This is a genomic window from Polaribacter porphyrae, assembly GCF_002954685.1.
Taxonomy (GTDB): domain Bacteria; phylum Bacteroidota; class Bacteroidia; order Flavobacteriales; family Flavobacteriaceae; genus Polaribacter; species Polaribacter porphyrae.
Genome location: NZ_MSCN01000001.1, coordinates 449,598 through 680,283, shown reverse-complemented (window position 1 = coordinate 680,283; position 230,686 = coordinate 449,598). Strand labels below are relative to the sequence as shown.

Annotated in this window: 214 protein-coding genes, 1 tRNA gene and 2 pseudogenes (2 of these 217 only partly in view); 104 read left to right on the top strand and 113 right to left on the bottom strand. The window is 28.7% G+C overall.

Features of this window, described 5'->3' with window-relative positions; translation table 11 throughout:
• On the top strand, positions 1-702 hold the final stretch of the coding sequence (locus BTO18_RS03145; RefSeq protein ID WP_105014830.1) for an NACHT domain-containing protein. It extends 3,564 nt beyond the left edge of the window; the window shows 702 of its 4,266 coding nt (coding positions 3,565-4,266); its start codon lies off the left edge, out of view; the stop codon is at positions 700-702.
• A 182-nt stretch (positions 703-884) separates the two neighbouring features.
• Here the strand turns inward: BTO18_RS03145 and BTO18_RS03140 are convergent, their stop codons facing one another.
• The 4 genes and pseudogenes from BTO18_RS03140 to BTO18_RS03125 all read right to left on the bottom strand — a co-directional run bounded on the left by BTO18_RS03140 (position 885) and on the right by BTO18_RS03125 (position 4,483).
• Positions 885-1,799 carry a bifunctional metallophosphatase/5'-nucleotidase gene (locus BTO18_RS03140; protein ID WP_105014829.1) on the bottom strand — a complete coding sequence of 305 codons (915 nt, stop codon included), beginning with the start codon at positions 1,797-1,799 and terminating at the stop codon, positions 885-887.
• Complete coding sequence (locus BTO18_RS03135; protein WP_105014828.1) at positions 1,799-2,545, bottom strand: 5'-nucleotidase C-terminal domain-containing protein; 747 nt, start codon at positions 2,543-2,545, stop codon at positions 1,799-1,801. The genes BTO18_RS03140 and BTO18_RS03135 overlap by 1 nt, the downstream gene beginning before the upstream one ends.
• A 56-nt stretch (positions 2,546-2,601) precedes the next feature.
• Positions 2,602-2,739 (bottom strand): annotated as a pseudogene (locus BTO18_RS03130) (GTP-binding protein); the annotation flags it as partial.
• Positions 2,740-2,800: 61 nt separating this feature from the next.
• Positions 2,801-4,483, bottom strand: coding sequence for a PhoX family protein (locus BTO18_RS03125; protein WP_105014827.1), 1,683 nt, complete (start codon positions 4,481-4,483; stop codon positions 2,801-2,803).
• Positions 4,484-4,592: 109 nt separating this feature from the next.
• On the opposite strand from BTO18_RS03125, the gene BTO18_RS03120 reads away from it, so the two are divergent.
• Both BTO18_RS03120 and folE read left to right on the top strand, forming a co-directional pair.
• Positions 4,593-4,994, top strand: coding sequence for a MerC domain-containing protein (locus BTO18_RS03120; RefSeq protein WP_105014826.1), 402 nt, complete (start codon positions 4,593-4,595; stop codon positions 4,992-4,994).
• The gene (folE, locus tag BTO18_RS03115) at positions 4,987-5,640 is read left to right on the top strand and encodes a GTP cyclohydrolase I FolE (RefSeq protein ID WP_105014825.1); all 654 of its coding nucleotides are present in this window, start codon (positions 4,987-4,989) and stop codon (positions 5,638-5,640) included. The genes BTO18_RS03120 and folE overlap by 8 nt, the downstream gene beginning before the upstream one ends.
• 139 nt (positions 5,641-5,779) lie before the next feature.
• Here the strand turns inward: folE and BTO18_RS03110 are convergent, their stop codons facing one another.
• From BTO18_RS03110 to BTO18_RS03085, 6 genes are all read right to left on the bottom strand, one after another.
• The gene (locus BTO18_RS03110; protein WP_105014824.1) at positions 5,780-7,225 is read right to left on the bottom strand and encodes a serine hydrolase domain-containing protein; all 1,446 of its coding nucleotides are present in this window, start codon (positions 7,223-7,225) and stop codon (positions 5,780-5,782) included.
• Positions 7,222-7,428: a hypothetical protein gene (locus BTO18_RS03105; protein ID WP_105014823.1), complete on the bottom strand. Its 207-nt coding sequence runs from the start codon at positions 7,426-7,428 to the stop codon at positions 7,222-7,224. The genes BTO18_RS03110 and BTO18_RS03105 overlap by 4 nt, the downstream gene beginning before the upstream one ends.
• Before the next feature lie 94 nt (positions 7,429-7,522).
• Entirely contained in the window at positions 7,523-8,629 is a 1,107-nt protein-coding gene (locus tag BTO18_RS03100; RefSeq protein ID WP_105014822.1) for a WD40/YVTN/BNR-like repeat-containing protein, read from the bottom strand.
• A gap of 4 nt (positions 8,630-8,633) precedes the next feature.
• Positions 8,634-8,813 (bottom strand): hypothetical protein, encoded by a 180-nt coding sequence (locus tag BTO18_RS03095; protein ID WP_105014821.1) that lies wholly within the window; start codon positions 8,811-8,813, stop codon positions 8,634-8,636.
• Positions 8,806-9,315: a hypothetical protein gene (locus BTO18_RS03090; protein WP_105014820.1), complete on the bottom strand. Its 510-nt coding sequence runs from the start codon at positions 9,313-9,315 to the stop codon at positions 8,806-8,808. The genes BTO18_RS03095 and BTO18_RS03090 overlap by 8 nt, the downstream gene beginning before the upstream one ends.
• A 92-nt stretch (positions 9,316-9,407) precedes the next feature.
• Positions 9,408-10,262, bottom strand: a complete 855-nt coding sequence (locus BTO18_RS03085; protein ID WP_146106875.1) for a helix-turn-helix transcriptional regulator — start codon at positions 10,260-10,262, stop codon at positions 9,408-9,410.
• Positions 10,263-10,341: 79 nt separating this feature from the next.
• On the opposite strand from BTO18_RS03085, the gene BTO18_RS03080 reads away from it, so the two are divergent.
• On the top strand, positions 10,342-10,695 hold the full coding sequence (locus BTO18_RS03080) for a hypothetical protein (protein WP_105014818.1): 354 nt from the start codon (positions 10,342-10,344) through the stop codon (positions 10,693-10,695).
• Positions 10,696-10,699: 4 nt separating this feature from the next.
• Here the strand turns inward: BTO18_RS03080 and BTO18_RS03075 are convergent, their stop codons facing one another.
• From BTO18_RS03075 to BTO18_RS03035, 9 genes are all read right to left on the bottom strand, one after another.
• The gene (locus tag BTO18_RS03075; RefSeq protein WP_105014817.1) at positions 10,700-11,401 is read right to left on the bottom strand and encodes a sulfite exporter TauE/SafE family protein; all 702 of its coding nucleotides are present in this window, start codon (positions 11,399-11,401) and stop codon (positions 10,700-10,702) included.
• Positions 11,401-11,847, bottom strand: coding sequence for a FixH family protein (locus BTO18_RS03070; protein WP_105014816.1), 447 nt, complete (start codon positions 11,845-11,847; stop codon positions 11,401-11,403). The genes BTO18_RS03075 and BTO18_RS03070 overlap by 1 nt, the downstream gene beginning before the upstream one ends.
• Positions 11,848-11,979: 132 nt before the next feature.
• Positions 11,980-13,401, bottom strand: coding sequence for a cytochrome c oxidase accessory protein CcoG (ccoG, locus tag BTO18_RS03065; protein WP_105014815.1), 1,422 nt, complete (start codon positions 13,399-13,401; stop codon positions 11,980-11,982).
• A 40-nt stretch (positions 13,402-13,441) separates the two neighbouring features.
• Positions 13,442-14,296, bottom strand: a complete 855-nt coding sequence (locus BTO18_RS03060) for a cbb3-type cytochrome c oxidase N-terminal domain-containing protein (protein WP_105014814.1) — start codon at positions 14,294-14,296, stop codon at positions 13,442-13,444.
• A gap of 12 nt (positions 14,297-14,308) precedes the next feature.
• Positions 14,309-14,476 (bottom strand): CcoQ/FixQ family Cbb3-type cytochrome c oxidase assembly chaperone, encoded by a 168-nt coding sequence (locus BTO18_RS03055; RefSeq protein ID WP_105014813.1) that lies wholly within the window; start codon positions 14,474-14,476, stop codon positions 14,309-14,311.
• A gap of 4 nt (positions 14,477-14,480) precedes the next feature.
• Entirely contained in the window at positions 14,481-16,676 is a 2,196-nt protein-coding gene (gene ccoN, locus BTO18_RS03050) for a cytochrome-c oxidase, cbb3-type subunit I (protein WP_105014812.1), read from the bottom strand.
• A 16-nt stretch (positions 16,677-16,692) separates the two neighbouring features.
• Positions 16,693-16,860 (bottom strand): cbb3-type cytochrome oxidase assembly protein CcoS, encoded by a 168-nt coding sequence (ccoS, locus tag BTO18_RS03045; RefSeq protein WP_105014811.1) that lies wholly within the window; start codon positions 16,858-16,860, stop codon positions 16,693-16,695.
• A gap of 97 nt (positions 16,861-16,957) precedes the next feature.
• Positions 16,958-18,319 (bottom strand): oxygen-independent coproporphyrinogen III oxidase, encoded by a 1,362-nt coding sequence (gene hemN / locus BTO18_RS03040; RefSeq protein WP_105014810.1) that lies wholly within the window; start codon positions 18,317-18,319, stop codon positions 16,958-16,960.
• Between the two features lie 5 nt (positions 18,320-18,324).
• Positions 18,325-20,697 (bottom strand): heavy metal translocating P-type ATPase, encoded by a 2,373-nt coding sequence (locus tag BTO18_RS03035; protein ID WP_105014809.1) that lies wholly within the window; start codon positions 20,695-20,697, stop codon positions 18,325-18,327.
• Between the two features lie 103 nt (positions 20,698-20,800).
• Between BTO18_RS03035 and BTO18_RS03030 the strand changes: the two genes are divergently transcribed.
• Complete coding sequence (locus BTO18_RS03030; protein WP_105014808.1) at positions 20,801-21,487, top strand: Crp/Fnr family transcriptional regulator; 687 nt, start codon at positions 20,801-20,803, stop codon at positions 21,485-21,487.
• 7 nt (positions 21,488-21,494) lie between these two features.
• Here BTO18_RS03030 and tamL read toward each other — a convergent pair whose 3' ends face one another.
• The 8 genes from tamL to BTO18_RS02990 all read right to left on the bottom strand — a co-directional run bounded on the left by tamL (position 21,495) and on the right by BTO18_RS02990 (position 35,430).
• Positions 21,495-23,789, bottom strand: a complete 2,295-nt coding sequence (tamL, locus tag BTO18_RS03025) for a translocation and assembly module lipoprotein TamL (protein ID WP_105014807.1) — start codon at positions 23,787-23,789, stop codon at positions 21,495-21,497.
• Positions 23,790-28,853 carry a translocation/assembly module TamB domain-containing protein gene (locus tag BTO18_RS03020; RefSeq protein WP_105017482.1) on the bottom strand — a complete coding sequence of 1,688 codons (5,064 nt, stop codon included), beginning with the start codon at positions 28,851-28,853 and terminating at the stop codon, positions 23,790-23,792.
• Between the two features lie 115 nt (positions 28,854-28,968).
• Positions 28,969-30,609, bottom strand: coding sequence for a hypothetical protein (locus tag BTO18_RS03015; RefSeq protein ID WP_105014806.1), 1,641 nt, complete (start codon positions 30,607-30,609; stop codon positions 28,969-28,971).
• A gap of 17 nt (positions 30,610-30,626) precedes the next feature.
• Entirely contained in the window at positions 30,627-31,787 is a 1,161-nt protein-coding gene (locus tag BTO18_RS03010; protein WP_105014805.1) for an ABC transporter ATP-binding protein, read from the bottom strand.
• Between the two features lie 60 nt (positions 31,788-31,847).
• Positions 31,848-32,903, bottom strand: coding sequence for a nucleotidyltransferase domain-containing protein (locus BTO18_RS03005; protein ID WP_105014804.1), 1,056 nt, complete (start codon positions 32,901-32,903; stop codon positions 31,848-31,850).
• Positions 32,890-33,639 (bottom strand): nucleotidyltransferase domain-containing protein, encoded by a 750-nt coding sequence (locus BTO18_RS03000; protein WP_105014803.1) that lies wholly within the window; start codon positions 33,637-33,639, stop codon positions 32,890-32,892. Before BTO18_RS03000 ends, BTO18_RS03005 begins: the two co-directional genes overlap by 14 nt.
• 32 nt (positions 33,640-33,671) lie before the next feature.
• Complete coding sequence (locus BTO18_RS02995) at positions 33,672-33,992, bottom strand: hypothetical protein (RefSeq protein WP_146106874.1); 321 nt, start codon at positions 33,990-33,992, stop codon at positions 33,672-33,674.
• Between the two features lie 52 nt (positions 33,993-34,044).
• Positions 34,045-35,430 (bottom strand): RtcB family protein, encoded by a 1,386-nt coding sequence (locus BTO18_RS02990; RefSeq protein WP_105017481.1) that lies wholly within the window; start codon positions 35,428-35,430, stop codon positions 34,045-34,047.
• Between the two features lie 320 nt (positions 35,431-35,750).
• Between BTO18_RS02990 and BTO18_RS02985 the strand changes: the two genes are divergently transcribed.
• On the top strand, positions 35,751-36,749 hold the full coding sequence (locus BTO18_RS02985; RefSeq protein ID WP_105014801.1) for a helix-turn-helix transcriptional regulator: 999 nt from the start codon (positions 35,751-35,753) through the stop codon (positions 36,747-36,749).
• A gap of 152 nt (positions 36,750-36,901) precedes the next feature.
• Here the strand turns inward: BTO18_RS02985 and BTO18_RS02980 are convergent, their stop codons facing one another.
• The 3 genes and pseudogenes from BTO18_RS02980 to BTO18_RS18240 all read right to left on the bottom strand — a co-directional run bounded on the left by BTO18_RS02980 (position 36,902) and on the right by BTO18_RS18240 (position 41,831).
• Positions 36,902-39,139: a TonB-dependent receptor gene (locus tag BTO18_RS02980; RefSeq protein WP_105014800.1), complete on the bottom strand. Its 2,238-nt coding sequence runs from the start codon at positions 39,137-39,139 to the stop codon at positions 36,902-36,904.
• An 11-nt stretch (positions 39,140-39,150) separates the two neighbouring features.
• On the bottom strand, positions 39,151-40,446 hold the full coding sequence (locus BTO18_RS02975; RefSeq protein ID WP_105014799.1) for a tetratricopeptide repeat protein: 1,296 nt from the start codon (positions 40,444-40,446) through the stop codon (positions 39,151-39,153).
• A gap of 167 nt (positions 40,447-40,613) precedes the next feature.
• Positions 40,614-41,831, bottom strand: a pseudogene (locus BTO18_RS18240) (DUF4331 family protein).
• Between the two features lie 225 nt (positions 41,832-42,056).
• Here BTO18_RS18240 and BTO18_RS02960 point away from each other — a divergent pair.
• From BTO18_RS02960 to BTO18_RS02950, 3 genes are all read left to right on the top strand, one after another.
• Positions 42,057-42,851, top strand: coding sequence for an ion transporter (locus BTO18_RS02960; RefSeq protein WP_211295627.1), 795 nt, complete (start codon positions 42,057-42,059; stop codon positions 42,849-42,851).
• On the top strand, positions 42,848-43,771 hold the full coding sequence (gene miaA, locus BTO18_RS02955; RefSeq protein ID WP_105014795.1) for a tRNA (adenosine(37)-N6)-dimethylallyltransferase MiaA: 924 nt from the start codon (positions 42,848-42,850) through the stop codon (positions 43,769-43,771). The genes BTO18_RS02960 and miaA overlap by 4 nt, the downstream gene beginning before the upstream one ends.
• A 63-nt stretch (positions 43,772-43,834) precedes the next feature.
• Positions 43,835-44,350, top strand: a complete 516-nt coding sequence (locus BTO18_RS02950) for an OmpH/Skp family outer membrane protein (protein WP_105014794.1) — start codon at positions 43,835-43,837, stop codon at positions 44,348-44,350.
• A gap of 86 nt (positions 44,351-44,436) precedes the next feature.
• Here BTO18_RS02950 and BTO18_RS02945 read toward each other — a convergent pair whose 3' ends face one another.
• Genes BTO18_RS02945 through pheT form a run of 4 tightly spaced genes read right to left on the bottom strand, consistent with a single transcriptional unit; the run spans position 44,437 to position 49,719 of the window.
• On the bottom strand, positions 44,437-45,051 hold the full coding sequence (locus BTO18_RS02945) for a LysE family translocator (RefSeq protein WP_105014793.1): 615 nt from the start codon (positions 45,049-45,051) through the stop codon (positions 44,437-44,439).
• Between the two features lie 53 nt (positions 45,052-45,104).
• Entirely contained in the window at positions 45,105-46,139 is a 1,035-nt protein-coding gene (locus tag BTO18_RS02940; RefSeq protein WP_105014792.1) for a quinone-dependent dihydroorotate dehydrogenase, read from the bottom strand.
• Position 46,140: 1 nt separating this feature from the next.
• Complete coding sequence (locus BTO18_RS02935; RefSeq protein WP_105014791.1) at positions 46,141-47,283, bottom strand: tetratricopeptide repeat protein; 1,143 nt, start codon at positions 47,281-47,283, stop codon at positions 46,141-46,143.
• A gap of 9 nt (positions 47,284-47,292) precedes the next feature.
• Positions 47,293-49,719, bottom strand: a complete 2,427-nt coding sequence (pheT, locus tag BTO18_RS02930) for a phenylalanine--tRNA ligase subunit beta (RefSeq protein WP_105014790.1) — start codon at positions 49,717-49,719, stop codon at positions 47,293-47,295.
• A gap of 109 nt (positions 49,720-49,828) precedes the next feature.
• On the opposite strand from pheT, the gene BTO18_RS02925 reads away from it, so the two are divergent.
• Both BTO18_RS02925 and BTO18_RS02920 read left to right on the top strand, forming a co-directional pair.
• Positions 49,829-51,052: a peroxiredoxin family protein gene (locus tag BTO18_RS02925; RefSeq protein WP_105014789.1), complete on the top strand. Its 1,224-nt coding sequence runs from the start codon at positions 49,829-49,831 to the stop codon at positions 51,050-51,052.
• A 24-nt stretch (positions 51,053-51,076) separates the two neighbouring features.
• Positions 51,077-53,080: an LTA synthase family protein gene (locus BTO18_RS02920; protein ID WP_105014788.1), complete on the top strand. Its 2,004-nt coding sequence runs from the start codon at positions 51,077-51,079 to the stop codon at positions 53,078-53,080.
• Here BTO18_RS02920 and BTO18_RS02915 read toward each other — a convergent pair.
• Genes BTO18_RS02915 through BTO18_RS02895 form a run of 5 tightly spaced genes read right to left on the bottom strand, consistent with a single transcriptional unit; the run spans position 53,069 to position 57,086 of the window.
• Complete coding sequence (locus BTO18_RS02915) at positions 53,069-53,641, bottom strand: phosphatase PAP2 family protein (protein ID WP_105014787.1); 573 nt, start codon at positions 53,639-53,641, stop codon at positions 53,069-53,071. The genes BTO18_RS02920 and BTO18_RS02915 overlap by 12 nt on opposite strands.
• A 1-nt stretch (position 53,642) precedes the next feature.
• Positions 53,643-54,800, bottom strand: coding sequence for a peptidylprolyl isomerase (locus tag BTO18_RS02910; RefSeq protein ID WP_105014786.1), 1,158 nt, complete (start codon positions 54,798-54,800; stop codon positions 53,643-53,645).
• Complete coding sequence (locus tag BTO18_RS02905; protein WP_105014785.1) at positions 54,801-55,529, bottom strand: FKBP-type peptidyl-prolyl cis-trans isomerase N-terminal domain-containing protein; 729 nt, start codon at positions 55,527-55,529, stop codon at positions 54,801-54,803.
• An 8-nt stretch (positions 55,530-55,537) separates the two neighbouring features.
• Positions 55,538-56,068, bottom strand: coding sequence for a gliding motility-associated peptidyl-prolyl isomerase GldI (gldI, locus tag BTO18_RS02900; protein WP_105014784.1), 531 nt, complete (start codon positions 56,066-56,068; stop codon positions 55,538-55,540).
• A complete protein-coding gene (locus BTO18_RS02895) occupies positions 56,058-57,086 on the bottom strand; it encodes a DHH family phosphoesterase (protein ID WP_105014783.1) in 1,029 nt (342 codons plus the stop codon). The genes gldI and BTO18_RS02895 overlap by 11 nt, the downstream gene beginning before the upstream one ends.
• 99 nt (positions 57,087-57,185) lie before the next feature.
• Here BTO18_RS02895 and BTO18_RS02890 point away from each other — a divergent pair, with 99 nt between their 5' ends.
• Together BTO18_RS02890 and BTO18_RS02885 are read left to right on the top strand one after the other, a co-directional pair.
• Complete coding sequence (locus tag BTO18_RS02890) at positions 57,186-57,605, top strand: nucleoside-diphosphate kinase (protein ID WP_105014782.1); 420 nt, start codon at positions 57,186-57,188, stop codon at positions 57,603-57,605.
• Between the two features lie 91 nt (positions 57,606-57,696).
• Complete coding sequence (locus tag BTO18_RS02885) at positions 57,697-58,074, top strand: hypothetical protein (protein ID WP_105014781.1); 378 nt, start codon at positions 57,697-57,699, stop codon at positions 58,072-58,074.
• Here BTO18_RS02885 and BTO18_RS02880 read toward each other — a convergent pair.
• The gene (locus BTO18_RS02880; RefSeq protein WP_105014780.1) at positions 58,071-58,367 is read right to left on the bottom strand and encodes a DciA family protein; all 297 of its coding nucleotides are present in this window, start codon (positions 58,365-58,367) and stop codon (positions 58,071-58,073) included. The two genes, BTO18_RS02885 and BTO18_RS02880, sit on opposite strands and share 4 nt — an antisense overlap.
• Before the next feature lie 70 nt (positions 58,368-58,437).
• Positions 58,438-59,517, bottom strand: a complete 1,080-nt coding sequence (gene recF, locus BTO18_RS02875; RefSeq protein WP_105014779.1) for a DNA replication/repair protein RecF — start codon at positions 59,515-59,517, stop codon at positions 58,438-58,440.
• A gap of 113 nt (positions 59,518-59,630) precedes the next feature.
• Between recF and BTO18_RS02870 the strand changes: the two genes are divergently transcribed.
• The 8 genes from BTO18_RS02870 to BTO18_RS02835 all read left to right on the top strand — a co-directional run bounded on the left by BTO18_RS02870 (position 59,631) and on the right by BTO18_RS02835 (position 67,002).
• A complete protein-coding gene (locus BTO18_RS02870; RefSeq protein WP_105014778.1) occupies positions 59,631-60,401 on the top strand; it encodes a tetratricopeptide repeat protein in 771 nt (256 codons plus the stop codon).
• Between the two features lie 69 nt (positions 60,402-60,470).
• Positions 60,471-60,977, top strand: a complete 507-nt coding sequence (gene ribH / locus BTO18_RS02865) for a 6,7-dimethyl-8-ribityllumazine synthase (RefSeq protein ID WP_105014777.1) — start codon at positions 60,471-60,473, stop codon at positions 60,975-60,977.
• 140 nt (positions 60,978-61,117) lie between these two features.
• The gene (locus BTO18_RS02860; RefSeq protein ID WP_105014776.1) at positions 61,118-61,390 is read left to right on the top strand and encodes a riboflavin synthase subunit beta; all 273 of its coding nucleotides are present in this window, start codon (positions 61,118-61,120) and stop codon (positions 61,388-61,390) included.
• A 3-nt stretch (positions 61,391-61,393) separates the two neighbouring features.
• On the top strand, positions 61,394-63,205 hold the full coding sequence (gene mutL / locus BTO18_RS02855; protein ID WP_105014775.1) for a DNA mismatch repair endonuclease MutL: 1,812 nt from the start codon (positions 61,394-61,396) through the stop codon (positions 63,203-63,205).
• A 2-nt stretch (positions 63,206-63,207) separates the two neighbouring features.
• Positions 63,208-63,933, top strand: coding sequence for a rhomboid family intramembrane serine protease (locus BTO18_RS02850; protein WP_105014774.1), 726 nt, complete (start codon positions 63,208-63,210; stop codon positions 63,931-63,933).
• On the top strand, positions 63,933-64,784 hold the full coding sequence (locus tag BTO18_RS02845; protein WP_105014773.1) for a rhomboid family protein: 852 nt from the start codon (positions 63,933-63,935) through the stop codon (positions 64,782-64,784). Before BTO18_RS02850 ends, BTO18_RS02845 begins: the two co-directional genes overlap by 1 nt.
• A 22-nt stretch (positions 64,785-64,806) precedes the next feature.
• On the top strand, positions 64,807-65,823 hold the full coding sequence (locus tag BTO18_RS02840; RefSeq protein ID WP_105014772.1) for an endonuclease/exonuclease/phosphatase family protein: 1,017 nt from the start codon (positions 64,807-64,809) through the stop codon (positions 65,821-65,823).
• A gap of 33 nt (positions 65,824-65,856) precedes the next feature.
• The gene (locus BTO18_RS02835; protein ID WP_105014771.1) at positions 65,857-67,002 is read left to right on the top strand and encodes a geranylgeranyl reductase family protein; all 1,146 of its coding nucleotides are present in this window, start codon (positions 65,857-65,859) and stop codon (positions 67,000-67,002) included.
• Here the strand turns inward: BTO18_RS02835 and BTO18_RS02830 are convergent.
• Genes BTO18_RS02830 through BTO18_RS02820 form a run of 3 tightly spaced genes read right to left on the bottom strand, consistent with a single transcriptional unit; the run spans position 66,983 to position 68,328 of the window.
• Positions 66,983-67,516 carry a DUF4442 domain-containing protein gene (locus tag BTO18_RS02830; protein ID WP_105017480.1) on the bottom strand — a complete coding sequence of 178 codons (534 nt, stop codon included), beginning with the start codon at positions 67,514-67,516 and terminating at the stop codon, positions 66,983-66,985. The genes BTO18_RS02835 and BTO18_RS02830 overlap by 20 nt on opposite strands.
• 3 nt (positions 67,517-67,519) lie before the next feature.
• Entirely contained in the window at positions 67,520-67,837 is a 318-nt protein-coding gene (locus tag BTO18_RS02825) for an antibiotic biosynthesis monooxygenase family protein (protein WP_105014770.1), read from the bottom strand.
• Positions 67,834-68,328, bottom strand: a complete 495-nt coding sequence (locus BTO18_RS02820; RefSeq protein ID WP_105014769.1) for a GNAT family N-acetyltransferase — start codon at positions 68,326-68,328, stop codon at positions 67,834-67,836. Before BTO18_RS02820 ends, BTO18_RS02825 begins: the two co-directional genes overlap by 4 nt.
• A gap of 128 nt (positions 68,329-68,456) precedes the next feature.
• On the opposite strand from BTO18_RS02820, the gene mtaB reads away from it, so the two are divergent.
• Genes mtaB through BTO18_RS02805 form a run of 3 tightly spaced genes read left to right on the top strand, consistent with a single transcriptional unit; the run spans position 68,457 to position 71,456 of the window.
• Positions 68,457-69,794, top strand: a complete 1,338-nt coding sequence (gene mtaB / locus BTO18_RS02815; RefSeq protein WP_105014768.1) for a tRNA (N(6)-L-threonylcarbamoyladenosine(37)-C(2))-methylthiotransferase MtaB — start codon at positions 68,457-68,459, stop codon at positions 69,792-69,794.
• Between the two features lie 53 nt (positions 69,795-69,847).
• Positions 69,848-70,507, top strand: coding sequence for an alpha/beta hydrolase family protein (locus BTO18_RS02810; protein WP_105014767.1), 660 nt, complete (start codon positions 69,848-69,850; stop codon positions 70,505-70,507).
• Between the two features lie 46 nt (positions 70,508-70,553).
• Positions 70,554-71,456 (top strand): lytic transglycosylase domain-containing protein, encoded by a 903-nt coding sequence (locus BTO18_RS02805; protein WP_105014766.1) that lies wholly within the window; start codon positions 70,554-70,556, stop codon positions 71,454-71,456.
• A gap of 13 nt (positions 71,457-71,469) precedes the next feature.
• Here BTO18_RS02805 and BTO18_RS02800 read toward each other — a convergent pair whose 3' ends face one another.
• The 10 genes from BTO18_RS02800 to BTO18_RS02755 form a co-directional block, all read right to left on the bottom strand.
• Positions 71,470-71,667: a YwbE family protein gene (locus BTO18_RS02800; protein WP_105014765.1), complete on the bottom strand. Its 198-nt coding sequence runs from the start codon at positions 71,665-71,667 to the stop codon at positions 71,470-71,472.
• Positions 71,668-71,754: 87 nt separating this feature from the next.
• Positions 71,755-71,946 carry a cold-shock protein gene (locus BTO18_RS02795; RefSeq protein WP_105014764.1) on the bottom strand — a complete coding sequence of 64 codons (192 nt, stop codon included), beginning with the start codon at positions 71,944-71,946 and terminating at the stop codon, positions 71,755-71,757.
• 114 nt (positions 71,947-72,060) lie between these two features.
• Positions 72,061-73,002, bottom strand: coding sequence for an NAD(P)H-dependent flavin oxidoreductase (locus tag BTO18_RS02790; RefSeq protein WP_105014763.1), 942 nt, complete (start codon positions 73,000-73,002; stop codon positions 72,061-72,063).
• Complete coding sequence (locus BTO18_RS02785) at positions 73,002-74,657, bottom strand: S8 family serine peptidase (protein ID WP_105014762.1); 1,656 nt, start codon at positions 74,655-74,657, stop codon at positions 73,002-73,004. The genes BTO18_RS02790 and BTO18_RS02785 overlap by 1 nt, the downstream gene beginning before the upstream one ends.
• Before the next feature lie 35 nt (positions 74,658-74,692).
• Positions 74,693-75,880: a tRNA 2-thiouridine(34) synthase MnmA gene (gene mnmA / locus BTO18_RS02780; protein ID WP_105014761.1), complete on the bottom strand. Its 1,188-nt coding sequence runs from the start codon at positions 75,878-75,880 to the stop codon at positions 74,693-74,695.
• 68 nt (positions 75,881-75,948) lie between these two features.
• Positions 75,949-76,662, bottom strand: coding sequence for a hypothetical protein (locus BTO18_RS02775; protein ID WP_105014760.1), 714 nt, complete (start codon positions 76,660-76,662; stop codon positions 75,949-75,951).
• A gap of 31 nt (positions 76,663-76,693) precedes the next feature.
• Positions 76,694-77,371, bottom strand: coding sequence for a LytR/AlgR family response regulator transcription factor (locus tag BTO18_RS02770; RefSeq protein ID WP_105014759.1), 678 nt, complete (start codon positions 77,369-77,371; stop codon positions 76,694-76,696).
• Positions 77,368-78,393, bottom strand: coding sequence for a sensor histidine kinase (locus BTO18_RS02765; RefSeq protein WP_105014758.1), 1,026 nt, complete (start codon positions 78,391-78,393; stop codon positions 77,368-77,370). Before BTO18_RS02765 ends, BTO18_RS02770 begins: the two co-directional genes overlap by 4 nt.
• A 55-nt stretch (positions 78,394-78,448) precedes the next feature.
• Positions 78,449-80,722, bottom strand: coding sequence for a TonB-dependent receptor (locus tag BTO18_RS02760; RefSeq protein ID WP_105014757.1), 2,274 nt, complete (start codon positions 80,720-80,722; stop codon positions 78,449-78,451).
• Positions 80,723-80,819: 97 nt separating this feature from the next.
• The gene (locus BTO18_RS02755; protein ID WP_105014756.1) at positions 80,820-81,533 is read right to left on the bottom strand and encodes a toxin-antitoxin system YwqK family antitoxin; all 714 of its coding nucleotides are present in this window, start codon (positions 81,531-81,533) and stop codon (positions 80,820-80,822) included.
• Between the two features lie 38 nt (positions 81,534-81,571).
• Between BTO18_RS02755 and BTO18_RS02750 the strand changes: the two genes are divergently transcribed.
• The 8 genes from BTO18_RS02750 to BTO18_RS02715 all read left to right on the top strand — a co-directional run bounded on the left by BTO18_RS02750 (position 81,572) and on the right by BTO18_RS02715 (position 88,991).
• A complete protein-coding gene (locus BTO18_RS02750; RefSeq protein ID WP_105014755.1) occupies positions 81,572-82,159 on the top strand; it encodes an adenylosuccinate lyase in 588 nt (195 codons plus the stop codon).
• 42 nt (positions 82,160-82,201) lie between these two features.
• Positions 82,202-83,545, top strand: a complete 1,344-nt coding sequence (gene purB / locus BTO18_RS02745; RefSeq protein WP_105014754.1) for an adenylosuccinate lyase — start codon at positions 82,202-82,204, stop codon at positions 83,543-83,545.
• 11 nt (positions 83,546-83,556) lie between these two features.
• Positions 83,557-83,958, top strand: a complete 402-nt coding sequence (locus BTO18_RS02740) for a hypothetical protein (RefSeq protein ID WP_105014753.1) — start codon at positions 83,557-83,559, stop codon at positions 83,956-83,958.
• Complete coding sequence (locus BTO18_RS02735; protein WP_105014752.1) at positions 83,959-84,726, top strand: TerC family protein; 768 nt, start codon at positions 83,959-83,961, stop codon at positions 84,724-84,726. It abuts the gene before it with no gap.
• A 15-nt stretch (positions 84,727-84,741) separates the two neighbouring features.
• Entirely contained in the window at positions 84,742-85,065 is a 324-nt protein-coding gene (locus BTO18_RS02730; protein WP_105014751.1) for a hypothetical protein, read from the top strand.
• Positions 85,066-85,116: 51 nt separating this feature from the next.
• Complete coding sequence (locus tag BTO18_RS02725; protein ID WP_105014750.1) at positions 85,117-87,528, top strand: TonB-dependent receptor; 2,412 nt, start codon at positions 85,117-85,119, stop codon at positions 87,526-87,528.
• A 37-nt stretch (positions 87,529-87,565) separates the two neighbouring features.
• Positions 87,566-88,141 carry a type 1 periplasmic binding fold superfamily protein gene (locus BTO18_RS02720; protein WP_105017479.1) on the top strand — a complete coding sequence of 192 codons (576 nt, stop codon included), beginning with the start codon at positions 87,566-87,568 and terminating at the stop codon, positions 88,139-88,141.
• 115 nt (positions 88,142-88,256) lie between these two features.
• Positions 88,257-88,991 (top strand): hypothetical protein, encoded by a 735-nt coding sequence (locus BTO18_RS02715; protein ID WP_105014749.1) that lies wholly within the window; start codon positions 88,257-88,259, stop codon positions 88,989-88,991.
• Position 88,992: 1 nt separating this feature from the next.
• On the opposite strand, the gene BTO18_RS02710 is transcribed toward BTO18_RS02715, so the two are convergent.
• Together BTO18_RS02710 and BTO18_RS02705 are read right to left on the bottom strand one after the other, a co-directional pair.
• Entirely contained in the window at positions 88,993-90,288 is a 1,296-nt protein-coding gene (locus BTO18_RS02710) for an MFS transporter (protein WP_105014748.1), read from the bottom strand.
• 71 nt (positions 90,289-90,359) lie between these two features.
• A complete protein-coding gene (locus BTO18_RS02705) occupies positions 90,360-91,175 on the bottom strand; it encodes a M48 family metallopeptidase (RefSeq protein WP_105017478.1) in 816 nt (271 codons plus the stop codon).
• 115 nt (positions 91,176-91,290) lie between these two features.
• Between BTO18_RS02705 and BTO18_RS02700 the strand changes: the two genes are divergently transcribed.
• The 6 genes from BTO18_RS02700 to BTO18_RS02675 all read left to right on the top strand — a co-directional run bounded on the left by BTO18_RS02700 (position 91,291) and on the right by BTO18_RS02675 (position 96,495).
• A complete protein-coding gene (locus BTO18_RS02700; RefSeq protein ID WP_105014747.1) occupies positions 91,291-92,166 on the top strand; it encodes an alpha/beta hydrolase in 876 nt (291 codons plus the stop codon).
• A complete protein-coding gene (msrB, locus tag BTO18_RS02695) occupies positions 92,163-92,645 on the top strand; it encodes a peptide-methionine (R)-S-oxide reductase MsrB (RefSeq protein ID WP_105014746.1) in 483 nt (160 codons plus the stop codon). Before BTO18_RS02700 ends, msrB begins: the two co-directional genes overlap by 4 nt.
• A gap of 48 nt (positions 92,646-92,693) precedes the next feature.
• Positions 92,694-93,248, top strand: coding sequence for a DUF1572 family protein (locus BTO18_RS02690; RefSeq protein WP_105014745.1), 555 nt, complete (start codon positions 92,694-92,696; stop codon positions 93,246-93,248).
• A gap of 67 nt (positions 93,249-93,315) precedes the next feature.
• Positions 93,316-93,918: a hypothetical protein gene (locus tag BTO18_RS02685; protein WP_105014744.1), complete on the top strand. Its 603-nt coding sequence runs from the start codon at positions 93,316-93,318 to the stop codon at positions 93,916-93,918.
• Entirely contained in the window at positions 93,919-94,746 is an 828-nt protein-coding gene (locus tag BTO18_RS02680; RefSeq protein WP_105014743.1) for a helix-turn-helix domain-containing protein, read from the top strand.
• 45 nt (positions 94,747-94,791) lie between these two features.
• Complete coding sequence (locus tag BTO18_RS02675) at positions 94,792-96,495, top strand: serine hydrolase domain-containing protein (RefSeq protein WP_105014742.1); 1,704 nt, start codon at positions 94,792-94,794, stop codon at positions 96,493-96,495.
• Here the strand turns inward: BTO18_RS02675 and BTO18_RS02670 are convergent.
• From BTO18_RS02670 to BTO18_RS02655, 4 genes are all read right to left on the bottom strand, one after another.
• Positions 96,492-97,244 carry a LytR/AlgR family response regulator transcription factor gene (locus BTO18_RS02670; protein WP_105014741.1) on the bottom strand — a complete coding sequence of 251 codons (753 nt, stop codon included), beginning with the start codon at positions 97,242-97,244 and terminating at the stop codon, positions 96,492-96,494. The two genes, BTO18_RS02675 and BTO18_RS02670, sit on opposite strands and share 4 nt — an antisense overlap.
• 2 nt (positions 97,245-97,246) lie before the next feature.
• Positions 97,247-98,269 carry a histidine kinase gene (locus BTO18_RS02665; protein ID WP_105014740.1) on the bottom strand — a complete coding sequence of 341 codons (1,023 nt, stop codon included), beginning with the start codon at positions 98,267-98,269 and terminating at the stop codon, positions 97,247-97,249.
• A complete protein-coding gene (locus tag BTO18_RS02660) occupies positions 98,266-99,279 on the bottom strand; it encodes a sensor histidine kinase (RefSeq protein ID WP_211295560.1) in 1,014 nt (337 codons plus the stop codon). The genes BTO18_RS02665 and BTO18_RS02660 overlap by 4 nt, the downstream gene beginning before the upstream one ends.
• A gap of 88 nt (positions 99,280-99,367) precedes the next feature.
• Complete coding sequence (locus BTO18_RS02655) at positions 99,368-100,711, bottom strand: hypothetical protein (RefSeq protein WP_105014738.1); 1,344 nt, start codon at positions 100,709-100,711, stop codon at positions 99,368-99,370.
• A gap of 158 nt (positions 100,712-100,869) precedes the next feature.
• Between BTO18_RS02655 and BTO18_RS02650 the strand changes: the two genes are divergently transcribed.
• From BTO18_RS02650 to BTO18_RS02625, 6 genes are all read left to right on the top strand, one after another.
• On the top strand, positions 100,870-101,394 hold the full coding sequence (locus BTO18_RS02650) for a DinB family protein (protein ID WP_105014737.1): 525 nt from the start codon (positions 100,870-100,872) through the stop codon (positions 101,392-101,394).
• 1 nt (position 101,395) lies between these two features.
• Entirely contained in the window at positions 101,396-101,836 is a 441-nt protein-coding gene (locus BTO18_RS02645) for a hypothetical protein (protein WP_105014736.1), read from the top strand.
• A 67-nt stretch (positions 101,837-101,903) separates the two neighbouring features.
• On the top strand, positions 101,904-103,232 hold the full coding sequence (gene ffh / locus BTO18_RS02640; RefSeq protein WP_105014735.1) for a signal recognition particle protein: 1,329 nt from the start codon (positions 101,904-101,906) through the stop codon (positions 103,230-103,232).
• A gap of 38 nt (positions 103,233-103,270) precedes the next feature.
• Positions 103,271-104,701: a hypothetical protein gene (locus BTO18_RS02635; protein ID WP_105014734.1), complete on the top strand. Its 1,431-nt coding sequence runs from the start codon at positions 103,271-103,273 to the stop codon at positions 104,699-104,701.
• Positions 104,698-105,573, top strand: coding sequence for a bifunctional methylenetetrahydrofolate dehydrogenase/methenyltetrahydrofolate cyclohydrolase FolD (gene folD / locus BTO18_RS02630; RefSeq protein WP_105014733.1), 876 nt, complete (start codon positions 104,698-104,700; stop codon positions 105,571-105,573). Before BTO18_RS02635 ends, folD begins: the two co-directional genes overlap by 4 nt.
• Before the next feature lie 6 nt (positions 105,574-105,579).
• Positions 105,580-106,491, top strand: coding sequence for a YitT family protein (locus BTO18_RS02625; RefSeq protein ID WP_105014732.1), 912 nt, complete (start codon positions 105,580-105,582; stop codon positions 106,489-106,491).
• A 46-nt stretch (positions 106,492-106,537) separates the two neighbouring features.
• Here BTO18_RS02625 and BTO18_RS02620 read toward each other — a convergent pair whose 3' ends face one another.
• The gene (locus tag BTO18_RS02620; protein ID WP_105014731.1) at positions 106,538-107,329 is read right to left on the bottom strand and encodes an FKBP-type peptidyl-prolyl cis-trans isomerase; all 792 of its coding nucleotides are present in this window, start codon (positions 107,327-107,329) and stop codon (positions 106,538-106,540) included.
• 80 nt (positions 107,330-107,409) lie between these two features.
• Here BTO18_RS02620 and BTO18_RS02615 point away from each other — a divergent pair, with 80 nt between their 5' ends.
• Both BTO18_RS02615 and BTO18_RS02610 read left to right on the top strand, forming a co-directional pair.
• A complete protein-coding gene (locus BTO18_RS02615; protein WP_105014730.1) occupies positions 107,410-107,784 on the top strand; it encodes an RNA-binding S4 domain-containing protein in 375 nt (124 codons plus the stop codon).
• A gap of 3 nt (positions 107,785-107,787) precedes the next feature.
• Positions 107,788-108,291, top strand: a complete 504-nt coding sequence (locus BTO18_RS02610) for a phosphoribosyltransferase family protein (RefSeq protein ID WP_105014729.1) — start codon at positions 107,788-107,790, stop codon at positions 108,289-108,291.
• Here BTO18_RS02610 and BTO18_RS02605 read toward each other — a convergent pair.
• Positions 108,283-108,798, bottom strand: a complete 516-nt coding sequence (locus tag BTO18_RS02605; protein WP_105014728.1) for a shikimate kinase — start codon at positions 108,796-108,798, stop codon at positions 108,283-108,285. The genes BTO18_RS02610 and BTO18_RS02605 overlap by 9 nt on opposite strands.
• 152 nt (positions 108,799-108,950) lie before the next feature.
• Between BTO18_RS02605 and BTO18_RS02600 the strand changes: the two genes are divergently transcribed.
• A tRNA-Leu gene (locus tag BTO18_RS02600) sits at positions 108,951-109,034 on the top strand.
• A gap of 65 nt (positions 109,035-109,099) precedes the next feature.
• Complete coding sequence (locus tag BTO18_RS02595; RefSeq protein WP_105014727.1) at positions 109,100-109,903, top strand: carboxypeptidase-like regulatory domain-containing protein; 804 nt, start codon at positions 109,100-109,102, stop codon at positions 109,901-109,903.
• A 77-nt stretch (positions 109,904-109,980) separates the two neighbouring features.
• Here the strand turns inward: BTO18_RS02595 and BTO18_RS18125 are convergent, their stop codons facing one another.
• Positions 109,981-110,109 (bottom strand): hypothetical protein, encoded by a 129-nt coding sequence (locus BTO18_RS18125; protein WP_262904438.1) that lies wholly within the window; start codon positions 110,107-110,109, stop codon positions 109,981-109,983.
• Between the two features lie 180 nt (positions 110,110-110,289).
• Entirely contained in the window at positions 110,290-111,297 is a 1,008-nt protein-coding gene (locus BTO18_RS02590; protein ID WP_105014726.1) for a 3-oxoacyl-ACP synthase III family protein, read from the bottom strand.
• Between the two features lie 109 nt (positions 111,298-111,406).
• On the opposite strand from BTO18_RS02590, the gene BTO18_RS02585 reads away from it, so the two are divergent.
• From BTO18_RS02585 to BTO18_RS02530, 13 genes are all read left to right on the top strand, one after another.
• A complete protein-coding gene (locus BTO18_RS02585; RefSeq protein ID WP_105014725.1) occupies positions 111,407-112,798 on the top strand; it encodes a Gfo/Idh/MocA family protein in 1,392 nt (463 codons plus the stop codon).
• Positions 112,799-113,070: 272 nt separating this feature from the next.
• Positions 113,071-114,981: a molecular chaperone HtpG gene (gene htpG, locus BTO18_RS02580; RefSeq protein ID WP_105014724.1), complete on the top strand. Its 1,911-nt coding sequence runs from the start codon at positions 113,071-113,073 to the stop codon at positions 114,979-114,981.
• 227 nt (positions 114,982-115,208) lie between these two features.
• On the top strand, positions 115,209-115,601 hold the full coding sequence (locus BTO18_RS17925; protein WP_226789142.1) for a hypothetical protein: 393 nt from the start codon (positions 115,209-115,211) through the stop codon (positions 115,599-115,601).
• A 164-nt stretch (positions 115,602-115,765) separates the two neighbouring features.
• Positions 115,766-116,866, top strand: a complete 1,101-nt coding sequence (locus tag BTO18_RS02575; RefSeq protein WP_226789141.1) for a MutS-related protein — start codon at positions 115,766-115,768, stop codon at positions 116,864-116,866.
• 179 nt (positions 116,867-117,045) lie between these two features.
• Positions 117,046-118,281, top strand: coding sequence for a DEAD/DEAH box helicase (locus BTO18_RS02570; protein WP_105014723.1), 1,236 nt, complete (start codon positions 117,046-117,048; stop codon positions 118,279-118,281).
• 65 nt (positions 118,282-118,346) lie between these two features.
• Positions 118,347-119,090 carry a DUF6090 family protein gene (locus tag BTO18_RS02565; protein ID WP_105014722.1) on the top strand — a complete coding sequence of 248 codons (744 nt, stop codon included), beginning with the start codon at positions 118,347-118,349 and terminating at the stop codon, positions 119,088-119,090.
• Positions 119,091-119,347: 257 nt separating this feature from the next.
• Positions 119,348-119,683, top strand: a complete 336-nt coding sequence (locus BTO18_RS02560) for a hypothetical protein (RefSeq protein ID WP_105014721.1) — start codon at positions 119,348-119,350, stop codon at positions 119,681-119,683.
• Positions 119,684-119,803: 120 nt separating this feature from the next.
• The gene (locus BTO18_RS02555; protein WP_105014720.1) at positions 119,804-120,211 is read left to right on the top strand and encodes a carboxypeptidase-like regulatory domain-containing protein; all 408 of its coding nucleotides are present in this window, start codon (positions 119,804-119,806) and stop codon (positions 120,209-120,211) included.
• Positions 120,212-121,228: a transglutaminase domain-containing protein gene (locus BTO18_RS02550; protein WP_226789140.1), complete on the top strand. Its 1,017-nt coding sequence runs from the start codon at positions 120,212-120,214 to the stop codon at positions 121,226-121,228. It begins immediately after the preceding gene.
• Between the two features lie 60 nt (positions 121,229-121,288).
• The gene (ypfJ, locus tag BTO18_RS02545; protein ID WP_105014719.1) at positions 121,289-122,194 is read left to right on the top strand and encodes a KPN_02809 family neutral zinc metallopeptidase; all 906 of its coding nucleotides are present in this window, start codon (positions 121,289-121,291) and stop codon (positions 122,192-122,194) included.
• A 270-nt stretch (positions 122,195-122,464) separates the two neighbouring features.
• A complete protein-coding gene (locus BTO18_RS02540; protein ID WP_105014718.1) occupies positions 122,465-123,013 on the top strand; it encodes a hypothetical protein in 549 nt (182 codons plus the stop codon).
• A 226-nt stretch (positions 123,014-123,239) separates the two neighbouring features.
• Complete coding sequence (locus tag BTO18_RS17795; protein WP_211295559.1) at positions 123,240-124,421, top strand: nuclear transport factor 2 family protein; 1,182 nt, start codon at positions 123,240-123,242, stop codon at positions 124,419-124,421.
• Positions 124,422-124,427: 6 nt separating this feature from the next.
• On the top strand, positions 124,428-125,042 hold the full coding sequence (locus tag BTO18_RS02530; protein ID WP_105014717.1) for a TMEM175 family protein: 615 nt from the start codon (positions 124,428-124,430) through the stop codon (positions 125,040-125,042).
• On the opposite strand, the gene BTO18_RS02525 is transcribed toward BTO18_RS02530, so the two are convergent.
• Together BTO18_RS02525 and BTO18_RS02520 are read right to left on the bottom strand one after the other, a co-directional pair.
• A complete protein-coding gene (locus BTO18_RS02525) occupies positions 125,039-125,455 on the bottom strand; it encodes a hypothetical protein (protein WP_105014716.1) in 417 nt (138 codons plus the stop codon). The genes BTO18_RS02530 and BTO18_RS02525 overlap by 4 nt on opposite strands.
• Positions 125,442-126,026, bottom strand: coding sequence for an RNA polymerase sigma factor (locus BTO18_RS02520; protein ID WP_105014715.1), 585 nt, complete (start codon positions 126,024-126,026; stop codon positions 125,442-125,444). The genes BTO18_RS02525 and BTO18_RS02520 overlap by 14 nt, the downstream gene beginning before the upstream one ends.
• A gap of 151 nt (positions 126,027-126,177) precedes the next feature.
• Here BTO18_RS02520 and BTO18_RS02515 point away from each other — a divergent pair, with 151 nt between their 5' ends.
• The gene (locus tag BTO18_RS02515) at positions 126,178-126,522 is read left to right on the top strand and encodes a DUF6249 domain-containing protein (protein WP_262904437.1); all 345 of its coding nucleotides are present in this window, start codon (positions 126,178-126,180) and stop codon (positions 126,520-126,522) included.
• Positions 126,523-126,680: 158 nt separating this feature from the next.
• Complete coding sequence (locus BTO18_RS02510) at positions 126,681-128,882, top strand: M1 family metallopeptidase (RefSeq protein WP_105014713.1); 2,202 nt, start codon at positions 126,681-126,683, stop codon at positions 128,880-128,882.
• A gap of 78 nt (positions 128,883-128,960) precedes the next feature.
• Here BTO18_RS02510 and BTO18_RS02505 read toward each other — a convergent pair whose 3' ends face one another.
• Positions 128,961-129,371, bottom strand: a complete 411-nt coding sequence (locus BTO18_RS02505) for a DUF2721 domain-containing protein (RefSeq protein WP_105017475.1) — start codon at positions 129,369-129,371, stop codon at positions 128,961-128,963.
• Between the two features lie 99 nt (positions 129,372-129,470).
• Between BTO18_RS02505 and BTO18_RS02500 the strand changes: the two genes are divergently transcribed.
• From BTO18_RS02500 to BTO18_RS18235, 6 genes are all read left to right on the top strand, one after another.
• Positions 129,471-130,235 carry a DUF1206 domain-containing protein gene (locus BTO18_RS02500; RefSeq protein WP_105014712.1) on the top strand — a complete coding sequence of 255 codons (765 nt, stop codon included), beginning with the start codon at positions 129,471-129,473 and terminating at the stop codon, positions 130,233-130,235.
• A 25-nt stretch (positions 130,236-130,260) separates the two neighbouring features.
• On the top strand, positions 130,261-130,929 hold the full coding sequence (locus BTO18_RS02495; protein ID WP_105017474.1) for a M15 family metallopeptidase: 669 nt from the start codon (positions 130,261-130,263) through the stop codon (positions 130,927-130,929).
• A 75-nt stretch (positions 130,930-131,004) separates the two neighbouring features.
• Positions 131,005-131,664, top strand: a complete 660-nt coding sequence (locus tag BTO18_RS02490) for a hypothetical protein (protein ID WP_105014711.1) — start codon at positions 131,005-131,007, stop codon at positions 131,662-131,664.
• 130 nt (positions 131,665-131,794) lie between these two features.
• Positions 131,795-132,784, top strand: coding sequence for a pyruvate dehydrogenase (acetyl-transferring) E1 component subunit alpha (gene pdhA, locus BTO18_RS02485; protein WP_105014710.1), 990 nt, complete (start codon positions 131,795-131,797; stop codon positions 132,782-132,784).
• A 3-nt stretch (positions 132,785-132,787) separates the two neighbouring features.
• A complete protein-coding gene (locus BTO18_RS02480) occupies positions 132,788-134,422 on the top strand; it encodes a dihydrolipoyl dehydrogenase family protein (protein ID WP_105014709.1) in 1,635 nt (544 codons plus the stop codon).
• Between the two features lie 293 nt (positions 134,423-134,715).
• Positions 134,716-134,940: a hypothetical protein gene (locus BTO18_RS18235; RefSeq protein WP_496559574.1), complete on the top strand. Its 225-nt coding sequence runs from the start codon at positions 134,716-134,718 to the stop codon at positions 134,938-134,940.
• Between the two features lie 181 nt (positions 134,941-135,121).
• Here BTO18_RS18235 and BTO18_RS02475 read toward each other — a convergent pair whose 3' ends face one another.
• Complete coding sequence (locus BTO18_RS02475) at positions 135,122-135,883, bottom strand: DUF481 domain-containing protein (RefSeq protein WP_105014708.1); 762 nt, start codon at positions 135,881-135,883, stop codon at positions 135,122-135,124.
• A 99-nt stretch (positions 135,884-135,982) separates the two neighbouring features.
• A complete protein-coding gene (gene hutH / locus BTO18_RS02470) occupies positions 135,983-137,488 on the bottom strand; it encodes a histidine ammonia-lyase (protein ID WP_105014707.1) in 1,506 nt (501 codons plus the stop codon).
• Between the two features lie 112 nt (positions 137,489-137,600).
• Between hutH and BTO18_RS02465 the strand changes: the two genes are divergently transcribed.
• Positions 137,601-138,626, top strand: a complete 1,026-nt coding sequence (locus BTO18_RS02465) for a TlpA family protein disulfide reductase (protein WP_105014706.1) — start codon at positions 137,601-137,603, stop codon at positions 138,624-138,626.
• A 79-nt stretch (positions 138,627-138,705) separates the two neighbouring features.
• On the opposite strand, the gene BTO18_RS02460 is transcribed toward BTO18_RS02465, so the two are convergent.
• The 6 genes from BTO18_RS02460 to BTO18_RS02435 all read right to left on the bottom strand — a co-directional run bounded on the left by BTO18_RS02460 (position 138,706) and on the right by BTO18_RS02435 (position 144,530).
• On the bottom strand, positions 138,706-139,659 hold the full coding sequence (locus BTO18_RS02460) for an acetyl-CoA carboxylase carboxyltransferase subunit alpha (RefSeq protein ID WP_105014705.1): 954 nt from the start codon (positions 139,657-139,659) through the stop codon (positions 138,706-138,708).
• A gap of 75 nt (positions 139,660-139,734) precedes the next feature.
• Positions 139,735-140,649 carry a DMT family transporter gene (locus tag BTO18_RS02455; protein ID WP_105014704.1) on the bottom strand — a complete coding sequence of 305 codons (915 nt, stop codon included), beginning with the start codon at positions 140,647-140,649 and terminating at the stop codon, positions 139,735-139,737.
• The gene (locus BTO18_RS02450) at positions 140,636-141,727 is read right to left on the bottom strand and encodes an LptF/LptG family permease (RefSeq protein WP_211295558.1); all 1,092 of its coding nucleotides are present in this window, start codon (positions 141,725-141,727) and stop codon (positions 140,636-140,638) included. Before BTO18_RS02450 ends, BTO18_RS02455 begins: the two co-directional genes overlap by 14 nt.
• Before the next feature lie 91 nt (positions 141,728-141,818).
• Entirely contained in the window at positions 141,819-142,949 is a 1,131-nt protein-coding gene (gene tgt / locus BTO18_RS02445; RefSeq protein WP_105014703.1) for a tRNA guanosine(34) transglycosylase Tgt, read from the bottom strand.
• A gap of 60 nt (positions 142,950-143,009) precedes the next feature.
• The gene (rluF, locus tag BTO18_RS02440; RefSeq protein WP_105014702.1) at positions 143,010-143,900 is read right to left on the bottom strand and encodes a 23S rRNA pseudouridine(2604) synthase RluF; all 891 of its coding nucleotides are present in this window, start codon (positions 143,898-143,900) and stop codon (positions 143,010-143,012) included.
• A gap of 27 nt (positions 143,901-143,927) precedes the next feature.
• Complete coding sequence (locus tag BTO18_RS02435; RefSeq protein WP_105014701.1) at positions 143,928-144,530, bottom strand: alpha-ketoglutarate-dependent dioxygenase AlkB family protein; 603 nt, start codon at positions 144,528-144,530, stop codon at positions 143,928-143,930.
• A 69-nt stretch (positions 144,531-144,599) separates the two neighbouring features.
• Here BTO18_RS02435 and uvrB point away from each other — a divergent pair, with 69 nt between their 5' ends.
• A complete protein-coding gene (uvrB, locus tag BTO18_RS02430) occupies positions 144,600-146,588 on the top strand; it encodes an excinuclease ABC subunit UvrB (RefSeq protein WP_105014700.1) in 1,989 nt (662 codons plus the stop codon).
• Positions 146,589-146,693: 105 nt separating this feature from the next.
• Here uvrB and sucC read toward each other — a convergent pair whose 3' ends face one another.
• Positions 146,694-147,890, bottom strand: a complete 1,197-nt coding sequence (gene sucC, locus BTO18_RS02425) for an ADP-forming succinate--CoA ligase subunit beta (RefSeq protein ID WP_105014699.1) — start codon at positions 147,888-147,890, stop codon at positions 146,694-146,696.
• A 301-nt stretch (positions 147,891-148,191) separates the two neighbouring features.
• Between sucC and BTO18_RS02420 the strand changes: the two genes are divergently transcribed.
• The 9 genes from BTO18_RS02420 to BTO18_RS02380 all read left to right on the top strand — a co-directional run bounded on the left by BTO18_RS02420 (position 148,192) and on the right by BTO18_RS02380 (position 158,560).
• Complete coding sequence (locus BTO18_RS02420) at positions 148,192-150,615, top strand: DUF5916 domain-containing protein (RefSeq protein WP_105014698.1); 2,424 nt, start codon at positions 148,192-148,194, stop codon at positions 150,613-150,615.
• An 88-nt stretch (positions 150,616-150,703) separates the two neighbouring features.
• A complete protein-coding gene (locus BTO18_RS02415; protein ID WP_105014697.1) occupies positions 150,704-151,363 on the top strand; it encodes an ABC transporter ATP-binding protein in 660 nt (219 codons plus the stop codon).
• A 47-nt stretch (positions 151,364-151,410) separates the two neighbouring features.
• Positions 151,411-151,953, top strand: a complete 543-nt coding sequence (locus tag BTO18_RS02410; RefSeq protein ID WP_105014696.1) for a CPBP family intramembrane glutamic endopeptidase — start codon at positions 151,411-151,413, stop codon at positions 151,951-151,953.
• Between the two features lie 3 nt (positions 151,954-151,956).
• Positions 151,957-152,721, top strand: coding sequence for a TIGR02757 family protein (locus BTO18_RS02405; RefSeq protein ID WP_105014695.1), 765 nt, complete (start codon positions 151,957-151,959; stop codon positions 152,719-152,721).
• A gap of 153 nt (positions 152,722-152,874) precedes the next feature.
• Positions 152,875-154,359, top strand: a complete 1,485-nt coding sequence (locus BTO18_RS02400; protein ID WP_105014694.1) for a S10 family peptidase — start codon at positions 152,875-152,877, stop codon at positions 154,357-154,359.
• 3 nt (positions 154,360-154,362) lie between these two features.
• Complete coding sequence (locus BTO18_RS02395; RefSeq protein WP_105014693.1) at positions 154,363-156,312, top strand: BatA domain-containing protein; 1,950 nt, start codon at positions 154,363-154,365, stop codon at positions 156,310-156,312.
• On the top strand, positions 156,309-157,565 hold the full coding sequence (locus tag BTO18_RS02390) for a dihydroorotase (RefSeq protein WP_105014692.1): 1,257 nt from the start codon (positions 156,309-156,311) through the stop codon (positions 157,563-157,565). Before BTO18_RS02395 ends, BTO18_RS02390 begins: the two co-directional genes overlap by 4 nt.
• Positions 157,566-157,570: 5 nt before the next feature.
• Complete coding sequence (locus tag BTO18_RS02385) at positions 157,571-157,897, top strand: DUF4870 domain-containing protein (protein ID WP_105014691.1); 327 nt, start codon at positions 157,571-157,573, stop codon at positions 157,895-157,897.
• Positions 157,898-157,918: 21 nt separating this feature from the next.
• A complete protein-coding gene (locus BTO18_RS02380; protein WP_105014690.1) occupies positions 157,919-158,560 on the top strand; it encodes an alpha/beta hydrolase in 642 nt (213 codons plus the stop codon).
• Positions 158,561-158,934: 374 nt separating this feature from the next.
• Here the strand turns inward: BTO18_RS02380 and BTO18_RS02370 are convergent, their stop codons facing one another.
• The 5 genes from BTO18_RS02370 to BTO18_RS02350 form a co-directional block, all read right to left on the bottom strand.
• Positions 158,935-161,376: a M1 family metallopeptidase gene (locus tag BTO18_RS02370; RefSeq protein WP_105014688.1), complete on the bottom strand. Its 2,442-nt coding sequence runs from the start codon at positions 161,374-161,376 to the stop codon at positions 158,935-158,937.
• Positions 161,377-161,558: 182 nt separating this feature from the next.
• Complete coding sequence (locus tag BTO18_RS02365; protein WP_105014687.1) at positions 161,559-162,104, bottom strand: GFO_1091 family lipoprotein; 546 nt, start codon at positions 162,102-162,104, stop codon at positions 161,559-161,561.
• A gap of 61 nt (positions 162,105-162,165) precedes the next feature.
• Positions 162,166-162,687, bottom strand: coding sequence for a GFO_1090 family protein (locus BTO18_RS02360; RefSeq protein WP_105014686.1), 522 nt, complete (start codon positions 162,685-162,687; stop codon positions 162,166-162,168).
• Between the two features lie 42 nt (positions 162,688-162,729).
• Positions 162,730-163,161, bottom strand: a complete 432-nt coding sequence (locus BTO18_RS02355; RefSeq protein ID WP_105014685.1) for a PG0215 family putative anti-sigma factor — start codon at positions 163,159-163,161, stop codon at positions 162,730-162,732.
• Entirely contained in the window at positions 163,148-163,657 is a 510-nt protein-coding gene (locus tag BTO18_RS02350; protein ID WP_105014684.1) for a GFO_1088 family ECF-type sigma factor, read from the bottom strand. Before BTO18_RS02350 ends, BTO18_RS02355 begins: the two co-directional genes overlap by 14 nt.
• Positions 163,658-163,802: 145 nt before the next feature.
• On the opposite strand from BTO18_RS02350, the gene BTO18_RS02345 reads away from it, so the two are divergent.
• Positions 163,803-165,263 carry a GFO_1087 family putative carboxy terminal peptidase gene (locus tag BTO18_RS02345; protein WP_105014683.1) on the top strand — a complete coding sequence of 487 codons (1,461 nt, stop codon included), beginning with the start codon at positions 163,803-163,805 and terminating at the stop codon, positions 165,261-165,263.
• Positions 165,264-165,265: 2 nt separating this feature from the next.
• Positions 165,266-165,700: a hypothetical protein gene (locus tag BTO18_RS02340; RefSeq protein ID WP_105014682.1), complete on the top strand. Its 435-nt coding sequence runs from the start codon at positions 165,266-165,268 to the stop codon at positions 165,698-165,700.
• Here the strand turns inward: BTO18_RS02340 and BTO18_RS02335 are convergent.
• On the bottom strand, positions 165,692-166,597 hold the full coding sequence (locus BTO18_RS02335) for a DUF72 domain-containing protein (protein ID WP_105014681.1): 906 nt from the start codon (positions 166,595-166,597) through the stop codon (positions 165,692-165,694). The genes BTO18_RS02340 and BTO18_RS02335 overlap by 9 nt on opposite strands.
• A gap of 143 nt (positions 166,598-166,740) precedes the next feature.
• Positions 166,741-167,709, bottom strand: coding sequence for a patatin-like phospholipase family protein (locus BTO18_RS02330; RefSeq protein WP_105014680.1), 969 nt, complete (start codon positions 167,707-167,709; stop codon positions 166,741-166,743).
• Positions 167,710-167,756: 47 nt separating this feature from the next.
• On the opposite strand from BTO18_RS02330, the gene BTO18_RS02325 reads away from it, so the two are divergent.
• The 3 genes from BTO18_RS02325 to pepT all read left to right on the top strand — a co-directional run bounded on the left by BTO18_RS02325 (position 167,757) and on the right by pepT (position 170,802).
• Entirely contained in the window at positions 167,757-168,800 is a 1,044-nt protein-coding gene (locus tag BTO18_RS02325; RefSeq protein WP_105014679.1) for a WD40/YVTN/BNR-like repeat-containing protein, read from the top strand.
• Positions 168,801-168,882: 82 nt separating this feature from the next.
• Positions 168,883-169,437, top strand: a complete 555-nt coding sequence (locus tag BTO18_RS02320; RefSeq protein WP_105014678.1) for a hypothetical protein — start codon at positions 168,883-168,885, stop codon at positions 169,435-169,437.
• A 123-nt stretch (positions 169,438-169,560) separates the two neighbouring features.
• Positions 169,561-170,802, top strand: a complete 1,242-nt coding sequence (gene pepT / locus BTO18_RS02315; protein WP_105017472.1) for a peptidase T — start codon at positions 169,561-169,563, stop codon at positions 170,800-170,802.
• A gap of 127 nt (positions 170,803-170,929) precedes the next feature.
• Here the strand turns inward: pepT and BTO18_RS02310 are convergent, their stop codons facing one another.
• Positions 170,930-171,469: a 1-acyl-sn-glycerol-3-phosphate acyltransferase gene (locus tag BTO18_RS02310; RefSeq protein WP_105014677.1), complete on the bottom strand. Its 540-nt coding sequence runs from the start codon at positions 171,467-171,469 to the stop codon at positions 170,930-170,932.
• Positions 171,470-171,561: 92 nt separating this feature from the next.
• Between BTO18_RS02310 and BTO18_RS02305 the strand changes: the two genes are divergently transcribed.
• The 4 genes from BTO18_RS02305 to BTO18_RS02290 all read left to right on the top strand — a co-directional run bounded on the left by BTO18_RS02305 (position 171,562) and on the right by BTO18_RS02290 (position 173,721).
• Positions 171,562-172,905 (top strand): DNA recombination protein RmuC, encoded by a 1,344-nt coding sequence (locus BTO18_RS02305; RefSeq protein ID WP_105014676.1) that lies wholly within the window; start codon positions 171,562-171,564, stop codon positions 172,903-172,905.
• A gap of 93 nt (positions 172,906-172,998) precedes the next feature.
• On the top strand, positions 172,999-173,232 hold the full coding sequence (locus BTO18_RS02300; protein ID WP_105014675.1) for a hypothetical protein: 234 nt from the start codon (positions 172,999-173,001) through the stop codon (positions 173,230-173,232).
• A 10-nt stretch (positions 173,233-173,242) separates the two neighbouring features.
• A complete protein-coding gene (locus tag BTO18_RS02295; protein ID WP_105014674.1) occupies positions 173,243-173,476 on the top strand; it encodes a hypothetical protein in 234 nt (77 codons plus the stop codon).
• 59 nt (positions 173,477-173,535) lie between these two features.
• Entirely contained in the window at positions 173,536-173,721 is a 186-nt protein-coding gene (locus BTO18_RS02290) for a CsbD family protein (protein ID WP_105014673.1), read from the top strand.
• A gap of 59 nt (positions 173,722-173,780) precedes the next feature.
• Here the strand turns inward: BTO18_RS02290 and BTO18_RS02285 are convergent, their stop codons facing one another.
• A complete protein-coding gene (locus tag BTO18_RS02285; protein WP_105014672.1) occupies positions 173,781-175,025 on the bottom strand; it encodes a cation:proton antiporter in 1,245 nt (414 codons plus the stop codon).
• 85 nt (positions 175,026-175,110) lie between these two features.
• On the bottom strand, positions 175,111-176,385 hold the full coding sequence (gene glyA / locus BTO18_RS02280; protein WP_105014671.1) for a serine hydroxymethyltransferase: 1,275 nt from the start codon (positions 176,383-176,385) through the stop codon (positions 175,111-175,113).
• A 197-nt stretch (positions 176,386-176,582) separates the two neighbouring features.
• Here glyA and fahA point away from each other — a divergent pair, with 197 nt between their 5' ends.
• From fahA to BTO18_RS02255, 4 genes are all read left to right on the top strand, one after another.
• The gene (gene fahA / locus BTO18_RS02275; RefSeq protein WP_105014670.1) at positions 176,583-177,860 is read left to right on the top strand and encodes a fumarylacetoacetase; all 1,278 of its coding nucleotides are present in this window, start codon (positions 176,583-176,585) and stop codon (positions 177,858-177,860) included.
• Positions 177,861-178,146: 286 nt separating this feature from the next.
• Positions 178,147-178,479: a DUF6249 domain-containing protein gene (locus tag BTO18_RS02270; RefSeq protein ID WP_146106873.1), complete on the top strand. Its 333-nt coding sequence runs from the start codon at positions 178,147-178,149 to the stop codon at positions 178,477-178,479.
• 9 nt (positions 178,480-178,488) lie between these two features.
• Positions 178,489-179,040, top strand: a complete 552-nt coding sequence (locus BTO18_RS02265; protein ID WP_105014668.1) for an RNA polymerase sigma factor — start codon at positions 178,489-178,491, stop codon at positions 179,038-179,040.
• Between the two features lie 315 nt (positions 179,041-179,355).
• Positions 179,356-181,035: a serine hydrolase gene (locus BTO18_RS02255; protein WP_105014666.1), complete on the top strand. Its 1,680-nt coding sequence runs from the start codon at positions 179,356-179,358 to the stop codon at positions 181,033-181,035.
• A gap of 64 nt (positions 181,036-181,099) precedes the next feature.
• Here the strand turns inward: BTO18_RS02255 and carB are convergent, their stop codons facing one another.
• The 3 genes from carB to BTO18_RS02240 form a co-directional block, all read right to left on the bottom strand.
• The gene (carB, locus tag BTO18_RS02250) at positions 181,100-183,955 is read right to left on the bottom strand and encodes a carbamoyl-phosphate synthase large subunit (protein ID WP_105014665.1); all 2,856 of its coding nucleotides are present in this window, start codon (positions 183,953-183,955) and stop codon (positions 181,100-181,102) included.
• 108 nt (positions 183,956-184,063) lie between these two features.
• A complete protein-coding gene (gene rpmH, locus BTO18_RS02245; RefSeq protein ID WP_072554477.1) occupies positions 184,064-184,225 on the bottom strand; it encodes a 50S ribosomal protein L34 in 162 nt (53 codons plus the stop codon).
• A 181-nt stretch (positions 184,226-184,406) separates the two neighbouring features.
• Entirely contained in the window at positions 184,407-185,141 is a 735-nt protein-coding gene (locus tag BTO18_RS02240; protein ID WP_105014664.1) for a protein NO VEIN domain-containing protein, read from the bottom strand.
• A gap of 111 nt (positions 185,142-185,252) precedes the next feature.
• Here BTO18_RS02240 and pyrG point away from each other — a divergent pair, with 111 nt between their 5' ends.
• The 3 genes from pyrG to BTO18_RS17920 all read left to right on the top strand — a co-directional run bounded on the left by pyrG (position 185,253) and on the right by BTO18_RS17920 (position 191,124).
• Positions 185,253-186,866 carry a CTP synthase gene (gene pyrG, locus BTO18_RS02235; protein ID WP_105014663.1) on the top strand — a complete coding sequence of 538 codons (1,614 nt, stop codon included), beginning with the start codon at positions 185,253-185,255 and terminating at the stop codon, positions 186,864-186,866.
• Positions 186,867-187,035: 169 nt separating this feature from the next.
• Entirely contained in the window at positions 187,036-188,931 is a 1,896-nt protein-coding gene (gene yidC, locus BTO18_RS02230) for a membrane protein insertase YidC (protein WP_105014662.1), read from the top strand.
• A 138-nt stretch (positions 188,932-189,069) separates the two neighbouring features.
• On the top strand, positions 189,070-191,124 hold the full coding sequence (locus BTO18_RS17920) for a glycosyl hydrolase 53 family protein (protein ID WP_105014661.1): 2,055 nt from the start codon (positions 189,070-189,072) through the stop codon (positions 191,122-191,124).
• Positions 191,125-191,139: 15 nt separating this feature from the next.
• Here the strand turns inward: BTO18_RS17920 and BTO18_RS02220 are convergent, their stop codons facing one another.
• The 4 genes from BTO18_RS02220 to BTO18_RS02205 all read right to left on the bottom strand — a co-directional run bounded on the left by BTO18_RS02220 (position 191,140) and on the right by BTO18_RS02205 (position 198,907).
• Positions 191,140-192,453: a sugar MFS transporter gene (locus BTO18_RS02220; protein ID WP_105014660.1), complete on the bottom strand. Its 1,314-nt coding sequence runs from the start codon at positions 192,451-192,453 to the stop codon at positions 191,140-191,142.
• Positions 192,454-192,455: 2 nt separating this feature from the next.
• Complete coding sequence (locus BTO18_RS02215; RefSeq protein WP_105014659.1) at positions 192,456-193,460, bottom strand: isoaspartyl peptidase/L-asparaginase family protein; 1,005 nt, start codon at positions 193,458-193,460, stop codon at positions 192,456-192,458.
• Positions 193,461-193,510: 50 nt separating this feature from the next.
• Complete coding sequence (locus BTO18_RS02210; RefSeq protein ID WP_105014658.1) at positions 193,511-195,835, bottom strand: GH92 family glycosyl hydrolase; 2,325 nt, start codon at positions 195,833-195,835, stop codon at positions 193,511-193,513.
• A gap of 138 nt (positions 195,836-195,973) precedes the next feature.
• Positions 195,974-198,907, bottom strand: a complete 2,934-nt coding sequence (locus BTO18_RS02205) for a GH92 family glycosyl hydrolase (protein ID WP_105014657.1) — start codon at positions 198,905-198,907, stop codon at positions 195,974-195,976.
• Positions 198,908-199,078: 171 nt separating this feature from the next.
• Between BTO18_RS02205 and BTO18_RS02200 the strand changes: the two genes are divergently transcribed.
• On the top strand, positions 199,079-201,919 hold the full coding sequence (locus BTO18_RS02200) for a M16 family metallopeptidase (protein ID WP_105014656.1): 2,841 nt from the start codon (positions 199,079-199,081) through the stop codon (positions 201,917-201,919).
• A 54-nt stretch (positions 201,920-201,973) separates the two neighbouring features.
• Here BTO18_RS02200 and BTO18_RS02195 read toward each other — a convergent pair whose 3' ends face one another.
• The 9 genes from BTO18_RS02195 to BTO18_RS02150 all read right to left on the bottom strand — a co-directional run bounded on the left by BTO18_RS02195 (position 201,974) and on the right by BTO18_RS02150 (position 210,779).
• Positions 201,974-202,930, bottom strand: coding sequence for a glycosyltransferase family 2 protein (locus tag BTO18_RS02195; RefSeq protein WP_105014655.1), 957 nt, complete (start codon positions 202,928-202,930; stop codon positions 201,974-201,976).
• Positions 202,931-203,163: 233 nt separating this feature from the next.
• Entirely contained in the window at positions 203,164-203,982 is an 819-nt protein-coding gene (locus BTO18_RS02185; RefSeq protein ID WP_105014653.1) for an enoyl-ACP reductase FabI, read from the bottom strand.
• A gap of 109 nt (positions 203,983-204,091) precedes the next feature.
• The gene (gene recN, locus BTO18_RS02180; RefSeq protein ID WP_105014652.1) at positions 204,092-205,744 is read right to left on the bottom strand and encodes a DNA repair protein RecN; all 1,653 of its coding nucleotides are present in this window, start codon (positions 205,742-205,744) and stop codon (positions 204,092-204,094) included.
• 60 nt (positions 205,745-205,804) lie between these two features.
• Entirely contained in the window at positions 205,805-206,695 is an 891-nt protein-coding gene (porD, locus tag BTO18_RS02175; RefSeq protein ID WP_105014651.1) for a type IX secretion system protein PorD, read from the bottom strand.
• Between the two features lie 16 nt (positions 206,696-206,711).
• Complete coding sequence (gene coaBC / locus BTO18_RS02170) at positions 206,712-207,923, bottom strand: bifunctional phosphopantothenoylcysteine decarboxylase/phosphopantothenate--cysteine ligase CoaBC (protein WP_105014650.1); 1,212 nt, start codon at positions 207,921-207,923, stop codon at positions 206,712-206,714.
• Entirely contained in the window at positions 207,924-208,244 is a 321-nt protein-coding gene (locus BTO18_RS02165) for a DNA-directed RNA polymerase subunit omega (RefSeq protein WP_105014649.1), read from the bottom strand. It lies immediately after the preceding gene.
• Between the two features lie 5 nt (positions 208,245-208,249).
• Positions 208,250-209,119 carry an outer membrane protein assembly factor BamD gene (locus BTO18_RS02160; RefSeq protein ID WP_105014648.1) on the bottom strand — a complete coding sequence of 290 codons (870 nt, stop codon included), beginning with the start codon at positions 209,117-209,119 and terminating at the stop codon, positions 208,250-208,252.
• A gap of 178 nt (positions 209,120-209,297) precedes the next feature.
• Positions 209,298-210,173 carry a 4-hydroxy-tetrahydrodipicolinate synthase gene (gene dapA, locus BTO18_RS02155; protein ID WP_105014647.1) on the bottom strand — a complete coding sequence of 292 codons (876 nt, stop codon included), beginning with the start codon at positions 210,171-210,173 and terminating at the stop codon, positions 209,298-209,300.
• A 99-nt stretch (positions 210,174-210,272) separates the two neighbouring features.
• Complete coding sequence (locus tag BTO18_RS02150; RefSeq protein ID WP_226789138.1) at positions 210,273-210,779, bottom strand: DUF6913 domain-containing protein; 507 nt, start codon at positions 210,777-210,779, stop codon at positions 210,273-210,275.
• 210 nt (positions 210,780-210,989) lie between these two features.
• Here BTO18_RS02150 and BTO18_RS02145 point away from each other — a divergent pair, with 210 nt between their 5' ends.
• A complete protein-coding gene (locus BTO18_RS02145) occupies positions 210,990-211,382 on the top strand; it encodes a DoxX family protein (protein ID WP_105017470.1) in 393 nt (130 codons plus the stop codon).
• A 70-nt stretch (positions 211,383-211,452) separates the two neighbouring features.
• Here the strand turns inward: BTO18_RS02145 and BTO18_RS02140 are convergent, their stop codons facing one another.
• Positions 211,453-215,103 (bottom strand): ABC transporter permease/M1 family aminopeptidase, encoded by a 3,651-nt coding sequence (locus tag BTO18_RS02140; protein WP_105014646.1) that lies wholly within the window; start codon positions 215,101-215,103, stop codon positions 211,453-211,455.
• Positions 215,104-215,188: 85 nt separating this feature from the next.
• Entirely contained in the window at positions 215,189-216,076 is an 888-nt protein-coding gene (locus BTO18_RS02135; protein ID WP_105014645.1) for an ABC transporter ATP-binding protein, read from the bottom strand.
• A 124-nt stretch (positions 216,077-216,200) separates the two neighbouring features.
• Here BTO18_RS02135 and BTO18_RS02130 point away from each other — a divergent pair, with 124 nt between their 5' ends.
• From BTO18_RS02130 to BTO18_RS02120, 3 genes are all read left to right on the top strand, one after another.
• Complete coding sequence (locus BTO18_RS02130; RefSeq protein ID WP_105014644.1) at positions 216,201-217,289, top strand: M42 family metallopeptidase; 1,089 nt, start codon at positions 216,201-216,203, stop codon at positions 217,287-217,289.
• Positions 217,290-217,439: 150 nt separating this feature from the next.
• Positions 217,440-218,597: an aminotransferase class V-fold PLP-dependent enzyme gene (locus BTO18_RS02125; protein ID WP_105014643.1), complete on the top strand. Its 1,158-nt coding sequence runs from the start codon at positions 217,440-217,442 to the stop codon at positions 218,595-218,597.
• The gene (locus BTO18_RS02120) at positions 218,598-219,137 is read left to right on the top strand and encodes an NUDIX hydrolase (RefSeq protein WP_105014642.1); all 540 of its coding nucleotides are present in this window, start codon (positions 218,598-218,600) and stop codon (positions 219,135-219,137) included.
• 17 nt (positions 219,138-219,154) lie between these two features.
• On the opposite strand, the gene BTO18_RS02115 is transcribed toward BTO18_RS02120, so the two are convergent.
• From BTO18_RS02115 to BTO18_RS02090, 6 genes are all read right to left on the bottom strand, one after another.
• Positions 219,155-219,499, bottom strand: a complete 345-nt coding sequence (locus BTO18_RS02115; RefSeq protein ID WP_105014641.1) for a hypothetical protein — start codon at positions 219,497-219,499, stop codon at positions 219,155-219,157.
• Positions 219,500-219,606: 107 nt separating this feature from the next.
• Positions 219,607-220,374 (bottom strand): DUF6503 family protein, encoded by a 768-nt coding sequence (locus BTO18_RS02110; RefSeq protein WP_105014640.1) that lies wholly within the window; start codon positions 220,372-220,374, stop codon positions 219,607-219,609.
• Between the two features lie 126 nt (positions 220,375-220,500).
• Positions 220,501-222,267, bottom strand: coding sequence for an ABC transporter ATP-binding protein (locus BTO18_RS02105; RefSeq protein WP_105014639.1), 1,767 nt, complete (start codon positions 222,265-222,267; stop codon positions 220,501-220,503).
• A gap of 350 nt (positions 222,268-222,617) precedes the next feature.
• Positions 222,618-224,525: an acetate--CoA ligase gene (gene acs, locus BTO18_RS02100; protein ID WP_105014638.1), complete on the bottom strand. Its 1,908-nt coding sequence runs from the start codon at positions 224,523-224,525 to the stop codon at positions 222,618-222,620.
• A gap of 124 nt (positions 224,526-224,649) precedes the next feature.
• A complete protein-coding gene (locus BTO18_RS02095) occupies positions 224,650-226,338 on the bottom strand; it encodes a sodium:solute symporter family protein (protein ID WP_105014637.1) in 1,689 nt (562 codons plus the stop codon).
• Between the two features lie 11 nt (positions 226,339-226,349).
• Positions 226,350-226,613 carry a DUF4212 domain-containing protein gene (locus BTO18_RS02090; protein ID WP_105014636.1) on the bottom strand — a complete coding sequence of 88 codons (264 nt, stop codon included), beginning with the start codon at positions 226,611-226,613 and terminating at the stop codon, positions 226,350-226,352.
• A gap of 113 nt (positions 226,614-226,726) precedes the next feature.
• Between BTO18_RS02090 and BTO18_RS02085 the strand changes: the two genes are divergently transcribed.
• From BTO18_RS02085 to BTO18_RS02075, 3 genes are all read left to right on the top strand, one after another.
• A complete protein-coding gene (locus BTO18_RS02085; protein WP_105014635.1) occupies positions 226,727-227,476 on the top strand; it encodes a sulfite exporter TauE/SafE family protein in 750 nt (249 codons plus the stop codon).
• Between the two features lie 62 nt (positions 227,477-227,538).
• Positions 227,539-228,330: a TerC family protein gene (locus BTO18_RS02080; protein ID WP_105014634.1), complete on the top strand. Its 792-nt coding sequence runs from the start codon at positions 227,539-227,541 to the stop codon at positions 228,328-228,330.
• A gap of 156 nt (positions 228,331-228,486) precedes the next feature.
• Positions 228,487-229,032 (top strand): fasciclin domain-containing protein, encoded by a 546-nt coding sequence (locus BTO18_RS02075; protein ID WP_105014633.1) that lies wholly within the window; start codon positions 228,487-228,489, stop codon positions 229,030-229,032.
• Positions 229,033-229,258: 226 nt separating this feature from the next.
• Here the strand turns inward: BTO18_RS02075 and BTO18_RS02070 are convergent, their stop codons facing one another.
• The 3 genes in view from BTO18_RS02070 to fabV are tightly spaced (at most 57 nt apart) and all read right to left on the bottom strand, a layout consistent with a single transcriptional unit that may run on beyond the window.
• Positions 229,259-229,615, bottom strand: a complete 357-nt coding sequence (locus BTO18_RS02070) for a glyoxalase (protein WP_105014632.1) — start codon at positions 229,613-229,615, stop codon at positions 229,259-229,261.
• Entirely contained in the window at positions 229,608-230,087 is a 480-nt protein-coding gene (locus tag BTO18_RS02065) for a hypothetical protein (protein WP_105014631.1), read from the bottom strand. The genes BTO18_RS02070 and BTO18_RS02065 overlap by 8 nt, the downstream gene beginning before the upstream one ends.
• Before the next feature lie 57 nt (positions 230,088-230,144).
• Positions 230,145-230,686: the 3' end of an enoyl-ACP reductase FabV gene (gene fabV / locus BTO18_RS02060; protein ID WP_105014630.1), read on the bottom strand. It continues 646 nt past the right edge of the window; 542 of the gene's 1,188 nt are visible here — the last part of the coding sequence; its start codon lies beyond the right edge, outside the window; the stop codon is at positions 230,145-230,147.

Sequence of the window (230,686 nt, the reverse complement as noted above, 5' to 3'; positions counted from 1 at the left end):
ACAATTAAAGAATATAGTTGGTATTACAGAAAAGAAATTCTTTATGTATATTTTGAAAAAACAAATGATATCGCTTTCTTAAAAAGTTTATTCAAACCTCACGAAACTAAAGAACATTCTGATGATTTATCTTGGATAGCAATTCAGTTACTAATGGACAGCCAAGAATACAACTTTGTTGCAAATACTTTAAATGAGTTTTATAAAAACAATACTATTAAAAGCAGAGAATTAACAATAATTAAATATTTAATTATTAGTAATCACGATGATGCCTTTAAAATATTATATAATTGGATAATAAATAATATTTCTGAATTTAAAAGCGAAGTCAATTATGGTCTTTCAAGTTCTGACTGGAAAACACACAATAATATAAAATCAATACCCTATTTGATAGATTTAATAAAATTATCAAATGGTAATAAATATAATTTTAGAGAAATAAGTTCTCCTGAACGTTTAGCTATTGATGTTCTAAATAACATCAGTAAAACTTCAGATTATAAAACAAGTGAGATAATTCTTAAAGAACTAATAGAATGTAAGGAACTCTTTGAAAAGAATAACAATACAGAATTATTTTACATAAATACAATGATTAATAATACAAAAGAGGTTTTAGTGAAACATAAATCTAAACCAATGAGATTTGATGATATTGCTTATAAAATAGATTCTAAAAAGTATTTGATATTATGAGTAACTAGTATTTTTTAATTAAAATCACTTAAAAAATAGTTGTAATTTTATCCAATAAACAACAACTAAAAGAAAAGTAAATTGTACTGCTTTAGTACACCAAAAATGCTTCAATACCAATAAAATGTAAGATTATTACATATTATATTTGTAAATAATTTAATCAAAAAACTTATAATCATTTAAACCAAAATAGTAGTTCCTTTTGCTGATGCACCTTCTATTTCATCAAAGTAAAAATCAACACGCCCCAAATTAATTCCATAAGCACCAACTTGATTCACCAACATATTTTTACCTTGTTTGTTTTTTACGATGGTAGGTTTTGGTAAGAAAGTATGGGTATGACCTCCAATAATTAAATCGATATTTTCTGTGGCTTTTGCTAAATTTAAATCAGAAATTTTCTTCGGATTTCTTTTGTAATAATAGCCTAAATGCGATAAACAAATAATCAAATCGCAGTTTTGTTTGTTTTTTAACTCATCTGTAATGTCTTTTGTAATTTCTACAGGATCTAGATATTTGGTTTCTTTGTATAATTTTTTACCAACCAAACCTTCTAGTTCAATTCCTAATCCGAAGATTCCTATTTTAATGCCATCTTTAACTATAATTTTATAGGGTTTTACAAGTGTGTCTAAAACTGTATTTTTAAAATCATAATTCGCAGAAACAAAATCGAAATTTGCATTTGGTAATTGTTTCTGAAAACCTTCAATAGAATTGTCAAAATCGTGGTTACCTAGTGTAGCTACATCATACTTTAACATACTCATCAACTTGAACTCTAATTCGCCACCAAAATAATTAAAATATGGAGTTCCTTGAAAAATATCACCAGCATCTAACAACAACGTATTCGCATTTTCTTTTCTAATTTGTTCAATTAAAGTTGCTCTTTTGGCTACTCCACCCTTGTTGGCATTTCTATGATGTGTAGGTTTAAATGGCTCAATTTGGCTATGTGTATCATTGGTATGTAAAATGGTAATATGACGTTGTTTTTTAGGTGAAAAAGCAGGTAAAGTTAGTCCGCCAACTAATGCTAAAGTAGATGCTCCTCCTAACTGTTTTATAAATTTTCTTCTTTCCATTATTCTACAATTATACGTTTATCAATAGTTGTTTTTAAAGTATCTACTTTCTTAAAATAATCAATCACTGCATCTCTTACTTTATAATTCAATTTGGTTAATTGTAGTGGATTTTTAAAGAAATTCATTCGATCTCCTCCACTCTGTAAATAATCTGAAGTTAGTACTTTGTACGTTTTATTTTTATCAAATTTTTTACCATTTATCTTTAAATCATAATCGTTTTCTTTTATCAAAAATGAGGTGTTTTTCGATAATGGATGTGCTTTTTTATTCCTGATAAAATAACTGATTAACTCCTCCATTTTATCACCCGAAAGCTCTACAACAACAAACTCGTTATCAAAAGGCATTAATTTAAACGCATTTTCTGTAATTACATTTCCTTTTGTAATTGGAGCACGCAAACCACCACTATTAAACATTGCAAAATCGATAGTTGCATTTGTTTTTTCTTTAAACATAGGGTTTGCGATTTCATAACACAAATCTGCCATTAAATTTCCTAAAGAACTTTGTAGATTCCCATCATTTTTTACAAAATTTCGAGGAGCATAACACAATACAGCATTCATTTCTGAAGATAACTTTTCCTTATAAGGACTAATAACTTTTTCAAAGGCTTCATTTGCAACAATACTGCTATCTAATTCAGTAGTTTTTGCTGTAATTTTTATGAGGTTTTGATTTGTTTTTTTGCAAGAAACAAGCACAAAAAAGAGAAAAATAAAATGATACAATTTCATTGAATACAAATTTGATTAAATGTAGTAATTATATTAAAGCTAATGAAAGAAATTTACTCTAAACTGCAATTGGCCATATCGTTTACGATTACAGCTACTTTTAAATCTTCTTTATTATGCAAAACATGGTTTAACAACGTTGTTTTTCCAGCACCTAAAAATCCACTTAATACAGTTAAAGGTAATTTTTTCATTTATTAAAAACTTTATTTTTCTATCTTTTTTAGTGTCTTTTTATCAGAATTAGACTTCAATTTAACCTTCGATTAGATTTAAATTATTCATTTTTTTAATCAAATCTCCAGTAATAGCTACAACTGCAGGTTTTGGAATATTATCTCCATCAAAAGGCCACGTACTTGTCGGTTTTGTAATATCTGTAGTTTGTTCTCCTGGATGTTGTACGCTTAAAAACAACGTTTTTCCATCAGGTGCAAACCAAGGACCTGTGAGTTCTGCATCTGTTGGTGCAGAGGCTACACGTATTACTTTTCCTGCATCTTTACCAAATCTAGGAATCACAAATAAACTATTATTTTTAAAAGGTAAATAGGGTTTTCCTTCTTTGTTCATTGCACTTCCAGACATGTCAGAAGTCATCCAAAGATTTCCTGCAAAATCGAATGCTAAATTATCTGGACACGAAAAACCATTTTCTTCTCCACCAGCTTTATACGTTGATGCTTTAAAGGTTAGTGCATCGAATTTACCATTGCTTTCTTCAACTTTTAAGATAGAACCGTGAAAATCTTTCTTATCGTAGTTATTGGTTAACGATACCAAAACATGACCAGTTATTGGATCAATTTCTATATCTTCAGGACGATTTAAAGGGGTTGCTCCTAAAATTTTTGAAGACTCTCTTGCCCTAATTAAGACTTCTGTTTGGTCTTTAAATTTAGCTTTTAATTTTGGTTGATTTTCCCAATCTAAAGCTAACCACTTTCCTTGTACAGTATCTGCAACATACAATGTTCCTTCTTTTAAAGAACTGGGTTTAGATGCTATAAATTTATAGAGATGTTCATTGTTATGATCGTCTCCTGAATAAGCAACAATCCGTTTATCTTCTAATTCATAAAGTGTGCAACATTCGTGAGAAAACCTACCCAAAGCAATATGTTTTTGAGCTTCTCCATTTTTTGGATTAACCTCTACAACCCAACCATAATGTTCTGGAGGATGATTGTAAAATTTTTCCCAACCACAATATCTGCTTGGTTTAAAAGTTGATTGATTGTTTTCATCATAAATAGTTTCTCCAAAAAAACCATCGTAATTTTCTTCACAGGTTAAAAAAGTATTCCAAGGTGTAATTCCTCCTGAACAGTTTGCCAATGTTCCTATTGCTGTCGTTTTTCCTTTTATTGGAGTATCCCAATTTAATTTGATGGGCGTTTTTGCTGAAATTCGTCTGTTATGAGAATCGTTTTTTACAACTTGCCAAACTCCATTTTCTTCTTTTATTCTAACAATACTACCACCAACATTATACATTTCTACATCTACTTGTTGTAAAGTTTTATGATCTAAAGGGTTCTCATAAGCATTTTCATCAAAACCAGAAACATAAAGAGAATGAATATATTCGTGATTTACCCACAATAAACCATCTTTAGGATTGTTTTTATCTAAAGGAATAAAACAGGTAAAATCGTTATTAAACCCAAAAGTATCTGCATCACTGATTTCGTCTCCCCATTTAATTATAGGTTGATATTTTAGCCCTTTTGCTAAAATTAAATCGTCTTTATCTGAAGGCAATATACTTTCTAAAACTGTATTTTTTAATCTATTGATTTCATTTTGAGATAATCTATCACCTTTAATCGGTTTGGCAGTATTACCACAACTCATTAAAAATGGTGGAGCAATTATGGCTCCTATACTCGCTTTTCCTAAAAAAGAAATAAATTTTCTTCTTTTAATTGATGTCATAATTTTAATTGGGTATTTGACACTTTGACTATATAACCACAAATTTAATGCAACTTTGTTGCAATACCAAATACTTTAGTATATTTGCAAACTAATTTGAAAATTGATTATGGTTTCAATAAAACAGAAATCTGATTTTTTTGGAGTTGCAGCAAGTAGCTTGTGTTTAATACACTGTATTGTAACACCTTTTCTTTTCATAGCTCAAGCTCACGTAACTTGTTGCGCTGCAGAAGCACCTGATTTATGGAAAAGTTTAGACTACGCTTTTTTAGCCATTTCTTTTGTTGCTATCTATTGGTCTACAAAAAATACTGCTAAAGAGTGGATAAAATTTGCATTGTGGATAAGTTGGGGATTGTTATTTTTCACAATTTTCAATGAAAAAACACAATGGTTTGCTATACCAGAATACTTTATCTATTTACCATCACTTGGGTTGGTTTTTTTTCACATCTACAATCTCAAATTTTGCAAATGTAAAGAAGATAAATGTTGTTCAAATGGATAAGAAATCAATAGAAATATTAGGTGATAATCATATCTCAACAAGTGTAGAAACTCCTTTAAGAAGTGATGCGTTTGATAAATCTGATGTAGAAAAAATAACTGCTATTCAGTATCATTTTAAAATGATTATGCAAGAATTAGGGCTAGACTTAACAGATGATAGTTTGGCTGGAACTCCATACAGGTTTGCAAAAATGTATGTAAAAGAATTGTTCTATGGATTAAAGCCTGATAACAAACCAAAATTGTCAGTTTTTGAGAATAAATATGGTTATAATAAAGTACTTATTGAACAGAACATTAACATAGATTCTTCTTGCGAGCATCATTTTTTACCAATTACTGGTAAAGCACATATTGGTTACATCCCTAAAGATAAAGTAATCGGACTTTCAAAAATAAACAGATTGGTTGATTATTATGCACACAGACCTCAAGTTCAGGAAAGATTATCACTACAAATTTTAAAAGATTTACAACATATTTTAAAAACCGAAGATGTAATTGTGGTCATTAATGCAAAACATCTTTGTGTTTCTTCTAGAGGTATAAAAGACAAGAACAGTTTTACAACAACTATAGAATATGGTGGTTGTTTTAACAATGATTTAAAGCGAAAAGAGTTTTTAGATATTGTTAAAGGGTAATAATTGTCGGAAGTTTAGTTTTTATATACTAAATTGAATTCAGGAATCATTAGAATATTGCTCCAATAGTTTTATGATGATTCTTCAAATTACCTTAAAAATTACTCAAATGTATGTTGGTAATCAATTTAAGCACTTATTAATCCTCTACTCTATTGAGTAACTCTCTAATAAAGTTAGATGTGTTTATTCCTGTTTCATAATTTGATAAAACTACTGAAATATAATCTTTACTTGTATCATAAATAACTTCTGAATTTATACCTGCAAAACCTCCTGAATGCCCCACTTGTTTTCCTATTTTTGTGTTTTTTACTTCAAAACAGTATCCATATCTATAAGGAGTATTTCTTTTCCATAATAATTCTAAACTCTGCTTTGAAACCAACTTTTCATTTTTTAAAGCTAACATGAAATTATACAAATCAGTAACTGTTGAGAATCCACCTCCAGCTGGACCTCCTTTAATAACGTGTTTAAACAAGTTGTTTTTCCATCCATATTTATTTTCTCTTGTTTTTATATAACCTATTGCTAAATTTTCAACAGGTTCATCCATATCAAAAAAACCAGAATTTGTCATATTAGAAGGTTTGTGAATATTTTCTTTAATGTAAGTTTCGTAGTCTAAACCTGATAATTTTTCTATAATTACACCCAAAAGTAAAACACCTATATTGCTGTAGTAGTATCCTTTTCCTGGTTCAAATTTTAATGTATCATTAACTATCAGAGATTTAAAATCGTTGATATTTCTAAAATTTTCTTTGGATGAGTTTATAAATTTTTCATTAAAATAATTTCCTAATCCACTTGTATGTGTTAGCAAATGATGAATGGTTATTTGTTTCGAAATTTCTTTTGGCAACCAACTTTCAGCAATATAATTGTCAATTGTATTCTCTATTTTTAATTTCCCTTTTTCTTTAAGTTGCATAATAGAAACCCCTGTAAACATTTTGCCAACAGAAGCTATATTGAATTTAGTATCTAAATTATTAGCTATGTGATAGCGTTTACTGGCTTCTCCAAAAGCTTTTTTATAGAGAATCTCATTTCCTTTTGCTACTAAAACTGCACCTGAAAACAAATCTTTATCAGCTAGTTTTTTTACTCTTTTAGAAATGATCTTAATCATTTTAGATGAAGATATTTCTCTCTCTTCATCTTGTTTTGGAAATAATCTCTGGCTAAAACTTTCTATATTATAATCTGTTTTGTTATCAAATGTTATGGAAATTCCTCTCCATAAAGTATAGTTTTTATCTTCAATAATAAGTATGGTTTGGTTTTCTTGTAATCTTCTAGATTTAAAGATTCCTTTAAAAGTTATACCTCCTGTTAACGCTTTTAGTTCGTAGATCTGTTCAGATACTTCATTCCTATTTTTTTTACTAGAATTTGTATTTAAAAGTTCAACTTCATTTTTTTGACTATTTATAACCTCTATAAACGTTTTTAAAACTTCACCTTTTTTTCCTAAAGGGAAATCTTTTTGGATTGGTAAATTTCTTTGAGAAAAAATAGTAATAGGGATAAATAAAATGATAATTAAACACTTTTTTAAACTTACATTGGTTTTCATTTTCTCTTATTTTTTAATCTGATAATGATAAATACTGATATAAATATTCCTGCAAAAGACATTAATAATTCTTTTTTGGAAAATGCTTCACTCCAAGGAATATCAGCATAAAATTTCTGAAATGTACCTGCTATACAATAACCTGTAAGTAATCCTAGAGAAAGTTTTACTTCTTTTTTTTCTTTTTCTATCTTTTTATTCAAAAACTTGTAAATTATTGTTTATTAAATTTCATCTTATTCACCCCAAAATTAGATATTTCAAATCCTGAAACTTTTCCATTTTGCTTGATAAATTTTAATTAATATTCATTTTTTTTAATTTGAAGACATTAACGCCAATAGCGTATCCATAAGGTTCTCCTTTTTCATCTTTATAAATTTTGATTTTATTACACGCTTGTCCTAAATCGTATCTTTCCCAGTTTTTACCTCCATCTAAAGTTTTGTAACCAATTTGATATGTGCCTACATAACCGTGATTTTCATCAATAAAACCAATACCAAATTGCCTTGCACTATTATCTTTTACTAAATTAATTTCTGTCCAAGTTTCTCCACCGTCAATAGTTTTTGCAATACGTTGTTGGGTAACTTTTGGGTCTCTGTTGTAAGATTGTATGGTTACATAACCTACTTTATTGGTTGGGAAAGATGCTTTCCAAGTGCCTTCATAAGGTCTATTAGATTGATATACTTTTTTCCAAGTATTGCCTCCATCATAGGTTTTCAGAATTAAAGCATTTGATTCTGCAGTATTGGCATTTGTTCCTGCACAAACTATACCTTCATTTTTATTAAACATTTTTATGTCAAAAAGCATTTTGCAATCTTTCATCATTGATTTTGATTTCCAAGTTTTTCCAGAATCGTGAGAAACCATCATATTTGCTGGAGTACCAACTCTACCAACTGCAAAAATGTGATATTTTTTATCTAAAACTCCATGATTAATATATTCTTCTTCGACAATATCCATTCCACAAAGTCCTTTTACATAAGGTCCATTATATTTTACTGGACTCCAAGTTTTGCCACCATCTTTTGTACCATATAAAGGAATAGAATCTGTAACATTTGGAAAATAATCTGTACCTACTGTGCCTGCAAAACCAACGTTTTTATCAATAAAAGCAATGGTTCTAAAAAATGTACCTTTTTGTTCTAATTGTTTTTGCCAAGTAACTCCACCATCTTTTGTATTGAAAATTTTACCAAAACCATTTACATACCAACCCGTATTTTTATCTACAAATGTAATGTCATCTTGTTTACCTCTATATGGCTCTGTTTCTAATATTTGCCATTTTAAATTTGGAGTATTTTTAGTTTTATGTTGTACTGTTTTACAAGCTATCATTAATGATAAACTAGCTATGATTGTAAAATATATTTTTGACTTCATATTTCTATTTTGTTTTACAAGAATTTAAATATCCAACACCTATAAGTGAAACACTACACACAAAACCTAAAATAATATTCTGAAAAGGTTTTCCTTTAACAAATAAGTATGTACTTGCTGCAACACCAGCAATACCAATAAAAATTGCTATTAAATTTGTGATTTTTGTTGACTTTTTATTCATTTTTATTCAAATATTTATTAGGTATTTTATTTTTAGAATCTTCGCCCACAAAAATGGTATTTGCGATCCACCATCTATTATCAGCAAAGACAAGTTGAAAGCAGTTTACTCCTCTTTTTTCGTAGGTTCCTTTCAAATTTTTACAATAATAACTCTGAAAAGCACAAGCTATTCCATTATATTCATTAATAGTTAAACCAACTGATACTTCTTTAAATCCATCTCTAGCATACAATGGACCTATGTTTCTAATAAATTCTTCTAAATTAGAAGTTCTTACTTGACGTCCGGGTTTACCACTTGGTCTTAATGATGTTTTTTGAGCTGTGGGCAAGAATAGATTTCTATATGCACCCCAATCTGGTTCTTGACCAATTGGAACAGAAATAATTTCTAACATTTTGTCTGTAATCCCTTTTATAGATTTAACAGCAAGGGTATCTGTTTGTGCTTTTGCAGATATTATTGCAAAAAACATAGCACTAAAAATATATTTGTACATATTAATTACTTTGATTTTTATAAAGATTTATATCTTAATAGCATCAAAAATAAAATGATGAACAAAAAAGTATTTGTAGAATGTTGCTAATTTTATAGCATATTTAAATACTTGCTTGGCGAGTATCCAAATCGGATTTTGAAGTTTTTAGAAAAAGAAGCTAAATCTGTATATCCTAAATTACAAGCAATATCTGTTAAGCTAAAAGACTGCATTTTTATCATATTTGATGCTTCTTCCATTCTTAAACTATGTTGTAATTGTTGTGGAGAAATTGTAAAGGCTTTAGAAAAAAGTCTTAAAAAATGGTATTTTGACAAGCCAGAAATCATTACTAAATCATTTAAAGTGATTTTTTCTTTATAATTTTGATAAATGAATTCTCTAGCTAAAAACAATGATTGTAAAATAGATTTTACTGTCATTTTTTTCTTGTAAAAATCAAAAAGCCTATCGCTGACATCATAGATTTCATTGCTAAATACTTCCAATAAATTAGGTAAAACTTCTATTTTTGATAAAATATTTTCAGTTTCAAAATTATTATTACGTGCAAATCGATGTAAATTCTTACCTAATTTTGAAGTATTTATGGCACTAAATGGGATTTCGAATAATAAATCATTATTTAATATTTTATCAGAAAATAAAAGATTTTCTACATTAAGATTTACGCAACATCCTTCTGTAATTTTATTCTTACTTGTCATTTTTGCTTTAAAATAGCAATCGTTTCTTATTAGAAAAAACTGACCTTTAGAAATAGATACATTGTTATTTTTTAACTGATAAGATTCTTTTCCATTTTCAACATATTTTATAGCTAAACCTGGAGTTATTCTATCAACAATATTTTTTGATTTTGAATTAGATATATTTATTGATCCTATTTCTGTTTTGGCTTCAGTCATTGAAACCCCATTAATAATTTTAGTTGTTAACTCCACAAGTCCAAAATATAGAAATATTTATAGTTATATTGTCTTTCTTATTATATTAACAAAAATTTAAAAGTATTTGTAATTAATGAATATACAAGATATCATAGGCAATTTCTCAATACTTGGTACAAATCAAAATGATTCTGAAGAAAGCTACAGAGGTACACTTTCTTTATCTATGGATGATGAAAACAGAATCATAGCAAAATGGTTGATTAATAAGAGCCAACAACAATTTGGAGTTGGTTTCTTTAAGAATAATGTTTTGGTAATTAACTTTAATTATCAAGGAGATGAAAACTCTACCTATTATGGTACAGTAGTTTACAAATGCCTAACCAAAGATATTTTAGAAGGTTTTTGGTCTGAAGAATTTGGAAACCCTAAATTTTTAGGAAGTGAAAATGCTTTTCGGGTTAAAGAAAATCTAGTAAATTAAAATATTAATGACACATTTTTACAACATCAGCAGCAACCTCCAAAACTGGTGTTGGAGAAACATAAGGAATTCCTAAACCTAACCCTCTTACAATAAATAAAACTCCAATAAAAACAACCAAAACAGGAATTGCTTTTTGAATATTCTTTCTAAAATTACCTTTGGTAAAATTCCCTAAATACACAAAAGCTGTCATTAATGGAATTGTACCTAAACCAAATAGAAACATATATAAACTACCTGTAAAAGCATTTGAAGTTGCTAATGCTCCAAAAACAGCCATGTAAACGAGTCCACAAGGTAAAAAGCCGTTTAAAAAACCCATTGTAAAAAAAGTATCATTTCCTTTCTTTTTTAGTTCTGCTCCTAGTTTGTTTTTTATTTTTAAAATGATAGTACTTATCTTTTTTGATAGTGATAGTTTCTGTAAAATCTTTGGAAATAAAATAACAACAATCATTAAAACCCCAACAATTATTGATAGTTGTTGTTGAAATCCGAAGAAATAAAATCCTTTCCCTAAAAAGCCAAAAAGCAAACCTATTAAACTGTAAGTAAAAAGTCTTCCTAGATGATAACTACTAATTTGTAAGAATCTTTTTATGGAATTTTCTCTATCTACAGGCAACATAAACGCAATTGGTCCACACATGCCTATACAATGAAAGCTACCTAATAAACCGAATATGATTGCTGATAATAACATTAATAGACCAATTCTTTTTTAAATAAGTAATTCTTATTTTTATCTTTGAACAAAACTTTAATGTTCCAGCGACCATCTACTAAACGTTGTTCAGGCACGAGCAAATATGTATTAGAAATTGAAATAGGCATTTCAAAATCTAATTGTTTATTAGATGGTCTATATAGGAACACTTTTCCTTCAATATTTTTAGATGTAAAAAATGTAGGAAAATTTATTTTTAAACCTTTCTTTGTTTTCTCAAAATTGATTTTTTCTTGCAAATTTTTAGCATTTTTTTCGGCATTTATTTCTTGCTGATAATTCAATTCTTGTTGATAATATTTTTCGGTAACCAAATCGTGACTGTAGGTATTATCTGTACTCATCGTAATTACGAAATACATTATAAAACTGATAAAACCAATAATGGCAATTACAATTCCTGTTCCCCAATTTATTTTCATAATTATTTATTTTTATTGTCATTGCGAGTTTACGAAGCAATCTTCATCTAAATAAACAGATTACTTCATTCGTTCCTCATTCGTAATGACATCATTTTATATTAATAACAATTAACTGAATACTATCTAATTTTAACGATAACTTCTTGGTCCTAAAAAATTTGTTTCTGTGGTTTCTATTAGTTTATCGCCACTAAAAACTCCAATTTCAATATCAATATTATCATCTTTTAAAACAGATGCATTAAGTTCTATAAATAAAGTGCCTTCTGCTAAACCTTGTTTTGGAACCATAAAACTATGATTTGAAACCATCTTAATTTCTCCTTTGTGAGATAATACTTTATAACTCACATCTTCAATATCTTTTGATGTTTTATTAATTACTTTAAATGTATATACATTACTTATGATATTATTTTCTTTATGTTCATACAGTTGTCCTGGTAATCTTAAAATGGTAGCTTCTACATTATTTCTTAAGAATAACATCCCAACTAAAAGTCCTGTTAAAATCAATAAAACTGCTGAATACCCCTTAATTCTTGGTGTAATTTTAAAAGGTTTCTTTTTAGCAATATTATCTTCACTTGCATATCTTATCAATCCTTTTGGCAAGTTGATACTTTCCATAATATGATCACATTCATCTATGCAAGCTGTACAGTTTACACACTCTAACTGTGTACCATTTCTGATGTCAATTCCTGTTGGACAAACAACAACACATTGTTTACAGTCAATACAATCTCCTTTTCCTAAAGCCTCTCTATCTTCATTTTTTTTGAATTTAGACCTACCAGTTTCTCTTTCTCCACGCTTATAATCATAAGCAACATTTATGGTTTTATTGTCTAACAAAACTCCTTGTAAACGTCCATAAGGACAAGCAATTATGCAAACCTGCTCTCTAAACCAAGCAAAAACAAAATAGAAAATAGATGTAAAAATTATTAATGAAATTAGTGTACTAATATTATTAAAAGGATTACCAATTATGTAACTAATTACAGTATCTCCTCCAATTAAATAGGCTAAAAAAACATTTGCTATTAAAAATGATATCACAAAAAACACAAACCATTTTAAAACTCTCTTTTTTATTTTATCAGTATTCCAAGGTTGTTTGGCTAAACGAATTTGTTTACCTCTATCACCATCAATCCAATATTCTATTTTTCTAAAAACCATTTCCATAAAAATGGTTTGCGGACAAATCCATCCACAGAACAAGCGACCAAAAACTACTGTAAATAGAATTACAAAAACAACACCTGTTATCATAGAAATAACTAATAAATGAAAGTCTTGTGGCCAAAAGGGAAAACTAAAAATATTAAATCGCCTTTCTAAAACATTGAACAATAAAAACTGATTTCCATTAATTTTAATAAAAGGTGCTGATAGTAAAAAAACAAGTAAAAAATAGCTTACATAACTTCTGTATTTGTAAAATTTACCACTTGGTTTTTTAGGAAATACCCAAGAACGTTTACCTTCTTTATTGACGGTACCAATACTATCTCTAAAATTTTCGTCCTTGGGAGTTTCCATACTAACTATTAAAAACTAACTAACTATTTTCTTTTTATAACTATTCTTCCCACTTTTCTCCTTGTGGAGCTTTTGCTTTTGCTGGTGTAGTACCTTGTAAAGAAATTACATAACTAGATACTTTTGCAATATCTGCTGGTTTTAAAGTTTTATCCCAAGCAATCATACCTTTACCGGTTCTACCACCTTTTGCTACTGTATTGTAAACATTTTTAATTCCTCCTCCTAAAATCCAATATTCATCTGTTAAATTTGGTCCTATTGAACCTCCACCATCTTTTAAATGACATGAAGCACAATTTAAATTGAATACTGCTTTACCTCTCTTTAAATCTTTAGCGTCAGTTAATAAAACTAAATCTTCAACATTAAAAACATCTGGTGAAGTGGCTTTGTATTTATTAATTTCTATTCTAGCTTGTGCAACTGCTTTTTCATACTCAACTTCTTGTGTATCTCCTCCCATAACTTCAAAACGAACTAAATACACAACAGCAAATAAAATAGTTGCATAAAACATATATACCCACCAAGGTGGAAGTGAATTATCTAACTCTTTAATTCCATCGTAATTATGATCTAAAATAATTTCTTGTTCCTCTTCTATTGCTTTAGATTTTGTCCAAGATTGTAATAGTCTTTTTAACCAAGCATTTTCAGGTTCAGGAACTATTCCATCTTTTTCATTTTGCAATTGTGTGGCTCTCTTAATAGCCATAAAGTTGACAATTTCTTTTAAAACTACAACACCTACAAAACCTATTAAAGCAATCCATACTAATGGATTTTCATAAATATTTAATGGATTTTTATATGATGTAAATGCTTTTGTTAATGCAAAAAAAGTAATTAAAACAAATAGCACATATCCAGTTGATTTTATTTTATTTTTCATCTTTTTGAGTTTTTAATGATCTAAAGGAATATTACTTACTTTATTGATGTAGTCTTTCTTTGCTGTAAACACCCACCAAAATAAGGCTACAAAAAAAGTAAAGAAGATTACTAATGATATTAGTGGATATATTTCTATACCTGTAATACTTTCCATATGATTTTTTACGAATTTTAACATAACCTTACTTTTTTGAAATTTGTTGTTCGTCTTTTACTTTAATATCAGTACCTAATCTTTGTATATAAGCTATGATTGCTACAATTTCTCGGTCTTTCATTTCGATAAATTTCTCCCCATTTTTTTGAGCATACTTTTTATCAGCTTCATAACTTTTTGCAAAATCTGGGTCTTGGTATAAGTTTTCTTCTATTTTCTTTCCTTGTTCATCCATCAATTGTTGAGCATTTGCTATCTCTTCTTCAGAATAAGGTACTCCTAGAGTAACCATAGCTTTCATTTTATCTTCTGTTGCTGATTTATTTAGCTCATTTTTAATCAACCATTTATAAGATGGCATTATTGAACCTGGAGATGTACTTTGAGGATCGTACATATGGTTTAAGTGCCAACTATCAGAATATTTTTGCCCAATTCTATGTAAATCTGGCCCAGTTCTTTTTGATCCCCATAAAAATGGATGATCGTACACAAACTCACCTGCTTTTGAATATTCTCCATAACGTTCTACTTCACTTCTAAAAGGTCTAATCATTTGCGAGTGACAACCTACACAGCCTTCTCTTATATATAAATCTCTACCTTCTAACTCTAAAGGTGTATAAGGTTTTACACTACTAATTGTAGGTATATTTGATTCTACTAATAATGTTGGAATAATTTGTACAATACCTCCAATTAAAATGGCTACAGTTGCATACAATGTTAATCTTACAGGTTTTCTTTCTAACCAAGTATGGTAACCTTCACCTTTAGTTCTATATTTAGCAACTTTTGTTAATGGTGCAGCTTCTGCTAACTCATCTTCAACTCCACTACCTTGTTTTACAGTTTTTACAACATTATATAACATTACAATTGCACCAATAATAAACATTGTACCACCAATTGCACGCATCCAATACATAGGGATAATTTCATTTACAGTTTCTAGGAAATTACCATACGTTAAAGAACCATCAGGGTTAAATTGTTTCCACATAGAAGCTTGTACAAAACCAGCTACGTACATTGGTAAAGCATATAAAATAATTCCTAAAGTTCCAATCCAAAAATGGAAATTGGCTAATGCTTTAGAGTATAAGGTAGTTTTAAACATTCTTGGAATTAACCAATACAACATCCCAAATGTGAAGAAACCATTCCAAGCTAATGCACCAACATGAACGTGAGCAATAATCCAATCTGAAAAGTGAGCAATTGCGTTTACATTTTTAAGTGATAGCATTGGTCCTTCAAAAGTTGCCATACCATAACCAGTAATGGCTACTACCATAAATTTTAAGGTGGGGTCTGTTCTTACTTTATCCCAAGCACCTCTTAAGGTTAATAAACCATTTATCATACCACCCCAAGAAGGTGCAATTAACATTACTGAAAAAGCGACTCCTAAATTTTGAGCCCAATTTGGTAATGATGTATATAATAAATGATGAGGTCCAGCCCAGATATAAATAAAAATCAACGACCAAAAATGTACAATAGATAATCGATAAGAATACACAGGTCTGTTTGCAGCTTTAGGTACAAAATAGTACATCAATCCTAAAAAAGGTGTGGTTAAGAAGAATGCTACTGCATTATGTCCATACCACCATTGCACGAGTGCATCTTGAACACCTGCATAAACTGAATATGATTTTAAGAAACTTACTGGTAATTCTAAACTATTAAAAATATGTAAAACTGCAACTGTTACAAATGTTCCTAAATAAAACCAAATAGCAACATATAAATGACGCTGTCTTCTTCTTAAGATTGTCCAAATCATATTCACACCAAAAGCCACCCAAACCAATGCAATCATAATATCAATTGGCCATTCTAATTCTGCATATTCTTTTGATGTAGTGTAACCTAAAGGCAATGTAATTGCAGCAGCAACTATGATTAACTGCCAACCCCAAAAATTAAAATTACTTAAAAAGTTACTCGCCATTCTCGCTTTTAGTAATCTTTGTAAGGAATAATAAACCCCTGCAAAGATGGCATTACCTACAAAAGCAAAAATTACTGCATTAGTATGTAATGGTCTTAACCGTCCAAAACTTAACCACGAAATTCCGTCAGTTACATTTGGGAATAAAAACATAAAAGCCAGTAATAAACCTACACTAAAACCCACTATACCCCAAAGTAGTGTTGCATAGATAAACTTTTTAACGATTTTATTATCGTAATAAAACTGTTGCATTTCCATAATTTAATATTTAATTCTAGTTGATTTTCTTGTTTTCTTTTACGAGTTCATCATCAAACAATATTCGTACTGAAGGTGTATATGAATCATCATATTGTCCCTTTTTTACGGAATAAATAAATGCAATAAAGAATACAATTGCCACTAAAATACTTAGTGTTAGTAGTAGGTATATTACGCTCATATCTTGCCTGATAATTGATACATCAAAGGTAATTCTGAAGGTTTTTTTAAAATATGATATTTGTCATGTTTCAAAAATATTTTTGATTTTTTTCTATCTAAATTGTCATTGAAAACAATTGCTTTTCTATTTTCTTTTGATGGAGTTTTTTATCAAAAGCCATACAAATATTTCTAACAAAAGGTCTTGCTATTTCTGGTATTTGCAAACCATTATCTTGTAAAACAACCAAACCATCATTTACTAAATTTTGTAATTGCTCTAAATGAAAATCTATGTTTTCTATCTTCATATCATCTTCTCCCCAAAAAGTTGTAAACTGACACATTAAATTTAAAATGTGTTTTCTAATAATAACATCTTCTTTAGATAAAATATGTCCACGAAAAACAGGAATTTCTCCAACAGTTACAATTTTTTGATATGCTGCAACCGTTTTTACATTTTGTGCAAAGCCATACCAAGAGTCAGAAATAGCAGACATTCCTAAACCTATCATTAATTGCGTTTTATTAGAGGTATATCCCATAAAATTTCGATGCAGAGTTTTATTGATTGTTGCCTGATATAAACTGTCGGTTTTTAAGGCAAAATGATCCATACCAATTTCTTCATAACCTAACTCTGCAAATAATGCTTTACCTATTTCGTACAATTCTCTTTTTGCATCATCTTTTGGCAAATCGTTTTCATTAAAACCTCTCTGCCCTACTCCTTTTACCCAAGGCACATGTGCATAACTGTAAAACGAAATTCTATCTGGTTGCAATTCTTTGGTTTTATTAATAGTGTAAATTACATTTTCTTTAGTTTGATGTGGCAACCCAAAAATTAAATCGTGACTTACAGAAGTGTATCCAATTTCTCGAGACCATTTTGTGACTTGCTCAACAGCTTCAAAAGGTTGGATTCTATGGATGGCTTTTTGTACTTTTTCGTTATAATCTTGTACCCCAAAACTAACTCTTGTAAAACCACAATCGAATAATGTTTGTAATTGTTCTTTTGTTGTGTTATTGGGATGTCCTTCAAAACTAAATTCGGCTTCTTTATGTTTTTTTGAAGTTTTAAAAATTCCATCCATCAGAAATTTTAAATTTTCTTTTGAAAAAAAAGTCGGAGTTCCTCCACCTAAATGCAACTCTTTTATTATTGGAGTTTCGTCTAACAAATCCAAATATAATTGCCATTCTTTTAAAACAGTTTCTATATACTTTTCCTCAACTTCGTGTCTTTTTGTAATATGTTTATGGCAAGCGCAAAACGTACACAAACTTTCACAAAAAGGCAAGTGAATATAAATGCTAATACCTTCTGATTGATTACTTTCTGTAAAAGATGTTTGAAACGTTTTTATCCATTCTTCTTTTGAAAAAGTAGCATTATCCCAAAAAGGAACTGTTGGATAACTCGTATATCTTGGTCCTGGAACATTGTATTTTTGAATTAATGAAGTCATTTTTTTTATAGTTTTTTTCCTAAAATATTGGTTGAAATAGTTGTAAAAACAACAATACTAATTGAGCTTAAAGGCATCAATATTGCAGCTATAACTGGCATAAGCTGACCTGTAATTGCAAAATACAAACCAACAACATTGTAACAAAGTGATAATAAAAAACAGTATTTTATGATGATTATAGCTTTTTTAGAAGCTTTGAAAAAAGAAGATAATTTATCAAATTGACTTGCATCTAAAATGGCATCACAAGCAGGAGAAAACACATTTATATTTTCTGATAAAGCAATACCAACATCACTTTTAGCCAATGCTCCAGCATCGTTTAAACCATCTCCAATCATTGCTACTTTCTTATCTTTTTGTTGATAATCTGCAACAACATCTAATTTATTTTCTGGCTTTTGATTGAATAACAATTGTGTTTTTTTCGGTAAAAAGTCTTGTAAAAATGATTTTTCGCCTTCATTATCTCCAGAAACTACTGCCAAATTATACTCCTTTTTAAACGAGTTGAATAATTCTTTTACACCTTTTCTGTATTTATTTTTAATGGTAAACTTTCCTTTATAATCATTATTAAAACTGATATAAACAGAAGTATCAAAAGTTTTTTGAGAATTGGTATTTTTTACAAAAGAAGCAGAACCTAATTTTAAGTTGTTTTCATTGTAATTTACCTCAATTCCTTTTCCAATAATTTCTTTATAATCTTCAATTTCTAACAAATCCACTTGCTCTAAAGAACTATATAAAGTTCTACTTAATGGATGATTTGATGCTCTAAAAGCACTTTTTAAAATTCTTTTTTCTTGCTGATTTAAAACTGTTCCATTATAAGAAATGGTGTCTTCTTTATTGGTGGTTAGGGTTCCTGTTTTATCAAAAATTAAAGTATCTATACTTGCTAATTTCTCTATGACAGTTGCATTTTTTAGATAGAATTTTTGCTTTCCAAAAATGCGCAATAAATTTCCTAATGTAAATGGTGCTGCCAATGCAATTGCACAAGGACAAGCAATTATCAGCACAGCTGTAAAAACATTTAAAGCTTTTGATGCATCATAATAAAACCAAAATAGAGTGGATAAAAAAGCAACTGACAGTACAAAAATGGTAAACCTTTTACTAATTTTATCTGTCAATGTTTTAAAGCCGAATGAATCGTCTTTTTGAAAAACATCATTACTCCATAATTGAGTTAAATAACTTTGTGAAACTGACGCCAATACTTCAATTTCTATGATTCCTGACAATTGTTTTCCTCCAGCAAAAATTTTGTCTCCAGATTTTTTATGTACAGGATTTGCTTCTCCTGTTACAAAACTATAATCAATTTGTGCATTTCCATTGATTAAAATACCATCAACAGGTATTATTTCTTGGTTTCTAATGAGTAATCTATTACCTTTTTCTACATCATAAATCTGTATGTTTTCTTCTTTTTTGTTTGATTTAATTCTTGTTACTGCAATTGGAAAATACGATTTATAATCGCGTTCAAAAGACAAGAAATTGTAGGTTTTTTGTTGAAAAAATTTCCCTAATAATAAGAAGAAAACCAAGCCTGTTAAACTATCAAAAAAACCAGTACCTAAATCAAAAATAATTTCTACAGAACTTCTTATAAAAAGCACTAAAATTCCAAGTGCAATTGGAACATCAATATTTAAAATTTTAGAACGTAAACCTTTGTAAGCTGAAATAAAATAATCATTCCCAGCATAAAAAACGACTGGTAATGAAAAGAAAAACATCAGCCATCTAAAGATATTTTTATATTTTTCTAACCTAAAACCATCCACCTGAAAATATTCTGGAAAAGAGAGAAACATTACATTACCAAAAGCAAAACCTGCAATGCCTAATTTGTAAATTAGAGATCTATCTACTTTCTTTTTACCAGTTTCATAGTCATCCAAACTAATATAAGGTTCGTAACCTATAGAACTCAATAATAGTACAATTTCTTTTAAAGATGTGGTTTCTGAATTGTAAGTTACACGAACTGTTTTTTTTGGAAAATCGACTTGTGAAGTGGTTATTTTTTTATTGAGTTTATGTAAATTTTCTAACACCCAAATACAAGAACTGCAATGAATATGAGGAATGTATAAGTTTACAATTTGCACATTCCCATCATTAAAATCGACCAGTTTTTCGATAATATCTTCATTTTCAAGAAAATTATATTTTCCTTGAATTTCAGTAGGAATTGCTCCTGGATTGTCTTGTAAATCGTAATAACACGTTAAATCATTTTCAGAAAAAATCTCATAAACAGTTTTACAACCATTACAACAGAAATTTTTATCATCGATTTTTATGATATTATCTTTACAAGAATCTCCACAGTGAAAACAGTGTGTAGTGTTCATATTTACTCTTTTGCCTATGCAAATTTCGGATAAGATTATTGTTTATAATATGATATTTATCATCTTTTGAGTATCTTTGATTAACCAAATACTTCAGCATATTATGAGCAAATGTGAGCAATGTATTGTTCGTCAATTTAATTCTTTAAAGCATCTTTCTAAAGAGGAATTGATTAATATGTCTGCTTGTAAAACTGTTAGAAAAATAAAAAAAGGAGAACTTCTTTTTAAAGAAGGAGAACACATAAATGGCGTTTTTTGTATAAAAGATGGTGTTTGTAAGGTTTCTAAAATGAGTGCTAATGGAAGAAATCAAATTATAAGTTTAGTGAAGAGAGGAAATTTATTAGGTGAGAGAAGTTTGATTTCTGATGAGGTAGCCAACTTAAATGCTGTTGCTCTGCAAGATATGGAAGTATGTTTTATACCTAAAGAAGAAATTATTTCTGATTTAGAGAAAAACTCTAATTTTTCTATGAGCGTATTAAAAACAATGGCAGGTAATTTGAGAGATACTGATAATTTGGTGGTTGATATGGCTCAAAAAACCGTAAAACAACGTTTGGCAGAAACTTTACTAAACTTGCATGCTAAATTCTCTTTACCTAATGATGAATTTATAAATGTAAATTTATCTCGTGAAGATTTTGCTGATATTATTGGTGCAGCAACAGAATCTACCATTCGTTTACTTTCTGGTTTTAAGAAAAAAGGACTAATTGCTATAAATGGAAAAAGAATAGCTATTACTAACAAAACTGAATTAGAAAAAGTTGCAAAAGGTTTTTAACTTTTTTCTAAAAAGGATATCCGATTGCAAAGTTTAAAACAGATTTATCGAATTTAAATCCATAACGCTCTTTTTCTGGCAAAGCAGGATTATGAAAAGGTACAGCCCAATCAAAACGAATTACAAAACCTTGCACATCTACTCGCAAACCTGCTCCTGCTCCCATTCCTAATTCATTGATAAAGTTTGATGAAAATTCATCTTGTTGATTGCCATTTGCATCTTGAAAAGTAGGGTTGCTATCTGAATTCCATACATTACCAGCATCAGCAAAAAAAGCTCCTTTTAAAAATGAATAAATAGGAAAACGATACTCAACATTTGCTTCTAAACGAATATTTCCAGATCTATCAAAAAATGAAGTATTGTTTGTAGAACCATTGTAAGATCCAGGCCCTAAAGATCTAATATTGAAGGCTCTTACACTATATGGTCCTCCAGAAAAGTATTGTTTTACAAAAGGTACAACATCAGAATTTCCGTAAGCCAAACCATAACCACCAAATAATCTTGTTGCAATGGTTTGTTCTTTTTTTCTTCCAAAGTTATAATGATATCTGAAATCTACATCCGCTTTTGCATATTGTGCATATTCTAATCCTAAAAATTCTTTGGGTTGATTTGGTGCAACTTCTTTACCTAATAAACTGATAGAATTACCAGCAACATCTAAAGTAGCATTCAAATAAAATTGATGCGTATTTTGGTTAGAAATCATTTCATTATATGTAAATGAAAATGTTAATCCTGAAATAAATTGTTGTTCAAAACTTCTTGCTAAAAATGGATTATTATCTAATATGGTTTGAAACTCTGGTGTTTTATCAGATAATCTTGTATAGTTTACAGAAATAGGATTAACCTCGTAAGTAATGTATTTATTGGCATTCCAAACATAACCAAACAAGGCACTACCTGATAATAAAGTGTATAATTCTGTTCTTCTTAAATAATTTACTCCTAAACTTGTTTTTGTTTTTGGAATTGAATATTCAAAGAAATCTTCATTTATTTTAAAAGGTGCTATTACTCTTGGAAAAATCAATTCTGCTTTTAAACCTAAATCTAAACTACTTAAACCAGCATTTTCTCCACTTGTTACTTGTGTTTCATAACCAATAGTTGAACTAATATTTAAAGTTTCTCCTCCTTTAAATAAATTTCGATTACTAAACGTTAAACCAAGTGTTGGCCCAGCAAAATTATTCGATTTTGTAACAGCTTGTAATTCCGCACGAATTGCACGTTTTGTTAATGGCGATAAATAAATATTAGCGACTAAACCACCTTCGTTATCTCCACTAATAGTATCCAATTCTTTATATTGAATGTTTACATATTTGTAAGCTCCAATTGTAGATAAACGTCTTGCTGTGTTTTTAGAGGTTAAAGGATTATAAAAATCACCTTCTTTTAGAGTAATAAAATCATCTAAATATTTAGGCTTGAAAATAATTTCTTTTTGATAGTAATTTTTTTCGTCAAATCTTGTAGATGTTGAAGTTGTGGAATCTTTTAAATTGTAATTTGGATAAACATTAATCTCTTTTAAACGATAAGGAATCGTAGCTTTTTTAGGCACGTTTTTTTTTAGCTTTAAAAATAAATCAAACCTTTTGTTTGTATATTGATTTGTATCAGCTTCAAAAATTAAAAAGTTAGGATTAAAATTGTAGTATCCTTTTTCTTTTAATTCTTTGTCTAAACGTTCTCTCTCTAATTTTAAATTTCCTAAATCAAACCGTGAGTTTTTCTGAAAAGGTGATGTTTTAGTTAATGCTTTTATTTCACTATAAATTGGAGCAACCATACTATCTACATTATAAGTAGCCATTCTGTAAGGTTTCTTAATCCGTAAGTTATAATTTACAGAAGCTCTTTTGTCTTTCTCTTCAAAATTATAGGATAATGTGCTGTAAAAAAAGCCATTATTTTCTAATCGATTCTCTAGAATATCTTCCATTTCTAAAGGAGCTACATCAGATTGATAAACTGGCTTTTGCCCAAAATTTTTAAACATCCATCTATTTATAAATCCAGGGTTTTCTTTCTGATTTTTATAGTAATAATATAGCCCCAAATGCATTCCTAAAAATTTAGAATTGGGTTCAGGACGCAAAACCGTTTCTAAATTTTCTTTTAATCTGTTTATTTTTTGAATGGTAGTATCTGTTTTAATATTGATTTTTGCACCTGTGTATAAACGTTCTCCATCTGGAATATATTGGTTAATACTACAAGAATAGCTAATGCACACTACTAAAAATAACAAAACATTATATGAATAATTTTTACCTAACATTTAATTTTTTTTCTTTTCAATACTTTTATCTGTCTCTTCTTCTGTAGCTTCTTCTTTAGCTTCTAATTTTGCTTTCGTTTTTTCTCTTTCTTCATCAATTTCTTTTTGAGCTCTAAAAATGGCGTTCCACAATTCTCTAAACTCATTAAATTCTTGCATAAAAATTAGAGCAACTCCACTTACTATGGTTTGACCATCAATTACGTTTTCAAACTGACTTCTTCTAAAACCTTTTAAACGATATCTACCATCTTTAGATAATTTATACTCTAAACTTACATTACCAATTAAAGGTGTTTGTTCTCCTGTAGGATTACTTCCTTGTAAATCTACATCACTACCAACCCTTACAGTTAATCTATCATCAAATAATTTCTTTTGTGCTGTAACACCCAATTGTGTTCTATCTGTTGCAGCTGTTCCTTGATAATCTGTATAACTGTTTAAATCAAAGTTTAGTTCTATACCAGAATTTCCTAATATTTTATCAGAAAAAGCATTGAGTTGACCAGAGACTGCATCATTTAAATTATCTCTTGCTATTGTAGAAAAGCCTCCTAAACTTCCATCACTTCCAGAATCTGGATAAAATCGATTTAAAACCAGCAAAGAAAAAACTTGTTTATTCAACTCTTCTTCTTGCTGATTTACTTGTTGCACTCGCCCATAAACCTGACCACCAATTGCACCTTGTTCATCTTCTGGCATATCTAAATTAAAAGATATTTTAGGTTGCATTAATTCGCCATCAATATTCAAATAGACGTTAAAAGGTAAAACTTGCTTGAATTTATTTTTGATTGATGGATCCTCATCAGAAATTTGTGCAGCCATTAATGGAGAAGCAGAAGTTTTTATATTATAAATTGCACTTGCATCTAGCTTTGCATCAAAAGGGTCTCCAGACCAAGAAATTCTTCCACCTGGAGCTAAATAGAACTTTCTATTTACTAATCCATATAGATTCAATTCATAATGTCCATTAGCAATTTCATAAGCTCCAGTTAATGAAATTCTTCCATTTGGAATCATATTAAATATAAAATCTCCATCTCCAGAAACTTTAAAATTATCTCCTGTATCTTCATTAATTACAACAGTAATTGCTGCTTGTTTATCAATTTTTAATTTTGTAAAAATATCAAAACCACTAATTATTGCTGTTTGCTCTTCAGTTTGTGTTAAAATAGCATTAGGGTTCTCACGATTTACAAACGCCACAACTTCATCTCTATTTTCTATGTTAGCATAAGTTGCTGGTAGTACGTAAGTAACATTTGTGTCTTTGCCTAAAGTTACATTTGCAGTTAGTTTTGGTATTTGTAAATCTCCAGTTAAATCTGCATTTGCGTTAAAAGTTGCAGTTCCGTAAAGATTAGGGTTATCTTTTTTAGATGCGTTTAAAAGTCTAAAATTGTTTGCCTTTAATTGCAAGTTAAACTTTGGATTGATAAAACTTTTTGTTTTAATATTACCTTTTAGGATTAATTTATTCTTTTTAGCGTCTAAAACTGTGAAATTGTTCATAAATAAACCTTGGTTATTTACTTTCAATTTTTCATTAAGTAATGTAAATTTTGTGTTGAGTTTGGTAATATTAAAATTTGCATTATCAAAACTAATATCTCCATTGTATTTTGGTGCAGACAATGTTCCATCTACATTAAAATTACCAGAAAAACTACCACTTGTATCTTTTAACTCTCCCATAGAAAGTGTATTTAAAGCTTTCATTTTAAACTCATTGATGTTTAAATCTAAATTTAAGAAAGCTTCTTCATTTGCAACCAAATAATCTCCTGTAAGATCTAAATCTACATCGCCTTCTTTTAATTTTGCTCCAAAATCATACTTGCCATTTCCTAAAGATTTGCCTTGCAAAGAAAGCTTACCAAAATCTGTTTTTAAGAATTTTAAATTTTTTACATTCAAATCTGCAATTACACCTGTATTTTGAAAAGGATCTTCTAAAATAAATGTTCCGTTTAAAATACCTGTTGCTATTTCTTTTTCTGGATTTAAGTAATTAAAAACCTCTTTTACTTGAAAATTATTATACTTAATGGCTATATGATCTTTAGAAAAATCCTTAATTTCAGAAGTATCCAACTCATCTGTAATCTCTATTGATTGATTGCCTTTTGTGATTTTAAAATTGGTAAATTTTAGCTGATTATTATCAATAAATTCAATCTGATTATTCTCTGGAATTGCCCAACTGTGTTTATTTAAAAATAAACTATCTGAAGCTACTGTAAATTTAAGCAAATCACGATTCCCTGTAATTTTTGTATTTACATTCATCATCAATTCGTCTTTATGAATTCCTTTAAAATTCAATGATAATTCATTATTTTTTTGATTCCCTGTAATAACGGTTTTTGGAACGTCTAAAGGATTTGCTTTGATATCCTTAAAGCCAAGTCTAAAATTAAAATCGTCTTTATTTGTGTTCATTGTAAAAGACAAACTATCAATTTCATTTCCACTATAATTAATGTGAGGAGCTGTTATTTTAGCATTTAATTTTCTTTTTTTCTGATTAAAATCAACAGCAATATCAATAGTATCGATATCTTTTATATTTACTAAAAAAACTTCTTCTAAAAGTGGAGTTTGTGCAATTTTACCTCTGAAAGTTAAATTTACAGGATTCTTTATGGTATCAGAAATGATTTCATCTCTATAAAAATAACTAAAAATATGTTGCTCCAAAGCCTTACTAAATCTTGCTGGATCTGTATTAGAAGCTAGTTTTAAATCTATTGTTTTATTTTTAAAAGAAACTGCTGTTGTGTCTTTATCTATAAATCCATTAACATTAATTCCGCCCAACAAATAAGTTTTATTATCGTAAACTACAGCTCCATTTTTTACATCAGCATCTACAGTATAGTTAGTTGCATTCCCTTTGAAACCAAGAGTAATATCCATACCTGTTTTAACTTTACGCTGCATTAAACCTAATGCTTCCAAATCTGCACCAATAACATTTATGGTGGCATTTGCTTTAGTATTTACAGTATCTAAATCTACAAAAGCATCTAATTTAATATTTAAATTACTGTCTTTGTATTTAGATTTTAAGTTCCCTATTCCATTTTTAAAATCGCCATTTAATTGTAAATCTTTTATAGCGTAATTGTTTAGTTTTAACTCGGAAACAGTAACATTTAAAGTTGCATCTAAATCATTAAGTGTTTTTCCATTTCCTTTAGATTTTATATTGATAGTTGCTGTGCCTAATTTATCATTCTTCAACAATTCATTTAACTGATAATCTTTGATGGAAATAGTTGCATCAAAATTAATTTTATCAGTATTTGTTAAATTTCCATTGACAACAATTGTTCCTTGAGAAGATTTTAATTTTAAATCTGTTTTAATGTCTTTTAAACTTCCATTAATACTTCCTGTTAATAAAATTTCTTTCGGTAATTTGATTCCTAAACTATCTTCATTGATGAATTTTAGAATATCATTTCTAGTTGTTTTAGCTTTTATTTCTGGTAAATTCAGTTTGAGTTTATCCATATTTGTAGCATTTTTAATAGTACCATCCAAAGCAATTTCTGTCGTTTTTCCCCAATTAATTTTACTGTTATACAAGTTGATATTGGCTAAATTTCCATTTGCAAAAACACTTCCTACAATAGGTTTTTTACTCAACTCTTTGATGTAGCTATTTTTTTTAAGTGAAGGTTGAAAACGCAATAATCGATTCAAATTCAAATTGATTGTTGGTAGATTTAGCTTTACTTTAGCAACTTCCGGATTTACTATCAATTGTTGTAATGAGTTGTAAAACATTTCAAAATTACCAGCAATGCTGTTTCCTTCTGATAAAAATTGTAATTTATTAATGTCTAATTTACTATTAGAAAATGACCCCTTAAAAGTTAGTTTCTGTAAATCTAACCCTGAACTTTCGCTAAAATTAAATGTGCTTAGGTTTAAAGCTGCTTTTTTATTTTCATAAGAAATATCTGAGGCTATTAGATTTACATTCTGAAAAGCCAAAGCATTTGGATTCAGAATATCATTTCTTACTATTTGATTATCAACTATATAATTAATTTTATTGTTTTCTAAATTAACACCTCCAATTTTCAGCAATAAATCTGGTAAAAAAAATTCTGAATTCTGTTTTTTTCTATTTTGGTTTTTAACAGTTTCCGTTTTTACTGTAATTGTTGATTTTTTTAGGGTGATATCATCAATATTAAAAACTCCTTCTTCTAAGTTTAGTTGTGGGTTTTCTGATGAAAAATCTAGCAAATTCAAATCTGTGATTAAATTGCTCTCTGTAGCTTCATAATAAAATTTAGTATTTTTTACAGTTATATTTTCTGCAGATAAGTTTGGTAAAAGAATTTCTTCATCAGAAACAACTAAAACAGGTTTTTGAATGTATTTTATATTTGCATCTGTAAGTAACAAATCATTCGTTTTAAAAACCATATTCTCAGCATCCACTTTTTTCATACTGGTTTTTAGTTGATTTACTTTATAACTGCTCTCAATTCCTAAAGGAATATCATTATAAACCACGTGAACATTAGTTAAATCCAGATTGCCAATGATAATTTCTGGAGATTTAGATATGGTATCTTTTACAATAGTATCTGTTTTTTGTGGAGCTAAAGCATCAATCAAAAATTGAAAATTGTACCCAGAAACAGTATCTTTTCTGATGATATTTGCACGCAAACCATTCCATTTTACATCATCTACACCAAGAGCAGTTCCATTTATCAAACCCCAAAGTGGCAAATTGGCTTTTAGTGATTTGGAATAAACTAGGGTATCGCCTTTTTTATCTTCCAAAAATAAACCATCAATTTTTACACTGCCATCAAAAGTTATAAAAGCTTTATCAATAGCTATTTTAGTGTTGGTTTTTTTAGAAATGTAGCTGGTTATTTGGTTTATGATAATATTTTGTCCCCAAGGACTTTTAACAAAAAGAACTAATAATATTAGAAAAGTAATAATACCTACGAACACACGTAGAGTTCTTCTTAAAAAACGAAATCTTCTTTTTTTATTTTTTTGGTAAGCAATCAATTCAATTATGTTTGATGCACAAAGATATTATAGTCTATTAATTAAATATCATTTTAGATTGAATTTGTTAACTCTTTTAAGTTATTAAAATTAATAATTTATATATAAACCTTTACTCTGGTCTTGCTTTTAATTTTCTAATATAGATACTATACACGTAAACAGAAAAGAATGACACTAAAATTATTGCCCAAAAACCATAATTTGTAAACCAAATATCAAAATTACTCTTATAACTATAGTCTTTTGGAAATTTATCTAAATGACTATTTTTTAAATATTCTGTAATTGTAAGACCAAAAAAGAGAAAGAAAATAGGAATAGCCAGTAATGCTAAACTCCAATTGATTGAAACAATAAGTTTTTTCCATTTTGAAACATAAGCAATAAAAGCAAACAAAATTATAATAAATGATACGAATAACATTATTGCAAACTCTCGGTAATCACTATTCAAAATTAATCTTCTTGAAGAAGACATTAACCAAACAATTATTATTAGTACAACAATACTAGCAACAACAGATAATAATAAAGATTTGACACTAGTAGTTTTAAAAATAAAAAATACGACTCCTAAAAAAAATGCAAAACCAATAAAGAAATATAATAATCCTACTGCTGAAGATACAAAATAAGCTTCATAAACATTTTTAAAATAATTATCGATTCTCCCTAAATCGTAATACAATGTCTTTGAATATAAAATTTCTTCATTGTACTTTTTATTAAAGCTTTTAAAATATTGAGGTAAACCTGGGTTGGATGGATTGATAAGCTCTGTTAACAAAAAATTAGGTGGATTATACACCATTTTAAGCAATGTATCAACATCTAAATTATGATCTAAATCGTATTTTTCTGCTAAAGACAATAGTGTATTAATTTCATTTTTTAGTATTGATTCATTTCTCTCATCCAATACTTTTTGATGATGTTGTAATTGTAATTTTTTGGTAATAGAATCTTGACCATAAACAAAAAGTTCTTTAGAATAATTATATAAAGAAGGATTTATAAATTCTTTAAATTCTGTAATATCAACTACATCTCTTATAGTAAAATCAATATCATTATTTTCGAATATGTTTAAGATAGACTTACGTTCTTTTTCTTGCTGTTTTTTCTTATTGATAGTATAAAACTGATAGTATGTGTCTTTAAAATTTATATATGCTCTAGTAGTATCAATGTTTTCCATATATTCTAAACTATTAGCATAAGCCATTTTTAAAGGAAATGGTTTAGGATACTGCTTTTTATCAATTTCATATTCGTCTTCATTGTGAATTAAGAAGATACCAGCTTTATTAAATTTTTTAATATCTGCATCAACAGACTCCCAATCATAAAGAGATTTTATTTTAGTTGTTAAACCGCTTCTAAAAGAATAATTTTGGGTAATGCTTAATAAAAATATAATAAAAACTATACAAAATTGCTTGAATAAATAAGATTTTGGAATACTGTATAGGTTTTTAAAAGCATTGTTTCTTAAGTAAAAAATAATCCAAATTAAGATGATAAATATTGATATTAAAAAATTATAATACAATACTGAAGTATTAAAAAAGAAATCACTTAAATTATAATGTTCTTTTAAATCTTCTAAACCACTTACAGAAAAATAGCCTATTATAAAAAAAAGCATATGAATGATGACATTAACACCAGTCATCCAAACCAAACGTGTGTTCCAAATTAATGGATAATGCTCTAAAAGATATTTATTTACTTTATTTATAAAATTCATTTTGCAATTCTTTAAAATTAATACACAAAAAAGCGTCTGCTAGATTTAGAAATATCTCGAATGTATTCTACTTTTAATTTATGTTTAGCTATTGCAGCTAAAACATCATTAAAAGAAATTTTATCTTTAAAATAAAGTATGTAAACACCTCCATTAAATTCTAATTTTTCAAGATGTAATTCATTAAAAACAACTTCTAATTCTCCTCTAGAGTTTTGAGTATCAAGTTCTAAAATTAAATAGTTTTGTTCTTTTTCTTCTAAATTCAATTCATTAGAAGGCTTGCCATTTCTTAAGTAAATTACCTCGTCAGAAATTTTTTCTACTTCATATAATTGTTGTGAAGAAAAAACCATAGCAATAGGGTTTACAGGTGATTTTGCCATCATTCTTAAATCTTCTAAAATAATTTGTTGAGCCAAAATATCGAGATTAGCTAAAGGTTCATCAAGCAAAATAATCTCTGGTTTTCTTAACAATGTTCTTGCTAATTCAAAACGCATTTTGTAACCCGAAGAAAGTTCGCTCCATTTTAAGTCCTTATATTTCCAAAGACCAAATCTGGCTACCATCATTAACACCAACAATTCATTTTTTGCTTCTTTAACTCCATGATGCACTAATGCAAATTTTAAATTATCTAAAACCTTACCATACCAAACAGGAGTTCTTTGAGGTATATAGACAAGCTTTGATAATTCGTCATATTTACCAAAAACCTTTGTAGAAAATGTATATTCAATACTGCCTGAATTAATTTTATTTAAAGAAGCTAAAGCTGTTAATAATGTGGTTTTACCATTTCCGTTTTCTCCTACTAAACCAAAGATGTCGCCTTTTTTTAATGAGACACTAACAGGGCCTAAAACGAACCTCCCTTTGTTATAGTTCTTTGTGATATTTTTTGCAGACAAAATTGTATGTTCTAACAATCCTTTTTCTTTAACTTTTACCTTTTTTATGGCTTCACAACATTCTGTAAACAAATGAAGTAATGACAATTTATTAGCATTACTTTCATTTTCATATTGTGCTACAAAGTTTAAAACCTGTATAAATATTAGTTCGGAATCTGTATTTAAAGCCGTGTCTAAAAGTGTTCTATAACCTAAAGAATAATCACCTCTTTTAAAATACAATAACGCATTTTGTATTAATTGTTCTTGTGTAAAAATCATTTTTTGGAAATTGTTGCAATTTTCTTTTAAATGTAACTAAAATCTATTTAAAAAATTGTTTTACAGTTCATAAAATTGATTTCTAATTTTAAATAACAATTTATTAATTTTATCAAAATTTGGTTTTTCTATTAATGAAGAATTTGAATAAATAGAGTCTAAATTATCCTTTATACTTTCTGCTTTTTTAACCAATTCATCATACTCGTATACAGCATTTTTGATAGATAAAAGATATTCTCTATCTATTCGATTAACGTTTATAACTCCAAATTCTCCTATTTCCCTTGCCATTAATAAGAGTCGAAATGTATGCATAATATTTTTTGCATCGTAATTTTTGTTATGAGATACGTTGTTTTTATAACGTTCCTCATTCCTTTTCTCTACCCAAGTCCAATATTCTTTATATTTTTTGCAATAGGCAGAATATCCATCTTTATTAAAATACAATAAAGCAATAGGCTCTTCTACCTTTGGGATAGAACTTACACAAACTTCATTAGCATTAGTTCTTGAAATACCATTATAACTTAAAGTTTCACTATAAAAAAGATTAAAGCAATCTTTAATATGAGATACTTTAGCTAAACCACAATTTTCTGATTTTAAGTTTTTATCATTTAAAAAATCAAGTAAAGAAACTGCTTTTTTCCCATCTCTAATTATACAAAAATCTTTTACAGTTTTTCGTTTCTTATCAACAGGGTTTGAAATTTTCTTATTCAAACCTCTTGCTTTTTTTATTTGTGTAAATGCATAATTTGCAAATGTATTTTTACAGAGTTTAGACAGAAATAGTTCCTTTTTAATTTGGTCGAATAAAGAATGTTTGTACAAAATACATTCTTCAGGCACATTCAACATTTCTAAAATATTAGGGTTGTTTTTAGCACATAATTCTATAAATTTTCTCAATTCATAAAAAGCAACGTCATTGGTTTCATTATTTATTTGACCAACATAATCCAAAGAATAAAATTGTTCTTTAGGTAAAATAAAAACACCTCTAATATCTGTATCAGAATTAGGAGTAGCCAAACCATAAGCCTTACTACCACTAATGCATTCAAATATAATACTATTAGATTTTTTTAATTCTTCAATAGTTTTCATTGGTTAAGGTTTTATATAAAAATGTATTTATTTTTTCACTATCAGGTTTTCCATTAGGCAAAGTTTTTGCATACTTATTGTTTTCTGCAATCAATTCTGAAACTAAATTTATAACACAATTATTCCTTGGATGTATATAACTTTCTCCATTTTGACTTTTGATTTTCATCAAATTTTTGATTTCACTTTCTAAATTTTTATCAACCAAATACAGCATTTTTTCAAAAACAACTGGAGGTAAAGTGTTATGTTCTAAAATCCATTTTCCTGCTAAAGAAGTTCTTAAAGCATAAAATAAATCTTTTAATTTAATTTCATCTTTTTTTAACTTTTCTTCATACTTTTTGCTCATACTTAAATAATGAAACATCGATTTTATTGGTGAGAAACATTCCAATCCTATATCTCTCATTTCTTTGATTAACAAATCATTTCCTTCATAAATTATTGGCGAAAACAAATGTTCTAAAGCTGGAATATTAGATTTCATCATCAGTCTTAATTGCTTTTTTAATTCCCAACCTACAGCATCAAAATTTCCATCCATAATATCTATCGAATCTTTTTTTCCTAAAACAGATAAATACCATTCTAAAGGTTTTACATATATAAAACGAAAATCAAAATCGGAATCTGGAGAAGCAAATCCCCAAGCTCTACTCCCAGATTCACAAGCAAAAAGGATGTTTACCTTTTTGCTTTTTTCTATTTCTTTTAATTTTTTATTTATTTCCATTTTCTTTCTCTAAAATTGTATAAACATTTTCACTACCATAATGGTTTTTCACTTATTTTACTCTTATCAATTCCTATAAATCTTGGAGTCCAACAATCTGCTATTAAAACTCCAATTTCAAATTTACATTTTGGACAAACTTGATTCAGTACTCCAAAATTACCTGGTCCACAACATCCTTGTAGTCTTATAGAATCTTTATGATCTTTTAATGATATACTTTTTGAATTAATTAAATAATCTATTGGAATTTCAAAACTATAGTCAATTCTATTAGCCTCAATATATTTTCTATCTTGTAAAAGTTCTTTCTCGTCAATTAAACAAATTTGTTTTAATTCTGATTTCTCCAACTTTAAAGAAGTTAAAAGGTAATTACATTTTTTACAATAAAGTTTCATAATTTTATTTTTTATTCTTTCTATCTTGTCTCCTCCTATTTTTCCAAGGAGCATTTTTTTGCCAATTTCCAGCCATAATACAACCATAAGGCATTACTTCATCAATAACTTCTCCTAAATCAAATTCGTCCATTTGGTTTCTTACGGTTTCTGCATTTTTATAGGCTGATGGTAATTCTGTAATATCTATTTCATTAGAGAAAAACCGAATATCTAAACCTTTGGTTTCTTCTTTAAAAATTTCTTGTTTTGTACCTATTTTACTTTTTCTATGTTGCGTTCTACTTACATTTCTTCCAGCTCCATGAGGTGCAAAACCCAAATTGTTTTTAGTCGTTTTCCCATCAACAATTAAAACAGGTTCAGCCATATTTAAAGGAATTAATCTTGGTCCAGTAATATCTGGCATAAACTTTTCATCTAAAGGCGTTGCTCCTTTAGCATGGTAAAATAAATCACCATCTTTAAACACAAAATTATGCTCATTCCAAAATCGGTTTTCTTTTTCAATTCCTAATTTTTCTAAAGTTGCATCGTGCAAAACTTCGTGGTTTTTTTTGGTCCATTTTCTTATGATTTGCAATGCTTCCCAATAGGCTTTTCCTTCATCAGTATCAAAAGGAATCCAAGCATTTTGCTTTAAGGTTTGTGGCGAAATTTCTTTTCTAAATTGCTCTGCAATCTTCATTCCTCTACTATACAAATTAGCACCAAAACCTCTAGAACCATGATGCGTAATTAGCATTGTATTTCCAGTATTTTTAGATTTACCTACAAACAAAAAATGATTTCCATCTCCTTGTGTACCTAAATGACTTCTAGCTGCAGAAATACATTTCTGGTTGTTCAAAAAAGGATTTTCTTCAATTTCTGCTAATAAATCCATAGGGAATCTGAATTGTGAATTTCGATCTCTTCCTCCAGGACCAAAATGCGTAATGGAATGTGCTGCATCTAACACATCTTTAGGGTTTGCATTTCCAAAATCGGTTAACATAACAGAACAGCAAATATCTGCACTGTGCATTCCTGGATGAATGGCATTTTTAGCCACTACTACTCCACCAACAGGAATTGTTCCATTAGATCCTGTTGGGCAAGCATCAGGCATAATTGCTCCATCAACTAAAGTTGGCGTTTTCATTAAGACCTCCATAGTAGTAACTACCGAATTTACATTAACTTCTTCCAACTCATTCTCTGCTTTTATATTGATTTTAAAATCTGCAGGATTTTCTAACAAATCGATAGTTTCTACTTTAAATTGCTCTAAATAAACACTCATTTCTACTTCTGATAATTCATTTTCGTTGATATATGCAATTGCTTCAGGAAACCATTTTCCTGGTTTATACCCTAATGCAATAATTTCTTTTCCTGTGATTTTCATCTTATTTTCCATCATTTTCTTGATTATGCTCCACAAACTCCTTGTTTTGTGGAGCGATTACAATGTAAAAAGAATTCTTCTTTTACAATTCCAGTACAAACATCTTACACAATTACGCAATGTTTTTGCGTAGTTGAAATTAATTGTTATTTTTATTGAAATATTTTATTTTTAATTAGTTCTCGATACAATTTTTCGTTCCTCAAAATCACTCGAACTGACATCCTTTTTAATCTTAACTATAAAGAGTGTTGTCAGTTGGAGTGAAATTTCTTTTTCAGAAATTTTGTATCGAGAACACTTCAATAAAAACAAAAAAAATGGCATCCAACAAAAACGCACTTATTAGGTATAAAACTATTGATTATTGTTTACGCAATAACTTCAAAAAATGGACTTTAGACGACTTAATTGAAGCCTGTTCTGATGCTTTGTACGAATATGAAGGAAAAGATGTAAACGTAAGCAAACGTACTATTCAGCTAGATATTCAATTGATGCGTAGTGATAAATTGGGATATAATGCACCTATTGAAGTTTATGAAAGGCGTTTTTATAGATACGCAGATTCAACATATAGCATTACCAATATTCCTGTTACTGATAATGATGTAAAAGTGATGAATGAAGCCATTCAATTATTACGTCAGTTTAAAGATTTTTCGCTGTTTAAAGAGATGAATGGCGTTTTACAAAGGTTAGAAGATTCTGTGTATTCTTCACAAGAAAACAAAAAATCAATTATTCATTTAGATAAAAATGAACAACTCAAAGGATTAGAGTTTATAGATCCTATTTATGCTGCAATCCAACAGAAAAAAGTACTAAAAATACGCTATCAATCTTTTAAAGCACATAATGCCAGTGATATGAGTGTACATCCACAATTATTAAAAGAATTTAACAATCGCTGGTTTTTATTATGTTTGAATAAAAACAAATATTACACATTGGCTTTAGACAGAATTATAGACACTTCTTTAGAGGAGAATATAGATTATGTTGATAATAATGTTGATGGAGATATTTATTATAAAGACGTAATTGGAGCAACTGTATCTAATTCAAGACCACAAAGAATTCAATTTTGGATTGAGAAAAAGAATGCTCCTTATGTAATTACCAAACCTTTTCATAACTCACAAAGAGTAATTAAACATACAGATGATGGTGTTATCTTTAATATTTTTGTACAAATCAACTTTGAGTTAGAACGTAAGATATTAGGTTTTGGTGAATTAATTGAAGTTTTAAAACCAGAAAAATTTCGTAATCGCATTTTAGGAAAATTACATCAAGCAGTAAAAAACTATAAATAAAAGAAACCTGCTATAATAACTATAACAGGCTTCCCATCCAACTAAAACCAAACTATGGTCTCTTTTTTTCTTTTTCAATGTATTTTAATCAGTTCTTACTATTAGATTTTTCAATTTCATTTCACTTTAAATAAATAATTAATCTTTTAAACCTAGAATTGATATGTTATGGTTGCTTTTGCAAAAAAAGGTGTACCAGGTGTAAAATGTATTTCTTCTACTGAATTTGCTTCATTTTGTAATCTACTTTCTGTCGCAAATTGTGTTTCGTTCCAAGCAACATCAAAAATATTTTCTATGGCTACTCCAAATGTGATGTCTTCAATTGTGTAATTGATATTAAAATCACTTACAAAATATCCATCAGCTACAATACTATTGTCTTCGTTTGCAGGTCTGTCTGCTAAATATCTGTAACGCAAGCCCCCTGAAAAGTTTCCTAAATTACTGAAAGATAAACCTCCTGTCATTGTAAAATTTGGTGCTAAAGGGATGTAATCTTGACCTGAAATCGATTCTAAACTTCTTGCCTTGGTAATTGTTGCATCTGTATCAAAATAAATGTTATCTGTAATTTGATAACGGATTCCTAAATCCAATCCATAACGTTCTGATTCTCCTGAAGGCTCTACGATACCTGCATCACCTACATACACAAACTCTTCTTCAGAGAACAAATACCAAACAGCTGTATTTAACACAATATTTTTGGTTGGTTTCCAAATGTTTCCAAAGTCTGCTCCATACGCTCTTGGTAAAACTTTATCTGCATTTTGCTGTAAAACTACTCTTGCATCATTAGAATGAAAACCAATTCCTGATTTTAAAAACCATTGTAAATTATCATTCTGGGTATATAAAAAGTTTAACTTCGGATTTACAATTGCCTTTGTTTTACTTAATGTTTGGTATGTTGTACTTAAATCATCATTATATAAAAACTTAAAGTAATCTAAACGAATTGCTGGTGCTATTTTAAATTTTCCTATTTCAAATTCTGAATTGAAGAATGCATAAAAATTAGTCTGCTCAACATCACCCAATTGGATGTTAGATAAGGTTTCTCTTCTATTTTTTGTTTTCGATAATTCGTTATCATCAATATCATCAAAACGTAAACCAAAGCCTTTTGTAAATTTTGCTTCTACATTTCCATATTCTTTTTCTGTGATGATTTTTGCATTCATTCCGTAGATATTTCTACCTTCAAATTGTCTAATTTGGTCTCCATTTACTGCATCATCTAAAAAGAATGTAAAGTTAGAATACAACTCAAAATTATAATTTGAGTAAAATGCATTAGCTTGAAAAATAGATTCATCTGCCAATGTTTTCTGTAACTGTATATTAAAATTAGATCTAGATGTAAAACCTCCTTCAGTATCATCTATAGCTCCAAAACGTGTTATTGATCCATTATCTACGGCTCTTTGTGGAATTTGCCCAGAAGCATCCCAGCTACTGGTAAAATGAGATGCTGTAAATGTGAGCTTATCTTTTCCGTTAATAAATGTATTATACTTTGCAAATAGATTAAGTCTATTAAAATTTTGTGATGATACAAATGGACCATCAAATTCAATATATTCTAAAGCTACATAAGCGTTATCACTTTTAGCATTGTTAAGTAAATTAAACATACCAACTGTTCTTAATGAATTGAAATCTCCATAACCTACAGAAATCATATTTTTCTGAATGGCTGTTTTTGTGGAAAAATTCACGTATCCAGCTGTGTTAAAATCTCCTTGATTTGCGTAATAGGGTCCTTTACCAAAGTCGATATTCTTAATAGTTTCTGGTATCATAAAGTGTAAATCAGAATAGCCTTGCCCATGTGCGTGAGAAACCATATTTATTGGCATCCCATCAACAGAAAGTGTAATATCTGTTCCATGGTCTATATCAAAACCTCTTAAAAAAATCTGTTCTGCTTTTCCTCCTCCTGCATGTTGTCCTATAAATAATCCTGGTACTTTTCTTAATATTTCTTGCGAATTATTTACAGGGTTCAATTGCAAATCAACTTTAGTTAAGGTTTGTAATGCATTAATTTCTTTACGTAAGAACAATTCTTCTAGCTGAAATATTTTTGTTTTTAATACAATTCTAATTCCATTAGTAACATGATTTTGTGTAACTTGAATTGTCTTTTTTTCAAACCCAAGAATACTCACTTGAATTGTACTATTTGCTGTTGTCTTTTCTATTGTAAAGCTTCCATTTTCATTTGTGTGTGTATGCGTATTTGCTGCATCATTTACCACATAAACATTTTCTAATGGTTCATTAAAAGTATCTACTATCTGCCCTTTTAATATCTGTCCAAACGATTGTAAACTGAAAGTAAGTACAACAATTAATATTGTAATCTGTCTTATGATATTCATTTTAAAAATCGTTATATATTTGTAATTTCTTGTTCAGAATGTGGTCCTAATTCATAGATTGCTCCTAATAATTCTTCTTTAATTTCTAAAGCTTTTTCTTGCTTACCATTAGCTTTTAAAATATGAGCTGTGTGTAATAATGCTTCTGGCTCAAAAGTTTTACCTACAACATATTTATTAGCTATTTCTAAAGCCTTATTAGCACTCCCATTTTTATAATAAGCCCAAGCTAACAAATCATAAGATTGAGCTGTTGGTCTTGCTTTAACTTCTGCTTTTGCAATCTCTAAAGCTTTTACTTTTTTAGCATTATCATCAGCAAATAGTAGCACATTGTATTTTGCATACATAGCTCCGTAATTTTCGTTTTTTACTTTAGCTAAATAGATTTTAGTTTGTGTTTCTTGTGCTGATTTATCACCAAGATAATTTGCAATTTCTGCTCTTAATAAATGATAATCTGGAGCTGCATTTTCTTTAGAAACTGTTTCTAAAATTCGTAATGCTTCTTCAGGGTTTCTTTCATAAGAATATATAATCCAAGCTATTCCTTTTTTTGCATAACTATTATTAGGATTTATTTCTAAAGCCTTTAAATAAGCATTATAAGAGTCTTTAATTCTACCTGCATGACCATAATAATCTGCAAGATTGGTATAATTCCATTGAATTAAACTTTGATTTTTAGATGATTTTGCAATTGCTAAAGATTGTTCTAAATATTTTATAGCATTGTCTAAATTACCAATATGATCGTTGTATTTAGATATTCTGATTAAGTAATCGAAGTTTTTAAAATTTTTAACTTTTGATAAGTATTTTTCTACTTTTTTAGAATTACCTAGTTCTAAATGAACATCAATCAACATAAAATGAGTTTGTTCTAATTTCTCTCCATTATATTCTGCTTTTGTTAATAGTTGTAAAGCTTCTTTAAATCTATGTTGAGAAATGTAATTTCTTGCTAAAGCTCTTAAATAACCAGCATTATTAAAATTTGTTTTTTTATTAGCTTCTAATAAGTTTTTTTCTGCTTCCTTTAATTCATTAATATTACCTGTTAATTTAAAAATTTGAGCATTAGCTGATGCTATTTTAGAATAATAAGGGTATTGATTAGGTGTTTTCTGAAGCTTGTTATTCCAAAAGTTTAATTCTTCTTGAGCTTTAAGTAAAGCCTCATTAGAATCAATATTTAAATAAGCTTCGTAATCTTCTGTGTTTGTTATTTGTTTGACTTGTTCTGTATTGCAACTTGTTATTATTAATAAAGTTACAAATAAGAAAATGAGTTGGATGTATTTCATAATTTGTAGTTTTAATTGTTTAAAATAACTGGCATACTATTTTAGGGAATCGTATGCCAGTAATATAGGGGCATGGTTAGGGAACTTTATAAGGGGTTATTTTTTTAAAACTGACGATAATCTCACAATAACCGTCAGTTACGTATTAATTCAAATACTTATATTTTTTACCAAGGTGATGCTAAATATGGGAAAGAAGATAAAAAGGCTTTATCATTAGCACTCACATTATCATCTGTTAAACCTGGATTATCTGCTCCTGTTGGTCCACCAAAAATTAATAATAATTCTACTGAAATTACATCATCTGCTAAAGCTCTACCTGTTAACACATTGGTACCATCAAAAAATGTGGTTTTACCATCTAATGTAACTGTTAAAACATCTGTTGCTAAAGCACCTGTAAATGTTGCTGCGTCCATACCTAAAGCATTAGTAGTATAATTGGGGTTTAATGCTAATAACTTTGTTTGAAAATCTGATTGATATGCTGCTCCTTGATTAGAAGGTATAGTCGTATTAAAGTTATCTTTTTTACTTGCATCAACAAAAACTGTGTTAATAGCTGGTCTTCCCATTTGATCTTTCAATACAAAAGTTCCTGAAAAATCTGTTGTAATCTGTGGGCTATCATTATCACTACTACAACTAGCTACACAAAGTGATATGGTTAAAATTGCGATATATTTTATTTTATTTAAATTCATGATATTATTTTTATAGTTAGATTTATATTATTGTTTCATTTTTGCTTCTACCCAAGTATTTACATTACCAGATGTACCTATCATACTTTTTGGAACTTCTACTACAATAGATAATACGTTAGTACCTGCAAAAGTGTCTGCACCAGGATCATTAAAGCTTGCTGCATTACCTCCTATAATTTCACCATATCTAGCAAAATCCATAAAGAAAGGATCATCTCTTGGACCTGCGAAAAATTTCATATTTCCTGCATTACTTACAATAGGTGTAGAACCATAAGAAGAAATTGTAACTTCATTTCTTGTAGCTGTAGTACTTATTGTACTATTAACTCCTGTAGAACTTGGTGCATAGGGCCCAATAAAGTACATTTTTCCATTTCTAGGAATTGCTTGAATGATTAAGTCTTCTACTGCATCTGCATCTGTATCAATATTAAATTCTATTAATACGTTTTCATCAAAAGATGCGCTAGCTGTTGCAGTTGGGCTTAACAAACCTTGTACGTTAGCCACAAAAGCAATGCTATTAGAATTTTCTGCTTGAAATGCATAAAAGTCAGTAATATCTGCACTGCCTCCTGTAACTGCAGGTGCATCAATATGATCTGCTGCAACTGTAATTAAACCAATAATTGCTACTATCATAGTAGCTACTAAAATTTTTGTTTTTTTCATTGTGTGAGTTTTAAGTTATTATTTAATTGAATCTCACTAATACTTACGAGAATATTTGAAGTGCGGTTTTAAAAAAGTTTGATTTTTTTTATTTTTTTTCTGAAAAGCCTATAAATAAAGGGAAAAACAATAGAAAAAAATTTATAAATTCAGTAAATATTTGTAGTATTGTATAAATATATTACCTTAAAATTGAAAGATTCTTCTAAAAAAACTACCTGGAAAATGCGACTTCATGAAATTATTTATGAAGCTGATACTAAAGAAGGGAAACTTTTTGATGTTGTTCTATTGATTGCAATCATTGCTAGTATTCTATTGGTAATGCTAGAAAGTGTAGATAGTTTTGATGAAAAACATCATAAGGCTTTATATGTAGGAGAATGGATTATTACTATATTATTTAGTATTGAATATATTTTAAGAATTATTTCTATTAAAAAACCTTCCAAATATATTTTTAGTTTTTATGGTATTATTGATTTACTGTCGACTATACCTATATATTTATCTTTTATTTTTGTTGGATCTCAAGGTTTGGTAGCTTTACGAGCTTTACGTTTACTGCGTATTTTTAGAATTTTAAAACTGGCTAGATATATAGGTGCATCAAATAAATTAATGCTAGCTCTAAAAGCTAGTAGAGCCAAAATTGCTGTATTTCTATTTTTTGTATTGATAGTTTGTATTATTTTAGGTACAGTAATGTATATGGTAGAAGGTGCAGAAAATGGATTTACCAATATTCCTAAAAGTATTTATTGGGCTATAGTTACTTTAACAACTGTTGGCTTTGGTGACATTGCACCACAAACTCCTCTAGGACAACTAATTGCAAGTGTAATTATGATTTTAGGATACTCAATCATAGCCATTCCAACAGGAATTGTAAGTTCGGAAATGACAAAAACTACCTCAAAAGAAGATCATAATACACAATCTTGCCCTAATTGTTTAAAAGAAAATCATAAAGAAAAAGCTGTTTTTTGTTACAACTGTGGCAGCATTTTAAATCCATGATAAGCTCTAAAAACAACTTTTTAATTACCATAGTTGGTCCAACAGCAATTGGTAAAACTGCTTTAAGTATTCAATTGGCAAAACACTTTAATAGTGATATTATTTCTTGTGATTCAAGACAATTTTATAAAGAAATGACTATTGGTACAGCTGTACCTGAACCAGAAGAACTAAAAGCTGCAAATCACCATTTTATAAAAAATAGAAGTATTTTTGATGATTATAATGTTGGTGATTTTGAAAAAGATGCACTATATAAATTAGATGAATTGTTTAAAGAAAACAAAATTCAAATAATGGTTGGTGGTAGTGGTTTGTACGTTGATGCTGTTTTAAAAGGTTTGGATTATTTCCCAAAAATTGATGCATCAATTAGAGAAAATCTAAATAAAGAACTTCAAGAAAAAAGATTAGAGTTTCTTCAGAATCAGCTCAAAGAATTAGATTTAAAGACTTATAATGCAATTGCTATTAATAACCCTCAACGAGTAATAAGAGCTTTAGAAATTTGTATTGGTACAAAAACACCTTATTCTACTTTTAAGAATAAACCTAAAAAAGCTCGAAATTTCACATCCATAAAAATTGGTTTAATAGCAGACAGAGAAATCATTTATGAGAGAATAAATAGAAGAGTAGATTTAATGATAGCCAATAACTTACTTAAAGAAGCAAAAAATCTACATCAATATAAAAAACTGAATGCATTACAGACAGTTGGTTATAGAGAGTTATTTTCTTATTTTGATGGGGATTTTACAAAAGAATTTGCCATTTCAGAAATTAAAAAAAATACAAGACGATTTGCTAAAAGACAACTCACTTGGTTTAGAAAAGATACAGAAACTATTTGGTTTGATTATCAAACAGATATTAACACCATCATAACTAAAATCTCTGATAAAATTAACGGTTTTTAACTTGCATTAATTTTTGTAATTGCTTGACTTTTCTATCTTTGTCGAGTTTAAAATTTATCAATCATGAAGTTAAAAATTATATTTTATTTTACAATTCTATTTACTACAATCTCACTTGCACAGACTAAAACTGGTACAATTGATAGCGATTATATCGTCAATTTAATGCCTGAAGCTAAAGTTGTGGTTAAAAGAAGCCAAGATTATGGGGCTAAATTAGATTCTTCTTTTTCAATAAAAATGAAAGAATATCAAGATAAAGTTGCCGATTTTAGAAAGAAAGAAAAAGAAATGGGAACTTTAATGAAAAAAACATTGGTTAAAGAAATTTCTGCTATGGAAACTGATATTCAAAAATATCAAAAAAATGGAAACACATTAATGCAACTAAAACAGAATGAGTTAATGAGGCCTTTATATAAAAAACTAAATGATGCTATTAGTCTAGTAGCTAAAGAAAAAGGGTATACACATATTTTAACTACAACAAATCAGTTTGCTTATATAGATCCAAAATTTGATATTACAAAACTAGTAATGGCTAAATTAGGTATTAAAGAACCAGAAGTTAAAAAGTAAAATTTAACTATAAAAATTGTTCAAAGCTTCATTAACAGTGAAGCTTTTTTATTTTATGATATTTACTAAAATTTTTACAGTTTTTTTTAAATCAAAATAAATACAGAAATTGTAATAAATACAAATATTTGAAGCCATTTTAGATACAAGCCAATTTTATTATTTGTTTTAATTTTTTCTGAAATATAACCTGCTAAAATTGCAATCATAGAAAAGATAAGTAAGGAGACTAACATAAAAATAGCACCTAAAACAAAAAACTGAATTACATTAGAAATACTATCAGAAAATAAAAATTGAGGAAAAAAAGCAAGAAAAAATATTGAAACTTTAGGGTTTAGCACATTCATGATGAAACCTTGTTTAAAAAGTTGCGTTGTTGTTTTTCTTTCAACAGAATCTTCAGATAATAAAATTGAAGCGTCAGCTTTAAAAACTTGATATGCTAAATATAAAAGGTATAATGCTCCAAAAATTTTAATTACCAAAAAAAGATTTTCGTTCTCTTTTATAATTGCTGATACTCCAAAAGCAACTAAAGTTGTATGAACGATACAACCAGAAATTAAACCAAAAACAGTTGCTAAACCAAACTTTTTACCATTTACAATACTTTGAGTTAGTACAAAAATATTATCAGGCCCAGGAGAAAAAGCCAATATTGATGTTGCTATTGCAAATGAAAATAAAGTTTCTACCATTAAAAGAATTTGCTTTAATGCATAATAGTATTTGAATAAATTTAGATAAAGTATTATTGACTTTTTAAAATAGCTTTATTAATTCTCTTCACTAAACTTGGCCCTTCATAAATAAAACCAGTATAAATCTGTACTAAATCTGCACCAGCTTTTAGTTTTTCGAGTGCATCTTTTTCTGAATGAATACCTCCTACTCCTATTATTGGAAAAGCTTTGTTAGAATTATCAGCCAAATATTGTATCACTTTTGTACTAATATCTTTTATTGGCTGTCCACTTAAACCTCCATTACCAATTTCTTTTAATTGCTCATCTGTTGCGTTTAAATCGTCTCTTTTAGTAGAAGTATTGGATGCTATTACACCATCGATTTTTGTTTCTGCAACTAATTCTATAATTTCATCAAGTTGTGTATTATTTAAATCTGGAGCAATTTTAAGTAAAATAGGTTTTTGTATAGTTTCTTTGTTGTTCAATTTTTGACATTCTGTAATCAATTCAATTAAATAATCTTTATCATTTAGTTTTGCATGACTACCTACATTTGGGCAACTCACGTTTAATACAAAATAATCTATGTAAGTATGTAATCCTTTAAAACATTTTAAATAATCTTGAGTATAGTTTTCTGGTAATGTTTGTGTGTTCTTACCTATGTTACCACCAATAATTAATCGTTTTTTATTCTTTTTTAGTTGATGAATTGCAGCTTCTAAACCTTCATTATTAAAGCCCATTCTATTAATAATACCTTTATCATCTTGCAAACGAAATAATCTTTTTTTAGGATTACCTTCTTGTGCTTTTGGGGTTACAGTACCTATTTCTATAAATCCAAAACCAAAATTTGCCAATTCATTATACAATACAGCATTTTTATCAAAACCAGCTGCTAAACCAACTGGATTTTTAAAAGTTAAACCAAAAAGTTTACGTTCTAATTTTTTATCATTTACTTGATATAAGCTTCTAAAAAGATTGGAGATTAAAGGGATTTTAGACAAAAAACGAACTAAAGAAAAAGTAAAATGATGAATCTTCTCTGGATCAAAAAGAAAGAAAATAGGTCTTATAATTAGTTTGTACATATTATTTTTTTGAAGCCCAATTTCTATATTCTTTAGTTTTTATAAAATCTGGAGAAGCATTTTTCATATTTAATTTTAATTCATTTTTATCCATTTTAAAATCTGTTATATACAAATCTAAAATTTCTAATGCCTTTTTGTATTGTTTTCTTTCTATATATATACCTAAAGCACTATCATAAGCATCAAAAAATTCTGGATATTCAAGATTCATAATTGCAAATTTACCAAGTGCATTATCATAATCTTTTTTAAAGTAGTAAATATTACCTCTTAAAAAGTTTAAAAAGGGGTCACCTCCTAAAAGTTCTTCTAATTTATCAATATAAATCAAACATTTATCAAACTCTTTTCTTAAAATTAAACCGTCTAAAGATATTAAATACAAACTAGGGTCATTTGGAAATCTTTCTTCATAATCTTTAATAGACTCTTTATACAACTCTTCTGTTAAGTTTGAACAAATTAATAAATTAACTAATTTAAATGATTTATTTTGTCTAGAATTATAGCTAACAGTTTGGTATAATTTATGAGCCTTTTTAAATTGACCTTTTATATTAAGACTTTTAATTTTATTAAGTTTATTAAAATCTTTAAATAAAGTAGTTCCAACTAAATCCTTACTTAAAAGATTTGATTTCTGTAAAAGGTTTTTATAATGTGCTCTATAAGTATCACTTAAATTTTCACCAGACATATAAATATACATATCTATAATTTTTGGTTCTCCATTTATCATTTTTACAAGAAAATCATGATAATTTAACCCACCTCCATAATGTCTAAAAAGCAAATGAAAATCTTTATTTTCATCTTGGTAAGTTCTAACTAAATTATAAGAACTGCCTTCACTTTTTTGTTGTACAAGCATTTCTCCAAAATTGTAGTTTCTAGAAAATGAGGCGAAAAAACCTGCGTTAAATTCATGAATTCTTTTTTTTGTAGACTTCATTAAAAATAAATTCATAAAAGTCTTTATATCATATAATTTATTAATTTCTTTAATATCTGCTTTTTCAACTTTATTCTCTAACCTTAACCCTAAATTTTCTACCTGATTTATGCTTAATACAGGTATTTCTTTTTCTTTTTTACAAGAAACACTTAAAAGTATTATTAATAAAAAGAAGATTCTTTTCATAACTTTATTCTATCTTAAAACAGCATCAAGATTTTTCTCAAAAGTTTGCTGTAACTTCTGCATTATTTTATCTATCTGTTTATCTTCTAGCGTTTTAGTTTCGTCTTGCAATAAAAAACTCACAGCATACGATTTTTTACCTTCTGGCAAATTATCACCTTCATAAACATCAAATAAATCTACTTCTTTCAATAATTTTCTTTCTGATTGAAATGCCAAGTTATATATCTCTTTAAAAGCTTTAGAGCTATCTAACAATAAAGCCAAATCTCTTTTTACTGAAGGAAACTTTGGTAAGTCAGAAATTTTAATCTTTTTATTACTCGATAATTTTAATAGATTCTGCCAATTAAAATCAGCAAATAAAACCTCCTGTTTAATTCCGAATTCTTTTAATATAGAACGCTTAACAACACCTAAATCGACCAACTTAATCTTGCCTAAACTTAAACTAATTCCTTCAGCATAAATATCATTTTTCGTAGGTGATGTTTTAATATTACCAATTCCTAATCTTGACAAAAGTGTAGTTACAATCCCTTTAAAATAAAAGAAATCTGATTTTTCTGAAGCAACAGCCCAACTATCTTTTGCTCTATTACCGGTTACAAAAAGCGTTAAATGTTTCTCTTCTTGATACTTATCATTATATTTATGATATGTTTTACCAAACTCATAAAACTTCAAAGAATTATTCTTCCTATTTAGATTGTAAGCAACTGATTCTAAACCACTAAACAATAAAGATTGACGCATTTCACTTAAATCTCCACTTAAAGGATTTAACATAGCTACATTAGCCTCTTCATTTAAGTTTTCAGAAAATTTTATATAATCTGGTTTTGTTAATGAATTTGCCATAGTTTCATTAAAGCCTAAATTTGATAGTTGATTGGCAATAATATTCTCAACTTTGGTAGCTAAATTAGTGTCGAAAGTTATGGAAGTATTTAGTTTGTATGAAAACTCTATATTATTGTAGCCATATACACGTAAAATTTCTTCAATAATATCTGCTTCTCTTTGCACATCTGTTCTGTAAGAAGGTATTGTTAAGCCCAAACCTCCTTCAGTTTCGCTATTAATTTTAATTTCTAACGAAGCTAAAATGTTTTTTATAGTTTCCTTTGGTATTTCTTGTCCTATTAATCTATATGCGTTGTCATAAGAAAGAAATACTTGAAAATCATCCATTTTAATAGGATAAAAATCTGAAATATCAGAAGCTAATTTACCATCTGCATATTCTTCTATTAATAAAGCTGCTCTTTTTAGAGCATATTCGGTTGTATTAATGTCAATTCCTCTTTCAAAACGAAAAGAAGCATCTGTATTTAAACCATGTCGTTTCGCTGTTTTTCTAATAGAAACAGGATTAAAATACGCACTTTCTAAAAATATTGAAGTTGTATTTTCTGTGACACCAGATTTTAATCCACCAAAAACACCACCAATACAAAGTGGGTTACTATCTGCATCACATATCATTATATCTTCTGCAGATAAGGTTCTTTCAACCTCATCTAAAGTGGTAAATTTTGTACCTTCTTTAAGTGTTTTAACTTTAATTTTATTTCCTTTTACTTTTTGAGCATCAAAAGCATGCAAAGGTTGCCCTAATTCATGCAATACGTAGTTGGTAATATCAACAATATTATTTTTAGGTGTTAACCCAATAGCTTTTAGTCTATTTTTAATCCATTCAGGAGAATCTTTTACAGTAATATCTGTAATTGTAATTCCACAATAACGTGGCACAAGCTCTTTATCATCCACCTCAACATCAAAACGTAAGGTTCTTTCATCTACATGAAAATCGCTCACTGATGGAGAAATTAATTCTTTCTTTATATCTTGTTGTATTAAACCCGCTCTTAAATCTCTTGCTACTCCATAATGGCTCATAGCATCAGATCTATTAGGGGTTAACCCAATTTCAAATACTTGATCTGTCTCTATTTTAAAAACATCAGCAGCAGGTGTACCAACTTTTTCTTGTTTACTCAACACCATAATTCCATCATGACTTTTACCAAGACCTAATTCGTCTTCAGCGCAAATCATTCCAAAACTCTCTTCACCTCTTATTTTACTTTTCTTTATTTTAAATGCTTTTCCTTCATCATCGTATAAAGTTGTACCAACAGTAGCAACAGGTACTTTTTGACCAGCTGCCACATTTGGTGCCCCACAAACAATTTGAACTGGGTTTTCGTCTCCTAAATCTACAGTGGTTACCTTTAACCTATCTGCATTAGGGTGTTGCTTGCAAGTAAGCACTTTACCTACTACAACTCCTTTTAAACTTCCCTTTACAGATTCTAAAGTTTCTATACCTTCAACCTCTAAACCTAGGTCAGTAAGTAACTCACCAGTTTTAGTAGCATCCCAATCAATTTGTAAAAATTGTTGCAACCAATTGTATGATATTTTCATGCTAAATTTTTTGAATTTTACGTGGCTAAATTAATTATTTTTAAGGATTATATTACATATTGATGTAAGTATTTTATTGTAAATTTACCATTAAACTAACAATGTAAAAATGCGATTTTTAGTACTGATATTCAGTGTTTTACTATTCATTTCTTGCGGAAAAGAAAAGATATTGACATTACAAAAAGGCAATTATAGAGCTGTTTTAGAAGTAAAAGATAATCAAAAATTACCATTTATTTTTAAAGTAGAAAATGATTCTTTACTGACTATTTTTAATGCTGATGAAAAAATTATAGTTGATGAAATTAGCTATTTTAATGATTCTATCAAAATTCAAACTCCTGTTTTTGAGGGATATATCATTGCAAAAATCAAAGAATCTGGAAATTTAGAAGGTTTTTTTATTAAGCCAAGTTTAGATAGAGTTGTTGATTTTAGAGCAACTCCACAAACTAAAAATAGATTTAATAATACTACAAATAAAAGTACCACAAACATATCTGGAAGTTGGCAAACTGTATTTAGCCAAAATACTGATAGTAGTTATATTGCTAAAGGAATTTTTAATCAAAGAAACCAAAAAGTAACTGGTACTTTTAGAACCACAACTGGCGATTACAGGTATTTAGAAGGTATTGTAGATGGTGATTCTTTAAAATTATCTACTTTTGATGGTGCTCACGCTTTTTTATTTAAAGCCAAAATAACAGATACTACTATGAATGGGTTTTTCTATTCTGGTAATCACTGGAAAGAACCTTTTACTGCTAAATTGAATAATAATTATCAATTACCAAAAGAAGAAAACTTAACTTATATAAAAGAAGGATATAATCGATTTTCTTTTTCGTTTCCTGATACAAAAGGTAGAGTTATTTCTTTAAATGATGCTGAATTTGACAATAAAGTAGTTGTTGTGCAAATTATGGGAACTTGGTGTCCTAACTGTTTAGATGAAAGTAAATTTTTAGTCAATTACTTAAAAAACCACAACAATAAAAAAATAAAAGTTGTTGCTTTGGCTTTTGAAGTTGCGAAAACTAGAGCTGTTGCTTACCAGAGAATAAATCGTTTAAAAAAGAGGATTGGAGTGAACTACCCTATTCTATTAGCACAATATGGCAATGCAGCTGATAAAACACTTGCTCAAAGAAAATTGCCAATGCTTAATCATGTTATTTCTTACCCAACCACTATTTTTATTGATAAAAATAGAAAAGTAAGAAAAATACATACTGGCTTTAATGGCCCTGCAACTGGAGAAGAATATGAGATTTTCAAAAAAGAATTTGAGAGTTTTGTTGATGAATTAGTAAACGAAAAAGAATAATATCTTTGCCAAAAATTTATAAAATTGAATAAAATACCAAATTATATTAAACACATTACTAGTTTATTTTTATTAGTTGTTCTTTTTAATGTTGTTTTTAGGTTGATTTTTTATTTCTTTTTAGTTGATTTATCTAATGCAAGTACATCAGAAATACAAAAAGCATTTTTGCTAGGAATTCGTTTTGATTTTAAGTTAGCATCAATCGCTATTTTTCCTTTGGCTTTATTAATTCTCATTGTAAATCAGAAGTTTTATAAAAGAACCATTTATAAAAAAATTTGCACTTTATACAGTATTACCATTGCTATTGTTTTATCTATATTTTATTTGATGGATTTTGGGTATTATGATTATTTATCAATACGATTGGATGCAGCTTCTCTTCGTTTTTTAGAAGATTTAAAAATATCTAGTCAGGTATTATTTGAGAGTTACCCTGTATTTAAAGGGCTTTTGGGGCTTTTACTTTTTGCCTTTTTGGTTTATAAACTCTCAAGCTATTTATATCGAAAATTTAAACAAAACAATAATTTATATTATTCAAAAAAGAAAAAGGCGTTTTATTTTACAGGCACTTTTTTAATATTAGCTTTTAGTATTTACAATAGTTTTACGCATTATCCTTTAAGATGGAGTGAGGCTTTTTTCTCTAAAAATAATACTGTAAATCAATTTGCATTAAACCCAGTTTTATATTTCTTTGACAGTTTTGCTTTTAGAAGTGAAGCTGTAAATATGGATGAATTCAATAAGTACTATTCTGTTATTGCTAAAGATTTAAACCTACCAAAAGATAAAGTTTCTTTCGAAAGAAAAGTCACTTTTCCTGACTCTCTTAAAACCCAACCCAATGTAGTTATTGTAATGCTAGAATCTGTGGGTGTTAAGCCTTTGAGTTATTATGGAAATCCTATTAATAGTTCACCAAAAATGGATTCTTTGATTCCTAAAAGCTTGAGTTTTACCAACTTTTATGTACATAAATCTGGGACAGCTGCCAGCGTTTTTGCTAGTGTTACTGGTTTACCAGATATCGATGATGTAAATACAGCTTCTAGAAACCCAATGATAATTGATCAACGAATTTTATTCGATCAATTTAAGGGTTATAAAAAACTGTACTTTTTAGGTGGAAGTGCAAATTGGGCAAACATAAGAGGTATTTTTCAAGCGAATATAAATGGGTTACAAATTTTTGAAGAAGGGAGTTATGAAACCGAAAACAGAGCTGATGTTTGGGGAATAGATGATTATGAATTGTTTAAAGAAACTGATAAAGAGCTTAAAAAACTTCATATAAAAAAGAAACCTTTTGTAGCTTATATTCAAACTGCTTCTAATCACATTCCTTTTACTGTACCAAATAAAAAAGAAAGTTATCAACCTTTACAGGATAATGAAATTTCTAACAAATTATTACAAAAATCTGGTTTCAAATCTATAGAACAGTTAAATGCATTACGTTATTTAGATTTTAATGTAGGTCGTTTTTTAGAAAGAGCTAAATCTTCAGGTTATTATGATAACACTGTTTTTGTATTTTTTGGCGATCATAATACTATGATGAATAGAAGTGAAAACTATACTAACGAACACGATTTAAACATAAATCTACAACATGTTCCGTTTTTTATTCATGCTCCAAAATATGTGAAACCAAATGAGGTTAAGAGAAATGGAAAGTTAATTGATCTATTTCCTACTGTTATGAGTTTGATAAAAATGAACTACACCAATTACACTTTAGGTAGAGATTTATTAGACACTACAAACTATATAAACCATAGTTCTTTTGTCTATTTAAAAATGAAAGGTGAACCAACTGTTGGATTATTACAAGATAGTTTGTATTATTCTAAAACTAATATATCAAAAACAAAAGGTTTGTATAATTTAAATGCAAATGAACTTAAAGATTTAAAAGATAAGTATCCTTTAAAAGCACAACAAATGGATAGTCTATTGGCTGCTTATTATCATGCTACAAAGTATTTATACTTTAACAATAAAAAGTCAAGTAAATAGTTTTTTATCTACTTTTTGTACAAGTGCATAATAGAGGTTTGCTAAAGTAATCCCTGTTAAAACACCCACAAAAATATCCAAAGGAAAATGAACACCTAAATACAATCTACTGTAAGCAAACAAAAGTGGAAATAACAGTAAAAAATAAGTGTTCTTAAATGTATTTCTTAATAAAAGTACTACATAAACAGCAAAAAAGGTAGATGTAGTTGCATGCCCAGAGATGAAGCTTTTACTTTGAGGATTTGTAAACTCTCTTAAAGATAATCTTAAACGCTCCATAACATCTGGATCATTATTTGGTCTTAATCTACCAATTGTGTCTTTAATTAAATTTACGAATTGATCAGAAAAAGCAACTAATAGTATTAAAGATAGAATCATAAAGCCTCCACGTTTCCAACCAAATGCTTTAATGACCAAATAGAAAACAAAAAGGAACAATGGAGTCCAATAAAACTGATTGGTAATAACCAACCAAAAAGAATCCCATTGTTCACTTCCTAGATTGTTTAAGAATATTAATAATTCTTTGTCTTTTTGTATAAGGCTTTCGAACAAATTATTTACCTATTTCTAAAATTTCTATTTCAAACATTAAATCTGATTTAGCTGGAAAAGGGCCATATTTATCAGGACCAAAACCAATGGAATAAGGTATAAACAATCTTGCTTTCTCCCCAACTCTCATTTTTGATACACCTTCTTTAAAACCTGTAATCATAGGTCGTTGAGCATCATTTAACTGAAATACAAAAGGTTGACCACTATCTCTCGTAGATTGTATTTTCTTCCCATCTGCTGTATATAATGTAAAATGAGATTTTACAGGTTTACTGTCAATAACCTTTTTACCAGAAGGATTTTCTGTAAGCTTTAAAATACTTAAACCAGTATCATATTTTTTAGCTTTCGGTTTACCCATTTTCTCATAAAAAGATTCTCTTTCTGTTAAATATTTAGAATATCTGGCTTCTTCAACTTTTTTCTCTTGAGCTTTTCTGTTCTTTTGGCTTTCATAATATTTATCAAACTCTTTGTCAAAAACCTCTCCTTCTTCAAAAGCATCAGCTTTTTCTCCTACTCTAATGATTTTAATAGTATGAATAGTATCTAATTGTTTAATATTATTAACAACTTGCATACGTAAAGAATCTATTGCCATTTCTAACTGAATAGAATCTTTTATACTTTTTTGTAATGAAGATAGTTGCTCTGAATTTACAATCGTTTTACCAAAAACTGTATGTTTTTCATCTAAATGTGGTATGTCTCTATGTGTGATAAAAAACTGACTTCTATTGGAATTTGGCCCACCATTTGCCATAGATAATATACCTGCATCATCATGCTTATATAGCAGATTACCATTTGAATTCTTTGGAAATTCATCACCAAATCTATAACCAGCTGTACCTTTACCTGTTTCTGTTGGGTCACCTGCTTGGATTATAAAATTATCTACAACTCTATGAAAACGAATACCATTATAAAATTGCTCACCTTTTATCGAATCAGCAGCTTTATTGTGAGTACCTTCTGCTAAAGCTACAAAATTAGCAACAGTCAAAGGAGTATCTTCAAAATATAATTCAAGGAGAATATCTCCTTTATTTGTTTGAATCTCTGCATACAAACCGTCTTTTAAGTTTTGATATTTTTTTGATGTACAACCAAAAACTAAAACAGTAAGTAGTAAGAGATATATTTTTTTAGTCATTTATTTTTTTAATATCTCAAGTAATTCAATTTCAAAAATTAAAGCAGAAAATGGCTTTATTAATTGTCCTCTCTCTTGCACGCCATAAGCCAACTCTTGAGGAATAAATACTCTATATTTAGAACCTACTTTCATTAAAGATAATGCTTCATTAAACCCTTTTATAAAGATATTTGCATTAGATTCATAAGGTTTGTTTTTATCAACTGTACTGTCAAAGACTTTACCACTAATATTTGTTCCATGGTAATGAATTTTAACTTTGCTTGTTGGGTTAGGAGTATCTCCTTTACCTTCTTTAAGTACTATGTATTGTAAACCACTATCCGTAGTAATTACCCCTTTTTTGCTTTTATTAGCAGCTAGAAAGTCTTCACCTGCTTTTTTATTATCAGCATATTTTACAAGTGCTTCTTTTTCTCTTTTTTCTTTTTGAGCTTTCATTTGCTCTTGTCTCTTTTTGTTAAAATAAGGAGTCAAAACTTTCTGAATATCTTTTTCTACAATTAAAAAGTTTGATGAATCTAAACTATTTATTATCCCCTGCAATAAAACCTCTTTTTTAACTTCTTTAAAATTATTTCTTAAAGACATTCCCATATTGAGGCCAACTGCATAACTCACAGAATCTATCTCGCTTTCTAAAGAATTTACTTTTTTCATTCCATTATTACATGAGCTTAAACTCATAACAATTGCTACAACTACTAAAACTTTTAGTATTCTCATTTTTGTTTTTATTTAATATTTATTAATGTTACTGTACTCTTTATAGTTTCGTTAATTCCTATTCGTTCTTGGTCTCCAACAATTCCAAAAGCATTATAAGATGGAAATACAAATGTAATGGTTTCTCCTATTTTCATCAACTTTATTCCTTTTTGTAAACCTGTAATTAAATCTTCTTTATCTACTTTATAGCTTTTTACGCCTAATTCTTCTTTACCATAAATTATTGAATCTCTTAAATCTTTAATATTATATTCAAAAACAACATCATCTCCAACATTTGGAGTTGGCTGCTCTTCATTAACTTTTTTAATATATTTATACCAAAATCCACTTGATGATTGAATATATTCTGACAACGAATCGTTTTTAATAAAAGCTAAAATTCTAGCCTCTTCAATCTTATTTAGCTTTTTAGATTCCTCGATTGCTTGTTTGTAAATTGTAGTAGAGGGTTTGGGGTTAACAGGTCTTCTAGGTTCAATATTTGCGCAACCTATCATCAAAAATAATAAAAATATTACAAGACTATTCTTCATAAGAATTTTCTAAATCAGATTTATATGTTGATAATAATGATGTAAATTTAGTCACTGTCTTTGCCATATTTAAATCAGATTTACCACCTGCTGCATTATCATGTCCTCCTCCAAAAAAATGATTTCTGGCAAATTTATTCACAGAAAATTGACCCTTTGATCTAAAAGAAATCTTTATAATACCTTGCTCTTTATCTTCTATAAAAATAGCTGCAAAAATAATTCCTTTTAAAGATAATGCATAATTAACAACACCTTCAGTATCACCTTTTTTATAATCAAAACGGTTTTTTTCTGCATCTGTTAGTGTAATATATGCAGTTTTGTAAGATGGTATTATCTGTAAATTACTTAAAGCTTGTCCTAATAATAGCAACCTATTGTAAGAATTTGCATCATAAATATTGTTATGAATTCTATCATTTTCAGCACCTTTGTCAATTAAATCTGCAATAATTCTATGTGTGGTACTTGTGGTTGATCTAAAACGAAAAGAGCCTGTATCTGTCATTATACCTGTGTATAAACAGGTTGCAATATTAGCATCAATCAATTCTAAATCGTTATTCATCTCAATAAATTGATACACCATTTGGCAAGTAGAGCAAATGCTGGTATCAGAATACATATATTTTACATCATCTGGTTGTTGATGATGATCTATCATAGCAAAGTCATTTGGATATTTTTCTAATGTATTTTGCATATCTGATCCTACCCTATGTAGAGCATTAAAATCTAGTAAGAAAATAATATCAGAATTATTAATGGCTCTTTGAGATTGATTGTTTTGCCAATCAAATCGATACGTAGTTTCAGAACCTGGTAACCAATGTAAAAAATCAGGATATTCATTAGGCACAACAACATTGCACTTGTGTCCGTTTTTTTCTAAATAGAACTTTAAACCTAAAGTAGCACCCATAGCATCTCCATCAGGATTTCTGTGCCCTACAATAACAATATTTTTAGGTTTCTCTAAAAAGTGTTTTAATTCGTCAAATCCTTTTAAAATCATAAGTGGCGAATATACAATTTAATTAAAAAAATTGTGTAATTTCGCGCCGAATTTGTGATAGATTTCACATCTTAATTTAGAAATATAAAAGTCAAAATAATGGCAACAAATAGAACATTTACAATGATTAAACCTGATGCTGTAGAAAACGGACATACAGGTGCAATTCTAGAAAAAATTAATGCTGCTGGTTTTAGAATCGTAGCATTAAAGAAAACTCAAATGACAAAAACTGATGCTGAAACTTTTTATGCTGTGCATAGTGAGCGTCCTTTTTTTGGGGAATTGGTAACATTTATGACTCGTGGACCAATCGTAGCTGCAATTTTAGAAAAAGATAACGCAGTCGAAGATTTTAGAACTTTAATTGGTGCTACAAACCCTGCTGATGCTGCAGAAGGAACTATTAGAAAATTATATGCAACTTCTATGGGAGAGAATGCAGTGCATGGCTCTGATTCTGACGAAAATGCTACAATTGAAGGAAACTTCCATTTTTCTGGTAGAGAACAATTTTAAATTCTGAAAATATTTCAGTGTAAATATATTTAGTGTAAAACTCGTAGAGAAATCTACGAGTTTTTTAATTTAGATTATAAATAACTTAATCATGAACTATTTAGAAGAACCTTATATAAAACTTCTCTTTTTAATATTACCAGCAATATTTTTTGTTTTAAAATTTTTCTTAATTCCAATATTAGAAAATTTAAAATTTAAAAGAAGTTTGATTGGTAAATCAGTTACTTTAAACATATTTGTTAAAGACAGCAACAAAACTCATGTAGTTAAAGGTAAAATTAAAGAGATTATTGATGATAATTATATAATTTTAAAGAGAAAAAATCATCCAAATTTTAGGTTTAACTATTTATTATCTAAATTCAAATTTGCAATATATGACAATTGTGATACTGATTTTTATATTGATTTATTAATTTTAGAAGATGATTATTTTGATATGAATAGTGGTTTTAAGAAAGTTTAAACCAACATTAATTTAGAAATCACCTCACTTCCCAATTCTTCATTCATCATTTTAATGATTTTGTCTTTTCCATAGCTTAATTCTTCACGTAAAACAGAAGATTTTAATTGTACAACTAAAGTTTTATTTTGTAATCTAACAGAAGTTGTATGTGTAGCGACTCCAGGTCCCATCATTTTAGCCCAAGTTTCTTCTACCTTAATTTTTTGCATCCCTTTACTTAAATTGTTTTCTTTAATAAAGGTTTTCATTAAATCTTGAATTGAAAAAGAATCGTTTTCTCTTTTAGCCATAGTTTTAGATTATAGGATTAATAAGTTTTCATATTTTTTATAATTTTACTGTAATCAAACACTTAAACTATTACAATTTAAAAATCTGATAAGCCTTATCACTTTGTCTTAAAATATTTTCTGTTCGTTCTGAATGTGTATCAGTAATAAAAATCTGCCCAAAATCATCATCATTCACTAAATCAATAATTTGTAACACTCTATTTTCATCTAATTTATCAAAAATATCATCTAATAACAAAATAGGTGTAACATTAGATTGTTGTTTTATAAAGTCAAATTGAGCTAATTTTAAAGCGATTAAATACGATTTTTGCTGTCCTTGAGAACCAAACTTTTTAATTGGGTATTCGCCTATTTCGAAATTTAAATCGTCTTTATGAATTCCAGTGGATGTGTATTGTAAAATCTTATCTTTATCTAGAGATTTCTGTAATAAATTTGACATAGAAAAATCGTGTAATTGACTCTTATACTTTAAATTAACTTGTTCTTTATCTCCGGAAATCACTTTATACTTTTCATTAAAAATAGGAATAAATTCTTCTAGAAAATTCTTTCTAACATCATAGATTTTGTTCCCATAAATCTCTAACTGCTCATCATAAACATTTAAATTTAAAGCATCAAAAGTTCTATTAGCTGCAAAATATTTTAACAAAGCATTTCTTTGGCTTAATACTTTATTGTAAGCAATTAAATCTTTTAAGTAGTTCTTATTTTGTTGCGATATAACTCCATCTATAAATTTTCTTCTTGTATCACTGCCTTCTGTAACCAAATCTCTATCAGCAGGAGAAATTATTACCAATGGAAAAGAACCAATATGCTCTGAAAATTTATCATACTTCTTTTCATTTCTTTTCAATATTTTCTTTTGTCCTTTTTTTAAACTACAAACAATTTTCTCATTTCTATTATTGAGAAGATAATCACCTTCTATCATAAAAAAACTTTCTCCATGTTTTATATTCTGAATTGCTACAGAATTAAAATAACTTTTAGCAAAAGACAAATAATAAATAGCATCTAAAACATTGGTTTTTCCTATGCCATTATTACCAACAAAGCAGTTTATTTTCTCCTGAAAATCAAAAGTTTGTGATGCTATGTTCTTAAAATTAACTAGTGATATTTTCTGTAAATGCATCTTTAGAAATAAGTATTGAAAACGATTTGCAAATTATTGAAATTTTGCGAAATAACTGTTTTTAAAATCCAATTAAAAAAACTATTTTTGTCGCCACTAATTTTTAAGGAAATATGGCAACATACAAGAAGAGAGGATATAAACCAAAAAATAATAAAGGAGAACAACAGGTTCAAGAAATGGAAAGTACTACAGCTGAAGTATTTGATACTTTAGACGAAACTGCTTCTAAATCTGAACAATGGATTGAGAAAAATAGCAAACCTTTATTTTTTACTTTAGTAGGTATTGTAGTAATATTTTTAGCTTTTTTAGCCTATAATAAATACGTAGTCGAGCCAAATGAACTTGAAGCTTCTAATGAATTGGCTTTTCCTAGAAAATATTTTGATGAAGCTGCAACTGCAGGTTCTGGTATAGATTCTTTACTGACTCTTGGTTTAGAGGGTGCAGATGGTAATTATGGGTTTTTAGATATTGCTGAATCTTACAGTGGAACTGATGCTGGTAATTTGGCAAACTATTATGCAGGAGTTTCTTATTTACAGATGAAAGAATATGACAAAGCAATTGAATTTTTGAGTAAATTCGATTCTGATGATGAAATGTTAGGTCCTGTTTCTCTAGGTGCTATTGGTGATGCTTTTTCTGATATAAACCAGCAAGAAGATGCTTTAGAGTATTATGAAAAAGCTGCAAATAAAAAAAGTAATGATTTTACAACTCCTTTATTTTTATTTAAAGCCGGTCAAACTGCTATGTTATTAAAAGATTATAATAAATCAGAAAAATTCTTTATTAGAATTAAAGATAATTATTCAAAGTCTGACCAAGGTAGAGATATAGAAAAATTTATAAATGCTGCAAAATATGCTGCGAACTAGGTTTTAGCTAGTAGGTTTTTGGAATTAGTAAAACCTTACGACTAAAGCTAATTACTAAAAAACTAACAAATGGCTACAACCAATTTATCATATTACGATAAAGCAACAATCCCAAATGCGAAGTCTTTTCGATTTGGGATTGTTGTTTCAGAATGGAATCCTGAAATTACAAAAAACCTACATAAAGGTGCAATAGATACTTTACTAGATTGTGGTGCAATAAAAGAGAACATTATTTCTTGGGATGTACCTGGGAGTTTTGAGTTAGTTTATGGTTGCAAAAAAATGATTCAATCAGAAAAATTGGATGCTATTATTGCTATTGGAAACGTAATACAGGGAGAAACCAAACATTTCGATTTTGTATGTGAAGGTGTTACACAAGGTATAATAGATTTGAATGTAAAATATGATGTACCTGTAATTTTCTGTGTGTTAACAGATAATACCAAACAACAGTCTATAGATAGATCTGGAGGAAAACTCGGTAACAAAGGTATAGAATGTGCTGTGGCTGCAGTAAAAATGGCTGCTATTAAAAATCTACACAGAATTTCTGATAGTATTGGTTTTTAAATAGCTTACTATTTCTATTTTAAGAATACTTTTAACATCATTTCTTGAAGTATTCCTTTTAATTCTTTAAATTTGATATTGTAATTTTTGGTACAATAATTGAATTTATTTTTACTTATTTACCAATTATTTTCAAAACCATGGGATTTTTAAAACGTACAAATAAAAAATTTGAATATCAACCTCGTTATTATAAAGGAGAAGGAAACCCTTTTAAAATAGAACATAAATTAGATAAATTTAGAACTACTGCTGGAAAAAATAAAGGTTTAAAATCTAAATTTACAGATGCAGTTAACGAATTAAAGGACTCTGATAAAGGCTTAAATAAAACCATAGTCTACATTGTTATGATTCTACTTTTTATTTTCTTGTACATTATCGATTTCGATTTATCAATCTTCTTTCAATAAATAATGTCAGACATCATTCAGCTTTTACCAGACCACGTGGCAAACCAAATTGCTGCAGGAGAAGTAGTACAAAGACCTGCTTCTGTTGTAAAAGAATTGTTAGAAAACGCAATCGATGCTGGTGCTACAAACATAAAGTTACTTTTAAAAGATGCTGGCAAAACACTTATTCAAGTAATTGATGATGGCAAAGGCATGAGTGTTACAGATGCTAGAATGTGTTTTGAACGTCATGCAACTTCAAAAATACAGAAAGCTGAAGATTTATTTAACTTAAATACAAAAGGATTTAGAGGTGAAGCTTTAGCTTCTATTGCTGCTATTGCTCATGTAGAACTAAAAACAAAAATTGATACTGAAGAATTAGGTACTTCAATTAAAATTGAAGGCAGTAAAATAATTACGCAAGATTTTATAAATACTGCTAAAGGAACAAGTTTAGCGGTTAAAAATTTGTTTTATAATATTCCTGCTCGTAGAAATTTTTTAAAGTCAGATACTGTTGAAACAAGACATATTATAGATGAGTTTCAAAGAGTAGCTCTAGCTCACTCAAATATTACTTTTTTATTACATCACAACAATAATGAGGTTTATCACTTAAAAAGTAGCAATTTAAGAAAACGAATTGTAGCTATTTTTGGTACTAAAATGAATGAAAAATTAGTGCCAATTAATGAGCAAACTGACATTATTGTTATTGAAGGTTTTGTTGCTAAACCAGAATTTGCAAAACGAAAAAGAGGTGAGCAGTTCTTTTTTGTGAACAATCGATTTATAAAAAGTTCATACTTAAATCATGCAGTAGTTAATGCTTTTGATGGGTTGTTAGAACAAGGCACACATCCCTCCTATTTTTTGTATTTAACTGTGCCTGCAAATACGATTGATATTAATATTCATCCTACAAAAACAGAAATAAAGTTTGATAATGAAAAGGCTTTATATGCTATTTTAAGAGCTACTGTTAAACACAGTTTAGGGCAATATAATGTTGCACCTGTACTTGATTTTAATAGAGATGCAAATTTAGATACTCCTTATCATATTCAAAAAAATGTTGCTAAAACTACTGTACCAACCATCAGTGTAGATCCAAATTTTAATCCTTTTAAAGAGGATAATCAAAAAACGCATCATTATAAGAAAGAGCATCAAACTCAAAGTTGGGAATCTTTATATACAGATATTTCTATTGCTGATATAGAAAATAAACAAGAAGATTTATTCAATAATCAGCAAGAGATTTCAACACAAAAAACTTTTCAAATTCAGCGAAAATACATCATGAGTTTAATTAAATCTGGAGTAGTTTTAATTAATCAATCTTTGGCACATCAACGAATTTTGTATGAAGAGTTTTTAGAGAGCATTACTGTAAAAGAAGCGAATAGTCAACAATTATTATTTCCTGTAAAAATATCGTTTTCATCACAAGAAATCGAAATGATTTACACGATTAAAACCGAGCTTGAAAATGCAGGCTTTTCATTTGATGAATTTACTAAAGATAGTGTTACCATAAAAGGGATTCCTGTTTCTGTAACCGAAAGTAAAATCACTATAATTTTAGAAGAATTATTAAATGATATTGATTTAGAAGTACCTGATGCTAGTTTTAGTCATTTTGATGTGATGGCTAAATCTTTTGCAAAAACATTATCTATAAAAACGGGCACACAGCTTTCTGAAAAAGAACAAGAAAGTTTGGTAAACGATTTGTTTTCTTGCAAAGAACCAGCAGTATCTCCTTTTGGAAAACAAACTTTTAAAACATTAACATTACAAGAAATTGATAATCTATTTAATAGCTAAATATGAATAGACTTACAGATACCATAAAGCACTTAATAATTATAAATGTAATTTTTTTTATTGCGCCACAATTATTGAAATTAGATTTTACAAATATTTTGGCGTTACATTTTCCTGAAAATGAACATTTTGGATTTTGGCAATACCTAACTCATATTTTTATGCATGGGAGTTTTGGACATATTTTATTTAATATGTATGGTTTATGGGCATTTGGTACACCTTTAGAACAAATGTGGGGAAAAAAGAAGTTTTTATTTTTCTATTTTTCTGCGGGTTTAGGTGCTGGTTTAATTTATACTTTGGTTAACTATTATCAGTTTAATGGAATATATGAACAATTGATACAGCTAGGAATATCATCATCTGAAATTCAAAATATTTTAGAAATAGGTAGTTATGATGAAAATAGAATAGCTGTCTCTAATGATAATATGATCAAGTTTTACAACCTTTATCATACACCAGCAGTTGGTGCTTCTGGAGCTATTTATGGAATTTTAGTTGCCTTTGGTTTGTATTTTAAAGATGCAAAATTGGCATTAATCTTTTTCCCTGTTCCAATTGCAGCAAAATATTTTATTCCTGTGATGATTTTAGGAGATTTATTTTTTGGAATGACTAAATATTCAATTGGTAATATAGCCCATTTTGCACATATTGGTGGTGCTTTAATTGGCTTTTTAATTGCTTGGTATTGGAAAAAAAATCAATTTAAAACAAACTAATGAGTATTATAGAAGATATAAAACGAAGATATATTACTGGTAATATTGTAGAAAAACTGATTTTAATTAATGTAGGAGTTTTTATTTTAACACTTTTAATAACAGTTTTTTCTGGTTTATATAAAGGTGAAACCAATTTTATATCAGAATGGTTTGCTCTTGATGTAGATACTAATAGTTTATTAAAAAAACCATGGTCTATAATTTCTTACGGATTTTTACACGCTGGTTTTTTGCATATATTATTCAATTGTATTGCATTATATTTTTTGGGTAATTTATTTATTCAATATTTTACTCAAAAACAACTTTTAAATTTTTATTTATTAGGTACTTTTTTTGGGGGAGTATTATATTTATTTAGTCAAAATTACTTCCCTCTTTTTGAGGGAAGAAGTTCATATTTATTAGGTGCATCTGCTGGAGTATCTGCTATTTTTGTTGGTATTGCAACACATATACCTAATTATCAAGTAAGATTTCCTTTGATTGGTTTTATTAAATTGTGGCATATTGCTGCATTTTGGGTAGGAATATGGTTTTTAGGTTTAATTGGTTTAAATGCAGGTGGTAATTTTGCACATTTGGGTGGTGCTTTATTTGGTTATTTATATATAAGTAAAGCAAGTAATAAAGAAATTACTCTTTTTGATGGTATTGCAAATCTTTTTAAAAAGAAAGAAAAACCTTTAAAAACTGTTCATAAATCAAAGAAAAGAACAGCGACTAAAGCTAAAAAGACTGATATAAATCAACAAGAAATTGACAAAATATTAGATAAAATAAGTAAATCTGGTTATGATACACTAACCAAAGCCGAAAAAGAATTCTTGTTTAAACAAGGAAAATAACAAAGAAAAAGAAGTCCCCAACTTGAAGAATTTATCATTTGTAAATAAAATTGTTTTTGTAATCAATTCGTTGGTAGCAACTTATATGTTGTTATCTTTTATGTTGCCACATATTTCTCCAAAATCATATCCTATTTTTGCTATTTTAAGTTTATTTGCTCCAATATTACTTTTAGTTAACATCTTTTTTATTTTGTATTGGTTAATAACGTTAAAAAAACAATTCTTATTATCAACAACAATACTTATAATTGGTTGGTTTGTGGCAAGTCCTTTTTATAAATTTAGTAAAAAAGACAATCCACAGGATACTGATTTAAGTATAATGAGCTATAATGTACGTATGTTTAATCAATGGGGATGGATTGATGAGAAAGACATTTCAAAAAAAATAATCGATTTTACAACCAAGATAAACCCAGATGTATTACTCTTTCAAGAATACTATAATTTAGAACATTATAAATTTAATTATCCTCATAAATATATCAAATCAAAAAAGAGTAATCAAAAATTAGCATTAGCTATTTACTCTAAATATCCTATAGTAAACAAAGGTTCTTTTAATTTTGAGAATACTTCTAACAATATTATTTATGCTGATGTTCTAAAAGATAATGACACCATTCGAATCTATAATTTACATTTAGAATCATTACAATTAAATACTGATAAAGAAAATTTTGGTGAAGAAAATTCAGAAAAATTGATAGCCAGATTAAAAGATCGATTTCAAAAACAAGCTGATCAAACTACCAGTTTACTAGAGCATGAAAAAAAGTGGGAAGGAAAAAAAATAATTGCTGGTGATTTTAACAATACTGCCTATTCTTGGGTGTATAAGCAAATTTCAGAAAATAAGAAAGATGCATTCATAGAGGCAGGAAATGGTTTTGGTAAAACGTATAATTACCTTTTTCCTATGAGGATAGATTTTATTTTTACAGATACAAATGCTACCATTAATAGCTTTACAAGACACAAGGTAAAATTTTCTGACCACTTCCCTATTCAATCACACATAAATTGGCAAGAATAAGTATATTCGCAACAACAATTTTTTGTAAAATCTATGAAACATTTTGATGTTGCTATTGTTGGAAGTGGACCTTCAGGTGCTTCAACTGCTTTTTATTTGGGTGAAAAAGGAATTTCTACTGTAATTATTGAAAAGGAAACTTTGCCTAGATATAAAACTTGTGGTGGTGGTTTTGTAAATAGGGGAAAAAAAGATATGCCTTTTTCTATTAATGAAGTGGTTGAACGTGAGTTTTATACAGTAGATACTTACTTTAATAATAACAATGAAATTTGTTATACATCAAAAAAAGATACACCAATAATTACAATGATTATGCGTGATGCATTTGATAATTTGATTGTTGAAAAAGCGAAAGAGTTAGGTGTTACATTGCTAGAAAATCATAAATTATTAAGTATTGAACATCAAAATGATATATCAATTTTAAAGACATCACAAGGAGAAATTTCAACAAAATTTGTAATTGCTGCTGATGGGGTTTTAAGCCCAACTGCTAAAATGTCTGGTTGGAAAAATGATACTCGAAAACTGATACCTGCATTAGAATACGAAGTCGAAGTTTCTAATGAAGATTTTGAGCGTTTGTCAAAAAAAGTTCGTTTTGATATTGATGCAGTTCCTTATGGTTATGCATGGAGTTTCCCCAAAAAAAATCATTTGTCATTAGGTGTTTTAACCACTAAAAAAGGAAAAATCAACCTAAAAGAATATTATAGAAAATACTTGCAAACATTAGGTATTAAAAAAATTATAAAAGAAGATGCACATGGTTTTCAAATTCCATTAGCTCCAAGAACTGATGGTTTTGTAAAAAATAATGTATTCTTAATTGGTGATGCTGCTGGTTTCGCAGAACCGATTACTGCTGAAGGTATTTCTAATGCTATTTTAAGCGGTAAATACGTTGCTGAATCTTTGATTGAAAGCAATTTAGATAGAAATTTAACAGAACAAAAATATATAGAAAAATTAAATATTAAACTGCTTCCTGAACTTAATTCTGCTCAAAAATTGTCTAAATTTTTCTATCATAATAATCCTATAAGGAACTATTTATTAAATAAATATGGACAGTATTTCAATAATATTATGGTTGATATTTTGCATGGAGATAGACCTTTTCCAACAAATGTTTCTGAAAAATTAAAAACAAAGGTTAAAGAGAAGATTTTTTAGCAAGTTTTTGTTTTAACTTCTGCTTATAATATTCTTTATTAGCAATATAAATCGTTTTTGATACTTCAGCAAAAACTACTGTTTTGTCTTTATTGGTAATTTTGAGTTGTTTTATCAAACCAATTTCTTTGCTTGCTAAAATATCTTTTTTTAATTGTTCAATTTCATCCTTTGTAAAAATAAACTCTACGTAACAAGTTTCTTTAGCTGGCCTTTTAAATTTAATTGATGCTGCTTTGTCCCAAACAACATAAGAGTTATCTAAAATATTTATTAGTTGAACCATAAAAATTGGATCTGTTGCAGAAAGCATACTTCCTCCAAAAATTGAGCCTACATAATTACTGTTTTTATACGATAATTTTATTTTTACTTTAACTGTTAATAAATCATCAGAAACATAATACAATTTCCCTGTAGACCTTCTGTACATTGGTGAATAGTTGAACCCATACTTATAAATAGTACTCTTGCTCACAAATTTTTCTAAAACCTTCTGAATTTTTGCGTACATCAATTAGTTTTTAAATCCATATTCACGCTCTACTTTGCAAATACGTAATTGATATTGTTTATACCACTTTTCTCTTCCTAAATTTCTAGCTTCTGTATGCTCTACATTATTTTTCCAAGCTACAATATCGTCCAAAGTTTGCCAATAAGAAACTGTAATACCTATTTCATTTCTGGTAGATTCTATGCCTAAATATCCTTTTTGTATACCTGCTAATTCTTCCATTCTTTGAGCTGTTTCTTGATAACCATCTAAATTATCATTAGTAATAGTTGTAAAAATTACAGCATAATAAGTTGGTTCTAAATTATCTACAATCATAATTTTAAAATATATTTTGTTTCTTGTTGATGCTCATCATTAATAAATGAATCAACTTTTATAAAATTCAATTTCTCTAAAATTTTTGCTGATGCAATATTTTTATCAACTACATAACCAACTATTTTAGAGAATCCCATTTTTTTACAATAGTTAATTAATCCTTTACAGATTTCAAAACCATAATCATTTCCCCAATATTTTTCTAAAAATCGATACCCAATTTCATCATCATTATCATCTTTTACTAAAGCTACTGTACCTATAAATTCCTTATCTTGTTTTCTTTCGATAGCATAAATCCAAAAATCATTATTTTTTTTCTGATATTTTTCTACCAATAATTTTAATTCTTTTTCATGTCCTTGTAAAGTTTTTATTTCTCCATCTGCAAACTGCATCACTTTTGGGTTACTTTGCATTTTATGAAAAGGAAGTAAGTCCTTCAAAATGAGTTTTCTAACCTGTAATCTTTCTGTTTCAAAAATCATGAATAATGTTGTATTTTTGCAAGGGCAAAATAGTATTTTAATAAGCCTAAAGTTTTTGTCAAAACTTAAAAAAACTAAAACAAGCTAATCAAATTATAAAACCTCGATTATCGAGTAAATGTAAAGGAATGATTGCAGATAAAAAAGTAGCTTTTTACACATTAGGTTGCAAATTAAACTTCTCTGAAACTTCAACAATTGCCAGAAACTTTGTTAATGAAGGTTTTAATCGTGTTGATTTTGAAGATGTTGCTGATGTATACGTAATAAATACCTGTTCTGTTACCGATAATGCAGACAAGCGTTTTAAAACTATTGTAAAAAAAGCATTGCAAAAAAACGAAGAAGCTTTTTTAATTGCTGTGGGCTGTTATGCACAGCTAAAACCAGAAGAACTAGCGGCTGTTGATGGTGTAGATTTGGTATTAGGTGCCACAGAAAAATTTAATGTTACTAGTTATATTAACGACTTAACTAAAAATGATGTAGGCGAAGTACATTCTTGTGAAATTGTTGATGCAGATTTTTATGTAGGTTCTTATTCTATTGGTGATAGAACTCGTGCATTTTTAAAAGTACAAGATGGTTGCGATTATAAATGTACCTATTGTACTATCCCTTTAGCTCGTGGAATTTCTAGAAGTGATACTTTAGAGAATGTATTGAATAATGCTAAAGAAATATCATCTAAAGACATTAAAGAAATTGTTTTAACAGGTGTAAATATTGGTGATTATGGGAAAGGTGAATTTGGCAATAAAAAACATGAGCATACTTTTTTAGAATTGGTAAAAGAATTAAATAAAGTAGATGGAATTCATCGATTACGAATATCATCTATAGAACCTAATTTATTAAAAGATGAAACGATTGACTTTGTTTCTAAATCTAATTCTTTTGTACCTCATTTTCATATTCCTTTGCAATCTGGTAGTGATGAGTTACTCAAAAAAATGAAGCGTAGATATTTACGTAAAACCTACACAGATAGAGTTGCAAAAATTAAAGAAGTGATGCCCAATGCTTGTATTGGTGTGGATGCTATTGTTGGTTTTCCTGGAGAAACTAATGAACTCTTTTTAGAAACTTACAACTACTTGAATGAATTAGATATTTCTTATCTACACGTTTTCACTTACTCTGAAAGACCAAACACAGAGGCAGTTGAAATGGATGGGATTGTGCCTAAAAAAGTACGTGCAAAACGTAGTAAAATGTTGCGTGGCTTATCAGCTAAAAAAAGACGTGCTTTTTATGAAAGTCAACTAGGTAATACACTTACTGTTTTGTTTGAAAACGAAAATAAACAAGGTTATATTCATGGTTTTACAGAAAATTATGTTAAAGTTAAAACCACATGGCATCCAAATTACGTAAATACTTTACATACTATTACACTTACTAAAATTGATGATGATGGTATTGTACGATTTGAATTTGCTAACAAAGATGCTATTGCTAGTTAAAATGGCATCATAATTGTAAATTGAGTTTATAAATTACACAATATTAAAATTTAATGTCAAAAATACATATATACTGCATGCCAGGCTTGGCTGCTGGTCCAGAGATTTTCCACAAGTTAAACCTTGATAAAAATCTATACGAATTACATTATTTAGAATGGAAAAAACCTTTGGCTTTAGAAGAATCTATTGCTAACTATGCAATGAGAATGACTGATGATATTCAACATAATAATCCAGTATTAATAGGAGTTTCCTTTGGTGGAATTATGGTACAGGAAATGAGTAAATTTGTAGATACTAAAAAAATTATAATTGTATCTAGTGTCAAATCTACAAATGAGTTACCAAAAAGATTTAAAATAGCCAGTAAGAGTAAAATATATAGGTTGTTTCCAACAACTATCATTAGTAATTTTGAAGATTATGCTCGATTTTTTGTTGGTAAAACACTAGAAAAAAAAGCTGAAATTTATAAGAAATACCTATCAGTTAGAGGTAAATCATACTTAAAATGGTCAATTAAAAACGCAGTTAATTGGAATCAATCGAAGCCTATTGATGGTATAGTTCATATTCATGGTACAAAAGATCAAGTTTTTCCTATCAATCATATTAAAAATGCAATTAAAATTGATGGCGGAAACCATGCAATAATCATAACAAAAGCTAGAGAAATTTCTAAAATTATTCACGAAAGTTTAACTTGCTAGAGAATATTGTATTAGTTACTTTTATAGTATAAAAAATTGAACTATTATGAATAAATCATTACGTATAATTTCACTTTTAAGCATTGTTACCCTTACAATTTTGTTTTTTAATGGAACAAACAGAGATAATGTTGAATCTGTAGTAAATACGCATAAAAACTATAAAATAAAAGCTTTAAAATTACCTTCTAATTTAAATTTGGCTGGAGAAAGAGTACCCATAGAACAATCTGATATTAGAGAAAGAATGGATAGAGAATTGTTAGTAAATACTTACTGGCAGTCTAATGGTTTACTATTATTGAAAAGAGCAAATAAGTACTTTCCAATATTAGAACCTTTATTAAAAAAGCATGGTTTACCTGATGATTTTAAATTTTTAGCTCTTGCAGAAAGTGGTTTTATTGATGAAACCTCTACAGTTGGTGCAGCAGGTATGTGGCATTTTATGAAAAAAACAGGTAAAGAATTTGGTTTAGAAATTAATAAAAATGTTGATGAACGTTACAACATTGAAAAATCTACTAAAGTAGCTGCAGAATATTTAAAAAAATCTAAAGAACGTTTTGGTTCTTGGACATTGGCTGCTGCTGCTTATAACGCAGGGAATTATGGCATTGCAAAAAGGTTAGAAGCACAACATGTTACTAATTATTACGATGCACTTTTGCCTGATGAAACTGAAAGGTATATTTTTAGAATATTAGCTCTCAAAGAAGTAATTAACAATCCTGAAAAGTATGGTTTTGTTTTTGAAAAAGATGACTTATATACTTTACAAAAAACAACTACAATTAAAGTAGATACAGCAATAACAAATATTACTTCTTTTGCCAAAAGATTTGGGATGACTTACAAGGAATTCAAAATTCATAATCCTTGGTTAAGAGAGAATAAACTGAATAATAAAAGTAGAAAGCTTTACGAAGTTAAAATTCCTGTAGAATAAATAAGAAATTAGTTTATTCAATAATCTTTTTTACTCTACCCACTAAACCTGATTTCAGTTGAACTTTTATTCCATAAGGATGTCTCACAGAATTGGTTAATATTTTAGAAACTATTCCTTGAGTAACTTCACCTGTTCTTTGGTGTGGTTTCTGAATAATTTCTACAAACATTCCTATTTTTATATTTTCTCTTTTCCTAGCATCAATCATAATATTCAAATTTTAGTAAAAATAAAAAAGCCTATCAAATTTTGATAGGCTTTTCAGATAAAAATTTAACTAGTAATAAAATATATATTATAATACTCTTACGTTTACTGCGTTTAATCCTTTTCTACCTTCTTTCAAGTCAAACTCAACTTCATCGTTTTCACGAATTTCGTCAACTAAACCTGAGACGTGTACAAAATGTTCTTTGTTTGTTCCTTCTTCAGTGATAAATCCAAATCCTTTAGACTCATTGAAAAATTTTACGGTACCTTTATTCATTATAAAAAATTATTGTGTTGTTAAATTCATTCCTAACAACGTTTATTAAGTTGCAAAGATAATGCCAATAAATTAATAAAACCATAAATTGTTGATTTTCTTTCAATCAACCTCTTAAAGCCTATGAATAAAGGATTTAGCAGTATTAAAATCATCAATTATTTCGTTAAAAACAGTTTTTACTGGTTTTATTTGATGAATTAAACCTGCAATTTGCCCTATTTCAAGTTCTCCATTGTCTAAATCGCCTTCAAACATTCCTTTTTTGGCTCTTGCTCTACCCAGTAATTCTTTTAAGTCTTCTTTTGTGGGGTTTTTTTGATACAACTCCTGAACTTCGTTATAAAATTTATTCTTTATCAAACGTACTGGGGCTAATTCCTTTAGAGTTAAATGTGTATCACCATCTTTTACATCAACTATGGTATTTTTAAAATTAGTATGAGCAGAAGATTCTTCAGTTGCTGCAAATCTACTTCCTATTTGTACACCATCTGCTCCTAAAACCATGGCAGCTAACATTCCTCTACCAGAACCTATTCCTCCTGCTCCTATTACAGGAACTTTAACAACTTCTTTAACCATAGGAATTAATGTAAATGTAGTTGTTTCTTCACGTCCATTATGTCCACCAGCTTCAAAACCTTCACAAACAACAGCATCAACACCTGCAGCTTCTGCCTTTAAAGCAAATTTTACAGAACTCACTACATGTACCACCGTAATTCCTTTTTCTTTCAAAAATGATGTCCAAGTTTTTGGGTTACCTGCAGATGTAAACACAATTTTTACACCTTCTTCAATAATAATATTTATAATTTCCTCAATTTGAGGATATAACATTGGTACATTAACTCCAAAAGGTTTGTCTGTTGCTTTTTTACATTTCTGAATATGTTCTCGTAAAACTTCTGGATACATAGATCCTGAACCAATTAAACCTAAACCACCTGCGTTAGAAACTGCAGAAGCTAATTTCCAACCAGAAACCCAAATCATTCCTCCTTGAATTATTGGGTATTTTATATTGAAAAGGTTTGTAATCTTATTTGTCATTATTGTTTTATCAACTTTAATATTTTTTGTTGCTCTTTTTTCTTAATTTTTAAAAGATAGATTCCTTTATCTAAAGTAGAAATATCGATATTTTTTGATGTTAATTTTGATATCTCTAAAACTTTTTTTCCGAGAATATTAAATATTTGGAGTGATAAATCTTCAGAAGAACCCTCATAAACAATAGTAAAAATATTTTTTGTAGGATTTGGAAATACTTTCAAGCTCGATAGATAATTGTCATTGATAGAAGCTGTACTTCCTACATATATATTAAAGGCTTCTTCAAAATTAGGAATTCCATATCCATGTTGTGCAGTTGGGTTATTAAATCTATCTGCAGATTCATAAACAGAACTTTTTAAAAATTCATTAAAATTAGTAGATTTTGATTTTAATGAAAAAGTTTGATTTTGATTTAGACAAGCAATTAAACCCGCTAATATTGGTCCTGAAAAAGAAGTCCCATTTGAGGATGATATTTGACCAGAAGTATAATTTATGATAGCTGCACTTGCTCCTTGTCCTAAAATTTCAGGTTTTATTCTTAAATCTGCAGTTGGTCCAAAAGAACTAAAAGAGGCTATATCTCCTGATGCATTTACAGCACCAACAGAAATAACAGAAGTGGCATCAGCAGGAGCTCCCATATATTTCCATGAAGAATTTCCACTATTACCAACAGAGTTTACCAATAACATTCCTCTAGAAGCAGCTATTTCTGCTCCTCTAGAAATAAATATGGTTTTTCCATCCATATCTGCGTAAGAATGACTGTGATTGGGATTATCATATGTAGTATATCCCAAAGATGTGTTAATAACATCAACACCTAAACTATCAGCTCTTTCAGCCGCTTCTACCCACAATGTTTCTTCTAAAACAGTTTCAGTTTCTGCAATTTCTGAAATAAATAAATAAAATTTTGCATCGGGAGCTGTACCCACAAATTGATTTTCTAAATACCCAGCAATTGTTGATAATACGTGCGTTCCATGATTATTTCTGGTATAAAAATTAGTATTTCTATCCGCAAAATTATAACCTCCTAAAATCTGATTATTATCTCTTATCCTTTTAAAGGCATCTAAATTATCAACATTAGGAAAACCTGCGTCAATAACAGCGATTACTTGTCCTTCTCCTGTTAAACCTTGTTTGTGGAGAAAATCTCCTTTTAACATTTTTATTTGATTATCTGCACTTCCATAATTAAAATTAGTAGTGGCAACCGCAAATTTATTTTTATGATTAGAAACTAATCTCTTTTCTCTTTTTTTACCACTTTTGTTCAAAGATTTATTCGCAAATTCAATAGATTCTATAAAAGTGAAGTTTGGTAATAAACCATTTATTTGAGAAACGGTTCCTTGAATATGAATTGCATTTAACCATTTAGATTTTCCTAAAACAGTAATATTTCCCTCATTTTTAAGTTGATTATAGTAATCAGAATGAATAGGTACATCTTTTTCATCAACAACAATTCCTAGTTTATTTCTTCTATCAATAGCCCTTTGAGAAATCATTGTTAATGGATTTTCTATAAAAGTTGATGCGTTTGGCTTATCTTTTAAAAAAAGCCAGGCATCTTCTGTTTGAGAAAAACAAGAGATAGAAATTAATATGAATCCTAAAAACAGTAATTTTTTCATTTGTCTAAATTACTAATTTTTTAATGATATAAATGTTAAGAAATAACGCCAGAACCTAATAATTCTTCATTTTGATACCAAGCCACAAACTGCCCTTCTTGAATAGCAGATTGCTTATTTTTAAATGCAACATATAAACCAGAGTCTACTTTGTACAATGTTGCTTTTTCTAATTTTTGGCGATAACGTATTCTAGCTTCTACCTCTAGAGTATAACCCATAAATAATTCTAAATCTTCACGAATCCAATGGATTTCTTCATTAGAAACAAACAACACATTTCTGTATAATCCTTGGTGCTTTTTACCTTCTCCTGTGTAAATGATATTTTCTTTAACATCAGTTTCTATAACATAAAGAGCCTCTTTTGTTCCACCCACATTTAAACCTTTTCGCTGTCCTTTTGTAAAATAATGTGCTCCTTGATGTTTCCCTACAACTTTTCCATCTTCCTTTTGATAAGAAAATTTTGTAGAGAAATAATTCAATTCAGCTTCTTTAGTTGTAAATTTAGGGATAGACGTTGTATATTGTTTAAAATCACTTGGAATTTGAACAATTTCACCAACTATTGGTTGTAATTTTTGTTGTAAAAATTCTGGTAAACGAACTTTACCAATAAAACATAATCCTTGACTATCTTTTTTCTCTGCTGTAATTAAATCTGCTTTTTTAGCAATTTCTCGTACTTCTGGTTTTGTTAATTCGCCAATTGGAAATAGTGCTTTTGCCAATTGTTCTTGAGATAATTGACATAAAAAGTAAGATTGGTCTTTATTATTGTCTTTACCTGCCAATAATTTATAAATCATTTTACCATTAATTTTCTCTTCTGCTTTTCTGCAATAGTGCCCAGTAGCAACATAATCTACTCCTAATTTTAAGGCAATGTCCATAAAGACATCAAACTTAATTTCTCGGTTACATAATATATCTGGATTTGGTGTTCTTCCTTTTTCATATTCATTGAACATATAATCTACAATACGCTCTTTATATTGTTCGCTTAAATCTACAACTTGAAAAGGAATTCCTAATTTTTCTGCGACTATCATAGCATCATTACTATCTTCTAGCCAAGGACATTCGTTAGAAATAGTTACAGAATCATCGTGCCAGTTCTTCATAAAAAGCCCTATAACTTCGTAACCTTGTTCTTTTAATAAATAAGCTGTAACACTAGAATCTACTCCACCAGAAAGACCAACAACTACTCTTTTCATTTTTTTGATTTTGAGGGTGCAAAGTTACGATTTTGTTGTTTATTTATACATCATAAGAATTGATGTTACTATTCCAAAAATTTATGAATTCTTGTTAATGTTATTTCTCTGCTGCTGTTAGTGGACTTTAGTGTTAGTTTTTTATTTTCTAAATTAAACTGATAATATTGATTTTTTTTCTTTTTAGTATAACTTAACATATCGATTTGTAATCTATGACCATGTGTTTTATAGACACCATATTGTTCTCCTTCTGGGTAGTTATAAAGCACGTAGGTATTGTCCCATCTTAAAAAAAGCATTGCTTTATTTTTTGGATTTAATGAGTCTGAAACTTCTTTTTTATTTTCAATAATTGAGTCAAATTTCCATAACCCAAAAAGTTTATTAGCTTCAGAAGTAGGTATTTTATTTGCTCTTTCTAAAAATACTTTTACCTTATTTCCATCTTCGAGTCTAGTCCAAGTCATTTTATTATTTAGTAATTCGATAGAAAAAGGTTCTGCTGTATCAACTATTCCATTTGTATTAGTTACAGACAATTTATTTTGAGCATTCAAACTCCAAGTACCAACAGAATGTTGCAACCAGCCATTCCCAGAAGTTTGTGTAGAGTCTGCATTAAATTTCATCCATCTTGCAATTGGAGTCATTTCATTCTTACCAACTTTTACTTTTTTTACTAACCATAGACCATTAATACTATTGTTTTCTTTTTTTGATTTACAAGTAGCTAAAAAAACAATTAAAGAACAATAAAGTATACTTTTCCAAATTTTCATTTTTCCAAATTTATTATATTAAACAAAAAAATCAATGATTAATTTCTTTTAAGAATTGGCTCTTAAATTTTTTACCAATTGCAATTGGTTCTTTATCGATATAAACTAAATTACCATAAACTTTAGAAATTTTACTAATATTAACAATATAAGACCTGTGCACTTGTATAAACCTAAAATCTAATAATTTTTCTTTCCAATTTTTAAGACTGTCTAAAATTAATATTTTTTTTGCTGTTGTTACAATTTTCACGTAGTCTATTTCTGCTTTTACATAAAGAATTTCATCAATATCTATTTTATAAATTGTTTTATCAGCATATAAAAAAAGCTCTTTTGGTTGTACTTTTTTATATGCTAATTGTTGATTTCTTATTCTTGTAATGGCTTTAAAAAAACGTTCATAAGAAAAGGGTTTTAAAAGGTAATCTGTAACTGCTTCTTCAAAAGCCTCAATAGCATAATTTTTATAAGCAGTAGTAACAATTACTTTTTGCGGAATTGGAATTGTTTTTAAAAAAGATAAGCCTGTTAACTCTGGAAGTTGAATATCTAAAAATAATACATCTGCTTTCTGTAATAGTTTTAACGGAATATCTAATCCACTTTCAAACACTCCTAAACATTCTATAAAAGGTGTTTTATCTACATAACTTTGTAGCACTTCTTGTGCAGACTCTTCATCTTCTAATATTATACAAGAAATCATAACTGAATTTTTAAAACTACTTTAAAATTATTATTTTTTTTATCTAAAACGAGTTGATGCGTTTTAGGAAATAAAAGTTGCAAACGTTTACTTGTATTTGTTATTCCTACTCCACTTTCCTTCCAATAAGGATCTATATCTTGTGTTATATTTTTATCAAATGGATTTTTACACTCAAAGTAAAATTGCTTATTAATCAATTTTATTTTAATATCTATGTGGTGTTTATTTCCCTTAAGAATACTTGTATATTTAAAGGCATTTTCTACAAAAGCAATACATAATAATGGAGGAATTGATTGGTAATCGTCATCAATATCAACAGAGAAATTAAGCACAACTTTTTTAGATAAACGTTCTTGTTGTAAATTGATATAATCTTTTAGATGTTGTACTTCTTGTTTAATTGAAACATATTCTTGTTGACCTTCGTGCAAAATATATCGAAACCCATCTGATAATTTCAAAATCAAGTCTGGAGTTTTATCATCTTTCTTTAAAGCGTTCGCATAAATAGTATTTAAAGTATTGAAAAGAAAGTGTGGATTTACCTGCGATTTTAAAAACTTAATTTCTGCTTGCTTTTTTTCTATAGATAATGCGTCTATTTTTATTTGTTTTTTATATAGATTTTTTACTGAAAAAATAGCAAAAAATAAAATTCCAAAACTAGAATACGTTACAATATTTGAAATAAAATGTTTCCAAAAATGACCATGACTGTTTTCATGAAAAAAACTATCTGCAAACTCATACAGAATAGCATTAAGCATTAAAACTATAATAACTATTGTTACATATTTCTTTTTATTTTTTTTTGGAAAAAACCAGTAATATAAAAAATAACAAAAACCTATTTTAAACGCTAATGCGTTTAATTCGTGAAAAAATGAAACTTGATAAGTACTTTCTACTAATTCATATTTTAAATAAGGATAAAATAAAACCATGCTCCACAGAAAAATATGTAGAAGAGGTTCTTTTTTTTCATATTTGTCTAGCAAGTTTACTTTGGTATTCATTTACGATAAATTTACTATTATTCTATCTAATAGAGAGTGATTTACAACTATCAATTTAAGATTTTTTTTTCTCGAAAAGTTGATAGTTTAAACTTAACAACCACCCAAAAGTTTGAGATTGAAATCTGTAAACCTCATTTTGTGTTACATCTTGCAATACAGTTTTAGATTTTCTTAAATTTTTATCAAGTAAATCTACAATTCTTAAATTTGCTATCAATTTATTGCTTAAAAACTTTGCTCTTACAGCAAAATCTATACGATTTCTAGGTTCAGTAATTGTAAATTCAGTTTGTTCTTTAGCCAAATATCTATAGCTAATATCACTGCTTATGTATTTACTAATCTTAAACGTATTTTTAAAAATATATGTTGATGAAAACTGCGTGTCCCAAGTAAGAGTTATATTTTGATTGATATTAGAGTAATAATAATTCCCAGATAATTGAGAGGTCCAAAAATTGGTTAGTTTATAAATAATATCTGTTTCTATTCCAGAAGAATATTTCTTACCAAAATTTGCATAACTATAAGTTCTAACTCCATTAATATCAATATCTTGTAAGCTTAAAATAATATCTTTTCGATCTCTATAAAATGTAGCTAAAGACCAAGTGATATTATTTTTCTTGTATTGATAGTTGATTTCAAAATTATCGCTAAACTCTGGCTTTAAATTAGGATTTGCTTTCCAAACTGTAAATTGATTTCCAAGTCGAAAAGGGTTTACTTGTCTAGAACTTGGTCTTGAAACACGTCTGCTATATCCGACATTAAAAGTATTTGCATCATTTATTTTGTATGATAAATGTACTGAAGGGAATAAATCTGAAAACTCTAAATCTGTATTTAATTGATTTGCTGTGTTGTTAGATTTGGATGTAAAATATTCGTAACGTAAACCCGTTTGCCAGTTTAGATTGCCTAGTTTAAATTTAACAAGTCCATAAAATCCATATAAGTTTTCTAAATAACTGAAATTTGCAATACTTAATATTCCTGCATTAGGTTTAATTTCATATTTACTATTCAAATCTTTATTATTCCAAGATAAACCTGTTTCCAATAATAAATTTTGTTTGATAGGTAAAGCATAGTCCAACATAAATGATTGCTGAATAACTTTATTGTTTTCTTCTTCTTCAAATAGAAAAATACCATCTTCAAAATCTTTGGCTGGGTAATCATTTGTATTATCATTAAGGTTATAGTCTATTTCTAAAATATGCCCTTCTTTAGTAAAATCTTTTTTATAATTTGCATTATAAACAGTTGTTTTATGAGTATGAGAAGAGTTTCTTGAATAGATAAAATCATTACGCCCAGTTAAGTTTGTATTAAAAGTGTTATTAAAAAAACTATGAAAACTATAGTTATAAGTTATATCGAAAGAAAGCCTATTTTTATCATCAATTGTAAAATCTGATCCAAAATTAATGTTGCTTGTTTTACCATTAAAATCTCGAGGTGTAAAAAAATCTCTTGTATTTCCGTTAGTAAATAATTGACTAACATTTTGTGGGCTATCCATATTTCTTATACCATTTGAAGCATTTAATCTTAAATTTACAAAAGCAAAATTGTAATTTGTATTTAAACCATAATTATATCTTTTAGTACCCACAGAAGAATTTAACATTAGGTTTAATCCAAGATTTTTATCTTTTTTTAGAATGATATTTATAATTCCAGATAAACCATTTGCCTGGTTTTTTGCTGATGGAGAAGTAATAATTTCAACTTTTTCTATAACAGATGCTGGCATTTGATCTAGTAATTCTGTAACACTTAAAGCAGTTGGTTTTCCATCAATTAATAACCTTACATTTCCACTTCCTCTTAAAGAAATTGCTCCTGTACTTAAATCTGTTTGTATTTCTGAAATCTGGTCAAAAGCCTCTAAAGCTGTTGTACCAGATTGTTGTAAATCTGCACCTAGATTTACTACTTTTCTATCAATTTTTAACTGTGTAGTAGTTAGTTCTGAATTAATAACTATTTCTTCTAGTTGATTTTTTTCTGGGGTAAGATAAATTGCTATTTTATCTTGATTTTTAATTTCAGAAATTAGGAGTTTTTGTTTTTTGTAGCCTATAAAACTGATTTCAAAATGGGTGAAGTTTGCATCTATTTTTATTCGAAAATTCCCTTTATCATCAGAAGAAACACCATCTATAAGTGTAGCATTATTATAAACTGCTATTGTAGTAAAAGGAATGCTCTCAAAAGTAATTGTATCTTTTACTGTGCCTTTAAAAATACTTTTTTTTTGTGATAAGGTTTGGTTTATAATTCCTAAAAGAAAAAAATAACAAAGAAATAGTCGCATTTAGATTGATTTTATATCTTCAAAAATGCTCTAATCATTAAGAATTGTAAAATTTAATCTGTAAACAACTGATTTTTATCTGTAAAAAAGCCTATGATTAACCTCCTTTTTTCTTGGTAAACTTTTTTTTCTTTTTTAATTCTTCATCATCTGCAACTTCTCCATCCATAAAATATTCCCACTTTCCTATTCTTTTTCCGTTTTTATAAACACCTTTTTCTTTTAAATTTCCATTAAGTTCATAATATTTTGCTAATCCATTAAGTTTATCTTTTTCATAATTAAGTTCTTCAATCAATATTCCATCACTTGAATATTTTTTAGACAAACCATCTTTTAACCCATTTTTATAAAATACAATTTCTGTTGGCTTTCCATTAGGATAATAATTTACAATTTTACCGTGTAATTTTCCTTGATGATAAAACTCTTTAGACATTAATTTATTATTCTTAAAATAATATTGCCATTCACCTACTCTAGTTTTGTTTATAAAAAAACCTTTGCTCTGCAACCTGCCTTTTATGGTATAGAATTCAACTGCTATTGTATCTTTATAGTCTGAATATCTTTTGATTATAATTGGAAATTGAGAATTTGATTTTTCATAAAACTTAAAAACACCAATTTCTTTTCCATTTTTAAATTGACCTTCATAGCGAATGGTTTTATTTGGATAATATTTTCGCCAAACTCCTGTTCTTTTTTTATTAGCATCAAACTGATTTATTTTTTGAGCAAGAATTGAATCACTCAAAAAAAAGATTACTAAAACTAGAAAAACATTAACAAGTCTTTTTATATTTATCATAACAATAAATTTAAGGTAAATATATGATTTCTTAAAAAATGAGCATTAATTTTTTAACCAATGAATTAAATAATTTAGGCACTGCTAAAAGAGAAAACAGACAAAGAGTTGCAAATATTGTACTAGAAAACAAAGATTTAGTAAAAGATTTGATAGCGATTACTTTTGATGTTAACAACAAAACATCTATAAAAGCTTCTTGGGTTTTAGAATGGATTTGCACTCATCATCAAATCAATTGGATTTTACCCTATTTAGATGAGTTTACAAAAGGAATACCACTCTTAAAATTTGATAGTGCTATAAGGCCTTGTGCAAAAATTTGTGAACATTTGGCAAATGCCTATTATCATAAAGAGCTTAATAAAACAAAACGAAAACTGCAATCTACTCATATTGATGCTATTATAGAAACAGGTTTTGATTGGTTATTAACACCACAAAAAATAGCAGTAAGAGCTTATACTATGAACACTCTATTTCTTTTTGGACTAGAAAAAGATTGGGTTCATTCAGAATTAAAATATTTAATTGAAACTAAAATTATTCATGAAAGTAAAGGCACAAAAGCTAGAGGAAAATATATTTTAGCATTGATAGAAAAACATAAAAAATCTGGTTTATAAATCTCATTAAATCCCTATTTTTGCATTTTAGAATCTATAAAGATGAATTTAACACAATTAAACGCCATTTCTCCTATTGATGGTCGTTACAGAAATAAAATATCTAAATTAGCAAACTACTTTTCTGAAGAAGCTCTAATAAAATACAGAGTTCTTGTAGAAATCGAATATTTTATTGCACTTTGTGAAATTCCTTTGCCACAATTAGCAGATTTTAACACTAACTTATTTGACGATTTACGTAAAATTTATAAAGACTTTACTGCTTCTGATGCTCAAAAAATAAAAGATATTGAAAAGGTAACCAACCACGATGTAAAAGCAGTTGAGTATTTTATAAAAGAAAAATTTGACAACTTAAATCTTCGAGAATATAAAGAGTTTATCCATTTTGGATTAACTTCTCAAGACATTAACAATACTGCAATTCCTTTATCTATTAAGGAAGCTATGAATGCTATTTTTGTACCTCATTATTTAGACGTTTTACAAAAACTACAAGAATTAGTTGTTGAATGGCAAGATATTTCTATGTTAGCTAGAACTCATGGTCAGCCAGCATCACCAACAAGATTAGGTAAAGAAATAGATGTTTTTGTAATACGTTTAAAAGAACAGTTTAACTTGTTGAATGACATACCAAGTGCTGCAAAATTTGGAGGAGCAACAGGAAATTTTAATGCACATAAAGTAGCATACCCAAAAATAGACTGGAAAGCGTTTGGCTCTGAATTTGTGCAAGAAAAATTAGGATTACAACATTCATTCCCAACCACACAAATAGAGCATTATGATCACATGGCTGCTTTGTTTGATACTTTAAAACGCATCAATACAATCATAATAGATTTAGACAGAGATTTCTGGACTTATGTATCTATGGATTATTTTAAGCAAAAAATTAAAAAAGGTGAAGTTGGTTCATCAGCAATGCCACACAAAGTAAATCCTATTGATTTTGAAAATTCTGAAGGAAATTTAGGAATTGCCAATGCTATTTTTGAACATCTTTCAGCTAAATTACCAATTTCTCGTTTACAACGCGATTTGACTGATAGTACAGTTTTACGTAATGTTGGTGTTCCTTTTGGGCATACCATTATTGGTTTTACATCAACCTTAAAAGGATTAAATAAATTATTGTTGAACAAAGAGAAGTTTGAACAAGATTTAGAAAATAATTGGGCTGTTGTTGCAGAGGCAATTCAAACTATTTTAAGGCGTGAAGCATACCCAAACCCTTACGAAGCTTTAAAAGGGTTGACAAGGACGAATGAAAAAATTAACCAAAATTCAATTGCTAATTTTATAGATACTCTAGAGGTTTCTGATGAAATTAAAACTGAATTAAAGGCAATAACTCCTACAAATTATACTGGCATTTAGATCTTATCAAGATGAATTTTAAATCTATTTTATACAAGGTGACTAAACAAATTTTATTGTGTCTTACAATTGTAATTTTACTTAATTCTTGTAAACAAGAATTTAAAGACAATTCAGGTAGATTTAAAGAAGGCGTTTTTGAAATTCCTGCTGGAGATAATTTTGTAAAAGAAACAATTATTAGAAAAGACAGTATTCAAATTAGCAAATACGGAAATAATATTGATACACTTTCTATAAAATGGAAAAATAATTTCTTTTACACGCTAAAATACATTAACCCAAAAAATGCTTTACAAAAAGATCCAATGTATATTCAAATTAATGAAATAAAAGAAGATTCTTATGATTTTACTGTAAAAATTGGGTTTTCTAAATTCACTAAAAAAGGCACTATTTATAAAATAAAATAAATGGAGATTTTTTTACATGCAGAAACTTGGGTATCCTTATTAACACTAACTTTTTTAGAAATTATTTTAGGAATAGATAATGTTATTTTCATATCAATTTCTGCAAATAAATTACCAAAAAATCAGGTAAAAAAAGCAACCCTAGTTGGATTAGCGTTAGCTATGATTACTAGAATCTTACTTTTGTTCAGTGTATCTCATTTAATAGCATTAAAAAATCCTTTTTACAGTATAGATTTAGGCTGGTTTAAAACAGGTTTAACTGGGCAAAGTATTATTTTATTTCTTGGAGGATTATTCTTACTCTATAAAAGCACTAAAGAAATAAGGCAAAAAGTAGAAAAAACTAGTGAGGAAAAAGTTGTAAAATCACCAAAAATAATTTCGTTTAAAAGTGTTATCATACAAATTATTTTAATTGATATTGTTTTTTCTTTTGATAGTATTTTAACAGCTGTTGGTATGACAAATGGAATTGATGGTGCCTTAACAATAATGATAATTGCTGTCATTGTTTCCATCTTAATTATGATGATTTTCTCACAACCCATCAATAAATTTGTTAATAAGAACCCAACCATACAAATGCTTGCTTTATCATTTTTGATTTTGATAGGGTTTATGCTAATAACTGAAGGTGCTCACTTATCAAATAGTGAATTTTTTAACAAAAAAATAGGGATTATCCCAAAAGGATATTTATATTTTGCAATAGCTTTCTCATTAGGAGTAGAATTACTAAATTTACAGATTAATAAAAAGTCTTAAAGTATTTACAATTTTATGAAGCTTAAAAAAATAGCTTTTTCTTTATTTTTACTAACATGCCTTTTTGTTCAGTTGTGTTTATCTCTATATCATTCTCTTGGAGAAAATCATATTGAAGAACTTTGCACTTATAACGATATAGAACATTTTTGTAATCATGATTTAGAAAAGCATGAACATTATTTTGAGCTTACTTTAAATTATGATATATCTTTTAATTATAAATTTGTTAAGAAACAACAAATTAATTCAGTTGATATTCTTAAAAATGACTTTTTAGCAAATCATAATCAACTCCCATTTTCCTTACGAGGTCCACCTCATTTTAATTTTATTTAAGAAAGTAGATTTTTTAAAATCTAAAAATAGTAAATAAAATTATTTAAAAATATGCACAAGCTGTTTATTTTTTGTGCTCTTTTGATGTGTTCTTATACTTCAAATGCACAAAATTGCAAATTAACTTTTAAAGGCAAAATTATCGATTTTCATGACAAGAAACCTCTAGTTGGTGCATCTATTCATATTTTAAATTCAAATACATACTCAACATCAAATTTACAAGGACTATTTGAATTTAAAAATTTATGTAAAGGTAGTTATGAGCTAGAATTTAAGCATATATCATGTAAAACAAAAAGAGTAGTTATAAATGTAAACAAAAACAATTTTAAAGAATTTTATTTAGAACATCATCTAGAAGAATTAAGCGAAGTTGTTGTGAAAGCAAATACCAAAACAGAAAATACAAGTATAGAAAAAACACTAAAACAAAAAGTGATAGATAATTTTTCAGATAAATCTTTAGGAGACGCTTTAAACACAATAAGCGGAGTTTCATCTCTAAATACTGGTAATAGTATTGTAAAACCTATGATTCATGGTTTGCATAGCAGTAGGTTACTAATCATTAATAATAATGTTCGTCAGTTTGATCAAGAGTGGGGTGCAGAACATGCTCCAACTATTGATATTAATGCTTTCAGCAGAATTGATATCGTAAAAGGTGCAAATACATTAATATATGGTAGTGACGCAATTGGTGGTCTAATTTTGGTTCGTCCTGAAAATTATGCCATAAAAGATAGTTTATTTGGAAGCACTTCAACATCATTGAACACAAATGGTCTAGGAGGAAATATCAATACTCAATTAATAAAAACTTACAAATCTGGATATTACACAAAATTTCAAGCAAATTATAAAATGTTTGGAGATTTTGAAGCTGCTGATTATAATTTGTCTAACTCTGGCATAAAAAGTATAAATGCTTCTGCAAGATTTGGCTTCAAATCATTTGAAAAAGGTTTTGATGCTTATTATAGTTATGTAAACAATACGATTGGAATCATCAGAGCTGCACATGTTGGTAATGTAAACGATTTATTAAGAGCTATTAATAGTGGAGAGCCTTCTTTTATAGATGACTTTTCTTACACTATTGATAACCCTAGACAGACTATATCTCATCATTTAGGAAAAATTGAAGCTTACAAACGGTTTAAAGGTTTAGGAAAAATAACTTTACAGTATGATTTTCAACTAAATAGAAGAAAAGAATTTGATAGAAGAAGAGCTGCATTTGAAAATACTCCAGCTGCAGATTTTAGATTATTTACAACATCCTTACAGCCAAATCTTAAAATTGATGCATTTGAAAATTTGGTCATTAATTCAGGGGTTTTAATACGTTATCAACAAAATGATTCTGCAGACGAATCTATAACAAGAATAAGTATTCCTTTAATACCAGATTATGATAAATATGATACTGGTATTTATACTACTGTAGATTATAAAGTAAATTCGAGTACTGAATTAAGTGCTGGTTTTAGATATGATTTTTCACGGATTGAAGCCACAAAAAAATATAAAGTTTTTGACTGGGAAGAAGAAAATTATGATACTTTATTTCCTGAATTTAGTACAGGTGTTATCGATAATTTTGAAATATTTACAACACCTAATTTTAATTTTCATAATTTTTCTGGAAGCCTTGGATATAAAAAAGATTTCAAAAAGAACTATGCGTTTTTATTTAACTATGGTTTAGCATCTAGAATGCCAAATGTATCTGAATTGTTTAGTAATGGTTTGCATCATAGTGCAGCAAGATTTGAGACAGGAAGCCTAACTTTAAATAAAGAAGTTGCTAATAATTTTATCGTTTCTTTTGAACGAAATTCAGAAAATTTTGGATTTAGTATTAGTCCTTATTATAAATATATTAATGATTTTATTCAGCTAATCCCAAATGGAGCCGCTCAAACTACAATTAGAGGAGCTTTTATAGAATGGAAATATTTTCAAGTAAATGCAGAAATATTTGGTGTAGATATAGATGCAAATAAAAAATTATCAAATAGATTTTCTTACAGGGGAAATATAAGTTTATTACAAGGAGATAATCTAACTGATGACATTCCTTTAATTCATATGCCATCAACAACTTTTTCGAATACTATTGCTTACAAGAATAAGAGTTTGAACAACCTTACAATAAGTTTAACTCAATATTCACAATTAAGACAAAACAGATTTCCAGATTATAACTTTTTTACATTTAACCCAATACTTCAACAAGATGTTTTTGTTGATATAAGTTCGCCAACTGATGCATTTACACTTTTTCACTTTAACAGTTCAGCCGATTTTAAAATATCTAAAAACAGTAACTTAAATATAGCTTTTGCTATAGAAAACATGTTTAATGTAGCATACAGAAATTACTTAAACAGACTACGCTACTTTGCAGACGATGTAGGTAGAAATTTTACGATTAAACTTAAATTCAATTATTAAATAAATCAAAATTATGTTAAACTTTAAATTAAATACCATGAAAACAACTAAATTATTAGCCATATTATTTATATCGGCTTTAACCTTCACAGCATGTTCAGATGATCACGATCATGATGACCATGACCATGACCATGACCATGAAGAACCTATTACAAAATTAGAATATGTACTTACTAATAGTAGTAATGCAAATGATGTAGTAACATTTACTTTTGAAGATCCTGATGGTGAAGGAGGAGCGCCTGGAACAACGATGACATCTGGTCCACTAACTGCAGGAGCTTCCTACACTGGTGAGGTAAAATTAATTAACCTTGAGGAAAATGAGGATGTTGGTGCAGAAATTGCAGAAAATGATGCAGAAACTCATGAAATAATTTATATTACTAACATTGCTGGTTTAACTTTTACAACTACAGATGTAGATGCAAACTCTAATCCTCTAGGCTTTAATACAAATGTGGTAGCTAGTTCTGCTGGTGGTCCTGGTACTTTAACTATTTCTGTAATTCACGAAGGTAAAAAACCTAATGATGGTACAGTTGCTGATGCTTTATCAGGAGGTGGTACATCTGATCTCGAAGTTTCTTTTACTATAACTGTTCAATAATAGAATTAATTATTTTTTAATCCAAAAGCAGCTATTTTTAGCTGCTTTTTTATTTTAAAAATAAAAAATTATGATGAATAGTTTATATTAGTATTCATTTTCTTATTAAAATTATATGTCTAAAAAAGTCATTTTAAATGAAATCATCATTGGTTACAGAAATGTAATTGAGGAAAGATATCAATACAATACTTTAAAGGAAAAATATGATTTACCTAAAACAATAAATAAAGATATTGTTAATAATATTAAAACCTATTTCTTAACCTATGTTTATCCAGATGTAGCACAAAGAAATGAGCTTAATGAGGCATTTAAAACTTTAGATGATTTTATAAAACATCCAGAAAAATTATTAAATTTAGTTTTACCATCCTTAAAATTAATTTTTACACACGGAAAACATCTCCCAAAAATATTTAATGCAGGTTTAAAAGCGATGAAATCTTTTAGAGGTGCAACAAAGTTTGAAAATGCTTTAGTAAAAAAAGCTGAAAAGCAGAATATAAATCCACCTTACACAATTGAGAAAATAAATACTTTTATACAGCTACTTCCCTATCAAGAAATTGAAGAGTTCATGAAAAATACAGAAACATTCTTCAATATTATTCATGATAAAGAATTGGTGGAAAAGATTAAAGAAATTATTATTTTTTTGATTTCTAAAATGAAAAATAAACCTAAAGTATTTTCTAAAAAAGAAATAAAAGGTTTAGCATTAGCTTTAGAAACCATTTCTAAAGGGGAAGAAATGCTTAATAAACTGACCATAAAAGATCAAGAAATATTAATTGACTTTATATTACAAATTGAAAAAGATAATCTTGATGAAATTTTTTCAAAATAATTTATTGTACGTATTTGGTTCTTTTCAATGTACTTAAAATGATAAAGGAAGCCAAGAAAAATAATGCTAAACATAATACACTCCACTGCATAGAATCTGTAATTGCATACAAGAATCCATACACAAAAGTTCCTAAAACAATAGCTATTTTTTCAGTAACATCATAAAAACTAAAATAAGTTGCGTGATCTTCTGTTTCTGGCAATAATTTAGAATATGTAGAACGTGTTAAAGACTGAATTGCACCAAGAACCAAGCCTAAAACTGCTCCTAAAGAATAAAAATAAATAGATACATTTGGGAGTTCTTTATGCAACATAAATGCTCCAAAACAAACCAACATCCATATTACAATAGTTACTTTTAATGCAAAGAAGTTTCCTTTCTTTTCAGATAATCTAGAAAACAAAAATGCTCCCAAAATTGCTACTATTTGAATTAATAAAACAGTAATAATTAAATCTATCGTTTCTAGCCCCAATTCACTTGAACCAAAAATAGTTGCCAGTAAAATTATCGTTTGTACACCTACACTCAACAAAAAAAATGCAATTAAAAATTTTTTTAATGTTGGATAATTCACAACTTCTTTAGCAACCTTTTTTAATTCTCTAAAACCTTTCCAAATATAATCTTCATCAGGTTTTTTATTATATAAATCATTGGGTAATCTTTTAAAAGTGATTTGTGCAAAACCCAACCACCATAAACCAACCATTACAAATGAAATTCGTGAAGCTGATGAGGCAGAAATTCCAAATAAATCAGGTTTTTGAATCATAACAAGATTTATTACTAACAAAATAATTGAACCTATATAACCAAATATAAAACCTTTAGCACTTGCTCTATCTTGCTGTTCTGGATGAGCCACTTCTGGTAAGTATGCATTATAAAAAACCAAACTTGCCCAAAAACCTATACTTGCCAAAATGGTGAATACTATTCCTATCCAAACTGTATCAATTCCTTCAAAAAAATAGAGACTCATTACAGAGAAACTTCCTAAAAAACAGAAGAACTTCATAAATTTTTTCTTACTTCCTGTATAATCTGCAATACCTGATAGAATTGGAGAAATAAAAGCAACAACCAAAAATGAAAAAGACAAAGCATAACTATACAAACTATCTGGATGATCCCATTTTGTTCCCAAGAAAGTAACCACTTTACCATCTGTAACAGCACTATAATACAAAGGAAATACAGCTGTACTTATTACTAGAGAATACACAGAGTTTGCCCAATCATAAAAAGCCCAAGCATTTATTAATTTTTTATCTCCAATTTTTAACATAAAATAATATTTAAAAAAAAGCCATTCATAAATATGAATGGCTTACAATATAGTAAAAACTATTTGTTATTTTATTCTGAAATAGGTTGTGCATTAAATTTTGCTGCTAGTTTTCTTGCTTCAGGTAAATATGATTTTAGCGTTTGTATTCTACTATCATTAGAAGGGTGAGTGCTCAAAAATTCTGGCCCTTGCTTACCACTGGCTCTTTCGCTCATTCTTACCCAAACTTCGGCTGCTTCAGTACCATCATAACCAGCCATAATCATAAAAACCAATCCAAGTTTATCTGCTTCAGTTTCGTGGGTTCTACTAAATGCTAACATCCCTACAGAAGACCCAACACCATAAGCCATGTTCCATATTTGTGCAGTTCTTGGATTTTTATTTGATGTACCTAATGCAACTGCCAAACCTCCAATCTGTTGTAATTGACCAGAAGACATTCTTTCTTGACCATGTTTTGCAAATGCATGAGCAACTTCATGTCCCATAACAGCAGCAACTCCATCATCATTTGCACAAATTGGCATTATACCTGTGTAAAATACAACTTTACCCCCAGGTAAACACCAAGCATTTACAGTTTTATCTTCTACTAAATTAAACTCCCACTTATAAGAATCAGCTTCGTCTTGCATTCCATTTGCTCTCATAAAACGATCTACAGCAGCAGAAACATTTTTGCCAATTGTTTTTATTTGGTTGGTCATTTTTCTATTAGAAGATAATTTATTCTCTTTTAAAAAAGAATTGTATTGTGCAAAACTGGCAGGCAATACTTGAGCATCACTAACAAAGTTTACTCTTTTTCTACCTGTAATAGGTACAGTACTACAATCAGAAAATAAGAATATTGCAGTTACTAAAATTATTATTTTTTTCATTTTTTTACTTTTTGGTTTCTTCAATAAGACACTTAATGTGTAATTTAGTCACTTCCTAAAATAGAAATATCAATAAAATTACGCATTCTATTGCTATTTAAAAAATATATTTTTGATGCATTTTTTTAATAATTTAAAATCTCTACCTACAAGCTTAAGTATTCCTAGCACTTTAAAAATAGCTATTAAAATACTTTATTTTTTTTCAACAAAATTAACTTTAATTTTAGCTTCTAAACTATTTACCACTCCTATTTCTTTTAAAACTCCCAAAAGAGAAAAAGGAATGGAAGAAACTTCACAGAAAAAAGAATTGTTTATTCCATCAATTTATAGAAACATTCATATTTTATCTTATGGTTTTTCAGATAAAAAAGTCTTATTGGCTCATGGTTGGTCAGGTAGAAGAACACAACTCTTTATGATTGCTAATAAGTTGTTAGAAAATGGATATATGACCATTTCTTTTGATGCTCCTGCACATGGAAAATCCACAGGAAAAACCACAAACCTTTTAGAATATATTGAAGCCATAAAAGCTATACAAAAAGAGTATGGTCCTTTTGAGGCTGCTGTTGGGCATTCTTTTGGCTCTATGGCTATAATGAATACACAATCAGAAACTCAATGTTTTAATAAAATTGTTACTATTGGTTCTGGTGATACAACTTCTCAAATTTTGCGTAATTTCTCAATAAATTTAGGGCTTAATGAATCTTTTGGAAATAAATTAATTATTTATTTTGAAAAAAAATGGCATTTAAAAGTTGATGATTATGCAACAAGTAAGGTTGCTAAAAATATAAAAATTCCTGCTTTGATTGTTCATGATACAATTGATGGTGATGTACATGTAAGTTGTGCCATAAATATTCGTCAAAATTTAGAGAAAGGAACACTTTTTGTTACAAATGGATTAGGACACATTAAAATCCTTCGTAATAAAATAGTAACAAATAAAATAGTCGATTTTATAAAACAAGATATATGAGAAAAATAGCAAGTATTTTTATTTTAGCATTCATAATGAGTTGTACTGGCAATGCTCAAGAAAAATCCAAAGAGAAAAAGAAAAATTATAAAGTTGTAAAAACTGATGCTGAATGGAAAAAATTATTGTCACCAACAGCATATTATGTTTTACGTGAAGCTGGTACAGAAAGACCTTTTACAAGCCCATTAAATAACGAAAAAAAAGCTGGAACTTTTGTTTGTGCTGGTTGTAAAACCCCTCTATACAAATCTAAACATAAGTTTGATTCTGGAACTGGCTGGCCTTCTTTTGACAGAGCTGTAAAAGGAAATGTAGAAAAAGATGTAGACTACAAAATTGGTTATGCAAGAACAGAATTAAAATGTAATACTTGTGGTGGTCATTTAGGACATTCTTTTGATGATGGGCCAAGAGAAACTACTGGAAAACGCCATTGTATTAATGGAGCTGCTTTAGAGTTTGTTCCAAAGAAATAGTTCAATAAATAATTTGTAAATTAAAAGCTGATTCTAATCAGCTTTTTTATGCAAAACAGTTACTTAAATAGTGTTACCAAACAATTTGAGTATTATAAATCTTTAGGAGATAAAACTTTTGCGCAACTCTCTGAAGTAGAACTATTTTTAATTCAAAATGATGAAAGCAATTCTGTTGCAATAATTGTAAAGCATATTGTAGGTAATATGCTTTCTAGATGGACAAATTTCTTGACTGAAGATGGAGAGAAATCTTGGAGAAATAGAGATGAAGAATTCATTAATAATTACAAAACTAAAGATGATATTTTAGTTTCTTGGGAAAAAGGTTGGCAATGTTTATTTGACGTTATTAATTCTTTTGAAGAAAAGGATTTAGAAAAAATTATTTATATCAGAAATCAAGGACATACTGTTGTTGAAGCTATTAACAGGCAATTGTGTCATTATTCTTATCATATTGGCCAAATTGTATTTTTAGGCAAATTGATAAAAAATAACGAATGGAAATCACTTTCTATTCCAAAAAATACATCAAAAAACTACAATAAAGAAAAGTTTAATAAACAGAAAACTAAAAAGCATTTTACTGATGATTTATAACTTTAAGTAACAAATAGAGGTTTGTTTCGTCTTCAAGACAAGTAATCAAATTAAAAAAACAACCTAAATGAAACAAAAAACCTTACCACAATTATTTGTTATTTATTTGCGTTATTTAATAGGTTTTGCCTTCATTTTTGCAAGTTTGGTAAAAATTCAAGGTTTACGATTTACAGCAGAAAGTGGTGCTGCAAACCCAATAAATTCTTCTTGGCATTTTTTTGAAACACTTTATGAATCAGGGATTTATTGGCGATTTTTAGGAATTGCTCAATTTATAACAGGTTCTTTATTAGTAACCCAAAAATATGCTAAACTTGGTGCTACTCTATTTTTACCAATTATTGTAAATGTATTTGTAATTACAATTTCTTACGATTTTAGAGGAACTCCGATCATTACTGGTTTAATGTTGTTATCTACCTTATTTTTAATCTTTTGGGATTGGGATGCATTAAAAGTTCTTATCAACAAAACACCAACAAACTCAAACAGAAAGCGTTTAGAAAATGATTCTATTTGGATTTATACAGGTATTTTATTAATTCTTCTTACTGTTATTACAAAGCTATTTATCTTTAATAAATACATTGTTTTTGCATTTTTATTAATGGCAATTATTGGTTTAATAAGTTTAATAATTGGTTATAGAAAGAGGAAACTTTACTAAATGAAAAAATTACTTAAAGGAGAATATTTTGGAAATCACTACAACAAAAATCAGTTTAACGATTTATTGATCACTGATACAGAATATACTCACAAAAAAGTAGATTGGCATTATCATCAAAATCCTTATTTCACCTATTTATTACAAGGAAAATTATTTGAAGAAAACAAAAAAGAAAATTATTATTTAAACAGTGGAAGTTTGTTGTTTCATAATTGGCAAGATGTGCATCATAACATAAAACCTCCAGAATTTGCAAGAGGATTTCATATTGAAATGACTTCTGATTGGTTTGATTTATATGACATTAAATCTTTTGATTTTGAAGGAAGTATACATTTAGAAAACCCTTTGATTAAACAGAAAATGAATGCTATTTTTCTAGAAAGTAAAGTTATAGATGTTAATAGTCAAATAAGTATAGATATGTTGTTGGTTGATGTTTTTAACGCTATAAAATCAAATGAAAATTCAATTGAAAATCAAACTCCAATTTGGGTAGAACAACTAAAAGAAATATTGCACCATTCTCCTAAAACTTGTACTTCTTTGGGTAATTTAAGTACTCTTTTAAACATTCATCCTGTACATTTATCAAGAGAATTCCCTAAATATTTTAAGACTACAATCGGTAATTACATAAGAACTCAAAAATTGAATAAAGCCTTATTATTAGTTGCTAAAAACCAACTTTCTATGACAGAAATTTGCTATGAATGCGAATTTTACGATCAGAGTCATTTTATAAATTCTTTTAAAAAAATGTATCAGCAAACTCCGTTAAAAGTATCAAAAATAATTGCTAATGTTAATTTATTACAATTTTAAGAAAAGTAATCACTTTAATTTTGTTGTAAATCTAAAAACGTCTTTATGAATACTTATTTTAAAACACTTATACTACTTTTTGTATTTACATTTTCTTCTGTTCAATCTCAAACAAATATCAAAGATTACAAAATGCAATGGGAAGGAAAACTAAATGATAAAAATGCCTTTAATCTTTCTGTTTCTATTGATGTTATTAATGAAAATGAATATAATTTTTCATTATTCAACAAAAACTTTAATTTTTCTAAAAAAGTAAAATCATCATCTAATAATTACATCGAATTTAATATTGATAATAATACTTCTTTTAGCGGAATTTTAAACAAAAAGAAGACTGAAATATCAGGATTTATAAGTTCTGGAATGTATTTTTATCATACAAAACTTACGAAGGACAAATCTGGTTTATACAAAGGAAAATGGAATGTTTTTCTGTTGGAAGAATTCATTTCAAAATCTATCTTTTTAAGTATAGAAAATGTTACAGAAAATGGTTTTGATGCATTTCCTTTTTTTGGAGATCAACGTTTCGCAGGAACTCACGCAATGAACTCTAAATTAAATGGAAATGTCGTTACTTTTCAAGATTTCAGAACAGGAATTCATTTTAGAGCTACTCTTTTAAAAGAAACTATAGTATTAGAAGCTTTAGTTGCTGATAAAGCATTTACAAAAGTGTCTTTACAAAAAACAAAAACTCCTTGGAAATTTGGAGATTATGAAACCAATAATAGTAAAGTTTCTAAATTAAATGATGGTTGGAAAATAAAGCCTTTGAAAGAAAAAGCTTTGTTAATAAAAATGGAAAATGAAATTCATCAAAAGAAATTTATCAATACGCATTCAGTTTTAATCACCAAAAAAGGAAAAATAGTTTACGAAAAGTATTTTGATGGGCATACAAATAGAACCATTCACGATCAACGTTCTGCATCTAAAAGTATCGCTTCTGCAATTACAGGAATTGCCATTGAGGAAGGTTTACTAAAGAGCGATACTGATTTATTATATAATTACTTACCAAAAGAATATCAAAATCCTAAAGATGCTCTTAAATCAGAAATAAAGATAAAAGACTTATTAACAATGAGTTCTGGAATTGATGCTGTAGATTTTGGTGTCAAAAGAAAATCTAAAGCTTCTGAACAAGCTTATCAAAATTCTAGAAATTGGTTGAAAACAGTTTTAGATGCACCAATGATAAACAAACCTGGAACAGTAGCCAACTATGGTTCTGCCAATCCATATTTATTAAGCGTTGTTTTAAACGACCTAACTCCTGTTCCTTTGCAACTTTATATGGATCAAAAATTATTGAATCCTTTAGGTATCCATAATTATGCAATTCAAAAAGAAATGACAGGCAAACCATATTTTGGAGGAGGAATGTATTTATCATCAAGACAAATGCTAAAATTTGGACAATTGTATTTGTGTAAAGGTAAACTGAATGGAAAGAGAATTCTATCTAAAAAATGGGTAGAAAAATCATTAAAAAACTACTTAAATTTAGAAAATACAAAAGATAAAAATGGTTATGGATATTTATGGTGGCACAAAACCTATATTGTAAATGGCAAAGAAATAAAATCGATTGAAGCTCGTGGAAATGGAGGACAATATATTTTTGTTGTACCAGAATTAGATACAGTTTCTGTTATTACTGCTGGTAATTTTAGAAATGGCAAAACACAACAACCAGAAATTATTTTTGAAAAATATGTTTTACCAACGTTACTCAATTAAGCACCTTCTAACCAAGTTTTAAAAGCAGAAACTTTTTCTCTACTGACAATAATTTCCTTGTCAGTAGTTACTTTTGGGGTAATTTTAAGTCTACTATTAGAATATACAATTACATCTTTTATAGCATTTATATTGATAATAAATGAACGATTTACTCTGAAAAATAATTTTGAGTTCAATACACTATTTACATCCTCTAGTTTAAAATCGATGATAAACTTTTTATTCTCTTTTGTAACTAAATATACTGTTCTGCCTTCTGCGAAAAACAAAGCGGTTTCCTCTGTTTTTATGGAATGAATGTGATTTCCTAATCGTACTAAAAAACGGTCTTTTTCTTTCTTTTGATGTACAATTGCTGCAACTTTTTGAACAGCATCTGCATTGAATAAATTTTGCATTGATTTTAGTTTATTCATTGCTTTAGAAATGTCTGTAAAAGTGATAGGTTTCAACACATAATCAATACTATTTACTTTAAAAGCGTCTACTGCATATTCATCGAAAGCAGTAGCAAAAATAACTGGTTTATTTATTTTTATTTGATTAAATATTTCAAAACTCAAACCATCAGTAAGTTGAATATCTATAAAAACAACATCGTAATTAGTGTTATTCTGAAACCAAATTACACTTTCAGAAATGCTTGATAAAACTGTTACAACTTTTATATTAGCATCATATTTTAACAAATATCTTTCTAATTTTTCTGCTGCTAATTGTTCGTCTTCAATAATAACGATGTTCATAATTATACTATTATTTTTAGTTTAGGTAAAATTATTTTTCTTGTTGATTTTTCTTCTAAAACTTTTACTTTTTGTTTGCTATAAATATGATAACTTCTTATAATTTCTGCAATATTTTTCAAGTTGAATTGGGTTGTAATTTTATCATTTCTAAAATAAGAAATTTCTAAATCATTTTCTTTTTTATCAAAATTGATAATAAGTTTTGAACTCGATGAAATAATACTTGTTCTAACAATTTGCTCTACAATAAATAACAGGCTTCCAGGAACTACCAAAAAAGAATTTTTACAATTATTGTTGATAGCAATGTTACTGTAAGGCAAGTAGTTAAAAAGTTGTATCAACTCATTTACGATTAAAATCTCGTCATTAAAATCGACCAATTGTTTTTCTTTTCCTGATAAAATATATCTGTAAATTGTGGCTAAATGGTCTATAAAATCGTCTGATTTTTCTTTATCTGTTTTGATTAAAATTAATAAAGATTCAAAGCTTTCAAACAATAAATTTGGGTTAATTCCTTTTTTGAATTGCTTAAAGTCGTCTTCTATATTTTGTTTTATGATTTCTTCTTGTGCTAATTTTTCTGTGTTGATTTTATACAGATATTGATGACTGATATACAGCATAATATAAATAAAAGTAATTGTGCAGAAAATACTGTTGAACACATAAATTTCTTCTTTTGATGCAGTAAATCCCAATACATATTCAAAATAAAATGTGATTGCAATTGTGGAAATTGCTACACATAAAAGCATAGAAATAACGATTTGTAAAATGATATTTTTTGCTGATAATTTATCAGACAAAAACTTTTTAAACAATACTAAAAGTCCTCTTGAGAATTCTTGAATTAAATAGCTTAAAGCAATACAGAAATACAGTTCTTCATTAAAAAACTGTTCTTGTGCCTGTTGAACATTATTATTCAACAATAAAACCAGTAAATAAATGATAATTCCACTAATTATAGGACTTAACAGACGAAAAAGTGGTTGATGTATAAACAGTTTTTTCATTTTATTAAAGGAATTTTAACAGTAAAATTCTCTCCTCTAATCACAGAAATTGCTTTGTTTATCAGCAATAAATAACGAGTATTTATATTTTTTAATCCAATATTAAAAGAAGTAATATTTTTAGGTGTTTCTGTAATATTATTCTCAATAATAATTTCTTTTTCTGTAGATTTTATATTGATATTCAAAGGTTTATCAACTGATAATTGATTGTGTTTTACTGCATTTTCTACTAACATTTGTAAAGTTAATGGCGGAATTTTACTCGTCAACAAATCGTCATCAATAGAAATGGAACACGTAAATTTGTCTTGAAATCGAGTTTGTAATAAAAAAATATATGCATTTACAAAATCAACTTCTTCTTGTAATGTAATTAATTTTTGATGGTAACTTTTTAAAGTAAAATCATACATTTTTGCCAATCTTCTTACAAACGTTTCTGCCTTGTTTTCATCCTTATAAATTAAAGAAGAAATGGTATTTAAACTGTTGAATAAAAAATGTGAACTTAATTGCGATTTTAGTGCTTTTAACTGTAATTCAATTTGTTTACGCTCTTGTTTTACAGTTTCAATCTGAAATTTTGAATAGGAATAGTAAGAATATAATGCAAAATAAATGACTTCAAAAATGATGGTTAAAATCAGTAAAATAATACCTAATTTTAAAATTACTGCATCAAACTCACCATAGAAATTGGTAACATCAAAAAAGAATAATTGATAAAAATAAAAAACTATAAGAGTTAATGAAAAAGCAACCGTAAAATGAGTTATAAAACCAGCAAAAAGCCTGTTTCCTGTTTGATTTTGATAAGGCAAAAATCGATTTAAAATTAAAATAGTCTTGGATATTATTAAAGTGATTAACATTCCCAAACCAGAGGCTAATACTGCATCTTTTAATAAGTAGATTATATTTTCTTGTTGCTCACTGTAAATTAAAAAATAACTAATTGCAATGCCTAATAAAATGCCTAAAACAGGTATGTGAAAATACTTTTTCAAGAAAAATGAGTTGGTTGGTTTTTTGGTTGATTGCATAAAAGCAAGATAGTAAATCTACAGCTATAGATTTACCATCTTGCTTATATTATTAATAAATTGCTTTCATAGCTCTACCTAAATAGGTATCTGAATTAATTGATTTTGCAGCCTTTAAGTATGCGTCTTTTACTTTATCTGATCCCTTTTTTACTTTTGGTGCAAAAGCTAATAAAGTGCTAGACAAATAATGACTAGAGCCTATGTGTTTTGTAGAAGATATCACACTGATTAATTGATTTTCAGTAAGTTTCATTCTTGATGCTATTCTCTTATAGATTACTGTTGCATAATGATCTGAATTAATATTATCTTTTATTAGAGCTAAAACCTTATTTAATTGCTCTGTATTCAAACTATCACTCATTAATTCTTTGATAACTTCAGTAGCATAGTGATCAGAATTTACATCGTCTAGAGAATCGATAAAAGTATCATATGCATCTTTAGATAAATTATTCATTTTTAAAGCTTTCTTCAAAATAATGGTTTTATAATGATCTGAATTAATACTTTTAGAAAGTAACATTACTTGCTCCATATTTTGAGAATTCAATGTTCTATCATTCATAACATCTTTAAGAACTTCTGTTAAATAATGATCTGAATTGATGCTACTGGAAATTTTTAAAAGACTGCCTAGTTGAGTATCTGTAATGCTCTTATTTGAAACTACACTTTTTACAATTTGTGTTAAATAATGATCAGAATTTACTTTTTTTGCAGCAGCAATATAAGCATCAATTGTTTCAGGACTTTTTAAAAATAAACGCTGATTTTTTCTTAAGATACTACTTAAATAATGATCTGAATTGATGTTTTTCCCAATGGCTTGAAGAGTTGTAGTTACATCATTTTTAGATAAATCTTTTTTTAATAACAGTTTAAAATAAGCACTTTTCACATAATCACTCTCCATTTCTTGGATTTCTGCAATCACTTCTTTTGCACCACCTTTTGCATAAAAACGGTCTACTCTACTTTCTGCACCAATTGTGGTAGATCTTAAAATTTCTGGTAGAATATCTTTTAGCCACTCTTTTCCATCAGGGTAATAATCTTTTTCACTCCAACCTACATAATATTTTCTAACCAACTTACTTCCATCTCTTTCTATGATGATTTTTCTACGTTTTCCAAACGAAGATTTTTTTATTTCAATATAACCACCTCTAGAAATGTCTTTGATATCAGAATCATCTTCAGATAGCGTAATTTCTCCTTCATATTCAATTTTTAAATCATTCTTACCATTACTAATACTAATTTTACTTTTAGATTTATTACTATTAATAGTTATAGAATTCTGTGCTACAAAGTAAGATGAACTAAAAATAAATGCAATTAATAAAAGCACTAGAAATCTTGTTTTACTTGTGATTGATGTTGTTTTCATAATATCTTAATTTAAATTTTTACAATTTTGGTTAATTAATACCACAAAAGTATATACTAACTCTACTTTAAAAAAACAGATTGTAATGAACTGTAAAATGTATGTAGTGAGTTGTATTAATTTTTAATTTAGTAATTTTAGCCTGATAAAATTTATAAATGGATAAGCTTGATATAAGTGATTTACTAGAAGAAAAACACCAAGAATTATTTGATTGGCTAGAAGAACAACCTCTTGAAAATTGGGAAAAAGGTCCACAAAACAAATGGACTACTGGACAACATATTTTACATTTAGTAAATAGTTTACAACTTTTAAACAATGCATTAAGTTATCCTAAATTTCTTTTAAAATATAAATTTGGTGTTTGTAATAGACCTAATAGAGATTACAAAACTGTTGCAAAAAAATATCAAGAAAAGCTTGAGAAAAACCAAGATAGAGCCAAAAAATTTAATCAAAAATTAAAAGTACCGATTTTAAAAGAACGTGAACGTTTGCTAACAAGATTTCAAATTCAACAAAAAAAACTACAATACAAAACAAAAAAAATAAGTGATAAAAATTTAGACACATTATTAATTCCACACCCATTAATGGGAAAAATGACAATAAGAGAAATAATTATGTGGACAGCACATCATACTCAACACCATTCAGAAACTTTAAAACTATTGTACTAAATTGAATTCAATCATAAAAAAGCCTCACTTATTTTTCTTTTGGTTAATCCCTATCTTTATTCTTCTTGGTTTATTAAAAAGAGATATTCCAATTGATATTAATATTTCTTATATCCATTATCTTATTAATGTAGATTTTTGGTGTTATATTACAGCTGTATATTTTGGTTTAATGGGCATTAATTATTTGTCTTTACATTGGGCTAAAAAACACCCAAACAACTGGTTAACTTCAGCTCATATAATATTGCAGGTGGCTTGCTTAATCCCTTATCTAATTTCTGTTTTTAATTTAGATAAAAGCGGAAATTTAATTTATACCAACCTTCCATTTCAAGAAAATTTGAATATTATTTTATTAGTAGCCTTTTTTATTTTTTTGATATCAATTTTAATACATTTAATCAACTTCTTTACCAGTTTACTTTTAAAAAGAGATTAACCTTTTTAATCTTTTATAAGCGAACTCTAATAATTATATTTGTAATTCAAAAAAAAGATTACAAATTATGTTTAATAATTTAAGTGATAAACTAGATAAAGCTTTACATACGCTTAAAGGACATGGGCAGATAACTGAAATTAATGTCGCTGAAACTTTAAAAGAAGTTAGAAGAGCATTATTAGATGCCGATGTTAACTTTAAAATAGCCAAAGAATTTACAAAAAAAGTACAACAAGAAGCAATTGGTCAAAATGTACTAACTACATTAAATCCTGGGCAATTAATGGTAAAGTTAGTCAAAGATGAGCTAACTACATTAATGGGAGGTGATACTGTAGGTATAAATCTTGGAGGTTCTCCAACTGTAATCTTAATGTCTGGTTTACAAGGTTCTGGTAAAACAACTTTTTCAGGAAAATTAGCAAAATACCTAAAAACCAAGAAAACAAAACAAGTACTTTTAGTGGGTTGTGATGTATATAGACCTGCTGCCATAAATCAATTACAAGTTGTTGGAGAACAAATTGGTGTTGAAGTTTATGCAGAAGTTGGCAATCAAAACCCCGTTGAAATTTCTCAAAATGCAATTGCACATGCCAAAACAAATGGAAAAAATGTTGTAATTATTGATACTGCAGGGCGTTTGGCTGTTGATGAAGAAATGATGACAGAAATATCGAACATCCATAAAGCCATAAATCCACAAGAAACACTTTTTGTTGTAGACTCTATGACTGGGCAAGATGCTGTAAACACAGCAAAAGCTTTTAACAATATTTTAAATTTTGACGGTGTTGTACTAACAAAATTAGATGGTGATACAAGAGGTGGTGCTGCACTATCTATCAAATCTGTAGTCGATAAACCCATTAAGTTTATTGGTACAGGTGAGAAAATGGAAGCTATTGATGTTTTTCATCCAGATAGAATGGCAGACCGTATTTTAGGTATGGGTGATGTAATATCGCTTGTAGAAAGAGCCCAAGATCAATACGATGAAGAAGAAGCCAGAAAACTACAAAAGAAAATAGCTAAAAATCAATTTGGTTTTGATGACTTTTTAAGTCAGATTCAACAAATCAAAAAAATGGGAAGCATGAAAGATTTAATGGGCATGATTCCTGGTGCTGGCAAAGCTATGAAAGATGTAGATATAGATGATGATGCTTTTAAAGGAATAGAAGCTATTATTCACTCAATGACTCCATTAGAAAGAAGTACACCATCTACAATTAATGCAAGTAGAAAGAAGAGAATTGCCAAAGGTTCAGGAACTTCTATACAAGAAGTAAATCAATTAATGAAACAATTTAGTCAAATGAGTAAAATGATGAAGATGATGCAAGGTGGTGGAGGTAGAAAGATGATGCAAATGATGAAAGGAATGAAATAAAAATAAGCTGCATTTTGCAGCTTTTTTTAATTAAAGAAATGAAAACCATCTTCCATAATATTTACAAACCGGATAAAAGAAGAAAAATCTTTTTTATAATATTAGGTATTATAATTTTTTTCTTGTCAAAAGATTTTGGTTTTTTTGATGATGATATTCTTTTTGGCTCAAAAATGGGAAATCATTTATATGAAAACTCGATATTTAATTGGAAAATGCCGAATAGTTTTGACCCTGGGCATCCGCCCTTTTTAGCCACAATACTAGCAGTTTTTTGGAAAATTTTTGGGCATAATTTATGGGTTTCTCATCTTGCAATGTTGCCTTTTGTGATAGGTTTTTTTATTCAATTAGATAAATTTATAATTTATCTTTTAAAAGATAAAAAATTACATTTTTTTGCTTTTCTACTTGTAATTTCGGACCCTACATTAGCAACTTGTTTAATTTTAGTAAATATTGAAATAATAACACTTTTTTTCTTCTTTTTAATTATAAATTCCATTCTAAAAACCAATAGAAAATTACAATTTATCGGGTTAATATTTTTGAGCATTATTTCTTTTAGGAGTATGATGCTCTTTGCTGGAATATTTATTTTCGAAATTTTGTATCTAAAATTTTTTCATAAAAAAACTCTTAAAAAAATACTTACATCAAAACATATAGGCTTTTATTTTATAGCAAGTTTACCAGCATTTTTTTATGTTGGATGGAGGTTATTAACAAAAGGATGGTTGCAAACACATTCAAGTTCACCTTGGGAAAGTCTTTGGCATTTTGCAGATTTTGACTATTTTATAAGAAATTGTATCGTGCTAATTTGGAGATATTTAGATTTTGGTAGAGTGTTTATAATGATTTTTATCATTATAAGTTTTTTAATTTTCGGAAAAAAAATAATGCATTCTAAAAAGCACAAATTTCTCTTATTATTAGGTCTTTCATCTGTGATTTTTATAATAGTAACGATTTTAATTGTAACTAATACTGTAGGAATTCGCTATTTTATTACATCTTATATTTGTTTAAATTTATTAGCTTTTTTAATCCTAACTAATTTTTACAAACAAAAAAAAATAATATTCTTATTGCTTCTTATTGGTTTAATTTCCGGGAATTTATGGATTTATCCAAAACAAATATCTACGGCTTGGAGAGCTACTTTAGGTCACATACCTTATCATTCTTTAAGGTTAAAGGCAATTGATTATTTAAATAAAAATGCTATTGATATATCTAATGTTGGTAGCTTTTTTCCTAATTATACAAAATTAGATTACATAGATTTAGAGGGGGACAAAAGATCTTTTGCAAAATTTAATGGAAAAAATAAATTTGTATTCTATGCCAATGTTTACAATTTAACAGATGAAGAACTAAATATTTTAGATAAAAACTATACAGAATTAAAACAATTCAATAACTTTAACACAACTATTGTTATATATATTTTAAACAACAAATGATTTTATTAGATGGAAAAAAAACTTCCGCAGATATAAAGGAAGAAATCGCTCTAGAAGTAAGAGAACTTAAAAATAATGATTATAAAACACCTCATTTAGCAGCTATAATAGTTGGCAATGATGGTGCAAGTATAACTTATGTTAATGCAAAAGTAAAAGCTTGTGAACGCGTTGGTTTTGAGTCAACATTAATACGTTTACCCGAAGAAACCAATGAAAAAGAATTATTAAATGAAATTGAAATTCTAAATGTAGATAATGACATTGATGGTTTTATTGTACAACTACCATTACCTAAACATATTAATGAGCAAAAAGTGATTATGGCAGTTGACCCTAGCAAAGATGTGGATGGGTTTCACCCAACAAATGTAGGCAAAATGGCTTTGAATCTACCTACTTTCATTTCTGCTACTCCTTTTGGTATTTTAGAATTATTAGACAGATATAATGTACAAACTTCTGGAAAACATGTTGTTGTTTTAGGAAGAAGTCATATTGTGGGTAGCCCTATGAGTATTTTATTATCACAAAAAAGAACAGTTGGAAATGCTACTGTAACTATGTGTCATAGCCGAACTAAAAACTTAAAAGAAATTACAAAACAAGCAGATATCATTGTAGCAGCAATTGGTATTCCAGAATTTGTAAAAGCAGATATGATTAAAGATAATGTTACCATTATCGATGTTGGTATAACACGTTTAGCAGATTCAAGTAAAAAAAGTGGATATAGATTAGTGGGTGATGTTGCTTTTAAAGATGTTGCTGACAAATGCGAATTCATTACTCCTGTTCCTGGTGGTGTTGGCCCAATGACAATTGCAATGCTTCTCAAAAACACACTGTTAGCTTGTAAAAGAAAAACTTAAACTCAAATGAATTCAAAAAAAGCCAGCAATTATTTTTCCGAATACTTTCAAATTTTCGTTGGTATTGTCCTTACCAGTCTAGGATTAAAGGCATTTTTATTACCTAATGGCTTTTTAGATGGTGGTGTAACTGGTATTGCCCTTTTGGTAAGAACTCAAGTAGATATAAATATGTCTTACTTATTAGTTCTTTTCAGTATTCCATTTTTAATATTAGGATATTTTACAGTTTCAAAAAGAATTGTCATAAAGTCAGTAATTAGTATTCTTGGAGTTGCTTTATTTATTCACTTCGAAAATTTTCAGACCATAACAAATGATAAATTGTTAATCTCCATTTTTGGGGGGTTATTAGTAGGGTCTGGAATAGGAATTGCCATTAGAAATGGGTCAGTTTTAGATGGTTCAGAAATTTTAGGTATTTTCTTAAATGATAAATTTAGTATTAGTATTGGTAAAATTGTAATGCTTTTTAATATTATCTTATTTACAGTTACTGCTTTCGTAGAAAGTATAGAAATTGCCCTCTACTCGATTCTTACTTATATTATCGCTGCAAAAGTTACTGATACTGTTATAGAAGGTTTTGAAGATTTTATTGGAGTTACTATCATATCAAAAAAATACGACCTTATAAAAGTTGATATTTTAGAAAAAATAGGAACTGGTTTAACTGTATATAAAGGCAAATCTGGTTTTGGTAGTCAAGGAGTTTCTGAAGATTTTGATATTATCCATGCTATTATCAATAGAATTGATATAAAAAAGATGTACAGAATAGTAGACGAAATAGATAAAGAAGCTTTTATTGTTGAATTCGATGTAAATAATGTAAAAGGTGGAGTATTAAGGCATTATTTAGATAAGAAGAAAAATACCAAATTCTTAAAGTTAAAAGAATCTATCACAAAAAAATAAGGCTTTTCAAAAATATGAAAAACCTTATTTTTTTGTGATAATAATTTTATTTAATATTTGGATTTAAATAATCAGCTAAAGTAGGGTTATTAGGGTCGCTAAAATCATTCCTAGGGTCACCATCTCCATTTGCGTCTTCTAGTATTGAAGGTTTGCCATCATTGTCGTGATCAGTATCCTTTACAAAATCAAGAAGTTCTATTTCAAAAATAAGAACTCGATCATAAGGTCTAGCATTAGGATCTTGACCAATTTGGAAGTTTATTGATGGATACCCTAAACCACCAGGAATAAACAAGTATCCTTTTCCTGTATCTGCAAATGTAATTGGTCCGTTATTGGTTACATTATTTCCTCCTAAAAATTTAGTAAATCCATGAGCCCAACCTCTAATATTTTGGTCAGAACTAAACCATATATTAGTATTTGTTTCTATAGCTGCTCCTAAACTGTCTGCTCTAGGTAATAACATTAATTTGTAATTAATAAATAATGAATCTACTACTGTAGGAAAACTTTTATCTACAATAGGATTACCTTGTTCTTTCTTATAAACATATAATTTATAATTAATATCATTCTCTTCTAAATTTATAATATCTAAATTATTTGTTTCATCAAACATTGCAGTTTCACCATTAACAATGCTCTTTATGGTATCTAAAGTACTATCATAATAATGGCTTTTTAAAAATTTAACTAAAGAATCGTTATCAGATACAGCAAGTTCCTCATAGTTTACATCTGCAAAAGGATTACTTATAAAATTATCATCACCACAAGCATAAATAATAACAACTACTGCTAAAACTGAAAAAATATATTTTATTTTATTCATTTATCATTCAAATTAATGGGGTGCAATTTACCATTTTTATACCTTTGTAAAAAGGTAAATACCACTTTTTAACTTTTTTTATGAGGATAGATAAATATTTATGGTGTATAAGATTCTTTAAAACAAGAAGTATAGCTACTACTGCTTGTAAAAAAGGACAAGTTAAGATTGATAATAAAAGTGTAAAACCTTCAAAAGAAGTATATGGTAATGAATTAATTCTAATTCGAAAAAATCAAATAAATTATCAAATAAAAGTTTTAGATTTACCAAAAAGCAGAGTTGGTGCTAAACTTGTTGACTTATATAGAAAAGATACTACACCAAAAGAAGAGTTTGAAAAAACAGAACTTTTAAAATTTGCAAAAGATTATTATCGTAAAAAAGGAACAGGAAGACCAACAAAAAAGGACAGAAGAGATATAGAAGGATTTCAAAGTGATACTATAGATTGATTTATGACAACAGAAAATAACGTTATTTTAAACACAGTACAAATTCACCAAAAAATAAAAAGAATAGCTTATCAAATCTATGAAAGTAATTCTAATGAAAGTGAAGTGATAATTGCAGGTATTGTAGGTAATGGTTTTATCTTGGCTCAAAAAATAGCCAAAACTTTAAAAGAAATTTCTAATCTAAAAATTACACTTTGTGAGGTTATTATCAACAAGAAAAAGCCTCTAGAGCCTATAACTACATCAATAAATATTAATGATTATAAAAATAAATCTCTTGTTTTAGTTGATGACGTTTTAAATTCTGGTACCACTTTAATGTATGGAGTTAAGCATTTTTTAGATGTGCCATTAAATAAGTTTAAGACTGCTGTTTTAGTAAATAGAAACCACAAAAAATATCCTATAAAAGCAGATTTTAAAGGTGTTTCATTATCAACTTCTATCAAAGAACATGTACAGGTCGATTTTTTGGAAAATAAAGGTAGTGCTTATTTACTCTAAAAGATTTATAATTTCTTTGGTAACTTCTTTTTTTGATTTGTTATCTATATTTACTTTAAATTTCGCTTTTTCATAAAAAAACCTTCTCTCAAAAAGGTGTTTAGCTACAAATTCTGGAATTTTCTCATCAGCTAATGAAGCTACTAATGGTCTTTTACTCTTCTTTTTAATTAATCTATCAGAAAGTTTTGTAACACTACTCTGAAGGTAAATAGAGATTCTATTTTCTTTAATAATCTCATTCATATTATTTGCATAGCATGGAGTACCTCCTCCAAGAGAGAGAATAAAATCAGTATTTTTTTCTAGTATTTCTTTTAGATAAATGTGTTCTATTTTTCTAAAATAAATCTCACCTTTATTTTTAAAAATTTCATTAATACTCGCTTTCTCTTTATTAATTATATAATCGTCTAAATCAATAAATTGTAAATCTAAAGATTTTGATAATCGCTTACCAATACTAGATTTTCCTGAAGCCATATAACCCAATAATACTATTTTCAATCTTTATGTTTTTTTTGCAAATATCGATAAAAAATTATCAATAATATATGTCTATTTTAAATGATTGATACTATATTTGCCCAATAATACCTTTTTAAAAAGGATTACAAATAACGGGTTAAGCAAAAGCTTAACTTTTTTATTTGAGTAAAGCGCACGTGGCGAAATTGGTAGACGCGCAGCCTTGAGGGGGCTGTTTTCGCAAGAAAGTGGAAGTTCGAATCTTCTCGTGCGCACTTTATTTTTAACTTCTTCACAAAATATTAACCTTTCTAAACTGTATTATACTTAATTTTGTCTTATGCATAAAAAACTCTTATTTCTATTTTTATTGGTTTCAGTAAGTCTGTTTTCTCAAAATGATACAATCAGAAAATCAATTTTAAAAGGTCAAATTATACATGCAGTAAATAAAAAAGCATTAAGTGCTGCTCACGTATTAAACTTAAACACAGTACAAGGAACAATTACTGATGATAAAGGTATTTTTGAATTGCCTTCTAAAGTTAATGATACTATTTTGGTTTCTTATTTAGGTTTTTCATCTATAAAAGTTAAAGTTACCAACGATTTACTTAAAGGTAATGAGCTAGAAATTGCACTCTATGAAAAACCAGAACAGATAAAAGAAGTAATTATTAGATCTACAAAATTAATAGGGGTTCTAGAAATTGATGTAAAACAAGTGCCAAAAGATCGTTTTACAAGAATAAAAATTAATGGAGTACCACAGACTTACGAAATTGGAAAACCCCAAAAGAAAAATTTTGCATCACCTGTTGCTGCTCTATTTCAGCCTGTTGATTTTTTGTATAATCTCTTTGGAAAAAAACCAAAACAACTTAAAAAACTTCAAAAATTAAAAAAAGAAGATGATTTAAGAAAAATGTTGGCTGGTAAGTTTGATAGAGAAGTAATGATGGAATATCTTGACATGGATAGACAAGAATTATCTGAATTGCTAACTGATTGTAATTATTCTGATTATTTTATCAAAAAAGCCTCTGATTTACAAATGATTGAAGCTGTTTTAGATTGCTATGAAAACTATAAAGCACTCAAAAAAGGTAAAATTGAGCGAGATAAAATTCCAAAGAAAAATTAATTCATATAAATTGAAAAGAGCCAAAAACATTGCTGTTTTTGACTCTAATCAACTATTAAAAACTAACTAATTACTAACTAAAATACAGTTGTTACGTATTTATAGTTATACTTCCTTCTGGAGTTCCAAGTGTTTCTTTTTGCTTGAAATATTTCTCCTGAACTTTGATTTCTTTTTTCAGTATTATTGTTATCTTTTATTTTCATGATTGGTAATTTTAATATTGCTTATATGACGCAACACAACCATTTTAGTTACAGAAAATTTTTGGTTTAACAGAACTTTAAGAACTAACATAAAAATCATCTTTTAATTCTATCAAAAAAGCTGTTAACTAAAAAAGAGGTTACAAAATGTAACCCCTCATAATCTATAAAAAGTATTTTTTACCATCTCACCACAACAGAGCCCCAAGTAAATCCACTACCAAAAGCAGCTAAAACGACTAAATCATTTTCTTTTATTTTACCTTGTTCCCAAGCTTCTGTTAAAGCAATAATTACAGAAGCAGCAGTTGTATTTCCATATTTTTGAATGTTATTATGTACTTTATCATTAGACAAACCGAATTTCTTTTGAATGAATTGTGCAATACGCAAATTCGCTTGATGAGGAATTAACATATCTATATCTTCTTTCTGTAAGTTGTTGGCAGCTAAACCTTCTACAATTGCTTCAGAAAAACGAACAACAGCATGTTTAAATACAAACTGGCCATTCATATATGGAAAATAAGATTGATCTTCTGGATCGTTTTCTGCTAAAATTTCTGGCACCCATCTTCCTGTACTTGGCCCATCTAACATCAATTCTCTAGCATGTTTTCCTTCAGAATGCAAATGCGATGATAAAATTCCTTTTCCTTTTTCTTCACTTCTAGATAAAACAGCAGCTCCTGCTCCATCTCCAAAAATTACAGTAACACCTCTACCTCTGGTTGATTTTTCTAAACCACCTGAATGATTTTCTGCACCAATTACCAAGATATTTTTATACATTCCTGTTTTTATAAATTGATCTGCCACAGACATCGAATAAATAAAACCAGAACATTGGTTACGTACATCTAATGCACCAATAGTTGGCATATCTAGCATATCTTGCACACGAACTCCACCTCCAGGAAAATACATATCAGGACTTAATGTAGCAAACACAATAAAATCAATATCATCTTTGGTTAAACCAGCCCTTTCTATAGCAATTTTTGCAGCTTTTGCACCCATAGAAGATGTATTATCACCTGTCTTTGGATCAATCCATCTTCTTTCCTTGATTCCTGTTCTTTCTTGAATCCATTCATCAGAGGTATCCATAAAAGCTTTCAAATCATTATTGGTAACAATATTGTCTGGAACATAATATCCTAAACCAGTGATTTTTGAATTATACATAATTTATTGGGTAGTATTTTAGTTATTTGTTATTTGTCTTAAACAAAAATAGTGATAAATTAATACCTTTACAAAAACGAATTATCATCTAATAAACTTATTATACATTATGGATAGAAAAGATTTTTTATCACTCTCTTCAAAAGCTGCTTTATTTTTAGGATTATCTACAGCAGTTTCTTGCAAAGAAGAAACCATTAAAAAAACTAATAACTTACTAAATAAAACAGCAAAAGGGACAGCTTTTGGGTTAAAAGCTCCAAAAATTGATAATGTAAGAGTTGGTATTTTAGGTGCAGGTAATAGAGGACAAACTTTAATTCAAATGTTTGATTGGCTTGTAAAAAATAACAATGCTACAATTGTTGCTGTGTCTGATTTAAGAAAAGAAAAAACCGATAAATTAAACGCTCATTTAAAGAAAACGCACAACACCACTGCTGAAGCTTATTATGGAAATAATGATGAATGGAAAAAAGTTGCAGATAGAGATGATATCGATTTATTAATTATTGCAACTCCTTGGGAAATGCATACAGAAATGTGTTTATATGGAATGGAAAAAGAAAAACATGTAGCTTCAGAAGTACCAATTGGATATACTTTAGAAGATTGTTGGAAATTGGTAGATACTGCAGAACGCACTCAAAAACATTGCATGATGATGGAGAACTGCTGTTTTAACAACGAAGAATTGTGGGTGTTAAACATGGTAAATAAAGGAGTTTTTGGTGATTTAACACACGCTGAAGGCGCATATATTCACGATTTAAGAAAACACTTGTTAGACGAAACGTATTATGAAGACCAGTGGAGAATTAAACATCATCTTAAAAAAGATGGGAATTTCTACACAACTCATGGTTTAGGCCCTATTAGCCAATATATGGATATTGGACGTGGAGATACTTTTGATCATGTAGTGTCTATGAGTTCTCGTGAAAAAAGTTTGAGTGATGCTGCAAAACGTGCAGGAATTGACAAGTTCTCGAATGTAAAATGTGGAGATATGAATACAACTATGATTAAAACCAAACTAGGTAAAACCATAATGTTGCAATTTGACGTTCATTCAGGGAGACCTTATGACAGATTAAATACAGTTGTGGGTACAAAAGCAGTTCATGAAGGTTATCCCTCTAAATTATATATCAATGAAGAGGAATTGGCTTGGTGGGGTCATAAATGGTTGGAAAAAGAAAAATATAATGAATATAGAGAAAAGTATAATCACCCACTTTGGAGTAAACTAAAATCTCAAATTTCTGATAATTCTGTTGGTCATGGAGGTATGGATTTTGTAATGATTTACAGACTAATAAAATGTTTAAATCAAGGGTTACCTTTAGACATAAATGTATATGATAGCGTTTTATGGAGCGCAATTACGCCTCTTTCAGAATTATCTGTGGCTCAAAACAGTACTTCTATAAAAGTCCCCGATTTTACAGGTGGAACTTGGAAAAACAAAAATACAACTGAAATGTTGAGAGAAATATAAAGGTTCGAAGTGAGAAGTTTGGAGTTGGTTTGTGCATCTTACACTTCCTCTTCAGACTGTTACTTCTACTTATCACTTCCAACTTATCATTTTCTGTCATCTTGTCATAATTAAACATTTGGTATTTTTTTTGACTACTTGTAATTCATAATATTTAATATACGTTGATGTCATTTTGAGCGAAATGAAATGAAGTCGAAAAATCTCTTTTTAGATTTCTCCATAAAGTCGAAATGACAATAATTAACAAAAACTAAAATAAACATATAATTATGAGTAAAGGAAATATTAACGTATCAGTAGAAAATATTTTTCCGCTGATTAAAAAATTCTTGTATTCTGATCACGAAATCTTTTTACGTGAACTAATTTCTAACGGAACAGACGCAACTACAAAACTGAAACACTTAATTTCAATTGGTGAAGCCAAAACAGAATTGGGTGATGCAAAAATTGAAATCAGCATTGATAAAGACGCAAAAACTTTGACGATTAAAGACCAAGGTTTAGGTATGACTGCTGATGAAGTTGAGAAATACATCAACCAAATTGCATTTTCTGGAGCTGAAGAATTTTTAGACAAATACAAAGATGATAAGAACGAAACTGGAGTTATTGGTCATTTTGGTTTAGGTTTTTATTCTGCGTTCATGGTAGCAGATAAAGTAGAAATTATTACAAAGTCTTTTAAAGATGAACCAGCTGCACATTGGACTTGTGATGGTTCTCCTGAATATACTTTAGTAGAACATGACAAATCTGACAGAGGATCAGAAATTATTTTACACATTGCAGAAGATTCTACAGAATTTTTAGAAGAAAGCAAAATTCGTGGATTACTAACCAAATACAATCGTTTTAATCAAGTGCCAATTAAATTTGGAACTAAAAAAGTAAACGATCCTACTCACGAGCCAAAAACTACTAAAGATAAAGACGGTAAAGAAACTACTGAACCTCACAGACAGATTGAAGTAGATGATATCATCAATAACACAAATCCTGCTTGGACAAAAAAGCCAGCTGATTTAGAAAAAGAAGACTATACAAACTTCTATAGAGAATTGTATCCAATGCAATTTGAAGAGTCTTTATTCCACATTCATTTAAATGTAGATTATCCATTTAACTTAACAGGAATTTTATTCTTTCCAAAGTTGTCTCAAAATTTGGATATGCAAAAGGACAAAATTCAATTATACCAAAATCAAGTATTTGTAACAGACAATGTAGAAGGAATTGTACCAGACTTTTTACAGATGTTAAAAGGAGTTATTGATTCTCCAGATATTCCATTAAACGTTTCTCGTTCGTATTTACAAGCAGATGGAGCTGTTAAGAAAATTTCAGGTTACATTACTAAAAAAGTAGCGGATAAATTGTCATCATTATTCAAAAAAGATCGTGAAGATTTTGAGAAAAAATGGAATGACATCAAAGTAATTATTGAATATGGAATGTTGTCTGAAGATAAATTTTTTGACAAAGCCAAAAAATTTGCTTTATATCCAACAGTTGCAGACACGTTTTTCACTTTTGATGAATTAATCGAAAAAACAAAAGACGCACAAACTGATAAAAATGGAAATCACGTAATTTTATACGCAGCCAATAAAGATGCACAACACAGTTACATACAAGATGCAACTGCAAAAGGGTATGAGGTGTTAATTTTAGATTCGCCAATTATATCGCATTTAATGCAGAAATTAGAAACTTCTGGTGAAGGAAAAATTAAATTTTCTAGAGTTGATGCAGATCATATTGATAACTTAATCAAAAAAGACGATAACGTAATTTCTAAATTATCTGATGAAGAAAAAGAAAAATTAAAGCCAGTAATTGAAGGTGCTGTAAACAATTCTGCTTACACAATTCAGTTAGAAGCTATGGATTCTTCTTCTTCTCCATTTATCATTACTGTACCAGAATTTATGCGTAGAATGAAAGAAATGCAAGCTTCTGGTGGTGGTGGAATGATGGGAATGGGTAATATGCCAGATATGTACAATTTAGTTGTTAATACAAACAGCCCATTAGTTTCTGAAATTTTAGCTGCAGATGAAGACAAGCAAAAAGGATTGATTTCGCAAGCTTTTGACTTGGCTAAATTATCTCAAAACCTTTTACATGGTGAAGAATTAACCAATTTTATTAAACGCAGTTACGAGTTGATAAAATAGTTGATAAATAACTAATGAGATTAAAGCCTCTTTGTGAAAACAGAGAGGCTTTTTATTTAACTTTCTAAAATGAATCAGCTAACTTCTTTTAACTTCTGATATAAATATTAAAACGTTGAATATCGTTAAATAGCATTAAAGTAAAACTTCTCGCTAAAATTTATCATATGAACAATAAATTGAACATTTTTTGTAACATTAAATAGAAATCCTACACTAATTATTTAATGGTTAAAGACATATTATTTCAAATTAAATACACTTTTTCTCAAATAAAATTCAATAGAAAAAAAGAGTTAAATCAAAGATTAAAAGAATCATTTGGAAAACTGAAAGATGATTCCTTTGACTTTGATAATATTGAAAAATACTTTAGAAAGAGAAACAATTCAAAAGCATATCAAGTATTATCAGACAAAACCTGTAACGACTTGGATTTTGATGACTTATTTATGTTTCTTGACCGAACTAATTCAAAAGTTGGTCAACAATATTTTTACAATAATCTTCGGACAATAAAAGTAAATGAAAAGCAAACCAAGCTAAACGAAGAAATAATAACTGAATTATCGAAAAATCCAGAATTAAGAATTTCGATTCAAAAAAACTTGAAAAACTAAAACATAAAGATGCGTATTACATAACTACATTATTTCAAGAAGAGCATATTAATCCACCAAAATGGTTTTTTGTTATAAAATTATTGTCGTTTACAAGTTTAGTATCATTAATTTTAGCCTTTTTCAATCCTATATTTTTCATAGTTTTATTAGGTGTCTTCTGTGTGAATTTTGTATTACATTATTGGAATAAAAATAATTTAGTTCAATATGTAAATTCAATTCCACAACTTTTTAGACTTAATAATGTTGCTTCACATTTATTTACAAATCCAATTTTAAAAAAAATAAATTCTGACTTGCCAAAGTCCATCAAATTAATAAATGAAGTTAAAAATAGAATGTCATTTTTTTCACTTGAAGCCAAACTTCAAGGAGAATTTGAAATCATAGCTTGGTTTGTTTTTGAGATTTTTAAAACAATGTTTTTGCTTGAGCCTTTATTATTATTTGGAGTTTTAAAAAGATTAAATAACAAAAGAGGCGACATAGAAAACGTTTTTAAATTTGTTGGGCATATTGATATGCTAATTTCAATAGCGTCTTTAAGAAACGGAGTTAAAACATTTTGTTTACCAATTATTAATGATGGAAATAAAATCATTGTTAAAGATATCAGTCATCCTTTACTATTTAATTGTACAACTAACAGCATTGAAATAGCTGAAAAATCAATACTTCTTACAGGTTCAAATATGTCTGGAAAAACTTCTTTTATTCGTGCAATTGGACTGAATGTAATAACTGGATTAACAATAAATACTTGTTTTGCAAAATCAATGAGTTTTCCTTTGTTAAAAGTATTTTCGGCTATTAGAATAAGTGATGATTTAATGAACGACAAAAGCTACTATTTTGAAGAAGTATTAACCATAAAGGAAATGCTTAAAGAGAGCATAAATGGAAATAAAAACTTATTCCTTTTGGATGAAATATTTAAAGGCACGAATACAGTAGAGCGAATTTCTGCTGGAAAATCCGTTTTATCTGCTTTAGCAAAGAATAATAATAAAATATTGGTTTCAACTCACGATATAGAATTAACAGATATGCTTTCAAACGAATATGAATTGTACCATTTTAGCGAAACAGTAAATGAAAAAAATGTAGGATTTGACTACAAACTAAAAGAAGGTAAATTAAAAAAAAGAAACGCAATTAGAATACTTGAAATTAATGATTACCCAAAAGAAGTTGTGAAAGAAGCAATCGAAATAGCAAAAGAATTAGATAAAACATATTTAGCAAAAAATACTACAAACTAGACCATGTATAATTAATTTCTTGGTTTTAACCAATCTACGAAAGTATGCGAGGGCTTTATATCTATCTTTATTTGCTAACTTTAGAGCTTAAAACATCTAACGAAATCATACACAACCACGTTAAACGAATTACTCAAAAAAAGATTACTTTTCAACTACCTTTACAAAAAATTTAATCAATGCAATTCACAGAGTTACCATTAAATAAATCAATCTTAAAGGCTATTGCTGAAGAACGTTTTCACAGATCAACATTAGTGCAAGAAAAAGCAATTCCTTTAATTTTAGAAAAAAAAAATATAATTGTTGCTGCACAAACAGGTACAGGAAAAACGGCTGCTTTTGCTTTGCCCATAATTCATTTGTTGTTTGATAAACAGGATACTGAAAAAAGAGAGAAAACCATAAAAGCATTGGTAATTACTCCTACTCGTGAGTTGGCAATCCAGATTTTAGAGAATATTAAAAGCTATGCAAAGTATTCCAACTTAAGAGCGACTGCTGTTTTTGGGGGCGTTTCTCTAGAACCTCAAAAAGAAGTTTTAGCTAAAGGTGTAGATATTTTAGTAGCAACTCCTGGCAGATTAATTGATTTGCATTTGCAAGGAAACATCAACCTAAATGCTGTAGAAATTTTTGTATTAGATGAAGCTGATTTAATGCTAGACATGGGTTTTATCAACGATGTAAAAAAAATTGAGCAACTTACCCCAAAGAAAAAACAAACCTTATTATTTTCTGCAACCATTCCTGATAAGATTGATGAATTAGCAAAATCCGTAGTAAAAAATGCGGTGAGAGTTGAAATCAATCCTGAAGAAACTACTGCAAAAAATATTGGTCAGTTATTGTATTATCTACCAAAAAAGAACAAAACCGATTTGTGCTTGCATTTGTTACAAAATACAATTAATGGTAAAATCATTATTTTTAGGAGAACCAAGTTTGGTGTAGATAAATTAGAGCAAACATTGCTTAAAAATGGGTATAAAGTAACAAGTATTCATGGAGATAAAAATCAGAATATTCGTAACAAAGCTATTGAAGATTTCAAGAATAAAAAAGCGACTATTTTAATTGCCACAGATGTTGCTGCTAGAGGAATTGATATTACTAATATAGATGCTGTTATCAATTTTGATATTCCTAATATCCCAGAAACGTATGTACATAGAATTGGTAGAACAGGTAGAGCAGGAAAATCTGGTATAGCTTTTTCTTTCTGTTCTCCAGACGAAAATAATTACATCAAAGATATTGAAATTCTACTCCAAAAATCGATTAGAGTTATTGATGATCATCCTTACCCAATAAACAAACCAAAGCACAAGAAGAAACAACCTAATACTATTAGCAAACATAAAAAGAGTAGAAAATCGGCTGCTTCTAAAAAGAAGAAAAAACGTTGGTATTAATATTTGTAAGTCCATATTTTTAACTAATAAATAAATATTGCTCAACTTTTCTTAAATTCACAATTATGAAAATCTTTAGAAAAATCAGGTTTGAATTCATTAAAAAAAATAGCAATAAAAAATATTTAAAATATGCTATTGGCGAAATTGTTTTGGTAGTTATCGGAATTTTAATTGCATTACAAATCAACTTATGGAACGAAGAACGTAAAAATCAAGATATTTTAATTGCCAACTTAAAGGGTGTATTACAAGAATTAAAAGCAGATTTTACTACTGTTGATGAAGTTATAGATGTGTATAAGAAAGTAAATCAAAATAGAATTAAATTTATAAATACAAAAAACTTTGAAAATTTATCTGTTGGAGATATGGAGGAAAATCTTGAGAACTTTACTAAAGAACCTAAATTAGAATATACTTATTTTAAAAAAATAGGAAATTCTGGAATTACAAATTTTGGATTATATTCTAATGTTATCGAAGATTTAATAAAGTATTATGATATAACAATACCATATCTTAATAAAACAATTGCTACTTATGATGCCCAAGTGATACGTGAAGACGAATTTTGGAGATATGAACAAAATAGCTATGAATTTAATTTATTAGATGGATTAGAATCTTATCAAACAGAAAAAAAAGCTAGAGAAGAACTCATAAAATTATTGAAATCTCCAAGAGCTAGAACCATTTTAAAAATTGACTTGAGAAGAAATTTATTTATGATTGATCTTTTGTCAAAACTTAAACCAGATTTAAAGAAAATGATTTTAGATTTAGAAAAGGTACTTGAAGAAAACTAAATATTTTAAGTCTTTTTAAGTAACTTTAGTCCATCAATTTAAAAAAATGAAAAAAAAAATCTATCTTTTCTTTTTTAAGAGAAATTTTAATAATTATAATTGGTGTATTAATTGCTCTATTTATAAGTAATTGGAATGAGAATAATAGCAACAAAGCTTATGTAGAAAAGGCAAAAGCTTTTATAAAAAAAGAAGTTATAACAAATCAAAAAGATCTAAAAAGAGTTCTTATAAGGCACGAAAACACTATAGATTCTTTGTATAAACTAAAAAAAAGAAACAATTATAGTTTAAGAGATGTTTTAGAACATGTAGAAGGGTTCCAACTTTCTGAATTAAGAAATACTGGGTTACGTTTTTTTGTTGCTAACAAAGCAGAACTTATCGATTTTGAAACTATTTCTCAACTCTCTAGTATGGATCATTTAAGTGAGTTTGTAGTGTATAAAGGAAAAATTCTGGTTGACTTTATTTATCAAAAAATGGAGAGTAAAGATTTTAAAGATAAAAATACTTTAGTTATACAGTTAGAGGAACTCGTTGAAAGTGAAGAAGCTCTTTTAGATGCTATTAACGATTATTTAAAGTTGTAATTTTTAATTTAACTAAATAAAAAGTAACTTTAAAGTTTTAAAATGTACAGTTTACTCAATTATACTTTATAAGCCTTATGCTTTGTAATAGGTTTATAAAGAATTTTAAAATATACTATTATGAAAACAACAAAAACACTTACAATTAAAAACAACAAATTACTTTTATGTGGATTATTTTTTTCGCTCTTTTTGTTATCTAACACTGCAATAGCTCAAATACAAGTAAAAGGTATTGTAAAAGGAAAAACAGAAACTGAAATTGAAGTTTTAAATGGTGCTAGTATTTACTTAAAAGGAACAAATGTTGGAACTAGCTCAAACAAAAAAGGAGAATATAACTTCCCTCAACAATTAAAAGTTGGAGATGTTTTGGTATTTACTTATTTGGGGTATTTAAAAAAATCTATTAAAATTAAAGAAAATACTTCTACTTTAAATGTTACGTTAATTGAAGATGACAACCAAATGCTAGGTGCCTTAAATACTAATAAGCGTTTTAAATCTAAAAGATTAAAAACACAATAATTGATACATTACAAAAGAGTCTTTTTGCTTTTATTAATTGCAAAAATTGGTTTTGCTCAACAATCAGATTTTAAGAATATTGATTTTAGTAAAGCCGATAATATAGCAAAAACAGTAAAAGTAAAAAGACTTTATAAATTAAATGAGTTAACATTTAAGCTCACTAAAAATTTAAATACTGATGTAGAAAAAGTAAGAGCTATTTATGTCTGGATTTGTAATAATATTGCCAACAGTTTCAGCTTATATTCCTTAAATGAAAGAAAAAGAAATCGTTTTGAAAAAGATTCTATTAAACTTCAAAATTGGAATTCGAAATTTAAAAAGAAACTATTTAAAAAACTTTTAAAAAAGAAACGAACTATTTGTACTGGTTATGCATATTTATTCAAAGAGATGTGTAATATAGCAGGTATAGAAAGTAAAATGGTTAACGGTTTTGGTAGAACAAGTTCTGTAGATTTTAGTGAGTTAACAATGCCAAATCACACTTGGAATGTTGTGAAAATAAATAATAAATGGTATGTCTGCGACCCAACTTGGTCTACAGGAATTTCTTTTCCTGAAGAAGGCAGGTTTAAATTTAACTTTAATGATGGTTACTTTTTAACGACACCAAAATTATTTTTTAAAAACCATTTTCCTTTAGAAAAACAATTTTCTTTATTAGGTAAACAAACTCCGAGCTTTTTAGATTTTACAGAGATGCCTTTGTTGTATAATGATGCATTTAAGTTGATAGAAGAACATCAACTTCCTTTAAAAATGGATCATGAAATTAAAAAAGATTCTATGGTTACCTTTCAATACAAGCTTAAAACTAACATCAATCTAAATAAAGTAAAATTTGTTTTGTTTTCGGGAGATAATGAAAGACGAATTACACCTACTAGAAAATCAATTCAAAACAATATTCTTATATTGAATTATCAATTTAAAAGAAGAGGTTTTTATGACTTTCATTTGTATTTTGATGATGAAATTATTGCTACTTATGTTTTTAGAGTAAAAAAATAGATTCCTACTTTTAATTAAAAAAATTAGTACATTTAAAGGCTAACAAAAAATATTACATCCATGAAATGGAAAGGCAGACGCAGAAGCAGTAATGTAGATGACAGAAGAGGTATGTCTTCTGGACGAAGATCTGGAGGAGGAATCAATGGTGGATTACTAAAACTATTACTTCCTTTAATTTTAAAACTCATTACAACCAAAAAAGGACTTATCATTTTGGCTATTGGTATAGGTATCATGTATTTTACAGGTACAAATCCGTTGCAATTTTTAACTGGTGGTTCTTCTACAAATCAAGTACAAAATACATCAACATACAAAGGAACAGCAGAAGAAAATGAATTGGCAGAATTTAGTGCTGTAATTTTAAAAGAAACAGAAGATGTATGGAATAGATTGCTAAAAAACTATAGAGAACCTACTTTAGTTTTATTTACAAACTCTGTAAGTTCTGCCTGTGGTTCTGCATCTAGTGCAACAGGTCCATTTTATTGTCCAGGTGATGAAAAACTGTATATCGATTTGAGTTTCTTTAAAGAAATGGAAACTAGACTAAATGCTCCTGGAGATTTTGCACAAGCCTATGTAATTGCTCACGAAGTTGGGCATCACATTCAAAATTTAATGGGTAAAACTGATGAAATGCAACGATTAAGAGGTCAAATTTCTCAAAAAGAATACAATCAACTTTCTGTACGTTTAGAATTACAGGCTGACTTTTTAGCAGGAGTTTGGGCTCATCATTCTCAAAAAATGACTCAAATTATGGAAAAAGGCGATTTACAGGAAGCTTTAAATGCTGCTAATGCAATTGGTGACGATCGTTTGCAAAAAAAATCCACAGGTAGAGTTGTCCCAGATTCTTTTACTCATGGTACGTCTGCTCAAAGAATGCGTTGGTTTAAAAAAGGTTTTGAAACTGGGGATTTATCACAAGGTGATACTTTTAGTGCAACCTCATTGTAATTTTTTTAATTAATATAATAAGAAAAGCTACTCTAAATGACGCTTCTAACTTGTCAAAATTGAGTATTGACTCTTTTATGACAGCTCATGGGCATTCATCTCCCAAAAAGATATTGAGTTTTATATTTGTCAAAATTTTAGTGTTGAAAATTATAGAAGAGAATTAGCAGATAAAAATTATCAATATTATCTCTTCGAGAACGATAATAAAGTAGTTTGCTATTCAAAAATAGTTTTTAATATAAGTTACCAAACATTATAAATCGTTATATGAAAGAGGTTTACATAACAATCATAATTTCTGTTTTTTTAAGTTGTTCTTCGTCTCAAAAAATTATTAAAAAAACAAAATGCCCAAAAATTTATAAAAATAAGTTTACAAAAATTTTAAATGAAAAATATGTAGTTGTTAATAATAATGATACAACAGCAATTAATGAGATAAGATTTGAATGCGTTTATTCTGCATTTTACACACATAAAGTGATGTACGACAAATATGGTAAATGGAATAAGGAAATTTATCCAAGTAATAGAAAACACCCAATTTTAATGTGGGAAAATATTGACTTATTCTCTAATGGAAAACATTATACAATTCTAACAAACGGTCTAGAAGAATGGAAATATATTTACGCATCTGTGATGATTTTGGACGAAAATGAGCAAGATGTTTTATCGGAACAAACAGAAGAAAAAACTAATTTAACAAATTACTTTACTGAATTGATAAAAAACCATAATTCCGAAAAGAAAGATTTTTATGAAGTTTATTGGAAAATAGTCGACCCAAAAAGATGGAAAACTATAAAAGAATAGAAAAAAATTATTAGATTTTAACTCTCAACTTTGTAAACATAATAATCAAATTAGAATTTGGCTAAAAGTTAAGATTGAAAACAAAAAAAACATTAATTTTATAAAAAAGATGGGATTCATAATTATTGGTAGTAGCAATTTTGTAATTTTAGAAAAATACCAACCCTAACCATCACATGTACTTATCTTTTTAGATTTTCTTATATTTGATAAAATCCAAATTTAAATGAAGAATTTTCTCTTTTTACTCATACTATTTTCACCAACTTTAATAGCACAAACCAATACAGAAATTCATGTTTTTGATATTGAAAAAACCGAAAAAGGGTATCATCTAGTAAATGGAAGAAACATATCCAATAATAAAGGTTATGATAGTCAACCCTATTTCTTCGACAATTCAAGAGTAATTTTTGCATCAAGCAGAAATGGAAATACGGACATTGCTTTGTATGATTTAAAACAAGAAAATCCTGAAATTTACTATATTTCTAATACAAAAAATGGTGGAGAATACTCACCACAAAGAATACCAAAATCTAGTGATGTTTCTGCTGTACGTTTAGATGATGATGGGTTACAGCGTTTTTATAAATATAATTTTAAAACAAAAAAATCAAAAGAATTATTACCTGATGTAAAAGTTGCTTACCCAGCTTGGTTTAATGAGAATATACTTGTAGCTTCTGTGATTGTAAATGATAGTTTACATTTAATAGTATCAGACTTAAAAAAAGAAACCAATACAACTGTAGCCAAAATGGTTGGGCGTTCAGTACATAAAATACCGAATACAAATCTAATCAGTTTTGTAAGTAAAGAAAATAGTAAATATTGGGTTTTAAAATCTTTGAATCCAAAAACAAAAGAAATTAAAACGATTACTTCTCTGGGTAAAACAGAAGATGTTACTTGGTTACCAAATGGTACTTTATTAATTCCTAGTAGAGCTACTATTTATCAATTCAATCCAAAAAAAGATAAAAGACCAAGGTTATTTTTTAGTTTTGATGATGAAAACATCAATAATATTTCTAGAATAACAGTAAATTCTGATGGAACTAAAATAGCAATTGTTGCAGAAGTTTCGCCCAGATATTTAGCAGAAGAACAACTTAAAGCCTATAATAATAGAGATATTGATGCTTTTTTAAAACCCTTTTCTAAAAATGTAAAAGTTTATCGATTTCCTGATAAATTAAATTACGAAGGAATTGAAAAAATGAGAGAAAATTATGCATCTTTCTTTAAAAATACGCCAGATTTGCACTGTAAAATCTTGAAAAGAATTGTATATCAAGATAAAGTAATAGACCATGAATTGGTAACTGCAAATGGCAATACATTTAAAGCTGTTGCTATTTATACAATGAAAAATGGTAAAATTGCAACAGTAACTTTTATGTAATTAGTTATGAAATTTCTACATTCAAAAAGCAGATTAGAAGCACTTTCTGATGGTGTTTTCGCTTTTGCAGCAACCTTAATGGTTGTTAATATTGGTGCTGATACCAATATTACTTCGTTTAAAGACGAACTTCCAAACTTTATAAGTTTCGCAGTTAGTTTTTTTGTGATGATGGGCATCTGGAAAGTGCATTATAATTTTTTTAGAAGAACAAACTATATTGATAATTGGATAATTGCACTAAACATGATTCTCTTATTTACTGTTTTATTTTATATTTTTCCTGTTCGTTCTTTATTAAGTACAGGTTTTGGTGGGCAAAGAATAAACATTGATGAATTTTCGAATATCTTTCAATTGTATAGTATTGGTTTTTCTTTAATTTTTTTAAGCTTTTGTTTAATGTATTTTAGAGCTTTTAAAAATGATAAAAATCTAAAATTACTATTTTATTCAAGGCACTTTTTCATATTTATAATCGTTGGAATTATATCTTTTATATTAGCTAAATTTCAGATTGGTTTACGCTATGGAGTTCCAGGTTTTGTCTATATTTTATTAGGCCCTTTGTGTTATTTTCATTCAGTTAAATTTCATAAAAAGCATAATTTAGAATATTAATTAAAACGTTTATTAAAATGTTTTTTTAAGAAAATGATTTGCAAAAAAATCATAACTCCAAAAAACAAAAAAGCGTAAACAGTAGTATTAGATATTGATACATTAAAACCATTAAAAGCAAAAACTGATGTTAATTTATCTAAAAAAGAAAAGTCTACTTTATCTAAAATTGTAATTTCTTTATTTGATGTTTTAAAGGGAATAAAAAATAAAGCTACAATTACTATAAATAATATATACCAAACTTTTTTAGAAATTAGAGGTTCGACTTTTGTAGAAGCTGTAATTTTTATAGCTTCAATTTTGTCCATTAAAGAAACTGTAAAATCTACTGATGGTTTTTCTTGCTTTATTTCTTTTACATACTTTTTTGCAAAGGCATCTAATTCTTTAATATGTTTATTTTCTCCCATAATTTTCTATCATTTCTAGTTCAACATTTTTTTCGACTATAGTCAATAGTTTTTTTCTAGCTCTGTGCAATTTTACTTTTAAATTGGCTTGTGATAACCCTGTAACTTCAATAATTTCTTTTAAAGATAATTCGTCATAATAAAACATCCAAATTATAGAACGTTCTTCATCTGGTAATTTTTGCAAACAGTTCTCCATCACTTTTGCTCTTTCTTTTCTTTCAATACCTTCTAAAATATACTCTACAGATTTTATTTGATTAAAAGTTACCTCATTAATTTCGAAAGTATTTTGTTCTTTTTTATTTTTTTTTATAGCATCTAAACTTGTATGATAGGCTATTCTATACAACCAAGTAGAAAATTTAGAATCACCTTTAAATTTCTGCAGGTTTTTATATGCTTTTATAAATGTATCTTGGCTAATTTCTTCAGCTTCTTCTTTACTCTTTGTCATTTTAAATGCTAAACTAAATACCATATTTTTATAATTATCAACAAGAAATGTAAAAGCGTTTATATCGCCTTTCATAACTTTTTTAATGTAATATTGGTCGTTAGTTGTAGTCATTTTATGTTTTGACTGTTTATTATACTAATAGGTTACACGTATTTAGAAAAATAATTATATCAAAAATATTCTGTAACCTTTTTTTGAATGTTATCGTCAAAGCTACAAACACAATAAAATTAATCATTTTTAAAACTTTAAATCACAAATTATGGAAGAAATAGCTGTATTAATTGTAATCTTTGGAACCTTTTTTGGAATAGTTTACCTATTCTTTTCTACTAGAAATAAAGAAAGAATGGCACTTATAGAAAAAGGTGCTGATGCTAGTATATTTATGAAAGGGCAACCAAAAAATGCTGCTCCTTTTTGGAAAGTAATTATCCTAAATCTATCACTTTTATTAATGGGGATAGGATTAGGTGTATTTTTTGCCTTAATTTTAGATACATATTCAGGTTTAGATAGTGATGCTGTATATCCTGCAATGATATTCTTTATGGCTGGAGTTGGTTTATTTGTAGGCTTTAACTTAACTAAAAAGTTAGATAGATAGTTTTTTTAGCTTGATACATCAATAATGGTATAAAAAGGGCAGTAAATTTTATTTACTTCCCTTTTTTTATGATAAAGGTTTGTTAAAATTTTAACATTTTTACATTCATTAGTATTCTTATCATTAATTTTAATGCCATAAAATTCAAATCAAATCAGATGAAAAAAATCTCTTTATTAGTATTTTCTTTATTCTTTATTACTACAGCAACTATAGCTCAAGAAAAAAAAGAAAAAAAGAAAACACAACAAGGACACACAGATCAAAACAAATTCAGGCAAATGAAAGATGTTTTGGCAACTCCAAATGATCAACACACAGCTTCAGGTGCTCCTGGACATCAATACACACAACAAAAGGTGGATTATGTTATGGAATTACGTTTAGATGAAGCTAACAATAAATTATATGGTGATGAAAAAATCACCTATCATAACAACTCTAAAGATAAATTAGAATACTTATGGGTTCAATTAGACCAAAATATGAGAGCAGATGATTCTAAAACTCCATTAGCAAGAGCTGGTGCTGCTGCTGCTTGGGCTACACCTAATAATTTTAAGAGTACTTACATGAAAGAAAGTAAGGGCTTTGGTTTTAATATAGAAAAAGTTGAAACAGATGGCAAGCCTTTATCACATTTTATAAACAGAACTATGATGCGTATTAATTTACCAAAACCACTAGCATCTGGAGAAACGTTTAAGTTTAGAATTAAATGGAATTATAAAATCAATAATTCAGTAAAAGATGGTGGACGTTCTGGTTTTGAAGATTTTCCTGATGGAAACAACAACTATACTATTGCTCAATTTTTTCCAAGATTAGCTGTATACAATAATGTTGAAGGATGGCAAAACATGCAATTTTGGGGACGTAGCGAATTTGCTTTAGAATTCGGAGATTATGATGTAAAAATCACAGTTCCTGCTGATCATATTATGGAAGCTTCTGGTCAACTTCAAAATGAAAAAGAAGTATTGACTAAAAAACAACGTAAACGTTATGCAGAAGCTATGAAGTCTTTTAAAGACCCTGTTATGATTGTTACTCAAGAAGAAGCAGAGAAAAATGAAAAAGGTAGAAGCACCAAAATGAAAACTTGGCACTTTAAAGCAGATAGAGTTCGTGATTTTGCCTTTGCAACTTCAAGAAAATATATCTGGGATGCTATGGCTGTAAACATTAATGGAAATACAGTAATGGCTACATCTTTATACCCAAAAGAAGGAAACCCTTTATGGGAAGAACATTCTACAAGAGTTGTTGCAAATACTTTAGAAGAATACTCTAAATTAACGTTCGATTATCCTTATCCAAAAGCTGTTTCAGTACATGCAAAAAATCAAGGTATGGAGTATCCAATGATATGCTTCAATTACGGACGTCCTAAACCAGATGGAACATATTCTGATAGAGTAAAAAATGGAATGATTGGTGTAATTACTCACGAAGTTGGGCATAATTTTTTCCCAATGATTGTAAATTCTGATGAAAGACAATGGACTTGGATGGATGAAGGTTTAAACTCTTTTGTAGAAATCCTTGCTGAATTAGATTATGATCCAAACTTTAATACAGGTAATTTACCAAAAAATATCGTACGTTATATGGGTGGTGATCAATCTAACTTGTCTCCAATAATGTCTCAAGGTGATTATGTTAAACAATTTGGACCTAATGCTTATACTAAACCAGCTGCTGGTTTATATATGTTGCGTCAAACAATAATGGGACCAGAATTATTTGATCACGCTTTTAGAACATACTCAAAAAGATGGATGTTTAAGCACCCTACTCCAGCAGATTTCTTTAGATCTATGGAAGATGCATCTGGTATGGATTTAGATTGGTTCTGGAGAGGATGGTTCTACACTACTGATGTTACAGATATTGGCATTAAGCAAGTAAAGCCTCTATACTTAACAGACAAGCCAAGTGAAAGAGTTAAAAAATTACAAGAACAATACAAACAATATTTTGACAATCTTGGAGATTTAGTATATGTAACTGATAAAAAAGAAGATGCAAATGCTAAAGCAATGGATAAATATGCTGATGGTAAAGAAGTACCTTCATACATTTATTCTGTTGAATTTGAAAAACCAGGAGGTTTGGTAATGCCAATTATTGTAGAGTTAACCTATGCAGATGGTACTACAGAAAGACAAACTTTCCCTGCTCAAATTTGGATGAAAAATGACAAAACTGTTAAAAGAGTTTTCGCATCTACGCAAGAAATTAAGAGTATTAAAGTTGACCCAGATTTAGAAACTGCTGATGTAGATACATCTAACAATAGTTGGCCAAAACCAAAGGCAGATAAATTTGATGAATTTAAAAATAAAGTAAAAGGATAATATACCTATTTCATTATTTGAACATTAAACCTCGTATTAAATTACGAGGTTTTTTATTTTCCCCGAAAATAGAAAACACTACTTCCCTCCTTTTAGATGCTCTTCAATATCAGCTATATGATGTTGTAAAGCTTGAGTAGAAATTTGAATTTCTTTTATTAAAAGTGCTAAAGAAATCAATAATAAAACCAGACCAAGACCAAAGGCCCAAATTGCAATTGTGTGATAATCTATATAAATTAAAAACATCGTTAAAACACAAAACAACAAACTTGTAATTCCAAAAATTTGCATCCACTTGGTTAAATATAAACGTTGTTTCAAATTCTGAATTTGACGTAATAAAACATCATCTTTTTCTTTTAAAAATTTATCATGCAAACTTCTAATAACAGAAGCATATGCTAAAAATCTATTGGTGTAAGCCAGCATTATTAATGAAATTGCAGAAAATAATAAAGCAGGTGTAGTAAGCGTTAGTTGTTCCATAGAAATATCAAATTTATAAAGAATTCTTATATGCATCCATATTTATATGGATTGTATTAAAAGAAATTTAAGTTCCTAACTAATTTTGTAAATAAAACGATGTTAGAAACTATACGCAAAATAGGAATTATCACAAAAGGAATTATTTACACACTAGTTGGTCTTTTAACACTTTTAGCATCATTAAATTTAGGAGGAAAGATTTCAGGAAAAGATGGAGTAATCAACTTTTTAGAAGAACAAAATTTCGGACAAGTAATTGTATTAGCTCTAGGAGTTGGATTAATAATGTATGCTTTGTGGAAAATGTACGCTGCTTTTTGGGATGGGAAAAATGAAGGCTCAAGCAAAAAAGGAATTCTAATAAGAATCGGATATTTTATCAGCGGACTAATTTATGGAGCACTAGCAAGTTCAGTTTTATTTAGTTCTGTGAGTTCAACATCAGGAAACACAAGAACAGAAGCTGTAAAAACTTTATTACAGCAAGATTCGGGAGTACTTGCTCTTTATTTGATAGGTATTATTTTATTTTTTGTAGGAATTTATCAATTTTACAAAGGCTATAGTGGTAAATTTTTAGAGGATATTGAAAATGTTAGAAATATAGAATCCAAAGATATTTTAAAAAAATCTGGAAAATATGGACATATGGCAAGAGGAGTTTCTTTTACACTGTTTGCTTTTTTTGTTTTTGTAGCCGCAAGTCAAAAAAATGCTCAAGCTATTAAAGGTTTGAAAGATATGTTTAACTTTTTACAAAATTTCTCTTGGGGAAATATATTGATGGGGATTATGGCACTAGGTTTTGTATTCTATGGTCTTTATCAATATTTTTTAGCCAAATATAGTTCCTTATATTAAAATGAAATCCATTATTTTTGTGTTTATGAAATATAAATTTCTTTTTCTTTTATTATCATTTTTGGTTCAAGTTCAATCTCAAGAATTAGTAAAAGGTTTTGTGTATTTGGCTGATGTTGATAGCTCTATAAAATCAGAGCTTCGTTATTTTTCTAATCAAAATTTTATAGGCAAACCTATTGATGGTTATAAAAATAACTGTGTTATTGTGACTAAAGAAACTGCAAAAGTGCTAAAAATCATTCAAAAAAAGTTATTGAAAGAAGGCTTAAGTCTTAAAATTTTTGATGCTTATAGACCTCAACAAGCTGTTGACCACTTTGTAAAATGGGCAAAAGAGTTGAATGATACTTTAATGAAAAAAGAATTTTATCCGAAAGTGCCAAAATCAGAATTATTTAAAAGAGGCTACATTGCTTCAAAATCTGGGCATACAAGAGGTAGCACTGTTGACTTAACTATTGTTAATATTAAAACAGGAAAAGAATTAGACATGGGTAGCCCTTATGATTTTTTTGGTGCTAAATCTCATCCTTTTTACAGAAAAATTACAGAGAAACAAAAAGAAAACAGAATGCTATTAAGAAGAATAATGTTGAAAAACGGGTTTAACCCTTATGATAACGAATGGTGGCATTTTACGTTAAAAAATGAACCTTTCCCGAAAACATATTTCAATTTTCCTGTGCAATAGTAATTTTAACAAATTGTTTACGACTCCACTCAAAATCGGCATTATATTTGTTATATGTTGCTTTAATTATTATCTATGAAAAAATATACCATCTTCATTATTATGCTTTGTTTAGTTTCTAGTTCGCTATTTAGTCAACTTGATACTAATAAAGGTTCAAAAGAAAAAGGTAAAACAAAAGCAATTGTTTTAAAAAATTCTAAAGAAGTTAAAAAGCCTAAATCTATTGAGTTAAATGGTAATCAAGGTTTTCAAAAAGCATATGAAAAAGAAAAGCAAAAACTTAAGAAAAAACAGAACGATTTAAGTCAAAAAGGTATTCTATCTAAAGCTAAATTGAGTGAACAACGCTTTTTAAAAAATTTTAAAAAAATTAACGGGCGTTATGTTTATCCAAAAATAGATCAAGATTTAGGAAGTTTTAGAAGTAACTCTAAAAGTGTGAACATTATTTGTAGAGATTATCAATACCCTGATGGAGATAGAGTTACTATTTATGTAAACGATATTCCTGTTATTCACAATATTACTTTACGTCAAAATTATCAAAAATTTAATATTCCATTACAAGTAGGCATCAATAAAATTGCAATAAAAGCTTTAAATCAAGGTACTTCAGGGCCAAATACAGCTGCTTTTAAAGTTTTTAATGATGCAGGTATGTTAATTTCTTCAAATGAATGGAATTTAGCAACAGATGCTAAAGCCACTATTATCATATCAAAAGATAAATAAATTTCATTCGAAAACGTTTGCGATAAAATTTAAAAAATCTAGTTTTTTTATTCTTTATAAAACCGTTATTTTTGTATTTCGGTTATATAGCTAGTTATATAATTTACAAAACAAACAACAAGAATTAAGAATGAAAAAAATCACCAAACAAACCTATTTAGATTGGTACAAAAACATGCTTTTTTGGCGTAAGTTCGAAGACAAATTAGCCTCTGTTTACATTCAGCAAAAAGTTAGAGGTTTCTTACACTTATACAATGGTCAAGAAGCTATATTAGCTGGTGCTTTACACGCTATGGACTTATCTAAAGATAAAATGATAACTGCCTACAGAAACCACGTACAGCCAATTGGTATGGGAGAAGACCCCAAAAAAGTAATGGCAGAGCTATTTGGTAAAGTTACAGGTACCTCAAAAGGTATGGGTGGCTCTATGCATATTTTCTCTAAAGAATTTGGTTTTTATGGTGGTCATGGTATTGTTGGTGGCCAAATCCCTTTAGGAGCTGGCATTGCATTTGGTGATAAATATAAAGGCAGTGATGCTGTTACTTTAACTTGTTTTGGTGATGGTGCTGCTAGACAAGGTTCTTTACACGAAGCTTTTAATTTAGCAATGTTATGGAAACTACCTGTAATCTTTATTTGTGAAAATAATGGATATGCTATGGGTACTTCTGTAGAAAGAACTGCAAATCATACAGATATTTGGAAACTAGGTTTAGGTTACGAAATGCCATGTGGACCAGTTGATGCTATGAATCCTATTAAAGTTGCAGAAGCTGTAGATGAAGCAATACAAAGAGCAAGACGTGGAGATGGACCTACATTTTTAGAAATGAAAACCTACAGATACAGAGGTCATTCAATGTCTGATGCTCAACATTATAGAACGAAAGATGAAGTTGAAGATTATAAGAAAATAGATCCAATAACTCAAGTGAAAGATATTATTCTTGAAAAGAGTTATGCTACAGAAGATGAAATTTCTGCAATTGATAAAGAAGTGAAAGCAATGGTTAAAGAATGTGAAAAATTCGCTGAAGAATCTCCTTTCCCAGAAACACAGCAGTTGTATGATATGGTTTATGAACAAGAAGATTATCCTTTTATAAGTTAAAATATGGCTACAGTTGTAAATATGCCAAGATTAAGTGACACCATGGAAGAAGGTGTTGTGGCAAAATGGTTAGTAAATGTTGGAGATAAAATCGAGGAAGGCGATATTTTAGCTGAAATTGAAACAGATAAAGCTACCATGGAATTTGAATCTTTTCATGAAGGCACTTTATTACACATTGGTGTACAAGAAGGTGAGACTTCTCCTGTAGATCAATTATTGGCAATTATTGGTAATGAAGGTGAAGATATTTCTGCTCTTTTAAGTGGTAAAACCACTGAAACCACAGAAACAAAGGAAGAATCTAAAGAGGATGAAAAACCATCTAATCAAGAAAGTTCAAGTTCATCTGACACAGTTGCAGTTCCTGATGGAGTTCAAGTAATTACCATGCCTCGTTTAAGCGATACTATGACAGATGGTACAGTAGCTTCTTGGTTAAAATCTGTTGGTGATGCTGTAGAAGAAGGCGATATTTTAGCTGAAATTGAAACGGATAAAGCAACAATGGAGTTTGAATCTTTCTATGAAGGTACTTTGTTGCATATTGGTGTGAATGAAGGTGATACAGCTCCTGTTGATAGTTTATTAGCAATCATTGGTCCAGAAGGTACTAATGTTGATGCTATTGTTGCGAATGGAGCTGCTGTTGAAAATGTAGCATCAGAAAAAAAATCCGAACCAAAAGAAGAAAAAGAAGAAGTTTCTCATGAAAAAACTTCAACTTCTTCAGAAAATTCCACAAATAATTCAGGTGGGCGTATTTTTGCATCACCTTTAGCAAAGAAAATTGCAGCTGATAAAGGTTATAGTTTGGCTGACATCTCTGGCTCTGGAGAAAATGGTAGAATCATAAAAAAAGATGTTGAAAACTTTACCCCATCTGCAAAAACTGTTGAAACTCCAAAAGCAGATACTACATCTAGTCAACAAGTAGCTTTCGTAGCTTCAGGTGAGGAAAAATCTGAAGAGGTAAAGAATTCTCAAATGCGTAAAGCAATTGCAAAATCTTTAGGAAATTCTAAATTTTCTGCTCCAGATTTCAGTTTAAATATTGAAGTTGATATGGATAATGCAATAGCTTCTAGAAAAACAATCAACTCCATTCCAGATACAAAAGTATCTTTTAATGATATGGTTGTAAAAGCATGTGCTATGGCACTACAAAAACATCCGCAAGTAAATACTTCTTGGTCAGATAACAATACCATATATCATAGTCATATTCATGTAGGCGTTGCTGTTGCTGTGGATGATGGTTTATTAGTGCCTGTTATAAAGCATACAAATACGTTGAGCTTAACTCAAATTGGTGCAGGTGTTCGAGATTTAGCTGGTAAAGCAAGAAATAAGAAAATTTCTCCTGCAGAAATGCAAGGTAGTACATTTACTGTTTCTAATTTAGGAATGTTTGGTATCGATAATTTTACATCTATTATAAACCAACCTAATTCAGCAATTTTATCTGTTGGTGCTATTGTTGAAAAACCTGTTGTGAAAAATGGACAGATAGCTGTAGGGAATACTATGAAATTGACATTAACATGTGATCACAGAACTGTAGATGGTGCAGTTGGAGCTCAATTTTTGCAAACATTAAAAACATTTATTGAAAACCCTGTTACAATGTTAGCATAATTTTTCTATAATTAAATGATATTAAAATCCTAAACTATAGTGTTTAGGATTTTTGTATTTACAGGATATTTTTCTGAATTTGTATTACTCTCTAAAATTTGAATAAATTATCTTTAGTGTGTAACAATAATTAAATGTTTATATATCTTCCTTTATTTATAGATATGAACAATAAAAATTTATATAACAAGTTGTAAAACATTCACCAAAAACTCTAGGTACATTGAATTTCATTTCTGAACTAAATGAAAAAAAATTACTGAAAATAAAAACACATCTGAAATCTTTAGCTAATCTCTGAATTACCACCTGAAATCGGAATTGTAAAAGAAATTGAGCAGACAAATGGAAAAGAATTTGCGAAAAAGATTCGAGATTTAAAATTAGAGTCTTTTGCAAAGTTATCAGAGATAGATGCTGAATACTATTTTTCGAGAATTGAAAAAATTGACATAGGAAAACCAATAGGAACACATTTTATGGAAAAAAAGGAATTGGATGAACAAAATTTGATTTAAGAATACATAAAATAATATTCTATGTGCAATAAAACTATGGCTAATAACTTGTATATTCAATTGTTTGCTTTTTATCCACTTTTTTAAAATCCTAACGGATTTTTTTGCTATTTATTTACTATACATTACGAATACTCATAACTAATTTGTTAATCTTGAAAAAAGTAATTATAAAATTAACCTAATAACTTTTTAAAGTAAGACCAAAAGTTAAAAATTTATCTTGTTGCTTTTGATTTTCTACAACAATACTTTCAAAAGTGTGTAGATAGTTTATTTTAAAGTTTAGAAATTTCCATACTGGTACTTCTATTCCTATATCTGCTTGCCAGCGATAATTATCTGAATCCTGTAAAGAAGGTTGCAAAAAACTTTCGTGAGTTAAAATAATTTTATTCTTAAATAGTTTGTATTTTCCGTTTATCCAAAGTGTGCCTCTAACTGTATTAATGGAGTTTTCTCCATTATAAGTTGTTCTTACAAAACGAGATCTGTTAAAATTAGTTCGCTCATACTCACTTGTCAGCGATATTTTTAACCAATTTTTATCTGAATTTAAAATTTGATAGGTAAACCCAGCTCCAAAGAGATAACGTACATTTATCTCCCTTCTAAAATTAGTGCTAACAAAACCTAATAATAAAGGGTATATTTTTTTATCAGGATTAAAATATAGAAAATTTAAGCTTAAAATATCTTCGTCTGCTTTTTCCTTACCAAATTCTTGATAGACATAAGAATTTTGAGTTTTAAAAACCGAGTTTTTCCATGGAGTAAAGCTAAAATTAGATTTAGCTCTAAAGATTAAAGTTTGTACATTACCTCCTTGCCAAAAACCAGTTAAAGATAAATCTGCTTTAACTTTAAGTGTATCACTCTCGTTTATTTGTGCAGTTATAATAAAAGGTAAAAACAATAATAAAATGTAAATTATTTTTTTCATTTTATTCTTCTATTAGATGATTATCAAATTTTTGTAAAATTAACAAAGAATTTAATAGTTTAAAGAAAAATGTAATAGTATTTGGGTAACATCAACTATTTAAAATAGTTCTTTACTATCAATAACTAATGTATCTATAAACTTCGAGGCATTAATAATATCATTATGTAAAACTCTATCTTCATTTACAATAGTTACTTCTTTTCTAAAGCTATGAATAATACTTTCTAAAAAAGGCGAAGTTTTTAAACTACTAAAACTTAATGCTTGTGATGCCGTAAAAAGTTCTATTGCTAAAATAGTTTGTAAATTATCTGTAATTTTTTTACATTTTGTGGCTGCATTAGCTCCCATAGAAACATGGTCTTCTTGCCCATTACTAGACTCAATAGAATCTACACTTGATGGTGTTGCGTATTGCTTATTCTGACTCACAATGCTTGCTGCTGTATATTGTGGAATCATAAAACCCGAATTTAATCCTGGATTCGAAACCAAAAAAGGAGGCAAATGTCTATGACCTGAAACTAGTTGGTACGTTCTACGTTCTGAAATGTTGCCTAGTTCTGATAAAGCTATTGCTAAAAAATCTAAACCTAATGCTAAAGGTTGTCCGTGAAAATTTCCTCCTGAAATAATTTCGTCTTCATCAACAAAAATATTTGGATTATCTGTTACTGAATTAATTTCTGTTAAAAAAGTTTTGGTTACGAAACGAATGGCATCTTTTGTAGCACCATGAACTTGAGGCATGCACCTAAAAGAGTATGGATCTTGAACATGTTGTTTTTGTTGAGATATTAACTTACTACCTTTTAAAAACTCTTTAATTCTTGCTGCAGTTTTTATCTGTCCATTATGTGGTCTTGCCAAATGAATTAAAGCGCTAAAAGGTTCTATTCTGCCATCAAAACCCTCTAATGAAAGTGTACCAATTACATCTGCTAAATATGATAACTTATGAGCTACTAATAAACAATGAATGCCATAAGCTGCCATAAATTGTGTTCCGTTCAACAATGCTAAACCTTCTTTAGATTGAAGCTTAATTTTATTCCAAGAAAAAATTTTAAGTAACTCTTCTGTTGCTATTTTTTTATTCTTATAATACACCTCTCCTAACCCAATTAAAGGCAGAGATAAATGTGCTAAAGGTGATAAATCTCCTGATGCACCCAAAGATCCTTGAGTATAAACTACAGGGATAATGTCATTATTATAAAAATCTATTAGTCTTTTTACAGTTGCTAATTGTACTCCAGAATGTCCAAAACTCAAAGCTTTTACCTTAAATAATATCATCAATTTTACAATTTCTTTTGGCACTTCTTCTCCTGTACCACAAGCATGACTCATTACTAAATTCTCTTGTAATTTTTGAAGATTACTATCATTTATCTTTACATTATATAAAGCCCCAAACCCAGTATTAATTCCATAAATAGGTTTCGAAATCGATTTCGTTTTTGCGTCTAAATATGCTCTACACTTCTTTATTTTTTGAATAGCAATTTCTGATAAAGCTATTTTTTTATCAGAAAAAATTATTTCTTTAATATCTTGTAAGTCAAGAGGTCTTGTACCTATAAAATGTATAGAATTCATGTATAAATTGATTGAGATTCAAAAGTGCAAATTCAAGTTTGTATATGCAAATGATTTTAACAATTTTTATGATTGATAAAACTTTATATTTGCATCAAACTTATAAATAATAATGAAGAAAATAAGCTTTATCCTTTTGGGATTTTTAATGATACTTGCATGTTCTGATGTTAAAAAAAATTATGTTACATTTTCAGGAAAACTAAAAAACAATAAAGACTCTATACTATCTATTGCTAGCAGACAAGCTATTGTAAAAAAGATAACTATAAATAATGATGGTACTTTTAAAGATACTTTAAAGGTTGATAAGGGTGCTATTTATACAATTACAACAAACCCAAGTAAAGCTGCACCAGTGTATTTAAAAAATGGATATGATATTGTTTTAAATGGTGATGCTAATGAGTTTATGAAAAGTTTTACTTTCTCTGGTAAAGGTGCATCTAACAGCAATTTTATAGTAGCCCAAATTAAAAGAAGTCAGCAAATTAATCCTAAAATAATTCTAAATTTAGAAGAAAAAGATTTTAAAGTTGAAGTTGATAAACTAAAAGTTGAATATGATAGTATTTTAAACTCTTATAATGATTTAGATTCTGCTTTTTATAGCTCTATAAAGCAACAAAATGAACAAATGGTTGCGTATTTTAATAATGAGTTTGCTAAAAATAAAGTTATGGGAAAGGGTAAACCTTCTCCAAAATTTGAAAACTATGTTGACATTAAAGGTGGTAAAAAATCATTATCTGACTATAAAGGAAAATACGTTTATATAGATATTTGGGCAACTTGGTGTGGACCATGTATTCAACAAATACCATATTTACAAAGTTTAGAAAAGGAGTACCACAATAAAAATATTCAGTTTATTAGTATTTCTACTGATGAATCTAGGAGAAATGGTAATTCTTGGGAAGCTGCCGAAAAAAAACGGAGAAATTTTGTTAAACAAAAAAACATGAGTGGAGTACAATTGTGGTCTGGTCAAGATTTTTCTTTTCAGCAAGCATACCAAATTAATACTATTCCTAGGTTTTTACTAATAGATCCTGATGGTAAAATTGTTGATGCTAATGCTCCTAGACCTTCTGATCCTAGATTAAAAACACTATTAAATTCATTAGAAAATATTTAAATTTTCTCTTTTTATATTTTATAAAAAAAGCGAAATTCAAGATCAGAATTTCGCTTTTTTTTATAAATTTCTTGTAGTTTTACTCTTTGTAAACACCCATATCTGCATATTTATCCATTCTCTTCATTACCAAATCTGGATTAGATAAATCTTTCAACTCATTAAAAGCTGCTATAATTTGCTCTTGTACAGCTTTAAATGCTCCTGCTCTATCAGAATGCGCACCTCCTACTGGTTCTTTAATGATTCCATCAATTAACTTTAACTTCTTCATATCTGTACCTGTTAGTTTTAAGGCTTCTGCTGCTTGCTCTTTAAACTCCCAACTACGCCATAAAATAGAAGAACAAGATTCAGGAGAAATAACAGTGTACCATGTGTTTTCCATCATATATACTCTATCACCTACTCCAATACCTAATGCTCCTCCAGATGCTCCTTCACCTATTACAATAGTAATAATAGGTGTTTTTAAACGAGTCATTTCTAAAATATTTCTGGCGATAGCTTCTCCCTGCCCACGTTCTTCTGCCTCTAAACCTGGGTAAGCACCTGGTGTGTCTAATAAAGTTACTACTGGTATACCAAACTTCTCTGCCATTTTCATTAAACGTAGGGCTTTTCTATATCCTTCAGGATTTGCCATACCAAAATTTCTGTACTGACGTGTTTTTGTATTGTAGCCCTTTTGTTGCCCAATAAACATAAAAGATTGATCCCCTATTTTACCTAAACCACCAATCATAGCCTTGTCATCTTTTACACTTCTATCTCCATGAAGTTCCATAAAAGTATCTCCACATATAGCGTTAATATAATCTAATGTATAAGGTCTGTTAGGGTGTCTAGACAACTGGACTCTTTGCCAAGGTGTTAAATTTTTATAAATATCTTTTTTAGCAGTAGCTAATTTTTTTTCTATTTTTTTACAAGTTGCAGTAACATCAACATCGCTTTCTTCTCCAATAATTTGACATTTTTCAAGTTGATCTTGTAACTCTTTTATTGGCATTTCAAAGTCTAAATACTCCATATTTGCTTTATTTTGAATTTGTTGTTTGCTCTAACAAACATACTATAAAATTTACTTTTTTTTGTAAATATGATTTTATTTTTTTGATTTAGATTTGTGTAATAATTTATTTTTCAGTGTAGTTTTATTTTTAATAATTCCGTTTAATAATACTACACCAAGTACAATACAGGCTCCTAAATAAAATTCAGGATTCATTTTCTCTTTTTCTCCAAATATAAATAATGCTAGAATAATGGCATAGATAGGTTCTAAATTTATAGTTAACATTACTGTATAGGGAGATAAATATTTCATCACTTTTACAGAAGCTATAAAGGCATAAGCTGTGCAAATGCTGCTTAAAATTATTAGATAAATCCAATCCGTTTTAGGCAAATTAAAAAAATCAACAGAAAATTTACCATCAAAAAATAAAAAAACAGCTACAAAGAGAGTTCCAAAAAAGAGTTGGTACAAAGAAATAGTGTTTGCATCATATCTTTTAATAAATAATCCATTTAAAACTGCAAATAAAGATCCTAAAAATGAGGAAATTAATGCATAAAATATTCCTAGTTTGTATTGAGTTTCAAAGTTAAAAATGATGTATAAGCCTAAAATTACTAAAAGTCCAAGAAAGATTTCTAATGTTTTTATTCTTCTTCTAAAAAAAATTGGTTCTATTAAAGATGTAAAAAAAGCACCAGTACTCATAGTTACTAATGCTACAGATACATTAGAAACTTTAATCGCTTTAAAAAAGAATATCCAGTGTATTGCAATAATGATTCCAGAAAACAAAAACTTTAAAAGCCCTTTTCTATTTACATAAAATGTTTTTTTTGTAATTAGTAAATATAATATGATGAAAATAACAGCAATCCCCATTCTAAAAAATACCAATGGTGCTGCTTCTATTGTAATTAAGGCTCCAAGTATGGCTGTAAACCCCCAAATAAAAACAATAAAGTGAAGTAATAAATAATTTTTAAACTTATTTTCTTGCATTAAAATATAGATAAATAGCTATACAACCAAATAGAAAATTAGGTATCCAAACGTAAAGCAGTGAATCTACACCTGCAACTGCACCTAAAACTTCAGATATTTTAAGTAAAAAGACATAAATAAACATCATGCCAATGCCTATTGCCAAGTTAATACCTGTACCTCCTCTACGTTTTCTAAAAGCAAGTGCAACAGCAATAATTGTTAGAATATATGAAGCAATTGGTAAGCTTGTTCTTTTGTGTAATTCAACCAAATAAGCATTTAAGTTTTTTACTCCTCTTTTTTTAGAAATATCTATAAACTTAACCAATTCATCAGAAGGCATTTCTTGAGATAATGCAGATTGATATATTAAGTCTTTAGGTGTAAAATTAAAAACCGTGTCTATTTTATTTCCAGAAATGATACTATCTCTGTCTTTGTAAATAATTCTTTTTCGCCAATTTGTTAAATGAAATGTAGAATCTTTTTTGTTATACTTTATATAATCTGAAGCTAATTTTGATTTCAGCTTTAAACCATCATACACTTCTGAAGTAAAATCATAACCATTATTACCTGTAGTATTGAAGTTTCTTATAAATATATATGTACTGTCTGTAAGTTGTAAACTAAAATTACTGACAAACTTCAATTTGTTTTGTTGACTCCTATTTTTTATATATGTTTGCTCGAACTTCTTTCTAATTTTACTACTGCTAGGCACCACAAAATGATTCATCAATAGTGATAGCATTGTAATGATAGTTGCACCCACAAAATAAGGATACAAAAAACGAGTAAAAGAAATTTTAGCGTTGGTAATGGCTATAATTTCTGTATTATTAGATAGCTTTGATGTAAATAAAATTACTGCAATAAACAATGCCAAAGGCATAAACGTATTTGCATAATAAATAATAAAATTTGTATAATATTCATCTACAATCTGATAAAAAGTTAAATCTGCATGTTCTAGAAAATTATCTATTTTTTCTGCAATATCAATGGCTATTGCAATAGGTATCAAGATAAGTAAGGTAAAGAAAAAGGTTACCAAAAATCGTTTTAATATGTACCAATCTATTATTTTCAAAATTGTTGTTTTTGGTTTATGTTTTATAGATTATGGTTTAAGTTTTAAGGTTTGCTGTTGTCACTAAAAACTAACAACCATCAACCAAAAACTATAATCGTTTATCCATCTGAATCACCATCTTATCTTTCCATGCTCTAAAATCTCCAGCTAAAATATGTTTTCTAGCTTCTCTTGTCAACCAAACATAAAAACCTAAATTATGGATTGATGCAATTTGTTTTCCTAGCATTTCCTTTGCTGAAAATAAATGTTTCAGGTAGGCTTTAGAATACATTGTATCAACATAGGTAATTCCCATTTCATCTATTGGAGAAAAATCATTTTCCCATTTTTTATTTTTGATGTTAATCGTTCCATGAGCCGTAAATAACATTCCATTTCTGGCATTTCTTGTTGGCATAACACAATCAAACATGTCTATACCCAAAGCTATGTTTTCTAATATATTAATTGGTGTACCAACACCCATTAAATATCTTGGTTTGTCTTCTGGTAAAATTGCTGTAACTACCTCTGTCATAGCATACATCTCTTCAGCAGGCTCTCCCACTGAAAGACCTCCAATAGCATTCGCTTGCTGATTTGAATTTGCAATATATTCTGCAGATTGTTTTCTTAAATCTTTATAAGTACTACCTTGTACAATTGGCATAAATGTTTGCTCAAAACCATATTTAAATGGTAATTTTTTAAGATGATTTATACATCTATCCAACCATCTATGAGTCATGTGCATAGATCTTTTTGCATAATTATAATCACAAGGATAAGGTGTACACTCATCAAAAGCCATAATAATATCAGCTCCAATTGTGCGTTGTGTTTCCATCACGTTTTCTGGTGTAAAAAAATGTGTAGAACCATCAATATGACTTTTAAACTTTACGCCTTCTTCATTAATTTTTCTTCTTCCAGAAAGTGAATATACTTGGTAACCTCCAGAATCTGTTAAGATATTTCTATTCCAATTCATAAATTGATGCAAACCTCCTGCTTGCTCTAAAATATCAAGTTTTGGGCGTAAATATAAATGATAGGTATTTCCTAAAATAATATCAGGATTTATCTCATTTTTCAATTCTGTTTGATGCACACCTTTTACAGTCCCCACTGTTCCCACAGGCATAAAAATAGGTGTTTCTATAACACCATGATCTGTAGTAATTGTTCCTGCTCTTGCTTGACTTTTAGGGTCAGTAGTTTTTAAATCAAAATTCATTGTTGGCAAAGATACTACTATTTAAGAATTGAAAAATTAAAAGATTCTTAAAGATTTAGGCTAAAAACGTCTTTTCTTTTTTGACGAAAAACCTGAATTTTTTCTTTTATTTTTGGGTGATGATTTTCTAAATGAAGCACTTTTTTTATTAAAATCATTTTTTTTAGGAACACTTTTCCTTTTTGGTTTTTGAGCTTTTGTTTTCTCTTTTATTACAGAAGCTTCTTCTGTTTTAGAAGAAGATGAAATCATTGCATTGATAACTTTCATTTCATCATCAGTAAGCTCTCTCCAATCTCCAGATTTTAAATTACCAAGAGTTACATTCATAATTCTTGTTCTTTTTAACTTGGTAACTTCATAACCTAAATGCGAACACATTCTACGAATTTGTCTGTTTAAACCTTGTACCAAAATTATTTTAAAAACTTTTGTTGATATTTTTTCTACCTTACACTTTTTGGTAATAGTTCCTAAAATTGGAACTCCATTACTCATTTTGTTGATAAAATAATCGTCTATTGGTTTATCAATAGTTACAATGTATTCTTTTTCATGATTATTGCCAGCTCGTAAAATTTTATTTACAATATCTCCATCATTTGTAAGAAAAATTAGCCCTTCACTAGGCTTATCTAATCTACCAATAGGAAAAAGTCTTTGAGGATGATTAACGTGATTTACAATATTATCTCTTTCTCTAGAATCTGTTGTAGAAACGATTCCAACTGTTTTGTTTAAAGCAATATAAAGTGTTTTTGGTTTTTGTTGCAATAACCTTCCATCTACTTTTACAACGTCTTTTTTAAAAACTCGATTTCCTAATTGTGCAACGTTTTTGTTAATAGTAACTCTACCTTCAATAATTAATTTTTCAGCTTCTCTACGTGAACAAATTCCTGTTGAGCTGATAAATTTATTGATATTAATTGAATCTTGGTTATTACTCAAGTCTGAATATTTAGATTACAAAAGTACTTATAAGATTATTGTTCTGAAAGTTAAATTAATTCTTGGAGTTTGTACTTTTTTTGTTGGTGGCAGTCTATGTAACCAATTGGCTTGAGTACCTTCTTTCATTACTAGTAAACTTCCTCTTTCTAAAAAAATATCAACTCGTTGTTTGGTGTTTTTATGTTTAAATGAAAATTTACGTTCAGCTCCTAAAGATAAAGAAGCAATTGCTCCGTTTTTCTTCAACATTTTTTCTCCATCAGAATGATAAGCCATCCCTTCTTCTCCTGAATGATAGAGATTTAATAAACAAGAATTGTAAGTTTCGTTACTTTCTTTTTCAACAATTTGTTTCAATTCTAATAATTCTTTTGTCCAAATATTTGCTGTTTTTGTAACTTTAGAATAGGTATATGAATATGCTGAATCTCCATACCAAGCCACTTTTCTTTTTGTGATAATTTTTTTACCCAAAATAATAGCTTCATCATTTTTCCAATTTATGGTTTCTAACAACTTTTGATAATAAAAATCGCATTGTTTTTTATTTAAAACAATGCCATGATAATTCGTAATACCATCAAAAGGCAAAATATTTTTGATGGTTTTTGAAGAGAATAAATCCATCCTATAAAAATAAGAAAAATTTAAATTTTACTTCTTTTAAAAGATAGTAAGTATGCGTATTTTTACAAGATGCAATTTACACTTGAATCAGAATTTTCTCCAACAGGAGATCAACCAGAAGCAATTAAACAATTATCAGAAGGCATTAACTCTGGTGAAAAGTACCAAACACTTTTGGGTGTTACAGGTTCTGGTAAGACATTTACTGTTGCAAACGTGGTAAAAAATGTAGAAAGACCCACTTTGGTTTTAGCTCATAATAAAACATTAGCTGCTCAATTGTATTCAGAGTTCAAGCAATTTTTTCCGAAAAATGCAGTAGAGTATTTTGTTTCTTATTACGATTATTATCAACCAGAAGCCTACATTCCTGTTTCAGGAACGTATATAGAAAAAGATTTATCCATCAATGAAGATATTGAAAGATTACGTTTAAGCACCACTTCTTCTCTGCTTTCTGGGAGACGTGATGTTTTAGTTGTGGCATCTGTTTCGTGTTTATATGGTATTGGTAATCCTACAGAATTTAAAAAGAATGTGATTCCTATTCATGTTGGGCAACAAATTTCTAGAACAAAATTTTTACACCAGTTAGTTACAAGCTTGTATTCAAGAACAGAAATTGAGATTAAAAGCGGAAAATTTAAAGTAAAAGGAGATGTTGTAACTATTTATCCTTCTTATGGTGATAATGGTTATCGAGTACATTTTTTTGGTGATGAAATTGAAGAAATTGAAGCTTTTGATTTAGAGAAGAATACTATTATCGAAAAGTTTGAACACCTTACAATTTATCCTGCAAACTTGTTTGTAACCTCACCTGATGTATTACAAGATGCCATTCATAAAATTCAAGATGATATGGTAAAGCAAGTTGATTATTTTAAAGAAATTGGGAAACATCTCGAAGCAAAACGTTTGCAAGAACGCACAGAGTTTGATTTAGAAATGATTCGAGAATTGGGCTATTGTTCTGGTATTGAGAATTATTCGCGTTATTTAGATGGACGTGCACCAGGCACAAGACCTTTCTGTTTGTTAGACTATTTTCCAGATGATTATATTATGGTTATTGATGAAAGTCATGTAACTGTTCCTCAAACCCATGCCATGTATGGAGGAGATAGAAGTAGAAAGGAAAATTTAGTAGAATATGGTTTTAGATTGCCAGCAGCCATGGATAATCGTCCTTTAAAATTTGAAGAATTTGAAGGTATTCAAAATCAAGTTATTTATGTGTCTGCAACTCCTGCAGACTATGAATTAAAGCAATCTGAAGGAATTTTCGTAGAGCAAATTATAAGACCTACAGGATTGCTAGACCCACCAATAGAAGTGCGTCCAAGTCTAAATCAAATTGATGATTTAATTGAAGAAATTCAATTGAGAGTAGAAAAAGACGAACGAACTTTGGTAACAACTTTAACCAAAAGAATGGCAGAAGAGTTGACCAAATATTTAACTAGAGTTGATATTCGTTGTAGATATATTCATTCTGATGTTGATACTTTAGAACGTGTAGAAATTATGCAAGATTTACGTAAAGGTTTGTTTGATGTTTTAATTGGTGTAAATCTTTTACGTGAAGGTTTAGATTTACCTGAAGTTTCTTTAGTTGCTATTTTAGATGCTGATAAAGAAGGTTTTTTGCGTAATAACAAATCCTTGACACAAACTGTAGGTAGGGCTGCACGTAATGTAAATGGTTTGGCAATTATGTATGCTGATAAAATAACTGACAGTATGCAAAAAACAATTGATGAAACCGATCGAAGACGAGAAATTCAGATTGCTTACAATACCAAACACAATAAAGTACCTACTCAAATTAACAAGAAAATTGAAGATACTTTAACTAAATCTGCAGTTTCTAGCTATCATTATGACAATGCCAAGCAAGTAGCTGCAGAGCAAGATTTACAGTATTTACCAAAAGAAGAAATTGAAAAACGTATCAGAGAAAAGCGTAAAGCTATGGAAGTTGCTGCTAAAGCATTAGATTTTATTGTAGCCGCTAAATTACGAGATGAGATTAAGGTTTTGAAGGAACAGGTTTAAAATTAAGATATTATTGCTGTTGAAAATTATAAAACTTACATGAATTTATAAACCAAAAAAACCTCGTTTTCACGAGGTTTTTAAATATATCTAAACTAAAAATAATTAAGCACTTAAAACTTCAGCAACTTTATCTGCAGCTTCTTGGAATTCTGTTGCAGAAATAATTTCCATACCAGAATTGTCTATCAATTCTTTTGCTTCTTTAGCATTAGTCCCTTGCAATCTACAAATAATTGGCACCGTAATTTTATCGCCCATACTTTGGTAAGCATCAACAACACCTTGTGCTACTCTGTCACAACGTACAATACCTCCAAAAATATTTACTAAAATAGCTTTTACATTTGGGTCTTTTAAAATAATACCAAAAGCAGTTTCAACTCTTTGAGCGTCAGCAGTACCACCAACATCTAAAAAGTTAGCAGGCTCTCCTCCAGATTCTTTAATCAAATCCATAGTTCCCATTGCTAAACCAGCTCCATTAACCATACAACCTACGTTTCCATCTAAATCTACATAGTTTAAACCTGCAGCTTTTGCTTCTACTTCAATTGGGTTTTCTTCACGTAAATCACGCATTGCTGCATAATCCTTATGTCTAAATAATGCATTTTCATCTAAAGAAACTTTAGCATCTACTGCCATTATTTTAGAATCTGATGTTTTTAAAACAGGATTTATTTCAAACATTGAAGAATCAGATTTGATATAAGCAGTATATAAAGCAGTAACAAATTTTGTCATTTCTTTAAAAGCCACTCCAGACAAACCTAAATTAAAAGCTACTTTACGTGCTTGGAAAGGCATTAATCCTAATAATGGATCTATTTCTTCAGTAAAAATTAAATGTGGCGTTTCTTCTGCTACAGTTTCAATATCCATTCCACCTTCAGTAGAATACATAATCATATTTTTACCAGTAGCTCTGTTTAACAACACAGACATATAGTATTCATCTGGTTCTTCGTCTCCTGGATAATATACATCTTCTGCAACTAAAACTTGATTTACCAATTTACCTTCAGCAGAAGTTTGTGGTGTAACCAACATCATACCCAAAATATCATCAGCAATACTTTCTACTTGCTCTATATTTTTGGCTAGTTTTACTCCTCCTCCTTTTCCACGACCACCTGCGTGAACTTGTGCTTTAATAACATGCCAATCTGTACCAGTATCTTCTGTTAATTTTTTTGCAGCAGCAACTGCTTCTATTGGAGTACTTGCAACAATTCCTCTTTGAATTCTTACTCCAAAACTACTTAAAATCTCTTTACCTTGATATTCGTGTAAGTTCATCTGTATTCGTTTTAAACGGAAACAAAAATACAAATTCAATAAATATCTTATATCAATTATTTCATAAAATTTTGCAACGGTTCAATACTTGTTTTCTACACTTCAATACATTTACTTTTTTACATAATTATTGAGTACATAATTTTGGTGTACAAAATATTTTAAGATTTAATTAACAATTATTATCTGTAACGCTTTAAATTTTAAGATGTCTCTCTAATAATTAACATGATGTTATGATTTAGCACAAAAAATGATAAATACATTCGCATCGTGTTTAAACACAATCAACCAAAAATACATGTTTAAAAAAAATTTACTACTACTGATAGTTTGTTTTTCTATCTATCAGTTTACAGCACAGACTAAAAAAGAACGTAAAACAATAAAGGCTTTAAGAATAGAAAAAGCTCCAAAAATTGATGGCGTTTTAGATGATGAAGCTTGGAATAATGCAGAAATAGCTACAAACTTTGTTGTGTTTAGACCAGAAAATGGTGAAGCCGTTAAAGACGAATATCAAACTACTGTAAAAGTAGTTTATGATGATAATGCCATATATATTTCTGCTCAAATGAATGATCCAGATCCTGCAAATATCCCAAAAGAATTTGCTGTGAGAGATAATTTTACAATCGCTGATTTCTTTTTGGTAACAATTAATCCAAATGATGATGGGCAAAATCCTTTTGAATTTATTGTACAATCTACAGGTAACCAAGCTGATGCCAACATCTCAAATGGTAGAGAAGATTTTAATTGGAGTGCTGTTTGGGACAGTTCTGCTAAAATAGACGAAAAAGGATGGAATGTAGAAATGGAAATACCATACAGAGCTTTACGTTTTGCAAACAGAAAAGTACAAGAATGGGGTTTCAACTTTCATAGACGTTTAGAATTGTTAAATGAGCAACACACTTGGACTTTTGTAGATAATTCTGTTGGAAGGTGGACACAATATGATGGCTTGGTTACGGAATTAAGAAATATTAAACCACCTACAAGATTAAATTTATATCCTTATGCATCTGCTGTCACAAATACTTTTGAAGGCACTACAGATTTTGATTGGAATGTAGGTATGGATATTAAATATGGTTTAACAGAAAACTTTACTTTAGACGCTACGTTAGTTCCTGATTTTAGTCAGGTTGGTTTTGATGATGTCGTTTTAAATTTAGGCCCTTTTGAACAACAATTTACAGAACAAAGACAATTTTTTACAGAAGGTACAGAATTATTTAACATAGCAAACCTTTTTTACTCTAGAAGGATTGGTGGTCCTCCAATTGATCAGTTTGATGTATCTAGTACTTTAAACGCCAATGAAGAAATTATAGATTATCCTAATAAAACAACCATGATTAATGCCATTAAAGTTTCTGGTAGAACTAAAAATGGATTAGGTATAGGATTTTTTAATGCGATTACTCAAAAAGCAGAAGCAACTATTAAAGATAATCAAACAGGGCAAACAAGAAAAGAAGTTATAGACCCTTTTACAAACTACAACATATTAGTATTAGATCAGCAGTTTAATCAAAATTCTACAATTTCTTTGATTAATACAAATGTTACTAGAGATGGAAGATTTAGAGATGCAAATGTTACTGCAATGGATTGGCATATAGAAACCAAAGATAGTAGATATAATGCTGATGGTTCTGTAAGAATGAGTACTATTTCTGATGATCCAAACAACCCAAATACAGGTTGGACTTTTGATAATAGTTTTGGTTACAATTCAGGAAATTGGTTTTGGGAAGTAGGTTATAATTTTGAAAATAAAGACTTTAACCCAAATGATTTAGGGATTCTCTTCACAAACGATCAACAAACTATATATGGAAATTTAGGTTGGAGAACTGTAAAAGCCACTAAAAATTTTAATAGAATTTGGTTCAACTCATATCATAATATAAACTTTCAACATTTCTCTGGAACATATACAGGTTATTTTACAGGAATTGGTGGAAATGCACAAACCAAAGAAAGGTTTTCATTTGGAGGCTTTTTAAATTATGGTAGTGAAGAAAAAGATTTTTTTGAACCAAGGCAAGGTACAACAAGTGGTCAATTCTTTTTACAACCAGAACGTTTAAATGTAAACGGATTTATCTCTACAAACTCGCAAAAGAAATTAGCATTAAATGTAAATGGATATTATACAGGCTATACCAACAACCCAAAAGTTGGATATGGGTACAGTTTTTCTCCTCGTTATCGATTTAATAATCAATTTTCTTTACGATACAGATTGCGTTTTAATAAGACCAATGATGACCAAGGTTATGTAGATGAAACAGCAAATAATATTATCTTCGGATTTAGAGACCGTAAAAACTATACAAATACAATTGCTGGCAAATATAGTTTTAATACAAACTCCTCATTATCATTAAGTTTTAGGCATTTTTGGGAAGCTGTAAGTTATATTAGCTTTAACAATTTAAATGCAGAAGGTGGTTTGGATCCAAATACAACTTATCAAGGAGATAATGTAAACTTTAATAGTTGGAATTTAGATTTGAATTACATTTGGCAATTTGCACCTGGAAGTCAATTAATCGCATTTTACAGAAACTCAATATTTAATTCTAATACAAATTCAAATTTAAACTTTTTTGAAAATATAGAAAATCTTTTTGACCAATCTCAAAGACATACCATTTCTGTAAGATTTGTATATTTTATTGATTATAATAGGCTTAAAAATATTTTTTAATATATCCCCAACTTAATATTGAATTAAAACGAATATATCTTCATTAGTGTATTCGTTTTTTTATACTTTAGAGGTTTATATATTTATTATGATTGTTGCAAAGAATATCCATAAATATTATGGTAATGTTGAGGTTTTAAAAGGATTAAATGTAGAGATTAAAAAAGGCGAAGTAGTAAGTGTCGTTGGTCCTTCAGGTGCAGGAAAAACAACATTACTTCAAATTTTAGGCACTTTAGATAAACCTAAAAAAGAACAAGATTTTGAATTAAAAATTAATGATATCTCTTTAAAAAACCTTTCTGATAAAGAAATCTCTAATTTTAGAAACAATCATATTGGTTTTATTTTTCAATTTCACCAATTATTACCAGAATTTACTGCATTAGAAAATGTATGTATTCCCGCTTTTATTGGCAAAAAATCTAAAAAAGAAGCAGAAATAAAAGCTAGAGAATTATTAGATTTTTTAGGGTTATCACAAAGAATAGATCATAAACCTAATGAACTTTCAGGTGGAGAACAGCAAAGAGTTGCTGTTGCTAGGGCATTGATTAACAATCCTTCAGTTATTTTAGCTGATGAACCAAGTGGTAATTTAGATAGTGAATCTGCAAAAAACTTGCACGAATTATTTTTTAAACTTCGTGATGAATTTGGGCAAACTTTTGTTTTAGTAACTCATAACCAAGAATTAGCAAATATGGCTGATAGAAAATTGGTAATGAAAGATGGTGTAATTATCTAATTTTGTAACAATTTAAAACATCAAGCTACAAATTGTAAAACAAAACAATGAAAAAAACTTTTTTAGAGTTTATAAACTATATTAAAAATCCTGTTTTAGAAAGTGATAAAAATAAATCTTTAAATTATCGTTTTCGAGTATTTTTTAAAATTTTCATCTTTTGTATTATTGTAGGTATATTAACTACTCCAATATTCATTTTTATTGAAGAAATGAATTGGGTAAACATGGATAATCATAAAGTTGAAGCCATGTTTAAAGATATGGCTTTATATAAAATTATACTCTTAGGAGGTTTTTTTGTACCGCTAATTGAAGAACTGTTATTCAGAGCACCAATTACCTTATTTAAAAAACCAAAAGTATTTAAAATTGCATTTTATGTTTTTACAATAATCTTTGGTTTAATTCATATCACAAATTTTGACATTACAACCAATGTTTTATTACTAACTCCATTATTAGTAATTCCACAGCTATTTGTTGGCTTATCACTAGGTTTTTTAAGAGTGCGTTTTGGTTTTTGGTGGGCAGTGCTTTTACATTGCATCTATAATTCTTTCTTTTTGACAATTAGCACATTATCTTAATAAATGAATAAAACTCAATTAAAAGAATTTTTAGAGGAAAAAGTAATTCAATACAATAACCCAAAATTTATAGAATCTGATCCAATACAAGTTCCACATTTGTTTTCCAAAAAAGAAGATATTGAAATTGCTGCATTTTTAACAGCAACTATTTCTTGGGGTAATCGAAAAATGATTATCAAAAATGCTCATAAAATGATGCACTTTTTAGATAATGCACCTCATGATTTTATCATCAATCATCAAGAAAAAGATTTAGAGCGATTACAAAATTTTGTTCATAGAACTTTTAATCATATTGATTTTCAGTTTTTTATGAAATCACTAAAGAATATTTATCAAAATCGCAAGGGTTTAGAAAAAGTATTACAAATAAAAGATGCTACAACCAATTACCAAACTGCAATTCATCAATTTAAAAAGATTTTTTTTGAGATTGAGCATCAACAAAGAACTCAAAAACATGTTTCTGATCCTTTAAAAAATTCTGCTGCTAAACGCATCAATATGTTTTTAAGATGGATGGTTAGAAACAATAAAACTGGTGTTGATTTTGGTATTTGGAAAACCCATAGTTCTGCAAATTTGTCTTGTCCTTTAGATGTTCATTCAGGTAATGTAGCTCGAAAATTAAAACTTCTCAATAGAAAACAAAACGATTGGAAAGCTTTAGTAGAACTTGATAGAAGTTTGAGAAAATTTGACAAAAAAGATCCTGTAAAATACGATTTTGCTCTTTTTGGCTTGGGTGTCTTCGAAAAGTTTTGAAAAAAAGCCTCCTCTAACTCTTCCTAATGAGAAGAAATATTTACATAAAATATAGGTTACTAACTAAATCTTAAATCAATATTAACAAAACAAATTCTATTATTTTGGCTATTTTTGGAATCGACTTGGATTCAAATAAACAAATCTATTCTTATGAAAAAAATCATTTTTCTTTTTAGCATATTGTTCTCTTTACATACTTCTTCACAAGATCATAGAATTCCTTTAGATACAGTAGTAGTTACTACAAATTCTGTGGTAATAAAAGGTAAAACCATACCTTATAAAGCAACTACAGGGATGCAACCTGTTTTTGATGCAAACGGAAAAACTATAGCATCTTTATATTATACGTATTACAAAAGAAGTGATGTTAAAAATGATGAAAACAGACCAATTATTATGTCTTTTAATGGTGGGCCAGGTTCAGCCTCTGTTTGGATGCATATTGCTTATACAGGTCCAAAAGTGCTAAAAATTGATGATGAAGGTTTTCCTATACAACCTTATGGAGTTAAAGACAATCCAAATTCTATTTTAGATGTTGCTGATATTGTATATGTAAATCCTGTAAATACAGGGTACTCTAGACCTGTTGTTGCAAAAGGAGAAAAACTAGACAAATCTAAATTCTTTGGTATCAATGCTGATGTTAAATATTTGGCAAGTTGGTTAAATACATTCATCACAAGAAATAATAGATGGAAATCACCTAAATATATTATTGGTGAAAGTTATGGAGGTACAAGAGTTATGGGGTTAGCTGCTGAATTACAAAACAGACAATGGATGTATTTAAATGGTGTAATTATGGTTTCTCCTGCAGATTATAAAGTTTTAAGAACAGAAAGTTCTGTTGATTACGCAATTAATTTACCTTACTTTACTGCTGCAGCTTGGTATCATAAAATGCTACCTACAGCATTACAGAGCAAAGATTTATTAGAAATTTTACCAGAAGCAGAAAATTATGCCATCAATAATTTATTACCAGCAATAGCTAAAGGCGGTTTTATCTCTGAAAATGAAAAAAATCAAGTCGCAGAAAAGTTTGCCTATTATTCTGGTTTAAGCAAAAAGGTAATCTTGCAAAATAATCTAGAAGTATCGCCTTCATTTTTTTGGAAAGAATTATTGAGAGATAAAACAGGACAAACCATTGGGAGATTAGATTCGAGATATTTAGGTTTAGATAAACGTGTAATTGGCACAAGACCAGATTTTAATTCAGAATTAACCTCTTGGTTACATTCTTTTACTCCTGCAATTAACTACTACATTAGAGAACACTTAAATTTTAAAACTGATGTGACTTATAATGTTTTTGGACCTGTAAGACCTTGGGATAATAGAAATAATAATGTTAGAGAAGGTTTACGACAAGCCATGGCTCAAAACCCATACTTGAAAGTTTTAATACAATCTGGTTATTATGATGGAGCTACAACATATTTTGGAGCAAAATATACCATGTGGAAAACTGATCCAAGTGGAAAAATGAAAGATAGGTTCTTTTTTAAAGGTTATAGAAGTGGACACATGATGTATTTACGAAATGAAGATTTACAAAAAGCCAACGATGATTTAAGAACTTTTATTACGAATAGTTTATCTAAAGGAAAACCTGCAAAATACTAATTAATGCAATTTAAAAATCCTGAAGTTTTATACTTTTTATGGCTATTAATTATACCAATTTTAGTACACTTATTTCAGTTACAAAAATTTGTAAAAGTTCCGTTTACTAATGTTGCATTTTTAAAAAAATTAATACAAGAAACTCGTAAAAGTTCTCGATTAAAAAAGCTTCTTATTTTAGCAACAAGAATGCTTTTGTTTTCTGCGATATTTTTTGCTTTTTCTCAACCTTATTTCAGCAATAAAAACACCAATACAAATCAGCATACTTTTATTTATTTAGATAATTCTTTGAGTACAAATACGAAAGGAGAGAAAGGAAATCTACTGCAAGTAGCCTCACAGGAAATAATAGACAATGCAAATACAAAAGACTTTTATAGTTTGCAAACAAACGCTAATTTTTATCAAAATATTTCTTATGATGATCTTAAAAAAGAGTTGCTAAATCTTAAAACTACTTCAAAAAAATTAGATTTCAGTACCATTTTATTAAAAATAGCCAACAACAATAAATACAAAACAAACACTTTAGTTAAAAACATATTAATATCTGATTTTCAATATAATTACAAATATAAGTTTACAAATGTAACACCTGCTTTTTCAGCAATTCAGCTAACACCAAGTATAAAAAGTAATCTTTCTGTTGATAGTTTATTTGTAACTAATACTACAACATCAAACTTTTTAATTAATGTGAAAATAAAAAATGTAGGAAGTGCCAAAAACAATATCCCTATTGCAATTTTTAATCATGAAAAACTAATCAGTAAGCAAACATTTTCTATTGATAAAAATTCAGATAAAATAATTTCATTTACTGTACAAAATCAATCAAAATTTTTAGGCAAAATACAAATAACTTTTAGCGACACTTTTAATTTTGATAATACATTTTATTTTAGTTTAAATACTACAAAAAAAATTAATGTTTTAAGTATTGGAAAAGAAACAAATTACCTATCGAAAATTTACACAAATAATGAGTTTAACTTCACTCAAACATCACTTAAAAACATAAATTATAATTCGTTTAGCAAACAACAAATTATCATCTTAAATGAGCTGGATGACATGCCAACTATTTTAGGGAATAGTATTGTTGATTTTTCTAAAAAAGGAGGCACAGTTGTCATCATTCCAAGTGTAAATTTAACACTAAATACCTACAATAGTTTTTTATCTAAACTTGGAAAATTTACTTTACAAGTAAAAAGAAATGACAGTTTAAAAATTACTAACATCAATTACAATCAGCCTTTTTTTAAAAATGTGTTTTCTAAAAACGTACAGAATTTTCAGTATCCTGTTGTAAAAAGCTACTACCCTACTCAATTTAGAAATGGAAACACAATAGTTTCTTTTGAGAATAATTTGCCTTTCATAAGCCAAGTTAAGAACTCAAATAGCGATATTTATTTTATTTCAAGTGCCATCTCAAAAGAGAATAGCAACTTTTTAAACTCACCGTTAATTGTACCTGTGTTTTATAACTTTGCGAAATTAAGTTTTCAGCATTCAAAATTGTACAATTATTTAGATGATGAAAATACAATAGATGTTGACGTTTCTTTAAACAAAGATGAAATTTTAACTATCAAGAATGATATAGAATCTTTTATTCCACCTCAACAGACATTTCAAAATAAAGTAAAAATCACCACCAAAGACAAACCTTTGGAGTCTGGTTTCTATTATATTACTAACAAAATTGACACGTTAAACACTATCGCATATAATACACCAAAAGAAGAAAGTTCTTTGAATTATTTTGATTTGAAAACTTTACAAAAAGAGTATAAAAACATGTCAATGTCATCTTCAATACCAGAGGTTTTTACTGATTTGAATGAAAAAAATGAAGTTCAATGGCTTTGGAAATGGTTTTTAGCGTTGGCAATTGTATCTTTGTTGCTAGAAATTTTGATTTTAAAATTCTATAAACCATGAGTACACTTCTCAAAAATGCATTAATTATTGATGCAGAAAGTCCTTACCATAATCAAAAAAAAGATATTTTAATTATTGACGGAGTTATTGAAAAAATTGCTGATAGTATTGAAACTAAAGAAAACTATAATATTATAGAATTAGAAAACTTACATGTTTCTTGTGGTTGGTTTGATAGTAGTGTTTCTTTTGGTGAGCCAGGTTTTGAAGAAAGAGAAACTATAGAAAATGGTTTGCAAGTAGCTGCAAAAAGCGGTTTTACTGGGGTTGCTGTTAATGGAAATACAAACCCTGTAGTCGATTCTAAATCTGATATTGAATATTTAAAAAACAAAGCAAATTTTTCTGCTACAAAGCTCTACCCAATTGGTGCTTTAACTCAAAAAAGCGAAGGTAAAGAATTGGCAGAACTGTATGATATGCAACAATCTGGAGCAGTTGCTTTTGGTGATTATAATTTACCTGTAGAAAATGATAATCTCTTGAAAATAGCATTATTATATGCTCAAAATTTTGATGGTTTAGTGTTAAGTTTTCCAAAGAACAACTCCATTGCTGGTGAAGGAATAGCTAATGAAGGGATTAATAGTACAAAATTAGGTTTAAAAGGAATTCCTGCTTTGGCAGAACATATTCAAATTGCAAGAGATTTATTTCTGTTAGAATATACTGGAGGTAAATTACATATCCCAACTATTTCTACTGCAAAATCTGTAGAACTTATTAAAGAAGCCAAGAAAAAAGGGTTACAAGTTACTTGTAGTGTTACAGCTCATCATTTAGCATTAACAGATGATGAATTACATGGTTTTGATAGTAATTTTAAAACAAATCCACCTTTAAGAACTACAGAAGATACTAAAGCACTTATAAAGGCTGTAAAAAATAGAGTGATTGATATTATTACTTCAGACCACAATCCTATAGATATTGAAAATAAAAAAGTAGAATTCAGTGAGGCAAAAGATGGCGTAATTGGTTTAGAAAGTTTATTTGGAGCTGTAAATTCAGTTCTAAATCTAGATGATTATATTACTTGCATCACAACAAAACCAAAGCAGATTTTTGGTATTGAAAATTACTCGATAAAAGAAGGAAAAAAAGCAGATATTACATTATTCAATCCTGACACAACATACACTTTTACTTCAAAAAACATATTATCAACTTCAAAAAACAGTCCTTTTATCAATAAAAATCTAAAAGGTATTGTTTATGGAGTTATTGCTAATAATCAAATCATTTTAAAATAGACATTATGGAAAATCAAACTGTAAACGAAGGAAAAACCGCTGCAATTATTGCATATTTTACCATAATAGGTACTCTAGTTGCTTTCATTATGAACAACAGTAAGAAGAACTCTTTTACAAGTTTTCACATACGACAATTCTTTGGAATTTTTATTATGGGCATGATAAATAAGTATTTAGTTTTTGATATGCTAGGTAAATTTATAGGTGGTATTGTTTTTCTTTTTTTAGTAATATTATGGTTTATTGGTTTTATAGGCGCTATTAAAGGTGAAGAAAAACAAGTACCAGTTGTTGGGGAATATTTTCAACGATGGTTTAATGGTATTTAGTTTTAAAACTAATAATTTTATATGAGTTTACATTATATAGTAAGAAAGCCTAAAACAATCACAGAAAAACCACCATTATTAATCTTACTACATGGTTATGGAAGTAATGAGCAAGATTTATTTTCTTTTGCTGATGAGTTGCCAGATGAATTATTAATTGTAAGTGCACAAGCACCAAATAGCATGGGCTTTGGTGGTTACGCTTGGTATGCCATTAATTTTGATGATGTAAATGGTAAATTCTCTGATTTAAAACAAGCTAAAGAATCTATTATCAAAATTGCTGATTTTATTGATGAAATTAAAGAAAAATACAACACCAACCCTGATAAAACCTTCTTATTGGGCTTTAGCCAAGGCGCTATTTTAAGTTATTCTTTAAGTTTTATGTATCCAAATAAAGTAAACTACATACTCGCTTTAAGTGGTTATATTAACAAGGATATGATTCCTAAAAATATTTCTAAAAATATAAAAACTGAATATTATTGTTCTCATGGCAGTGTAGATCAAGTATTACCTGTGGATTGGGCTAGAAACAGTAAACCTTTTTTAGATAATTTAGGTTTACAAAATGTATATTCTGAATATCCAGTAGGTCATGGAGTTGCACCTCAAAATTTTTATAGTTTTAAATCTTGGATTGAAATGCGTTTGCAGTAAACATTCTTTAGCTATTGAAAATTCAAAATAGATTTATCTTTTCTAAATTTTTATTATATTTAAAATAAAAAATGGATAGTTGGGGTGCATTAACAATGCTTATTAAAAGACAAGAAGCTGCAAAAAATAGAAAAAAGAAACTTAAGTTTGATTTAGATAAACGAAAAAAGAATTTACAAAGCAATAGTGTCAATGGCTTGGAATTCAAAAAAGTTAGCGAATCTGAATTAAAGGAAATAAAGTCTCAAATCAAAAGCAAATCCAAAAGAGATAATATTAAAAATTTAACTATAAATTTATTGATATTTTTAATTTGTTCTCTGGTATTATATTATTTGGTTACTCAAATTAAAACCAATAATTTAACCTAAAACTTACAACAATTTAGCCATAGCATCTTTAATAATAGCAATATTTCTTATTTTATTACTATGGTTTATTTTCTTTTGACTGTCTATCATTCTTCGCATTAAATTGATTACCACTTTATCAAAATTAAATCCTTTAAATTGCTTTCCCTTCACAACCATATCTTCAACAACATTCTGAATAGCTTCAGTATTGTTACTTTTAGAAATTTGCTGAAATGCTTTTTGATATAATGCTTTTGTTGCATCATCACCAGTTAAAAACATACCAGAAACCACACTTTTTGCTATAAAAGGTAATTCTGTTTTATCATTTTCTTCAATAAAAATTCTTGTAAGTGGTGTTGCCAAAATTTTACGAACTTCATCTGGCAATACTTTAGATTTATCTATAGCTTGTTGTTTATCTACATAGTACATGGCAACTAAAGCTTTACCTAATACAGAATATGATTTGCTCTCTAGAGCTTCAGCAAAAATTGGTTTCAATTCTGGATCTGTAAGTTTACCTAATGTATTGATAGCTTCTGCCTGAACCAATGTTTTCTTATCATTATTTGCCATATTCATGATTTTCTGAATAGCTCCTCTTTTTGAGAACTTGTTAATCAAATCAATTTTATTTAATGCCAGAATTCTTATTTGATAAGCTTCATCATCTAAAGCATCAACAACAGCATTAAATGCATTTTTTTCTACTTGTTTTTTTGCCACTTCTAATAAAGCTTCTCTTCTGTGAGCAAAATTATCTGCATTTTTCAGTTGAAAAATATAATCACTCAACACCTTATTCTCATTAATATCAGCCAGAAGAACATTATCTGCATTCACTTGAATAAAAGTAGGTTGTTTATTGTAAGAGAAGGTAAAAGATGCATCTTTGCCTTCAACAAAAACTTGATGTCTTGTTTTTTTTGTGCCTTCAAAAATATCAATCGTAAAAGGAAATTGAAAAGTATTCTGTTGCAATTGAATGATATTTACAGTTACTGTTTTTCTTAATAAATTATAATCGTAAGAAATTTCAATATTAGGATGCCCAGCACTGTAATACCACTGATTAAAAAACCAGTTTAAATCTTTACCTGTTAGCTCTTCAAAAACCAGTCTTAATTGATGCACTTCAGCATCTTTAAATTGATATTTAGTTAAATACTCTTTTAGCCCTGTAAAAAAGGCTTCATCACCTAGATAATTTCGCAGCATGTGTAAAATAGCTCCACCTTTGTTATAGCTCACTAAATCAAACATATCTTCTTTATCATCATAATTAAAACGAACAAGATTTTTAGTTTCATTCTGTCCGTTTTTATAGGCCTCTACTTGCTCAAAATGATGCATTTCAGCAGCTACTTTTCCATATTTATGTTCTATCCAAAGATATTCTCCATAATTAGCAAAAGATTCGTTTAATGTTAAGTTCGACCAGCTTTCTGATGTAACTAAATTGCCAAACCAATGATGAAAAATTTCGTGAGCAATGGTTTTTTCATGTTTGTTTTCATCAATTAATTGCCCAGGTTTTTGATACGCTTCTTCCCCATGTACAACTGTTGTTGTATTTTCCATAGCTCCAGAAACATAATCTCTTACTACAATCTGGCTGTATTTGTTCCAAGGATAAGCTACACCCAATTTATTTTCAAAAAAACCAATCATTTCTGGAGTTAAACCAAAAATAGCTTTAGCATATGGTGCATACGCTTTCTCTACATAATAATTTACAGGAATGTTTTTGTAATAATCTTTTACAATTTCATACTCACCTACTCCAACAAATGCTAAATAAGGAGCGTGTTTTTTATCTAATTTCCAGTAATCTGTTCTGTTTTTTCCTTTTTTGGTTTGATTGACTAATTTTCCGTTTGAAAGTGTTTTGAATTTATTTGGAACAGTAATATAAATTTCTTGTGTCATTTTCTGATTTGGAGCATCAATTGTTGGAAACCAAGCACTATTTGCTTCAGTTTCGCCTTGTGTCCAAATTTGAGTAGGTTTGTTTTTATCAATTCCTTTTGGGTTGATAAAATACAATCCTTTTGCATCTGTAATTACTTTACTGCCTTTGTCTTTAACTTTTTCTGGTTGTGCAGTGTATTTAATGTAAATAGTAAACGTTTCGTTTCTAGAATAAGTTTTGGGTAGTGTAATTTCTAAATCATAATCATCATAAGTATAATTGAGTTTTCTATTATTCATAGAAACCTCCTTTATAATCATTGTTTTGGCATCTAATATGATTTTATTTGTAGCATAAAAATAAGGTTTAGCTGTTACCCAAGCTTCTCCATTCATAGTTTTATCATCAAAATTAAAATCAACTTTTAATTTGGTATGTACTAAACTATGTACTTTTTCTCTCTCTGCTTTATAGTTTGATGTAATTTGTGCAAAATTTGAAATACAAATCGATACAAATACAAAAAACAGGCATTCTCTAAATCTCATATAATCATTTCTAATGGTGTCAAAAATACTAAAAACAAGTAACTAGCTTGTTAATGCCTAGTTAAATTCAAAAAGTGTACCATAATAAAAAAGTTGTGGCCTCTAATTAGAAGCTACAACTTGTTTTGTAGATAAATTTATTAAAAATAGTTTTAAAATAAGGAACTATTCAGAATTTAAGTTTAGTTGATGTTATTAAACATTTTTGCAAATTGCTCAAACGATTTTGAATCTCCATCTATTTTTACATTTTCTAACATTTCAATTACTTTTGCAGGGTTCATGTTATCTCCTAATAACCTTGCTACTCCTACTCCATTTTTTTTGCTGTATCCAAATGCTATTACTTCGTCAATAGCATCTGTATCTCCTGTATAATACACTTTTACATTCATGCCTTTCATTTTCATAGACATTAAGTTTTTGTAATCATCACTTGTAAAAATATTTTTCAATTTTGCTTTTTCAGTTTCATAAGCAGCTGTATTATCTTCTGTTTTTGGCAGATAAGCAATATTTATTTTTTTTATGCTTTTTATGGTTTCTTTTACATCATCAGAAACATCTGCTTTTGGAGAAAGAACAGAACTTACTGGTAAATCTCCAGTGTAAAAACCTTCTTTTCCACTAGTATCTACTAGGTAAGCTTGCAAAGATTTTTCATTTTTACAAGAACTGGCAAATAGTACTAAAAAGGCTAAAGCACATAATGTGGTTAATTTTTTCATTGTATTAATTTTATTTTTAAATAAGAGGTAAATTAAAAACTCACCTCTTATTTAAATTGTTTTACTTGTTGTTCTTTTTTACAATCTTATCTGTGTATTCGGACATTTTGTTGATGTCTATATTACCCGTTAAAGACATTACCATAGCTTCAGACATTCCGTTTGTTTTTTTGTCTATACCTTTTACAAACATTAAAACTTCACTAACATAATCTTTATTCTTGGTAGCTTTCACATAGATTTTAACTCTAGAATCATCTTCTTTAATACGCATTAATTCTGTTAATTTTTTAGATTTAATTGCTGTATTTACTAATTTTTCCATTTTAGAAGCGATATCTAAATTATCTGTTGAAAACATTTTGAATTCATTTAAATCATTAATCATTTCAAAGGCTTCCATCACTTCATTACCATCTGTTTTTACATCTTTTGGTTTGAATTTATTTAACAATTCAAAAGCATCTTTGGTAACAACTACCATATCTACGCCATCCATATCTTCAAAAGTATCAAAGATAGATTGTGCATTTGTTAACATTGGTGCTACTACAAATGCTATTAATAGGATTACTTTTTTCATAATTTACTTGTTTACTTGGTTTTACTAATTTTTACTTGGTTTTTATTTTAATACGTTATTTACTTTGTTTTCGTAAGTATATAAGGTTGCTACAGCTTGTTCTCCTTTTTTTAAGTTTGTGGATAACAACTCTAAACCTTTACTTACTTGAGCATAAATACGCTCTGCTTCTTTTCTTTGATTATTGTCATGTATTTGTTTACCAATAAAAACACTAAACAATAATGCTATTGATGCTGCTACAGATAACCATTTTAAGTTGCTCTTTTTAGATTTCTTTGGTTCTAACTTTATGGTTTTTGTAAACGTTTCATCTTTTGTGGTAGTAAAGTAGTTAAACATGTATGCATACTCTTGCAAATGTGGTGCAACATTACCTTCTGTAAAATAGTTTCTTAAAGTTGTTTCTTCTTGCAATGTAGTAGTTGCATTTTCATACTTTTCTACTAATTTTTCTATGTTAGCTAACTCCATAGTTGTGTTTTTTAATTAGTGCTTCTCTTATTGTTTTTCTTGCTCTAGACAATGCTACTCTTACTGCTGTTGGTTTCATATCGACCATTTTACAGATTTCATCAAAATCATATTGCTCAACATCTCTTAATTGAATAATTATCTTTTGATTTTCTGGCAAATCTTCTATCAATTGGTGTACTTGGTTTACACTGTCTTGATATTCTACTTTCTTGTCTAAAGACGTTTCTTTTTCTTTATAATTACTATGAACTAATGTTAAATTACTTGCTTGTTTGCTTTTTAAACGATCATAACAATAATTTTTAGTCATTGTCATAGCAAATGCTTCTACATTTTTATAATCAGCAATTTTTTCTTTACTCCTCCACAATTTAAAGTACAGTTCTTGTGTAGCATCTTCAGCTTCTTCAGTAGAAACCAAAAGTCTTTTGGCTAATCTAAAAACCTTATCTTTAAATGGTAAAACAACTTTTAAAAAGTCTGATTGGTTCATTAGTTTTTGTTTGTTATCTGATACTTTTATTCTTTTTTTATCAGGTTTACATAATTACGACGACGAAGTATATATTTTGTTACATCAAGTTTCAAAAAAATACGAATTATCATTAAATTGCGTTTAATTTACAAAGAGTTTCATTATGAAAGTAAAGTTTAAATATACATTAATATTAGTAGTATTCTTATTAATAACAGTTGGGTGTTCTAAATCTGATGAAGGTATTCCTGAAGATATAGAAGTACATGATTTTGTTTGGAAAGGTTTAAATGCATATTATCTATGGCAAAGTGACATTCCTAATTTACGAGACACTCGTTTTAGCAATCAAGGGCAATTAAATAGTTTTTTAATGGGTTTTCCTACTCCAGAAAACCTGTTTGAGAGTCTATTAAATAGACCAACAGATCGTTTTTCTATTATTGTTGATGATTATATTGCTTTAGAAAATTCTTTTCAAGGCATTACTTTAAGTACAGGAATGGAGTTTGGTTTGGTAAGGCAAGCAAACAATCCTTCTGATCTATTTGGCTATGTACGTTATGTAATCCCTAATTCGCCTGCTGATAATGAAGGTATTACTAGAGGTATGATTTTTGACACAGTTGATGGAATTCCTCTAAATGAAAACAATGCTAGAAGCCTTTTATTTGGTAGTAATACAACTATTACTATTGGTTTAGCTAACTATAATAATGGTAACCCAACAGGAAATGGAAATTCTATAACGCTTAATAAAACACAGTTACAAGAAAATCCTATTGCAGTTTCTAAAGTAATTACTGATGGTACTCAAAAAATTGGATATTTAATGTACAATCAATTTGCTAGTAGTTTTGATGCTCAATTAAATGCAGCTTTTGCCAATTTTAAATCAGAAGGCATTAATGATCTTGTTATTGATTTACGTTATAATGGAGGAGGCTCTGTAAGAACTGCTACTTATTTAGGAGGAATGGTTACTGGACAATTTGCTGGACAATTATACTCTCAAGAAGTTTGGAATGAAAAGGTTATGGAGGCAAATCCTCCTGAACGTTTTCTAAATAATTTTACCAATGAAATTAGAAATGTAGATACAAATGGTAATATAGTTCTCCAAGAAAATATTAATAGTTTAGAACTTACTAGAGTTTATTTTATAGTTACTGGTAGCACAGCATCAGCATCTGAATTAGTAATTAATTCTTTGAGTTCTTATATTGATGTATTTTTAGTAGGTATTAAAACAGTTGGTAAACAAGTAGGCTCTGTAACTTTGTATGATTCTGAAGGGTACACAAGAACAGGAGCAAATTTAAATCCAAATCACACCTATGCTATGCAACCAATTGTGCTTGAAATTTCTAATAAAGACAATACTAACGAACCTTTAGGCTTTACCCCAGCAACAAGTTTACCTGGAGTATTTTTAGCAGAAGACTATGGTAATTTAGGGGTTCTGGGTGAACGTTCTGACCCATTATTAGATAGAACTTTAGTCTATATAGCTACTGGTGCTAAAGGTGTTTCTCGAAAAAATAGTATTCAGTCAGAAGAAATTTACAATTCTAAATTGGCAACACCATCTAGTAATAATATGTATGTTGATTTTATAAAATAAAGATGAAAAACAAGATTTTTTTATTTCTTTTAGTTAGTGCTTATACAATAAACTCTCAAGAAAAATCTATTAATGATTATTTCACAAAAAAGGAAGTTAAAAACCTAAACCAACTAAATTTATCGTTGAATAACTATACTTTTAATGATGTTGATTTTAATAAAGATTTAAAAGAATTAGCCTATTATAATAAAAAAAGAAAACAAAATAAGGTTTGGTCTTATGTATTGTCTGGTACAGGTGCTTTTTTATTAGCAACTGGACTTGTAATTGACGCAGGAAAAGATTCACAACATGGTTACAAAAGTTTGATGTACTTAAATTCAGCAGTGTATTTTGGAGCTTCTATTCCATTTTTTGTTGGTAACATAAAAAATAAAAGAAGAATGCGAAAGAAATTATTATTTGTTGAAGAAAAATTAAATACTTTACAATAAACTCATTTGTCCATTAGTTTCTAAATCATCTTTTTGATTTGGTATTTTTAAATCTAAACCAAATTCAGCATTTACATTCTTAATAAAGTGTGTTGCTAATAAAGGTGATTCTTTTTCTAAATTCTGATGAATAAAAAAGTGAATGTTTTGCAACCCAGCATCAATCCATTCTTTAAGTTTTACAACCCAATCATCTAATCTATTATAATCTGATGCATGATTTGCACCCACATAGCGTATAAAGGCTTCATTATTCGTTAAACGATTATGCACCATATCTCTCCTACCAGCTGTATCTACTAAAACATTAGCTATATTATGTTCTTCTAACAATTGCGTAAAATCATTAAATATTGATGTATCTGCAAACCAATCTTTATGACGTACTTCTACAGCAAGAGGTAAACCTTTTGGCCAACTTTCAATAAAATTTTTTAGTACTTCAAAATTTTTAGGTCCAAAATTAGCATGGAGTTGTAAAAAAATGGTTCCTAATTTTTCTTCTAAATTGCTAAAATTATCAATGTACGAATTTACTACAGCTTCTACTCCATTTAAACGTTTCCAATGGCTAATTTCTTGACCTAATTTCGGAAAGAACTTAAAATTATCAGGTGTTTTACCTCTCCATTTTTCAAATTGTTGTGCAGGGAAATTTCTGTAAAATGTAGCATTCAATTCTATTGAATTAAACTGTTTTGAATAATATTCTAACTCGTCTTTTGTACCTCTTGGATAAAATCCTTTTAAGTCTGCTCTGTTCCACTTTGCACAACCCACAAAGAAGTTAGGTTTTTCTTTTTTCTTATATTTTGATAACACCTCTAATGTCTTTGAGTGTGTTTCTGGTAATGTAAAATCTATTTCTTCTGGATTATCTACTTTTCCGAATTTCATTTTTAGATATTTAAAAAGTTTTTTAGTTTTTAGTTAAGTTGGCAAACTAGTTTAGCCCTGATTGAAGCATTTGTTTGAGCTCTTTTTTGCTTTTTGAGGCAAAAAAAGCGAGTGCTGAAAGCAGGAAACAGCTTCAAGAAAAATTAAATATTCAAATTTTCAACATCATCTAAACCTTCTTCTACTTCTTGATCTGTTAAAATATCTGGTCTAAATTCACTCATTAATTCCTCGCGTTTCGATTTTGCATATTTGTAGCCAGATTTCCACCATTTACGCATTGTTTTTTCGTCGAAAACCAACGAATTTGTTGTTAAAACTGTTGGAGTATAATATAAATTTAGTTTTACATCTTTGTTGTTAGCAGCTAATTTGCCTATGGTAATATTATGTCTTTCTACATGTGTGAGCATAAAATCGAACACGTCAAACAATAAAGAAAAAGGGTTTTTAGCTGGCAATCTATTAATCTGACTCACTTCTGTTTCTAGAATAATAGCATCAATTTCTGTAGCTCCTCTTAAAATAGCTTCTCTAATTGGCACCAATGAACCAAAACCACCATCTGCATATTGTTGTCTGTCTTTTTCGAGTAAACTCATAAAAGGTACGTAGTTGCAAGAACCCCAAATCCAATCGCAAAAATCTTCGTAGGTACAGTCTTTATTCGATTTGTATTCAATTTGATTTTGGGTTAAATTAGACACTGTTACTACAATTTCTTTGTTGCTTTCTTTAATTTCTTCATACATCTTTTTGGTGATGTTATTTTTAATTAAATTATGCAAGTTTTTACTTTCTCCAAAGGTTTTTCTACCTTTAAAAAAATTTCTTACCATACCAAAATGATTAATACTCACTACTTTTTCTCCTGCAACTTTTTTAATTTTAAATGGATTGCTACTAAAAATAGTATCTTGGTTTACATTCGTGTAAAGTTTTTTTAATTCGTCTAACATTCCTAAAGCTAAATGAGAAACCATTAAACTACCTGTAGAAGTGCCTAAAAATAAATCATATTCTCTATGTTCTTTAGTCATTAAATACTGTGCAACTCCACCTGCAAATGCACCTTTGCTTCCTCCTCCAGAAATAACTAACGCTTTTTTCATTAACTCAAAATGATTTGTTTACTTTAGATTTATAAAAATAACTAAAAATGAAAAGAATACCACTACTCTTATGTAGTTTATTACTAGTTATAAACTGCAAAAAAGAAATTGAAGTTAGAACTATAGAAAATATTACTATTCAAGAATTTAAAGTTGATAAAACTAGTATTAGAGCCATAAAGGCAGTTGATAAAAATAGTGTTTTTTATGCGGGTTCTAAAGGTGATGTTGGTTTTAAAACAGATAAAGGTGTTTCTTTAAACGCTTTAAAAATAAAATATAAAGATTCTATTGTTCCTCATTTTAGAAGTTTAGCTTTTAATGGTAAAGATTATTTTGTTTTGTCTATTGCTAACCCAGCATTATTATATAAAATTTCTGAAGGGGAAAGTACGTTAGTTTACAAAGAAGAACACGAAAAAGTTTTTTATGATTCAGTAAAATTCTTTGAAGATAATGTGCATGGAATTGCTGTTGGTGATCCTACAGAAAATTGTGCATCAATCATTTTAACTGCTGATGGTGGAAATACTTGGACAAAACTGCCTTGTGATAAACTACCTGTTTTTGAGGAAGGAGAAGCTTTTTTCGCAGCAAGTAATACCAATATTAAAACTATTGGAAGTACAGTTTGGATAGCTTCTGGAGGAACAAAAGCACGTATTTTAAAGTCTAACGACTATGGACAAACTTGGCAGATTTTTAATACACCAATAATTCAAGGAAATGGACCACAGGGAATTTACTCTATTGATTTTGCTGATAAAACTAACGGTATTATTATTGGTGGAGATTATTCGAAACCAGAAGAAAACAAGGCCAACAAAGCCATTACTAAAGATGGTGGAAAAACGTGGACACTAGTTGCTGATGGGCAAAACCCAAATTACAAAAGTTGTATACAATACGTACCAAATACCAATGGAAAAGAAGTTTTTGCAGTTGGCAAAACTGGAATTGATTTTTCTAATGATGGTGGAATTACATGGAAACAAGTATCAAAAGAAGGTTATTATGCTATCGATTTTGTTGATAAAAACACAGCTTGGTTAAGTGGTAATGAGAAAATTGGGAAGTTGGTTTTAAATTGAAGTTATATAGATGTGCAAAGTCTCAAAGAAACAAAGTTGATTAAATTAGAAGTTAAAAAATCTGTATAAATCTGTAAGATCCGTGTCAAAAAATAGTTTTCTTTTTCTAATAACAGCACTTATTTTCTCATGTAATACTCCATCAGAAATCAATAAAGATTTTAATTGCAAAATAGCATCTTTAAATAATCTAGAAATTGTAGAGGATGTAACAAATCAATTCTCTATTCAAATACCAAAAAGTTGGAAAACAAACTTGTATAAAGACGCAATACAATCTTCAATATTTACAGCAGACACTACAAAACAATTAACAGAATCTACATTACTAGATGTTACTTTTGTAAATAATAACATCAATTTTAATGAAGCTTTTTTGTTAAAACAAGAGCAAGAACAGCTTACAAAAAAATTGATTAGAATAAAGCATAAGGAAGTTAAAGTACTAGATAAACCATCAATTTATATGATTTACAAGGGCAAAAAAGGGAAATACCTTTTTACCACTTGTCATATCTTTGTAAAAGTAGATGCACAAAATTTTATCCAAACAAAAACATCTGTTTATGGAGATTCGCTAGTAAATCAACGTCTTTGTGAATCTTTATCACGAATAGAAACCATCAAAATTCATTAATAAAAATACAGTTAGTATGTCATTTCAACCTTGAGGAGAAATATCTACGCTTTAATTAAAGAGATTTCTCAATTTCGTTTCACTTCATTCGAAATGACAGCACAAATACAAAATCAAAAAACAATGATAAATAAACAACATATCACAGAACGATTTATAAAATACGTAATGATTGATACTGAATCAGATCCTAATAATCCTGCTTTTCCAAGTACAGAAAAACAATGGGATTTAGCTAGACTTCTTGAGAAAGAACTCAAAGCAATTGGTATGCAAGAAGTAGATTTAGATGAAAACTGTTATTTGATGGCTACTTTGCCTAGCAATTTAGATTATGAAGTGCCAACTATTGGTTTTGTATCACATATAGATACAAGCCCAGATTTTACTGGAGCCAATGTAAAACCTAGAATTGTAGAAGACTATCAAGGTAATGACATCATTTTAAATGAAGAAAAGAGAATTATTTTATCTCCTGATGATTTTGATGATCTACTGCAATATAAAGGACAAACTTTAATCACTACAGATGGTACAACTTTATTAGGTGCTGATGACAAAGCTGGCATTACAGAAATTGTTTCTGCTATGGAGTTTTTAATCAATAATCCTTCTATAAAACATGGTAGAATAAGGATTTGTTTTACTCCTGATGAAGAAGTTGGCAAAGGTGCACATTTATTTGACGTTGATAAATTCGGAGCTGAATGGGCCTACACTATGGATGGCAGCCAAATTGGGGAATTAGAATATGAGAATTTTAATGCAGCTAGTGCAAAAGTAACTATAAATGGAAAAATTGTACACCCAGGTTATGCAAAAGGGAAAATGATAAATTCTATGTTAATAGCTAGTGAGTTTATCAATGCTTTACCACAAGATGAAGTACCTGAAAAAACGAGTGATTATGAAGGCTTTTTTCATTTACATGATATTAAAGGTGATGTTGAGCAAACAGTTTTAGAGTATATTATAAGAGATCATAATTTTGATTTGTTTGAAAAAAGAAAATACTTGATGCAAAAAGTTGCATTTGATTTTAATGAAAGGTTAGGTAAAGATTTAATTCATGTTGAGATAAAAAATCAATATTTTAACATGAAAGAAAAGATTGAACCTGTATTACATATTGTAGATATTGCAGAAGAAGTAATGAAAGATAAAGGTATAAAACCATTAATTAAACCCATTAGAGGTGGTACAGATGGCTCTCAATTATCTTTTAAAGGTTTGCCTTGCCCAAATATTTTTGCAGGTGGTCATAATTTTCATGGACGTTTTGAATATGTGCCTGTAGAATCTATGGTAAAAGCTACTGAAGTAATTGTAGGTATAGCTCAAAAAGTGGCAGAAAAATATGCGTAAAAAAATCTCTAAAAAGTAATTTTTTGGAAAAATAGTTATATATGTAAAACTTATAATTTCTTTGTCAATCTTAATCCCTACAATATATCAAATAAGAAATTGTAGTACAATTTTAAGAATTTTGATATTAAGACAATTCTGGATTTTTCCCTTTTACGTTTAAGAAAAATCTCCTTAAAAAAGCAAAATCTTTTTCTTTATCTTCTGTTAAATAATAAGGTTCGGAAATTTTAATACGTTTATTTTCAAAATCTAAAGTAGCCATAACAATAGGTACATTTGCACCTTTTGCAATATAGTAAAAACCAGTTTTCCATCGTTTTACTTTTTTTCGAGTTCCTTCAGGAGACATACCTAATCGAAACTCTTCTCTTGAATTAAAAATGTCAACGATAGCATCAACTAATTTGTTGTTTTTACTTCTATCTACAGGTGTACCTCCTAAAGCTCTAAAGAAAAAACCAAAAGGACTTTTAAATAAAGAATCTTTGCCAATATAATTTATCATAATTCCAGAAGCCATTCTTGCTAAAATTGCAATGGGAAAATCTACCCAACTTGTATGAGGAGCAGCAATAACCACATATTTTTTTAGGTTTTTGGGGAAGTTTCCTTCAAACCTCCAACCCAAAATGGTAAATAAGATAAACCTTGCGAATGTTTTCAATATTTATGTATTAATATTTGTTCACAAAATTCTTGATGAAGAGTTCTGCTTTAGATTTTAAAATGATAAATTTAAGGACTTAATTTAATATGATGAACGAAATTATAATATACTTCTTAATTGCATTGATTTTTAGTGTGATAGGTTTTTTTATTGGTAAATTATTATCAAAACTAAACTTTGAAAAAGAAAAAACCAGTGTAGAAAAAGAAAAATCTACTTTAGAAGAGCGTGTTGCTTTGTTACAACAAAATAAAGAAGTATTAGAACAAGATAAAATTGAAATACAAAAAGAAAGAAAATATCTACAACAAGAAAAAGAAAATTTACAAACCGTAAATACACGCCAAGAATCTGAAATTGAGAATTTACGTATAAAATTAGATGAAAATAAAAATGAAGTTGAAAAACTTCAAGAAAAATTTACCAAAGATTTTGAAATTTTAGCAAACAAAATTTTGGAAGATAAATCCACAAAATTTACACAGCAGAATAAAGAGAATTTAAAAATAATTTTAAATCCGCTACAAGAAAAAATTAAACTTTTTGAGGACAAAGTAGATAAAACTCACAAAGAAAGTATTGATTATCATGCTGCTTTACGTCAACAAATACTAGGTTTAAAAGAGCTGAATCAACAAATGAGTAAAGAAACTTTAAACCTTACAAAAGCTCTAAAAGGAGATAATAAAACCCAAGGGAATTGGGGTGAATTGGTTTTGGAGCGTGTTTTAGAAAAGTCTGGTTTAGAAAAAGACAGAGAGTATTATGTGCAACAAAGTTTTACAAATGATGAGGGTAAACGAGTATTACCAGATGTAGTAATTCATTTACCAGATAATAAAAAAATGATTGTTGACTCAAAAGTTTCTTTAGTTGCTTATGAAAAATATGTAAATGAAGAAGATGAGATTTTAAAAGAACAATACTTAAAAGAGCATATAAACTCTTTAAAACGTCATGTAGAACAATTGTCAGAAAAAAAGTATGAAGATATTTATAAGATAGAATCTCCTGATTTTGTACTGCTATTCATTCCTATAGAACCCGCTTTTGCGATTGCCTTAAATTCTGACAATCACCTGTATAACAAGGCTTTTGAAAAGAATATTGTGATTGTTACACCTTCAACTTTACTGGCTACCTTACGCACAATTGATACGATGTGGAATAACGAAAAACAGCAACGAAATGCTTTAGAAATTGCAAGACAAGCTGGTGCTTTATATGATAAATTTAGTGGATTATTACAAGATTTAATTGGTATTGGCAAAAAAATAGATGCCTCAAAAGCTGATTACAATGCAGCCATGAACAAGTTAGTTGATGGTAGAGGGAATTTAATTACAAGTATAGAAAAGCTCAAGAAAATGGGTGCAAAAGCTAAAAAATCGCTTCCAGAAAAGATTATTGAAAGAGCAAACAGTGATGATTAATTTGCTAATGAGTTAAGATTAACTTTGATTGGGGTAAGCTAAACTTTATTAATCCTCTAAATTTGTATTATAATCATTTAAAAGTCAACAATTATGAATACAAATAAAGAGAATAAAGAAAAATTATATAAAAACATTGAAACAGATGGAATTACTGAAAATGTAGCTGGTGAACAAACTATCCAAACTGAAAATACCAAAATACTAAAAGGAGAAAAAGGTAAAAAGGATAAAGAAATCTTAATTGGAAAAAAAATTGAAGATGTAGAAAAAGTTGAAGAAGACTTTAATTCTGTTCAAAGAAAAATGTTAAACAAATTTATGTAATAATAAAATTATGGCAGAAAATACTAAAAGAACTAGTGCAGAAAATATTACCAAGAATAACTCTGGTGATAAACCTGAACCAAATCTTCACCCTTTAAAAGGCACAGTAAAAGAAGGCTATAAAGATAAAGATAGCAATAAAAACAGATTACAAGGTATAGATAAAGAAAAATTAGAAAAGCAAGTACATAGTGCTACAGATAATTCTATTAAGAGAATAGCTGATAAAATTCAGAACTCTTAATATGTTATTTAGAAATTAATCTTTTTACTCGTAAAATACTAACACTTAAAATAATAATTATGAACAAAGACACACAAGAAGGAACTTGGAAACAAATTAAAGGAGAATTTAAAGATAAGTTTGGTGAAATAACCAATAATAAATCTTTAGAAGCAGAAGGTGAAAAAGAAAAAATGATTGGTGAAATTCAAAAAAAATATGGAAAAACCAAGGATGAAATTGCAGAAGCAATAAAGAACTGGTAATTTCTTAAAATTTTCAAAAAATAACTTAAAAAGTATCAATATAAAATTTGATGCTTTTTTTATGCTTTAATTTTAAATCTGTCAACTAATTTACCAACAGTTAATCCTTGAGCAATTATAGAAAACACAACCACTACATAAGTTATTACTAAAAATAAATCACGGTTCATATCTTGGGTAAGCCCTAAAGCTAGTGCAATAGAAATTCCCCCACGTAAACCACCCCAAGTCATAATTAAATTTGTTTTGGGTACAAAATCTAACTTTTTAGCAAAAAGATTAATAGGTAAGAAAAGTGAGATATATCTACAAAGTAAAACAACAGGAATAGCAATAAGACCTGCAACAACATATTTACCTTCAAAAACTAAAACTAGCATTTCCATCCCTATTAAAACAAATAGAATTGCGTTTAAGAGAATGTCTATTAATTCCCAAAATTTATCTACATATCTTTCTGTAATTTCTGACATCGAAGATGCTCTAACAGTATCATTTCCAACAATTAGACCAGCAGTAACCATTGCTAAAGGTGCAGATAAATGTAATTTATGAGCAATTACTGTACCTCCCATAACTGCTGCTAAAGTGATGATAACTTCAATATGATAATCATCAATAGTTTTCATTAATTTATAACAAATATATCCTAATATAGCACCTAAAGCTACGCCTCCAAAAACTTCTTGACCAAATAATTTAAATACATTAAAAGTAGTTTCTTCATCTATTCCAGATTTTGCAATTTGATAAATGGTTAAAAATACCACCACTCCTACTCCATCATTAAACAAAGATTCACCCACTATTTTGGTTTCCAGTTTTTTAGGCACACCAGCTTGCTTTAAAATTCCTAAAACAGCAATAGGATCTGTTGGGGAAATTAAAGCCCCAAATAACAAACAGTAAATAAAATCTACTGGTAAATTAAGGATTTGTAAAATCCCAAAAATAGCACCACCTACTAAAAAAGTAGATGTTAAAACTCCTAAAGTAGAAAACAATAAAATTGGCCAACGTTGAATTTTTAATTGCTCAAAATTAGTATGTAGAGCTCCAGCAAAAAGAAGAAAACTCAACATTTCGTCTAACAGAACAGATTTAAAATCAATATTAGAAATAATTGCTTTTTCAGCATTTAGAAGTGTTGGGTCAAAATAACTCAACAATAAAACTCCTAAAGTAAATACTATAGTAATAATCATTAAACCAATAGTATTTGGCATTTTTAGAAATCGAGTATTTATAAACCCAAATGCAGCTGATAAAAAGATTAATACTGTTGCAATAGAATAAGCATCCATATATTGTTATTTTCTGATTTGAAAGATATAAAAAAGCATCAAGATAAGATACTTGATGCTTTAATTTTATAGTTTAAAATGATTTTTACATCACAAAAAGTCTTCTAGCACTCATCATACCTGCAACACGTTCTCCAATTGCATGCAAAGCTTCGTCATTATCTGCATTTTGTATTGCTTCGTCAATAAAATTAACAACAGCAACCATATCTTCTTCAACTAATCCACGAGTAGTAATTGCTGGTGTTCCAACACGAATTCCTGAAGTTACGAAAGGAGATTTATCATCAAAAGGAACCATGTTTTTATTTACTGTAATATCAGCTTTACCTAATGCAATTTCTGCGTCTTTACCAGAAATATCTTTATTACGTAAATCAATTAACATACAATGATTATCTGTACCTCCAGAGATTATATCATATCCTTTGGCTACGAACTCTTCAGCCATTTTAGCTGCATTCTGCTTTACTTGTATTTGATATTCTAAAAATTCATCCGTTAATGCTTCACCAAAAGCGATAGCTTTACCAGCAATAACATGCTCTAAAGGGCCACCTTGATTCCCAGGAAAAACAGCAGAGTTTAACAACATAGACATTTTCTTTGGCTTACCAGATTTTAAAGTTTCTCCAAACGGATTTTCAAAATCTTGACCCATCATTATGATACCACCTCTTGGACCTCTTAACGTTTTATGAGTTGTAGAAGTTACAATGTGGCAATGAGGCAAAGGGTCATTTAAAATACCTTTTGCAATTAAACCAGCAGGATGAGAGATATCTGCCATTAAAATAGCATTAACACTATCAGCAATTTTTCTAAAACGCTCAAAATCAATATCTCTAGAGTATGCAGAAGCACCAGCAATGATGAGTTGTGGTTTTTCTTTTGATGCAATTTCTTGAATCTTATCATAATTTAAAACTCCTGTTTCTTTTTCAACACCATAAAAAACGGGGTTATACAATTTACCAGAAAAATTTACAGGAGAACCGTGAGTTAAATGCCCTCCATGAGACAAATCGAAACCTAAAATTTTATCTCCAGGTTTTAAACAAGCCGCAAAAACAGCTGTATTTGCTTGCGAACCTGAATGTGGCTGTACATTTACATAAGCTGCACCAAATAATTCTTTAGCTCTATCAATAGCAATTTGCTCAACAACATCTACAATTTCGCAACCACCATAATAACGTTTACCAGGGTAACCTTCTGCATATTTATTCGTTAAAATAGAACCTTGGGCTTTCATAACTTGCTCACTAGTGTAGTTTTCTGAAGCAATTAACTCTAAACCATTGAGTTGTCTTTCTTTTTCTTCTTCAATTAAATCGAAAATTTGATGATCTATTTGCATTGTTGTTTATAATTTTAAACGTCAAAAATAGGCAAAATAGACTTGTTTGAAAACAACTTTTGATGATGTTTTCAACATTTTATTAAGATTTAATATACTTAAAAGAAACTTTTTAAAAAATGTACTTTTTACCGCATTTTAATTTTAAAATGATAAAAAAAGAATGTAGATTTGAGTAAAAATAAATAATTCGTAAAATGATTATAACAGCTAACAATCCTAATAGAAAGTCTTGGTTAAAAGTAAATGAAAATTCAGATTTTCCAATACAAAATATTCCATTTGGTGTTTTTATTACTAGAGATGATATAATTACGATAGGTAGTAGAATTGGAGATTATGCAATTGATTTAGGTGCTTTTCATCAATTGGGTTATTTTGAAGATGTACCTCTAACAGATGATATGTTTTTACAAGATAATTTGAATGATTTTATAGCTGATGGTCGTAAAACATGGAGATTAGTTCGTAATAAAATTGCTGAAGTATTTGATGTTAAAAACGGAAAATTAAGAGATAATGCAGCTCATAAAGATAAAATTATTTTTAGAATGGATGAAGTAGAAATGTTATTGCCTGTTGCTGTGGGTGATTATACAGATTTCTATGCTAGCAAAGAACACGCTACTAATGTAGGTTCTTTATTTAGAGATCCAGAAAATGCATTATTACCAAATTGGTTGCACATTCCAATAGGTTATCATGGACGTAGTTCTTCAATCATTCCTTCTGGAACACCTATTAGAAGACCTTATGGACAAACTAGACCAGCTGAAGGAAGTAAAACACCTGGTTTTGGTCCTAGTAAATTATTAGATTTTGAGCTAGAAATGGCATTCATTACAACAGATGCTAATGTTTTAGGAGAAAGAATCCCAATTGAAGAAGCTGAAGAATATATTTTTGGGTTGGTACAATTTAATGATTGGTCAGCTAGAGATATTCAAGCTTGGGAATATGTTCCTTTAGGTCCTTTTTTAGGGAAGAATTTTGCTTCAACAATTTCTCCTTGGATTGTAACCCTAGATGCTTTAGAGCCTTTTAGAACTGATAATCCCAAACAAGTACATGAGCCTTTACCGTATTTAAAACAAGAAGGGAAAGGAAGTTATGACATTCATTTGCAAGTTGGCATAAAACCAGAAAATGGTGAAGAAACCACTGTTGCTAACTCTAACTTTAAGTATATGTATTGGACTATGGCTCAACAATTGGCACACCATACTGTAAATGGTTGCCCAGTTGAAGCTGGAGATATGATGGGTTCTGGTACAATTTCTGGTCCAACAAAAGATAGTTATGGCTCTATGTTAGAATTGACTTGGAGAGGACAAAATCCTATAAAATTAAAAGACGGTACAACTCGTAAGTTCATAAATGATAATGATACTGTAATTATGCGTGCACATTGTAAAAATGATAAAGTTCGCATTGGTTTTGGAGAATGTATTGGTAAAGTTTTGCCTGCGAAGTAAGAATAAAAATTCTCATTAAATAAAAAAAGCATCCAATTTGGATGCTTTTTTATTTAAATATCAGTAAAATTACTTACTTAAATACATCTTTCTACGAGAATATAAAACAAAAAACTTAATTAAGAGTATAGTCATCTTACCACAAAAACCATACTCACTTATATTTCATCTATCATAAAAATTTTAAATTACTGACTTACAGTTATTTAAAAAAATCATTTAAATTATATTGGTTTATTTTGTAACCAAAAGTCATTTAAAAGTATCATATTTTAAAACAGTAATTATGAATTTATCTTTAGAACCAGGAATCGTGCTTACAATAATTGCAGTTATAGCTGGTATTACCATCTATTCTTTTTTAAAAAGCAGACATTTAGAAAGAATGTTACGCATAGAAAAAGGAATCTATATAACATCAAAACATAAAGATTTTTTAGAAATAAAATTTGGCTTTTTGTCTCTAGGTATTGGTATTGGAATCTTAACAGCATACATAATTAGAGTAATTAACTCAAATATAGATAATATCTTATATCCAGCATTAATTTTTTGCTTTGGTGGTATTGGATTGATTTTCTCTTTTTTCTTTATCAAAAAATATCAAGAAAACAATTAGTACTCTCTTATGGATGAAATCTATATTAAAAGAGTATTAAATGGAGATATTGATGCCTATGGGTTTTTGGTTAAAAAATATCAAAAAATTGTATTCCATTGTGCCTTATCTATTTTAAAAAATGAAGCTGATGCTAAAGATGCAGTTCAAGATAGTTTTGTAAAAGCGTTTGAAGTTTTAGACTCTTTTAAAGGAGATAGTAAGTTTTCTACTTGGGTTTGTAAGATAGCTATAAACAACTCATTAAAACTAGCTAAAAAAAAAGTAAAAGCAATACATCTTTTATCTGATTTTTCAAAAAACGAAGATATTGAACTCAACACTGGCATTGAGAAAATAGACAAAAATGAACTAAATATACTATTAGAAAAAGGATTAAATCTTCTGTCTCAAAAAGAAGCTATATGCATTCGTTTATATTATTTAGAAGAGTCTTCTATTTCAGAAATTGAAGAAGTAACATCATTTTCTAGTAGTAATATAAAAGTGCTTTTACATAGAGGTAGAAAAAACTTGTACCACTATTTACATTCATCCTATGAAAAAAATTTTAAAATATGAATACTGAAAAACATTTAAAGAATCTTTTTAACAAAGCCAATATAGATTATAAACATCTTAATTTTGATACAACTGTAGTAATGCAGTTAAAAAAACAGGCTTATTATAAAAAGAAAAAAAGAAAATATTTAAGAACTGCAATCACTTTTCTTTTGTTATTTGTCGTGTTTTCAATTTTTATTTTCACAGATTTTATTTCTGTAAAACAGCGTGAAACTTACAACAATTTATTTATAAACATAATTTTAGCGATAATTAGTCTCTTACTCATATTCTTTCAGTTCCAACATAACTTAAACATAAAAAATACGCACCATGAAAAAGTTTAACTTAATAATACTTTTTATAAGTATCTCAATTAGCTCAAATTTATATACTCAAAATCAAAAACTAGATGATATAAAAAAAATATTTACAGAGTGGCAGAATAAAAAAGAGGTGAGTCCTGGATTTTCTGTGGCTATTGCACAAAATAATGAAGTAGTCTATTCCAATTCATTTGGCTATGAAAACATGGAATATGATAGAAAATTGAATAAAAATTCAGTTTTTGATATGGCTTCATTGGCCAAACAATTTACTGGTTTTGCAATAGCTAAACTTATTCTTGAAAACAAATTGTATTTAGACGGTAATGTTTTAAAATATTTGCCTGAATTAAAAAATATAAAGAGTACAATACGTCTTAAAAACTTGGTATATCATACAAGTGGATTAAGAGATGTTGGAGAATTATTTGGTTTATCAAATTTTAGAGGCAATTTCACTGTTGAAGAGGCATTATATCTTATAAAAAATCAAACAGAATTAAACTTTAAAGTAGGCTCTGAATACGATTATTCAAACACAAACTATGTTTTACTAGCAGTTATTGTTGAAAGAGTTACAAATTTGTCTTTCAAAAAATGGTGTCATGAAAATATATTTATCCCTTTAAAAATGAAGAATACTTTTGTTAATGATAATCCTAGCCAACTTATTAAAAATAGAGCTATTGCTTATTACAAAAATGAGAGTTCATTTAGTTATCAGCAAAATAATGGGATGTCACTAATTGGATCTAGTGCTGTTTATAGTACTATTGAGGATATGTCTAAATGGATGCTTTATTTAGAGAATGACATAAAATTTCCAAAAGTATTTAAATTGATGAAAACAAAAGGAAAGTTGAATACAAATACTCCAGTAAATTATGGATTTGGTTTAGGTATTGGTTCTTATAAAAAGAGTTTAAAGATAGAACATTCTGGAGCAACACCAGCTGGTTTTAGAAGTCAAATTGCAATATTTCCAGAAGATAATTTCTCTTTTGTGATATTGAGTAACTTTGGTAATTTAAATCCACTAGAAGACTTTGGTTTTAAAATACTTGAAATCCTTTTAGATAAAAAAACAGTAAAAAATAGTGAGAAAAAAGAAATCAAAAGGTTAACTGTGTCCACAAAAATTCTCGAAAAATATACTGGCAAATATTTATTCAACAATGAAATGGAAGTGATTGTTTCTTTAGAAGAAAAGAAGCTATTTCTTCAACTACAAGGCAGAGAAAAAGATGAAGTCTTTGCTTTATCAAACACAAAATTTCAACTTCCTAATAATGGTTTAGTTGAGTTTAAAATGAATAAGAAAACAAAGCTGATGGAGGCTAATGTATTCCAAAATGGTAACCAAATTGGAGCTTTAAAAAAATTACAACCAAAAAATGATGATATTAAAAAAAATCTATTAAATTTTGATGATTATGTTGGTACTTATTATAGTTCAGAGTTAGAAGTGTTTGTAAAAATTAAAGAAATAGAAAACCAACTTGAATTATCAGGCACAAAATATGGAAGCGTACTTTTAAAAGATAAAACAGCAGAAATTTTTATTCCAAACAAAGAATTGGCAAGTTCAATTATCTTTAAAACTAGTGGAAATACTGTAAATGAATTTTACCTCAACAGGGGTAGTAGAGCAAGAAACTTAAAGTTTAAAAAACTGTATTCAAACTAAAAAAAACAACCTCCAATTCTGAATTTAGAATTGAAGGTTTTATAATATTAAAATACAACTGAAACTATTTACTCAAATACATTTTTCTACGAGAATATAAATCGTAAAAATCATCGTCTTTTAAGCTATCAATAAATAAAATACTCTCTCCTGTAGATTTCATTTCTGGTCCTAACTTCTTATCTACATTTGGGAATTTATTAAAAGAGAAAACAGGTTGTTTAATAGCATAACCATCTAACTCTGGTCTAAAATCAAAATCAGTAACCTTTTTCTCTCCTAGCATTACTTTCGTAGCATAATTTACATAAGGCTCTTTATACGCTTTTGCAATGAAAGGAACTGTTCTAGATGCTCTAGGATTGGCTTCAATAATATACACAGTATCATGTTTAATTGCAAACTGAATATTTATCAAACCAACAGTTTTTAAAGCTCTTGCAATAGTATGTGTATGATCTTTAATTTGTTGCATTACAAATTCTCCTAAATTAAAAGCAGGTAAAGTAGCATTAGAATCTCCTGAATGAATTCCACACGGTTCTATATGCTCCATAATTCCAATGATATATACATTTCCATCAGCATCACAAATAGCATCAGCTTCTGCTTCAATAGCACCATCTAAATAATGATCTAACAATAATTTGTTTCCTGGCATGCCACGTAATAAATCTACAACATGCTCAATAAGTTCTTCTTTATTGATAACAATTTTCATCCCTTGTCCTCCTAAAACGTAAGAAGGTCTTACCAAAATCGGAAAGTTTAATTCATCAGCCAAAGCTAAAGCTTCATCTGCAGTTTCTGCAATACCAAACTCTGGATAAGGAATGTTATTTTCTTTCAACATTGATGAAAAACGACCTCTATCTTCAGCAATATCTAAAGCCTCAAAAGAAGTTCCTATAATTTTAATTCCGTATTTAGTTAACTTTTCAGCTAATTTTAAAGCAGTTTGCCCTCCTAATTGTACAATAACTCCCTCTGGCTTTTCATGTCTGATGATGTCGTAAATATGTTCCCAAAAAACGGGTTCAAAATATAATTTATCTGCTGTGTCAAAATCTGTGGAAACTGTTTCTGGATTACAGTTAATCATAATGGTTTCATAACCACATTCTGCAGCTGCTAAAACTCCATGCACACAACAATAATCAAATTCAATTCCTTGACCAATTCTGTTTGGTCCTGAACCTAAAACAACAATTTTCTTTTTATCAGAAACAATACTTTCATTGGCAACAACAATCTCTCCATCTGCAGTTTTTACTTCATTTTCGAAAGTTGAATAATAATAAGGTGTTTTCGCTTCAAACTCGGCAGCACAAGTATCTACTAACTTATAAACACGTTGAATTTTAAGTTCTTCTCTTTTAGTATAGACTTCACTTTCGTAACAATCTAGCATATGAGCGATTTGTCTATCTCCATACCCTTTTTGTTTAGCTTCTAATAATAAATCTCTTTGAATTGTATCAATTGTATAAGATGAAATCTCTTTCTGAAGTTGAAACAATTCTTCATATTGTTTTAAATACCACATATCAATTTTAGTGATATCATAAATTTGAGTTAGTGGAATTCCTAATGCTATAGCATCATAAATTGCAAAAACACGATCCCAACTTGCGTTGGTTAATTTTTCAATAATTTGATTATAATCTTTGTATCCTTTTCCATCTGCACCTAATCCATTTCTTTTAATTTCTAAAGATTGAGTTGCTTTATGCAATGCTTCTTGGAAAGAACGTCCAATACCCATCACTTCACCAACAGCTTTCATTTGTAATCCTAGAGTTCTGTCTGAACCTTCGAATTTATCGAAATTCCAACGTGGAATTTTTACAATAACATAATCTAAAGTTGGCTCAAATAAAGCTGATGTAGATTTTGTAATTTGATTTTCTAATTCATCTAATGTATAACCAATAGCTAATTTTGTAGCCACTTTTGCAATTGGATATCCAGTTGCTTTACTAGCCAATGCTGATGAACGAGAAACACGTGGATTAATTTCAATGGCAATAATATCTTCTTTTTCATCAGGAGAAACTGCAAATTGCACATTACAACCACCCTCAAAATCTCCAATAGAACGCATCATATGTATAGCCATATCACGCATTTTCTGATATGTTTTGTCAGACAATGTCATTGCAGGAGCAACAGTAATAGAATCTCCTGTATGAATACCCATTGGATCCATATTTTCGATTGAACAAATAATAACAACGTTATCATTTTTATCTCTCAACAATTCTAGTTCGTATTCTTTCCAACCCATCATAGCTTTATCAATCATCACTTCATGAATTGGGGATGCTTCTAAACCTCTACGTAATAATTCATCAAAATCTTTTGGGTCATAAACTATTGATGCTCCTGCACCTCCTAAAGTATAAGAAGAACGAATTACTAATGGGAAACCAAAATCTTGTGCAATTTCTTTACCTTTTAAGAAAGATGTTGCAGTTTCTTGAGGAGCCATTGCTACACCAATTTTACCCATTAGCTTACGAAACTGTTCTCTATCTTCAGTAACATTGATTGCATTAATGTCAACACCAATCATTTTTACATCAAAATCACTCCAAATTCCTTTATCATCTGCTTCAATACAAAGATTTAATGCAGTTTGACCTCCCATTGTTGGTAAAACTGCATCAATTTGAGGATGCTCTTTTAAAATTTGAATAATAGATTTTGTAGTTAAAGGCAACAAATACACATGATCTGCCATTGAAGGATCTGTCATAATTGTTGCAGGATTAGAGTTGATTAAGATTGTTTCTATTCCATCTTCTCTTAAAGAACGTAAAGATTGTGAACCAGAATAATCAAATTCACAAGCTTGACCAATTACAATAGGTCCTGAACCAATAATTAAAATGGATTTAAGGTCTTCTCTTTTTGGCATTGTTAAGTTGTTGTATTTTTAAGTTTTACAAAAATAGTTAGTGATTAGATATAAAAAAAGGTGTTACTTAAAAAAGTAACACCTTATATATTAACAATTGTTAATCATTTATCTTTTTGGTCTAGCTTCAGATGAAACAGATATTTTTTTCCTTCCTTTAGCTCTTCTACGCGCTAATACCTTTCTACCATTAGCAGAAGCCATTCTCTCTCTGAAACCGTGCTTGTTTCTTCTCTTTCTTTTTGATGGTTGATACGTTCTTTTTGGCATTATCTGTATTTTTAAATATCTTCTTAATTTCTTTTATCTACTTTATAATAATTACCTATTATAAAGCGTGGGCAAATATACAACTGTTTTTATTTTTGACAAATAGTATTTCTAAAAAAATTAAAATATTTTTTTAGTTTTGATTTTTTAAGTTTATTTTAAAATTACAGCTTTTAAAAAACTATATACTAGCGTTATAACTAACTTGAAGAACTTCTCTTTTAACTTTTTTAAAATCTAGATTCGAATGTATTGGATCAAAAATGATTTCATGGAAAGGTTTCTCTTGAAAATTTTTTACTATAAATAAACAATATTTTGATTTCAATTTTTCTGCTATTAAATATTCTTTTTCCGTTAACAAAATATTTCCTTTGTTAGAATTTAAGCCTTTAACTTCAACACAGTAATAATTATTGTCAATTGACAACTTATAATCAAAACCACAAGCCATATTTGTTGTATCTTTAAGAGAATAAGAATTAAATAAATTAATTTTTGAAAACTCCATTTTAAAATATTCTTCAGCAGCTTTACCCGTTAATAATCTTTTAGAAATTATTTCAGAATAATCACTTCTAATTTCTTTATTAATAAATTTTTTAATTTGATAATTATCAATCAAAAATGATTTAATTAACTCTGAAAATTCTGCTATAGATAAATCCTTAAAAGCATCATAAACATTTTTGCAATAAACTCTAATTTTTCTTTTATGCCATCCTTTTCTAGAGTTTGGAAAATAAGGATCAAATTCATCTCTATAATTTTTTATAGATGATGGCTTACTACCTAAAGAATAACCGATAGTATTAAAATACTCTTGGTAAGTTTTAAATTCAAGTTCCTTTAAAGCCAATTCATTGAATTTCGACACATATAAACCTGCTAATATTGACTTTTCTCTCTTATTCATTAATAATAAAATAAACCCTATTCTAAACAAATATAATCTTAATAATTATTTACGCTTTTTTATTTGTGGTAAATTTTAGAGTTAGTACTTTTGCTCAAACCTGAAATAACCATGCAGAATACTAAATACGTTTTTGTAACAGGAGGCGTAACTTCATCACTAGGAAAAGGAATTATTGCTGCTTCATTAGCTAAATTATTGCAACAAAGAGGCTTTTCTGTTACCATACAAAAATTAGATCCTTACATTAATATTGATCCAGGTACATTAAATCCTTATGAGCATGGAGAATGTTATGTAACTGATGATGGTGCTGAAACAGATCTAGATTTAGGGCATTATGAGCGTTTTTTAAACATTCCAACTTCGCAAGCTAATAATGTAACTACAGGTAGAATTTATCAATCTGTAATTGATAAAGAACGTAAAGGAGAGTTTTTAGGAAAAACCGTTCAAGTTATTCCTCATATAACTGATGAGATTAAACACCGTATTCAGATTTTAGGTGAAACTGGTGATTATGATATTGTAATTACCGAAATTGGAGGAACTGTTGGTGATATTGAATCATTACCTTATGTAGAATCTGTAAGGCAAATGCTTTGGGAAAAAGGAGAAGAAAACGCTATTGTAATTCACTTAACATTAGTCCCTTTTTTGGCTGCAGCTGGCGAGTTAAAAACAAAACCTACACAGCATTCTGTAAAAATGTTAATGCAAAGTGGAGTAAGTCCAGATATTTTGGTTTGTAGAACTGAACACCAAATTTCTGATGACATAAAACGTAAATTAGCCTTATTCTGCAATGTAAAAAAGGAAGATGTTATACAATCTATTGATGCAGAAACTATTTATGATGTTCCTAATTTAATGTTGGAAGAAGGTTTAGATGAAGTTGTATTAAAAAAACTACAACTTTCGTCACCTATAAAACCCTCTTTAGAAATTTGGAATGACTTTTTACGAAAACATAAAAACCCAAAACACGAAGTAGAAATTGCTTTAATTGGTAAATATATCGAGTTGCAAGATTCTTATAAATCAATCACAGAAGCATTTATTCATGCTGGTTCATCACATGAAACCAAAGTGAAAGTAAGATGGGTACATTCAGAAAGCTTGACTCCAAAAAACTATGAAAAAAAGTTAAAAGGAGTTAATGGAATTTTAGTAGCACCTGGTTTTGGAGATAGAGGAATTGATGGTAAAATAAAAGCAGTGCAGTATGCAAGAGAAAATAATATTCCTTTTTTAGGAATTTGTTTGGGGATGCAAATGGCAGTGATAGAATTTTCTAAAAATGTTTTAGGTTTAAAAGATGCGTTTTCAACAGAAATGAAAAAAGATGCATTAAACCCTGTAATAAACCTTATGGAAAGTCAAGAAAATGTTACAAATAAGGGTGGCACTATGCGTTTGGGTGCTTGGGATTGTAAACTTTCTAAAGGAACTAAAGTCTATAACGCTTACAAATCTGAATTGATAAGTGAGAGACACAGACACAGATACGAATTCAATAACGAATATAAGGATCAAATTGAAGCTGCTGGGTTAAAAGCAACTGGAATTAATCCTAAAGCAAACTTGGTAGAAGTTGTTGAGTTAGAAAATCATCCTTGGTTTGTTGGAGTTCAATATCACCCAGAATATAAAAGTACCGTTTTAAAACCTCATCCTTTATTCGTAGATTTTATTAAAGCTGCTTTAAAATATTCAAAAAAATAAGATGCTTAAATAAGTTCAATATAAAAAACGGAACACTAATTGAACTACATCATATATCAATAATAATAGTATAGAAATCCACTAAAATAGATTGGGTTTTGCTACATTTGTCGCGTTTTTCTCAAGAGAATTTCTTGAACTAATGACAAATTGACATTTTAATTTACACATGGAACAAAAAAAATTCGATTATAATTCATTTATAGGAATGATTCTGCTTGCAGGGATTATGTTATGGTACTTTAATACAAATAAACCTGAAGTTACTCCAGAAAATGCAACTACAGAGCAAATAGTAGATAGTACTAAAAATACGACTATTAAAAATGATGTAGTAAATACTACTGCTACACCAACTTTTGCTAATGATTCTTTAAAGAATGTTGCACTACAAAATAAATTAGGTGCTTTTGCATACAGTGCTCTTAAAGGAACTGAAGGTACTACTACTATTGGAAATGAATTAGTACAACTTAAAATTGACAATAAAGGTGGACAAATTATTGAAGCCTTAATTAAAAATTATAAGACTTACGATTCACTACCTTTATACATGGTTAAAGACAATAATGCGTCTTTTAACATCAATTTTGGGACTACAGATAACCGAATTTTAAATACTAAAGATTTATTTTTTGAGCCTGTATACACTAAAAATGGAGAAAACCAAGTACTGTCAATGAAATTAAAAGTTTCTGACACACAATTTTTAGAGTATAGATATGAAATGAAACCTAAAGAATACATGGTTGATTTTTCTATTCGTTCTCAAGGTTTAAGCAATGTCATCAACTCTTCTACACCTATTAATTTAGATTGGACTTTAAATGGGTACAGACACGAAAAAAGTATGTATACAGAAAATACAATGTATTCTTACTACTATTATAAAACTGAAGACGAAGTAGATTACCTAAATGCTGGTAACACAGAAGTTGTGAACGATGTTGATTGGGTAGCTTATAAACAACACTTTTTTACATCAAACTTATTAACTGATACTCCTTTTAACAACGCAACTATTACTTCTACAGATTTAGTAAAAGACGAAAAAATTGATACAGTTTTTACAAAAAGATTTGAGTTAAAAACACCTTTAACTTTAGCTGGTGGTGAGTTAAATTATAATATGAAATGGTTTTATGGACCAAGTGATTATAATTTATTAAGTAGTGATAAATATGCTGGTACAGATTTAGATGAAATAGCAGATTTAGGTTGGGGGATTTTTGGTTTCTTAAACAGAACTATATTTTATCCAGTATTTAATACCTTAAAAGGTTTTATGTCTAACTATGGATTAATCATCATATTAATGACAATAGTCGTACGTATTTTGATGTCTCCTTTAGTCTATAAATCGTATGTTTCTAGTGCAAAAATGAAAGTAATTCGCCCAGAATTACAAGCTTTAAATGAAAAATATCCAGGGAAAGAAAACGCAATGAAGCGTCAACAAGAAACCATGGCTATTCAACGAAAAGCTGGAGTTAGTATGATGTCTGGTTGTATACCTGCATTATTACAAATGCCTATTTTCTTTGCCCTTTTTAAGTTTTTTCCAACAAATATTTCTTTACGTCAACAAGGCTTTTTATGGGCACCAGATTTATCTTCTTATGATGTAATTTTTAATTTACCATTTGATATTCCTTTTTATGGAGATCATGTAAGTTTATTTCCAATTTTAGCATCTGTGGCAATTTTCTTTTATATGAAGATGAACCAAAGTCAGCAAATGAACATGCAAGCTCCTACTCAAGAAGGGATGCCAGATATGAGTAAAATGATGAAGTATATGATTTACTTATCACCTATTATGATGTTAGTTTTCTTCAATAGATATGCAAGTGGATTGAGTTTATATTACTTTATATCTAATTTACTAACCATATCTATTATGCTAGTAATTAAAAACTATGTAATTGATGAAGATAAAATTCATGCACAAATAGAGGAAAACAAAAAACGCCCTGAAAAAGCGAAAAGTAAATTTCGTCAAAGAATTGATGCTGCTATGAAACAAGCTCAAGAGCAACAGGCAAGACAACAGAAGAAAAAATAAAAGGCAATACCTTTAGATAGTTTATAAACCCAAAACTTGATTGTTTTGGGTTTTATTATTTAACATATTTTAAATCAATATTTATTAATTTAGTAAAAAGATATAAATGAGTAAACAAAATATTAATTATTCAGTATAATGCAAAAAAACTACAGCAATAGCATTTTATTTAAAAGTCCTAATAATACTATTATTGTAATCGTAATTATAGTCGTATTTAATATTACTGCAAAAGCTCAAATAGCAAAAGGTGCAGATGTAGGTTGGTTAAGCTATTTTGAAAATAATCTTGGAATTACTTATTTGAATGATGATGGAGAACAACAAGATGCACTAAAAATTCTACAAAATCATGACATGAATGCGATTCGATTGCGTGCATTTGTAAATCCAACAGAAGATAATATTGGTGAAGTAAATACTGCAGGAGTAGTAAAAAATGCTGTAAGAGCTAAAAATCTAGGTTTAGATGTAATGATTACCATTCATTATAGTGATACTTGGGCAGACCCTGGTAGCCAACACAAACCTGCTTCTTGGGAAAACCTAAATTTTGAGCAACTCTCACAAGCAGTTTATGATTACACATATCAATTAATGGACGCTCTACTTAATGCAGGAGTTACTCCCAAATGGGTACAAGTGGGTAATGAAACTGATCCTGGTTTTCTTTGGGAAGAAGGTAGATTAACTAGCAGTAATAGCTTTGCTAACATGAATAATTTTGTTACACTTTCTAATAAAGGTTATGATGCCATTAAAGATAGATCTCCTACCACAAAAGTAATTACCCATATTGCTGATGGTAACAATACCACATTTCTAACTGGTTTTTTTGATGAGTTCTATGCAAAAGGAGGTAAAAATGATATTATTGGTGTATCATATTATCCACGTTGGCATAAAGGAACAATTCAAAGTGTAGTTAACAATTTAAATCTTCTTGTAAATCAATTTACTAAAGATGTAATGATTTGTGAAATAGGAGATTTAGAAAACTCACAATCATCAACATATAATATGTTAGTTGATGCTATAGATTTAGTAGAAGCTATACCAAATAATCGTGGTTTAGGTGTTTTCTATTGGGAACCAATTTCACATTCATCCATAAATGGATATGAACAAGGGCTTGCCATACCAATTGCTGATAAGCAATATAAATTTTCATGGGTGTTAGATGCTTTTCTAGATAATGCCGAAAAATGTGTAGCAACTAAAATTACACCTTACATAAAAATTAATGATGAAAACTGGCAACAAACTTCTAACATTATTGCTAGAGTTGGTAATACCATACAGTTTAATCCTGAACCTGTAGCTGGTTCAAATTGGGCTTGGAGAGGTCCAAATGGTTTTTCAGCCAATTCCAGAAAAATAACATTATCTAAAATTCAAAAAAATACTGCTGGAGATTATACAGTTACTTATACACCTGATAATAATGGATGTCAAGTTTCACAGACTTTTTCATTACAAATCTATGAAGTAGGTGAAATTATTATTGAAAATCCTGGATTTGAAACTGGGCAAATTTCTCCTTGGCTTGGAGAAGGAAATTATGGAATTGATACTGACCTTATAAATTCAGGTGTTTATTCTGGCTGGTTTGGTGGTGGTAATTCAGAGCTTTATCAAACCATAACTGGGCTGTTACCAAATACTACATATCAATTTTTAAGCTACATTCGTAGTACAAGTGGTGATAATGGTGTGGTTACTACAGGTGTTAGAGATTTTGGAAATATAACAACATCTATTGATGTTGGAATAACAGGTAATTTTGGTAATGATTTTGAATTAGCAGAAATAAAATTTACTACAGGCAGTACAAATACTTCTGCTACTATTTTTGCATCTACTACTAAATCAAATACTTGGGGAAAGATAGATGATGTTAAAGTTATTGAACTCAATGCACTTTCAAATGATAAAAATAATCATCAAAAAGAGCTGTTTAAAATTTATCCTAATCCTACATCAAATAATTTAACTATAAAACCCTTAAATTTTAGTAATAACTTGTACATAACTATTTATGATTTAAATGGTAAGAAAGTATTCAATAAACAACAAAATATCACCAAGAATAATACATTTAGTGTGTCAGTTTCTAATTTAGCAAAAGGGATTTACTTTATTCAGCTTAAAGATACTTTAGCAATTAGTACTAAAAGACTGATTATCAAATAAAACATCATTCTAAACTCAAACTTTCACTTTAAATCTCCCAAAAAACAAAATATATCCATAACAAAGAATTGTTAGAATAAATGCTGTTTTAAAGCCAAAACCATCTATTAAACTTCCAAATATAAAAGGGATAACTGCACCACCAACAATTGCCATACATAATAAACCAGAAGCTTGTGCTTTTAAATCTCCTAAACCTTCTAAAGACAAAGTAAATATGGTTGGAAACATAATGGAGTTGAATAAACCTACAGCTAAAATAGACCACATAGACAATAAACCTATGGTATTTATAGAAATCACAATCATAGCAATGGCTAAAAAAGCAAAAATACTTAACACTTTTCCTGGAGCCATAATTTTGGTTAAATACGCTCCTACAAAACGTCCAATCATTGCTCCTCCCCAATAAAAGATAACAAAAATGGCTAATAAGGATTTAGGATCAGAATCTGTAAAATTTTTATTAAATGTACTTGCTATGGTATTGGCAATACTCATCATAGTTTCATTGGTAGCAACCATTGGTGCTAAATTCATATCTGCAAAATAGTTCACTAAAAAACTTCCAATAGCTACTTCTGCACCTACATAGACAAATATCCCTAAAGCCCCCATTAACATCACCTTGTTTTTTAATAAAGCTAAATAACCTCCTTTTGGAGATTCTTGCATTACTTTTGGTAATTTTATAAAAGCAAAAATTAAGGCTAAAATTACAATTGATGTAGAAATCCATAAAAAAGGAGTTTGCACTGTTGTAGCCTCTGAAGCATAATAATTGGTTTTGTCTACAGCACTTAATAATTCTATTTCTGATGATGTTTTTACAGAATCACTTAATAAAAATAAAGCCCCAACTACTGGTGCAATTGTAGTTCCTAAAGAGTTAAATGCTTGTGATAAGTTTAAACGACTACTTGCGCCTTCTTCACTACCCAACAAAGCTACATAAGGATTAGCTGCAACCTGTAAAACAGTAATACCACCTGCTAAAGTAAAATAGCCCACTAAAAAAATAGAAAAATTTCTGTATTCTGCAGCAGGATAAAATAAAATACAACCCAAAGCCATTGTTAGTAATCCAAATACTATCCCTTTTTTATACCCTATTTTGGATAAAATAAATCCTGCAGGTAAAGAGAATACAAAAAAAGCTGTAAAAAAAGCGAATTGTACCAAAACTGTTTTTGCATAAGACATTTCAAAAACGTCTTTTAATCTAGGCACTAAACTATCTACTAATACAGTAATGAATCCCCATAAAAAAAAGAGCGTTGTTAAAAATATAAAAGCGCTTTTATAAGACTTATTGGTTGTTGATGACATAGTTATGCTTTGTTAAAAAAATCTGATTTTATGTTTTTGTTCTCTTTGTTCTTATAAACATTGTAGCTAAACCATTCATGAATAGAATATGCACCAGTTTCTCCTTGTTTATTTACTGCAATGTAACCTACTTGAAAATCTTTATAATTTTTTCCTGGTTTATTTACTATTCTGCCAATAGCTTCTTCACAAGCTTCTTGTGGCGTTTTTCCTTGTCTCATTAACTCTACAATTAAAAAACTACCCACAGTTTTTAAAACTTCTTCTCCTAAACCAGTTGCAGAGGCTCCACCAACTTCATTATCTACAAACAATCCTCCTCCAATAATTGGAGAATCTCCTACTCTACCAGCCATTTTGTAAGCCAAACCACTTGTAGTACAAGCTCCAGAAATATCGCCATTTTTATCAATAGCTAACATACCAATTGTATCGTGATTTTCTATATTGATAATCGGTTTGTATTCCGATTTTTCTTTCCATTTTTCCCAGGCTTTTTTAGAAGCTTCTGTCAATAAGTTTTCTCTTTCAAAACCTTTAGAAACTGCAAATTGTTCTGCTCCATCACCAACTAACATTACATGTGGTGTATCTTCCATTACTTTTCTTGCCACAGAAATTACATGTTTTATGTTTTTAACGCCTAAAACTGCTCCATAATTTCCTTTTTCGTCCATTATACAAGCATCTAAAGTCACGTTTCCATCTCTGTCAGGCAAACCTCCTTTACCTACAGATTGTCCTTTTTCGTTGGCTTCTTCAATTCTACAACCTTCTTCTACAGCATCTAAAGCATTGCCTCCTTTTTCTAAAACTTTAGCTGCAGTTTCTACTGCTAAATCTGTTTTCCAGGTTGCAATTACCAAAGGTTTTACTGCATTTTTAGTTGAAGTAACTGCTTTTTTATCATCTTTAGTTGTATCATCACAACTCATTAATGTAGATGATACTGCAACCAATCCTAATCCTGTTGCTGATGCTTTTTTTATAAAATTTCTACGTTTCATTATTTGTTGTTTTAAGACCTTTCGACTGCGCTCAAGGTGTCAAAAAAAGTTTATTTTTTTGGCTGGTTAGACATGGTAAATACAAACTCACCTCCATTCATCAATTCTTCATGTAAAATATAATTTCTGTCAATTGTTTTTCCGCTTATGGTTAATTTAGAAACATACACATTTTCTTTAGATTGATTTTCTGTTGAAATAATTAATGTATTCCCATTTTCTAAATTCAATGTTGCTTTTTTAACTAACGGACTTCCTAATGCATATTGATTAGCACCTGGAGTTACAGGGTAAAAACCTAACGCAGAAAAAATATACCAAGAACTCATTTGTCCAGCATCGTCATTTCCACACAAACCATCTACTCCAATTCCATACATGGTATCCATAATCATACGCACTCTTGCTTGTGTTTTGTATTCATCACCTGTCCAATTATACAAATACGGAATGTGATGCCCAGGTTCATTTCCATGTACATAATTCCCTATAGTTCCATCTCTGGTAATATCTTCGTGTTTCTCTATGTATTTATCTTCTAATTCTTGGGTAAATAAATTATCTAAAAACTTGCTAAATGTTTGTTTACCTCCCATCATTGTAACCATTTTATCTAACTGATGTGGCACATATAATCCGTAATTCCAAGCATTCCCCTCTATAAAACCTTGACCATGAGTATCTAGTGGATTAAAATTCTTACGAAAAGTTCCATCTGATAGCTTAGGACTCATGTATTTGTTTTCTGGATTAAATACGTTATTAAAGTATTCTGATCTTTCTAAAAATGTTTTTTCTGTTTTTTCATCTCCAACACTTTTTGCAATTTGTGCAATTGTCCAATCATCATAAGCTAACTCTAATGTTTTAGAAACCGAAGAATGGCTTTTATCATCTGGAACATATTTGTATTTGATATAATCACCCAAACCATCAAAATAAGAAACGTTTGCAGTTGCTACAGATGCTTTTAAAGCCTGATTTTTATCAAAATCGCCAACATTTTTAACAACAGCATCTGCAATTACAGAAGTTGCATGATATCCAATCATACACCAATTTTCATTGGCATAATGAGACCAAATTGGCAACATGTTGTGTACACTTTCTTCTTGATGAGCCAACATCGACTTTATCATATCATTATTACGCTCTTGTTGAATTACATTAAAAAGTGGATGTAAAGCTCTATAAGTGTCCCATAATGAGAATATTGTATAATTTGTAAATCCTTCTGAAGTGTGAATATTTTGATCTAAACCTCTGTATTGACCATCTACATCCTCGTATAAAATAGGACTTAACATGGTATGATACAAAGCTGTATAGAATGTTTCTTTTTGTGATTTTTCAATCGTTTCTACTTCAATTTTAGACAATTCATTATTCCACTTTTGTTGAGTTGCTTCTTTTGTTTTGTTGAAGTTCCAATGTGGAATTTCTGCTTCCAAGTTTTTCATGGCACCAGCAGAACTTACTGGAGATAGCGCAAATTTTATTTTTATTTGTTCACCCTTATCAGTATCAAAATTAAAATAAGCACGAATATCTTTTCCTGCCATTTCTGGGAAGTTTTTGGTTTCATCAAATCTTCCATAGAAACCATTATAAGTTAACTTATCATATTTTTTATGACCATAACTTTTAAATGGTTTTGAAAATTTTATAGCAAAAAATACCTTTTTATCTCTTGCCCAACCTTTGGTTTGTCTGTAACCTGTTAATGTTGAATCATTTTCAACACGTAAAAACGTCCATACATTTTTATTTTCATGATGATATACATTGTACACCAAGTCTAACAAAATATGAGATTCCGTAGATTTTGGAAATGTATATTGATGAAACCCAACACGTTCTGAAGCTGTTAATTCTGCTTTAATATTGTAACTTTCTAAATCAACTTTATAATAACCCGCTTTTGCAGTTTCGTTTTCATGGGAAAATTTAGAGTAAAATCCTTTTTTACCATCTTTGGTTTCAATTGGATCTAAAACTAAATCGCCAACTGTTGGCATTACTAATAAATCACCTAAATCTGAATGTCCAGTTCCACTAAAATTCGTGTGTGCAAAACCTACAATTGTAGAATCTCTATATTGATAACCTGAACAATATTCATAGGTTTTAGAGTTGTATTTACCTTCTTTAAACATGACTTCAAAGTTGGTTTGCGGACTTAATTGCACCATCCCAAAAGGTGCAGTTGCCCCAGGAAAAACGTGTCCCATTTTACTGGTTCCAATCATTGGGTTTACAAACTGCACAAAATCTTTTGAAGAGTTACTTTCTTTTATTTTAGAATTTGAGGTTGATTTTGAGTTACAACTTGCTAACAAAATTGTAAGAAATAATAGAATTAGTTTTTTAATCATGATTGTATTTTATTATTGATTTCTGCTTTCGCAGGAATGACAGACATTTTATTTTTGTATTTGCGAGTTTACGAAGCGATATGTTATTTAATAATGAAATTGCCACAGAAAGTAGAAAAAACTTTCTTCGCAATGACGTTATTTTATCTGAATTTCATCAACAAACAACCAACTTCTTCCATCATGTTTGTATCCTAAATGCCATTTAGGAAGTTTTCCTAATTTAAAAGCATGCACTTTTATATATCTATATTTAGGTTTCGAATTATTACCATATTTATTAGAATTAAATATTGCATTTTCAATTTTTACATCTTCAGAAGGTTGAGAGTTATCAAATTTTTTATTTTCTAATTTTTGATAATATCTACCTCCTTTAGAACCAAGAATTATTACTTCTTTTGGAAGAAAAATCCAACTACGTTGGTCTTGTAAGAAACCAACTGAAATTTCATTAATTTCTTTTTCACTTCCTAAATCTACAACAGCAATGACATCAACATCAAAATACCCTTGCCAAGTACCTGTTCTAAAATCTTCTGTACCTGTTATTCCATCAATTAAAGCATTATCTCCACCTGCATTGTATTGATTGGCATATTTAGTTTCTAATTTAATTTTAACATTAGAATCTATCTTATAAAAATCTGTAGTAATTGTAGCACTTTTTAACCCATTTTTTTCAGCATAAACTTTTAATGCAGCTTTCTCTGAAATTGTAATAGGACTACTATATTTCTGGTATTTATCACCCAAAGAAAAATAAATGTTAGCTGCTGCATCTACAGATTTCAGTTCAACTTCAGTTGATTCTTTAAAAGCAATATCTCCTTTTGCAATAAAAGGTGCAGGAACTATTTTGTGCTCTTTTATAGAAGTTGATGGAATAAACTCATCTTTAGTTCCCCAATTAGAAGGTTTGTTTGTCATCTCAAAAACTAGAGTTCCTCCATTTACAATATCATTATGATTGATGTAGGAATACTCATAATTTTTACCATTTAATTTAGCTGATTTTATATAAATATTTTCTTCTGATTTGTAAACCATTTCTACAGTAAACGTTTTTCCGTTTTCTAATTTAATAGTTGCTTTATTAAATAAAGGGCTACCAATAATGTATTGATTACTAGCAGGAGTTACAGGATAAAACCCTAAAGAAGAAAAAATATACCAAGCACTCATTTGTCCACAATCTTCATTTCCAGAAATTCCATCTGGAGTGTTTGTATATAATTCAGTAAGTATTTGATGCACTTTTTCTTGGGTTTTATGGGGTTTATTTACAAAGTTGTACAAATAAGCCATGTGATGACTGGGTTCATTTCCATGTGCATATTGCCCAATTAAACCTGTAATATCTGCTTGATTTCTTCCTGAAGTTTCATTTTTTGCAGTAAATAATTTATCAAGTTGATTTTCTAACGCTTTTTTACCTCCTAATAAATCAATAAAACCAGAAATATCTTGTGGTACATAAAAACTGTATTGCCAAGAATTGGCTTCTGTGTAATTAAAATTCACTTCATAAGGATCAAAAGGTGCAAACCAAGTATTTCTAAAACGACCTCTCATAAATTGTGATGATGGATCAAAAACATTCTTGTAATATTGAGCTCTTTCTGAATAGGTTTTGTAAACTTCTTCCTTATTCATGGCTTTTGCCATTTGTGCAATAGTCCAATCATCATAAGCATATTCTAAAGTTTTAGACACAGATTCAGATTCCTTTTCAACAGGAATAAATCCATAATTTTTATAACTTTCTAAACCTAATTTATCTCTTGTTGCAGAATGTATCATCGCTTGCAAAGCTTTTTCTGTATCGTAATTTTTAATTCCTTTTAAATAGGCATCAGCAATTACTGGCACTGCATGATACCCAATCATACAACCTGTATAACAAGCAGATAAATCCCAAATAGGCATGATACCACCTTCATCATATTTGGCTAAAAAAGTATTGATAAAATCATTAGTTCTATCTTGTTCTATAATAGTATACAAAGGATGTGCTGCTCTATAGGTATCCCAAAGTGAAAATACAGTATAATAGTCAAAATCATTCGTTTTATGAATTTCTAAATCCATTCCTCTATATCTTCCATCTACATCTTGGTATAAGTTTGGAGCAATCATAGTATGATACATAGCAGTATAAAAATTGACTTTATTGTCTTCATTTTTATCTTCTATTACAATTTTCTCTAATTGATTTTCCCAAGTTTCTTGTGCTGCTTTTTTTACTTCATCAAAAGTTTTATCACCAATTTCTTCTTGTAGGTTTTTCTTTGCTCCTTCAATATCAACTGCAGAGATTCCTATTTTTACATAAACAGGCTCATTCTTTGGATTATGAATAGACATAGCTGTTTTAGTAGGATTTTTTGAGGCTGGATATTTTAGCAATGCCTCATGAGAAAGCTCTATATAAAAAAATAGCTTTTGGTTAGTTGCCCAAGCTTTAGAGTGTCTAAAACCATGTATAACTCTTGGTGAAACTTGCTCTATTTGATGAGCTAATAATTGATCTCTATGTTCTAAATCTAAAATGATGTAATCTTGCTGTGTTTCATTAAAAGTATATTTATGAATACCACTTCGTTTAGAAATTGTCAACTCTACATCAATATTTGTATCTTCTAAATGAACTTTATAATAACCAGGTTCAGCTATTTCTTTATCATGAGAAAATTTAGATTTATACCCTACTTTTCCATCAGCTCCATTATTAAAAATGGCTTTGTTAGTTGGCATCAGTAAAATATCTCCATAATCAGAAACACCTGTTCCACTTAAATGTGTGTGGGAAAACCCATAGATTTCATCATCTGAATAATGATATCCAGAACATCCATCCCAACCATCTAAACGTGTATCTGGACTTAATTGCATCATTCCAAAAGGCATAGTTGCTCCTGGATATGTATGTCCATGACCACCAGTTCCTATAAAAGGATTTACATAAGTTATTAGGGATTTATCTTTTTTTGCGGATGTAATTTCTATGTTAGTAGTACAAGAAATAAATAAAGATATAGCAATAAAATATAGTATATTTTTAAATTTCATTAAAATAGATGATTAAAATCATATCAAATATAGCAGAATTTGAAACTTTTTAATCTCAATTTCGTTTTTAATTAAAAATATAGAAATATAAAAAATTAAACTAAAATTTTAGTTTAATTCTAGTAAAAGAAATATATTAGCATACATTTTATTAACTAAATCCTCATATCTATGAAAAAAATCCTATATATTGTATTATTAACCTCTATAATGGCTTCTTGCGATTCTCAAAAAAAAGCAGTTGAGAAGAAAATAAAAGAAGTTGAAAAGGTGGTAAAAGAAGAAGTTAAATCACCTGAAATTCCTATCGATCCAAGTGTTAAAATTGGAAAATTATCAAACGGAATAACCTATTATATTAAAAATAATGGAAAACCTGCTGATAAAGTTGAGTTACGTTTGGCTATAAATGCAGGTTCTATTTTAGAAGATAATGATCAATTAGGTGTTGCCCATTTTATGGAACACATGAATTTTAATGGAACCAAAAACTTTAAAAAGAACGAATTAATCAATTACTTACAATCTATAGGTGTAAAATTTGGTGCAGATTTAAATGCTTACACAGGTTTTGATCAAACTGTATACATTTTACCTATTCCTAGTGATGATGAAGCAAAATTAGATAAAGGTTTCCAAATAATTCGAGATTGGGCTGGTAATGCTTTATTAGAAGAAAAAGATATTGATGAAGAACGTGGAGTTGTACTAGAAGAGTACAGATCTAGGAGAGGTGCTGATAGCAGAATGATGGAAAAATACCTTCCTAAAATGATGTTTGGCTCTAAATACGCTGACAGATTACCAATTGGAACTGAAGAAAGTATCAAAAATTTCTCTTATGAAAGTATTAGACGTTTTCAAAAAGATTGGTATAGACCAGATTTAATGGCTGTAATTGCTGTAGGTGATGTAGATGTAGCACAACTAGAAAACAAAATCAAAAAATATTTTAGCGATGTTCCCGTTTCAAAAAATCCGAGAGAAAGAAAATCATTCTCGATAAAAAATCATAAAGAAACTTTTGTAGCCATAGAAGCAGATAAAGAAACTCCTTTTGCTAGAGTTCAGTTAATGTATAAAGATCGTGAAGATGCTACACCTACAAAAACAGTTTTAGATTACAGAAATTCTATTGTACAATCTCTTTTTACGCAAATGATTAATAATCGTTTAGATGAATTAAGAAATGCAGAAAACCCACCATTCGTATTCGGTTTTAGTTATCATGGTGGAACTTATGCAAGAAATAGAGAAGCATATCAATCACAAGCAACTACAAGTGCAGATGGGCAATTAAAAGGTTTAAATGCTTTGTTAGAAGAGAGTGAAAGGGTAAAACGTTTTGGATTTAAAAAGGGTGAATTAGATAGAGCTAAAAAAAATGTAATGGCTCGTTTAGAAAAATCTTATAAAAATCGTGATAAAAATGAATCTGGAAGAATAGTAGGTGCTTATGTAAGTAATTTTTTAGATGAAAGACCAATACCAGGAGTAGCTTGGAGGTTTGATATGAATAAGAAAATACTTCCTTCAATTACATTAGAAGAAGTTAATAATGTTATTCAAGATTATATATATGATGATAATCGTGTAATTATTATTACAGGTCCAAAAAAAGTAGTGACAGAAGCACAAGTTTTAAATGCTTTAGAAGCTGTTAAAACAAAAGAATTAAAACCTTATGAAGATAAAGAAGTCGCAGCTTCTTTAATTACAAATGAACCTTCTATGGGTAAAATTACTGGTTTTTCTGAAAATAAAGAATTAAGCACAAAAACCTTTACTTTAGAAAATGGTGCAAAAGTAACTTATAAGAAAACCGATTTTAAAAATGATGAAATTTTATTTACGGCTTATAGTTATGGAGGAACTTCTTTGTATACTGATGAAGAATTAAAAGCGACTTCTTTTGCAAATGGAGCATTAACAGATGCAGGAATTAATGGATATACAATTTCTGATATGTCTAAAATGATGTCTGGTAAAATAGCAAATGCTAGACCTTACATAGGAGGCATAAGTGAAGGTTTTAATGGCTCTGCATCTCCTAAAGATTTAGAAATTTTATTTCAACAAGTACATTTATATTTTACAGCATTAAATAAAGATGAAAAAGCATTTAAGTCATCAATAAATAAAAATAAAAGTTTTTTAGGTAATTTATTAGCTAGCCCTAATTTCTTTTTTCAAAAAGAAATGTCAGATTTTATGAATGCTGACAATCCACGTTACACAGGTTTTCCTTCCGTAGAAAAGTATGATGCTGCTGATTATGATTTAGCGTATAAAAAATATAAAGAACGTTTTGCTGATGCAGGAGATTTTAATTTCTACTTTGTAGGGAATATTGATGAGAGAAAACTTGCGAGATTAGCCATGAAATACATTGCCAGTTTACCTGGTAAAAATTCAAATGAAAACTACAAGGTAAGTGATTTTAGACCTATAAAAGGATCGCATACTAAAGTGGTAAATAAAGGTAAAGATCCGAAAAGTAATGTTAGAATAATTTATCAAGGAGAAACTGAATATGATAAAAAAGAAGCACTAGCTTTTAAAAGTTTGGGCGAAATTATCGGTATTAAATTAACAGAAAAATTACGTGAGCAAGAAGGTGGTGTATATTCTTCTAGAACCAGAGGTAATATCTCTAAAATGCCTTATGGACGTTATAACTTTTCAATTTCTTTTCCTTGTGCACCAGAAAATGTAGAGAAATTAAAAAACATTGCTGTTAAAGAAATTGAGAATGTTGTAAAAAATGGACCTACAGATGAAGATTTAAGTAAAACAAAAAAAGCTCAAATTTTAGATCATAAAGAAAGTGTAAAAAGAAACAGATATTGGTTAAATCTAATTAAGAATATCGATTACATGAAAAATGATGCATCTGATACTATGAATTTTGAAGAAAGAGTAAATGCTCTTACAAAAGCTGATATTCAAAAAGTAGCTAAAAAGTATTTAACTGATGGTTATATTTTAGGGATTTTAAACCCTGAAAAATAAAAATTAAATAAGAATAAGTAAATATTTAATAAAGCTCTCAATTTCTTGAGGGCTTTATTTTTTTCTAAAAAATTGTGATTTTAAAAAACCTAATCCATATCCTAAAAATTGAGTAAATGAAGTGATTACGCTTAAGAAAGCAACTTTTATTTTTTGAGTTCTAAATAAAGAATCTAATAAAAGAATAATAAAATAAAAGAAATACACATCTAGCAATTCTGAAATTCTAAAAAATAGTAACAAAATACTTAAATCGAAACCCAAAATAAAAACACTTGGAAACCAAAATGTGAGTTTAGCACTTTCAGGATATTTTTTATTCAAAATTGGTCTGGCTGTACCAAAAGCATAGGTTTGTTTAAAAAATTGTTTTATTGTACTTCTTCGTTTGTGATATACAAATGCTTCTGTTATTAATTGTGTTTCAAAACCATTTTCCCATAATCGAAAGGTTAAATCGATATCTTCTCCTGTTTTCATTTTAGAAAAACCTTGAGTTATTTCAAAAGCTTTTTTAGAAATCCCTAAATTAAAACTTCGTAATTGGAACTTCCCTACTCCTTTTTTCTTTCCACGAATTCCGCCAGTTGTTAAAAAACTCGTCATAGAATAATTAATGGCTTTTTGTAATGCTGTAAAGCTATGATGTGCTGCATCTGGACCACCAAAAGCATCTGTATAATTGCTTTCTAGCGTATTTTTTACTGTGGTTAAATATTGGGGAGGAACAATAACATCTGAATCTAAAATGATAAAATAATTACCAGAAGCTTTTTGCATTCCAAAATTTCGGCTAGCTCCTGCTCCACTGTTTTCTTTAAAAAAATAGTTGATGTTTAATTGAGATTGATAGTTCTCAATCACTTTTTCTGAAGTTTCTGTTGAACCATCTTCAACAATTACAACCTCAAAATCATTATTAAAATCTTGTTTTGTTAGACTTTCTAACAATTCGTTAATTTCTTTTGGGCGATTGTAAACTGGGATTATTATGGAGAAATTGAGTTTCAAAGTTGTATTGTTATAATGCTATAAAGTCCCAAAAATAAGAAATAAAAAAATTGAAAGCTTTTAAATAAGAACTTTCAATTTTAGATATCTTTTTGTTAGCAAACAAGTTTAGCCCTGATTGAACGGTTTGTTTGAGCTCTTTTATTTTGGAAAAATAAAAAGCGAGTAGTGAAAGCAGGTTTCTGGCTTCAAAAAAATAAACAGATTGCTTCACTATGTTCGCAATGACAAGGCTAATCTTCTTCTCCTACAAATTTATCCATAATTGGGTCACTTACACCCATGTTAGAGAATCCTCCATCATGAAATAAGTTTTGTAATGTAACTTTTTTAGTTAAATCTGAAAATAAAGAAATGGTATAATCTGCACATTCTAAAGCTGTAGCGTTTCCTAAAGGAGACATTTTTTCTGCATACTCAATAAAACCATCAAAACCTTTAACTCCACTACCTGCAGTAGTTGGTGTTGGGGATTGTGAAATTGTGTTGACACGTACTTTATAATCTCTACCAAAGAAATACCCAAAACTACGTGCAATGCTTTCTAAATAGGCTTTATTATCTGCCATATCATTATAATCTGGAAAAACACGTTGAGCAGCCATGTATGTTAATGCTACAATTGATCCCCACTCGCTCATGGCATTCTTGTTGTATAAAACATTCATTACTTTATGAAAAGATACTGCTGAAATATCCCAACCTTTTGTAGTGAAGTCGTATTTAGGATCTGTATAATGTTTACCTTTTCTAACATTTACAGACATACCAATTGAATGTAAAACAAAGTCAATTTTACCTCCTAAAATTTCCATAGATTTTTCAACCAAGTTGGTTAAATCGTCAATAGAAGTGGCATCTGCTCCAATAACTTGAGAACCTGTTTTTTCTGCTAGTGCATTTAACTGTCCCATTCTTAAAGCAATTGGTGCGTTTGTTAATACAAAAGTAGCACCTTCTTCATGTGCTCTTTCTGCTACTTTCCAAGCAATTGAGTGTTCGTTTAATGCTCCAAAAATAATTCCTTTTTTTCCTTTTAATAAATTGTACATAACTACAGTTTTTAGTTGTTAGTGTTTAGTTATTAGTTTATTGAGATTTCTCAATCGCTACAAAGCTCATTTCGAAATGACACTCATTTCTTGATTCTTGATTCTAAAATTAATTTAGTAATTCTTTGGCATGCGTAATTGCAGTTTCAGAAAATTCTTTTCCGCTCAACATTTCAGCTATTTCAACAATTCTTTCATCTAAAGTTAATTGCTTTAAGTTAGTAGTGGTTGTATTATCAACGTCTTGCTTAAAAACTTTGTAATGATTATTTCCTTTAGCTGCAATTTGTGGTAAATGAGTAATAGCTATTACTTGCATATTTCTACTCATTTGTTGCATAATCGAGGCTATTTTATTAGAAACCTCACCAGAAACTCCTGTGTCTATTTCATCAAAAATAATTGTGGGTAAATTTGTATTTTCTGATAATATTTTTTTGATGGATAGCATTATTCTTGATAACTCTCCACCAGAAGCTACTTTTTTTAACGCTCCAAAACTACCTCCTTTATTTGCTGAAAACAAAAATTGAAGCTCATCTTTACCACTATTAAAATAACTTTCTTTATGCTTAATAGTAATTGAAAAACGAGCATTCTCCATACCTAAATCTGATAGTAAATTCTGCAATTGATTTATTAAATCTGGTATTACTTTATTTCTAGCTCTTGATATTTTTAATGCTAAATCATCTAGTTTTTTTGCTATTCCTTGTATTTCGTTTTTCTTTTTATTGATGGCTTCTTCAGCATTTTCTACATGACTAACTTTTTCTGATAATTGCTCTAAAATAAGTAATAACTCTTCGTTAGAATTTACATAATGTTTTTTTTGTAAATTATAAAGTAATTGCAATCTGTCATTAATTTCTTCAGCTTCATTAGGATTAAAATCTACATTCTCATTCGCGTTTTCTAATTCAGTAACAATATCATCTAACTCAATTTTTATAGAAGTAATTCTATTAGATAATTCTTGATATTCTTTAGAAAAAGGTGCTATTTTAGACAATCTACTTTCTAAAGTATTCAATAAATTTTGAACACCAATTTCTTCATTTATTGAGATCTCTAATGCTTCAGATAAATTGAGTTTGATGTCTTCTATATTGTTGAGTTTTTCTAACTTTTCCTCTAATTCTGATTGTTCATCAGTTTGAAGATTTGCATCATTTAACTCATTAAACAAATGCAAATTATAATCATATTGTTGATTTGCTTCTCTTTGAGTTTGCTCTAAATTTTCTAATTCTCCCTGTAATGACTTTAATTGCTGTAATCCTTTTTTATAGGATACAGTTTTAGCTTCATTTTTAGCCAAAGCATCTAAAACTGAAAACTGAAAATTAACATCAGACAATTGCATAGTTTGATGTTGAGAATGCACGTCTATTAACTTTACTCTTAATTGATTTAAAACTGATAAAGTTACTGGTGTATCATTTACAAACGCTCTAGATTTACCTGATGGTAAAATTTCTCTTCTAATGATGGTATTATCATCATAATCTAAATCTACCTCATCAAAAAAATCTCTTAAATTATAAGTTGCAACAGCTACTTTGGCTTCTACAATGCATTTTTTTGAGGTATCTTTTAAAGTTGATGAATCTGCTCTGTTACCTAAAACCAAACCTAAAGCTCCCAACAAAATAGATTTTCCTGCACCAGTCTCACCAGTAATAATTGATAAACCAGAAGAAAAGTCAATACTTAACTGGTTGATTAAAGCGTAGTTATTTATGGATAATGATGTTAACAAATTCGCTAATTTTTAAAGTTTAAAATTAGTGAAATAATTTTAGAAAGCTATGAGAAAAATCTATTCAATACTCCTCCATTTGGAACTGTTATTTGGAGAGATTTTACGTAATGTACTCGTTAAACGAGAAGTATTTCTAGTTTTTGGGCCATCTGAATAAATATTTACAATTTCATCAGCTTTAGCATCAAAGAACACTCTAATTAAGTAATTACCAACGGTTTTATTAAATAAACTTTCAATTGTCATGACAGTGTCTTCTATTTTTTGCTTAGCGAAGTCTTTGTTTGATGAAAAATTATCAAGTCCTTTAATGTGATAATCATACATAGCACTTCTATAATTTTTTAGTTTAGATGATAATAAGTTATCAATCAATAAAAAACGATTTTGTTTACCAACCACATTTTGCCAAGAACCAATGCCACTCTGTTGTGCTTGCAACATTACATTTTCTGCTTCTTTTAATTCAGTTTCACCACCGAATTTTGAGAAAGTATCTGCATCAACTCCTAAAATAGTATATACATAAAAAACAATGGTAGATATTAAATTGCTATCAAATGAGTTTCTGTTGTAAATTAAAGGATCAAATTCATTGTATTTAAAAGAAAAATCATTGTCTTTTAAATTTAAAAGCGGGCTAGAATATGTTGAATTGTAAACTGGTCTTGTAGATTGAACTTGAAGTGTAGCTTCGAATGTATTATCGTTTCTAGAAATAATGATAATATTCATAGCACAATCAACTCTTTCTTCTGGTTTTACAACTCTATTTGTCCATTTTGTTTGATTGATAAACTCTGTTAAAGCAGTTTGTAAAGTCGTAAAAACTTGTCTATTAGAACCAGCAACTTGTTCATAGTTAATATTAACCAAACAGTTCATTTCTTGGGCTTTAAAACTGCATATTGTTAAAAAGAAAACAAAAAGAAAATATAGTTTACGCATGTTTACTTTAGTAAGTTTATAATTCTAATTTAGCTACGATTTCATTCATAATATCTTTTGCTACCTTATCTTTCGACTTTAATTCAAAAGGTTTTTCGACCAAATTTTTATCAATAATAGTAATTTTATTCGTATTTGTTGCAAAACCTGCTCCTTTATCTTGTAATGAATTTAGTACAATTGCATCTAAATTTTTACGTTTTAGCTTGCTTTTTGCATTTTCAATTTCATTATTAGTTTCTAATGCAAAACCTACTAAAAACTGATGTTCTTTAATCTCTCCTAAAGAAGCTAAAATATCTTTTGTAGGCAACAACTCTATGTTTAACGATGCTGTTGCCTTTTTTATTTTTTGATTGGCACTATTTTTTGGTTTATAATCTGCTACAGCTGCTGATAAAATAGCAATGTCCATATTTTTAAAATATTGATGTGTAGCTTTATACATATCATCTGCAGAAATAACATCAATTCGTTTTACAAAAGAATGCTTTATTTTTTGATGGCTTGGTCCAGAAATCAAAAATACTTCTGCTCCTAAATTAGCGGCTTGCTTTGCTATTGCAAAACCCATTTTACCTGAAGAATGATTACCAATAAAACGTACAGGGTCAATAGCTTCATAAGTTGGACCAGCAGTAATTAATACTTTTTTGCCTTTTAATGGTAGTTTAGATAGAATATCATTCTCTATAAAAGCAACACTTTCTTCTGGTTCAGCCATTCTTCCTTCGCCAACTAAACCACTAGCTAATTCACCAGAAGTTGCAGGAATCATAACATTACCAAAACTTTGTAGTTTTTGTAAACTTTCTTTGGTTGAAGGATGTTTGTACATATCTAAATCCATAGCTGGTGCAAAATATACTGGACATTTAGCTGATAAATATGTAGCTAATAATAAGTTATCGCAAACCCCATTAGTCATTTTAGAAAGTGTGTTTGCTGTTGCTGGCGCTACTAAAAAGTAGTCTGCCCATAAACCAAGTTCTACATGGTTATTCCATAATTCATTTTCATCTTCTTTATCATAAAAAGTTGAGTGAACAGGGTTTTTAGAAAGTGTAGAAAGTGTGAGAGGAGTTATAAAATCTTTAGAAGCAGGTGTCATAATTACTTTGACCTCTGCTCCTTTTTTTATAAAAAGACGAACTAAATTGGCTGTTTTGTAAGCGGCGATTCCAGCAGTTATGCCTAAAAGAATTTTTTTACCACTTAAAACAGACATTTATTCTTCTTCTGGAGTTCTGTAATAAATCTTTTCATTTAACCATTCTTCAACAGCTATTGCAGTTGGTTTTGGCAAACGTTCGTAGAATTTAGAAACTTCAATTTGTTCCTTATTTTCGAATACTTCTTCTAAACTATCGTTGTAAGTAGCAAATTCATCTAATTTATCTACCAATTCTTTCTTTAAATCAGCATTAATTTGATTTGCTCTTTTAGCTATAATAGAAATAGCCTCATAAATATTTTCTGTAGGCGCTTCTATTTCATTTTTATCATAAGTAACAGTACTTATTGCTGCATTGGTATCTTTATAATCCATAATATTTATTTCTCTTTAGTGTTGTTTTCTTTCTCTAGCTCTTTAAACTTTTCTATGAGTTTGTTTACTCTTTCTTCTTCTTTCTTTAAAGTTGCAAACATTTCATTAGATTCTTCTAAATATTGAGTTTCTGGGAAATTTCTTTTTAGTTTTTCGTAAGCTTCAATCGCATCTTTAATACGTTCTGGCTTTCTTCTGTCAGTACTTTTTAATACAAAATCATGAGCAGCTTTTAATCTGTAAAATAATGCTTCTTCTTTAAATTCTGATCCTAAATAATCTGACAATAAATTATCAAACGCTTGTATTGCTGCTTTATAATTTCTTAAATCGTAATCTGCAGTTGTGTAATATACTTTTGCAATTTCAAAGTATTTTTTCTGCATTTTATATCTTAATTCTTTATAATGCTTATTTGCTTCTTCAATTTTATCTGAATTAGGATATGTATTTATAAATGTTTGAAAAGCTTCTAACGCTTTTTTTGTATCTGTTGGGTCTTTACTAAAAACTGGTGACGCTAATTTGTAACTATATGCGGATAAAAATGAGGCTTCTTCTTTTTTAGAACTCTTTGGATAGCTCTTTGTAAAACGATCAAAATAATAACCTGACATAGGATAATTTTTTTCGTTAAAATTAGATTGAGCAATCATAAACTGAATACGTTCCATTTGAGGTTTACCTCTGTATGCTGGCATTATTTTTTCAAATAAACGCAAAGCTTTAGCATACTTTTTAGTTTCGTACATTTTTGTAGCCATTTTATACTGCTCTTCTGCAGTACCTTTATTCAGTACTTTTTGATATTCTCCACAAGAAAATATCATCAAACTAAAAAGTACTAAAAACGCTAAATTTTTAATTTTTTGCATCGTGCAAAATTAGGAATTAAATATGGATTATTAAAACGATTTTTTGCACCATAAATTGTGCATTGCAATAATCAGTAAAAAACCTCACAAATTGCTGAAAATTGCTACTAAAACTTTGTTAAGAATTTCTTTAAAGTAGGCAGTTCGAAGCACATAATTTAAAGTTGAGAATTGAGAATTAGAAGTTTTTTACAAAATCAGCAATTTTAGAATGTAAACCTTCACTGGCTTTAACCAATGGTAACCTTACATTATTTGCACATATTCCTAATTCTTGTAAAACCGTTTTGATTCCTGCTGGGTTGTTCTCTTCAAAAATATAATCGATAACATCCATCAACTTAAAATGTATAGCATAAGCTTCTTTATTTTTACCTTCTAATCCTAATTGAATCATTTTAGAAAATTCAACAGGAAAAGCTTGCCCAATTACAGAAATTACTCCTGAACCACCAGCTAAAGCTACCCCTAAAGCCAAATCATCATCTCCAGAAATCACTAAAAAATCTGCTGGTTTATCTTTTAGTAAACTATTGTATTGCTGTTGATTGTTACCTGCTTCTTTAACAGCTACAATATTATTAAAATCTTTTGCTAACCTTAACGTGGTTGCTGGTTCCATATTTTTGGCTGTTCTACCTGGAACATTGTACAAAATAATTGGTTTTTCTGTTGCTTCTGCTATAGCTTTATAATGTTGGTAAAAACCTTCTTGTGTTGGTTTGCTGTAATATGGTGCTACAGATAAAATTCCGTCTATTTTTGATAGGTCTCTTGTTTGCAACTCTTTTACAACTTCTAATGTATTGTTACCTCCAATACCTAAAACTAAAGGTAATCGATTGTTGTTTGTTGCAACAATAGTATCAATAATTTGCTGTTTTTCTTCTTTAGTAATAGTAGCACTCTCACCAGTTGTACCATTAATAACTAAATAATCAGTACCATTATCAATATTATAAGTTACTAATTTCTTTAATGCTTCGAAATCAACAGAAGAATCATTATTAAAAGGTGTAACCAAAGCAACACCCATACCAACAAATTTTTGCATTTTATCTAAATTTATAAAGTGTAAAATTACAATATTCAAATGTAATTTAAGTTGCTATTTTACTTTTGAATAAAGAATTTACAACTTTTTAATTGAAGTTTAATTTTTTAGTTTTTTTAAAACAATTAAATATTTTTTTAATTCTGATAAAAAACGTTCTGTTTTAGTAGGATATTCTGCAATTTCCATATCATATAAACTCTGATTTACTTTTGCAAAACCAACTTTAAATTTTGCATTAGAGCGTAAAACTGCATTCTCGAGATAAAGATTATTCTTATTAAAATAACCTATTAATAAATCGAAAGGTTCTTCTATAAAAGATGTAAACATTTTGTTTTTAGGTTCTCCTTTCCAAGTAAAATCTTTTTCGGTAAAAAACTTGTATGAGAGCACATCATTTTTACTGTAAGATCTGTAATTATAAACTCTAACATTACCTAAACCTAAAATTCTTTCAACTTCGTCAGCAAGGTTAATCCATTTAGATATATCTGCTGAAGTAACAATACCAACAGTATAAACCTCATCATGAGATACAACCCTGTTTTCTTCTTTTTCTACGAGAAGTTTTCGGAATTTTTTTTTGATGAAGCTTTTTTTCAAGTCTTAATAGTATTAATCTAAAAATTTAATGTTGTTGTAAAAGTAAAAATATTATTGATTTTATAGTTTTATTTATTACAAATTCTTTGAACAAATTTACACAACAGTTGTCCTTATGTTTATTTTTATCCATGCAGTAAAAATTTATCTTTTTGTTTGTTGTGTAAGTAGCAATAAATAATTGCGTCTAAATTGTCAAAATCAACCAAAATGAATAAAAATCTAATTACTATTTTAAAAGCTATAGCAGCTATTATAATGCTACAAACCTTATTTTATAAATTCTCTGCTGCTCAAGAAAGTGTTGAATTATTCACAAAACTTGCAGGTGAAAACGAAGCTTACATGAGAATAGGAACAGGAGTTCTTGAATTGATTGCTTCTATTTTATTATTTGTACCAAAATCTGTTTGGTTTGGAGCTTTAATGACAATAGGATTAATGAGTGGTGCTGTTTTAGGGCACCTCACTAAAATAGGAATCAGCCATAATAATGATGGTGGTTTATTATTTGGCTCTGCTATATTTATTTTAATTGTTGGGCTTATAGTATTGTTTAAAGAGCGAAAAAATATTCCTTTTATTGGGTCTAAATTTTCTTAAAATAAATTGAGCTTGTTTAAACTAATATTTATACAAGCCCAATTTAGAATATCTATCTAAAGGAAAGAATTTACAACTTCCTTCTATTATCTTCAGAATTTGTATCAATCAACTTATTGTAAGGATCTACACCAACTTCAGTTGGTTTTTTATCAACAATAATTGATACTTTATTATAGATTGATGTAATTTTATGCTTCTTTAAATACAATGGAATTTCTTTCTTTTTACCATCAACTTCTTCTTCTGTAAAAATACCAATATCTATGTAGTCTTGTAGTTTTACAGATAAAATTGGTTTGTTCATTTTATCGTTTTTATAGGTTAACGTATCTCCTACTTTATCACCATAAAACTTCTTCCCTTTTTCATCATTCTTATATTTAGAAACTTCAAACTCAATATCTACTTGATATTTTCCGTTTTCTAATTCAGTTGAAGTCACTTCTTTTACTCTATTTTTGTATAAAGTAATGGTTTCAAACATATCTTTAATTACATATTGTAGAGAATCTGGAGTAACTTCTCTAATAAAATCTACCATTTCAATAGAAGTAGTGTAAGGTGGTTCTTGAAAAGCTACTTTTTCAACATACCTTTTTAATGCTCCATTGAGTTTCTCTTCTCCAATATAATCACTCAAAGCATACAAAACTAAAGATCCTTTTTCATAACGAATATAACCCTGCCCATCATTATACATCAATGGTTTTTCGCGTTTGGTTTCAAAAGTTCTTTGTTGTAAATAACCATCTAAAGCTTCTTTTAAAAATGTTCTCATTTTTTCTTTTCCATGTTGATGCTCTAAAACTTTTAAAGCTACATATTCAGATAAGCTTTCAGATAGCATTGTAGCTCCTAAAACATCTGCACCAATTACTTGGTGTGCCCACCATTGATGCGCAACTTCGTGAGCTGTAACTGCAAATGGATAATCTACACCATCATCATTGGTATCATCTACATCTGCAATAAAACCAAAGCCTTCAGAAAATGGAATTGTATTTGCAAATGATTGCGCAAATGTTCCATCCGTTCGTGGAAATTCTAAAATTCTTGCTTGCCTATGTTGATAAGGGCTAAAGTTTTCTGCATTATATGCCAAAGATGCTTTTAAACCTTTCATCATTCTGTCTAAATTGTACGTATGTGGTTTATGATAATAAATTTCTAAACTAATGCCATTCCACATTTCTTTTTTTACTTCGTATCTAGCAGAATTAAACGCATAAAAGTTTAAGATTTTACTATCCATTTTATAATGGAAATATCTTCTATCACCTTCTGTCCATTCTTTTTGCAAATAACCAGGTGCAATTGCTATTTGATCTTTTGAAGTAGATACTGTTGCTTCAAAATCTATCCAATCGGAATCTTTAGAAATATAAGTATTACCTAAAGCAGTAGAATCTGATGGATGAGGTTGTAAATCATTAGGAGGTAAATCGTATTTTTTACGTGTTTTATTGTCTCTTAATTCTCCTTGAGAAGAATATCCTAAAGAAGGAAACATACCAGAATTAATAAACGTACCATTTTCTTTAATTGGCGAGTTTTGCCTAAACATAGTATTTTTATCACTTTCTAGAGTTACAGATAACTCTAAAGTATCACCAGGCATAATTTTGTTTTCAAATTGATAAATATCAAAATTATGTATGGTATCTTCTAAAATTAATTTGTTTGGTTTACTAAACTCAAATGTACTTTCTAAAGAATTATGGTTTAAGAAAATACTATCAATAGGCGTATTTGTTTTATTGACCATTACAAAATTACCAGAAGCTGTATAGGTTCTTTCTTTTGGATAAATGGCAACATCAGTTTTTACTGAAACTATTCTTGGTTGTAAATATTTTTCGTATTTTTTGTATTTCTTTTCCCATTCAACGCGTAGTTTTTCACGTTCTTTAGAAGATAAACGTTCTCCTTTAGGATTATTTTTAGTGTAAATAGTATAACCTAGTGCTAAAAATGAAAGAAAGAAAACTGTTAAACCTATTACTGATAATCCTTTACATCTAGATGAAGCAATTGATAGCCTCTCTTTAAAAGAAAAAGGAATTCCACGTACCCAAAGTAAACCTGCTTTTATTAATAGAACAATTCCTAATAAAATCCAATAGACTTTATACCATAAATATGGACCAATAGAAAAACCATATCCATTCATATCTGAATATCTATAACCTGGTCCTTCATTATATTTAAAAATAGATTGTTCTATACCAACAAAAGAAAGTAAAGGCATGCCAATAGCAATGATTAATAACGCAAATAAGCCTAAATATGGATTGCCAATTAAAGTTTGAATATATATTGCTAATAATGCCCAAACTAGGTAGTTTAGAAAGTCTAATACATACAATTCATAAAGGTAATGCCCTATTTCGAAATCATAATAGCCTTTGTAAGTTTGGAAAATAATTCCTGAAATCATTATTACTGCTAATAACACCAATTGCATTTTTAGTAACGCAATTAATTTAGAAACTAATAACACCCAATTAGGAACTGGAGTAGCATCAACCAAATGGTTTGCTCTAGCAATCTTGGCTCTTTGTACGAGCATCCCAGCATATAAAAATGTACAGATATTTATTGAAATTACAAAAACACCTCCACCATTCAACATCTTATACGTAACAGGCAATGTTTCAGTACCAAATATATTACCCACAGTAAATAACCCAACAATAATTAAAATAACACCAACTAATACTATAGAAATAAAAGGCCAACTTTTAAAAATATATTTAAAATCAACATTCGAAATTCGCCAAGTTGTTTTTAAATTTTGAAGAAAAGAATAATCATAAGTAACCTTTGGTAAGTTAATTTTTGTTATACCACTTAAGTTAGATTTTGTAAGCCTTTCTCCTGATTTTTTTCTAAAAGAAAAAGAAATCGCATTTTGACTAAAAGTAAAGAATTTAAACACCAAGCCAAAAATCAGTACTGCAATTCCTGTCCATAATAAACGATTGTAAATAATCATTTCTTTTATCGGAATTTGCATTTCATTTTGCTCGGACATTGTCCAATATTTGGTGTAATATTGTACAGCTCCACCACCAAAAGGATCTAAAATTGCTAATAAACCTCTTTGGTCTGGTTCAGATAAAACACTGGCTACAACTCCCTGTACAAATAACAAAACTATAACCGTAATAAAACCAGCTGCAATATTTCTTGAAAAAGTAACAACAGCAAAAACAATAGCACCAAATAGTAACACATTTGGTAAAATGAATACTAAATATGCTTTTAGATAACTAATTATGATAAATGCACCAACAATATCTGAATTTGTACCTGGGAAACGGAAACCTATAAACATTCCAAAACTAATAGCTAAAACAATAATGGTAACAATAGTTAAACTACTTAAAAATTTAGCGAAAAGATAATTGGCTTTAGTAAACGGATACGAGTATAAAATAGTGTGCATTTCGCTTTTATAATCTCTATAAATAGAAACTCCTATTATAGAAGGAAATAAGAAAAAAATAAATGTAGTAAGCCCACTAAAAAGATTGTTAACTCCTATTGGAGAATTTACGATTCTAGATGAGCCTGTTGTTACAGTAATAGAATCCCAAATACCTGCTGATGTTGCTGAAAAAAAGAAGGCTAAAAAGATAAAAATACCTAGGTAAATGTAAAATGCAGGTCTTTTAAACCAGTACTTTAATTCTTGTTTGAATATTGTTGAAAACATATTATTTGATTGTTAGATGATTAGAAAGTTAGATTTTTAGAACTTTTGTTGGATATATGAAATTTCCAACCTTTAACTTTCAATTTTAGATTAAAACTGGTTCATCTTGTTTTAAAGCGATAAAATATACATCATCTAATTGTGGAGTTACAGATACAAAATCATCTGAAGGTTTTACATCTGAATGCACTCTAATATTTAATGTATTATCTTGATTGTAGTTTGATGATAAAATATTGAATTGAGCTTCATTTTCCTCTAAATCATCTCTATTGATTACTTTTTTCCAAATTTTACCTTCTAGCTCTTTTGTAGCCTCTTGTGGAGTTGTATGTTTTAATATTTTGCCTCCATTTAAAATTGCCATTTCATTACACAATTCTTTTACATCTTCTACAATGTGTGTAGAAAATATCACTGTACAATTTGTACCAACTTCACGCAAAACATTTAAAAAACGATGTCTTTCTGCTGGATCTAAACCAGCAGTTGGCTCATCTACAATTATTAATTTAGGATTATTTAACAATAATTGAGCAATACCAAAACGTTGTTTCATTCCTCCTGAATAACCAGCTACATGTTTGCGTCTTACATCATACAAATTTGTAATTTCTAATACTTCTTTTACAATAGCTTGTCTTTCAGATTTATTAGAAATACCTTTTAATGTTGCAAAATAATCTAACAAATCTTCAGCTGACATTTTCGGATATACTCCAAAAGATTGAGGCAAATATCCCAACACTTTTCGCAAAGACATATTATCTTCTAAAACATTAATATCGCCAAAAGTAATTAATCCAGAATCAGGACTTTGTAAAGTAGCAATAGTTCGCATTAAAGAGGATTTTCCAGCTCCATTTGGTCCTAAAAGACCAAACATTCCTGTTCCTATTTCTATACTTAAATTGTCTATTGCTTTAACTCCGTTTTTATACGTTTTTGTTAAATTTTGAATTACTAATTTCATGAATTTGGTTTTAATTTACTTGTAGTATAAGTGCTAAAATACGGACTTTTGTTACATTTTTTTATGTTTTATAGTTTTCAATTCCTAAAAAACGTTTTATTTTTACAAAAACAGAAAAGATATTATGTCAGAAAAATCAATTTTAAACGAAAAATCATTAGAATTTTTAGAGAAATATTTAAATAATGCTGCCCCAACTGGTTATGAATGGGAAGGTCAAAAAATTTGGATGGAATACCTAAAACCCTATGTAGACAGTTTTATTACAGATACTTATGGAACTGCTGTTGGTGTTATAAATCCTGATGCAAAATATAAAGTAGTTATTGAAGGGCATGCAGATGAAATTTCTTGGTATGTAAATTATATTAGCGATAATGGTTTGATTTATGTAATTAGAAATGGAGGATCAGATCATCAAATTGCGCCTAGTAAAATAATAAATATTCATACTAAAAATGGAATTGTAAAAGGTGTTTTTGGCTGGCCAGCTATACATACTAGAGATAAATCTAATGAGCAAGCTCCAAAACCAGATAATATAACCATAGATACTGGTTGTGCAACTAAAGATGAAGTTTTAGCATTGGGAATTCACGTAGGCTGTGTAATTACTTATCCAGACGAATTTCATGTTTTAAATGGAGATAAGTTTGTTTGTAGAGCTTTAGACAACAGAATGGGTGGTTTTATGATTGCAGAAGTAGCTCGTTTATTAAAAGAAAATAAAAAAGAATTGCCTTTTGGATTATACATTACAAATTCTGTACAAGAAGAAATTGGTTTACGAGGTGCAGAAATGATTACGCAAACTATAAAACCAAATGTAGCTATTGTAACTGATGTAACTCACGACACAACAACACCAATGATTGAGAAGAAAAAAGAAGGTCATTTAGAAATTGGAAAAGGTCCAGTTATTGCTTATGCACCAGCCGTTCAGCAAAAATTGAGAGATTTAATTATTGATGCTGCAGAAGCTAATAAAATTCCTTTTCAACGTTCAGCTTTATCTAGAGCAACAGGTACAGATACAGATGCATTTGCTTATAGCAATGGAGGTGTTGCTTCAGCTTTAATTTCTTTACCTTTAAGATACATGCATACTACTGTAGAAATGGTACATAGAAGTGATGTAGAAAACGTAATTAAAATGATTTACGAATCACTTTTAAAAATTAAAGATGGAGATACTTTCTCTTATTTTGAATAAGACAAACACAAACTGTCATTTCGAGTTAATTTATGAAGCATGAATAAATTTGTATCGAGAAATCTTTTTTAAAATAGAGTTCTCGATATATTTTTTATTTTCATTTCATTGCAATAAAAACCACTCGAACTGACAACACATTTTTACTTTATGCAACTAAAAAATCAAAAACATTTATTCAGTATTCCAGAAGAGATTACTTATCTAAATATTGCAGCACAATCCCCAAGTTTTAAAGCAGTTGAAAAAGCAGGAATTGAGGGTGTTTTAGAAAAAAGTCATCCCTATAAAATTGTTGGAGCTAGTTATTTTGAGCCAGTAAAAGAAGTAAAAAAGCTTTTTGCAAAACTGATTGATGTTGATGATTATGACAGAATTACAAATATTCCTTCTGCTTCTTACGGTTTAGCTACTGTTGCTAATAATATCACTTTAAAAAAAGATGATGAAATTCTTTTGGTTGAAAGTCAGTTTCCTAGCAATTATTATGTTTGGGAAAAACTCGCCAATCAATTTAATGCAAAGTTGAAAATTGTTTCAATGCCAAAAACTACAGAAAATCGAGGCAAAAAATGGAATGAAGCTATTCTAAATTCCATTTCTGATAAAACTGCTTTGGTTACTTTAGGAAATATTCATTGGGCAAATGGTACTTTATTTGATTTAAAAGCAATTAGAAAAAATACAAAGAAACACAATGCTCTTTTAATTATTGATGGTAGCCAATCTATTGGAGCTTTGCCTTTTTCTGTAAAAGAAATACAACCAGATGCTTTAATTTGTGGAGGCTACAAATGGCTTTTCGGTCCTTATGGTTCTGGTTATGCTTATTTTGGTTCTTATTTTGATAATGGGAATCCTTTAGAAGAAAACTGGAGTAACCGTTTAAATAGCGAAAATATGAGTGAACTTACCTCCTATCAACCTCAATACAAACCTTTAGCCAATAGATATTCTGTGGGTGAACATGCAAGTTTTATACATACAAAAATGCAAATTGCAGCTTTACAACAGGTTCTAAAATGGACTCCAAATGCAATTCAAGAATACTGTAAAGAAATTACTTCAGATTTGGTTGTAGAACTCAAAAAATTAGATTGTTTTATTGAAAATGAAAATTTTAGAACTTACCATTTATTTGGAGTGGAACTATCACAAAAAATAAATATTGATTTATTGAAAACAAAACTAAAAGAAGATAAAATTTTTATTTCTTTTCGTGGAAATTACATTCGTATTTCTTGTCATGTTTACAATACAAAAGAAGATTTTATAAAATTGGTTAATTGTATAAAATCTTGTTTGTAAATGGACGAACTTATAGATATTTTAACTCCTGAAGGAAAACCAACAGGAAAAACAGCTCTAAAATCTGAAGCACATAAAAACGGATGGTTTCATGCAACTGTTCATATTTGGTTATTTACTTCGGATAAAAAAATACTACTGCAAAAAAGAGCTTTAACAAAAAAAGTATTTCCTGGTTTGTGGGACATTTCTGTTGCTGGGCATATTGGAGCTGGAGAATCGATTGTATCATCAGCAAAAAGAGAAATTTTTGAGGAAATTGGTTTAGAACTTGAAGAAGAAGATCTCATCAAAGTTGGAACAAGAATCCATGAAGTTTCTCATAAAAACGGAATTCAGGATAATGAATATCACCACGTTTTTATTGCCGAATTAAAAGTGTCTATAGATAAATTAATCATTCAAAAAGAAGAAGTTGCAGACATAAAATTGTTTGATTTATCAATTTTAAAATCAACAAAAAACCTTGAAAACGTTTTGCTTTCAAGGTTTCATGAATATTATTGTATGGTTTATGATAAAATTGTAGAGTATATTTAATAATTTTAAAAAACAGCCTATTTATCTGTGGTCATTACATGAATTAAGAAAGTAGAGCCAATACCAATAATACAAAATCCTAAACTTTCGAGAACATCTCCTGTAGCTATAAATACCGATACAGAAAGTAAAGCCCAAATTGAAACTACAGTACTACCAAATTTTTTGTAATTAAAAGAATCTTTTTTAGCTTGTTTATTTCTTTGTATAACAATATTTTTTGCCACTTCTTTAGAAATATTACCTGAAAAACCTTGCTTTTGTAATTTAACACCAATTATTTCTTTGCTATAATTAGAGTTTAAGAATTTAGAACCAAAACTATAAGCTTGCTGTTTAATATTATTGTATTTAGTTTCCATAATTTAGCAAATATTTAATTATAAATAATTCATTTTTAAATTTAGATAAAAAAAATAAAATCTATTATTATTACTTTATAAGTTTTTGTTAAAAGATGATTTTACATTTATTTAAGTGGTTTTTCAAAAAAGGAGTCTGCCAATTTCCCTTGACTTACTAATGGTAATGTAAATTCAGTTGGTGTCCCTGCTGGTTTATTAGGATTCCCATTTGCATCTTTTTTGTACCATAATACTTCTTTAGGTAAAATCAATCCGTTTACGTTTTCCCACTTATTATATTTTAAGATATTATATCTGTCACTTGGTTTTTTAGTTTTAAATGTAACAGTGTATGCTAACCACTCCATTTGATAGGTTTCTGGGTTATAGTAAATGATATAATTATCATCAGGTGATATCCCAACATTCGCTTCATAAGAAATTTTTATTCCTGGATAGGTAACTTCTTCGAAAGTAATTCCGTTTACTTTTTCATAAATAATTCCATCATCTGCTAATACAAAAGGCATTGCATAGAAATAAAAATACAAATTGTAATAAAAAGTTGGGTTTCCTTTGTAATTCCCTTTATCTTCCTCATCTAACCAAACTTCCTTTCCATCAAAACCTAATGAATACTTTGGATGATTAATTACTGTTTTTCTTGAATGTAAATCTATTGTGTGGACTTCTTTACCCTTATTAAATGACAATACTTTTGCTTTTCTCCATGTGTCAATTCCTCCATGTTTGGTAAATACTTTATCTAATTCATTTGGGAAATTTTCTTTTTTCTCTACAACAGTTTTCTTTACTTGAGTTTCTTTTTTTACTTCTTTTTTACAAGAGATGATTGCTAAACTAAAAACAAGAAATACAATTATTTTATTCATTTGGTCTAATTTTATTTTATGGTAAAGTCGATTTCTAATTGATTACTTACAAAAATAGGAAAACTGTTTTGAAAAACTTGATAATCAATTTTAAAGATTTTTCAAGTTCTATAAAATTAAGTTTTACTAAATTTTAGCTTGATAGGTATATAAATCATAATACCTACCTTCCAAAGATATTAACTCATTATGAGTTCCTCTTTCTACAATTTCACCAGCTTCTATTACTAAAATCTGATCTGCTTTTTTAATTGTACTTAATCTGTGTGCAATTACAATTGTAGTTCTATCTTTTATTAATTCTGATAAACTTTTCTGAATTAAGGCTTCACTTTCTGTATCTAAACTTGAAGTGGCTTCATCTAAGATAAGAATTCTAGGATCTGCTAAAATAGCTCTTGCAATGGCTAATCGTTGTCTTTGACCTCCAGATAATTTTACGCCTCTTTCTCCAATTAACGTATCTAAACCATCTTCAAATCTATCTGTGAATTCATTAACATAAGCGGCTTTTACAGCGTTTTGTAATTCTTCTTCTGATGCATTTGGTCTAGGAAATAGTATATTTTCTCTAATAGAACCTTCAAACAGAAACTCATCTTGTAAAACCACTCCTAAATTTTTACGATAGCTAGATAGTTTAACTTTAGACATATCTTGATTGTCAATCGTAATTTTACCAGATTTCGGGTTTAAAAAGGTTGCAGATAATCCTGCAATTGTAGATTTTCCAGAACCAGAACTCCCAACCAAAGCTGTTACAGAACCAGAAGGTACTTTAAAATTGATGTTATTCAACACTTCTTTACCTTCTTCATAAGCGAAAGAAACATCATCAAAAATGATTTCTCCTTTGGTGTTTTCTAAAACTATGGTTCTTTCTTCATCATCTTCTTCTGCAGCCATATTCATCAACTCTTCTGTTCTGTCTAAACCTGCTAAAGCCTCTGTAAGTTGACTACCAATATTACTCATTTGCACAATTGGAGCTACCATAAATGCGAGTAAAAATGTAAATTGAATAAAATCTCCAAAAGTCATTGTACCTTGAATCATATAATAACCTCCTATTCCCATAACTCCTGTTGTAGCTAAACCTATTAAAAAAGTAGATGAACTTGTCATAATAGCAGTTGCTGTCATACTTTTTTTAACATTAGTAAAAATATCTGCTACTCCTTTTTCGAATATTTTACTTTCTTGTTCTTCTGCATTAAAAGCTTTAATTACTCGAATTCCCCCTAAAGTTTCTGTTAATCTTCCTTTTACTTCTGCATTTATTTTTCCTCTTGCTCTAAAAATTGGACGAATATATTTGAACGATTTTAAAGCAATCAATCCAAAAATTGATAATGGCACAAAAGTAAAAAGCGTCATCCAAACATTCATTTTTATCAAAATAACTAAAGTGATAATTGCTGTAATTGAACCTCCAATTAATTGTACTAAACCTGTTCCTATTAAATTTCTAACACCTTCAACATCACTCATAATTCTAGATACTAAAGCTCCAGATTTTGTATTGTCAAAAAAACTAATAGGTAAAGTCAGTACTTTCTTTTGCACTTCTGCCCTTAATTCGGATATTAAATATTGTGCTTGTATACTCAGCACTTTTGTCAATAAAAAAGAAGTAACTGCCTGTACTAAAATTGCGGCAATTACAATTAAGATTAACATATATAGTTGATCGTAATTTTTATTAGGAACTACTTCATCTATCAATACTTTACTTTGTAATGGCAAAACAAAACCAGATAAGCTTCTTATAATAATCAAAATTAAACCTAAAAAAACAAGATTTCTTCTTGGCCAAATAATTGTTTTAAAAGCTTGTTTTAAAGTTACTTTTGGTTTCTTTTTATTTTTGGTTGATTCTTTGAGATGTTGCATAAATTATATTCAGAATGTAGATATTTATTGATTGTCAATATATGTGCCATTGAGAATAATCTGACATATTAGCAAAATTGTTATTTGCTTAAAAACTCCACAACTAAAAAATATAAGTTTTAAGAAATATCATAAAAGCTTCAAACAGGTTTAACCCTGATTGTAGTGGAAATCCTTTTTTTAGTTTTAAATAAGCGTCATTACGAGTGAGGTAAGAATGAAGTAATCTCTTTTAAATAAAGAGATTTCTTCGTAAACTCGCAATGACTTTTTAAAGAGCAAAAGAAAAAAGATTGGGACGAAAATTGGGATACTGAAACAAGTTCAGCACAGGTAGCTTCTTAAAAAAATTACAATCGCTCATCAATAATTTGTTGCACAACTTCTGGATTTAACAAGGTAGAAACATCTCCTAAATTTTCCATTTCGTTAGCGGCTATTTTACGTAAAATACGTCTCATAATTTTTCCTGAACGTGTTTTTGGCAATCCTTCTGTAAATTGAATTTTATCCAACTTTGCAATAGGACCAATATGTTCTGTAATTACTTGATTGATTTCTTTGCTTAAATTATCGTGATTTCTGCTTTCTCCTGTGTCTTTTAAAATTACGTAACCATATAATGCACTTCCTTTAATATCGTGAGGAAAACCAACAATAGCTGACTCTACAACTGCTGGATGTTCATTAATTGCGTCTTCAATAGGGGCTGTTCCTAAATTGTGTCCAGAAACAATGATTACATCATCTACTCTACCTGTAATTCTGTAATACCCAACCTCATCTCTTAAAGCGCCATCTCCTGTAAAATATTTATTTTCAAATGCAGAAAAATAGGTTTCTTTATAACGTTGATGGTTTCCCCAAATGGTTCTTGCCATAGATGGCCAAGGGTGTTTGATGCACAATCTTCCTTCTACTTGATTTCCTTTAATTTCTTCTCCATTTTCATCCATCAAACAAGGTTGAATTCCTATAAATGGTAAAGTTGCATAGGTTGGTTTTGTGGCTGTTACATATGGAATTGGAGTAATCATCATTCCTCCTGTTTCTGTTTGCCACCAAGTATCAATAATCGGACTTTTCTTTTTACCAATATTGTCATTATACCAATGCCAAGCTTCTTCATTTATAGGCTCTCCTACAGAACCCAACACTTTTAAAGATGATAAATCGTATTTATCTACGAGTTCTGTTCCGTGTTTTGCCAAAGCTCTAATGGCTGTAGGTGCTGTGTAAAACTGATTGACTTTGTGTTTTTCTACAATCTCCCAAAAACGTCCAAAATCTGGATAACTTGGCACTCCTTCAAATAGTACAGTGGTTGCTCCATTTGCTAAAGGACCATACACAATGTACGAATGCCCTGTAATCCAACCAATATCTGCTGTACACCAATACACATCGTTTTCTCTATATTGAAACGCATTTTTAAACGTATACGCTGTATACACCATATAGCCAGCAGTGGTATGCACCATTCCTTTTGGTTTTCCTGTTGATCCAGAAGTGTACAAAATAAATAGTGGATCTTCTGCATCCATTATTTCTGCTTCACATTCTGTTGATGCTTTATCTAACAAAGGTTGCAACCATTTGTCACGACCTCCTTTCATAGTAATATCAGAATTGATTCTTTTTGCGACCAAAACTGTTTCTATTGATGGGCAAGATTCTAAAGCTTCATCTACAATTCCTTTTAAGTCGATGGTTTTTGTGCCTCTGTAAGAACCATCAGCAGTGATAACCATTTTACAATCTGCATCATTAATTCTGGTTGATAATGCTGTTGATGAAAAGCCTGCAAAAACCACTGAATGAATGGCTCCAATTCTTGCACAAGCTAAAGTTGCTATTGCCAATTCTGGAATCATTGGTACATAAATACAAACTCTATCTCCTTTCTGAATTCCATTTTCTTTCAACACATTTGCAAATTGATTGACTCTTTCTGACAACTGTTTGTAAGTAATGTGTTCAGCTGCTTCATTTGGATTGTTAGGCTCAAAAAGAATGGCAGTTTTGTCTGCTCTTGTTGCCAAATGCCTATCAATACAGTTTTCTGTGATGTTTAATTGTGCACCTTGAAACCATTTTACTTCTGGTTTTGTAAAATCCCATTCTAAAACTTTATCCCAAGTTTTTCTCCACAAAAAATGTTCAGAGGCTATTTCATCCCAAAAATTTTCGGGTTCTCTTAACGATTTTCTATAAACTTGATAATATTCTTCTATGTGTTTTATGTGATAATTACTCATTATTAGTAGTTATTTTTAGTCTTAAGGCATTAGTTATACTGAAACTCTCAAATATATTTGAATTGTTTAATTTTAAAAAATATTTCTTCTCAAATACTTTCTAAAAAAGAAATTTCATTAGTTTTTAGTGATTATGAGCTTCTCCTGCTCCACTTGGTATTCTTATATTTTCTACTATTTCTTGTACTTCTTTTGGCGGATTTGGTGTAAGTTTAGAAATTACAATTGCCACTATAAAATTGGCTATCATTGCAACTGTTCCAAATCCTTCAGGAGAAATACCAAACCACCAATCTTGTTTTGTACCTCCTCCAAACCAATCGAATTTGAATTTTAACATATAAAAAAGCATTGAAAGAATACCAACAAGCATTCCTGCAATTGCACCTTCTTTGTTCATTTTCTTACTAAAAATCCCTAAAATAATTGCTGGAAAAAAGGAGGCTGCTGCCAAACCAAATGCCAAAGCTACAGTAGCTGCTACAAAATCTGGTGGATTGATACCAAAATAACCAGCTACACAAACTGCTACAACTGCAGATAACCTTGCTGCTATTAACTCTCCTTTTTCAGTGATATTAGGATTCACCATTTTCTTGATTAGATCGTGAGAAACTGATGCAGAAATGACTAATAATAAACCTGCTGCTGTAGATAATGCTGCTGCTAATGCACCTGCACCCACTAAAGCGATTATCCAATTTGGTAATTGTGCAATTTCTGGATTTGCTAAAACCATAATGTCTTTATCTACAATTAATTCGTTTTTAGAAGGGTCTGAAACGTATTGAACTTTGCCATCTCCATTTTTATCATCAAAAGAAATTAAACCTGTTTTTTCCCAATTGGAAAACCATTCTGGTAATGTAGCATACTCTTTATTACTCACAGTTTCTATCAAATTAGTTCTTGAAAAAACAGCTATTGCAGGTGCAGTTGTATATAGAATAGCAATTAATAATAAAGCCCAACCTGCAGATTTACGAGCATCAGCTACTTTTTTAACCGTAAAAAAACGAACAATTACGTGAGGTAATCCTGCTGTACCCACCATTAGTGCTGCTGTTATAAAGAATATATCTAAAGTTGATTTGCTTCCTGAAGTATATTCAGCAAAACCTAAATCTCTATGCAAGCCATCTAATTTATCTAATAAATAAACTCCATTTTCATCAGCTCCTCCAAAACCTAATTGTGGAATTGGGTTTCCTGTCATTTGAATTGATATAAAAATTGCTGGAACCATAAAGGCGAAAATCAATACACAATATTGAGCAACTTGTGTGTACGTGATTCCTTTCATTCCACCTAAAACCGCATAAAACAGTACGATTATCATCCCAATAATTACACCAGTATTGATGTCAACTTCTAAAAAACGTGAGAAAACTAAACCTACTCCACGCATTTGACCAGCTACATAAGTAAATGAAACCAACAAAGCACAAAAAACGGCTACACTTCTTGCAACATTAGAATAATATCGATCTCCAATAAAATCTGGCACTGTAAATTTTCCGAATTTTCTTAAATAAGGAGCTAATAATAAAGCCAATAAAACATAACCTCCTGTCCAACCCATTAAATACACTGAACCATCATAACCATTAAAGGAAATTAAACCTGCCATTGATATAAAAGATGCTGCAGACATCCAATCTGCTGCTGTTGCTAAACCATTTGCTAATGGAGAAACTCCACCACCAGCAACATAAAATTCTTTGGTAGAACCTGCTCTAGACCAAATTGCAATACCAATATATAATGTAAATGTGATGCCTACTAAAATCCACGTCCAAATTTGAATACTCATAATTTTACTTTTTATTGTTCGTTAAACCCAAATTCTTTATCCAGCTTGTTCATCAATTTGATATATACAAAAATGAGAATGACAAATACATAAATGGAGCCTTGTTGTGCAAACCAAAACCCTAGTTTGAAACCACCTAATCTTATAGTGTTGAGTTCATCTACTAGAAGAATTCCGAAGACAAAAGAGACCAAAAACCAAATGCTTAATAATATGGCTAAATACTTTAAATTCTTTTTCCAATATTTTTTCTTTAGATTTTGATTTTTATCCATAATAATTAGTTTTTAGGTCGGCAATTTAATTTAAAATTTATATTTTTATGTGTGAGAATGTTCCTTTTTAGATGCAAAATTTAACCATATAATTTAAAAACTACTAAATTAGTATGGAAAATCTTTACATATGTTTTTTTTTCTTTATAGTATCCATTTTATATTCTTCAGTTGGTTTTGGAGGTGGTTCAAGCTATTTGGCTATTTTAGCATTAACAGGAATTGTTTTTACGCAGATTAGAGCAACAGCTTTACTTTGTAATATAGTTGTTGTCTCTGGAAATGTGTTGCTATATCAGCAACAGAAAAAATTAGATTGGAAAAAAATAATTCCGTTAGTTTTATTGAGTGTTCCTTTTGCATTTTTAGGAGGCTATTTAAAAATTAGTCAACAGTTCTTTTTTGTCTTATTAGGAGTTACACTTCTTTTTGCAGCCATTACAATGTGGCTATCTAAAAAAATTATAAATACTAATAAAAAAATGAATGCGAAAAGTACATTTAAAAACTCAAGTTTAGGGGGTGCAATTGGTTTTATTTCAGGGGTAGTTGGCATTGGAGGTGGTATTTTTCTTGCACCTCTTTTACATTTAACAAATTGGGATACTCCAAAAAAAATAGCAGCTACTGCCAGCGTTTTTATATTTGTAAATTCTATTGCTGGCTTGTTTGGGCAATATTCAAATCCTGATTTTATGATTGACTGGAATTTAACATCAATCGTATTAATTACTGTATTTATAGGTGGACAAATTGGAAGCAGAATAAGTACCAAACGTTTTACACCTATTCAACTTAAAAAAGCTACTGCTATTTTAATCGCTTTTGTGAGCATCCGAATTTTAATCAAATATTTATTTTAAATAAGCAAAATTACTTTAATATATTTGGCTTTTTTAAACCATAATTTTATCAACCAAAAAATATGTTAGCGATTATTTTTACTTTAATAATGTTAATCCTTTTACAAGCTGTACTGGGTTTTGACAATTTATTATACATTTCTTTAGAATCTAAAAAAGCACCTATTGAAGACCAAAAAAGAGTTCGAAAAGTTGGAATTTTAATTGCAATTGCTTTAAGAATTGTGTTATTATTTCTTTTAGTTTCTATTATTGATTACTTTCAAGAACCCTTTTCTTTTTTATCAGGTGGAATTGAAGACGTTGTAAAATTCGCCTTTAATGGACACAGTATTATTGTATTATTAGGTGGTGGATTTATCATTTATACAGCCATTAAAGAAATTTGGCATATGATTGGAAGTCCTGATTTGGAAAATGATGTTGAGGGAGGTTCAAAACGAACAAAATCTTCTAACGCAGTTATTGCTAGCATTGTTTTAATGAATTTAGTATTTTCATTCGATTCCATATTAGCTGCAATTGGTTTAACTAGTGAAATTGAAAATGCTACAACTGCATTTATTGTAATGGCTATTGCTATTGTAATCAGTGGTTTATTAATGTTGTTCTTAGCAGACAGAATATCATCATTTTTGGCAAAAAATAGAATGTATGAAGTATTAGGATTATTCATACTTTTTATAGTTGGTATTATGTTAGTAACTGAAGGAGGGCATTTGGCTCACATAAAACTGTTTGGTGAAGAGATTGTACCAATGAGCAAAACAACTTTCTATTTTGTAATTGGTATTTTAGTTATTATTGATGTTGTGCAAGGAAAATATCAGAAAAAATTATTGACAGAAAAGTAGAATTAAACTTACATACATAAAATAGAAGACGCCATAAAAAAGCGTCTTTTTTTAGTTAAAGTAAGTTTTAATATTTTGTTTAATTATTTTAACATTTAATTAAACAAAATAAAATCATTTCTATATTAACTTTGTTGAAAACTTAAAACATATATTATGAATTTCAAAAAATTATTATCAACAGCAGCTTTAGCTATCGTAATTTCTTTACCAACTTTTGCTAATACTGACCCTGTTGATAAGAAAAAAAACAAGGAAGAAACTATTGTTAGTGTTGCTGCTTCTAATGATAATTTTACAACTTTAGTAGCTGCTGTAAAAGCTGCTGATTTAGTAAAAACTCTAAACAGTGATGGACCATTTACTGTATTTGCTCCTGTAAATAATGCATTTGATAAATTACCTAAAGGCACAGTAGCTAACTTATTAAAGCCAGAAAACAAGAAATTATTAACATCAATTTTAACGTATCATGTTGTTGCAGGTGAGTTTAAAGCAAAAGATGTAGTAAAAGCAATTACTGATAATGGAGGTAAATTTGTAATAAAAACCGTACAAGGAGGAAAACTAACTGCTTCTTTAAAAGACGGAAAAGTAATCTTAACAGATGTAAAAGGCAATACAGCAACTGTTGTAATAACTGATGTAGATGCTTCTAATGGAGTTGTACATGCTATTGACTCTGTTGTTATGCCTCAATAATAAAAAATTATTATAACAAACATTAAAATATTTTATTTATGTTTATTCATTTTAACATTTAATTAAACAAATAAAGCTTATATTTGTAATGTTAAAAATAATAAGTAAGATATATAAATATACTTCTCAAAGTTATTTCACATCTGTGAAATTTTAAATAAAAGAAGTTTTTTGGTTGATTGATTGAAACCGCTACTTAAAGTAGCGGTTTTTTATTGTAGAGAAATTATATACTGTCTTGCAATCTTTTAATGATGATTTGCTTTATTCGCCTATTAAATTCAGATGAATTTTGAGTATAATTTTGATATTCATCCATAGAAAAATGACCTAAAACACTACCAATAATCTTATTTTTAAAAGAAATATCCTTCTCCATAGAAGATTTTATGATATTCTTTTTCTTTTCTTCAGATAAAGAAGTAAAAACAATTTTTCTCTTTTTTAAATAACTTTCAAAAAATGCAATTATAAGATCATGTTGCATCTTAATTATTGGTCTTAATACCGAATTTTGAAAAATTTCAACTTCAGTCGTATTAGCATTTATTAGGTTTTCTAATGTTGGTCTATTTTTAGTCATTTAATAAATTATCTAATTCTAATTGATAATCGTATTGTAAATCTTCATGCAATTTTAGAACCGCATTTTTAGCCATTCGCATTTGTGTTTGAAAAATATTTTGCAAACGTGTACTTCTCTTAAAAAATGGATTGTAGTTTTTCAATTTCTTACAAAAATGAAGTAAAACCTCTGCTTCTGTTTCTTTTTTCTTTGAAAAACGAATCAACTTTTTACTTGACGACAATATTTTACGTATTTTTTTACGAACATAATACGCATTCTGGGTATCTATTTCATCAAATAAGGTATCTATAAAAGATTTACAATTTTCAATATACTGTTCTTCGTTATGTGCTTCAAATAATAAATAGGTAAGTAATTCTTTATTTTCAACTTTAAATCTAGCCAGTTGTAGACACAACCTTTTTAACTCATCTGAAGATTTATGAGATAATTCATCTTTCAAAGACTTTATTGTGGCTGCTTTCAAAATTTAATTTAAATGTTAAAATTTAGATTCTTACTCTCATAAAAATGATATTTCTAATTATTGTTCACTAGGAATCTTTACTACTTCATTTACGTCAGCATCATAATCTACTCCAGCTACTTTAAATCCAAAAAGTTTAAAGAACTCATTACTGTAGCCTTCTAAATCTCCTATTTCTGATAAATTTTCTGTGGTAGCACTTTTCCAAAGTTCTGCAATTTCTGCTTGCACATCTTCACGCATTTCCCAATCATCAACTCTTATTCTTCCTTTTGCATCCAAATCTAAATCGCCACCAAATAAACGTTGGCTATATAAACGTTGAATTTGCTCTATACAACCTTCGTGAATATTCTTTTCTTTCATCACTTTAAATAATAAAGAAATGTATAAAGGTATTACAGGAATTGCAGAACTAGCTTGCGTTACTAAAGCTTTATTTACAGAAACGTATGCCTTACCTCCTATTGATTTTAGATCATCAGTAATTGTAACAGCTGTTTTTTCTAAATCGTCTTTTGCAGCACCAATTGTTCCATTTCTATAGACTGGTTTTGTAACATCTGGCCCAATGTAAGAATAGGCAACAGTTGTAGCTC

Coding starts and splice junctions, on each gene's coding strand:
- BTO18_RS03140 (WP_105014829.1), bottom strand. CDS start 1,799: ATGGAAAGAAGAAAATTTATAAAACAGTTAGGAGGAGCATCTACTTTA.
- BTO18_RS03135 (WP_105014828.1), bottom strand. CDS start 2,545: ATGAAATTGTATCATTTTATTTTTCTCTTTTTTGTGCTTGTTTCTTGC.
- BTO18_RS03125 (WP_105014827.1), bottom strand. CDS start 4,483: ATGACATCAATTAAAAGAAGAAAATTTATTTCTTTTTTAGGAAAAGCG.
- BTO18_RS03120 (WP_105014826.1), top strand. CDS start 4,593: ATGGTTTCAATAAAACAGAAATCTGATTTTTTTGGAGTTGCAGCAAGT.
- folE (WP_105014825.1), top strand. CDS start 4,987: ATGGATAAGAAATCAATAGAAATATTAGGTGATAATCATATCTCAACA.
- BTO18_RS03110 (WP_105014824.1), bottom strand. CDS start 7,225: ATGAAAACCAATGTAAGTTTAAAAAAGTGTTTAATTATCATTTTATTT.
- BTO18_RS03100 (WP_105014822.1), bottom strand. CDS start 8,629: ATGAAGTCAAAAATATATTTTACAATCATAGCTAGTTTATCATTAATG.
- BTO18_RS03095 (WP_105014821.1), bottom strand. CDS start 8,813: ATGAATAAAAAGTCAACAAAAATCACAAATTTAATAGCAATTTTTATT.
- BTO18_RS03090 (WP_105014820.1), bottom strand. CDS start 9,315: ATGTACAAATATATTTTTAGTGCTATGTTTTTTGCAATAATATCTGCA.
- BTO18_RS03080 (WP_105014818.1), top strand. CDS start 10,342: ATGAATATACAAGATATCATAGGCAATTTCTCAATACTTGGTACAAAT.
- BTO18_RS03075 (WP_105014817.1), bottom strand. CDS start 11,401: ATGTTATTATCAGCAATCATATTCGGTTTATTAGGTAGCTTTCATTGT.
- BTO18_RS03070 (WP_105014816.1), bottom strand. CDS start 11,847: ATGAAAATAAATTGGGGAACAGGAATTGTAATTGCCATTATTGGTTTT.
- ccoG (WP_105014815.1), bottom strand. CDS start 13,401: ATGGAAACTCCCAAGGACGAAAATTTTAGAGATAGTATTGGTACCGTC.
- BTO18_RS03060 (WP_105014814.1), bottom strand. CDS start 14,296: ATGAAAAATAAAATAAAATCAACTGGATATGTGCTATTTGTTTTAATT.
- BTO18_RS03055 (WP_105014813.1), bottom strand. CDS start 14,476: ATGTTAAAATTCGTAAAAAATCATATGGAAAGTATTACAGGTATAGAA.
- ccoN (WP_105014812.1), bottom strand. CDS start 16,676: ATGGAAATGCAACAGTTTTATTACGATAATAAAATCGTTAAAAAGTTT.
- ccoS (WP_105014811.1), bottom strand. CDS start 16,860: ATGAGCGTAATATACCTACTACTAACACTAAGTATTTTAGTGGCAATT.
- hemN (WP_105014810.1), bottom strand. CDS start 18,319: ATGACTTCATTAATTCAAAAATACAATGTTCCAGGACCAAGATATACG.
- BTO18_RS03035 (WP_105014809.1), bottom strand. CDS start 20,697: ATGAACACTACACACTGTTTTCACTGTGGAGATTCTTGTAAAGATAAT.
- BTO18_RS03030 (WP_105014808.1), top strand. CDS start 20,801: ATGAGCAAATGTGAGCAATGTATTGTTCGTCAATTTAATTCTTTAAAG.
- tamL (WP_105014807.1), bottom strand. CDS start 23,789: ATGTTAGGTAAAAATTATTCATATAATGTTTTGTTATTTTTAGTAGTG.
- BTO18_RS03015 (WP_105014806.1), bottom strand. CDS start 30,609: ATGAATTTTATAAATAAAGTAAATAAATATCTTTTAGAGCATTATCCA.
- BTO18_RS03010 (WP_105014805.1), bottom strand. CDS start 31,787: ATGATTTTTACACAAGAACAATTAATACAAAATGCGTTATTGTATTTT.
- BTO18_RS03005 (WP_105014804.1), bottom strand. CDS start 32,903: ATGAAAACTATTGAAGAATTAAAAAAATCTAATAGTATTATATTTGAA.
- BTO18_RS03000 (WP_105014803.1), bottom strand. CDS start 33,639: ATGGAAATAAATAAAAAATTAAAAGAAATAGAAAAAAGCAAAAAGGTA.
- BTO18_RS02990 (WP_105017481.1), bottom strand. CDS start 35,430: ATGAAAATCACAGGAAAAGAAATTATTGCATTAGGGTATAAACCAGGA.
- BTO18_RS02985 (WP_105014801.1), top strand. CDS start 35,751: ATGGCATCCAACAAAAACGCACTTATTAGGTATAAAACTATTGATTAT.
- BTO18_RS02980 (WP_105014800.1), bottom strand. CDS start 39,139: ATGAATATCATAAGACAGATTACAATATTAATTGTTGTACTTACTTTC.
- BTO18_RS02975 (WP_105014799.1), bottom strand. CDS start 40,446: ATGAAATACATCCAACTCATTTTCTTATTTGTAACTTTATTAATAATA.
- BTO18_RS02960 (WP_211295627.1), top strand. CDS start 42,057: ATGCGACTTCATGAAATTATTTATGAAGCTGATACTAAAGAAGGGAAA.
- miaA (WP_105014795.1), top strand. CDS start 42,848: ATGATAAGCTCTAAAAACAACTTTTTAATTACCATAGTTGGTCCAACA.
- BTO18_RS02950 (WP_105014794.1), top strand. CDS start 43,835: ATGAAGTTAAAAATTATATTTTATTTTACAATTCTATTTACTACAATC.
- BTO18_RS02945 (WP_105014793.1), bottom strand. CDS start 45,051: ATGGTAGAAACTTTATTTTCATTTGCAATAGCAACATCAATATTGGCT.
- BTO18_RS02940 (WP_105014792.1), bottom strand. CDS start 46,139: ATGTACAAACTAATTATAAGACCTATTTTCTTTCTTTTTGATCCAGAG.
- BTO18_RS02935 (WP_105014791.1), bottom strand. CDS start 47,283: ATGAAAAGAATCTTCTTTTTATTAATAATACTTTTAAGTGTTTCTTGT.
- pheT (WP_105014790.1), bottom strand. CDS start 49,719: ATGAAAATATCATACAATTGGTTGCAACAATTTTTACAAATTGATTGG.
- BTO18_RS02925 (WP_105014789.1), top strand. CDS start 49,829: ATGCGATTTTTAGTACTGATATTCAGTGTTTTACTATTCATTTCTTGC.
- BTO18_RS02910 (WP_105014786.1), bottom strand. CDS start 54,800: ATGACTAAAAAAATATATCTCTTACTACTTACTGTTTTAGTTTTTGGT.
- BTO18_RS02905 (WP_105014785.1), bottom strand. CDS start 55,529: ATGAGAATACTAAAAGTTTTAGTAGTTGTAGCAATTGTTATGAGTTTA.
- gldI (WP_105014784.1), bottom strand. CDS start 56,068: ATGAAGAATAGTCTTGTAATATTTTTATTATTTTTGATGATAGGTTGC.
- BTO18_RS02895 (WP_105014783.1), bottom strand. CDS start 57,086: ATGATTTTAAAAGGATTTGACGAATTAAAACACTTTTTAGAGAAACCT.
- BTO18_RS02890 (WP_105014782.1), top strand. CDS start 57,186: ATGGCAACAAATAGAACATTTACAATGATTAAACCTGATGCTGTAGAA.
- BTO18_RS02885 (WP_105014781.1), top strand. CDS start 57,697: ATGAACTATTTAGAAGAACCTTATATAAAACTTCTCTTTTTAATATTA.
- BTO18_RS02880 (WP_105014780.1), bottom strand. CDS start 58,367: ATGGCTAAAAGAGAAAACGATTCTTTTTCAATTCAAGATTTAATGAAA.
- recF (WP_105014779.1), bottom strand. CDS start 59,517: ATGCATTTACAGAAAATATCACTAGTTAATTTTAAGAACATAGCATCA.
- BTO18_RS02870 (WP_105014778.1), top strand. CDS start 59,631: ATGGCAACATACAAGAAGAGAGGATATAAACCAAAAAATAATAAAGGA.
- ribH (WP_105014777.1), top strand. CDS start 60,471: ATGGCTACAACCAATTTATCATATTACGATAAAGCAACAATCCCAAAT.
- BTO18_RS02860 (WP_105014776.1), top strand. CDS start 61,118: ATGGGATTTTTAAAACGTACAAATAAAAAATTTGAATATCAACCTCGT.
- mutL (WP_105014775.1), top strand. CDS start 61,394: ATGTCAGACATCATTCAGCTTTTACCAGACCACGTGGCAAACCAAATT.
- BTO18_RS02850 (WP_105014774.1), top strand. CDS start 63,208: ATGAATAGACTTACAGATACCATAAAGCACTTAATAATTATAAATGTA.
- BTO18_RS02845 (WP_105014773.1), top strand. CDS start 63,933: ATGAGTATTATAGAAGATATAAAACGAAGATATATTACTGGTAATATT.
- BTO18_RS02835 (WP_105014771.1), top strand. CDS start 65,857: ATGAAACATTTTGATGTTGCTATTGTTGGAAGTGGACCTTCAGGTGCT.
- BTO18_RS02830 (WP_105017480.1), bottom strand. CDS start 67,516: ATGTACGCAAAAATTCAGAAGGTTTTAGAAAAATTTGTGAGCAAGAGT.
- BTO18_RS02825 (WP_105014770.1), bottom strand. CDS start 67,837: ATGATTGTAGATAATTTAGAACCAACTTATTATGCTGTAATTTTTACA.
- BTO18_RS02820 (WP_105014769.1), bottom strand. CDS start 68,328: ATGATTTTTGAAACAGAAAGATTACAGGTTAGAAAACTCATTTTGAAG.
- mtaB (WP_105014768.1), top strand. CDS start 68,457: ATGATTGCAGATAAAAAAGTAGCTTTTTACACATTAGGTTGCAAATTA.
- BTO18_RS02810 (WP_105014767.1), top strand. CDS start 69,848: ATGTCAAAAATACATATATACTGCATGCCAGGCTTGGCTGCTGGTCCA.
- BTO18_RS02805 (WP_105014766.1), top strand. CDS start 70,554: ATGAATAAATCATTACGTATAATTTCACTTTTAAGCATTGTTACCCTT.
- BTO18_RS02800 (WP_105014765.1), bottom strand. CDS start 71,667: ATGATTGATGCTAGGAAAAGAGAAAATATAAAAATAGGAATGTTTGTA.
- BTO18_RS02795 (WP_105014764.1), bottom strand. CDS start 71,946: ATGAATAAAGGTACCGTAAAATTTTTCAATGAGTCTAAAGGATTTGGA.
- BTO18_RS02790 (WP_105014763.1), bottom strand. CDS start 73,002: ATGACAAATAAGATTACAAACCTTTTCAATATAAAATACCCAATAATT.
- BTO18_RS02785 (WP_105014762.1), bottom strand. CDS start 74,657: ATGAAAAAATTACTGTTTTTAGGATTCATATTAATTTCTATCTCTTGT.
- mnmA (WP_105014761.1), bottom strand. CDS start 75,880: ATGAAAAGAGTAGTTGTTGGTCTTTCTGGTGGAGTAGATTCTAGTGTT.
- BTO18_RS02775 (WP_105014760.1), bottom strand. CDS start 76,662: ATGAAAATTTGGAAAAGTATACTTTATTGTTCTTTAATTGTTTTTTTA.
- BTO18_RS02770 (WP_105014759.1), bottom strand. CDS start 77,371: ATGATTTCTTGTATAATATTAGAAGATGAAGAGTCTGCACAAGAAGTG.
- BTO18_RS02765 (WP_105014758.1), bottom strand. CDS start 78,393: ATGAATACCAAAGTAAACTTGCTAGACAAATATGAAAAAAAAGAACCT.
- BTO18_RS02760 (WP_105014757.1), bottom strand. CDS start 80,722: ATGCGACTATTTCTTTGTTATTTTTTTCTTTTAGGAATTATAAACCAA.
- BTO18_RS02755 (WP_105014756.1), bottom strand. CDS start 81,533: ATGATAAATATAAAAAGACTTGTTAATGTTTTTCTAGTTTTAGTAATC.
- BTO18_RS02750 (WP_105014755.1), top strand. CDS start 81,572: ATGAGCATTAATTTTTTAACCAATGAATTAAATAATTTAGGCACTGCT.
- purB (WP_105014754.1), top strand. CDS start 82,202: ATGAATTTAACACAATTAAACGCCATTTCTCCTATTGATGGTCGTTAC.
- BTO18_RS02740 (WP_105014753.1), top strand. CDS start 83,557: ATGAATTTTAAATCTATTTTATACAAGGTGACTAAACAAATTTTATTG.
- BTO18_RS02735 (WP_105014752.1), top strand. CDS start 83,959: ATGGAGATTTTTTTACATGCAGAAACTTGGGTATCCTTATTAACACTA.
- BTO18_RS02730 (WP_105014751.1), top strand. CDS start 84,742: ATGAAGCTTAAAAAAATAGCTTTTTCTTTATTTTTACTAACATGCCTT.
- BTO18_RS02725 (WP_105014750.1), top strand. CDS start 85,117: ATGCACAAGCTGTTTATTTTTTGTGCTCTTTTGATGTGTTCTTATACT.
- BTO18_RS02720 (WP_105017479.1), top strand. CDS start 87,566: ATGAAAACAACTAAATTATTAGCCATATTATTTATATCGGCTTTAACC.
- BTO18_RS02715 (WP_105014749.1), top strand. CDS start 88,257: ATGTCTAAAAAAGTCATTTTAAATGAAATCATCATTGGTTACAGAAAT.
- BTO18_RS02710 (WP_105014748.1), bottom strand. CDS start 90,288: ATGTTAAAAATTGGAGATAAAAAATTAATAAATGCTTGGGCTTTTTAT.
- BTO18_RS02705 (WP_105017478.1), bottom strand. CDS start 91,175: ATGAAAAAAATAATAATTTTAGTAACTGCAATATTCTTATTTTCTGAT.
- BTO18_RS02700 (WP_105014747.1), top strand. CDS start 91,291: ATGCATTTTTTTAATAATTTAAAATCTCTACCTACAAGCTTAAGTATT.
- msrB (WP_105014746.1), top strand. CDS start 92,163: ATGAGAAAAATAGCAAGTATTTTTATTTTAGCATTCATAATGAGTTGT.
- BTO18_RS02690 (WP_105014745.1), top strand. CDS start 92,694: ATGCAAAACAGTTACTTAAATAGTGTTACCAAACAATTTGAGTATTAT.
- BTO18_RS02685 (WP_105014744.1), top strand. CDS start 93,316: ATGAAACAAAAAACCTTACCACAATTATTTGTTATTTATTTGCGTTAT.
- BTO18_RS02680 (WP_105014743.1), top strand. CDS start 93,919: ATGAAAAAATTACTTAAAGGAGAATATTTTGGAAATCACTACAACAAA.
- BTO18_RS02675 (WP_105014742.1), top strand. CDS start 94,792: ATGAATACTTATTTTAAAACACTTATACTACTTTTTGTATTTACATTT.
- BTO18_RS02670 (WP_105014741.1), bottom strand. CDS start 97,244: ATGAACATCGTTATTATTGAAGACGAACAATTAGCAGCAGAAAAATTA.
- BTO18_RS02665 (WP_105014740.1), bottom strand. CDS start 98,269: ATGAAAAAACTGTTTATACATCAACCACTTTTTCGTCTGTTAAGTCCT.
- BTO18_RS02655 (WP_105014738.1), bottom strand. CDS start 100,711: ATGAAAACAACATCAATCACAAGTAAAACAAGATTTCTAGTGCTTTTA.
- BTO18_RS02650 (WP_105014737.1), top strand. CDS start 100,870: ATGGATAAGCTTGATATAAGTGATTTACTAGAAGAAAAACACCAAGAA.
- ffh (WP_105014735.1), top strand. CDS start 101,904: ATGTTTAATAATTTAAGTGATAAACTAGATAAAGCTTTACATACGCTT.
- BTO18_RS02635 (WP_105014734.1), top strand. CDS start 103,271: ATGAAAACCATCTTCCATAATATTTACAAACCGGATAAAAGAAGAAAA.
- folD (WP_105014733.1), top strand. CDS start 104,698: ATGATTTTATTAGATGGAAAAAAAACTTCCGCAGATATAAAGGAAGAA.
- BTO18_RS02625 (WP_105014732.1), top strand. CDS start 105,580: ATGAATTCAAAAAAAGCCAGCAATTATTTTTCCGAATACTTTCAAATT.
- BTO18_RS02620 (WP_105014731.1), bottom strand. CDS start 107,329: ATGAATAAAATAAAATATATTTTTTCAGTTTTAGCAGTAGTTGTTATT.
- BTO18_RS02615 (WP_105014730.1), top strand. CDS start 107,410: ATGAGGATAGATAAATATTTATGGTGTATAAGATTCTTTAAAACAAGA.
- BTO18_RS02610 (WP_105014729.1), top strand. CDS start 107,788: ATGACAACAGAAAATAACGTTATTTTAAACACAGTACAAATTCACCAA.
- BTO18_RS02595 (WP_105014727.1), top strand. CDS start 109,100: ATGCATAAAAAACTCTTATTTCTATTTTTATTGGTTTCAGTAAGTCTG.
- BTO18_RS18125 (WP_262904438.1), bottom strand. CDS start 110,109: ATGAAAATAAAAGATAACAATAATACTGAAAAAAGAAATCAAAGTTCA.
- BTO18_RS02590 (WP_105014726.1), bottom strand. CDS start 111,297: ATGTATAATTCAAAAATCACTGGTTTAGGATATTATGTTCCAGACAAT.
- BTO18_RS02585 (WP_105014725.1), top strand. CDS start 111,407: ATGGATAGAAAAGATTTTTTATCACTCTCTTCAAAAGCTGCTTTATTT.
- htpG (WP_105014724.1), top strand. CDS start 113,071: ATGAGTAAAGGAAATATTAACGTATCAGTAGAAAATATTTTTCCGCTG.
- BTO18_RS17925 (WP_226789142.1), top strand. CDS start 115,209: ATGGTTAAAGACATATTATTTCAAATTAAATACACTTTTTCTCAAATA.
- BTO18_RS02570 (WP_105014723.1), top strand. CDS start 117,046: ATGCAATTCACAGAGTTACCATTAAATAAATCAATCTTAAAGGCTATT.
- BTO18_RS02565 (WP_105014722.1), top strand. CDS start 118,347: ATGAAAATCTTTAGAAAAATCAGGTTTGAATTCATTAAAAAAAATAGC.
- BTO18_RS02555 (WP_105014720.1), top strand. CDS start 119,804: ATGAAAACAACAAAAACACTTACAATTAAAAACAACAAATTACTTTTA.
- ypfJ (WP_105014719.1), top strand. CDS start 121,289: ATGAAATGGAAAGGCAGACGCAGAAGCAGTAATGTAGATGACAGAAGA.
- BTO18_RS02540 (WP_105014718.1), top strand. CDS start 122,465: ATGAAAGAGGTTTACATAACAATCATAATTTCTGTTTTTTTAAGTTGT.
- BTO18_RS17795 (WP_211295559.1), top strand. CDS start 123,240: ATGAAGAATTTTCTCTTTTTACTCATACTATTTTCACCAACTTTAATA.
- BTO18_RS02530 (WP_105014717.1), top strand. CDS start 124,428: ATGAAATTTCTACATTCAAAAAGCAGATTAGAAGCACTTTCTGATGGT.
- BTO18_RS02525 (WP_105014716.1), bottom strand. CDS start 125,455: ATGGGAGAAAATAAACATATTAAAGAATTAGATGCCTTTGCAAAAAAG.
- BTO18_RS02520 (WP_105014715.1), bottom strand. CDS start 126,026: ATGACTACAACTAACGACCAATATTACATTAAAAAAGTTATGAAAGGC.
- BTO18_RS02515 (WP_262904437.1), top strand. CDS start 126,178: ATGGAAGAAATAGCTGTATTAATTGTAATCTTTGGAACCTTTTTTGGA.
- BTO18_RS02510 (WP_105014713.1), top strand. CDS start 126,681: ATGAAAAAAATCTCTTTATTAGTATTTTCTTTATTCTTTATTACTACA.
- BTO18_RS02505 (WP_105017475.1), bottom strand. CDS start 129,371: ATGGAACAACTAACGCTTACTACACCTGCTTTATTATTTTCTGCAATT.
- BTO18_RS02500 (WP_105014712.1), top strand. CDS start 129,471: ATGTTAGAAACTATACGCAAAATAGGAATTATCACAAAAGGAATTATT.
- BTO18_RS02495 (WP_105017474.1), top strand. CDS start 130,261: ATGAAATATAAATTTCTTTTTCTTTTATTATCATTTTTGGTTCAAGTT.
- BTO18_RS02490 (WP_105014711.1), top strand. CDS start 131,005: ATGAAAAAATATACCATCTTCATTATTATGCTTTGTTTAGTTTCTAGT.
- pdhA (WP_105014710.1), top strand. CDS start 131,795: ATGAAAAAAATCACCAAACAAACCTATTTAGATTGGTACAAAAACATG.
- BTO18_RS02480 (WP_105014709.1), top strand. CDS start 132,788: ATGGCTACAGTTGTAAATATGCCAAGATTAAGTGACACCATGGAAGAA.
- BTO18_RS02475 (WP_105014708.1), bottom strand. CDS start 135,883: ATGAAAAAAATAATTTACATTTTATTATTGTTTTTACCTTTTATTATA.
- hutH (WP_105014707.1), bottom strand. CDS start 137,488: ATGAATTCTATACATTTTATAGGTACAAGACCTCTTGACTTACAAGAT.
- BTO18_RS02465 (WP_105014706.1), top strand. CDS start 137,601: ATGAAGAAAATAAGCTTTATCCTTTTGGGATTTTTAATGATACTTGCA.
- BTO18_RS02460 (WP_105014705.1), bottom strand. CDS start 139,659: ATGGAGTATTTAGACTTTGAAATGCCAATAAAAGAGTTACAAGATCAA.
- BTO18_RS02455 (WP_105014704.1), bottom strand. CDS start 140,649: ATGCAAGAAAATAAGTTTAAAAATTATTTATTACTTCACTTTATTGTT.
- tgt (WP_105014703.1), bottom strand. CDS start 142,949: ATGAATTTTGATTTAAAAACTACTGACCCTAAAAGTCAAGCAAGAGCA.
- BTO18_RS02435 (WP_105014701.1), bottom strand. CDS start 144,530: ATGGATTTATTCTCTTCAAAAACCATCAAAAATATTTTGCCTTTTGAT.
- uvrB (WP_105014700.1), top strand. CDS start 144,600: ATGCAATTTACACTTGAATCAGAATTTTCTCCAACAGGAGATCAACCA.
- sucC (WP_105014699.1), bottom strand. CDS start 147,890: ATGAACTTACACGAATATCAAGGTAAAGAGATTTTAAGTAGTTTTGGA.
- BTO18_RS02420 (WP_105014698.1), top strand. CDS start 148,192: ATGTTTAAAAAAAATTTACTACTACTGATAGTTTGTTTTTCTATCTAT.
- BTO18_RS02415 (WP_105014697.1), top strand. CDS start 150,704: ATGATTGTTGCAAAGAATATCCATAAATATTATGGTAATGTTGAGGTT.
- BTO18_RS02410 (WP_105014696.1), top strand. CDS start 151,411: ATGAAAAAAACTTTTTTAGAGTTTATAAACTATATTAAAAATCCTGTT.
- BTO18_RS02405 (WP_105014695.1), top strand. CDS start 151,957: ATGAATAAAACTCAATTAAAAGAATTTTTAGAGGAAAAAGTAATTCAA.
- BTO18_RS02400 (WP_105014694.1), top strand. CDS start 152,875: ATGAAAAAAATCATTTTTCTTTTTAGCATATTGTTCTCTTTACATACT.
- BTO18_RS02395 (WP_105014693.1), top strand. CDS start 154,363: ATGCAATTTAAAAATCCTGAAGTTTTATACTTTTTATGGCTATTAATT.
- BTO18_RS02390 (WP_105014692.1), top strand. CDS start 156,309: ATGAGTACACTTCTCAAAAATGCATTAATTATTGATGCAGAAAGTCCT.
- BTO18_RS02385 (WP_105014691.1), top strand. CDS start 157,571: ATGGAAAATCAAACTGTAAACGAAGGAAAAACCGCTGCAATTATTGCA.
- BTO18_RS02380 (WP_105014690.1), top strand. CDS start 157,919: ATGAGTTTACATTATATAGTAAGAAAGCCTAAAACAATCACAGAAAAA.
- BTO18_RS02370 (WP_105014688.1), bottom strand. CDS start 161,376: ATGAGATTTAGAGAATGCCTGTTTTTTGTATTTGTATCGATTTGTATT.
- BTO18_RS02365 (WP_105014687.1), bottom strand. CDS start 162,104: ATGAAAAAATTAACCACATTATGTGCTTTAGCCTTTTTAGTACTATTT.
- BTO18_RS02360 (WP_105014686.1), bottom strand. CDS start 162,687: ATGAAAAAAGTAATCCTATTAATAGCATTTGTAGTAGCACCAATGTTA.
- BTO18_RS02355 (WP_105014685.1), bottom strand. CDS start 163,161: ATGGAGTTAGCTAACATAGAAAAATTAGTAGAAAAGTATGAAAATGCA.
- BTO18_RS02350 (WP_105014684.1), bottom strand. CDS start 163,657: ATGAACCAATCAGACTTTTTAAAAGTTGTTTTACCATTTAAAGATAAG.
- BTO18_RS02345 (WP_105014683.1), top strand. CDS start 163,803: ATGAAAGTAAAGTTTAAATATACATTAATATTAGTAGTATTCTTATTA.
- BTO18_RS02340 (WP_105014682.1), top strand. CDS start 165,266: ATGAAAAACAAGATTTTTTTATTTCTTTTAGTTAGTGCTTATACAATA.
- BTO18_RS02335 (WP_105014681.1), bottom strand. CDS start 166,597: ATGAAATTCGGAAAAGTAGATAATCCAGAAGAAATAGATTTTACATTA.
- BTO18_RS02330 (WP_105014680.1), bottom strand. CDS start 167,709: ATGAAAAAAGCGTTAGTTATTTCTGGAGGAGGAAGCAAAGGTGCATTT.
- BTO18_RS02325 (WP_105014679.1), top strand. CDS start 167,757: ATGAAAAGAATACCACTACTCTTATGTAGTTTATTACTAGTTATAAAC.
- pepT (WP_105017472.1), top strand. CDS start 169,561: ATGATAAATAAACAACATATCACAGAACGATTTATAAAATACGTAATG.
- BTO18_RS02305 (WP_105014676.1), top strand. CDS start 171,562: ATGAACGAAATTATAATATACTTCTTAATTGCATTGATTTTTAGTGTG.
- BTO18_RS02300 (WP_105014675.1), top strand. CDS start 172,999: ATGAATACAAATAAAGAGAATAAAGAAAAATTATATAAAAACATTGAA.
- BTO18_RS02295 (WP_105014674.1), top strand. CDS start 173,243: ATGGCAGAAAATACTAAAAGAACTAGTGCAGAAAATATTACCAAGAAT.
- BTO18_RS02290 (WP_105014673.1), top strand. CDS start 173,536: ATGAACAAAGACACACAAGAAGGAACTTGGAAACAAATTAAAGGAGAA.
- BTO18_RS02285 (WP_105014672.1), bottom strand. CDS start 175,025: ATGGATGCTTATTCTATTGCAACAGTATTAATCTTTTTATCAGCTGCA.
- glyA (WP_105014671.1), bottom strand. CDS start 176,385: ATGCAAATAGATCATCAAATTTTCGATTTAATTGAAGAAGAAAAAGAA.
- fahA (WP_105014670.1), top strand. CDS start 176,583: ATGATTATAACAGCTAACAATCCTAATAGAAAGTCTTGGTTAAAAGTA.
- BTO18_RS02270 (WP_146106873.1), top strand. CDS start 178,147: ATGAATTTATCTTTAGAACCAGGAATCGTGCTTACAATAATTGCAGTT.
- BTO18_RS02265 (WP_105014668.1), top strand. CDS start 178,489: ATGGATGAAATCTATATTAAAAGAGTATTAAATGGAGATATTGATGCC.
- BTO18_RS02255 (WP_105014666.1), top strand. CDS start 179,356: ATGAAAAAGTTTAACTTAATAATACTTTTTATAAGTATCTCAATTAGC.
- carB (WP_105014665.1), bottom strand. CDS start 183,955: ATGCCAAAAAGAGAAGACCTTAAATCCATTTTAATTATTGGTTCAGGA.
- rpmH (WP_072554477.1), bottom strand. CDS start 184,225: ATGCCAAAAAGAACGTATCAACCATCAAAAAGAAAGAGAAGAAACAAG.
- BTO18_RS02240 (WP_105014664.1), bottom strand. CDS start 185,141: ATGAATAAGAGAGAAAAGTCAATATTAGCAGGTTTATATGTGTCGAAA.
- pyrG (WP_105014663.1), top strand. CDS start 185,253: ATGCAGAATACTAAATACGTTTTTGTAACAGGAGGCGTAACTTCATCA.
- yidC (WP_105014662.1), top strand. CDS start 187,036: ATGGAACAAAAAAAATTCGATTATAATTCATTTATAGGAATGATTCTG.
- BTO18_RS17920 (WP_105014661.1), top strand. CDS start 189,070: ATGCAAAAAAACTACAGCAATAGCATTTTATTTAAAAGTCCTAATAAT.
- BTO18_RS02220 (WP_105014660.1), bottom strand. CDS start 192,453: ATGTCATCAACAACCAATAAGTCTTATAAAAGCGCTTTTATATTTTTA.
- BTO18_RS02215 (WP_105014659.1), bottom strand. CDS start 193,460: ATGAAACGTAGAAATTTTATAAAAAAAGCATCAGCAACAGGATTAGGA.
- BTO18_RS02210 (WP_105014658.1), bottom strand. CDS start 195,835: ATGATTAAAAAACTAATTCTATTATTTCTTACAATTTTGTTAGCAAGT.
- BTO18_RS02205 (WP_105014657.1), bottom strand. CDS start 198,907: ATGAAATTTAAAAATATACTATATTTTATTGCTATATCTTTATTTATT.
- BTO18_RS02200 (WP_105014656.1), top strand. CDS start 199,079: ATGAAAAAAATCCTATATATTGTATTATTAACCTCTATAATGGCTTCT.
- BTO18_RS02185 (WP_105014653.1), bottom strand. CDS start 203,982: ATGTACAATTTATTAAAAGGAAAAAAAGGAATTATTTTTGGAGCATTA.
- porD (WP_105014651.1), bottom strand. CDS start 206,695: ATGCGTAAACTATATTTTCTTTTTGTTTTCTTTTTAACAATATGCAGT.
- coaBC (WP_105014650.1), bottom strand. CDS start 207,923: ATGTCTGTTTTAAGTGGTAAAAAAATTCTTTTAGGCATAACTGCTGGA.
- BTO18_RS02165 (WP_105014649.1), bottom strand. CDS start 208,244: ATGGATTATAAAGATACCAATGCAGCAATAAGTACTGTTACTTATGAT.
- BTO18_RS02160 (WP_105014648.1), bottom strand. CDS start 209,119: ATGCAAAAAATTAAAAATTTAGCGTTTTTAGTACTTTTTAGTTTGATG.
- dapA (WP_105014647.1), bottom strand. CDS start 210,173: ATGCAAAAATTTGTTGGTATGGGTGTTGCTTTGGTTACACCTTTTAAT.
- BTO18_RS02145 (WP_105017470.1), top strand. CDS start 210,990: ATGAATAAAAATCTAATTACTATTTTAAAAGCTATAGCAGCTATTATA.
- BTO18_RS02140 (WP_105014646.1), bottom strand. CDS start 215,103: ATGTTTTCAACAATATTCAAACAAGAATTAAAGTACTGGTTTAAAAGA.
- BTO18_RS02135 (WP_105014645.1), bottom strand. CDS start 216,076: ATGAAATTAGTAATTCAAAATTTAACAAAAACGTATAAAAACGGAGTT.
- BTO18_RS02130 (WP_105014644.1), top strand. CDS start 216,201: ATGTCAGAAAAATCAATTTTAAACGAAAAATCATTAGAATTTTTAGAG.
- BTO18_RS02125 (WP_105014643.1), top strand. CDS start 217,440: ATGCAACTAAAAAATCAAAAACATTTATTCAGTATTCCAGAAGAGATT.
- BTO18_RS02120 (WP_105014642.1), top strand. CDS start 218,598: ATGGACGAACTTATAGATATTTTAACTCCTGAAGGAAAACCAACAGGA.
- BTO18_RS02115 (WP_105014641.1), bottom strand. CDS start 219,499: ATGGAAACTAAATACAATAATATTAAACAGCAAGCTTATAGTTTTGGT.
- BTO18_RS02110 (WP_105014640.1), bottom strand. CDS start 220,374: ATGAATAAAATAATTGTATTTCTTGTTTTTAGTTTAGCAATCATCTCT.
- BTO18_RS02105 (WP_105014639.1), bottom strand. CDS start 222,267: ATGCAACATCTCAAAGAATCAACCAAAAATAAAAAGAAACCAAAAGTA.
- acs (WP_105014638.1), bottom strand. CDS start 224,525: ATGAGTAATTATCACATAAAACACATAGAAGAATATTATCAAGTTTAT.
- BTO18_RS02095 (WP_105014637.1), bottom strand. CDS start 226,338: ATGAGTATTCAAATTTGGACGTGGATTTTAGTAGGCATCACATTTACA.
- BTO18_RS02090 (WP_105014636.1), bottom strand. CDS start 226,613: ATGGATAAAAATCAAAATCTAAAGAAAAAATATTGGAAAAAGAATTTA.
- BTO18_RS02085 (WP_105014635.1), top strand. CDS start 226,727: ATGGAAAATCTTTACATATGTTTTTTTTTCTTTATAGTATCCATTTTA.
- BTO18_RS02080 (WP_105014634.1), top strand. CDS start 227,539: ATGTTAGCGATTATTTTTACTTTAATAATGTTAATCCTTTTACAAGCT.
- BTO18_RS02075 (WP_105014633.1), top strand. CDS start 228,487: ATGAATTTCAAAAAATTATTATCAACAGCAGCTTTAGCTATCGTAATT.
- BTO18_RS02070 (WP_105014632.1), bottom strand. CDS start 229,615: ATGACTAAAAATAGACCAACATTAGAAAACCTAATAAATGCTAATACG.